This is a genomic window from Ruegeria sp. BG11 (assembly GCF_056538565.1).
In genome coordinates, this window is sequence record NZ_JBQFTH010000006.1 from 1 (window position 1) to 223,418 (window position 223,418).

The 223,418-nt window shown below is 59.4% G+C and carries 216 protein-coding genes, 1 tRNA gene and 1 pseudogene (1 of these 218 running past the window's edge); 110 read left to right on the plus strand and 108 right to left on the minus strand.

The window, feature by feature from the left end; genetic code table 11:
• Positions 1–554 (minus strand): annotated as a pseudogene (locus tag ACR0JF_RS10935) (recombinase family protein); the annotation flags it as partial.
• Between the two features lie 770 nt (positions 555–1,324).
• On the opposite strand from ACR0JF_RS10935, the gene ACR0JF_RS10940 reads away from it, so the two are divergent.
• A tRNA-Ser gene (locus ACR0JF_RS10940) sits at positions 1,325–1,414 on the plus strand.
• A 1,302-nt stretch (positions 1,415–2,716) separates the two neighbouring features.
• Complete coding sequence (locus ACR0JF_RS10945) at positions 2,717–3,286, plus strand: tyrosine-type recombinase/integrase (RefSeq protein ID WP_480669270.1); 570 nt, start codon at positions 2,717–2,719, stop codon at positions 3,284–3,286.
• 468 nt (positions 3,287–3,754) lie between these two features.
• On the opposite strand, the gene ACR0JF_RS10950 is transcribed toward ACR0JF_RS10945, so the two are convergent.
• From ACR0JF_RS10950 to ACR0JF_RS11035, 18 genes are all read right to left on the minus strand, one after another.
• Positions 3,755–5,701 carry a DUF3604 domain-containing protein gene (locus ACR0JF_RS10950; RefSeq protein ID WP_480669272.1) on the minus strand — a complete coding sequence of 649 codons (1,947 nt, stop codon included), beginning with the start codon at positions 5,699–5,701 and terminating at the stop codon, positions 3,755–3,757.
• Between the two features lie 1,185 nt (positions 5,702–6,886).
• The gene (locus ACR0JF_RS10955) at positions 6,887–8,224 is read right to left on the minus strand and encodes an adenylate/guanylate cyclase domain-containing protein (protein ID WP_170661295.1); all 1,338 of its coding nucleotides are present in this window, start codon (positions 8,222–8,224) and stop codon (positions 6,887–6,889) included.
• Between the two features lie 302 nt (positions 8,225–8,526).
• Positions 8,527–10,137, minus strand: a complete 1,611-nt coding sequence (locus ACR0JF_RS10960) for an FAD-dependent oxidoreductase (RefSeq protein ID WP_170661294.1) — start codon at positions 10,135–10,137, stop codon at positions 8,527–8,529.
• 165 nt (positions 10,138–10,302) lie between these two features.
• Positions 10,303–13,446 carry an efflux RND transporter permease subunit gene (locus tag ACR0JF_RS10965; protein WP_170661293.1) on the minus strand — a complete coding sequence of 1,048 codons (3,144 nt, stop codon included), beginning with the start codon at positions 13,444–13,446 and terminating at the stop codon, positions 10,303–10,305.
• Position 13,447: 1 nt separating this feature from the next.
• Positions 13,448–14,575 carry an efflux RND transporter periplasmic adaptor subunit gene (locus ACR0JF_RS10970; protein ID WP_480669274.1) on the minus strand — a complete coding sequence of 376 codons (1,128 nt, stop codon included), beginning with the start codon at positions 14,573–14,575 and terminating at the stop codon, positions 13,448–13,450.
• A 427-nt stretch (positions 14,576–15,002) separates the two neighbouring features.
• On the minus strand, positions 15,003–15,617 hold the full coding sequence (locus ACR0JF_RS10975) for a transmembrane anchor protein (RefSeq protein WP_170661292.1): 615 nt from the start codon (positions 15,615–15,617) through the stop codon (positions 15,003–15,005).
• A gap of 12 nt (positions 15,618–15,629) precedes the next feature.
• Positions 15,630–16,346 carry a HupE/UreJ family protein gene (locus tag ACR0JF_RS10980; RefSeq protein ID WP_170661291.1) on the minus strand — a complete coding sequence of 239 codons (717 nt, stop codon included), beginning with the start codon at positions 16,344–16,346 and terminating at the stop codon, positions 15,630–15,632.
• A 60-nt stretch (positions 16,347–16,406) separates the two neighbouring features.
• On the minus strand, positions 16,407–16,760 hold the full coding sequence (locus ACR0JF_RS10985; protein ID WP_170661290.1) for a hypothetical protein: 354 nt from the start codon (positions 16,758–16,760) through the stop codon (positions 16,407–16,409).
• A 435-nt stretch (positions 16,761–17,195) separates the two neighbouring features.
• On the minus strand, positions 17,196–17,552 hold the full coding sequence (locus tag ACR0JF_RS10990) for a hypothetical protein (protein ID WP_480669276.1): 357 nt from the start codon (positions 17,550–17,552) through the stop codon (positions 17,196–17,198).
• A gap of 33 nt (positions 17,553–17,585) precedes the next feature.
• The gene (locus ACR0JF_RS10995) at positions 17,586–20,381 is read right to left on the minus strand and encodes an ATP-binding protein (RefSeq protein WP_480669278.1); all 2,796 of its coding nucleotides are present in this window, start codon (positions 20,379–20,381) and stop codon (positions 17,586–17,588) included.
• 146 nt (positions 20,382–20,527) lie between these two features.
• Entirely contained in the window at positions 20,528–21,331 is an 804-nt protein-coding gene (locus tag ACR0JF_RS11000; RefSeq protein ID WP_170661288.1) for a hypothetical protein, read from the minus strand.
• 117 nt (positions 21,332–21,448) lie between these two features.
• A complete protein-coding gene (locus ACR0JF_RS11005) occupies positions 21,449–22,342 on the minus strand; it encodes an RDD family protein (RefSeq protein ID WP_170661287.1) in 894 nt (297 codons plus the stop codon).
• Positions 22,339–23,334, minus strand: coding sequence for a stage II sporulation protein M (locus tag ACR0JF_RS11010; RefSeq protein WP_170661286.1), 996 nt, complete (start codon positions 23,332–23,334; stop codon positions 22,339–22,341). The genes ACR0JF_RS11005 and ACR0JF_RS11010 overlap by 4 nt, the downstream gene beginning before the upstream one ends.
• Positions 23,334–24,578, minus strand: coding sequence for a DUF58 domain-containing protein (locus ACR0JF_RS11015; protein ID WP_480669279.1), 1,245 nt, complete (start codon positions 24,576–24,578; stop codon positions 23,334–23,336). The genes ACR0JF_RS11010 and ACR0JF_RS11015 overlap by 1 nt, the downstream gene beginning before the upstream one ends.
• Positions 24,579–24,613: 35 nt before the next feature.
• Positions 24,614–25,570, minus strand: coding sequence for an AAA family ATPase (locus ACR0JF_RS11020; protein ID WP_170661285.1), 957 nt, complete (start codon positions 25,568–25,570; stop codon positions 24,614–24,616).
• Entirely contained in the window at positions 25,560–26,870 is a 1,311-nt protein-coding gene (locus ACR0JF_RS11025) for a hypothetical protein (protein WP_170661284.1), read from the minus strand. The genes ACR0JF_RS11020 and ACR0JF_RS11025 overlap by 11 nt, the downstream gene beginning before the upstream one ends.
• Positions 26,867–27,514 carry a DUF4129 domain-containing protein gene (locus tag ACR0JF_RS11030; RefSeq protein WP_170661283.1) on the minus strand — a complete coding sequence of 216 codons (648 nt, stop codon included), beginning with the start codon at positions 27,512–27,514 and terminating at the stop codon, positions 26,867–26,869. Before ACR0JF_RS11030 ends, ACR0JF_RS11025 begins: the two co-directional genes overlap by 4 nt.
• A 197-nt stretch (positions 27,515–27,711) precedes the next feature.
• Positions 27,712–28,599, minus strand: coding sequence for a MurR/RpiR family transcriptional regulator (locus tag ACR0JF_RS11035; protein WP_170661282.1), 888 nt, complete (start codon positions 28,597–28,599; stop codon positions 27,712–27,714).
• Between the two features lie 137 nt (positions 28,600–28,736).
• Between ACR0JF_RS11035 and ACR0JF_RS11040 the strand changes: the two genes are divergently transcribed.
• Genes ACR0JF_RS11040 through ACR0JF_RS11065 form a run of 6 tightly spaced genes read left to right on the plus strand, consistent with a single transcriptional unit; the run spans position 28,737 to position 34,183 of the window.
• Positions 28,737–29,819 carry an alcohol dehydrogenase family protein gene (locus ACR0JF_RS11040; RefSeq protein WP_480669281.1) on the plus strand — a complete coding sequence of 361 codons (1,083 nt, stop codon included), beginning with the start codon at positions 28,737–28,739 and terminating at the stop codon, positions 29,817–29,819.
• Entirely contained in the window at positions 29,816–30,394 is a 579-nt protein-coding gene (locus ACR0JF_RS11045) for a dimethylsulfonioproprionate lyase family protein (protein ID WP_170661281.1), read from the plus strand. The genes ACR0JF_RS11040 and ACR0JF_RS11045 overlap by 4 nt, the downstream gene beginning before the upstream one ends.
• Positions 30,391–31,497 carry a mandelate racemase/muconate lactonizing enzyme family protein gene (locus tag ACR0JF_RS11050; RefSeq protein ID WP_480669282.1) on the plus strand — a complete coding sequence of 369 codons (1,107 nt, stop codon included), beginning with the start codon at positions 30,391–30,393 and terminating at the stop codon, positions 31,495–31,497. Before ACR0JF_RS11045 ends, ACR0JF_RS11050 begins: the two co-directional genes overlap by 4 nt.
• A gap of 23 nt (positions 31,498–31,520) precedes the next feature.
• Positions 31,521–31,778, plus strand: a complete 258-nt coding sequence (locus ACR0JF_RS11055; protein ID WP_170469585.1) for a cupin domain-containing protein — start codon at positions 31,521–31,523, stop codon at positions 31,776–31,778.
• Positions 31,775–32,884, plus strand: a complete 1,110-nt coding sequence (locus tag ACR0JF_RS11060) for an enolase C-terminal domain-like protein (RefSeq protein ID WP_170661279.1) — start codon at positions 31,775–31,777, stop codon at positions 32,882–32,884. Before ACR0JF_RS11055 ends, ACR0JF_RS11060 begins: the two co-directional genes overlap by 4 nt.
• A 27-nt stretch (positions 32,885–32,911) precedes the next feature.
• Positions 32,912–34,183, plus strand: coding sequence for an aminotransferase class III-fold pyridoxal phosphate-dependent enzyme (locus tag ACR0JF_RS11065; RefSeq protein ID WP_170661278.1), 1,272 nt, complete (start codon positions 32,912–32,914; stop codon positions 34,181–34,183).
• A 214-nt stretch (positions 34,184–34,397) separates the two neighbouring features.
• Here ACR0JF_RS11065 and hemC read toward each other — a convergent pair whose 3' ends face one another.
• Positions 34,398–35,360: a hydroxymethylbilane synthase gene (gene hemC, locus ACR0JF_RS11070; protein ID WP_170661277.1), complete on the minus strand. Its 963-nt coding sequence runs from the start codon at positions 35,358–35,360 to the stop codon at positions 34,398–34,400.
• A 106-nt stretch (positions 35,361–35,466) separates the two neighbouring features.
• Here hemC and hemE point away from each other — a divergent pair, with 106 nt between their 5' ends.
• Positions 35,467–36,501, plus strand: a complete 1,035-nt coding sequence (hemE, locus tag ACR0JF_RS11075; RefSeq protein ID WP_170661276.1) for a uroporphyrinogen decarboxylase — start codon at positions 35,467–35,469, stop codon at positions 36,499–36,501.
• A gap of 57 nt (positions 36,502–36,558) precedes the next feature.
• On the opposite strand, the gene ACR0JF_RS11080 is transcribed toward hemE, so the two are convergent.
• Positions 36,559–37,668, minus strand: coding sequence for a CaiB/BaiF CoA transferase family protein (locus tag ACR0JF_RS11080; protein ID WP_170661275.1), 1,110 nt, complete (start codon positions 37,666–37,668; stop codon positions 36,559–36,561).
• A 126-nt stretch (positions 37,669–37,794) separates the two neighbouring features.
• Between ACR0JF_RS11080 and ACR0JF_RS11085 the strand changes: the two genes are divergently transcribed.
• From ACR0JF_RS11085 to uvrC, 6 genes are all read left to right on the plus strand, one after another.
• Complete coding sequence (locus tag ACR0JF_RS11085) at positions 37,795–38,724, plus strand: ABC transporter ATP-binding protein (protein WP_170661274.1); 930 nt, start codon at positions 37,795–37,797, stop codon at positions 38,722–38,724.
• Positions 38,721–39,482, plus strand: a complete 762-nt coding sequence (locus tag ACR0JF_RS11090; protein ID WP_170642333.1) for an ABC transporter permease — start codon at positions 38,721–38,723, stop codon at positions 39,480–39,482. The genes ACR0JF_RS11085 and ACR0JF_RS11090 overlap by 4 nt, the downstream gene beginning before the upstream one ends.
• A gap of 204 nt (positions 39,483–39,686) precedes the next feature.
• Positions 39,687–40,484, plus strand: coding sequence for a S49 family peptidase (locus ACR0JF_RS11095; RefSeq protein WP_170661273.1), 798 nt, complete (start codon positions 39,687–39,689; stop codon positions 40,482–40,484).
• Positions 40,485–40,652: 168 nt separating this feature from the next.
• On the plus strand, positions 40,653–41,624 hold the full coding sequence (locus ACR0JF_RS11100; RefSeq protein ID WP_170661272.1) for a calcium/sodium antiporter: 972 nt from the start codon (positions 40,653–40,655) through the stop codon (positions 41,622–41,624).
• A gap of 20 nt (positions 41,625–41,644) precedes the next feature.
• Positions 41,645–42,424, plus strand: coding sequence for an SDR family oxidoreductase (locus ACR0JF_RS11105; protein WP_170661271.1), 780 nt, complete (start codon positions 41,645–41,647; stop codon positions 42,422–42,424).
• A 290-nt stretch (positions 42,425–42,714) separates the two neighbouring features.
• Positions 42,715–44,589, plus strand: coding sequence for an excinuclease ABC subunit UvrC (uvrC, locus tag ACR0JF_RS11110; protein ID WP_170661270.1), 1,875 nt, complete (start codon positions 42,715–42,717; stop codon positions 44,587–44,589).
• A 10-nt stretch (positions 44,590–44,599) separates the two neighbouring features.
• Here uvrC and ACR0JF_RS11115 read toward each other — a convergent pair whose 3' ends face one another.
• Entirely contained in the window at positions 44,600–45,484 is an 885-nt protein-coding gene (locus ACR0JF_RS11115; protein ID WP_170661269.1) for a DMT family transporter, read from the minus strand.
• A 183-nt stretch (positions 45,485–45,667) separates the two neighbouring features.
• On the opposite strand from ACR0JF_RS11115, the gene pgsA reads away from it, so the two are divergent.
• The 3 genes from pgsA to ACR0JF_RS11130 are packed head-to-tail and all read left to right on the plus strand — an operon-like array spanning position 45,668 to position 47,030.
• Entirely contained in the window at positions 45,668–46,336 is a 669-nt protein-coding gene (gene pgsA / locus ACR0JF_RS11120; RefSeq protein WP_170379168.1) for a CDP-diacylglycerol--glycerol-3-phosphate 3-phosphatidyltransferase, read from the plus strand.
• A gap of 3 nt (positions 46,337–46,339) precedes the next feature.
• Positions 46,340–46,585, plus strand: a complete 246-nt coding sequence (gene moaD, locus ACR0JF_RS11125) for a molybdopterin converting factor subunit 1 (RefSeq protein ID WP_170379166.1) — start codon at positions 46,340–46,342, stop codon at positions 46,583–46,585.
• Position 46,586: 1 nt separating this feature from the next.
• Positions 46,587–47,030: a molybdenum cofactor biosynthesis protein MoaE gene (locus ACR0JF_RS11130; RefSeq protein ID WP_170661268.1), complete on the plus strand. Its 444-nt coding sequence runs from the start codon at positions 46,587–46,589 to the stop codon at positions 47,028–47,030.
• Between the two features lie 48 nt (positions 47,031–47,078).
• Here the strand turns inward: ACR0JF_RS11130 and ACR0JF_RS11135 are convergent, their stop codons facing one another.
• From ACR0JF_RS11135 to ubiA, 4 genes are all read right to left on the minus strand, one after another.
• On the minus strand, positions 47,079–47,609 hold the full coding sequence (locus ACR0JF_RS11135) for a hypothetical protein (RefSeq protein ID WP_170462571.1): 531 nt from the start codon (positions 47,607–47,609) through the stop codon (positions 47,079–47,081).
• Positions 47,610–47,922: 313 nt separating this feature from the next.
• Positions 47,923–48,243: a prefoldin domain-containing protein gene (locus ACR0JF_RS11140; RefSeq protein ID WP_170661267.1), complete on the minus strand. Its 321-nt coding sequence runs from the start codon at positions 48,241–48,243 to the stop codon at positions 47,923–47,925.
• Between the two features lies 1 nt (position 48,244).
• On the minus strand, positions 48,245–50,179 hold the full coding sequence (locus ACR0JF_RS11145; protein WP_170661266.1) for an OmpA family protein: 1,935 nt from the start codon (positions 50,177–50,179) through the stop codon (positions 48,245–48,247).
• Positions 50,180–50,243: 64 nt separating this feature from the next.
• On the minus strand, positions 50,244–51,206 hold the full coding sequence (gene ubiA, locus ACR0JF_RS11150; RefSeq protein WP_170661265.1) for a 4-hydroxybenzoate octaprenyltransferase: 963 nt from the start codon (positions 51,204–51,206) through the stop codon (positions 50,244–50,246).
• A gap of 12 nt (positions 51,207–51,218) precedes the next feature.
• Between ubiA and ACR0JF_RS11155 the strand changes: the two genes are divergently transcribed.
• The 10 genes from ACR0JF_RS11155 (at position 51,219) to ACR0JF_RS11200 (ending at position 64,742) form a co-directional block, all read left to right on the plus strand.
• Positions 51,219–51,944 carry a 16S rRNA (uracil(1498)-N(3))-methyltransferase gene (locus ACR0JF_RS11155; RefSeq protein ID WP_170661264.1) on the plus strand — a complete coding sequence of 242 codons (726 nt, stop codon included), beginning with the start codon at positions 51,219–51,221 and terminating at the stop codon, positions 51,942–51,944.
• 461 nt (positions 51,945–52,405) lie between these two features.
• Positions 52,406–53,839 (plus strand): TolC family protein, encoded by a 1,434-nt coding sequence (locus ACR0JF_RS11160; protein ID WP_170661263.1) that lies wholly within the window; start codon positions 52,406–52,408, stop codon positions 53,837–53,839.
• On the plus strand, positions 53,730–55,850 hold the full coding sequence (locus tag ACR0JF_RS11165; RefSeq protein WP_170661262.1) for a type I secretion system permease/ATPase: 2,121 nt from the start codon (positions 53,730–53,732) through the stop codon (positions 55,848–55,850). Before ACR0JF_RS11160 ends, ACR0JF_RS11165 begins: the two co-directional genes overlap by 110 nt.
• Positions 55,851–55,852: 2 nt before the next feature.
• Positions 55,853–57,154 (plus strand): HlyD family type I secretion periplasmic adaptor subunit, encoded by a 1,302-nt coding sequence (locus ACR0JF_RS11170; protein ID WP_170661261.1) that lies wholly within the window; start codon positions 55,853–55,855, stop codon positions 57,152–57,154.
• 103 nt (positions 57,155–57,257) lie between these two features.
• The gene (locus ACR0JF_RS11175; protein ID WP_170661260.1) at positions 57,258–57,785 is read left to right on the plus strand and encodes a hypothetical protein; all 528 of its coding nucleotides are present in this window, start codon (positions 57,258–57,260) and stop codon (positions 57,783–57,785) included.
• Positions 57,786–57,850: 65 nt separating this feature from the next.
• The gene (locus ACR0JF_RS11180) at positions 57,851–59,221 is read left to right on the plus strand and encodes a glutamate--cysteine ligase (RefSeq protein WP_170661259.1); all 1,371 of its coding nucleotides are present in this window, start codon (positions 57,851–57,853) and stop codon (positions 59,219–59,221) included.
• A 70-nt stretch (positions 59,222–59,291) separates the two neighbouring features.
• Positions 59,292–60,365 (plus strand): phenylalanine--tRNA ligase subunit alpha, encoded by a 1,074-nt coding sequence (gene pheS, locus ACR0JF_RS11185; RefSeq protein ID WP_170661258.1) that lies wholly within the window; start codon positions 59,292–59,294, stop codon positions 60,363–60,365.
• Positions 60,366–60,936: 571 nt separating this feature from the next.
• A complete protein-coding gene (locus ACR0JF_RS11190) occupies positions 60,937–61,740 on the plus strand; it encodes an alpha/beta hydrolase family protein (RefSeq protein WP_170661257.1) in 804 nt (267 codons plus the stop codon).
• 78 nt (positions 61,741–61,818) lie between these two features.
• Positions 61,819–64,215, plus strand: a complete 2,397-nt coding sequence (pheT, locus tag ACR0JF_RS11195) for a phenylalanine--tRNA ligase subunit beta (RefSeq protein WP_170661256.1) — start codon at positions 61,819–61,821, stop codon at positions 64,213–64,215.
• Between the two features lie 80 nt (positions 64,216–64,295).
• The gene (locus ACR0JF_RS11200) at positions 64,296–64,742 is read left to right on the plus strand and encodes a YtoQ family protein (RefSeq protein WP_170379140.1); all 447 of its coding nucleotides are present in this window, start codon (positions 64,296–64,298) and stop codon (positions 64,740–64,742) included.
• Between the two features lie 48 nt (positions 64,743–64,790).
• Here ACR0JF_RS11200 and ACR0JF_RS11205 read toward each other — a convergent pair whose 3' ends face one another.
• Complete coding sequence (locus tag ACR0JF_RS11205) at positions 64,791–65,489, minus strand: glutathione S-transferase N-terminal domain-containing protein (RefSeq protein WP_170553782.1); 699 nt, start codon at positions 65,487–65,489, stop codon at positions 64,791–64,793.
• Positions 65,490–65,700: 211 nt separating this feature from the next.
• Between ACR0JF_RS11205 and ACR0JF_RS11210 the strand changes: the two genes are divergently transcribed.
• Positions 65,701–66,513, plus strand: a complete 813-nt coding sequence (locus ACR0JF_RS11210; RefSeq protein WP_480669289.1) for a mechanosensitive ion channel family protein — start codon at positions 65,701–65,703, stop codon at positions 66,511–66,513.
• Positions 66,514–66,707: 194 nt separating this feature from the next.
• On the opposite strand, the gene ald is transcribed toward ACR0JF_RS11210, so the two are convergent.
• A complete protein-coding gene (ald, locus tag ACR0JF_RS11215; protein WP_170661254.1) occupies positions 66,708–67,826 on the minus strand; it encodes an alanine dehydrogenase in 1,119 nt (372 codons plus the stop codon).
• Positions 67,827–67,964: 138 nt separating this feature from the next.
• On the opposite strand from ald, the gene ACR0JF_RS11220 reads away from it, so the two are divergent.
• Both ACR0JF_RS11220 and ppk2 read left to right on the plus strand, forming a co-directional pair.
• Complete coding sequence (locus ACR0JF_RS11220) at positions 67,965–68,423, plus strand: Lrp/AsnC family transcriptional regulator (RefSeq protein ID WP_170462590.1); 459 nt, start codon at positions 67,965–67,967, stop codon at positions 68,421–68,423.
• Positions 68,424–68,643: 220 nt separating this feature from the next.
• Positions 68,644–69,561: a polyphosphate kinase 2 gene (gene ppk2 / locus ACR0JF_RS11225; RefSeq protein WP_170379135.1), complete on the plus strand. Its 918-nt coding sequence runs from the start codon at positions 68,644–68,646 to the stop codon at positions 69,559–69,561.
• Positions 69,562–69,612: 51 nt separating this feature from the next.
• On the opposite strand, the gene ACR0JF_RS11230 is transcribed toward ppk2, so the two are convergent.
• Entirely contained in the window at positions 69,613–70,644 is a 1,032-nt protein-coding gene (locus ACR0JF_RS11230) for a CAP domain-containing protein (protein WP_170661253.1), read from the minus strand.
• Between the two features lie 291 nt (positions 70,645–70,935).
• Complete coding sequence (gene rpsU, locus ACR0JF_RS11235; protein ID WP_005614280.1) at positions 70,936–71,142, minus strand: 30S ribosomal protein S21; 207 nt, start codon at positions 71,140–71,142, stop codon at positions 70,936–70,938.
• A gap of 111 nt (positions 71,143–71,253) precedes the next feature.
• Between rpsU and ACR0JF_RS11240 the strand changes: the two genes are divergently transcribed.
• Both ACR0JF_RS11240 and ACR0JF_RS11245 read left to right on the plus strand, forming a co-directional pair.
• Positions 71,254–71,946, plus strand: coding sequence for a COQ9 family protein (locus tag ACR0JF_RS11240; protein ID WP_170661252.1), 693 nt, complete (start codon positions 71,254–71,256; stop codon positions 71,944–71,946).
• 55 nt (positions 71,947–72,001) lie between these two features.
• A complete protein-coding gene (locus tag ACR0JF_RS11245) occupies positions 72,002–73,000 on the plus strand; it encodes an NAD(P)H-quinone oxidoreductase (protein ID WP_170661251.1) in 999 nt (332 codons plus the stop codon).
• Between the two features lie 12 nt (positions 73,001–73,012).
• Here ACR0JF_RS11245 and ACR0JF_RS11250 read toward each other — a convergent pair whose 3' ends face one another.
• Complete coding sequence (locus ACR0JF_RS11250; protein WP_170661250.1) at positions 73,013–73,870, minus strand: DUF2189 domain-containing protein; 858 nt, start codon at positions 73,868–73,870, stop codon at positions 73,013–73,015.
• 193 nt (positions 73,871–74,063) lie between these two features.
• Between ACR0JF_RS11250 and ACR0JF_RS11255 the strand changes: the two genes are divergently transcribed.
• Positions 74,064–75,047, plus strand: coding sequence for a quinone oxidoreductase family protein (locus ACR0JF_RS11255; RefSeq protein WP_170661249.1), 984 nt, complete (start codon positions 74,064–74,066; stop codon positions 75,045–75,047).
• A gap of 54 nt (positions 75,048–75,101) precedes the next feature.
• Here the strand turns inward: ACR0JF_RS11255 and ACR0JF_RS11260 are convergent, their stop codons facing one another.
• The 11 genes from ACR0JF_RS11260 to ACR0JF_RS11310 all read right to left on the minus strand — a co-directional run bounded on the left by ACR0JF_RS11260 (position 75,102) and on the right by ACR0JF_RS11310 (position 81,627).
• Positions 75,102–75,632 (minus strand): porin family protein, encoded by a 531-nt coding sequence (locus ACR0JF_RS11260; RefSeq protein WP_170661248.1) that lies wholly within the window; start codon positions 75,630–75,632, stop codon positions 75,102–75,104.
• A gap of 267 nt (positions 75,633–75,899) precedes the next feature.
• The gene (locus ACR0JF_RS11265; protein ID WP_170553758.1) at positions 75,900–76,373 is read right to left on the minus strand and encodes a YHS domain-containing (seleno)protein; all 474 of its coding nucleotides are present in this window, start codon (positions 76,371–76,373) and stop codon (positions 75,900–75,902) included.
• A 190-nt stretch (positions 76,374–76,563) separates the two neighbouring features.
• Positions 76,564–76,833 (minus strand): hypothetical protein, encoded by a 270-nt coding sequence (locus ACR0JF_RS11270; protein WP_170661247.1) that lies wholly within the window; start codon positions 76,831–76,833, stop codon positions 76,564–76,566.
• Entirely contained in the window at positions 76,830–77,435 is a 606-nt protein-coding gene (gene plsY / locus ACR0JF_RS11275) for a glycerol-3-phosphate 1-O-acyltransferase PlsY (protein ID WP_170661246.1), read from the minus strand. The genes ACR0JF_RS11270 and plsY overlap by 4 nt, the downstream gene beginning before the upstream one ends.
• The gene (pyrC, locus tag ACR0JF_RS11280) at positions 77,435–78,715 is read right to left on the minus strand and encodes a dihydroorotase (RefSeq protein ID WP_170661245.1); all 1,281 of its coding nucleotides are present in this window, start codon (positions 78,713–78,715) and stop codon (positions 77,435–77,437) included. The genes plsY and pyrC overlap by 1 nt, the downstream gene beginning before the upstream one ends.
• Positions 78,712–79,164, minus strand: coding sequence for a hypothetical protein (locus ACR0JF_RS11285; protein ID WP_170661244.1), 453 nt, complete (start codon positions 79,162–79,164; stop codon positions 78,712–78,714). Before ACR0JF_RS11285 ends, pyrC begins: the two co-directional genes overlap by 4 nt.
• The gene (locus tag ACR0JF_RS11290) at positions 79,161–79,547 is read right to left on the minus strand and encodes a hypothetical protein (protein WP_170661243.1); all 387 of its coding nucleotides are present in this window, start codon (positions 79,545–79,547) and stop codon (positions 79,161–79,163) included. Before ACR0JF_RS11290 ends, ACR0JF_RS11285 begins: the two co-directional genes overlap by 4 nt.
• Entirely contained in the window at positions 79,532–80,056 is a 525-nt protein-coding gene (locus ACR0JF_RS11295; protein WP_170661242.1) for a hypothetical protein, read from the minus strand. Before ACR0JF_RS11295 ends, ACR0JF_RS11290 begins: the two co-directional genes overlap by 16 nt.
• Positions 80,053–80,988, minus strand: a complete 936-nt coding sequence (locus ACR0JF_RS11300) for an aspartate carbamoyltransferase catalytic subunit (RefSeq protein WP_170661241.1) — start codon at positions 80,986–80,988, stop codon at positions 80,053–80,055. The genes ACR0JF_RS11295 and ACR0JF_RS11300 overlap by 4 nt, the downstream gene beginning before the upstream one ends.
• A 163-nt stretch (positions 80,989–81,151) precedes the next feature.
• On the minus strand, positions 81,152–81,427 hold the full coding sequence (locus ACR0JF_RS11305) for a hypothetical protein (protein WP_480669297.1): 276 nt from the start codon (positions 81,425–81,427) through the stop codon (positions 81,152–81,154).
• A gap of 8 nt (positions 81,428–81,435) precedes the next feature.
• Positions 81,436–81,627, minus strand: a complete 192-nt coding sequence (locus ACR0JF_RS11310) for a hypothetical protein (RefSeq protein WP_480669299.1) — start codon at positions 81,625–81,627, stop codon at positions 81,436–81,438.
• A 241-nt stretch (positions 81,628–81,868) separates the two neighbouring features.
• Here ACR0JF_RS11310 and ACR0JF_RS11315 point away from each other — a divergent pair, with 241 nt between their 5' ends.
• From ACR0JF_RS11315 to ACR0JF_RS11340, 6 genes are all read left to right on the plus strand, one after another.
• Positions 81,869–82,633 (plus strand): uracil-DNA glycosylase, encoded by a 765-nt coding sequence (locus ACR0JF_RS11315; RefSeq protein WP_170661239.1) that lies wholly within the window; start codon positions 81,869–81,871, stop codon positions 82,631–82,633.
• Positions 82,633–83,232, plus strand: a complete 600-nt coding sequence (locus ACR0JF_RS11320; RefSeq protein WP_170661238.1) for a metallophosphoesterase — start codon at positions 82,633–82,635, stop codon at positions 83,230–83,232. The genes ACR0JF_RS11315 and ACR0JF_RS11320 overlap by 1 nt, the downstream gene beginning before the upstream one ends.
• Positions 83,229–83,849, plus strand: coding sequence for a LysE family translocator (locus tag ACR0JF_RS11325; protein ID WP_170661237.1), 621 nt, complete (start codon positions 83,229–83,231; stop codon positions 83,847–83,849). Before ACR0JF_RS11320 ends, ACR0JF_RS11325 begins: the two co-directional genes overlap by 4 nt.
• Before the next feature lie 6 nt (positions 83,850–83,855).
• A complete protein-coding gene (gene moaB / locus ACR0JF_RS11330) occupies positions 83,856–84,398 on the plus strand; it encodes a molybdenum cofactor biosynthesis protein B (protein ID WP_170661236.1) in 543 nt (180 codons plus the stop codon).
• Between the two features lie 107 nt (positions 84,399–84,505).
• The gene (locus ACR0JF_RS11335) at positions 84,506–85,954 is read left to right on the plus strand and encodes an RND family efflux transporter (protein ID WP_170678661.1); all 1,449 of its coding nucleotides are present in this window, start codon (positions 84,506–84,508) and stop codon (positions 85,952–85,954) included.
• Positions 85,955–85,959: 5 nt separating this feature from the next.
• Positions 85,960–89,361: an efflux RND transporter permease subunit gene (locus ACR0JF_RS11340; RefSeq protein WP_480669302.1), complete on the plus strand. Its 3,402-nt coding sequence runs from the start codon at positions 85,960–85,962 to the stop codon at positions 89,359–89,361.
• Here ACR0JF_RS11340 and ACR0JF_RS11345 read toward each other — a convergent pair.
• Together ACR0JF_RS11345 and ACR0JF_RS11350 are read right to left on the minus strand one after the other, a co-directional pair.
• Positions 89,358–89,777 (minus strand): NUDIX hydrolase, encoded by a 420-nt coding sequence (locus ACR0JF_RS11345; protein ID WP_170661233.1) that lies wholly within the window; start codon positions 89,775–89,777, stop codon positions 89,358–89,360. The two genes, ACR0JF_RS11340 and ACR0JF_RS11345, sit on opposite strands and share 4 nt — an antisense overlap.
• 4 nt (positions 89,778–89,781) lie before the next feature.
• A complete protein-coding gene (locus ACR0JF_RS11350; protein WP_480669304.1) occupies positions 89,782–90,591 on the minus strand; it encodes a protein-disulfide reductase DsbD domain-containing protein in 810 nt (269 codons plus the stop codon).
• 148 nt (positions 90,592–90,739) lie between these two features.
• On the opposite strand from ACR0JF_RS11350, the gene ACR0JF_RS11355 reads away from it, so the two are divergent.
• On the plus strand, positions 90,740–91,294 hold the full coding sequence (locus tag ACR0JF_RS11355; protein ID WP_170661231.1) for a YqgE/AlgH family protein: 555 nt from the start codon (positions 90,740–90,742) through the stop codon (positions 91,292–91,294).
• Here ACR0JF_RS11355 and ACR0JF_RS11360 read toward each other — a convergent pair whose 3' ends face one another.
• Positions 91,295–92,242: an L-threonylcarbamoyladenylate synthase gene (locus ACR0JF_RS11360; RefSeq protein ID WP_170661230.1), complete on the minus strand. Its 948-nt coding sequence runs from the start codon at positions 92,240–92,242 to the stop codon at positions 91,295–91,297.
• 129 nt (positions 92,243–92,371) lie between these two features.
• On the opposite strand from ACR0JF_RS11360, the gene ACR0JF_RS11365 reads away from it, so the two are divergent.
• From ACR0JF_RS11365 to ACR0JF_RS11395, 7 genes are all read left to right on the plus strand, one after another.
• Entirely contained in the window at positions 92,372–94,075 is a 1,704-nt protein-coding gene (locus ACR0JF_RS11365) for an acyl-CoA dehydrogenase (protein ID WP_170661229.1), read from the plus strand.
• On the plus strand, positions 94,075–95,121 hold the full coding sequence (locus ACR0JF_RS11370; protein WP_170661306.1) for an MBL fold metallo-hydrolase: 1,047 nt from the start codon (positions 94,075–94,077) through the stop codon (positions 95,119–95,121). The genes ACR0JF_RS11365 and ACR0JF_RS11370 overlap by 1 nt, the downstream gene beginning before the upstream one ends.
• 3 nt (positions 95,122–95,124) lie before the next feature.
• Complete coding sequence (locus ACR0JF_RS11375; protein WP_170379083.1) at positions 95,125–95,577, plus strand: DUF6173 family protein; 453 nt, start codon at positions 95,125–95,127, stop codon at positions 95,575–95,577.
• Between the two features lie 55 nt (positions 95,578–95,632).
• Positions 95,633–97,471: a glycerophosphodiester phosphodiesterase gene (locus ACR0JF_RS11380; RefSeq protein ID WP_170661228.1), complete on the plus strand. Its 1,839-nt coding sequence runs from the start codon at positions 95,633–95,635 to the stop codon at positions 97,469–97,471.
• Positions 97,458–98,018, plus strand: coding sequence for a hypothetical protein (locus tag ACR0JF_RS11385; RefSeq protein ID WP_170661227.1), 561 nt, complete (start codon positions 97,458–97,460; stop codon positions 98,016–98,018). The genes ACR0JF_RS11380 and ACR0JF_RS11385 overlap by 14 nt, the downstream gene beginning before the upstream one ends.
• A gap of 67 nt (positions 98,019–98,085) precedes the next feature.
• A complete protein-coding gene (locus ACR0JF_RS11390; protein ID WP_170379077.1) occupies positions 98,086–98,220 on the plus strand; it encodes an aa3-type cytochrome c oxidase subunit IV in 135 nt (44 codons plus the stop codon).
• Between the two features lie 17 nt (positions 98,221–98,237).
• Positions 98,238–98,870, plus strand: a complete 633-nt coding sequence (locus ACR0JF_RS11395) for a hypothetical protein (RefSeq protein WP_170379075.1) — start codon at positions 98,238–98,240, stop codon at positions 98,868–98,870.
• Here ACR0JF_RS11395 and ACR0JF_RS11400 read toward each other — a convergent pair.
• Positions 98,859–99,191 carry an AzlD domain-containing protein gene (locus ACR0JF_RS11400; protein WP_170469111.1) on the minus strand — a complete coding sequence of 111 codons (333 nt, stop codon included), beginning with the start codon at positions 99,189–99,191 and terminating at the stop codon, positions 98,859–98,861. The two genes, ACR0JF_RS11395 and ACR0JF_RS11400, sit on opposite strands and share 12 nt — an antisense overlap.
• Positions 99,188–99,904 carry an AzlC family ABC transporter permease gene (locus ACR0JF_RS11405; RefSeq protein WP_170661226.1) on the minus strand — a complete coding sequence of 239 codons (717 nt, stop codon included), beginning with the start codon at positions 99,902–99,904 and terminating at the stop codon, positions 99,188–99,190. Before ACR0JF_RS11405 ends, ACR0JF_RS11400 begins: the two co-directional genes overlap by 4 nt.
• 49 nt (positions 99,905–99,953) lie before the next feature.
• Here ACR0JF_RS11405 and ACR0JF_RS11410 point away from each other — a divergent pair, with 49 nt between their 5' ends.
• Genes ACR0JF_RS11410 through ACR0JF_RS11430 form a run of 5 tightly spaced genes read left to right on the plus strand, consistent with a single transcriptional unit; the run spans position 99,954 to position 104,634 of the window.
• Positions 99,954–100,844, plus strand: coding sequence for a formate dehydrogenase accessory sulfurtransferase FdhD (locus tag ACR0JF_RS11410; protein WP_170462781.1), 891 nt, complete (start codon positions 99,954–99,956; stop codon positions 100,842–100,844).
• 4 nt (positions 100,845–100,848) lie between these two features.
• A complete protein-coding gene (mobA, locus tag ACR0JF_RS11415; protein WP_170661305.1) occupies positions 100,849–101,490 on the plus strand; it encodes a molybdenum cofactor guanylyltransferase MobA in 642 nt (213 codons plus the stop codon).
• Positions 101,487–101,978 (plus strand): molybdopterin-guanine dinucleotide biosynthesis protein B, encoded by a 492-nt coding sequence (gene mobB / locus ACR0JF_RS11420; protein ID WP_170661225.1) that lies wholly within the window; start codon positions 101,487–101,489, stop codon positions 101,976–101,978. The genes mobA and mobB overlap by 4 nt, the downstream gene beginning before the upstream one ends.
• Positions 101,975–104,044: a molybdenum cofactor synthesis domain-containing protein gene (locus tag ACR0JF_RS11425; protein WP_480669309.1), complete on the plus strand. Its 2,070-nt coding sequence runs from the start codon at positions 101,975–101,977 to the stop codon at positions 104,042–104,044. Before mobB ends, ACR0JF_RS11425 begins: the two co-directional genes overlap by 4 nt.
• A complete protein-coding gene (locus ACR0JF_RS11430) occupies positions 104,041–104,634 on the plus strand; it encodes a GNAT family N-acetyltransferase (protein WP_480669311.1) in 594 nt (197 codons plus the stop codon). Before ACR0JF_RS11425 ends, ACR0JF_RS11430 begins: the two co-directional genes overlap by 4 nt.
• On the opposite strand, the gene ACR0JF_RS11435 is transcribed toward ACR0JF_RS11430, so the two are convergent.
• From ACR0JF_RS11435 to ACR0JF_RS11445, 3 genes are all read right to left on the minus strand, one after another.
• The gene (locus ACR0JF_RS11435; protein ID WP_170661224.1) at positions 104,631–105,620 is read right to left on the minus strand and encodes a hypothetical protein; all 990 of its coding nucleotides are present in this window, start codon (positions 105,618–105,620) and stop codon (positions 104,631–104,633) included. The two genes, ACR0JF_RS11430 and ACR0JF_RS11435, sit on opposite strands and share 4 nt — an antisense overlap.
• A 15-nt stretch (positions 105,621–105,635) precedes the next feature.
• Positions 105,636–106,106, minus strand: a complete 471-nt coding sequence (gene greA / locus ACR0JF_RS11440; protein ID WP_170379061.1) for a transcription elongation factor GreA — start codon at positions 106,104–106,106, stop codon at positions 105,636–105,638.
• Positions 106,107–106,340: 234 nt separating this feature from the next.
• Entirely contained in the window at positions 106,341–106,721 is a 381-nt protein-coding gene (locus tag ACR0JF_RS11445; protein ID WP_170480896.1) for a VOC family protein, read from the minus strand.
• Between the two features lie 88 nt (positions 106,722–106,809).
• Between ACR0JF_RS11445 and soxR the strand changes: the two genes are divergently transcribed.
• The 8 genes from soxR (at position 106,810) to ACR0JF_RS11485 (ending at position 114,581) form a co-directional block, all read left to right on the plus strand.
• On the plus strand, positions 106,810–107,265 hold the full coding sequence (gene soxR / locus ACR0JF_RS11450; protein ID WP_170469091.1) for a redox-sensitive transcriptional activator SoxR: 456 nt from the start codon (positions 106,810–106,812) through the stop codon (positions 107,263–107,265).
• A 136-nt stretch (positions 107,266–107,401) separates the two neighbouring features.
• Positions 107,402–109,048 (plus strand): electron transfer flavoprotein-ubiquinone oxidoreductase, encoded by a 1,647-nt coding sequence (locus ACR0JF_RS11455; protein ID WP_170661223.1) that lies wholly within the window; start codon positions 107,402–107,404, stop codon positions 109,046–109,048.
• Between the two features lie 151 nt (positions 109,049–109,199).
• Entirely contained in the window at positions 109,200–109,751 is a 552-nt protein-coding gene (locus ACR0JF_RS11460; RefSeq protein ID WP_170661222.1) for a TetR/AcrR family transcriptional regulator, read from the plus strand.
• Between the two features lie 34 nt (positions 109,752–109,785).
• A complete protein-coding gene (locus ACR0JF_RS11465; protein WP_170661221.1) occupies positions 109,786–110,889 on the plus strand; it encodes a mandelate racemase/muconate lactonizing enzyme family protein in 1,104 nt (367 codons plus the stop codon).
• Between the two features lie 10 nt (positions 110,890–110,899).
• The gene (locus ACR0JF_RS11470) at positions 110,900–111,994 is read left to right on the plus strand and encodes an alcohol dehydrogenase family protein (RefSeq protein ID WP_170661220.1); all 1,095 of its coding nucleotides are present in this window, start codon (positions 110,900–110,902) and stop codon (positions 111,992–111,994) included.
• The gene (locus ACR0JF_RS11475) at positions 111,991–113,115 is read left to right on the plus strand and encodes a mandelate racemase/muconate lactonizing enzyme family protein (RefSeq protein WP_170661219.1); all 1,125 of its coding nucleotides are present in this window, start codon (positions 111,991–111,993) and stop codon (positions 113,113–113,115) included. The genes ACR0JF_RS11470 and ACR0JF_RS11475 overlap by 4 nt, the downstream gene beginning before the upstream one ends.
• A gap of 3 nt (positions 113,116–113,118) precedes the next feature.
• On the plus strand, positions 113,119–113,850 hold the full coding sequence (locus tag ACR0JF_RS11480; protein WP_170661218.1) for an SDR family oxidoreductase: 732 nt from the start codon (positions 113,119–113,121) through the stop codon (positions 113,848–113,850).
• Complete coding sequence (locus ACR0JF_RS11485; RefSeq protein WP_170661217.1) at positions 113,847–114,581, plus strand: SDR family oxidoreductase; 735 nt, start codon at positions 113,847–113,849, stop codon at positions 114,579–114,581. Before ACR0JF_RS11480 ends, ACR0JF_RS11485 begins: the two co-directional genes overlap by 4 nt.
• A gap of 24 nt (positions 114,582–114,605) precedes the next feature.
• On the opposite strand, the gene ACR0JF_RS11490 is transcribed toward ACR0JF_RS11485, so the two are convergent.
• Together ACR0JF_RS11490 and ACR0JF_RS11495 are read right to left on the minus strand one after the other, a co-directional pair.
• Positions 114,606–115,619 carry an Ldh family oxidoreductase gene (locus ACR0JF_RS11490; protein WP_170661216.1) on the minus strand — a complete coding sequence of 338 codons (1,014 nt, stop codon included), beginning with the start codon at positions 115,617–115,619 and terminating at the stop codon, positions 114,606–114,608.
• Between the two features lie 57 nt (positions 115,620–115,676).
• Positions 115,677–118,130: a GcvT family protein gene (locus ACR0JF_RS11495; RefSeq protein ID WP_170661215.1), complete on the minus strand. Its 2,454-nt coding sequence runs from the start codon at positions 118,128–118,130 to the stop codon at positions 115,677–115,679.
• Positions 118,131–118,487: 357 nt separating this feature from the next.
• Here ACR0JF_RS11495 and ACR0JF_RS11500 point away from each other — a divergent pair, with 357 nt between their 5' ends.
• Both ACR0JF_RS11500 and ACR0JF_RS11505 read left to right on the plus strand, forming a co-directional pair.
• Complete coding sequence (locus tag ACR0JF_RS11500; protein ID WP_480669317.1) at positions 118,488–120,203, plus strand: tetratricopeptide repeat protein; 1,716 nt, start codon at positions 118,488–118,490, stop codon at positions 120,201–120,203.
• A complete protein-coding gene (locus tag ACR0JF_RS11505; RefSeq protein WP_170661213.1) occupies positions 120,193–121,014 on the plus strand; it encodes a 4-(cytidine 5'-diphospho)-2-C-methyl-D-erythritol kinase in 822 nt (273 codons plus the stop codon). Before ACR0JF_RS11500 ends, ACR0JF_RS11505 begins: the two co-directional genes overlap by 11 nt.
• Here the strand turns inward: ACR0JF_RS11505 and ACR0JF_RS11510 are convergent.
• Complete coding sequence (locus ACR0JF_RS11510) at positions 121,007–122,005, minus strand: polyprenyl synthetase family protein (protein WP_170661212.1); 999 nt, start codon at positions 122,003–122,005, stop codon at positions 121,007–121,009. The two genes, ACR0JF_RS11505 and ACR0JF_RS11510, sit on opposite strands and share 8 nt — an antisense overlap.
• Before the next feature lie 56 nt (positions 122,006–122,061).
• On the opposite strand from ACR0JF_RS11510, the gene ACR0JF_RS11515 reads away from it, so the two are divergent.
• The 3 genes from ACR0JF_RS11515 to ACR0JF_RS11525 all read left to right on the plus strand — a co-directional run bounded on the left by ACR0JF_RS11515 (position 122,062) and on the right by ACR0JF_RS11525 (position 123,333).
• A complete protein-coding gene (locus ACR0JF_RS11515) occupies positions 122,062–122,277 on the plus strand; it encodes a putative signal transducing protein (RefSeq protein WP_037316655.1) in 216 nt (71 codons plus the stop codon).
• On the plus strand, positions 122,274–123,053 hold the full coding sequence (locus ACR0JF_RS11520; protein ID WP_170661211.1) for a methyltransferase: 780 nt from the start codon (positions 122,274–122,276) through the stop codon (positions 123,051–123,053). Before ACR0JF_RS11515 ends, ACR0JF_RS11520 begins: the two co-directional genes overlap by 4 nt.
• 115 nt (positions 123,054–123,168) lie before the next feature.
• A complete protein-coding gene (locus tag ACR0JF_RS11525; protein ID WP_170379030.1) occupies positions 123,169–123,333 on the plus strand; it encodes a YdcH family protein in 165 nt (54 codons plus the stop codon).
• On the opposite strand, the gene yddG is transcribed toward ACR0JF_RS11525, so the two are convergent.
• The 9 genes from yddG to ACR0JF_RS11570 form a co-directional block, all read right to left on the minus strand.
• Complete coding sequence (gene yddG, locus ACR0JF_RS11530) at positions 123,330–124,196, minus strand: aromatic amino acid exporter YddG (RefSeq protein ID WP_170661210.1); 867 nt, start codon at positions 124,194–124,196, stop codon at positions 123,330–123,332. The genes ACR0JF_RS11525 and yddG overlap by 4 nt on opposite strands.
• Positions 124,193–125,140: a transcriptional regulator GcvA gene (locus ACR0JF_RS11535; RefSeq protein ID WP_170462641.1), complete on the minus strand. Its 948-nt coding sequence runs from the start codon at positions 125,138–125,140 to the stop codon at positions 124,193–124,195. The genes yddG and ACR0JF_RS11535 overlap by 4 nt, the downstream gene beginning before the upstream one ends.
• Positions 125,141–125,440: 300 nt before the next feature.
• Positions 125,441–126,163, minus strand: coding sequence for an acetoacetyl-CoA reductase (phbB, locus tag ACR0JF_RS11540; protein ID WP_170379024.1), 723 nt, complete (start codon positions 126,161–126,163; stop codon positions 125,441–125,443).
• Positions 126,164–126,350: 187 nt separating this feature from the next.
• Positions 126,351–127,526 (minus strand): acetyl-CoA C-acetyltransferase, encoded by a 1,176-nt coding sequence (locus ACR0JF_RS11545; RefSeq protein WP_170661209.1) that lies wholly within the window; start codon positions 127,524–127,526, stop codon positions 126,351–126,353.
• A gap of 195 nt (positions 127,527–127,721) precedes the next feature.
• On the minus strand, positions 127,722–128,555 hold the full coding sequence (locus tag ACR0JF_RS11550; protein WP_170661208.1) for an EAL domain-containing protein: 834 nt from the start codon (positions 128,553–128,555) through the stop codon (positions 127,722–127,724).
• A gap of 76 nt (positions 128,556–128,631) precedes the next feature.
• Positions 128,632–128,820, minus strand: coding sequence for a hypothetical protein (locus ACR0JF_RS11555; protein ID WP_170639893.1), 189 nt, complete (start codon positions 128,818–128,820; stop codon positions 128,632–128,634).
• Between the two features lie 94 nt (positions 128,821–128,914).
• Positions 128,915–129,886, minus strand: a complete 972-nt coding sequence (locus ACR0JF_RS11560; RefSeq protein ID WP_170661207.1) for a sterol desaturase family protein — start codon at positions 129,884–129,886, stop codon at positions 128,915–128,917.
• Positions 129,883–130,269: a hypothetical protein gene (locus ACR0JF_RS11565; RefSeq protein ID WP_170661206.1), complete on the minus strand. Its 387-nt coding sequence runs from the start codon at positions 130,267–130,269 to the stop codon at positions 129,883–129,885. Before ACR0JF_RS11565 ends, ACR0JF_RS11560 begins: the two co-directional genes overlap by 4 nt.
• 64 nt (positions 130,270–130,333) lie before the next feature.
• Positions 130,334–130,900 carry a TlpA disulfide reductase family protein gene (locus ACR0JF_RS11570; protein WP_170661205.1) on the minus strand — a complete coding sequence of 189 codons (567 nt, stop codon included), beginning with the start codon at positions 130,898–130,900 and terminating at the stop codon, positions 130,334–130,336.
• A 21-nt stretch (positions 130,901–130,921) separates the two neighbouring features.
• Here ACR0JF_RS11570 and argH point away from each other — a divergent pair, with 21 nt between their 5' ends.
• The 4 genes from argH to ACR0JF_RS11590 all read left to right on the plus strand — a co-directional run bounded on the left by argH (position 130,922) and on the right by ACR0JF_RS11590 (position 136,653).
• A complete protein-coding gene (argH, locus tag ACR0JF_RS11575) occupies positions 130,922–132,310 on the plus strand; it encodes an argininosuccinate lyase (protein WP_170661204.1) in 1,389 nt (462 codons plus the stop codon).
• Positions 132,310–132,492 carry an argininosuccinate lyase gene (locus tag ACR0JF_RS11580; protein WP_170379008.1) on the plus strand — a complete coding sequence of 61 codons (183 nt, stop codon included), beginning with the start codon at positions 132,310–132,312 and terminating at the stop codon, positions 132,490–132,492. Before argH ends, ACR0JF_RS11580 begins: the two co-directional genes overlap by 1 nt.
• Positions 132,493–132,807: 315 nt before the next feature.
• Entirely contained in the window at positions 132,808–134,073 is a 1,266-nt protein-coding gene (gene lysA, locus ACR0JF_RS11585) for a diaminopimelate decarboxylase (RefSeq protein ID WP_170661203.1), read from the plus strand.
• Between the two features lie 36 nt (positions 134,074–134,109).
• Complete coding sequence (locus ACR0JF_RS11590) at positions 134,110–136,653, plus strand: TIGR02302 family protein (RefSeq protein ID WP_480555111.1); 2,544 nt, start codon at positions 134,110–134,112, stop codon at positions 136,651–136,653.
• Positions 136,654–136,761: 108 nt separating this feature from the next.
• Here ACR0JF_RS11590 and ACR0JF_RS11595 read toward each other — a convergent pair whose 3' ends face one another.
• Complete coding sequence (locus ACR0JF_RS11595) at positions 136,762–137,472, minus strand: zinc-ribbon domain-containing protein (protein ID WP_170661202.1); 711 nt, start codon at positions 137,470–137,472, stop codon at positions 136,762–136,764.
• A 184-nt stretch (positions 137,473–137,656) separates the two neighbouring features.
• Between ACR0JF_RS11595 and ACR0JF_RS11600 the strand changes: the two genes are divergently transcribed.
• Genes ACR0JF_RS11600 through ACR0JF_RS11615 form a run of 4 tightly spaced genes read left to right on the plus strand, consistent with a single transcriptional unit; the run spans position 137,657 to position 140,562 of the window.
• Positions 137,657–138,334, plus strand: coding sequence for an ATP-binding cassette domain-containing protein (locus ACR0JF_RS11600; protein ID WP_170490977.1), 678 nt, complete (start codon positions 137,657–137,659; stop codon positions 138,332–138,334).
• The gene (locus ACR0JF_RS11605) at positions 138,331–139,230 is read left to right on the plus strand and encodes a cell division protein FtsX (protein WP_170661201.1); all 900 of its coding nucleotides are present in this window, start codon (positions 138,331–138,333) and stop codon (positions 139,228–139,230) included. Before ACR0JF_RS11600 ends, ACR0JF_RS11605 begins: the two co-directional genes overlap by 4 nt.
• The gene (locus ACR0JF_RS11610) at positions 139,230–139,970 is read left to right on the plus strand and encodes a lysophospholipid acyltransferase family protein (protein ID WP_170661200.1); all 741 of its coding nucleotides are present in this window, start codon (positions 139,230–139,232) and stop codon (positions 139,968–139,970) included. The genes ACR0JF_RS11605 and ACR0JF_RS11610 overlap by 1 nt, the downstream gene beginning before the upstream one ends.
• Complete coding sequence (locus ACR0JF_RS11615; protein ID WP_170661301.1) at positions 139,957–140,562, plus strand: pyridoxamine 5'-phosphate oxidase family protein; 606 nt, start codon at positions 139,957–139,959, stop codon at positions 140,560–140,562. The genes ACR0JF_RS11610 and ACR0JF_RS11615 overlap by 14 nt, the downstream gene beginning before the upstream one ends.
• Before the next feature lie 9 nt (positions 140,563–140,571).
• On the opposite strand, the gene ACR0JF_RS11620 is transcribed toward ACR0JF_RS11615, so the two are convergent.
• Positions 140,572–141,165: an NAD(P)H-dependent oxidoreductase gene (locus tag ACR0JF_RS11620; RefSeq protein ID WP_170661199.1), complete on the minus strand. Its 594-nt coding sequence runs from the start codon at positions 141,163–141,165 to the stop codon at positions 140,572–140,574.
• Positions 141,166–141,252: 87 nt separating this feature from the next.
• On the opposite strand from ACR0JF_RS11620, the gene ACR0JF_RS11625 reads away from it, so the two are divergent.
• Positions 141,253–141,846 (plus strand): TetR/AcrR family transcriptional regulator, encoded by a 594-nt coding sequence (locus ACR0JF_RS11625; RefSeq protein ID WP_480669327.1) that lies wholly within the window; start codon positions 141,253–141,255, stop codon positions 141,844–141,846.
• A 22-nt stretch (positions 141,847–141,868) separates the two neighbouring features.
• Here ACR0JF_RS11625 and lpdA read toward each other — a convergent pair whose 3' ends face one another.
• The 9 genes from lpdA to sucC all read right to left on the minus strand — a co-directional run bounded on the left by lpdA (position 141,869) and on the right by sucC (position 151,721).
• Positions 141,869–143,257: a dihydrolipoyl dehydrogenase gene (lpdA, locus tag ACR0JF_RS11630; RefSeq protein WP_170661197.1), complete on the minus strand. Its 1,389-nt coding sequence runs from the start codon at positions 143,255–143,257 to the stop codon at positions 141,869–141,871.
• Between the two features lie 51 nt (positions 143,258–143,308).
• The gene (locus ACR0JF_RS11635; RefSeq protein ID WP_170661196.1) at positions 143,309–143,701 is read right to left on the minus strand and encodes an MAPEG family protein; all 393 of its coding nucleotides are present in this window, start codon (positions 143,699–143,701) and stop codon (positions 143,309–143,311) included.
• Between the two features lie 128 nt (positions 143,702–143,829).
• Positions 143,830–144,099, minus strand: coding sequence for a hypothetical protein (locus ACR0JF_RS11640; protein ID WP_170661195.1), 270 nt, complete (start codon positions 144,097–144,099; stop codon positions 143,830–143,832).
• A gap of 2 nt (positions 144,100–144,101) precedes the next feature.
• Positions 144,102–145,610 carry a 2-oxoglutarate dehydrogenase complex dihydrolipoyllysine-residue succinyltransferase gene (gene odhB, locus ACR0JF_RS11645; protein ID WP_170661194.1) on the minus strand — a complete coding sequence of 503 codons (1,509 nt, stop codon included), beginning with the start codon at positions 145,608–145,610 and terminating at the stop codon, positions 144,102–144,104.
• A gap of 3 nt (positions 145,611–145,613) precedes the next feature.
• Entirely contained in the window at positions 145,614–148,571 is a 2,958-nt protein-coding gene (locus tag ACR0JF_RS11650; protein WP_170661193.1) for a 2-oxoglutarate dehydrogenase E1 component, read from the minus strand.
• Positions 148,568–149,110, minus strand: a complete 543-nt coding sequence (locus ACR0JF_RS11655) for a DUF805 domain-containing protein (protein ID WP_170661192.1) — start codon at positions 149,108–149,110, stop codon at positions 148,568–148,570. The genes ACR0JF_RS11650 and ACR0JF_RS11655 overlap by 4 nt, the downstream gene beginning before the upstream one ends.
• A gap of 10 nt (positions 149,111–149,120) precedes the next feature.
• Positions 149,121–149,561 (minus strand): hypothetical protein, encoded by a 441-nt coding sequence (locus tag ACR0JF_RS11660; RefSeq protein ID WP_170661191.1) that lies wholly within the window; start codon positions 149,559–149,561, stop codon positions 149,121–149,123.
• Positions 149,562–150,443, minus strand: coding sequence for a succinate--CoA ligase subunit alpha (sucD, locus tag ACR0JF_RS11665; RefSeq protein ID WP_170378979.1), 882 nt, complete (start codon positions 150,441–150,443; stop codon positions 149,562–149,564). It abuts the gene before it with no gap.
• A gap of 84 nt (positions 150,444–150,527) precedes the next feature.
• Positions 150,528–151,721, minus strand: coding sequence for an ADP-forming succinate--CoA ligase subunit beta (gene sucC, locus ACR0JF_RS11670; RefSeq protein WP_170661190.1), 1,194 nt, complete (start codon positions 151,719–151,721; stop codon positions 150,528–150,530).
• A gap of 263 nt (positions 151,722–151,984) precedes the next feature.
• On the opposite strand from sucC, the gene ACR0JF_RS11675 reads away from it, so the two are divergent.
• On the plus strand, positions 151,985–153,565 hold the full coding sequence (locus ACR0JF_RS11675; RefSeq protein WP_170661189.1) for a hypothetical protein: 1,581 nt from the start codon (positions 151,985–151,987) through the stop codon (positions 153,563–153,565).
• Positions 153,566–153,622: 57 nt separating this feature from the next.
• On the opposite strand, the gene mdh is transcribed toward ACR0JF_RS11675, so the two are convergent.
• Positions 153,623–154,585 (minus strand): malate dehydrogenase, encoded by a 963-nt coding sequence (gene mdh, locus ACR0JF_RS11680; RefSeq protein ID WP_170661188.1) that lies wholly within the window; start codon positions 154,583–154,585, stop codon positions 153,623–153,625.
• A gap of 161 nt (positions 154,586–154,746) precedes the next feature.
• Here mdh and ACR0JF_RS11685 point away from each other — a divergent pair, with 161 nt between their 5' ends.
• Complete coding sequence (locus ACR0JF_RS11685) at positions 154,747–155,502, plus strand: sulfite exporter TauE/SafE family protein (RefSeq protein ID WP_170661187.1); 756 nt, start codon at positions 154,747–154,749, stop codon at positions 155,500–155,502.
• Here ACR0JF_RS11685 and ACR0JF_RS11690 read toward each other — a convergent pair.
• The gene (locus tag ACR0JF_RS11690; protein ID WP_170661186.1) at positions 155,499–155,804 is read right to left on the minus strand and encodes a hypothetical protein; all 306 of its coding nucleotides are present in this window, start codon (positions 155,802–155,804) and stop codon (positions 155,499–155,501) included. The two genes, ACR0JF_RS11685 and ACR0JF_RS11690, sit on opposite strands and share 4 nt — an antisense overlap.
• A gap of 169 nt (positions 155,805–155,973) precedes the next feature.
• Here ACR0JF_RS11690 and ACR0JF_RS11695 point away from each other — a divergent pair, with 169 nt between their 5' ends.
• From ACR0JF_RS11695 to ACR0JF_RS11745, 11 genes are all read left to right on the plus strand, one after another.
• Positions 155,974–156,831: an HpcH/HpaI aldolase/citrate lyase family protein gene (locus ACR0JF_RS11695; protein ID WP_170661185.1), complete on the plus strand. Its 858-nt coding sequence runs from the start codon at positions 155,974–155,976 to the stop codon at positions 156,829–156,831.
• A 6-nt stretch (positions 156,832–156,837) separates the two neighbouring features.
• Positions 156,838–157,389 (plus strand): NnrU family protein, encoded by a 552-nt coding sequence (locus ACR0JF_RS11700; RefSeq protein ID WP_170378968.1) that lies wholly within the window; start codon positions 156,838–156,840, stop codon positions 157,387–157,389.
• A gap of 15 nt (positions 157,390–157,404) precedes the next feature.
• On the plus strand, positions 157,405–157,611 hold the full coding sequence (locus ACR0JF_RS11705) for a DUF1737 domain-containing protein (protein ID WP_170378966.1): 207 nt from the start codon (positions 157,405–157,407) through the stop codon (positions 157,609–157,611).
• Entirely contained in the window at positions 157,611–158,639 is a 1,029-nt protein-coding gene (locus ACR0JF_RS11710; RefSeq protein ID WP_170661184.1) for a MaoC family dehydratase, read from the plus strand. Before ACR0JF_RS11705 ends, ACR0JF_RS11710 begins: the two co-directional genes overlap by 1 nt.
• Before the next feature lie 156 nt (positions 158,640–158,795).
• Positions 158,796–159,455, plus strand: coding sequence for a DUF1194 domain-containing protein (locus tag ACR0JF_RS11715; protein WP_170661183.1), 660 nt, complete (start codon positions 158,796–158,798; stop codon positions 159,453–159,455).
• 213 nt (positions 159,456–159,668) lie between these two features.
• Positions 159,669–160,052: a succinate dehydrogenase, cytochrome b556 subunit gene (gene sdhC / locus ACR0JF_RS11720; RefSeq protein WP_170378960.1), complete on the plus strand. Its 384-nt coding sequence runs from the start codon at positions 159,669–159,671 to the stop codon at positions 160,050–160,052.
• Between the two features lie 10 nt (positions 160,053–160,062).
• Positions 160,063–160,434, plus strand: a complete 372-nt coding sequence (locus ACR0JF_RS11725; protein ID WP_170661182.1) for a succinate dehydrogenase, hydrophobic membrane anchor protein — start codon at positions 160,063–160,065, stop codon at positions 160,432–160,434.
• A 22-nt stretch (positions 160,435–160,456) separates the two neighbouring features.
• Positions 160,457–162,265 carry a succinate dehydrogenase flavoprotein subunit gene (gene sdhA, locus ACR0JF_RS11730; RefSeq protein ID WP_170378956.1) on the plus strand — a complete coding sequence of 603 codons (1,809 nt, stop codon included), beginning with the start codon at positions 160,457–160,459 and terminating at the stop codon, positions 162,263–162,265.
• Between the two features lie 91 nt (positions 162,266–162,356).
• Positions 162,357–162,983: a sulfotransferase gene (locus ACR0JF_RS11735; RefSeq protein WP_170661181.1), complete on the plus strand. Its 627-nt coding sequence runs from the start codon at positions 162,357–162,359 to the stop codon at positions 162,981–162,983.
• 13 nt (positions 162,984–162,996) lie between these two features.
• Positions 162,997–163,776 carry a succinate dehydrogenase iron-sulfur subunit gene (locus ACR0JF_RS11740; RefSeq protein ID WP_170462678.1) on the plus strand — a complete coding sequence of 260 codons (780 nt, stop codon included), beginning with the start codon at positions 162,997–162,999 and terminating at the stop codon, positions 163,774–163,776.
• Between the two features lie 124 nt (positions 163,777–163,900).
• A complete protein-coding gene (locus ACR0JF_RS11745; RefSeq protein ID WP_170468964.1) occupies positions 163,901–164,047 on the plus strand; it encodes a hypothetical protein in 147 nt (48 codons plus the stop codon).
• A 275-nt stretch (positions 164,048–164,322) separates the two neighbouring features.
• On the opposite strand, the gene deoD is transcribed toward ACR0JF_RS11745, so the two are convergent.
• From deoD to ACR0JF_RS11760, 3 genes are all read right to left on the minus strand, one after another.
• Positions 164,323–165,036 (minus strand): purine-nucleoside phosphorylase, encoded by a 714-nt coding sequence (deoD, locus tag ACR0JF_RS11750; protein ID WP_170661180.1) that lies wholly within the window; start codon positions 165,034–165,036, stop codon positions 164,323–164,325.
• A gap of 19 nt (positions 165,037–165,055) precedes the next feature.
• Positions 165,056–165,373 (minus strand): H-NS histone family protein, encoded by a 318-nt coding sequence (locus tag ACR0JF_RS11755; RefSeq protein ID WP_480669337.1) that lies wholly within the window; start codon positions 165,371–165,373, stop codon positions 165,056–165,058.
• Positions 165,374–165,494: 121 nt separating this feature from the next.
• The gene (locus ACR0JF_RS11760) at positions 165,495–167,462 is read right to left on the minus strand and encodes a protein meaA (RefSeq protein WP_170661178.1); all 1,968 of its coding nucleotides are present in this window, start codon (positions 167,460–167,462) and stop codon (positions 165,495–165,497) included.
• Between the two features lie 144 nt (positions 167,463–167,606).
• Here ACR0JF_RS11760 and ACR0JF_RS11765 point away from each other — a divergent pair, with 144 nt between their 5' ends.
• The 6 genes from ACR0JF_RS11765 to ACR0JF_RS11790 all read left to right on the plus strand — a co-directional run bounded on the left by ACR0JF_RS11765 (position 167,607) and on the right by ACR0JF_RS11790 (position 174,622).
• On the plus strand, positions 167,607–168,995 hold the full coding sequence (locus ACR0JF_RS11765; protein WP_170661177.1) for a 1-acyl-sn-glycerol-3-phosphate acyltransferase: 1,389 nt from the start codon (positions 167,607–167,609) through the stop codon (positions 168,993–168,995).
• Between the two features lie 111 nt (positions 168,996–169,106).
• On the plus strand, positions 169,107–170,393 hold the full coding sequence (ccrA, locus tag ACR0JF_RS11770; protein WP_170468948.1) for a crotonyl-CoA carboxylase/reductase: 1,287 nt from the start codon (positions 169,107–169,109) through the stop codon (positions 170,391–170,393).
• 365 nt (positions 170,394–170,758) lie between these two features.
• Positions 170,759–171,478, plus strand: a complete 720-nt coding sequence (locus ACR0JF_RS11775; protein WP_170661176.1) for a LuxR family transcriptional regulator — start codon at positions 170,759–170,761, stop codon at positions 171,476–171,478.
• An 83-nt stretch (positions 171,479–171,561) separates the two neighbouring features.
• Positions 171,562–172,200, plus strand: coding sequence for an acyl-homoserine-lactone synthase (locus tag ACR0JF_RS11780; RefSeq protein WP_170661175.1), 639 nt, complete (start codon positions 171,562–171,564; stop codon positions 172,198–172,200).
• 164 nt (positions 172,201–172,364) lie between these two features.
• A complete protein-coding gene (locus ACR0JF_RS11785; RefSeq protein WP_170661174.1) occupies positions 172,365–173,897 on the plus strand; it encodes an AAA family ATPase in 1,533 nt (510 codons plus the stop codon).
• Positions 173,894–174,622 carry an SDR family oxidoreductase gene (locus tag ACR0JF_RS11790; RefSeq protein ID WP_170661173.1) on the plus strand — a complete coding sequence of 243 codons (729 nt, stop codon included), beginning with the start codon at positions 173,894–173,896 and terminating at the stop codon, positions 174,620–174,622. Before ACR0JF_RS11785 ends, ACR0JF_RS11790 begins: the two co-directional genes overlap by 4 nt.
• A 3-nt stretch (positions 174,623–174,625) precedes the next feature.
• On the opposite strand, the gene ACR0JF_RS11795 is transcribed toward ACR0JF_RS11790, so the two are convergent.
• From ACR0JF_RS11795 to trpS, 13 genes are all read right to left on the minus strand, one after another.
• The gene (locus ACR0JF_RS11795) at positions 174,626–175,393 is read right to left on the minus strand and encodes a TIGR02186 family protein (protein WP_170642786.1); all 768 of its coding nucleotides are present in this window, start codon (positions 175,391–175,393) and stop codon (positions 174,626–174,628) included.
• Between the two features lie 2 nt (positions 175,394–175,395).
• Positions 175,396–176,316, minus strand: a complete 921-nt coding sequence (locus ACR0JF_RS11800) for a sulfite exporter TauE/SafE family protein (protein WP_170378929.1) — start codon at positions 176,314–176,316, stop codon at positions 175,396–175,398.
• Positions 176,317–176,573: 257 nt separating this feature from the next.
• On the minus strand, positions 176,574–177,542 hold the full coding sequence (locus tag ACR0JF_RS11805; protein WP_170661172.1) for an ABC transporter permease: 969 nt from the start codon (positions 177,540–177,542) through the stop codon (positions 176,574–176,576).
• On the minus strand, positions 177,542–178,636 hold the full coding sequence (locus tag ACR0JF_RS11810) for an ABC transporter permease (protein WP_170462690.1): 1,095 nt from the start codon (positions 178,634–178,636) through the stop codon (positions 177,542–177,544). Before ACR0JF_RS11810 ends, ACR0JF_RS11805 begins: the two co-directional genes overlap by 1 nt.
• A gap of 1 nt (position 178,637) precedes the next feature.
• Positions 178,638–180,167: an ABC transporter ATP-binding protein gene (locus ACR0JF_RS11815; RefSeq protein ID WP_170462691.1), complete on the minus strand. Its 1,530-nt coding sequence runs from the start codon at positions 180,165–180,167 to the stop codon at positions 178,638–178,640.
• Between the two features lie 84 nt (positions 180,168–180,251).
• Complete coding sequence (locus ACR0JF_RS11820) at positions 180,252–181,250, minus strand: BMP family lipoprotein (RefSeq protein WP_170553494.1); 999 nt, start codon at positions 181,248–181,250, stop codon at positions 180,252–180,254.
• A 157-nt stretch (positions 181,251–181,407) separates the two neighbouring features.
• A complete protein-coding gene (locus tag ACR0JF_RS11825) occupies positions 181,408–181,821 on the minus strand; it encodes a GNAT family N-acetyltransferase (protein WP_170661171.1) in 414 nt (137 codons plus the stop codon).
• Complete coding sequence (gene tsaB, locus ACR0JF_RS11830) at positions 181,818–182,405, minus strand: tRNA (adenosine(37)-N6)-threonylcarbamoyltransferase complex dimerization subunit type 1 TsaB (RefSeq protein WP_170661170.1); 588 nt, start codon at positions 182,403–182,405, stop codon at positions 181,818–181,820. Before tsaB ends, ACR0JF_RS11825 begins: the two co-directional genes overlap by 4 nt.
• On the minus strand, positions 182,395–182,958 hold the full coding sequence (locus tag ACR0JF_RS11835) for a NifU family protein (protein WP_170462695.1): 564 nt from the start codon (positions 182,956–182,958) through the stop codon (positions 182,395–182,397). Before ACR0JF_RS11835 ends, tsaB begins: the two co-directional genes overlap by 11 nt.
• Before the next feature lie 69 nt (positions 182,959–183,027).
• Positions 183,028–183,621 (minus strand): 2-hydroxychromene-2-carboxylate isomerase, encoded by a 594-nt coding sequence (locus ACR0JF_RS11840; RefSeq protein ID WP_170661169.1) that lies wholly within the window; start codon positions 183,619–183,621, stop codon positions 183,028–183,030.
• Positions 183,622–183,627: 6 nt separating this feature from the next.
• Positions 183,628–184,083 carry a universal stress protein gene (locus tag ACR0JF_RS11845; protein ID WP_170661168.1) on the minus strand — a complete coding sequence of 152 codons (456 nt, stop codon included), beginning with the start codon at positions 184,081–184,083 and terminating at the stop codon, positions 183,628–183,630.
• Positions 184,084–184,148: 65 nt separating this feature from the next.
• Entirely contained in the window at positions 184,149–185,012 is an 864-nt protein-coding gene (locus ACR0JF_RS11850) for a branched-chain amino acid aminotransferase (RefSeq protein WP_170661167.1), read from the minus strand.
• 59 nt (positions 185,013–185,071) lie between these two features.
• Positions 185,072–186,100, minus strand: coding sequence for a tryptophan--tRNA ligase (gene trpS / locus ACR0JF_RS11855; protein WP_170661166.1), 1,029 nt, complete (start codon positions 186,098–186,100; stop codon positions 185,072–185,074).
• An 86-nt stretch (positions 186,101–186,186) separates the two neighbouring features.
• On the opposite strand from trpS, the gene ACR0JF_RS11860 reads away from it, so the two are divergent.
• Positions 186,187–186,873, plus strand: a complete 687-nt coding sequence (locus ACR0JF_RS11860) for a rhomboid family intramembrane serine protease (RefSeq protein WP_170661165.1) — start codon at positions 186,187–186,189, stop codon at positions 186,871–186,873.
• On the opposite strand, the gene murJ is transcribed toward ACR0JF_RS11860, so the two are convergent.
• Genes murJ through ACR0JF_RS11875 form a run of 3 tightly spaced genes read right to left on the minus strand, consistent with a single transcriptional unit; the run spans position 186,874 to position 192,363 of the window.
• On the minus strand, positions 186,874–188,415 hold the full coding sequence (gene murJ / locus ACR0JF_RS11865; protein ID WP_170661164.1) for a murein biosynthesis integral membrane protein MurJ: 1,542 nt from the start codon (positions 188,413–188,415) through the stop codon (positions 186,874–186,876).
• Positions 188,412–191,231, minus strand: coding sequence for a [protein-PII] uridylyltransferase (locus ACR0JF_RS11870; protein ID WP_170661163.1), 2,820 nt, complete (start codon positions 191,229–191,231; stop codon positions 188,412–188,414). Before ACR0JF_RS11870 ends, murJ begins: the two co-directional genes overlap by 4 nt.
• Positions 191,191–192,363 (minus strand): penicillin-binding protein activator, encoded by a 1,173-nt coding sequence (locus tag ACR0JF_RS11875; protein WP_170378902.1) that lies wholly within the window; start codon positions 192,361–192,363, stop codon positions 191,191–191,193. Before ACR0JF_RS11875 ends, ACR0JF_RS11870 begins: the two co-directional genes overlap by 41 nt.
• A gap of 88 nt (positions 192,364–192,451) precedes the next feature.
• Here ACR0JF_RS11875 and rsmI point away from each other — a divergent pair, with 88 nt between their 5' ends.
• The 3 genes from rsmI to gshB all read left to right on the plus strand — a co-directional run bounded on the left by rsmI (position 192,452) and on the right by gshB (position 194,676).
• Positions 192,452–193,309, plus strand: a complete 858-nt coding sequence (gene rsmI, locus ACR0JF_RS11880; RefSeq protein WP_170661162.1) for a 16S rRNA (cytidine(1402)-2'-O)-methyltransferase — start codon at positions 192,452–192,454, stop codon at positions 193,307–193,309.
• A 1-nt stretch (position 193,310) separates the two neighbouring features.
• On the plus strand, positions 193,311–193,682 hold the full coding sequence (locus ACR0JF_RS11885) for a YraN family protein (RefSeq protein WP_170661161.1): 372 nt from the start codon (positions 193,311–193,313) through the stop codon (positions 193,680–193,682).
• Positions 193,683–193,743: 61 nt separating this feature from the next.
• Complete coding sequence (gshB, locus tag ACR0JF_RS11890; RefSeq protein WP_170378897.1) at positions 193,744–194,676, plus strand: glutathione synthase; 933 nt, start codon at positions 193,744–193,746, stop codon at positions 194,674–194,676.
• Between the two features lie 197 nt (positions 194,677–194,873).
• Here gshB and ACR0JF_RS11895 read toward each other — a convergent pair whose 3' ends face one another.
• From ACR0JF_RS11895 to cobU, 4 genes are read right to left on the minus strand one after another with little or no spacing between them, the layout of a single operon-like run.
• Positions 194,874–196,388 carry a YifB family Mg chelatase-like AAA ATPase gene (locus ACR0JF_RS11895; RefSeq protein WP_170661160.1) on the minus strand — a complete coding sequence of 505 codons (1,515 nt, stop codon included), beginning with the start codon at positions 196,386–196,388 and terminating at the stop codon, positions 194,874–194,876.
• A 47-nt stretch (positions 196,389–196,435) separates the two neighbouring features.
• Complete coding sequence (locus ACR0JF_RS11900) at positions 196,436–197,320, minus strand: glutathione S-transferase (RefSeq protein ID WP_170661159.1); 885 nt, start codon at positions 197,318–197,320, stop codon at positions 196,436–196,438.
• 58 nt (positions 197,321–197,378) lie between these two features.
• Positions 197,379–197,957: a histidine phosphatase family protein gene (locus ACR0JF_RS11905; RefSeq protein ID WP_170661158.1), complete on the minus strand. Its 579-nt coding sequence runs from the start codon at positions 197,955–197,957 to the stop codon at positions 197,379–197,381.
• Positions 197,954–198,475, minus strand: coding sequence for a bifunctional adenosylcobinamide kinase/adenosylcobinamide-phosphate guanylyltransferase (gene cobU, locus ACR0JF_RS11910; RefSeq protein ID WP_170661157.1), 522 nt, complete (start codon positions 198,473–198,475; stop codon positions 197,954–197,956). The genes ACR0JF_RS11905 and cobU overlap by 4 nt, the downstream gene beginning before the upstream one ends.
• Positions 198,476–198,574: 99 nt before the next feature.
• Between cobU and ACR0JF_RS11915 the strand changes: the two genes are divergently transcribed.
• The 6 genes from ACR0JF_RS11915 to ACR0JF_RS11940 all read left to right on the plus strand — a co-directional run bounded on the left by ACR0JF_RS11915 (position 198,575) and on the right by ACR0JF_RS11940 (position 205,133).
• Positions 198,575–199,453 carry an RNA polymerase factor sigma-32 gene (locus ACR0JF_RS11915; protein WP_170378887.1) on the plus strand — a complete coding sequence of 293 codons (879 nt, stop codon included), beginning with the start codon at positions 198,575–198,577 and terminating at the stop codon, positions 199,451–199,453.
• Positions 199,450–200,274: a ChaN family lipoprotein gene (locus ACR0JF_RS11920; RefSeq protein ID WP_170661156.1), complete on the plus strand. Its 825-nt coding sequence runs from the start codon at positions 199,450–199,452 to the stop codon at positions 200,272–200,274. Before ACR0JF_RS11915 ends, ACR0JF_RS11920 begins: the two co-directional genes overlap by 4 nt.
• A 63-nt stretch (positions 200,275–200,337) precedes the next feature.
• Positions 200,338–201,534 carry a bifunctional phosphopantothenoylcysteine decarboxylase/phosphopantothenate--cysteine ligase CoaBC gene (coaBC, locus tag ACR0JF_RS11925; RefSeq protein ID WP_170661155.1) on the plus strand — a complete coding sequence of 399 codons (1,197 nt, stop codon included), beginning with the start codon at positions 200,338–200,340 and terminating at the stop codon, positions 201,532–201,534.
• Between the two features lie 16 nt (positions 201,535–201,550).
• Positions 201,551–202,006, plus strand: a complete 456-nt coding sequence (gene dut / locus ACR0JF_RS11930) for a dUTP diphosphatase (RefSeq protein WP_170661154.1) — start codon at positions 201,551–201,553, stop codon at positions 202,004–202,006.
• Complete coding sequence (locus ACR0JF_RS11935; protein WP_170661153.1) at positions 202,006–203,055, plus strand: molybdopterin-synthase adenylyltransferase MoeB; 1,050 nt, start codon at positions 202,006–202,008, stop codon at positions 203,053–203,055. Before dut ends, ACR0JF_RS11935 begins: the two co-directional genes overlap by 1 nt.
• Positions 203,056–203,117: 62 nt before the next feature.
• Positions 203,118–205,133: a M3 family metallopeptidase gene (locus ACR0JF_RS11940; protein WP_170661152.1), complete on the plus strand. Its 2,016-nt coding sequence runs from the start codon at positions 203,118–203,120 to the stop codon at positions 205,131–205,133.
• Positions 205,134–205,161: 28 nt separating this feature from the next.
• Here ACR0JF_RS11940 and ACR0JF_RS11945 read toward each other — a convergent pair whose 3' ends face one another.
• The 6 genes from ACR0JF_RS11945 to ACR0JF_RS11970 are packed head-to-tail and all read right to left on the minus strand — an operon-like array spanning position 205,162 to position 211,729.
• Positions 205,162–206,094: a 2-hydroxyacid dehydrogenase gene (locus tag ACR0JF_RS11945; RefSeq protein ID WP_170661151.1), complete on the minus strand. Its 933-nt coding sequence runs from the start codon at positions 206,092–206,094 to the stop codon at positions 205,162–205,164.
• 15 nt (positions 206,095–206,109) lie between these two features.
• Positions 206,110–207,249 (minus strand): rod shape-determining protein RodA, encoded by a 1,140-nt coding sequence (gene rodA, locus ACR0JF_RS11950; protein ID WP_170661150.1) that lies wholly within the window; start codon positions 207,247–207,249, stop codon positions 206,110–206,112.
• Complete coding sequence (mrdA, locus tag ACR0JF_RS11955) at positions 207,246–209,195, minus strand: penicillin-binding protein 2 (protein WP_170661149.1); 1,950 nt, start codon at positions 209,193–209,195, stop codon at positions 207,246–207,248. Before mrdA ends, rodA begins: the two co-directional genes overlap by 4 nt.
• Complete coding sequence (locus tag ACR0JF_RS11960) at positions 209,192–209,728, minus strand: rod shape-determining protein MreD (protein ID WP_170661148.1); 537 nt, start codon at positions 209,726–209,728, stop codon at positions 209,192–209,194. The genes mrdA and ACR0JF_RS11960 overlap by 4 nt, the downstream gene beginning before the upstream one ends.
• Entirely contained in the window at positions 209,721–210,623 is a 903-nt protein-coding gene (mreC, locus tag ACR0JF_RS11965; RefSeq protein ID WP_170378866.1) for a rod shape-determining protein MreC, read from the minus strand. The genes ACR0JF_RS11960 and mreC overlap by 8 nt, the downstream gene beginning before the upstream one ends.
• Positions 210,624–210,682: 59 nt before the next feature.
• Positions 210,683–211,729 carry a rod shape-determining protein gene (locus tag ACR0JF_RS11970; RefSeq protein WP_039523195.1) on the minus strand — a complete coding sequence of 349 codons (1,047 nt, stop codon included), beginning with the start codon at positions 211,727–211,729 and terminating at the stop codon, positions 210,683–210,685.
• Between the two features lie 155 nt (positions 211,730–211,884).
• Between ACR0JF_RS11970 and ACR0JF_RS11975 the strand changes: the two genes are divergently transcribed.
• Positions 211,885–212,670: a 23S rRNA (adenine(2030)-N(6))-methyltransferase RlmJ gene (locus tag ACR0JF_RS11975; RefSeq protein WP_170661147.1), complete on the plus strand. Its 786-nt coding sequence runs from the start codon at positions 211,885–211,887 to the stop codon at positions 212,668–212,670.
• Between the two features lie 167 nt (positions 212,671–212,837).
• Here ACR0JF_RS11975 and ACR0JF_RS11980 read toward each other — a convergent pair whose 3' ends face one another.
• Complete coding sequence (locus ACR0JF_RS11980; protein WP_170661146.1) at positions 212,838–214,406, minus strand: 2-isopropylmalate synthase; 1,569 nt, start codon at positions 214,404–214,406, stop codon at positions 212,838–212,840.
• Positions 214,407–214,697: 291 nt separating this feature from the next.
• On the opposite strand from ACR0JF_RS11980, the gene ACR0JF_RS11985 reads away from it, so the two are divergent.
• Positions 214,698–215,363 carry an SDR family NAD(P)-dependent oxidoreductase gene (locus tag ACR0JF_RS11985; protein WP_170661145.1) on the plus strand — a complete coding sequence of 222 codons (666 nt, stop codon included), beginning with the start codon at positions 214,698–214,700 and terminating at the stop codon, positions 215,361–215,363.
• Between the two features lie 4 nt (positions 215,364–215,367).
• Here the strand turns inward: ACR0JF_RS11985 and ACR0JF_RS11990 are convergent, their stop codons facing one another.
• Positions 215,368–216,876, minus strand: coding sequence for an MORN repeat-containing protein (locus ACR0JF_RS11990; protein ID WP_480669393.1), 1,509 nt, complete (start codon positions 216,874–216,876; stop codon positions 215,368–215,370).
• Between the two features lie 130 nt (positions 216,877–217,006).
• On the opposite strand from ACR0JF_RS11990, the gene ACR0JF_RS11995 reads away from it, so the two are divergent.
• From ACR0JF_RS11995 to ACR0JF_RS12005, 3 genes are all read left to right on the plus strand, one after another.
• Entirely contained in the window at positions 217,007–218,665 is a 1,659-nt protein-coding gene (locus tag ACR0JF_RS11995) for an NAD+ synthase (RefSeq protein ID WP_170661144.1), read from the plus strand.
• 322 nt (positions 218,666–218,987) lie between these two features.
• Positions 218,988–219,209, plus strand: coding sequence for a hypothetical protein (locus tag ACR0JF_RS12000; RefSeq protein ID WP_480669355.1), 222 nt, complete (start codon positions 218,988–218,990; stop codon positions 219,207–219,209).
• A 161-nt stretch (positions 219,210–219,370) separates the two neighbouring features.
• Positions 219,371–220,702 carry an NAD(P)/FAD-dependent oxidoreductase gene (locus tag ACR0JF_RS12005; RefSeq protein WP_170661299.1) on the plus strand — a complete coding sequence of 444 codons (1,332 nt, stop codon included), beginning with the start codon at positions 219,371–219,373 and terminating at the stop codon, positions 220,700–220,702.
• Positions 220,703–220,706: 4 nt separating this feature from the next.
• Here ACR0JF_RS12005 and ACR0JF_RS12010 read toward each other — a convergent pair whose 3' ends face one another.
• A complete protein-coding gene (locus ACR0JF_RS12010; protein ID WP_170661143.1) occupies positions 220,707–221,639 on the minus strand; it encodes an MBL fold metallo-hydrolase in 933 nt (310 codons plus the stop codon).
• Between the two features lie 217 nt (positions 221,640–221,856).
• Here ACR0JF_RS12010 and gltX point away from each other — a divergent pair, with 217 nt between their 5' ends.
• Positions 221,857–223,182: a glutamate--tRNA ligase gene (gene gltX, locus ACR0JF_RS12015; RefSeq protein ID WP_170661142.1), complete on the plus strand. Its 1,326-nt coding sequence runs from the start codon at positions 221,857–221,859 to the stop codon at positions 223,180–223,182.
• Positions 223,183–223,192: 10 nt separating this feature from the next.
• On the opposite strand, the gene ACR0JF_RS12020 is transcribed toward gltX, so the two are convergent.
• On the minus strand, positions 223,193–223,418 hold the final stretch of the coding sequence (locus ACR0JF_RS12020; protein WP_170378850.1) for a gamma-glutamylcyclotransferase family protein. 386 nt of this gene lie beyond the right edge of the window; 226 of the gene's 612 nt are visible here — the last part of the coding sequence; its start codon lies beyond the right edge, outside the window; it ends in the stop codon at positions 223,193–223,195.

A 223,418-nucleotide genomic window follows, 5' to 3' on the forward strand; every position in this document is an offset into this window, starting at 1 on the left:
GCAAGCAAACCTGCCAGTTCCCCAACAAGTTCAATCGCATACGTCCCATCGTCAGAGACCAATCGAATCTCAGACAGCAACCCGCAAATGATGGATGTCGCTTCACCCTGTGAAGAGGGATCGCGCAGCGCCGTGGTCAAATTGGTGACCTGTTCTCGGTAGAGATCGGACAGACCGGGGTGCAGCAAAACTGGCAGTTTATCCAACGCAGAATTGATGATGTCTTGGAGTTCGGATTTGCCTGCTTCTAACGCTGTCAGCCTTTCCTTCATGCTGGGGTGGAACATGTCGTCGCTGATCGCGTCGACGGTTTGTGCGATCGTACGCTCGAGCTGCGCCAGATCACGTGTCGCGTTAATCCTCTCATGCCAAATGGACCCGGCAAGACGGTTGTATTCCTCTTGATAGGCGTTGGTGAATTCCGCGATCAGATCGGGGTGCAGCAATTGCTCTTTTAGGTCGGGGAAGACGCAAGCGTCGAGGTCCACGCGTTTGATTGTTAACCGGTTGAAGCCGCTTGTGCTTGAGAAGGCAGCGCACGGTCTCGAAATCACCGGGACGCTCTTCCAGATACAGCTTCGAAGCGATGTGCCGAAACAGATGCGGATGAACCTTCAACCCGGTCTCACGAAAGATGCGACGGGTTAGATCACCGTCAAAGTTCGTGCGCGACCGGGACTTTCCGTCACTACTGTGGGTAAACAGAGCCCGTCCACATGTCTGCGACACACACGGTCGGAACTGCATGATATACCGGCGCAAGAGTTTGGAGTTGCGGGCGTTAAGCTTGACCTCAATCGGCTCGCCATTCTTGACTTCAATCCCTTCGATACGAATGGAATAATAGGTGTGCTTGCCCGAGCGGGAGGGGATCAAATATTCGTCCAAGTCAAGGTCCGCGAGGTTTTTGACGCACATGGGATAGCTCAAGAGGGTGGCCAGTGCTGCCGCGTGCTTCGCCGCCAGAGCGCAGTGACGACGGGTTCGTTTGTCATCCGCCAGTGACATCAGGGAATCCGGTATGGGCCCTCTGGTGCGGCAACGCCGCAGAAAACTTGACTATTCTGGCAGCATGGTGTGGCCGTCGACTGATCGAAAGTCTTTGAACCGAGGCCACATGCACCGTCTACGCTGAACAACTTAGATTCTGTTGTCGTTTCATCATTATCGTGAACTGTACCGCGCAGTTTGAACGGGCCGGTGCCCGTCGTCAAAAAGCGCTATTTCGCGCAACTTCAATAGTTTCGCGTGGGTCTGCAAAAAATTCCAATCCCTGACGAAATGACCTTGTACTTCCGCTGCTTGCACGGATATACCCATGGGCGGAGACGTGGCCGAGTGGTCGAAGGCGCTCCCCTGCTAAGGGAGTAAACCAGGAATGGTTTCGAGGGTTCGAATCCCTTCGTCTCCGCCATAAAGCTTTTATTTAATTGATAATATTTTTACGCCGCACTGCCGAAAATTAGATCTCTCAGTCGACCGGCTTGTTCGATTTTCACTTTTATTTCAAAGGTAGGTCTACGGAAGAGCCTATCATAGCATGAAACTGGCACAGAATCAGGCGTCAAATGCTCGTGGTAAATTTGTTTTCATGCCACGTTGCACTTGCAGAAGGATCATCGTGAACTAACGTGAATTCTATACTCTTGCGCTTTCCTTACTAATGCGGATCAGCGTCATTAACGCCGTCCGTCAACTCTCTTATTGCATCTAAAGGCTGCATCATCATCTCGATCGAATTCTGTACGATCCAACTCGGGTTAAGAAAGTCGGTCCACATTCCAGCCATCATATTATCACCAACAAAGAAACAAGGCTCTTCGAATTCATCTAAGAGTTCCGGAAACTCAGTTAGACACTGAATGGTGTTCTCATCGGCTTTCAGCTTCAGTTCAAATCCATCGAATGCCAGCTTTTATTCAAACTTTCCCGTTTCGAGAATAGTCACGATAGCTACCTCTCCATAGACAAATTTAGCAAAATTCTCGGTGTGTTTGTTGGACAACGCGTAGGGGTAGTAGCATCGCCAAAGCATATTGAACTTTTTTCGATTGACGAATTTGCAAAGTGATTGTTCGCCGTCGACACCTTACATTAGTCTGTTGATATCCGGATCATCGCCTGCAAAGATACCGACTCTCAGGCACTCGTCTACATCAATTACAACGGTGCCCTTGGGTGCTACATTATGTATCGCCGCCTCAAGTTCTTCAGAATAAGACTTAAGAGGCAGAGTTGTCTCAATGCGAAGTGTAGTTACTGGGTAACCACGAAACTCTGAAGCCTGAACTGTTTCAAGAAACTCCGCCAATGTTGCAAGTTTCTTCTTTCGAAGTCTCGCACGTTTATCTTTTGTTTATAATGACTTTACTTCAATTGGTACGGGATCGTCCGCACCCAAGAGACAAACATCTCCATATCTAACTACATTGGTTAGATTGCAAAGTACCGCAGGTATGCCTGCTTTGACAGCTTGCTCCAAAACACCGATTTCTACTGCAAGTCAAGTTTGACCTCATAGAAACCCTCCACCTTGTTTGGGGCTGCCATTTTCAACATTGAAAAAGTTTTGCTTGATAGGGCACCTATCAAGATAATGGAAGGTTATTTTTTATGGTATTTTCATGGCTGCGCTCTACGGGAAGCTGACAAAGAAGCTGGTAGAGAATCCGGGCCCGGGTCGGTATGGCGACGGTTCCGTTCGGGCGAGAACCCGGTGACCGCGATCCGCGAACTCAAGGTGCTGCCTTCTGTCAAAGCCAAGGTGCAGCACCATGACGCACCGCCGTGGCAGGAAGTACCCGCGCGCTTTGCCGAGCTACAGATCCGTTCAGCCATGGCAGCCAAGGCGCTGCAATTCACCATCCTGACCGCTTGCCGGACCTCAGAGGTGCTGGAGATGAAATGGCCAGAGGTCGATTTCGATGCGCGACTTTGGACCACACCTGCGGAGCTCATTAAAGGCGGGCAGGTCCATCGCGTGCCTCTCAACGACGAAAAGCTGGCCATTCTGGAGCCTCTGCGTGCGCTGGCCACTGACTATGTATTTGAGGGGCAAAAGCGGCACCAGCCGTTGTCGAACATATCCATGCTGATGCCGCTGCGCCGGATGCGGCAGGATGGCGTTACCATGAATGGCTTCCGCAGATCGTTTCGGGATTGGGCGGCAGAGGCGGCGAACGCGCCGCGCCGACTGGCAGAGGCGGTTTTTTGGCCCAACACGTTGGGTCCGATGTGGAGCGGGCTTATGCGCGGTGGGATTTGTTGGAAAGGCGGCGAGAATTGAAGTTGGGTTGGTCTTACTTTTTGCTCGTTTGCGGAGCAACAATTGACGAGGAAAGATAGTGTTTTCGCCCGAATGCTATGCGCCCAGATATACGGCAAAGCCGAAGTCTACTTGCAAGAGGTGCCGCGCGCCTATTGTTCGAGGCTGGAGTGTTTGTCGCGTGCATGGTGACAGAGGTGGGCATGTTACTAGGCCAGGTCACCCTTCATGGCAGCATGGAGAGAGATCACGAAGCGCCGAGCTGACGCGCAAAGCGATCCGCGAACTGATCCGTGCTGTCAAGGAACTACAGAAGTTAATCAGCGGCCTCAGCGCCGATCAGTACCAAGGCATAGCAGTCATTGGACAGAATCGTTTCGATGGCCGCTGCGAGCCCTAAGTGGACGTTCGCACAAACCGACTAGTCCAATGCTGCAGCGACAGGAACTGCCGAGATTTAACAGAAGCGACGCAGGGACTAGTTACACTTCAGCCGTTGGGAGTATACCAAATTGGCGAAGTGTAAGCACGTTCCTGCGTTGACGTAGGCACCTCGGCAGGCACCTCGTCTCCAAACCGAACGGCGTCGTAAATTGTCCACCTCGGAGTGGGGATCTCTAGGACACGGGCATAGTAGAAAGCCCTAACTGAAGGATCGAACTCAGGATCCGTCCAAACACTGATCAGCTCTGGAGATCCTATCGAATTGGTAAACGTGCCCGTTGCAACATCCACGGTGTTCCCAACCGTTGGCAGCTTGCCGTCCGCATCAAGTATTCGGTCTCCCGACCAAGCCACGTCATAGACCCGCTCTTCAGTTTCGCCATTGGCATTTAACCAACCTTTCACAATCTGAACACGGTCGAGATTGCCAGAAAACGGATCTTTAAGCGCTGCAACCAGAAATGTTGGAGCGTCCGCGCCTTCTGTTGCGTCTGCGAGGTCCCCTCCCATCGGAACGCCTTTTTCATATCCTATTTCGGCGGGCAAACGAGACCTTGCATCAGCTTCGGTAAAGTCCCAGCCACCAAAGAAGCGAACTGCAATTCGACTGCCAGTCGTCCCATAGACTTCCTTCCGTTCTATTGCGTCGAAAATTGCTTCGCGTGTGTTATCTTCTGCCCAGACTGCGGCGTAGCCAGACGCTGCCATTTCCCATCCAAGAATTCTTGTCGTATCGAACTCACCAACGACGTGCTGCCAACGACCGGGCTCCGGTTCGACGCCAGAGTGTTTGCCAAAGAAATTGTCTTCTTCCGCCGTTGCCAAAGCGGTATGGCTGTCCGTCGAACCTACCACTCCGAATTTGTATGGATTTGTGCCGAGTTGAGCCTCAAGCTTCAGTCCGTTCTTCAGAGCCTCTCGGGCATACTCGTACTGGAGCATCCAGTCTTCTTTAGGAGTTGGTCCGAGGTTGGATTTATCCCAAGTCTCATAGTCTGCGAACTCATCGTTTGGGCTTAAAAACGGATGCGTTTCTCCGTCACCTTTGATTTGGGTGATCTCATACATCGGCTCCCACTTGGCACGCCGCTCTGCGTAATCTGCTGTCAAAGGCTCACCCGTTTCAGGGTTTGTCTCGACCGGAAACATCAGGCCGTTAGAGACGTTGCCGTTGTGTGCAAGGGCCAGTACACGGCCGCCAGTCTCCTGTTCATATGTTTCCATCCAGTCCCACAACCGTTCCGGATTAAAGGTTTCTGCGGTTGTGAAGGGCAGCATTTGCCGAGCGCGAATGGCATCATCCCGGTAGATCACATTGCGGTGGAGGTTGTTGCCAGCTTCGGTGGACGTCCATTCGTATCCAATGAACGCAGTGAATGTGCCAGGGGCATTGTGATGATCCGCAGTTTGCGTGAACTCGTCCCAAATAGATTGTACAAACCTGCGGTCTGAAACAGCCTCTGGCAGAGCATCCCCGGTAATGCCAGCAAAGGTTTCAATCACTTCCATGGTTGCACCCAGAGCAACGTCGCCGCCGGCATTAAGGCGTTCGTTCCAGTCTCGAAGCGTTGGGTCACGCATAAGCGTAGAGTTCCCCGCCACGATCTCATTCATAGCCCCCATGGCATCAGAGTGATCGGATACGACAAGCCAGTCGAGCGGACGTGACAGCTTCACACGAAGGCCATGCGATGTGGTGACCTCCTCACCACGTGCAAACCTATAGGCATCGTCTGGGTTCAGAATGACGCCAAATCCGCGCGCATCGAGCGAGTTTGACGTGTGCAGGTGAGTGTCACCCCAAAGCGGGCGTGTCGGAAAATCTCGACCTGCATATGGCGAAAAATCAGTCGGCGCTGGTTCACGCATATCATCAACTGATATGGTCATCTCTCCAACTTGCCCGCCTTGTGCGGCGTCTTGAGCATTTGAAGTGCCTGCTATGAACGCTGCGGAAACTATTGCTGTCGATGTCTTAAGAAAAATCTTCATTTGAACCTCCCAGCCGAGCTGAATTCTAGTCTATGGCAACATCTGACCCGGCTGTTCGTCAAGGAAAACAAAGGTTTTTCTTGGGTGGGCTCAAAAGACCCCGGATGAGGTTCGACTAGTCCCGGGCTGCAGCTTCGCCCATAACTTTGACGCTCAGATGCGGTGAAAAGCACCCCTGCGAGTGGACGTTCTTGACGACTGGTGACTTGGCTCGCAAGTCATGAAACCGAGACCTTGATCGGAGGCTTGCCGTAAAGAGGTTGTCGCGAACACCCCTATTGTCCTTATACCTTTTTATTTGCCTCGGTCGTTTCAGCTCAAGATAAGCCCAACATCATATTCATATTTCAAGATAATTTTTGCTGGTGCGAACCTAGGCTCATGGAGACGGCATAATCCGTGTCGCGGCGACCCCCATGATTGACGCTCTCGCTGCGGAAGGATTACGACACACGAACTTCAACGTGGAAAGCCAGTGCACGCCGTCACGGTCAGCGACCATGACAGGACGTTGCGGTCAAGCATAAGGTCCCACTAGGAAGCGGCGTTTACGGTCTAACTTAGTTGGAAATCACGATGGCCGAGATGCTGAAGGTGGTAGGCTACAACACAGCCATGTACGGCAAATGGCACCTTGGATAGACCAAAGGACGTTATCCAACGAATCAAGGATTCGACGAATTTTAAGCAGTTGAGACCACGGACGTTACAGTCTGGCGCACGCTTTCGGGATTTGCTGAAGCCGAAATGGAAGAGCCTGTTGTTTTGCGAGTGTTGCAGGCTAGCCAATAACCAAAGCGCGGGACTACAATCTGGACTATCGCGGCGAGATCGATGGCGACCTGACGAAAAAGGCTATCGACTTTATCGAAGCGAAGAGTGCCGAAGACGCTCCGTTTTTCATCTATCCTGCGAATACGCAGACCTACTATCCAAACATCGCATCCGAGGAGTTTGATGGTGCTACTGGAAGCGGCGTTGGGCCGATATTTTACTTCATACAAACACTTAGATTAGCCGAATAGATGATGCGCTTGAGGCCGCTGGTGTTTCCGGCGGCACGGTGGTGATCTTTACGCGTGCGGAACTTGAATTGAATCGAGTTTAGCCGAAGAACTCCGCAAGGAAACGCAATTGCATAGTTTTCTTGTTTCCATTCATTTCAGGTAGATTTCTCGGCATCAATCACGGTTTGTCAGTACCAAATACGGCGACAGGTTCGGCCAGACCATCGATCTCAACCGAACCAAAGCTCATTAGCCGATCAATCCCTAATAGAGCGTCATTGGTTGCGGCATCCAAAAGCATCGCCGCGCCGAGCGATTTGCATTTGGCCTCTAACCTAGAGGCAAGATTTACAGGATCTCCGTACACCGTGAACGACTGGCGGGTGTCGGACCCAATCGTGCCTGTGACTAGCTCTCCGCTTGCGACGCCAATCCGAATAGAAAGCCCGTGCCTGGCGGCGGTCGCGTGCAAGGCTTCTGCAGTTCTTAGCGCCGCATCCGCTGGCGTCTCGACTTTGACTGGTGCGTTGAATGTGACAAGAAATCCGTCGCCAAGATAGGAAATCACAATCCCATTTTCGGCTGAAACATCCTCAGTCGCGTTTGTGAGAAAGAGATCCAGACGTTTGATCACTTCATCCGGAGAATGCTGTGAGGAAAATCTTGTGAACTCAGCAATATCCATCACGAGCACCGTACCAAATGATTTCTGAGGTCTCAGCGGAGCATTGTCGTCAATGAGCTTCTTCGCGATTTGTTCCGGCAGGTATTTGCCAAGAAGGTCCGAGACATGTTGTCTTTTTGCGCGTTCGCGACCGCGCTCCAGATCAGCTTCAACTTGCGCAAAGAAGACCGCTCGGCTTCTGAATACAGCAATTGCTAAAATGCACGTCGCAAATAGCAGCATCCCGGTTTCTTCGATACGATTGCCGCGACCGATGAAATCAATGGAAAGAAACACAGCCTCATAGGTTTCGCGGGTGGCCATCGTTGACATATCTGCCCATGACAGCGTCCTCTCCATCGGCAACGTGACCCAAATGAATGCCGCCCACCATCCAACTACGCAAAGGCCTCCAGTCCAGAGCACAAGACGCCAGGAAAGGCTGAGGCACGACAAAGCCACTATTGGAAAGAGGTAGTATATTCCATAGGCGCGGAACGCGATGATCTGCGGCACGTCGTCGGCCCTGCTGATGGGGACGAGCGCAAAAAGCGAACAGATCGCCAATGAATCCAGTGCGTAAACGGCATATTTGATCCATGCCCTGTCATAGCTGGTGCCAATCAACACGAGATGGGCGACGCCAATTGCAGTAAACGCGAACAATGCGAAAGTCGTGACTTGGCGCGCACTGAACTCAGGAAACAACAATGTCGAACCCAAATACCAGAAAAATGCTGCAGCGGTAATGAAGGTGCGACAGGCAATCGCCAAGCGTAGTCCGCGCTGCTCTGCCTTTGTGAGTCTTCTTTCGGCCTCCATTGCGAGTTTTCGCGCGTCGATGTCGGTCAAATCTGGCTCCGCCGAATAGGAATTAAGTCAAACACTGCCGTCGCAGGTCGCAAGGGCTTCTGCTTCTAGTTTGCACAATATACAAAGTGTATCGTGACTGACATTCATACCTTCCTGACCAACGAGCAAAAAAAACGCGAATGAAGCGCACACTTTTTTGACCCAAGCTTCTCTGAGGACCAAAATAGCCTAGCATTAAAGGCCTGACTGGAGACCGCGTCGACAAAGGAAAAACTCTGTCTGGTTGTAGCTGGGCAAGCCTAGGCACGACAGCGAAGTAGCTCTTACGCGGATAAAAGCATTCAGTTTTGCAGGTATTCCCAAGCTTGGGATATGACAACTGACCCTTCGCCCACCGCAGAGGCAACGCGCTTGACCGACCCTGCGCGCACATCGCCAACGGCAAAAATCCCGGGACAAGACGTTGCGAAAGATGATCCGGCATTGGCCTCGTTGCCCGTGACCACGAAGCCGCGTGAGTCCAGCTGGCAGCTTTGCGACAGCCATTCGGTGTTGGGTGCAGCCCCAACCATTACAAAAGCGGCGCTGCAATCGAGTGGCCAGTCCGATCCGTCACGCTCGATGATAACCTTGGACATGGATTTGCCCCCAAGAAGTGTCTTTAGCTGGGACTTGTAGTGGATGGTGACCGCCGGGTCCGCCTCTAACCTTGACAGCAGGTAATCGGACATCGATGCAGCCAGGCTGTCTCCTCGCACCAATACGTGGACATGTTTTGCGGATCGCGACAGATACATCGCCGCCTGCCCCGCGGAGTTTCCGCCCCCAACGACGACGACTTCTGCGCCCTTGCAATAGCGCGCTTCCATTTCAGTCGCGGCATAGTAGATGCCTAAACCCTCAAAGTCCTTCAGCCTGTCCAGCGGCAGCTGTCTGTATTGGACTCCCGTGGCGACTACGACCGAACGTGCCCTTAGCTTTTGCCCATCATCCAGCGTTACACAAAACACGCCATCAGATTGCCGTTGCAATTGAGTGGCCCGTTTTGGGCGAACAAATCGGGTGCCAAACTTCATGGCTTGGACTTCGCCTCGCCATACAAGGTCTGCACCCGAGATGCCTGTCGGAAAGCCCATGTAATTCTCGATCCGGCTAGATGTCCCAGCCTGTCCCCCAACTGCGAGGTCCTCCACAACAATCGCAGACAGCCCTTCCGCACCAGCGTAGACCGCAGCCGCGACCCCGGCCGGACCACCTCCAACAATCAAAACATCTATGACCTCTCGACAATCGTAAGACTGTTCGAGCCCGAGCAATCGGGCGACCTTGGCTGGGGTCGGGTTGTCAACCACCAGGCTGTCACCAAAGATAACCGCCGGCTGATGGCCTGTCAGGTGACAGGACTGCGCGACCTCACATGCGCCCTCAGAACCTAGGTCCATCGTTTGGAACGGGATCTTGTTTCGGATAGCAAACTCTTCGATTTGACGGATGTTGCGATCCAGGTCAGCGCCAATCAGTTTCAGAGAGCTGTCGTTGTCTTCGATTTGACGTCGGCGACGTGCGGAAAAGACAGTGATGACGATATCTGACATCTCTGGAATGCGCGACATTGCGTCCAGCATCTTCTCGCGCGGCACGGAGATAACGTGCGTGTCCTCTCGCGCACGCATCGGCAGCGAATAGACCCCGCCGCTGAGAAACGCGATCTCCCCCAGAAACTGTGTTGGCCCAAGGGACGTAGGTAGATAAGCCTCTCGCGTTTGTGGATCAATTACCTCAACCCGACCGGTGATAATGTAGAAAAACTGGTCCATTGGATCGCCAACCTCAGCGATCATTTGGCCTGCCTCAAAACTCACTTCAGTGCCTAACGCTTTCAAGGTCTCGACATGGCTCTGATGCAAAGGCGTTCGCGTCATTTCGCGAAGATTGGCAGCAAGACTCTCCATGTGTAGTTCTCCTGACGTTCAGCGCTATTACAAGACCTAGCGGCTATTTCGAGGTTTTCACCTATTCACTTGGCACTAGGGCTGCCGCCATAGACCTACCGACGTTTTGCATGCTGCTTCCTGCGCAGCGAGCCTCGCGAAGGCATCTATCACTGCACCATTGGTCTACGTCGTGGCTTGTCGCATCGGGAATACCGTGCGCATGGCCACATAGAAAACAGGTGTGAAAAACAACCCAAGAAGAGTTACGCCAGACATGCCAAAAAACACTGCCGTTCCAAGAGCCTGTCGCATCTCTGAACCGGGGCCGACTGCAATCATCAAGGGCACAACGCCGAGTATAAACGCGAATGCGGTCATCAGTATTGGCCGCAAGCGCAATTGGCTGGCTTCGACGGCGGCATCAATAGCCGACAACCCACGTTCTTCCTGCGCTTGTTTGGCGAACTCCACGATCAGAATGGCATTCTTTGCGGCAAGCCCCACTAGAACAATCAATCCAACCTGCGTCAGAATATTGTTGTCCATACCTCGAAACATCACCCCCAGCATCGCGCCCAATACAGCCAGTGGAACGATCAAAATAATGACCAACGGAAGCGTCCAACTTTCGTAGAGCGCCGCGAGAAAAAGAAAGGCAAACAGCACCGAAAATGCAAAAATATATGCTGCCGTATTGCCCTGATTTCGTTCCTGCAAAGCAAGCTCGGTCCATTCAAAGTCCAACCCCGGCGGCATGACGGCTTCTGCGAGTGCTTCCATCTCCAGCAATGCCTGACCCGTTGACACACCGGGTGCTGGCGAGCCCTGAACCGGCACAGACACCTGTTGATTATAGCGCTGAACCAAGGCGGGCCCCGCGGTTTCGCGGACGGTAACCAAGGTACCCAACGGAACCAAAGCTCCTGTTGCGGAACGGACTCGCAGACTTCGAATATCACTCTGGTTCAGACGGAACGGCTCGTCCGCCTGCGCGCGCACCTGGAAAAGACGCCCGAAAGCATTGAAGTCGTTCACATAGGCAGACCCGAGGTTGATCGAGAGTGCTTCGAATATTTCGCCAATCGGGACATTGAGCATTTGTGCCCGAACGCGATTGATCTCAAGGTACAGCTGCGGTGATCCGGACGAAAAGGTTGTGAACACGCCCTGAACCTTGTCCGACTGGCTTGCACTGCCCATGACTGCATAGGCAGATTGCAACACGCGTGACATGTCTGCACTTTCAAGTTCCTGAAGCTGAAGCTTGAAACCGCCACCAGTGCCGACCCCGCGGACCGCCGGAGGTGCAATGGCGATGATAAAGGCTTCGCGCAGGGCCTGCATCCGGCCAAAAAGCTGGCCCACAATAGCACCTGCAGTCAGCCCGTTTTCCTGACGGCTTTCGAAGCTCTCGAAGGTGGTAAAAATAACACCTTGATTGCTTGCATTGGTAAACGTCGCCCCCGAGAAACCCGCAAATGCCACAGCATTTGTGACCCCGGGTGTTTCCAATGCTATCTCAGTCGCTTGCTTGATGATATCGTCGGTCCGGTCCAGTGCTGCACCATCTGGCAGTTGCACCACAACGATGGCGTACCCCTGGTCCATTTCAGGGATGAAACCGGTCGGTACTTTTGTCGTGATCCAATATGTTCCGCCCATCAATCCGGCAAAAACCAAAAGGACGATGCTGCGCATCCCGGTTGAACCAGACAATGCGCGCACGGTCCGACCATAAGCGGACGCCATTGCGTCAAACCCCCTGTTGAACCCGTTGCTAAGTGGGTCTGTGACAAAGGCCAGCGGATTTCGTGTTGGTGCACTGGAGTTTGGCTTCAAGATCACGGCGGCCAACGCTGGCGAAAGGCTAAGTGAATTGATGGTCGAAATAACTGTTGCGACGGAAATCGTGACAGCAAATTGCCTGTAGAATTGGCCGGTAATGCCGGGAACCAGAGCGGCTGGCACAAAGACAGCAATCAGAACCAGTGTTGTCCCGATGATCGCATTTTGGACCTCGTCCATGGTGCGGGCGGACGCATCTTTCGGAGACATGCCGTTTTTGATGTTTCGTTCAACGTTTTCGACAACAACGATGGCATCATCAACGACGATCCCGATCGCCAGAATAAGCCCGAACAGCGTTAGCAAATTCAGAGAGTATCCAAGCGCCAACATCACGGCAAATGTCCCGATAAGTGACACGGGAATGGCGATCAACGGTATTATGGCCGTTCGCCAGCTCTGAAGGAAAACAACGATCACAACAACAACCAGCAATACGGCTTCGAACAAAGTTCGATAGACCGCGTTCACCGAGGCTTCGATGAATTCTGTAGGGTTGTACACCACCTGATACTCAAGCCCGGATGGGAAATCCTGTGACAACTCTTCCACAACCGCCAAAATCTCATCCGCCGACGCCAATGCGTTCGAACCTGGTCGTTGGAAAATGCCGAGGGCCACAGCCGGTTTGTTGTTAAGGTACGAGTTTGTCACGTAGGAGCGTGCTCCGATTTCAACCCGCGCCACATCCCTAACTCGTACGACGCGCCCGTCGTCAGTCGACTTGACGATAACCCGACCAAATTGGCGTGGATCTTCCAATCGACCTTGCGTTGTGAGCGTCACTTGAAAGGCGCTGTCGGTCGCATTGGGCGGTGATCCCAAGGAACCGCCCGAAACCTGAACGTTTTGTTCGCGCAGCGCCGCGACGACATCTCCGGACGTCAATCCTAGCGAGCCAAGCCGGTCCGGGTCCAACCACACGCGCGCCGAAAACTCCCGTTCACCGAAAATAATCAGATCGCCAACACCATCAAGACGCACAAGGCGATCTCTGACACGCGAACGGGCGTAGTTGGATACATAAAGTTGGTCAAAAGTCTCATCGGGTGAGAGCATATGTATGACCATCATGAGATCGGGTGAAGACTTGTTCGTCGTGACGCCGAGCGCCCTGACCTCCTGCGGAAGGCGCGGTTCAGCGATAGAAACGCGGTTTTGGACAAGAACCTGAGCAGCGTCGAGATTGGTGCCCAGTTCAAACGTTATCGTCAGCGACATAGACCCGTCAGCCGTCGAATAGGAAGACATGTAGAGCATGCCCTCAACACCGTTTATTTCTTGCTCCAACGGGGTCGCGACCGTAGCGGCAATCGTTTCAGCGTCTGCTCCGGGGTAACTCGCCCTGACCACAATCGATGGAGGCGCGATTTCCGGGTACTGCTCAACGGGCAGTTCGAAATACGCGAGCAACCCAACGATGGTTGTCACAACCGCGACAACGATCGCAAAGATGGGTCGAGTGACAAAAAAACGCCCCATATCAGTTTTCTGCGACCAACGGCAGCTCGATCAATTCCGCAGCAACGACCGTGCCCGGACGAGCGCGAACAAGACCTTCGATGACCAGTGTCTCCGAACCATCCAAACCTTCACGCACGACCCTGTAGCCGTCTATTCTGGGGCCCGGTCGGATTTCCTTTGGAATGACATTGCCTTCTGCATCCACTGTCATCACAAGTCTTCGGTTCTGATCGGAAGCAATCGCCTCATCCGGGATCAGAATGCCCTCATATGGAAGCGATCCGGGAACGTTCACGCGTCCGAACAGACCGGGTGTCAAAAGCTCATCCGGGTTGCGCAGAACTGCGCGTACGCGCATCGTGCCAGTTTCGTCATCAATGCGGTTTTCCGAGAAATCCAATATTCCGTTTTGAGGTGGTATACTCCGGTCAGCCACTGTTACCTGAACTTGAAGATTGTCCGCTCCTTCTTGCAGAACGGATCCCCGGGCACGCGCATCCCGCGCGTATGCCAGAAAATAACGTTCATCTATATCGAAATAGAAATAAATCGGGTCGGTCGAAACGATCGATGTCAACAGGGTGTCCTGGGCTATGATCAGGTTTCCTGGATCAACCCGGGCTTGGTCGATACGCCCTGACATTGGTGCTCGGATCTCCGAGTACTCCAGATCAAGCTCGGCCAATTCCAGTGCAGCGCGCGCTTGTTCCAGAACACCTTGCGCCGCAAGAAAAGCTTCGCGACGTTGGTCCACCACGCTCTCCGCGATGTTTCCATTTCTGATCAAAGCCTCAGCGCGTTCAAGCTGATCAGTCGTAAAGGCACTTGTTGCTTCAGCAATGCTGATCTGTGCCCGGGCTTGCCTCAATGCAGTACGAAACTGACGCTGGTCGATCGTAAAGAGCAAATCGCCCTGTTCGACGAGAGTTCCGTCCTTGAAATGCACCTGGTCCAGAAAACCGGAAACCCGCGCTCGAACGTCCACGTCAGCCGCGGCGCCGAAGCGACCGACAAACTCATCATCTTCAACTATGGACTTCACAACCGGCTTTGCCACCGTCACGGGTGGAGGACCCTGCTGAGCCACAAGAGCGCCGGAGAGGGCGATCAAAATGACGGTGGCGATAGGAAAAACCCTGATGATCATGCTCATGCCCCCGGGATAGATGATAACATAAGTTCAAATTTGCCATCGAACACTTTAGGGTGTTCTAGCACAAAGGGTCTAGTTGATTTGATGTTAGTGATCATTCTGCTCCATTTCTGGACCGCTTTCAGCGAACTACGACCAATTTTTTAGCAGTGAGCGAATTGCAAGTTCGGCCTAGAGCGGACGCACATACCCGAGGCTTGAAACTGCGGTTGCTGCCCGCTTTCTGGACATTAGCTGCAAATGCAGCCTTTATAGTTGTTTGACCCACATAATAGCTGTTTGACCCACATAGCCACGCAGCTACAGTTCACTGCTACTGCTCGTTAACGGCCGCTATGTGGACGAAACGGCCGTTGACGGCAAAGCAGCGAATGACCGCATTGACGCCGCGCACCACTGTTTTGATGCGCGGCTTGCGATATTACTCGCTTTGAACAATGTCCGAGTAAGCGCCATTTAGGTTGAGTGTGACGGTTACCGCCTCATCGTCCCTATTGCGCCAGAACCAGCCGTGATCACCGGCGAAGGGGGTGTCAAAACTGCCCTCGCCTTCGGTTTGACCGCGCCCCTTCTCATAGGTCACGTTTTGGTCGCCCGCATGCGCATGGAGGTCGAAGTTGATACGACCACCTTCAGCCACCCAAGAATAGAACAGGGTCTCGCCCTCTTCCATGGTTGCCTTGATCTCGGTGAACTCACCCGGTTCGAGCGTGAACGTGATTGTATCCTGCCACGCCTCCTGAGCGTGTGCTGTACTAACGAACAGACCGAACACGTTATCCCATAGACCGGACGACTGATCAGCCCCGTGAAGCTGTTGGTCTTGTTCTGCTTCATCCGCTAGTTCCTGCTTGATTTCACCCATCTCGGTCAGGCCAAGCACGCGGCCTGCACCCGTTGGGTCGATCCCATATTCCGCAGGCAGCACAACAGCGACCAGTATCGCCACGGCGCTGACAGCCGCGATGATGGTGGACAGAAGGAGTTGGGCTGAGCTTGGTAACTCTTCGAGGCTCGGTTTCTTTGCGTTAAACATCTGTACTGTTCCTTAGGCGGCCACGAAGTAGCCAGTGAGTTGGTACCCCATCAGCACAAAGCCGATGGTCATCATGACGACATTGACAGTGTAGGCTTGTTCGAAGAACTTGGCGCTCTTGCGCCAATAGCCCATGATGATGAGGATGGCTGCAAGTGCCAGCAGTTGACCGATCTCGACGCCAACATTGAACGCGAGAAGGTTAGGCAGAAGCCCGTCTGGTGCGATCTGGTAGTCCAATATCTTCGTGGCTAAACCGGTGCCGTGAAACAGGCCGAAGATGAAAGCCGCCGCCTTGGTATTAGGCTGGAAACCGAACCACCGCTGATAGGCCCCAAGGTTGTCGAGCGCCTTGTAGACAACGGACAGCCCGATAATGGCATCCACGATGTATGAACTAATGCCCCAGCCAAACCAGACGCCTGCAAGCATCGTGATGGAATGCCCCAATGCAAAGAGGCTCACGTAGACTGCAACGTCTTTCGACCGATAGAGGAAGAAGACGACGCCGAGGAGGAACAGGATGTGGTCGTAGCCCGTGGCCATATGTTTGGCGCCGAGATACATGAAGGGGATGATGTGCACGCCCCAGATTTCTTGGATGTAGCCAGCATCGCCAGGCGTAACATCATGCGCCAATGCTGCGCTTGTCGATAGCAGCAACATGGATAGGATGAAGAACGCGAGACGCTTAGAACTGCGTCTGTCGCCCTCATTGAGGGTTCTCATGGATTAACTCCGCTTATTAGTTGGATTGATCAGTAGAGCGCGAGAGCCGCGCAGTGCCGATCAAGCGCGCGGAGGCCGGTCTATGCGGAACTGACGGGTGGGGCCGTTGACTGAAGGCAGCCGTCGCCACGCCTCTACTATATGCAATTCAGGAGCGGCGCCGGGACCACTGGAAAGAAACGCTTGGTTGTGGTCGTGATCGGCCACATCGTGGCTATGGCCGTGCATTGCCCAAAAAAGGTCTTCCTCGAACCCGTGCGAATGGCCATGATCCTCGACCATTTCCAGATGATCTTGGATCGTTTCAAAAACCACCGGTGCGTGGGTAAATGATGGGGTTACGGACCAGACGACCAATGCCAGACAAAGAACAACTAGGCCAACTCTTAGAATATGCTCGTAAGCCTGTTTCATCGCAACTGTCTGCCCGGTGATTGCAGCCTTAATGCGGCCGCCACGATTTTGTTCACTTTTACCGTAGTGTGCGCCACGTGGTCAATTCCGGACAACAGACCTTCGTGTAGACTGGGTTGACTTGGACCTTTCGCGGCATCCTAAGCGACAACTCCGCACAGCAGGCCTTCGTTCATCTTTCAGCATCGGTCCGATGGGTTCAAAGCAGTTGTTTGCTGCAGGCCACGTGAGTGTCTGTTCTAAAGTGTTTAACCAACGTTCTGTCACATGACAGCTTCTGCTATGCCTCGCTTGATATCCAGCATTGTGTGGTATGTATTGTGGTATTTTCTCAATATCTCAATTTTATGTATACTTAACATAAGCTTGTTAGTTTAACTGTTCTGACTTCTTCTCCGCTATAACCTTTGATTCTGGCGCCTTTCGAATAGATTGCTACGCCAGCTCGGCTAGAGCCGCGTCGATCCGGGACAGCATCGGAGATTGGCCCGCAGTCTCAACGATGACGCGGGCTTTGCTCAGGTGTTGCACGGCCAATTGCTTTTTCTTGCGGGCTTTGTAGAGCAACCCAAGGATCATGTCGCAGCGGGCTATATAGTGCCCTTTGTCGTCGAATTGGGGGTTGCTGCGCACCTCGTCCAGCATAGCAACCAGTTTCTTTTCGCCAAAGAACAGCACCCAAAGGATTGAGCGGAAGTTCCGGAGAAAGACGCCAGCCGACGCTCCGCCCTCACCGGTCAGGATGGCAAGGTACATTTCGCAAAGGAACAGACGCGCCCAATCGGCCGACACTTTGGTGCCTTCGTCCGTGCGCTTTTGAACGGCTCACTCAATCTGCCGTAGCCCGTCGGCGATGCATCCCTTCAGAGCATAGGCAACCCCCAGCATCGTTGCCGGGCCCATGGTGAACAGGGTCCAGCCGTGTTCATTGCAATTGTCGATATGGGCCTCGATGATCTCGATCGCGCCGGGTGTTTCCGTGGGCACCATGGCTGATACGCGGGCGGCCTCGGCGATGGCGCGCTCGAACTCGACTTTTGAAGCCTTGTGCGCCTCTTCCGCGATGGCCAGCGCTTTTTCGTGGTCATCGGCGACCATGGCGATCAGGGCTTTCATCGCTGTGCCATAGCCCAAAGCCCTTGGGTCGTTGGTCTTTTTGCCCAGCGCAATCATCTTGTCTGCGGTGGCGTGTGCGCGGGCCACGCGTCCTCGGGTCAGTTCGTTCCAACCGATGGTGGCGAGGTAAAAGTTCTGGATATAGGCGTCGTCGATCTTTTCCAGTTCGGCCTCGATCACGCGCGCTTTGGCTTCGAACTCGGCGTTTGAAATCGGCGAGAAATAGATCGACACCGATAGCTCATTCACCATGGCATAGGCCCGTGAGGCCGGATCGCCAAGGCGTTCGGCCATAGCGGTCAGATCCTGTTGCACCCAGTGGGCCTCGCGGTATTTGCCATTACAGACAAGACAGGACACGTAGTGGTGCAGGAACAGCGCGTGATGAGAGCTGTCGCCCACCTGCTCAAGGATGGGGCGTACGGACCCGGCAAGGTCAATGATCGTTTTGACCCTGAGCGAGATGTTCGAACACAGCGCAAAGCTGGCCAGAAACGCGGCGAATTCGGGCTTTGAGGCGCAGTCCGGGTCGCTTTCATAGAGGGCGTAGGCTGCCGTGTAGTAATTGTTGGCCTCATCCAGCGAATAGACGCCCAGAGACTTGTCCCCGGCCATCGCCGTGTATCGAAACGCTTTGTCGGTCTGGTCCGTCTGGCCGTAGTGGTAGGCCAACATTTCGGCCACTTCCTGCAGGCGGTTTGCGTTGCGCAGGACCAGACACTCGGCCACTTCCAGATGCAGGCCCGCGCGGCGGGTGGCGACAAGGCTCTGATAAACGGCATCGCGCAGCAGAACATGCTTGAACACGTAGTCCGAGGAGTTTTCGTCGCGATACAACACGTCCTGAGCCTGAAGTCGCTGCAGGGCGTCACCGGTTTCAGCAGGGTCTTTCGCCAGTTGTGAGAGCAGACCCGGATCAAACCGTCGCCCAATGACGGCGGCGGCTTGCAGCAGGTCTCGATCTTCGGTCGACAGACGATCAACGCGGGCAGTCAGCAGGTTCAACATGCTGGCCGGCAGGTCGGCCTGCGCCATGTCGATATCTAGATGCGCTTCGGCCGCGTCGACCCGCAGACTGCCTTGTTCCAGCAGATAGGTTAGGATTTCTTCGCCAAACAGCGGATTGCCACCGGCACGTTCGGCCAGTTGCTTGTCGAGCCCCGCAGGCAGAGTAGTTACGCCCAGTCGGTTGCGCGCCAGGTTGGCGAAATCCTCGGTCACCAGCGGTTTCAGTGCGATGGTCCGGACCTTGTCGTCGTCGCGCCACGCAGGTGTGTATTCCGGGCGGTGCGTCTGGATCAGCAGCAGGTTGGTCAGGTCCGACCGGTTGACGATGCCCTGCAGCAACTCTTCCGAGGCGCTGTCGATCCAGTGGCTGTCTTCGATGAACAGGATCACGGGCTGCTTGGCGCATCGCGCCTTAAGCAGTTCAGGCAGTAGTTCACGGGTGCGTAGGCCAATGAGAACGCCGTCAAGCCCGTCCAATGCGTCTGGAGGGGGCGTTAGACCCAGCAGGTTCATCAGCAGGCCTAGGTTCTGTTGAGAAAAGCACTCCCAAGCCTTCAGGCCGGTTTCGATCTTGTAGGCGATGCGGGTTGGGTTGTCCTGATCCTTGATGCGGAAACCGGTTCGGACAATCTCGATGATTGGTAGGAAGGGAACCTGCTGCCGATCCGCAAAACAATAGCCAGTCAGGACGTCAATCTGATCGCGGGGCAGGCGGTTGAGGAACTCGAACACAAGCCGGGTTTTGCCCAAGCCTGGTTCCGCCACCAAATCCACCACCGAAACGCCGTTGCGCGCCTGAGCCAGCGCATCGGCCAATTGGGTCAGCTCGCTGTCACGCCCCACATAGGTGCTGAGACCACGCGCGACTGAGGCATCAAATCGCGAGGCATCGGCCCGTACGGATTGTAGTTGCCACAGTTTCTGAGGGGCAGCGAGACCTTTGAGCTGATGTTCCCCATCAAAGCGCAACTCAGTCACCCATTCGACAAGGCTGCGGGTCTTGTCGCAGATCAGCGTACCACCCGAGGGTGCCAGGTTTTCGATGCGCGAGGCCATGTTGACCGTGCTGCCCACCGCTGTTGCAGGCCCGTCCGCACCCTGTACGGCAGCCATCAGAACGGTGCCGGAACTGATGCCGACCCGCATCTGAGGACGCACCCCGAAGCGGGCCTCAATCTTTTGGGCGGATGTGCGGAAAGCCTGATGGATGGCGTCGGCGGAGCGGCAGGCCCGTTCGGCCGGGTCCTCTAGCGCGTCGGGGATGCCAAACAGCGCCATGATGCTGTCCCCGGCAAAGTCGCGGACCGTGCCGCCATGCTGAGATACCGCACCCGACAGGGTGTCGTAGACCAGACGCACAAACTCCAGCGCTTGTTCTTCGCCCAGTTTCGAGACGATCGACGTATAGCCAACCATATCCGCGAACAGGACCGAGACCTGACGCCGCTGCCCCAGATCGCCCTGTTGTTGTGAAGATATGACCCCGCCGTCCTGCATTACCACCGGAGTGATACAGCAGCAAAGCACGCGCCGCCAGCCGTTGCGGACATGTTGGTGTGATTGGCCTGTGAAATGTACGCGAAAATGTCACGCAGAGACGTGCGGATGCCCGCAGCCCCGTAGTTGGGCTGCGGGTCGTGGGCTTACTTGAACACGTCTACCAGATCCGAGACGCTGACGCCTTCTTTGATCTCTTTTAGGCGGGCAAAGATCAGAGCGATGGTTATGCTGAGCCAACCATAGGCAATCGCGTTGAGTGCGGCCTCGAATAAGGCCCATGGACCCAAAGATGCCGTCGGATCAGCAATTCCGGAGAACCCGAACGCAGCTGCGAAAACGAATGTGACTACCATGACGACCAGCACAATACATAGACCCATCAGGATCAGCGTGCCGATGATGGGCCAACGGTAGTTCTTGGTCAGAGTCGCACTGCGTCCCATCGCGCCGAACCCGGCCCTATCGATCACAATGGCCGGTACGATGACGGAAAACACGGCGTAGATCCAGATACCCGGCACGACCAGAAATACAAGGCCGATAAAATACAAGATCGTCGTTGCGATCGACAGAACTACAATGGCGGGCAGGTTGACGACAGCCGCCGAGAAATAGCTCCCAATGCGCGCAGCGCGCCCCAATTTTGCGTCATAGGCGAACTGTATTATCACGGCCGTGGTGACGGCATATGCGAGCAATGTGATCAGAGCCGACACGATCACGCCAGAATAGAAGGCGGTATTGTCAAAACCGGCGGTGCCAATGTCGTCGAAAGATTGCCCCACCGTATAGTTGTTCACAATGACCTCGATCAGCGCCGGAATGAATCCCAGCAGAAGCACAAGGTGGATCTTTTTGAAAAAGATCGAAAACGTCTCGCCGACAATGGCGCCGACGCCAAGAGGCATGTGAGCCTCGGGGTATTCGGGATTGCCTGTATCTGTCATCTTTTTATCCAAACCATTCTAATGTTCTGTCTCTGATAGAGCCTTGAGAACGGGCTCATCCTCAAGACGAGTTTCGGTTTTCTGCTTCTCGCTTGGGTAAATCTGCAACAGGCGTGGTCAGCCTTGCTTGTCTGCCTCGGCGTGGAATTTATCGGCGCGTTTGTCGCCGAACAACTGGCGCTGTTCCAGAAAGGCGCGTTGTGCTTTGTAGAAGGCCTCGAGAAAGGCAAGCTGGTCTTCGGGGCGGACCGCATCGGCATAGTCGATCTTGCGCCGGACCTGCTCGACAATTGCGGCCATGGTTTCCTTTTTCCGTTTGTGTGCCTCGGGCCCGGTCGAGCGTGCCGCGCCGCGCAGAAACCCTTCGAGGGTCTGCAATTCGAACGCGCCGTAATGTTCAAGCTGATGGGTCAGAAACTGGAACCGGGGCTGGGTGGCGGTGGCGGGTTTGATCGCTTTGGATATATCCGGGAGCAGGATCGGCTTGGGAAGGTGGATCACATAGGTACCTGCGATAATATCCCCCAGCCGTTGGCTGCGCTTGTTGAACACGGGCACTGCAATCACGCCCAGTATCCAGGCCAGTGAAATCAGAGACGGGATCAAAGCCTCGGCATTCAGGGTCAGAACCAGCGTGCCAGGCAGGAAAATCTCGGCCTCTTTCATCAGGTTGCGAACGACAAGCGATTGCGTTGTCAGCGCTTGACCATCGGCCGAGACCACCTTGATCTTCATCATGCGCTTGCCGATGGTCTGGCCGTTCCACACCAGCTCGGACGCGGCGTAGTAGGGGATGCGGATGACGAAGAACAGCATCGCGGCAACGGCCACAAGCGCCTCGGGCGGGACAACGTCGATGGCCAGCAAAAGCAGGAAGAGGGCGATGGCACCGACCCCGGTAATCAGGATATCGGCGAATTGGGCGGCCATGCGCACGCCCACACCCGCAACCCGGAAGTAGAGTGGTACACCCTCGGGGGGCAGCAGACGGTCGAGCTTGAGTTGCGTCATGACCGCTTCCTTCCGCCCTTGCAGAACCACAGCAACCACAGCGCGCCGATCCCCCAGCCGATGGCAATGCGCGTGGTGCGGTCCTGTACCAACTGCCTGCCGAAGCCTTCCAACAGAGCAGCGGCGACCAACATCATCGCGGCGATCAGCGCCAGTTTCACTGCGTCATGCCCGGCGGCCCGCAATGCCGCGCGGCGTGTGAGCTGGCCGGGGAACAGTACGGCGAGGCCCAGTTTCAACCCGCCCGCGCCTGCGATGCAGATCGCTGACAGCTCGGTCACGCCGTGGATCGACAGCCAACCAAACAGGTCCCAGCCCAAGCCCCGATCAATGTGTAGCGCGTAAAACACGCCCAAAATTAAGCCGTTATAGAACAGTAGTAGAACCGTTGGCGCGCAGAGGAATGCCCCTAATCCGAACACAAAGATCGCGATGCGTGTGTTGTGCGAGAACAGATAGGTGGCAAAAGCCCCCAGCCCGGACCCGTCTTCCTCTCCATAGATGGCCGAGCGCAGATAGTCCGTACTGGCATCTGGTCCGCGCCCTCCGGCCAGTTCGGTGGGCATGAAGACAAAGAACCATTCGGGATTGTCGAAGAAGAAGAAATAACCGGCGATAGCTCCTGCGGCCATGCACAGAAACCCCAGAAGGGTGACGCGCCAGGAGGACCGCATCGCTTGCGGCCCGCCACTGGTCAGGAACTTGCGGATGATCCCGCCCAGCCGTTGTTGCGGGGCGTAGACACTCAGATAGGCGCGGCTTGTCAGCGCCTCGAGATATTCCAGCAGCCCACGGTCCAATGAGATTTCGCGCGCGATGGATAGTGATGTTGTGGCCTGCCGGTAGAGGTCGGCCAGATCACGCGCCTCTTGAAAGCTCATGCGGTGCAGGCCCTGACCTTCGGCCTTGTCGACCAGATCGGACAAGCGTCGCCAGTCGCCTTCGCGTTCCTGCCGGAACCGGGCCGAGCGGATCAGATCAGCGTCAGACATCAAATCGTCTCTCGCGCTTTGATTTCCAGATAGGTCGAGATCAGCCGAGCCGAGATCTCGCCCGGTTCGGCGTCAATTACGGTCACGCCGATCTGTTGCAGCCGTTCCAGAACAAGGCGACGCTCGCGCAGAAGCTGCCCGGTCGAGACGGTCTCGGCCACGTCGTTCATGTCCTGCGGAGCCGTGTTGACCTGCGCCTCGAAGATCGGATCGCGCAGGGTGACGAAAACGATCAGGTGCCGCTTGGCCAGCGCGTTTATGTTCTCGACCATCAACTCGGCCGAGGTGGTGTCGACGAAATCCGAAAACACGATGATCAGGCTGCGTTTCGGAGTGCGCCCGTTCAGCTCGGTCATTGCGAGGGTGTGGTTGGTCTCGACGCTTTCATATTGCAGCTCGGCCGTGCGGCTGCGCAGTCGGGTGAACGCTGCGCGGCCCGGTTCGGGGGGCAGGAACATGCGCGGCTTGGCGTCATAGGCATAGAGCCCGACCAGATCCCCCCCGATGGCTGCGGCCCAGGCGGTGGCAAGTGCCGCAGTGATGGCATGGTCGATCTTGGGCAGGCCCGCAATTTCCTCGCGCATCTGATAGCCGTTGTCCAAGGCGATGATGACATGGTGGTTGCGCTCGGCCCGAACCTCTTTGGCGACCAAAGACCGATGCCGCGCGGACCGCTTCCAGTCGATTGAGTTCGCATCCATGCCGGGGACGAAATCCCGCAATTGATGAAACTCGGTGCCCTCCCCAATGGCGCGGTTTTCTTTTACGCCGAACAGGCGGGATTGAACCGTTGTCGAAATCTCACCCGATTGTACACGGCGGATGTTGGGCACGATCGCCAGTTCAAGACCAAAGGCGATTTTCGGGACGAATTCGAACAGTTTGAATCGGGACGACCAGCTCAGCCATAGATGTGAGAGCCTCCATTTTCCCCGGCGAATGGCGCGAAATGGAATGCGCACCTGACCGCTGGAAAGGTCGAACCGGGCCGGTCCTTCGATCCCTTCGGGCCAGCGCAACTGCCCGGTCATGCCTGAGGTCGCAGGTGTGACGGTCAATGCGACATCATCCTGTTCGCCCACGAAGATATCACCCAACGGCTCGACCGAGACAGAACGGCGGCGCGGCCAGGACAGCAGCAGGTCACCGATGGCCAGCACGCACAGAACCACCCACGGCACCCCGGCCACAGCGCGGGTTGCATCGCCCATCACAACGGCGACCAGCGACAGGCCAAGCGCCACGCAGGCCGCCACCAGCAATATGCGTGAGGGACGGATCAGCGGGGGGCCTCGATTTGGTTGAGGATGTTTTCCAAAACCTGCTGCGGCCCGCGCCCTTCGATTTCCGCGGCAGGGGACAGAACGATGCGGTGTTGCAGCGCGTGAATGATCAGGGTTTTGACGTCATCAGGAATGGCAAAATCGCGCCCGTTCAGAGCAGCCGTTGCGCGGGTCGCTCCGGCGATGGCATCCGCGGCGCGGGTCGAGGCGCCAAAGGCGATATCCGCGCTTTCCCGTGTGGCGCGCACCAGACGCAGAATATAGGCGAGAATATCGTCATCCAGCACGATCTCATCAATCAACTGCCGGGCCGCTGCCATCGTCGGAGCGTCTAGCAGAGGGCGCACTGCTTGGGTTGCGCTCAGGGGATCCAGTGGTGCATTGGCGTGTTTGCGCAGGATCGAAAGTTCGACGTCTTCGGGCGGGAAGCTGAGGTTCACCTTGAACAGGAAGCGGTCCAGCTGCGCCTCTGGCAACGGGTAAGTGCCTTGTTGTTCGATCGGGTTCTGAGTGGCGACAACGATAAACTCGGACCCCAGCGAATGGTCGGTGCCGTCGATGGTCACCATGCGTTCGTTCATCGCCTGCAGCAAGGCGGCCTGGGTCTTGGGCGGCGCGCGGTTGATCTCATCGGCCAGCAGGATCTGGCTGAAGACGGGGCCCTGGGTCAGAACAAACTCGCTGGTTTGAAAATTGTAGATCGAGGTGCCCAGAACGTCGCCCGGCATCAGGTCAGGCGTGAACTGAATGCGCCCAAATTCAAGGTTCAGTGCTCCTGCAAAGCTGCGCGCCAGAAGCGTCTTGGCGGTGCCCGGAGGGCCCTCAAGCAGCACGTGACCGCACGCAAACAGCGCCGTCAGCAGCAGGTCAACCGCCTCTTCCTGGCCTTGCACAACTTTACCGATCTCAGCCCTGAGGCTTTCGGCATGGGAAAACAATTCATCAAGCGTCATCGGCAAGTTGCTCCAGTATCAACTCAAATTGGTCCACATAGGGAGTGGCATTTTCCGGCCTCAGATGCGGGGGCAGGGCGCGGATGGATGCGATCAGATCTTCCAGTTTCGCGGTCAGGTCCGGTCTTCGGGTGCGAATATAGTTGAGGTACGCCTCCTCAGGCGCGCCGCGCAGGGCGTGCGAGGTACCGAACACAGATGCCGCGCGGGCGCGCAGGCGGGTGTCGATGAAATCCGACAGCAGTGCCCCGTCCTGATCGGTCATCCGCATCAGCCGCGCACGGACCCGGTTAGCGGTCCGTTTCCCCGTCCCAAGGCCTAGTGACAGATCAGCAACCGGCCCGCTGCGCACCCCGCCGCGCCAAACCGCAAGGGCCAACAGAAGCCCCGCGCCGATCCACAGGGTCAGGAAGGGCGGTTCGAACAGGCGTTTCAGATCGTCCCAGGTGCGTTCGCGCGCGACGTGCTGTTGCGGGTCGGTCAGCCAGTTGCGATCGCTATAGTCGATGATGATCCGCTTCTCGCCCGCGATCTCGGGCAGCACCTTTGCCGCTATCCGGGCATTGTCGCCCAGAACCAGCCCATGGTTGTTCATCAAATCCGGGTCGGACAGAACATGGACGTTCTGCTGTTCGCCGTCGCCGGGCAGCGGGCAAAGGCCCAGAACCATAGCGCCCCAACGTCCCACCAGCGGCTCGCAGCCTTGCCCGTCAAAGACCTGCGCCGCGTAGAGGCGGGCGGTCAGCGCATCGTCAGAGGCCACGTCAAAGTCAGTGAACGGAACTCGGGCCGAGCGGATTGTGCCGACATTCGAACCAACGATCCCATGCAGAACCGCCTCGATCCCTTCTTCGGGGGACAACAGAATAGGGTGCCCCAACCCCGTCAGCCTCAGGCCCGAGCGCCATTTAGGCAAGATCACAAGGCTGGGGGTGGACTGCGCCTTGTCGCGGATCACGTCCAGAGTCTGATCGAACTCATTCGGTTGCAGTAGCAGTTCGTCTTTGGTCTGCGCGCGCGCCCGATCTTTGCCCGGCTGAGTGTCATAGATGGGCTGGATCAAAAGGCCGATGGTGCTGCGGTCCAGCGGCCAGCCTCCGGTAAAGGTCTGAGCGGTGTGGCCTTGATCGCGCAGCCACAGCTCTAGCCCGTCGAACCCGGTCGAAGAGTCGCGAAGCGCATATTGTCGACCGGCCATCACATAAAGGAATATGCCGATGCACAATGCGCCGATGATGCCAAAGATGATCCAGTCCACCCGGACCCGCTTGGTTGCTGCAATGTTGGCCGTATCACTCATGCGCGGACCTCACGCAGGATGGGGCGGATACGCGCCAGCAGCGCGTTGAAGTCGGGGTCGCTGATGGAGCGATGGCCGAAATGCACCCTTTCACTTTCCAGCACCAGCGCGCGCAAGTCGGGAATATACCAGAGGCTCGGCGGCAGGCTGCGCAGCGCCTCGCGGTGGGTCCAGCTGCGCTTGAACAAAACCTCATTGGCGCTGAGGCAGCGGGTCAGGACCAGTTGCGCCAGTCCAACGACGGCCTGGTTGCGATCCTCCTGTCTCATAATGGCGTCCAGATCGGGCAATTCCTCGTCTGTCTCGGGCGCGTCCACTGACGGCTTTCCGGCGCGCTTTGCGTTGCCTGCCCCCGACCCGAAAGAAACCGACGTGCGGCCAACGCTGAGGTACAGGATCCAGGCCAACAGGGCCAGAACCAGCGCCGAGACAATCCCCATCGTCCAGTTGGTATCAAGCGAGACGGTCTGAGACTCTTCGTCAGGTGTGGGTGAGAATTTGGTGTCCAGCGGAGGGGCCGGTTGGGTGGGGTCGAAATACACCACATCCGTGTCGATCCCGCGATAGCGAACGGCCTTTAGATAGTCCTGTCCCGAAGGGCTAAGTTCAGTCGGCGAAAGCGCTTTTTCTTGCGCTGTCACCATTATGGGAGCGCAGAAAAGAAACGATAGAAATAAGGCCGTCAAAAAACGCATTGAGCTATCGTTAGTTCACTCTCGTCAGGCACGCAATCGGTAGAATGCGCCTCGCGCATGGATTGACCAAGGCGGGTGTGCGACCCGTGTTTGTCGCGCCCATGTGGCGATTTCATGACAGGGTTTCAGAGCGAGGTCGGATGTGACTATTCGGGCTCTTCCGCATAGAGGCCAAGCTCATGCCTGCGCTGGTGGAACCGCGCAACCCGATCGACGATCTCATCACTGGAAACAGCGATCACGAAGGACAGAAGCGTCTCAAGCAAAGCAATTGTCGAGACCGACGAGGGGAAGAATTGTGGCGTGTCCGCAGACAGAACAAACCCGTGCTGTGCGTTCAGGATTACTGGGCTGGCCGGGCTGTCCGAGATGCCAACGACCGTCATACCCTGCTGGCGCGCCAGCTTGATCGCCTCGATCACTTCGGTCCGATAGGGGTGGCAGGTGATCGCAATGAGTACGTCCTGTTCATCCGCCCAGGCCAGATCATCCACCGGGGTTGAGCCGGAACGGGGGATGGCATGAAACTGCTTCATGCCGGTCGAGGCGAGATAGGTGAAGTTGCGGGCGTTCGAGTTGTTTACCCCGACGCCCAGCGTAAAGATCTGGCGGCAATTCCAGATATCTTCGGCGGCTGCCCGCAGTTGTTTGGCGTCGATCCTGGCAAAGGTCTCTTCGATATTGCGGATCGCTGCGCCGATCATGTCGGCGTAAAGCCCGCCCAGCTCGCCGGACTTGCCGATGTCCTGAAGCCACCGGGCGCGGTCAGGAAATGAGACCGATCCTTGTCGGATCGCCTGTCGGAACGGGGCGCGAAAATCCTCGTAGCCTTCAAAGCCGACTTGTCGCGCCATGCGGACAAAGGTGTTGGGTTTGACATTGGCGGCTTCGGCAATTTCACGCACGGTCGAGACACCGACAGCTGTGGGGTTCTCCAACACATAGCGCGCGGCCTTTTGGGCCTCGGGTGTCAGGGCCTCCCATTCCTCGGCCAGACGGTCGAGAACGATTGATGATACATTTGTGTCATTCATTGTTGACCGTGGTACACTTGTGAAATTAGCCTGTCGAGCAGATTCGCACACTGGGCGCACCAAGATGGTCGAAAACGCCGGTATGTGGCCCCCGAAACACCTCTGCCGACCTGCGGCGCATTTGAGGAGACTACTGGATGAGTTTGCCTGACACAATGAAGGCGATGGTGACCATGGGTCACGGCGGGTTGGAGCAGATGGTGCTGCATGAAAACTGGCCCCGCCCGGAGCCTGCTGCGGGTGAAGTGTTGATCAAGGTTGCCGCCTGCGGGCTGAACAACACGGATGTGAACACACGCTCGGGCTGGTACTCCAAGACTGTCAGAGATGCGACCACGGGCGGCGCGTTTGAAGAGGTGGGTGAGGATGACCCGACCTGGGGCGGCGCACCGATTACTTTCCCGCGCATTCAGGGTGCTGATATTTGCGGTGAAATCGTTGCCGTCGGTGCGGGTGTGGATGCTGCGCGGATTGGCCAAAGGGTGATCACCGATGGCTGGCTGCGCGATCCGGATGATCCCAGCAACATGGACAAAACGGGCTACTATGGGTCCGAACGGGATGGCGGTTTTGCTGAATACGCAACGACGCTGGCCGTCAACGCGGTGCCGATCACATCAAACCTGTCGGATGCCGAACTGGCGACCTTCTCCTGTTCCTATTCCACGGCCGAGGGCATGCTGACCCGGGCAAATGTCACGGACAAAGACACGGTTCTGGTGCCGGGAGCCTCTGGTGGTGTTGGTGGCGCACTTGTGCAGCTGGCCAAGCGGCGTGGCGCGCGGGTGATCGCGTTGGCGTCCGAGGCGAAACACGCCGATGTTGCCGCTCTGGGTCCAGACATGATCCTGCCGCGTGCGCCGGAAAATCTGCGTGCTGCGCTGGGCGATCAGAAGATCACCGTGGTGGCCGACGTGGTCGGTGGTCCCTACTGGGCGAAGCTGATCGACATTCTGGAACGAGGTGGGCGCTACACCTGTTCGGGTGCCATCGCTGGCCCGATGGTCGAATTTGACCTGCGTACGTTCTACCTGCGCGATCTGACCTTCACAGGCTCAACTGTGATTGACCCGCAGGTCATGCAGAACCTTGTGAAGTACCTTGAAGCGGGTGAGATCAAACCGGCCTTGGCAGCCACCTATCCGCTTGAGGAGCTTCGGGAAGCGCAAGCTGCGTTCATTGCCAAGCAACACACCGGCAATATCGTGGTGATCCCATGACCTTGGATGATGTGCTGCAGGCCGCGTATTTGGTGCATCAAACGCACCCTGATCTGTCCGCCTTTGGCGCGTGGCCGTCTGACCTGTCGGCGGTAGAACTTGAGCCGAACCATATCCCTGCTGCGGATCAGGTGCGCGAGTTGACCCTTCCAGGAAGTGCTGTGACGCAGGCTTTGGTCGAGGCGATCAAGGCGACTGCGCATTTGGCCCAGTGGAAACACACCTACACGGTGGAGGAGGTCGGTGCCGAGTTCCTCAGCCGCTATGGCTACTACGAATTGTTCGGCCCGACCGGTCATTTTCATTCAACCCAGCTGCGCGGTTATGTCGGCTATTGGGGGCCGGGTCTGGCCTATGACTGGCACAGCCATCAGGCGGAGGAGCTTTACCTGACGCTGGCTGGGGGTGCTCTGTTCAAAGTCGATGGGGATGAGGCGTTTGTAGCCGAGGGTCAGACCCGCAGTCATGAAAGTTGGCAAAGCCACGCGATGACCACGACGGATCAGCCGATCCTGACCTTTGTGCTTTGGCGCGGCGAAGGGATGGGCGATCTGCCCAGAATGGATGCAGCATGAAGATCACCCGGATCCGCGTGTTTCAAACCGGGCTGCCCTATGTCGGCGGGGCCTATGTCTGGGGCGCGGGGAATGCCATCGAGACGGCCACGGCCTCGGTCGTGGTCATCGACACGGATGCAGGCTTGCAGGGTTGTGGTGAGTTCACGCCCTGCGGCGAGAACTACATGGTCGCGCATTCCGAAGGCGTTGTCGCGCTGGCACGACTGGTCGCGCCGCACTTGCTGGGGGAAGACCCCCGTCAGGTTGGCCGGATCGAGCAATTGATGGATCATCTGGTGCAGGGGCATGGCTACGCGAAGGCTCCGTTCGATGCGGCCTGCTGGGATATCTTGGGGCAGGCCTGTGATCAGCCCGTCTGGATGCTGCTGGGTGGAAAGCTGACCGATGGCGCGCCCATGTACCGCGTCGCGCCGCAAAAGGCGGTAGATGAGACCGTGGCCGAGATGAATGCCTATCGCGATCAAGGCTACCGGCAGTTTCAGATCAAGGTTGGTGGTGACTGGGCCACCGATATTGACCGTATCCGCAGCACGGTTCCCTTGCTGCAGCCGGGCGAAAAGGCGATAGCGGATGCCAATCAGGGTTGGCGGGTCGACAATGCGATCCGGGTGGCGAGGGCCACGCGAGATCTGGATTTCATCCTCGAACAGCCCTGCCGCACCTATGAGGAATGCCAGCAGGTCCGCCGTGTCGCAGAACAGCCGATGAAGCTGGATGAATGCGTGAAGGGTATCCACATGGCGCAACGGATTGTCGCCGACCGTGGGGCCGAGATCTGCTGTCTGAAAATCTCGAACCTCGGTGGGCTCAGCAAGGCGCGGCGGGTGCGGGACTATCTGGTCGAAAACCGTATACCCGTGGTCAGCGAAGACACCTGGGGAGGTGAAATCACAAGCGCGGTCGTGGCGCATTTTGCGGCCTCGACTCCGTCCGAGTATCTTCAGAACACGACTGACCTGATGAACTACAACACTCGGTCGACCGGAATTGGCGGCCCGGAGGCTCGGAATGGCAAGCTTTATGCCTCGGATAAGCCTGGCTTGGGGGCGACGCCGGATTTTGAAAGCCTCGGAGCACCGGTAGAGGAGTTCCGCCAGTGAGAGACCAAGCCAAAGCAACCCAGATGATTGACGACGCGCGCGTACGAGTGACTCGGTTTGACTTTGCCCCCGGCGCTGAAACCGGCTGGCACCGCCATGCGATGGACTATGTGATCACCGCCGTCACCGATTGCCACATGCGTTTGGAATTGCCTGATGGAACGGTCAATGAGGTGACAGTGCCTGCCGGAACATCCTACCGCCGGGACCAAGGGGTCGAGCACAATGTGATAAACGCGGGGGACCACTCCATGTCCTTTGTCGAAGTGGAACTGAAATGAAGATCACTCGACTAACGGTTTTTCAGGTCGATCTGCCGCTGGAGCATCCCTACTGGCTGTCTGGTGGGCGGCTGAAGTTTGAAAATCTCGACGCAACGATTGTGAAGGTTGAAACGGATGCGGGCCTCACGGGATGGGGCGAAGGCACTCCCTGGGGCCACACCTATGTGCCCGCGCATGGGCCGGGTATCCGGGCTGGGATCGAAACCATGGCTCCGTTCATTCTGGGTCTTGATCCCCGCAAGGTGATGGAGGTCGAGCGCGCGATGGACCTTGCTCTGCCCGGTCACCTCTATGCCAAAAGCCCGATCGATATGGCCTGCTGGGACATCGCCGGTCAGACGGCGGGCCTGCCGATTGCTGATCTGATGGGCGGAGGCTCCCGCACGCCGCGCCCGATTGCCTCGTCCGTCGGGGCAAAGACCGTTGAGGAAACCCGCGAAGTCATCGAACGCTATCGCAGCCGCGGATACGTCGCGCATTCGGTCAAGATCGGCGGCGATGTAGAGCGCGACATCGCCCGCGTTCGGGATGTGGAAAGCCTCCGCCGACCGGGTGAAATTGTCCTCTATGACGTCAATCGAGGTTGGACCCGGCAACAGGCCCTGAGGGTGATGAGCGCCTGTGAAAACCTGAATGTGATGTTTGAGCAGCCGGGCGAGACGCTGGATGACATCGCAGCGATTTCGGCGAAACATGCGTCACCTGTCTCGGTGGACGAGTCTCTTGTCACCTTGCAGGATGCCGCCCGGATTGCGCGGGATGGATTGGCCGAGATATTCGGGATCAAGCTGAACCGGGTCGGTGGGCTGACCAAGGCCGCGCGGATGCGGGACATCGCGCTAGCCCATGGGATCGACATGTTCGTCATGGCGACCGGAGGGACCGTGCTGGCCGATACCGAGGCGCTGCATCTGGCCGCCACCATCCCAGATGACAATTGCCACGCCGTCTGGGCCTGTCAGGACATGATCACCGTCGACATCGCAGGCGGGCGCGGCCCGCGCAACGTGGACGGCCATCTGCATCTGCCCGACACGCCCGGCCTTGGTGTGCATCCCGACGAAGACGCTCTGGGCGCCCCGGCGGCCGTTTACAGACTCTGATTTTCTTGACGATGGAGATCGCGTGATATGCTCAAGATCAACACTCAATCCGAATGGATCGACCGCGCCAAGGCGGCTCTGCCTGCGGGTGGCTTCGGCAATTTCGACCCCGGCATCATGATCTCACGCGGCGAAGGCAGCCGCGTCTGGGATGAGGATGGCAACGAATACATCGACTACCTGATCGGCTCCGGCCCGATGCTTTTGGGTCATGGCCACCCCGAAGTGCTTGAGGCCGTTATGGAGCAACTGCCCAAGGGCATGACCTTCTTTGCCAATAACAGCAAAGGTGTCGAACTAGCCGAGGCGATCATTGACGCCGTGCCCTGCTGTGAACAGATGCGCTTTGTCGCTTCGGGCGGCGAGGCTGATATGTACGCGATTCGTCTGGCCCGCGCCTATACCGGGCGGGACAAGATCCTGAAATTCGAAGGCGGCTATCACGGCATGAGCGCCGAAGCGCAGATGAGCCTCGCCCCCAGCCGTGAGGTGAATTTCCCGCAAGCCGTGCCTGACAGTGCTGGTATTCCTTCAGGCGTCGCCGAACAGATGCTGATCGCGCCTTTCAATGACCTTGAGGCCGTCGAGACCCTACTGAACGAACATGACGATATCGCCGCGATCATGGCAGAGCCTTTGCAGCGTATCATTCCTCCGATGCCGGGATATCTGCAGGGTCTGCGCACGCTCTGCGACAAATACAATGTGCTGCTGATCTTTGATGAGATCGTCACCGGATTCCGTCTGGCCTATGGCGGGGCGCAGGAACGGTATGGTGTGACGCCCGATATCTGCACGCTGGGTAAAATCACCGGCGGCGGTTTTCCTCTGGCTGCGCTGGGCGCAAGCGCTGAGATCATGAAGCATTTCGATAAATCGCTGGTGAGTGAAGCCGGATGGCTGATGCAGCTGGGCACTCTGTCAGGTAACCCTGTGGCCTCGGTCGCCGGGTTGAAAACGATGGAGATTCTGCGGCGCGAGGGGACATATGAGCAGCTGCGCGCAACAGGCGCGGCCTTGCAGCAGATGCAGGTGGATGAGCTAACCAAAGCGGGTATTCCTCATCAGATCTGCGGCGACGAAACGCTGTTTGACGTCTATTTCACCGAAACCCCCTGCCGCGACTACCGCAGCGCTAGACACGACGACCCCAAACGGAACGAGCTCTACAATGATGTTCTACGGGAGAACGGGATTTTCAAATCGCCGGGCAAACTCTACCCGTCTCTTGCCGTGACAGAGGCCGATCTGGAGCAAACGCGCGAAGCGGTGAAGCGAGCGGTCGCGGTACTCGGCTAATCAAAAGAAAACGGGCCGCTGTCGAAATTGACAGCGACCCGTTCACCTATTGCAGTCTGGGCGTAGCCTCGCCCCCTCGAATACTTGTTAAAACACCAACAATCTGAAAACTTTCGATACTTTCGAGGCTATCCAGTCTTGCAACCGGTATGGCCTATTAATGCCTGTCTTTTCGGAATGCCACAGTGAACAAGTTCACTTTGGCTAAAATTATTTAGGATTTTTTCCAATCGAAGAAACCGGGGCCTGCCTGACGCAGCAGAGTGTCGGCCATTTCCCGGCCCATCTCGGTGGCGTCTTCAATTGCGCCCGTTGTGTTTTCCGCAATGGCCTCGGACCCGTCGGGGCGCAGAACTTCGCCCCGCAGCCGCATTTGGCCGCTCTCGATTTCGCAAAGCCCGGCGATGGGGGTCTCGCAAGACCCGTCCAGCCCGGCCAACAGCGCACGCTCCGCTGTCAGCCGTTGACCGGTTTCAGCGTGATGAATTGCTTCAAGCAGTTCGGCGGCCCGGCTGTCTGTTTCGCGGCGTTCAATGCCGATCGCGCCTTGCGCGATGGCGGGCAGCATATCGTCGGTCGAAATTGCGGTGGCAGGGACGTCCTCCATCCCCAGTCTTCGGATGCCGGCCATGGCCAGAAAGGTGCAATCGGCCACGCCGTCCGCCAGTTTCTTCAGGCGGGTCTGAACGTTGCCGCGAAATTCGACCACATTCAGGTCCGGGCGGCGGTTCAGCAATTGCGCCCGACGGCGCAGGGATGAGGTGCCGACAACAGCGCCCTCGGGCAGGTCGTGGATCGAGGTGAATTGCAGGGAAATGAACGCATCACGCACATCCTCGCGCGGTAGGAACGTATCCAACACCAGCCCAGCGGGCTGTTCGACGGGCATATCCTTGGTCGAATGGACGGCAATGTCGATATCGCCGCGCAGCATCGCCTCTTCGATTTCCTTGGTGAAAAGGCCTTTGTTGCCGATCTCTTTCAACGGGCGATCTGCGTCGATCATGGCGCGGTTGTCGCCGGTGGTTTTGATCACCACGATCTCAAACGCCTCATCGCTCAACCCAAATGCATTGCGCAGCCTCTGGCGGGTCTCATAAGCTTGCGCCAAAGCCAGCGGAGAGCCTCGGGTGCCAATTTTCAGCGGCGATGCGGGGGTGGGCAGAGTCAGTGTCATGGACACCAGCTTTAGTCGCGTCACATTGCCCTGACAATGGGGGCAGTGCTTGACAAATTGCCACTGAGCGCCGACCCGTGGACGAAACGCAAGATTGAGGGCGATGATGGCTGAGACGAAGAAATTGCTGCGGGCACTGGCCGGAGAGGTTCAGGACATTCCGCCGATCTGGATGATGCGTCAGGCCGGGCGGTATCTGCCGGAATATCGCGCAACACGCGCGCAAGCCGGGGATTTCCTGTCGCTGTGCTACAATCCTGAACTGGCGGCCGAGGTCACGTTGCAGCCTATTCGTCGCTATGGGTTTGACGCCGCGATCCTGTTTGCTGACATCCTTCTGGTTCCTCAAGCGCTGGGTGCGGACTTGTGGTTTGTAACAGGCGAAGGCCCGCGCCTTTCGACGATCACGCAGCAATCCGACTTTGACGTGTTGAAGCCGGTTGAGGACATTCATGAGACCCTGTCCCCGGTCTATGAAACTGTGCGTATCCTATCGAAGGAACTGCCGTCCGAGACGACCTTGATCGGATTTGCAGGGGCGCCGTGGACTGTCGCGACCTATATGATCGCAGGACGCGGCACGCCGGATCAGGGTCCAGCGCATGCGCTGCGCGAGGAGAATAACGCTCTGTTTGAGGCTCTGTTGGAGCGGATCACACTGGCGACGATCGAGTATCTGTCGGCTCAGATCGACGCCGGGGCCGAGGTGGTCAAGATCTTTGACAGCTGGGCCGGGTCGTTGAAAGGCGACGCCTTCCAGAAATACGCGGTTGAGCCCTGCCGCGTGATCACGCAGGCCATTAAGGCACGCCATCCCGGTATTCCAGTCATTGGCTTCCCGCGCGAGGCGGGCGAGGGCTATGTCGGGTTTGCCAAGGCAACCGGTGTGGATTGTGTGGCGCTGGACAACTCGGTCGCGCCTGACTGGGCGGCGGCGCACGTGCAGGTGGACGGTTGTGTGCAGGGGAACTTGGCCTCGTCTCATATGGTGACGGGCGGTCAGGCGCTGTTGGATGAGACGCGGCGGATTGTTGAGGCGTTCTCCAAAGGACCGCATATCTTCAACCTCGGCCACGGGATTACGCCGGATGCGGATCCTGAGAACGTGCAGTTGATGATCGACACGGTGCGCGGGCGGTAGAGGGAAGGGGGCCAGCCCCCTTCTTGGCCTTCGGCCAATTCATCCCCCGGGATATTTTTAGCCAGATGAAGGGGCGGATTGGTTCTGGTCGGAGAGTTCGTCCAGAATGTCCTGTGTGTGTTCGCCTCTGGCCGGGCTAGGTTTAGCGCTCCAGTGCGTGGTCGAGAAACGGGGCGCTGCGGCGGCTTGCATGGTGCCATCCACGGTTTGCCAAGTTTGGCGGGCGGTGTTCATGGGGTGGTTTTGTGCCTCGACCGGATCAAGGACTGGGGCGACGCAGGCATTGGTTTCGTGAAACAGCGCGGCCCAGTGGTCTCGGGGTTTGCTCAGGAACAGGTCTGTCAGTTTCTTCGTTTGGTCCGGCCAGAGTTTGGAGTTGAATTGCTCCTGCAAGTCGGGGTTTTGTGACAAGCCCAGAATGTTCAGGAATTCGGCATAGAATTTTGGCTCAAGGCACTGGACCGTCACAAAGCCATCATCGGCGCAGCGGTAGGTGCGGCTCCAATGTGGACCGTCAAGCAGGCTTTGGCCGCGCGTTTCTGACAGGTTGCCGGTTTGGCGCATGCTCATCAGCAGGTTCATCATATGCGCCGAACCATCGTAGATGGCCGCATCGACGACGGTGCCCTGACCGGTGCGCTGGGCGTTGAGTAAACCAGCGAGGAGTCCTGTGACCAGATACATCGCGCCTCCGCCAATGTCGCCGACGAGGGTTGCCGGGGTTTGTGGGGGTGTTTCAGGTTGCGCCGCGTACCAGAGAGCGCCTGAAAGGGCGATGTAGTTCAGGTCATGCCCAGCGGTGTGGGACAATGGGCTGTCCTGTCCCCAGCCGGTCATGCGGCCGTAGACCAGTTTTGGGTTCAGCGCATGGCATATGTCAGGCCCCAGTCCCAGTTTCTCCATCACGCCGGGGCGGAAGCCTTCGATCAGTGCGTCGGTGGTGGTGATGAGTTCCTTGGCGGTGTTCAGGTCGGTTGCATCCTTGAGATCAAGCGCAATGGACCGTTTGCCCCGGTCCAGCACCGAGCGTTCCGGCATGCCGGGTGTCACACTGCCGCCCTTGCGATGGATGGTGATCACATCTGCACCGAGATCAGCCAGCAGCATGGCCGCGAAGGGGCCGGGGCCCAGGCCTTCGACCTCGATAATGCGTATTCCGTTCAGCATGGATCTCTCCGGTATGTGCAGCGTTCCCCGGACCCTACAGCAATTCTGCGCAGAACTCTGTGCGAAATTGGCCTGTTCCACCGGGAGGCGAAACGATAGGGTCTCTGCCAGAACGGGGAAACAGGCATGACCACCATTTTGTCGATCAAGGATTTGCGCAAATCCTATGCGGACGGGTTTGAGGCGCTGAAAGGCGTGTCGCTGGACATCGAGGAAGGTGAAATCCTTGCTCTGCTGGGGCCGAACGGGGCAGGCAAAACGACGCTGATCTCGACCATTTGCGGGATCACCACGCCGACCTCGGGCAGTGTCTCGGTCGGTGGGCACGATATCCAGGCTGAGTTCCGCGCTGCCCGTAAAATGATCGGGCTGGTGCCGCAGGAGATCGCGTTGGAGCCGTTCGAGAGGGTCTACAACACGGTCCGGTTTTCCCGCGGGCTGTTTGGCTATGGCAATGACAGCGCGCGGATCGAAGAGATCCTGCGCAAACTGTCGCTTTGGGACAAACGCAAGAACGCGATCAAGGAACTGTCCGGGGGCATGAAGCGCCGGGTTCTGATCGCCAAGGCCTTGGCCCATGAACCGCGCATTCTGTTTCTGGATGAGCCAACCGCCGGTGTCGACGTCGAGCTGCGCAAGGATATGTGGGAGATCGTCGCCGAGCTGAAGCAGGCGGGCGTCACCATCATTTTGACAACGCATTACATCGAAGAAGCCGAAGCCATCGCTGACCGTGTGGGTGTCATCGACAAAGGTGAGCTGCTGCTGGTGCAGGACAAGAAAACCTTGATGACGCAGATGGGTAAGAAACAGATTGAGGTCATGCTGACCGAGCCAATCTCGGCAATCCCGGACGGTTTGGCCGCGCATAATCTGGTTTTGAACGGAAATGGCGATGCGCTGATCTATACCTATGACACCAATGCGGATCGGACCGGGATCACAACGCTGCTGAATGACGTGGCCCAATCGGGGCTAGTCCTGCGGGATGTGCAGACAAGGCAATCCAGTCTGGAAGAAATCTTCGTCAATCTGGTATCGGGAGAGGCCGCATGAACTGGACCGCCATTGCCGCCATCTACCGGTTTGAGATGGCCCGGTTTTTCCGCACCTTAGCCCAGAGCTTTCTGTCGCCGGTCCTGTCGACCTCGCTGTACTTTGTGGTCTTCGGCACGGCCATCGGCAGCCGGATTCAAGAGGTTGAGGGCGTCTCATACGGGGCATTCATCGTGCCCGGGCTGATCATGTTGTCGGTGGTCATGCTGGCGATCTCGAACGCGTCGTTCGGGATCTATTTTCCAAAGTTTCTGGGCACGATCTATGAGTTGCTCTCGGCCCCGGTCAATTTCATCGAGATTGTCATAGGTTATGTAGGCGCGGCCGCCACCAAGGCGCTGTTTGTCGGTCTGGTGATCCTTGTGACGGCGACATTCTTCGTCGACATCCGGATCGAGCATCCACTGGCGATGGCGGCGTTTCTGGTGCTGTCCTGCCTCAGCTTTTCGCTTTTGGGGTTCATAATCGGGATATGGGCCAGCAATTTTGAGCAGATGTCGCTGGTGCCGCAGTTGGTTGTCACGCCGCTGATCTTTCTGGGGGGCACATTCTATTCGATCTCGATGTTGCCGCCGCTGTGGCAGACGATCACCCTGTTCAACCCTGTGGTCTATCTGATTTCCGGCTTCCGCTGGTCGTTCTATGGTCTCGCAGATGTGCCGATCGTGTTCAGTCTTTTGGCCATCGTGGCCTTCACAGGACTGTGTCTTGCGATCATCTGGTGGATCTTCAAAACAGGCTGGCGCATCCGCAGCTAGATCGCTTTGCGTTTGATTTGAACCGAAATGCGCTGTCTCTCCCTACGGTCGAACGCGCATCTCGGTGGCATTGTCTCAGCTAAAACGCAAAACGCTTTATGGCGTTGCATTTTTGCCCATCGGTGTGAGGAAATTGTCTAACGCCGCGTTTTGCGTTCCGCGAGTCCCTTGTTTAGCCGATGGGGGCACTCTACATCGGCACCCATGAAACTCAGCCTGCCTTTTGTCAATAAACCGCCCGTTGTGGCCATCGTTCGCCTGTCCGGTGCCATCGGTATGGCCGGGCGTGGCGCGTTGAATGATACCTCTCTGGCGCCTGTGCTGGAAAAGGCCTTTCGCAAAGGCAAGCCTGCGGCCGTCGCGCTCGAGGTCAACTCGCCCGGCGGGTCGCCTGTGCAAAGCTCTCTGATTGGCGCGCGTATTCGGCGGCTGTCGGACGAGCTTGAGATACCGGTGGTGGCCTTTGTCGAAGACGTTGCGGCCTCGGGTGGGTATTGGCTGGCGGCGGCAGCGGATGAGATCTGGGCCGATGACAGCTCGGTCCTTGGATCGATCGGGGTGATCTCGGCCGGATTTGGCGCACATGAATTTCTGGTGAAGCAAGGTTTTGAGCGGCGCGTTCATACGGCCGGGAAATCTAAATCCATGCTCGACCCGTTCCGCCCGGAAAAGGAAGAGGATGTCGCGCGGCTGGAACGCTTGTTGGAAGACATCCACGAGAATTTCATCACGCATGTCAAAACCCGTCGTGGCGACAAGCTGGACGCAGATGCTGATCTGTTCACAGGCGAAATCTGGCTGGCGCGACGCGCGCAGGAGCTGGGCTTGATCGAAGGCATTGCCCATCTTAAACCCAAGATGCAGGAGCGTTTCGGCGACAAGGTGAAGTTCCGCCGTTACGGCGTGCGTAAACCACTTTGGTCACGTTTCGGGGCCGCACTGGCGCAGGACGCCGTAGCGGGGCTAGAGGAGCGGGCGGCCTTCGCGCGTTTCGGTCTGTAACGTGATCATCAAGATCGTCACTCTGTTTCTGGTCGCCATGGGTGTTTTGGCGATGTTCGGCAAGCTGCGCTTTCCGGGGCAAAATCGGTTGAGTTCTGCCAAATGTCCGCGTTGCGGTCGGTTCAGGATCGGCAAAGGCCCCTGCGCCTGTGAAAAAGGAGGCCGGACATGACGGCATGGCTGCTCTCCGGCCTCGGATTGGTGATCTTGCTGCTGGCAGGTGATGCGCTGGTGCGCGGTGCGGTCAACCTAAGCCTGCGGCTGGGCGTGCCCGCCCTGATCGTCAGCCTGACGATCGTTGCCTTTGGGACGTCTGCACCCGAGCTTTTGATTGCGATCAGCGCGGTGAAGGAAAACGCACCGGGCATCGCATTGGGTAACGTCGTCGGCTCCAACACCGCGAATATCCTTTTGGTTCTGGGCCTGCCTGCCTTGTTGGCAACGCTGCACACCAGCGAATGCGATAGCCGCAAGAACTACGTCTTCATGCTGTTGGCGAGCGTTCTGTTCATCGGCCTGGCCTTCTGCGGCGTGTTCAATCTGATCAGCGGTGCCATTCTGCTGGCCGCCCTTGGGCTGGTGTTGTGGAACGCGTTTCGCGAAGCCAAGGCGCATCGCAAGGCCTGCGCTAATGCAGCCGGGGCATGCGCCGATGACGAAGAGCTGGACGGTCTGGAAGAGGCCGATCCGAACATGCCCTATTGGAAGATATCGATCTACGTGTTCCTTGGCCTGATCGGGTTGCCCATGGGCGCGCATCTATTGGTCGAAAACGCCACCGAAATCGCCCTGATGTACGGGATCACCGAAACGGTGATCGGTTTAACACTTGTGGCTGTCGGAACTTCTCTGCCTGAACTGGCAACGACCGTTATGGCGGCGCTTCGGCGTCAGGCCGATGTGGCGCTTGGCAACGTGATCGGCTCGAACATGTTCAACCTGCTGGCCATCGTCGGCATTGCCACGTGGTTCGGAGACATCCCGGTCGACCCGGAATTCCTTGAGTTCGACCTGTGGGTCATGCTGGGCGCCTCGCTGCTGCTGATCCCGTTTGTGTTCTTCAAACAGGATATTTCGCGGATCTGGGGTCTGGTGTTGACTTTCCTTTATGCGCTTTATGTCACCACATTGCTGATGTGATCTGACGGAAAGAGGTATCCATGTCCCGAGCGCTAGTAACCGGAGCCGGCATTCGCTTGGGCCGAGCCATGGCTCTTTATCTGGCAGGGCGCGGGTATGATGTCGCCGTCCACTATGCGACTTCGGAACAGCCTGCGGCTGAGACGGTTGCAGAAGTCCAGGCGCTGGGCCGCAAAGCTGTGGCGCTACAGGCCGACCTGCTGGATGAGGAACAGGTGACCGCCCTGCTGCCTCGCGCGGCTGAGGCTCTGGGTGGGCCGATCACATGTCTGGTCAATAACGCGTCGGTATTTGAGTATGACAATATCCACACGGCCACGCGCAAAAGCTGGGACCGGCATATCGACAGCAACCTGCGCGCACCATTTGTTCTGACTCAGGCCATGGCCGAACAGGGCTTGCAACCTGAGACGGATGCACAGGGAGAGCCGCAGGCCTCTGGCCTGATTGTCAACATGGTCGATATGCGGGTGCGGAAACTGACGCCTGAATTCATGAGCTACACCATCGCCAAGATGGGCCTGTGGGCGCTGACGCGCACAGCTGCCCAAGCGCTGACACCCGCGATCCGTGTCAATGCCATCGGTCCCGGACCGACCATGCAGGGACATCGTCAGAGCGAACAGCACTTCAAAACGCAGCGCGCCAACACAGTGCTGGAGCGGGGCTCGAACCCGTCAGATATCACCGCAGCACTGGGCTATTTTCTGGACGCGCATGCTGTCACTGGGCAGCTTTTGTGCGTGGATGGTGGGCAGCATTTGGGATGGCAAACGCCGGATGTGCTGGGCGTAGAATAAGTAAATCCGCTGCAAGTTTTGCACCGCTCTCTTTTGCGTTACTTAGCCGTTACAAAAACGTCTTATTTTTCATACACTTGCTAAGCGTGTATAAAAATAACAATAAAAAACAATCACTTAAGTATATGCCTGTTTTTTGTGCAAATTGACGAACAAGCAAGGAAACAAGGAAGATTCTACGCTCACGGAAACTTATCTTCATACTTATCCACAGAAACCGTGGATTTGTTTTCTCTTGAACTGAAGCGCCCAAGATTGCAGCCATAGACAGAGAATCATATCTCAGGCCCATGACAACCCAGGACGAATCGACATCCGAGCTTCAGCCCACCGGCTATGCCTGCATTCAGCGCTATGTGAAAACGCTGGACAGCTCGCCCGGTGTGTATCGGATGTTGGATGCGGACAGTCGGGTTCTATACGTTGGCAAGGCGCGAAACCTGAAGGCGCGGGTGTCGAACTATACGCGGCCTGGGCATTCCGGGCGGATCGAGAAGATGATCGCCTCGACCGCCTCTATGATGTTTCTGACCACGCGGACCGAGACCGAGGCGCTGCTGCTTGAGCAGAACCTGATCAAGCAGCTTAAGCCCAAGTACAACGTGCTGCTTCGCGACGATAAGAGTTTTCCGAACATTCTGGTCGCCAAGGATCATGCTTATCCTCAGATCAAAAAGCATCGAGGCGCGAAGAAAGAGAAAGGCGCGTATTTCGGCCCTTTCGCCAGCGCAGGTGCAGTGAACCGGACGCTGAACCAGCTGCAAAAGGCATTCCTTCTGCGCAATTGCTCGGATTCCATGTTCGACAGCCGCACGCGCCCCTGTCTTCTCTATCAGATCAAGCGGTGTTCGGGACCATGTGTCGGTTTGATTTCCGAGGGTGACTACCGCGAAAGCGTCAAGGATGCCGAACGCTTCCTCTCGGGCCGGTCCACCAAGGTGCAGGAGGAGTTGGCCGAACAGATGATGGCCGCCTCGGAGGCGATGGAGTTCGAACGTGCCGCCGGCCTGCGGGATCGTATTCGTGCGCTGACGCAGGTGCAGACCAGTCAGGGCATTAACCCGCGCGGCGTGACTGAGGCGGATGTGATTGGCCTCTATATGGATAGCGGGCAGGCCTGTGTGCAGGTGTTCTTCGTCCGCGCGAACCAGAACTGGGGGAACAAGGATTTCTACCCTCGTGTCGGTGCGGATGTGTCCCCGGCTGAGGTGATGGAGGCGTTCCTCGGCCAGTTCTACGATAACAAGGAACCACCACGTCAGCTGATCCTGTCGGACGGGATCGAAAACGCTGACCTGATGGAACAAGCGCTGGCCGAGAAAGCCGGGCGCAAGGTGGAAATCCTCGTGCCCCAGCGCGGTGAGAAACAGGAACTGGTCGCGGGCGCCCTGCGCAACGCGCGTGAATCTCTAGCCCGCCGCATGTCGGAAAGCGCGACGCAGGCCAAGCTGCTGCGCGGTTTGGCTGAGGCATTTGATCTGGATAACCCTCCAGGTCGGATTGAGGTCTACGACAACTCGCATATTCAGGGCACCAATGCAGTGGGTGGGATGATCGTCGCCGGACCCGAGGGCTTCATGAAAAACGCCTATCGCAAGTTCAACATTCGTGGCGATGATCTGACGCCCGGCGATGACTTCGGGATGATGAAAGAGGTTCTAACCCGTCGTTTCACCCGTCTGCAAAAGGAAGACCCGGATCGTGAAAAGGGCATGTGGCCAGATCTCCTGCTGATCGACGGCGGGGCCGGGCAGGTGAGTGCCGTGCATGAGATCATGGTCGAGCATGGCGTCGAAGACATTCCGATGGTCGGCGTGGCAAAGGGCGTCGACCGGGATCACGGCAAAGAGGAATTCCACCGGATCGGTCAGCGTGCTTTTGCCCTGAAGCGCAACGACCCCGTGCTGTATTTCATCCAGCGCTTGAGGGATGAGGCGCACCGGTTCGCCATCGGTACCCATCGTGCGAAACGGGCCAAGGCCGTGGGCGCGACACCACTGGACGAAATTCCTGGCGTGGGCGCAGCCCGCAAACGTGCGCTGCTCACTCATTTCGGCAGTGCCAAGGCGGTGAGCCGGGCCAATCTGGCGGATCTGAAAGCGGTCGAGGGGATCTCGGCCGGGTTGGCGCAGAAGGTCTATGATTTCTTCCACGACAAAGGCTAGGGTCAGGACCCTAGCCCTTTCGGCCGCGCCACAGGATATACAGCCCGGAGGCCACGATCAGCGCGCTGCCGATCCACATGGTCTGATCCAACGTTTCGCCAAACATCACCACGCCCAGCCCAACGCCAAACAGCAGGCGGGAATAGCGGAACGGCGTCACGGCTGAGACCTCACCCGTTCGCATGGCTTTCATGAGCGAGGCATAGGCGGCAGTGCCCATCAGGATCGCTCCGCCCACGTGCAGGCTAGTGTTCAGGTCCAGCGCAGCCATCGGCACCCTTTCCCAGAACTGATAGGCCAGACCGGCGACGATGATGCAGAGGAAGCCGTAGAAGCCCAAGACCTCGGTCCCCAGTGTCGCGGGCGCGGCGCGGCTGGCCAGATCACGCCCGGCGAAGCCCAGCATGCCCAGAACGGCAAGGATCGACAGGGCCGAGAAGCTGTCTCCGGTCGGTTGAATGATGACCACGACGCCAATCAGACCAACCAGAATCGCGCTCCACCGTCGCCAGCCGACAGTTTCGCCGAAGAACAGCGCTGCACCTGCCACCACGACCAGAGGCGTCGCCTGCAGGATCACGGTTGCCGCTGACAAAGGCGTCAGCGTGATCGCCAGCACGTAGAAAATCCGCCCCAGGATCTCGAAGAGAACGCGCACCTTCATGGGCCGTGACAGCACATCCCGATGCAACAAGCTGGCGCCACGCAGCAGGGCGACGGCGGCAAAGATGATCGCGCCACCGGCACCGAACAGGATCAGGATCTGCCAGATCGGCAAATGCGCCGAGGCGCCTTTCAACAGTGCATCCTCGAGCGCGAACAGTGCCATGCCTGCGATCATCCATGCGCTTCCGATCAGGTTTGATCGGGGGTCGGTTCGAATATGTGCGGTCATGTTCTTCCGTCGCTGCTGAGCCGTGCGCCAATCTGACTGCAAAGCTGCCCCGGGCCAAGCCGTAACTGGCCGAGAGTTCCTGATTGCGACCCTTTGACTTTTTTCCCCACAACCCTCTGTGAACGGGTCAGTTTTTCATTTGTCTGTCTTTTCTGTCCTTGGGTGGCGATGTAGTGTCGGTTCATGAAGTGGAACTTACCCAATATTCTGACCTTGCTCCGCCTGCTGGCAGCGCCCGGTCTGGCCGTGATGTTTTTGTATTTCACCCGTCCTTATGCCGACTGGTTCGCCCTGATCCTGTTCATGTCCGCCGCGATCACTGACTGGTTCGATGGTTACTTGGCGCGGGCATGGAAGCAAGAAACCAAGATGGGCGCGATGCTGGATCCGATTGCCGACAAGGCCATGGTCGTGATCGCGCTGATGATCCTCGTCGGCTATTCGACCGAGCATTGGACCCCGTGGCTGGTGCTGCCCGCCACCGTGATCCTGTTTCGCGAAGTGTTCGTCTCGGGTCTGCGTGAATATCTGGGTGACGTGGCCGGGACACTCAAGGTGACCAAACTGGCCAAGTGGAAGACCACGGCCCAGATGTTTGCCATCGCCATTCTGTTCTCGCAGGGGATTTTTGAGCACAACTTCGTCATGGCCACCTTCGGCATGGATCCCACGATCATAGATCAGGTCTTGACCGGAGAGGCTGAGGACATCAACAACATCCGCTGGCACCTTGAGGGGATGTTCTGGTCAGGGCGTATTGGTCTATGGTTGCTGTGGATTGCCGCCACGCTGACATTGATCAGCGGCTATGATTACCTACGTAAAGCCATGCCGCATCTGAAGGAGAGCTAACCGATGGACGTGCTGTATTTCGCCTGGGTTCGCGAACGCATCGGCCTGCCGAAAGAAAAGGTCGAAACACAAGCTGCGACCGTTTCCGATCTGGTAGCCGAACTCAGCGCGCGCGAGGATCGCTATGCAGCGGCCTTTGCCGATCTCTCTGCGCTTCGAGTGGCTTTGGATCAGGAGCTGTCGGATTTTGATGCCCCTCTGGCCGGTGTGCGTGAGGTTGCGTTCTTCCCGCCAATGACGGGCGGCTGAGATGCGGATCGCGGTTCAGGAAGAGGCGTTTGATCTGGGGGCCGAAGCCAACGCCTTTGCAGCGGGCGACGACGCCAATGGGGCTATCGTGACATTTACGGGTGTCGTGCGCGATCTGGCCTCGGGCAATCTGGATGTGATGGAGATCGAGCATTATCCCGGCATGACCGAACGCGCTCTGACAAAGATCGCTCAGGAGGCCAAGGAACGTTGGTCGTTGGGCGATGTTCTGGTGATCCACCGCCACGGGCGGCTGGCTCCGGGCGACCGGATCATGATGGTCGCGACAGCCGCACCGCATCGCAAGGATGCGTTCGAGGCAGCAGAATATCTGATGGACTACCTGAAATCCCGCGCACCGTTCTGGAAGAAAGAGATCACCAATTCAGGTGCCGAATGGGTGGCCGCCAAGGACGAAGACGAAGACGCGCTGACGCGATGGTAGAGGTCGGCGCCGGCACCCGTTTCCAAGTGCCGGGCCAAACGGGATAGCCTAGCTATTCTGTTCCGTATTGCAGGTCCGCGCCGCCTCGATCGCTTTCAAGGTGCCATCAAGACTTACGGTAAACCCGCTCTCTTTTTCCGGGAAGACTGTCATGTCGTACTTTTTCATGACGTCCTCAACGAATTGCGGGTTGTTGGCCAGAATATAGCCTCCTGTATACCCTTCCGCGAGGTGCTTGGTCTTCTTGTAGGCTTTGGCTTCGTAGACATTACCATCCAGCGACAGGATGATGTCTTCCTTTTTGCCTTTCAGGCCAATGTCATTCTGAGTGAAGACACCAAGGTATCCCATTTCCTGATCCTTGGTCAGGCCCATTTGCACGACGTTGTTATTTTCGTCGACACGCTCAATCAGGCAAGAGCCGCGGGTATCATCGACATAGATAGTCCAACCGGATTCCTCGCCCCATTTCGAAAACGTGTCATTCTCGGACGGGATCACATCGCTTGAGGCGAAGGCGGCAGTTGCGCCAAATGCGGCAAGGGTAGCGGCGGTTTTCAAAGTAACTTGGAAATTCATGATAGACTCCAGTTTTACAGAAAAAGGACAATTCTGTGTGCAGGCAAAAACACACTCATTCATTATGTTGAATTTGTTGAAAAACTAAAGAAACCGGAGTCAGATCGGCTAAAACCCGCCGACCCAAGCCGCGCAGGCGCATTGGGTTTAGCCCGGGATGCGAAGACTCTGCCGCGCTTTCAGCAGTCTTGGGAAGTTCGTGTTGCCGGATGACTCAGGAAAAATCCGAAACGCCATCACTAACTCCCACGGCGGCGAAAGCTTCCGTTTGGTCGTCTGAACGGAGCGCGAGAAAAAGACTCAGGGGGTCGTATTAGTCCACGTTGTTGATGCGTCCGCGCATTTCTTCAGCCTCTTGCCGGGCGGCGCGGAGGCCGTCCATGGCAGCGGCCAGTTCTGCCTCGGTTTGGGTCAGTTGGTTGGTCAGCTCGGCCTCGCGCTGTTGCAGATAGGTGATGGCCTGATCGCGGGTTTCCTCGGCCTCGTGCAGTTCCTGGCTCATACGGTCCAGATCGGCCACGTCGCTTTGGCGCACGCGGGACAGGCGATGGGCCAGCCAGTTGGCAAACCATCCCATGCAGAAAGCCGCGAACAGGATGACGGCGGTGGCGATGATGAATTCTACTCTGTTCAACTTACTGGTCCTCTGCTTCCGCATCCGGCGCGGTCGTCTCAGTTTGGTCTTCTGATGCGGACGTCTCGGTCTGGTCTTCCGCCTCGGTCTCAAGCGCCTCAAGGCCGGTTTCCGCGGCCTCAGTGGGTTCCGGCCGGATCAGGCGGAACTCAATGCGGCGGTTTTCTTCGCGGCCCTCTTCGGTGTCATTGTCGGCGATTGGCTGTGTTTCGCCATAGCCGACGGCTGTATAGCTTGAAGTCGGAATGCGCCGTCCTCGCAGCTCGTTCAGGATTGACTGCGCCCGCGCCTGGCTGAGCTGCTGGTTCATCTCTTCGCGGCCCTGACTGTCGGTATGGCCCTGAATCTCCATCCGGATCGGGCCGCAATCACGTAAGATATCGGCGATCTGATTGACCGTATCGCGCGACTCCGCAGCAATCGTGGCCAAGCCCGGCTCGAACGCGATTTTGCTGGTGGCCTGAATTTCTGCGATACCTTCTTCACAAAGTTCAGGATCGGGCAGGGCGTCTTCGGGTTCGGGCGGGGCGACATAGGTGATCGACAGGGTGAAGTTCTGCGCATCGCCCAGCTTGTCCGAAAGCAGACCGGCGATCCGGGCCTTGGCTTCTTCATCATGGCTGATGCCGTTCAGGTCGACCAACTCGGGCGTTACAGTCAATGCACCGTTATGCAGTTGGGACAGGGCCTCAAGCCCGGCCAGAACACGTACGGGCCAGTCCATCGGCAAATCCGAGGTGATACGGGTCGCGGTATAGACATTGTCGGACCCAAACGCCGCACGGGCGTAGCTGTCGACCATGTCGCGCAGAACGTCGTCACCGACGCGGCCGCGCAATTGAATCAGACCCTCGGGACTGCGGGTGGCAGAGAACTCCACGGGTCCGGTTTCATCCGCGACCTCGGGCTCGGGCAGCACGGCATGAAGGGCGAACACCGCGGGCAGTGCGTTTTCCAGCTCACCCACGACGCGGTCGAACAGCTCCGAGTTCGTGCCTTGAGCCGCGACCAGAGTGATATCCGCATCCGACATCGTCACCGATCCTTGCCCGATTTCAGCAAGCGCGTTGATGCTCTTTTCTGCGGCTTCTGCCCAGCGGGGGGAGGGTACACCCAGACCAATGGTACAGAACGAGGGTCCGGCAAGACCGGCTTCCTCTGCCGCTGCGATGATCTGATCGCGGGCGTCTTCATCTTGGGCGGAGCAGGCGTCAAACTGCCCTCCGGCCTCGTCAATCAGGTAGCGCAGAGTGAAGGGCGTGATCACTGGGCGCGGGGCTGATATGGACAGACCGATCCGAACACTTGGCGGCGCGGCGCGGGTCAGGTCCTGCTCCAACCGCTCTTTTTCCTGCTGGCTGTTGGCAATCGCAGTGATCCGGACAAGGCCGGGACTGGCCGATATCTTGGCGCGCGGCAGATCGGACAGGGCCAGCACGGCATAGGCCAGCGCATCATCCCAGCCATCGGGTTTCGGGTAGTCGGCGGTTTCGACCAGATCTGAGACGGAATGGTCGCTGTCCAGCGCCTGTAACCCGTCCATAAGGGACTCGCGGTCCTCGCTGGCCGGGATCAGGCCGATTACCGAGACACCGCTGTCATTGCGCAGGATTTCTACGGAAAACCTGGGGGCGGCCAGTGCTGATGTGGCGGCTACGTCCATCTCATCAATGACGCGAGAAGTGTCGACCTCGGTCCCAGCAGCGGTCAGGGCATTGAAGCGGATCGCCTCATCCGGCGCGGTGCCCGTGAGTATGACGCGCAGGCCGTCGGATTCGACCTCGGCCCAGTTGTGACCTTTCAGGTCCAGTGCACGTCGGACGGCGAATTCCGAGGCGTCTTCGACCTTTTTCACGGCAAAGCCCGCAGCCAAAAGGGACAGACCTGCAGAGACAAGGAAGATCAGACAAACAGCTACAAAATAGGGCAGACGCATATGCGGGCTTCAGACTCCTCGGGCGTTTGGGCGGGGTTGTACAGACCCCGGCGCGCAGGTGCAATCAGAGCAGCAGCGCGACGCAGAGGAAGATCAGCGGAATTAGGCCGGTATCCCGGTTCGACCGGAACAGCATCAGAAGTTTGGCATTGTCCTCGATGTTCAGATTGCGCAGCTGCCACAACATGTGCCAGCCCATGGCCCATGGCCCGCCCAATGCAATCGTGACAATCCAGAACGGCGACTCCGGCACACCTGCGTCGATGATCGCCAGCCCCATCAGCGAGACTGTGGCGATCAGAAAATACTTGAGCCATCTGGCCGTATCCGCCCCAAACAACCGCGCGGTGGATTTGACGCCGATCAGCGCGTCGTCCTCGGTATCCTGATGCGCATAAATCGTGTCGTAGAACAGCGTCCACGCGATACCCGCCAGATACAGCATCACCGCAGGCCAGCCCAGCGATCCGGTATGGGCAACCCAGGCCAGCAGCGCCCCCCAGTTGAAGGCCAGTCCCAGAAACACCTGCGGCCACCATGTGAAGCGTTTGGCAAAGGGATAGAGGGCAACTGGCAACAGTGACAGAACGCCCATGAGGATAGCTCCAGTATTGAAACTAAGCAGAATCCCCAGCGATATAAGCGCCTGCAGACCCATCCAGATCACGGCTTGCCGCACACTAACCTGACCCGAGGGGATCGGGCGGGATTTTGTGCGTTCGACCTGCGCGTCGAAATGGCGGTCGGTGATGTCGTTCCACGTGCATCCCGCGCCGCGCATCAAAAAGGCGCCAATAGCACAGCCGATCGCGATCCATGCATCCTCCAACCGTGGCGTGCCATCGCTGAGGATCGCCAGCGCCAGCCCCCACCAGCAGGGGATCAGCAACAGCCACGTTCCGATGGGCCGGTCCGCCCTGCTCAACCGCAGGTAGGGGCGGGTGAAGGTGGGCGCGCGAGTGTCCACCCAATTGCCGGAGACAGCATCAGCGACCTGACCGTCTGGTGTTGGAGCATTGCCTTGCATATGTAGGGTCTCATGAGTGCGAAGATCAGACTGTATGTAGAGCAGCCCTTGGGTCAGGGGCAATCGGTTCCTTTGACGCGTGAGCAGGCGCATTACCTGTTCGGCGTGATGCGGCAATCCGTCGGCGCGCAGATTGCGCTGTTCAATGGCCGGGATGGCGAATGGCTGGCCGAAGTCTCTGAGGCGGGCAAGCGCGGCGGCGTTCTGTCCTGCCTGCAGCAGACCAAGCCTTTGCAATTGCCGCCGGATTTGTGGTTCCTGTTTGCACCAATCAAAAAGGCGCGCACGGATTTCATTGTCGAGAAGGCCGCAGAAATGGGGGCCGCGCGCATTCTACCTGTGCAGACAGAGTACACAAACTCCGAGCGTATCCGGCAAGACCGGCTTCAGGCGCATGCGGTTGAGGCCGCCGAACAATGCGGCGGTACCTTTGTGCCCGAGGTCGCGGATCTGCAAAAACTTGACCGCGTGCTGGAGAATTGGCCTCAGGATCGGCGGTTGATGTTCTGCAATGAGGCCGAGGTCGGTTCAGCCCTACGATTGGCCGCGCAGGAAAAAGGCCAGCCCTGGGCCATTCTAATTGGCCCCGAAGGAGGGTTTTCGGACCAAGAACGCGCCCGTTTGACCGCACTGCCCTTCGCACATGTGGTTAGCCTCGGCCCGCGAATCCTGCGCGCTGATACAGCGGCGGTGGCTGCATTGACCATGTGGCAGCAGGCCTTAGGGGATTGGTTCTGAAGCGCCCCTGTAAGAAATGACGGATTTCTGTCTTAGCTACACCACTAAAAAATAGGATCTTTCCGTCCGAAAGGCTCGAATTCTTTCCACCAAGCTGCAACCTCTCGCTCAGGACAGTGTTTGTTCGCGCTGGTGGCGCCTGTTCGACAATGGTTTTTGCAAAATATGTGCCTTGGGGTCATTTGGATTGTTGTGGCTGGCCGAAATGACACTGGATTGTCAAAGTATCGTTTTGCTGCAGGGCGACGTACCATTCCTGAGTCTACGTCAGTTGCTGCTGAGGTTTTCAGTTTTTCCTATCGTTGAAGGTCACATCTTTGGCAACTGGAAGGACCCAGCTTGTGTTGGCGAGATAGGTGAACCGGTCAGCCGGGACGCTGAGCTGTCCCAGCGGTTCTTAAGAATCTTTTAACCGATTTGTTGCTATTCAAAGTTGAATTGAAACCAGGAGCATTGGCACCATGAAGACTTGGTTGTCGGTTGTGATGACCTTAATCGTTTTGGCGGGGTGCAGTGAGGATTTGCAGGGCACGCAGTCGTTTGACCCTGCGGCCGAACCCGTCGCGCAGCCCGTGGCGGCGCGAAGCAACCTGAATGGTAGTGTCGCGCGCACGGAATTTGCCGAGCTGGTGCGTAGATCCGTCGCCACCTCTCCGACGACTGCGGCCGGAACTGCCAATGTTCTGGCTTCCCAATCGCGGATCGAGGCCGAAAGGGGCGCGTTCCGGCCCCAGCTGAACGCCGAGACCTCTCTGACGTCGGAAGGGGATACGGTTCCAATTCTACGCCTGAGCCAGATCATTTATGACGGGGGCAAGGTCTCAGGACGTGTTGGGCTACGCCAGATCGAGGCGCGCCAGACCTGGCTGAGCGAGCTGTCCGAGCTGAGCGCCCAAAGCTTTGAGGCGATTGAGGCCATCATCGACCTTGACCGCAACCGGCGTCTTGAAGAGCAGGCCCGGCAGAACCTTGAACGTACCGAGGCACTGGTCAGCGATCTGCAATCCCGGTTCGATGCCGGTGCCGGATCGGTGGCGGATCTGCTGGCCGGTCAGGGCCGCCAGTCCAATGCAGAAACCGAGCTGGCGCAGGCCGAAACAGATGTCGAACTGGCAACCGCCATCTGGATCGAAGTGTTCGGTAGCCGCCCGAGTGCCATTCCAACCATCCCTCCGGCTCCGGTTCTGGCGGGCACAACCTCGCAGGCTATGGTCGAACGCAGCCCGCGTCTACGAACACAGGTCGCCGTCAGTGAGGTGCGCCAGCAAGAGGTTGTCGTGGCCGAGCGTGCGACGCGCCCAACCCTATCCGCGATCCTCGAGACCGACTTCAACGAAGGCAGTATCGACAACGGGGCGCAGGCCCGTTTGGGTGTGAATGTTCCGATCTATCAGGGTGGATCTGCCCGCGCCAATGTGGAAACGGCACGGGCCAATCTGCAGCAAAGTGAGGCCGATGCAGAAGAGCTGCGCCGAGAACTACAGCGCAATCTGTCACAGGCTCTGGAGGAAACGAATTCGATCCAGCGGCGTCTTGCGACGGCCCGCCGCGCCGTTGAAATTAACGAACAGGCGCTTGATGCCGCGCGGGGGCAGTTCAACATCGGGCGTTCGACCATCGTGCAGATTCTGGACGCTCTGCGCGAGCTGAACCTGGCGCAGGTCCGGGTCATCCAGCTTGAGGCCCATGCGCGCCGGGCCGAATATGAGGTGCTTGCGGTGACGGGCGACATTCTGGATGCGCTGGGCGTCGCACAGCCGACCGACCCAACCTTGTGGTATCCCCATGACCCAAACCGCCACAGACCCGCTGATCACACATCTTCAGCTTTTGACAGAGCGGTTGCGCCACGGGCTGTCCGAGGCGGATTTGTTTCGCGTTTTCAAAGGCAGTAGTGAGACATACGCAGTCAAGGACGCGGTCAGCGCGCTTGAGGCCGCAGGATACAAGGCTGATTTCGGCAAGGCACGGCTGACCAAGCTGGACCCGATCCTGTTCCCGGTTCTGGCCTTCGACGCGGATGGGGTGCCGTTTGTGGTCCTCGACCGCGAAGACAAGGACCGTTTTCTGGTCATTGACGCCAGTAGCGGATCGTCGGAGCCTCAGATCTGGCGACGCAAGGACCAACGCATTGCCAAAGCGCGCTGGATCCTGCGCGCGTCACGCGCCCGCCGCTCGGACGAAGATCGCACGACCCCGCAAGGCCATTGGTTCTGGTCGGCGTTCAGCGATCTGCGTGGCGTGTATGTTCAGATCATCCTCGCGGCGATGGTGACCAGTATTCTGGGGCTGGCGACGTCACTGTTCACCATGGTGGTCCATGACCGCATCCTGCCGAATGAGGCCGTGGATAGCCTGTTGGCGCTGGTCGCCGGGGTCGGGTTCGCGCTGCTGTTCGACTTTCTGATCAAGAACCTGCGGTCGCGCTTTATCGACACGGCCGGAAAACGCGCGGATATGAAGATTGCCGAGCGTCTGTTCAACCAACTCATGGCGCTGAAGATGAAAGCGCGGGGCGGGCAGAACGGGCGCATGGCATCGATCCTGCGGGATTTTGAGGTGGTGCGGGATTTCTTCACCTCGGCCTCGTTGGTGGCGCTGGTCGATCTGCCCTTCCTGCCGGTGTTCATCGGGGTGATCTGGGCCATCGGCGGGCCGCTGGCGCTGGTCCCGGCGATTGAGGTGCCGATTACTTTGCTGTCCGGCCTGCTGGCGCAGCCGTTCCTCAGCCGCTATGCGCGCGAATCCAGTGTTGATGGGCAGACCAAACAATCGGTTCTGATGGAAACTCTGACGGGGATGGAGACGCTCAAGACAACCGGGGCGGAACCGGTCATGCGCGTCCGCTGGGACGATACAGTGCGGGCGCAAGCGGACAGTTCTGGCAAGACGCGGTTGGTGTCTCAGGGCACGGTGAACCTGACGCTTCTGGCGCAACAGATCGCGCAGGTCGCCATTGTGTTCTATGGCGTTTTCCTGATTCGGGACGGGGTGATCTCGATGGGCGCGCTGATCGCCGGTGTGATCCAGACGGGCAAGACACTGGCCCCGCTGTCGCAATTGGCGCAGGTGCTGACGCGGCTGAATCAGGCACGGGTCGCCTATGGCCAGATCGATGCGCTGATGCAGCAGGAGGTCGAGCGTGAGGCCGGTCGCCGCTATCTTTCGCGCCGCACGATCGCGGGGCAGATCGAATTCAAAGGCGTCAGCTTTGCCTATGATGAGGCGTTGGGTTCGATCCTCAAGGATATCGACCTGTCCATCAAGCCCAGTGAGAAGGTTGCCATTCTCGGCCCTGTCGGGTCGGGCAAAAGCACTCTGGCGCGCCTTGTTCTGGGCCTCTACGAACCCGATGACGGCGCGGTTCTGCTGGACGGTCTGGATGCCCGCGCCGTGGATCCTGCGGACAAGACGCGCAATATCGGGGCGGTGTTGCAGGATTGCTGGCCGTTCTCGGGAACGCTGCGCGAAAACATCAACGCAGGACGATTTGGGGTGACGGATGATGAGGTTCACAGCAAGGCCGCCATCTCTCTGGCCGACCGTATCGCGGCGGCGCATCAACATGGCTACGACATGCAGGTGCATGAGGGCGGTGCAGGTGTGTCTGGCGGGCAGCGTCAGGCGGTGGCCATCGCGCGCGCACTGATTGGCGATCCACCGACACTTGTGATGGACGAGCCGACCTCGGGCATGGATGTGCAGACGGAATCGCAGGTGATCGAGAACCTGAAAGGCTGGCTGTCGGATGACCGGACGCTGGTGCTGGTGACGCATAGAACCAGCCTGTTGCAATTGGTGGACCGGGTGATTGTCCTGAACGGTGGCAAAGTCACCTATGACGGCAGCAAGGACGATATGTTGGTCCGCAACCGCCCTGCGGCACGCGCCGTGAAGGAGGCGTAGGGATGGCCGGTGCTGATTTCACAGCTACAGCGCGCGAGCTGCGCGGCAGGCGCGGTGCAGCCGGTGGCCTGATACTCTTGTCGGTCGTGACCCTGCTGGCCGTTGTGCTGACCTGGGCCTATTTCACCGAGATCGACGATGTGACGCGGGCCGAGGCGCGCGTGGTGCCCTCGCAGCTTGTGCAGGTGGTTCAGGCAGCGCAAACCGGTACCTTCACCGAGATCAACAACCGCGTCGGCGACACGGTTGAGGCCGGGGATGTCCTTATGCGGTTCGACCCCGCGCTGTTGCGGGCCGAGCTGGACACCGCCGTATCCGAGGCCACCGCCCTGCGCCTGCGCCGCGCCCGGCTTGAGGCGCAGATTGCCGGAGAGCCGTTCGACATGCCTGATCGTGAGGGAGTCGAGGGCAAACTGCTCGACGCGGAACGGGATCTGTTCCTGGCTATGGCAGCACATCTGACCGCCGATCTTGAGGTTCTGGACGCCCGGCGTGAGATCAAGCTGGCCGAGATCGAGGCCGCCCGGATCAGCAAGGATGTGAACAATGAGACCATCGGCCTGCTGGAGGAAGAGATCGGCGTGATCCAGCCTCTGGTCGAGCGTCGGATCGAAAGCCCCATCGCCATGATCGACCTGCGCCGGGAACTCAGCCGCCAGAACGGGCAGTTAAGTGACGCCGGAAACCGCATCCTGATGGCGCAGGCTGCCCTGACCGAGATCGACAGCCAGATTGTCGCCCGCAAGCGTGAATTTCGCTCGATCGCGAACCGGGAGTTGACCGAAACGCAGGCCGGGCTGGCTGCGCTTGAAACCCGCATTCCTGCGCTTCAGGCCCGACTGGCGCGTGCGGAAATCCGGGCCCCGGCGCGAGGTGTGGTCAACCAGGTGTTGATTTCGACGCTGGGCGGAGTGGCGCAGCAAGGCCAGACCGTGGCCGAGATCGTGCCCTTTGGCGACACCGTCACGGTCGAGGCCTATGTGGCCCCCGATGACATTGCCTTAATCCGGCCCGATCAGGATGTGAAGGTCCGTATCACGGCCTATGATGCCTCGCGCTATGGCGCGCTGGATGGGAGGGTGACACGGATCGGCGCGGATACGATTCTGGCACCGGATGGGGAAACCTCGGTCTATGTGGTCGAAATCCAGTTGGACGGCTCTCTGACCGATGCGGATGGGCAGAAACTGGACGTGATCCCCGGCATGGTTGCGCAGGTCGATATGCTGTCTGAGCCGAAGACGGTGCTGGAGTATCTGACCAAACCGGTGATCCGCGTCAAAGATCGCGCCTTCCGGGACTAGTCCGAGATACGAAGAACCCTCTTGAACTATGCTCCGCTCGGGCCGATTTTGAGGGGACTGGGGATCGCCCATCACGTCCAAGCGCTGAAACAGGAACACCGATATGAGTTTCATTCGACCCGAAGCCAAATTGGCCCTCTGGCGCTGGCGCGAGGTTGTCGCTGCCGGTTTTGTTCTGGTTCTGGGCCTCAGCTGGGTCAGTGGACCCGGCGGTCTGCTGGGTGTTCTGGGCTGGGTATTGGTGGCTGTCGCAGTCGCTCTGGCCGTGATCGGCGTGCAGCGTGCCCGGTTCCGCACCGACGCAGGCGGGCAGGGCGTGGTCAGCGTCGACGAGGGGCAGATCACCTATCTCGGCCCGCTGGATGGCGGCATGGTGGCAACGCGCGAGATCGAGCGACTCGCGCTTGATCCGACCTCAAGCCCGGCGCATTGGGTATTGGACCAACCGGGGCAACCGACGCTTCACATTCCTGTGAATGCAGAAGGGGCCGAGGCGCTGTTCGATGTGTTCTCGGCGCTGCCGGGGTTGAAAACGCAACAGATGCTGGCCGAACTCCACGGCGGGTCGCGCCATCCGGTGGTGATCTGGGAAAAAACCTCCTCACGCCCGGCCCACCTTCGGCTGCATTGACACTGGCGCGGTTTGCGCTCAGGACTGACCGATAAGACAGACACATCAGGATCGGAGATCGGTTCATGTCCATCCCTCAGTCCGGCGGCGGTCCGATCGAGCGCCACGAGCAATTGGCCGAATATCTGGAATCGGGCTGCAAGCCCAAGGCCGATTGGCGTATCGGGACCGAGCATGAGAAGTTCGGCTATTGCAAAGACACCCTCAAACCGCTGCCTTTCGAAGGCAAACGGTCCATTGTTGCGGTGCTTGAAGGGCTGCGCGACCGCCATGGCTGGGCCGAGGTGCGCGAAGCGGGCCACCTGATCGGTCTTGAAAAAGATGGCGCAAATGTCAGCCTTGAACCCGGCGGCGCGCTGGAATTGTCAGGCGCTCCGCTCGAGACGATCCACGAGACCTGCGATGAGGTGAACACCCACCTGCGCGAGGTGAAGGATATCGCCGATGAGATCGGCGTGGGCTTCATCGGTCTGGGCGCTGCTCCGATCTGGACCCATGAAGAGATGCCGTTGATGCCCAAGGGGCGCTATCGGCTGATGAACGACTACATGGAAGAAGTCGGCACCATGGGCCGCGCCATGATGCGCCGCACATGCACGGTTCAGGTCAATATCGATTTCGGCTCCGAGGCCGACATGGTGCAGAAACTGCGCGTGGCACTGGCGCTGCAACCGGTGGCGACCGCGCTGTTCGCAAACTCTCCGTTCTTTGAAGGTAAGGTGAACGGCCAGAAAAGCTGGCGCAGCCATATCTGGCGGCATTTGGACGATGCGCGCACCGGCATGCTGCCTTTCGTGTTCGAAGAGGGTTTCGGGTTCGAGCGCTACGTGCAATACGCGCTCGATGTGCCGATGTATTTCGTCTATCGCGACGGCCAGTATATCAACGCGCTGGGCATGTCCTTCCGCGACTTCCTGGAGGGCGAGCTGCCCGCTCTGCCGGGTGAGACACCGACTCTGTCCGATTGGGCTGACCATCTGACCACGGCTTTCCCCGAAGCGCGGATCAAGAAATTCATGGAGATGCGCGGTGCCGATGGTGGTCCGTGGCGTCGTCTGTGCGCGCTGCCGGCCTTCTGGGTCGGCCTGACCTATGACCAAACCGCGTTGGATGCGGCGTGGGATCTGGTCAAAGGCTGGGATGCTGAAACCCGCGAGGAACTGCGTGTTCAGGCGGCGGTCAAAGGCCTGCAGGCCCAGGTCGGAGACATCAACATGCACGATCTGGCGCGTGAGGTCGTGGCGATCTCTGAGGCCGGTCTGAAAGCCCGTGCTTTCCCCGGTGCTGGCGGTCTGGTCCCGGATGAGACACATTTCCTGAACGCGTTGAAGGAAAGCATCGACACCGGCAAGGTGCCTGCCGATGAGTTGCTGGAACACTACAATGGCGACTGGAACGGCGACCTGACCCGGATTTTCCCCGAATACAGCTATTGATCCGCCCGGTCCCGCTTGCATTCGCGGGGCTGGCCCGATAGCAGGTTGGCGACCAAATTCAGAGGGCGTCATGGACGATCTTAAGGCAAAATATCTGGGCCAAATCGCCGAGGCCGGCGACGAGAACGCGCTTGAGGCGATCCGCGTCGCTGCCGTGGGCAAAAAAGGCGAGGTCGCGCTGAAGATGCGCGAGCTAGGCAAGATGACGCCCGAGGAACGCCAGGTCGCAGGCCCCGCGCTGAATGCCCTGAAGGATGAGATCAACTCGGCGCTCTCCGCGAAGAAGGCCGCTCTGGCCGACGCCGCACTGGATGAGCGTCTGCGCACCGAATGGCTGGACGTCACCCTACCGACCCGCGCGCGCCGTGAGGGCTCGATCCACCCGATCAGTCAGGCGACCGAGGAGCTGACCGCGATTTTTGCCGAACTGGGCTTTGCCGTGGCTGAAGGACCTCGAATCGAGGACGACTGGTATAATTTTGATGCGCTGAACATCCCCGGTCACCACCCTGCACGGGCCGAGATGGACACGTTCTACATGCATCGCGGCGAGGGCGATGATCGCCCGCCGCATGTGCTGCGTACGCATACCTCTCCGGTGCAGATCCGCTCGATGGAGTTGCAGGGCGCACCGATCCGCGTAATCTGTCCGGGCGGTGTGTACCGTGCCGACTATGACCAGACCCACACGCCGATGTTCCATCAGGTCGAGGGGCTGGCGATTGATAAAGACATCTCGATGGCGAACCTGAAGTGGGTTCTGGAAGAGTTCGTGAAGGCCTTCTTCGAGGTCGACGATGTCGAGCTGCGCTTCCGCGCCTCGCACTTCCCTTTCACCGAGCCGTCGGCCGAGGTCGATATCCGCTGTTCATGGGATAACGGTCAGCTGAAGATCGGCGAGGGCGACGACTGGATGGAGATTCTGGGCTCCGGCATGGTCCACCCCAAGGTGATCGCCGCCGGAGGGATTGATCCTGACGTCTATCAGGGCTTTGCGTTCGGGATTGGCATCGACCGTCTGGCGATGCTGAAATACGGCATTCCTGATCTGCGGGCGTTCTTTGATTCCGACCTGCGCTGGCTGCGGCACTATGGGTTCGCGGCGCTGGATATGCCGAACCTGCATGGTGGCTTGTCGCGGTAAGTGTACCTTTTTAGGGTGTACCTCTCGAAGTACTACGACTGGTGCTTTGCTCTCGCGAGCAGACATGGGCTTTGGGTTGGAGCCGCCGTACATTTTGTATGGCTCTCAGGGTTTGTTGTGATCCTAAACATTGTGCCGGGTTGGGTATCTGGAATTGTATTGATTGTTTCAACACCGACGCTTGGTCTCTTTATGTTGGCACACCACCGAGCTGAGCGTCAGCGAGAAAGAGCTATGCGCGAACTGAAAGATCAACAATCTCAGTTGTGGAAAACTAAGAAACTCATCGGATGGTACAAAAGGTAAGTGCGGAGCAAAAGCCGATAGGCCGCCGCGCTATCGCCAGACCGCGCGCACGGGCTGGCGATTTGCCTCCGCCCGCGCACCGCTCGAACGGTGCTCGGATTTGGCTGGCATAAAGTGCTCTATACAGACCAAGGATCGCCATCCCGCGGTCTGGCGATAGTGCGGCTCGTGATCTGATATGGCCAATGGGCGATCGCGCGACTTGTTACAGCTTCCCACAGGGTTGTGACGTGACAGTTGGCGTCAGGCGGCTAGGCTCCGGCCTATGATTTATCGACTGCTTCTTCTGCTGCTGACCTCAACCCCGGCCCTCGCTATGGGGCCTTGGAAATCCGATTGCCATGGCGATACGGCCTGTGAGGTCGGCGACCGCTCGTACCATGTGCTGGAGCCTGAGGGGTGGGACGGCGAAACACCTCTGCCCGTATTGCTGCATTTCCACGGCTGGGCGCGGCAGGGCACTGTGGTGGTGAACCATGAACGCATTGCCGGGGCGACCAAGCTGCGGGGCGTATTGCTGGTGGCCCCGAACGGGCTGGGCAAAAGCTGGGATTTCTGGACCTCGGGCACGGGTGATGTGCCCTTTGCTGACCAGGTGTTGGAGGATGTCGCCAGGCGCTATCCGGTTGATCCGGAGCGTATCTATGTCTCGGGCTATTCCTTCGGCGGCGCGATGGCGTGGCGCTATGTGTGCCAGTCGGGCAACGACGTTGCCGCCCTGCTGGCCGTTGCCGGCAGCATTCGCCAGACCGAGGATTGCCCCGAAGCCCCGAGTGAGGCGCGCCATGTGCATGGCCTCAGCGATACAGTGATGGATTTTCCCTATGGCGCGAATGGCGACACGACCTATCCGGTGGCCCTTTGGCGTGCGAAATACAACTGCCACGACGCGACCCCGCGCGGTGATTGGAGCGTGGTGCCGATCCTGACCCTCAGCCGGGTGGAATGGACCGATTGCGCGCAGGGGCAGGTGGTGCTGGATACCCATCCGGGCGGGCATTTCATCCCGCATGGCTGGATCGGGCGGCAATTGGACGAGCTTTTGGGCCGCACCCCCACCTATCCGTGACCCGCAGCGCTTGCACCTTGGCGCATTCTTTGTCATTGCCTGTGCCGACTGGATGTTTGCCAAAAAAGGCCCCGAGCAATGAAATTCACTCTGTCCTGGCTGAAAGACCACCTCGACACCGATGCGTCGGTTGAAGAGATCACTGAGGCGCTGACCGATCTTGGCCTTGAGGTCGAAGAGGTCGTGAACCCGGCGGACCGTCTGGCGGGATTTACCTTGGGCCATGTGAAACATGCGGAGAAACACCCCGACGCCGACAAGCTGCGCGTCTGCACGGTGGCGACGGATGAGGGCGATCTGCAGATCATCTGCGGCGCCCCAAACGCGCGCGAAGGCATTACGGTCGTTGTCTGCAAGCCGGGCATGTATATCCCCGGTCTGGATATCACCATCAGCGTCGGCAAGATCCGGGGCGTTGAGAGCTTTGGCATGATGGCCTCGGAGCGCGAGCTGGAGCTGTCGGATGAGCATGACGGCATCATCGAACTGCCTTCGGGCGAGGTTGGCGACACATTCGTCGACTGGCTGGCCGAGAATAACCCGTCCAAGATCGATCCGATGATCGAGATCGCGATCACCCCCAACCGCCCGGACGCGTTGGGCGTGGCGGGGATTGCGCGAGATCTGGCCGCGCGCGGCGTTGGCACGCTGAAAGAGCGCGCCTATGCGCCGGTACCCGGCGATTTCGACAGCCCGATCAAGGTGACAATTGATGAGGATACGCTGGACGGCGCGCCGCATTTCACAGGCCGTCTGATTCGTGGCGTCAAGAATGGCCCCAGCCCGCAGTGGTTGCAGGATCAGTTGAAGGCAATCGGCCTGCGTCCGATCTCGGCCTTGGTCGATATCACCAACTACATGACCTACGACCAGAACCGCCCCCTGCATGTGTTTGACGCGGACAAGGTGCAGGGCAATCTGCGCGTTCACCGTGCCAACGGCGGTGAGAAACTGGTGGCGCTGGATGAGAAAGAATACACGCTGCAACCCGGCATGATGGTGATCTCGGACGACAATGGCCCTGAATCCATCGCCGGTATCATGGGCGGTGAGGAAACCGGCTGCACCGAAGAAACAGTGAACGTCTTCCTCGAAAGCGCGTTCTGGGATCACGTGCAGATCGCGCTGACCGGTCGTGCACTCAAGATCAACTCGGATGCGCGATATCGATTCGAACGCGGTATCGACCCGGAATACACGCTGGAAGGGTTGGAGCAGGCGACGCAGATGATCCTGGATATCTGCGGCGGTGAGGTATCCAAAGTGGTTGAGGCCGGCAAGGCTCCGAACCATGCACGGGCCTACAAGTTGGATGCGGCGCGTGTGCAGTCTTTGGTCGGGATGGATATTCCCGAAAGCGAGCAGCGCCAGACTCTGACCCGTCTGGGCTTCCGTCTGGAAGGCGAGATGGCGCATGTGCCCAGCTGGCGTCCAGATGTAATGGGCGAGGCCGATCTGGTGGAAGAGGTCGCGCGGATCGCGTCTTTGACTAAGCTGCAGGGCAAGCCCTTGCCCCGCGTGACCGATGGCATTCCCAAGCCCGTAATGACCCCGACACAGCGTCGTCAGTCGATGGCGCGACGTACCTGTGCCGCGTTGGGGTATAACGAATGCGTCTCGTATACCTTCATTGATCAGGCCTCTGCTGCGCTGTTCGGCGGTGGAGATGACGCAACGCGTCTGGAAAACCCGATCTCGTCCGAGATGAGCCACATGCGCCCGGACCTGTTGCCCAGCCTGCTGCAAGCGGCGGCGCGCAATCAGGCGCGCGGCTATGCTGACGTGGCCTTGTTCGAGGTCGGCCCGGTCTTCCATGACGGCGAGCCCGGTGATCAAAAGACACAGATTTCCGGCCTGCTTGTTGGCAGCAACGGTCCTAAAGACGTCCACGGCGCGTCTCGCGCTGTTGATCTGTTTGATGCCAAAGCGGATGCCGAGGCGGTTCTGGCCGCAATCGGCGCACCCGCCAAGGTTCAGATTCTGCGCGACGGTGACGCCTGGTGGCATCCGGGTCGTCACGGCAAGATCTGCTTGGGTCCGAAAAAGGTTCTGGGCGTGTTCGGTGAATTGCACCCGCGCATCCTGCAGGCGATGGATATCAAAGGTCCGGCGATGGCGTTTACCATCTGGCCGGATGAGGTTCCGCTGCCGCGTAAATCTGGCGCAACCCGCGCCGCGCTGGAACTGCGCGATCTGCAAGCCGTCGAGCGTGACTTTGCCTTTGTGGTCGATGATACTGTCGAAGCTCTGACTTTGGTGAACGCTGCGGCGGGGGCCGACAAGGCTCTGATCGAAGACGTTCGCGTTTTTGATGAGTTCATCGGCGGGAGCCTCGGTGAGGGCAAGAAATCTCTGGCCATCACCGTGCGGTTGCAGCCAAAAGAGGCGACGCTGAAGGAAAAGGATATCGAGGCCGTGGCTGAGAAGATAATCGCCAAGGTGTCAAAAGCTACAGGCGGCGTTCTGCGCGGCTAGGGGTGATCCACCCTCGGTCAGAAGATTTTTAGAAAGATGAAGGGGCGAATGCGCCCCTTTTTCATGGGAGGAAACGCAAGATGTTGAAAGTTTATCTTTCTGGTGAGATTCACACCGATTGGCGCGAGCAGATCATTTCGGGTGCTGAGGGGCTGGATGTCACGTTCAGCAGCCCAGTGACCGATCACGCGGCCAGTGATGATTGTGGTGTCGCCGTCTTGGGCGCAGAGCCGAACAAGTATTGGCACGACCACAAGGGCGCGATGGTGAATGCGATCCGTACGCGCAAGGGAATCTCGGACGCAGACGTTGTGGTTGTCCGGTTTGGCGACAAATACAAGCAGTGGAACGCCGCCTTTGATGCGGGCTACGCCGCCGCTTTGGGCAAGTCGATCATTGTGCTGCACGGCCCCGATCATCAGCACGCGTTGAAAGAGGTCGATGCCGCCGCGCTGGCAGTCGCGGAGGAACCGCGCCAGGTGGTGGAGATCCTGCGCTATGTTCTGACCGGCGCACTGCCGGGCTAGCTTGCGAAAAGGGCTTGCGCGCCGGGATGGTGGCAAGCCCCTTTGGGGTCAGTCGCGTGCGGGTGTCACCAAGCCTTTTTGCACGGCGGGGCGGTCAAGGAACCGATCTAGATAGGCGGTGAGATTGGCGTGGTCATCCCACCCAACGACCTCTTTAGCGCCATAGAAATCCAGCCCGCGCAGCCAGGGTGCGATGGCCATATCGGCGATCGAGTAGTCTCCGGCGATCCAGTCCTGCCCCTCGAGTTCCTGGTTCAGGACGTTGAGCAGGCGCTTGGCTTCATTGATATAGCGCTCGCGCGGGCGCGGGTCTTCGATCTCGCTGCCAGCGAATTTGTAGAAAAAGCCCAATTGTCCGAGCATCGGCCCAAGGCCCCCCATCTGGAACATCAGCCATTGTGTGATGCGATGCTTGTCGGTGGCGGATTGGCCAATGAACTGCCCGGTTTTCTCGGCCAGATAGAGCAGGATCGCGCCGCTCTCGAACACACCAATGGGGGTGCCATCCGGGCCATTGGGGTCAATGATCGCGGGGATCTTGTTGTTGGGGTTCAGCGACAGAAACTCGGGGCTTTTGACATCGGCATCGGCCAGGGTGACCTTGTGTGCCTCATAAGGCAGGCCGGTTTCTTCCAACATGATCGAGGCTTTGACTCCGTTGGGCGTCGGGAAGGAATAAAGCTGAAGGCGATCGGGGTGTTGCGGCGGCCATTTGGCCATGATCGGGAAAGAGGCGGTGTCCAGCATGTGAAAGCTCCTGTTCGGGCGGTTCCGTTCGAGTTAGGCATGGAGTCGTGTATTTGTCAGCCCCCCAAGCTGTGCGGTGTAGGTCATCGGTTGTTTGCTGGCGAACAATGGGGAAAACCGCCGCAACTCGCACCTAGACCGAATTGCGTTTTTCACTCACAATTCAGCGAGTCCCGCGCGAAAGCCGCGGGATTGATGTTTGAGAAAGGAAATGCGCGTGGATGAAGTTGCAACACAGGTGGGTGCTTTTGCGCCTCTGATCATGAGCGCGGTCAAGGCGCTGATCGTACTGATTTTGGGCTGGATCGTTGCTGGAGCAATCGCTGGCATGGTGCGGCGGCGCATCAACGCGACACCGCAGATCGACCCGACACTAGGGAACTTCATGGCCAGCCTTGTCAAATGGGCGATCCTGGCGATGGTTCTGGTTGCTATTCTCGGGATTTTCGGGATCCAGGCGACAAGCATCGTGGCTATTCTGGGTGCCGCGTCTCTGGCGATTGGTCTGGCGCTACAAGGGACACTCAGCGACCTGGCAGCTGGTGTGATGCTGGTCGTGTTCCGTCCGTATAAACTGGGCCAGTTTGTCGACATCGGCGGGACAGCCGGGACGGTGAAAGACCTCAACCTGTTCACGACCGAATTGGTGACGCCGGACAATGTGCAGATCATCGTGCCAAACGGGCAATCCTGGGGGTCGATCATCACCAACTACTCGGCACATGACACGCGCCGTGTGGATTTGGTGTTCGGGATCGACTATGGCGACAGTGCGGATGAGGCGATGAAGATCATTCTGGACGTTGCGAACGCGGATGCGCGTATTCACAAAGATCCGGAGCCCTGGGTGCGTGTGACCAATCTGGGCGATAGCTCGGTCGATCTGACAGCACGTCTGTGGTGCGCAGCGGCGGACTATTGGGATGTGAAATTCGAGCTGACCAAAGCTGTGAAAGAAGCCTTCGATGCGAAGGGCGTCTCGATCCCCTACCCACATTCGGTTGAGATCCACAAAGAGGGCTGAACGCTCCCGCCCGTCGCGCGGGCATTGGAAATGCCCTCCTCCCGTTGGGCCAAGCGCCGCACTTTCGTGCGGCGCTTTCGTTTTGCGGATAGGGTATCATTCAAGACCAACCACGCCGCGCCGATAGGCGCGGCGCCATGCCCAACGCTGTAAATCGCCTTTTGGCAAAAAGGCGATTTCAGGTGTGGGAGTGTTTACGACTTGATCACCACATTGGGGGAAACGACATCAATGCCGAGGGCTTTACCAACCGCATAATAGGTCAGTTGCCCGGCGTGAACGTTCAGACCCGCCAGCAGGTGCGGGTCGTCCTGACAGGCCTGTTTCCAGCCTTTGTCCGCCAGTGCCAGCATGAACGGCATCGTCGCGTTGCCCAAAGCGATGGTCGAGGTCCGGGCCACCGCGCCCGGCATGTTGGCCACGCAATAGTGCATCACACCATCGACCTCGTAGATCGGGTCGGCATGGGTCGTTGCACGCGAGGTTTCGAAGCAGCCACCCTGGTCAATAGCCACGTCCACCAGCACCGCACCGGGCTTCATTGTCGACAGCTGCTCGCGGCTGATCAGTTTCGGAGCGGCAGCGCCCGGGATCAGAACGGCTCCGATAACCATATCGGCGTCCTGGATCAGTTCAGCCGTCGCGCCAGCCGTCGAGTATTGGTTCTTGAACTGCCCGCCGAACACGTCATCCAGATAGCGCAGCCGAGGCAGTGAGCGGTCAAGAACCGTCACATCTGCACCCATGCCTGCAGCGATCTTAGCCGCGTGAGTGCCGACGACACCTCCACCAATCACGACGACCTTGGCCGGACCAACGCCGGGAACGCCACCCATCAGCACGCCTCGGCCACCATTGGCCTTCTGCAGGGTCCACGACCCGACCTGAGGCGCCAGACGGCCCGCAACCTCGGACATGGGCGCAAGCAGAGGAAGACCGCCGCCTGCGTCCGTGACAGTCTCATAGGCGATTGCGGTGCAGCCCGAGGCCAGCAGGTCGTGGGTCTGATCCGGGTCCGGCGCGAGGTGCAGGTAGGTGAACAGCAACTGGCCTTCGCGCAGCATCTTGCGCTCACCGGCTTGAGGTTCCTTGACCTTCACGATCATGTCGGCCGTGGCAAAGACCTCTTCTGCCGTGTCTACGATGCCCGCGCCAGCAGCAACATAGGCGGCATCGTCAAATCCTGCGCCAATACCAGCACCGGATTCGATCAGCACGTCGTGTCCGCGCGCAACCGCTTCCTGAGCGGCGTTGGGCGTCATGCCGACGCGAAATTCCTGGGGTTTGATTTCCTTGGGGCAACCGATTTTCATCTGCACCGTCTCCGTTCATAAACTGCCTAAATTATGTGCAATTCAAGGCGCAATTTTTGTGAAACAAGACGGGGCTTTGTGTTTTTTGTCGGAAGATTTTCGCGTAAACTGCTAAAATCTCGCAAAGGATTTGCAGCAATGAGCCTAGACACGACTGATCGGAAGATACTTTCTGCACTGCAGCGCAATGGTCGAATGTCAAATGCCGAGCTTTCGGAGCAGGCGAACCTGTCCCCCTCGGCGTGCCATCGCCGGGTGCAACGGCTTGAGGCTGACGGCTATATCCGCAACTACGTGGCTTTGCTGGATGCGCGCAAGATGAATGTGCCGACGACCGTCTTTGTCGAGATCACATTGCAGGGCCAGGCCGAAGAAGTTCTGGACGCGTTCGAAAAGGCGGTTTCGCGCATCCCGGACGTTCTAGAATGCCACCTGATGGCTGGAACCGCTGACTACATCCTGAAAGTGGTGGCCGAGGATACCGAGGATTTCGCCCGGATTCACCGTCAATACCTGTCGCGGCTGCCCAAAGTGGCGCAGATGCAAAGTTCGTTCGCTTTGCGCACGGTGTTCAAGACAACCGCCCTACCGGTGTGAACGGCGCCTATTTTCTGCGCGAAGAAAGGCAAAGGACTGCCTTGCGTCAATTCTACGGCTTGTATCCCCGGGGCGGCGCGTCCAAAATTGAAACGACGAGACCCTTGCGCTGCGCCTCCCTGTGATCCCGGCAGCGCGATGTCATCAATTCATCTGATGACATCAGGCGGTTACACAAACCTGCCAGGGTGGGAACCCGAAGAATAATAAGGAGTTGACCTTGGCCTACGAAAACGATGGCGCCCCCAAAGACTGGTTGGAGGCTGAGCTGGAAGATACGCTGGATGAAGACTTCGAGATAGAATTCAGCGAGCCGATGCTGTCGATGGAAGTTCGCAAGATCTATCGGGAACAGCATCCGGACATGCTGGACCGGAAGGTCTATTTCCGAAACCTGCTGCGCCTTCAGGCTGAGTTGATCAAGGTGCAGGACTGGGTTCAGCACACCGGTGCCAAGGTCTGTATCCTGTTCGAAGGCCGTGACAGTGCGGGCAAGGGTGGTGTGATCAAGCGGATCACCCAGCGCCTCAATCCGCGCGTGGCGCGTGTGGTCGCCCTACCAGCCCCCAGCCGCCGGGAACAAAGCCAGTGGTATTTCCAGCGTTACGTGCCGCACCTGCCTGCGGCCGGTGAGATCGTTTTGTTCGATCGGTCTTGGTACAACCGTGCAGGCGTGGAACGGGTGATGGGCTTTGCGACCGAGGATCAGGTCGAACAGTTCTTTCAGGACGTTCCGGAATTTGAGCGTATGTTGGTGCGCTCAGGGATCATCTTGCTGAAATACTGGTTCTCGATCACGGATGAAGAACAGCAGCTACGATTCCTCATGCGTATCCACGATCCGATGAAACAGTGGAAGCTATCGCCGATGGACCTGGAATCCCGCATCCGGTGGGAATCCTACACCAAGGCGAAAGAAGATATGTTCTTCCGCACCAATATCCCCGAGGCGCCGTGGTACATTGTGGAAGGTAATGACAAGAAACGCGAGCGTCTGAACTGTATCGAGCATCTTCTGACCATGATCCCCTATACGGATGTTCCGCATGAGAGGGTCAATCTGCCCGATCGCCGCTACAATCCGGACTACGAACGCCGCGTTCTGCCGGACGAGCTGCACGTACCCAAGATCTACTGATCGTGCTTGGAGGATGCGAGGCAGCGGACTGCCTCGCATCAGGATGGGCCGTCAGGCGACGTCCATCATGCAATCGAAATTGAAGAAGTTGACGAAGAAGACGTCTCCGGAGTCGTCAGACGCCATCTCCGGGCACGAAGTGTCATCCGAGGATGGGTCCATATCGTCGACCATCACCAGATCCAAGTCATCCTCAGGTTTTTCCGGAGTCATGGCGTCGTCTTTCCAGGCGAATTGATCCAACTGCGTCTGCAGCTGTTGAATGAACGCCTCAATTTCGGCGAGGAAAGCTGCGACGTCGAAACAACCGCTATCAGGGTCCTCGGTCTCGGTGACATCGGTCTCGGGCTGCTCAGGTTCCGGATCTTCGGTCTCTGTGACGTCAGTTTCGGGCTGTTCGGGTTCCGGGTCCTCGGTCTCGGTGACATCGGTTTCGGGCTGTTCCGGTTCCGGGTCTTCGGTCTCGGTGACGTCAGTTTCAGGCTGCTCGGGCTCTGGGTCTTCGGTCTCGGTGACATCGGTTGCCGGTTGTTCCGGAGTTGGATCTTCGGTTTCGGTCACATCTGTTTCCGGTTCCTCGGGCACTGGATCTTCAACCGGGGGCGGCGTCATGGCGGTGTCGTCAATGTCCAACATGACCTCTGCGTCAGTGGTGGCAAAGTTCTGCGTCACCATAACTGCGTCAAAGCCCTGCATGTCGCCCGTCTCAACGCCGATCCCGATATATTTGAAATCGGGGTTCAGAATGTTGGCCCTGTGGCCGGGGCTGTTCATCAGGTTCTGATGCAGTTGCGCGACATCATCGCTGATGCCTGGGGCGCCGCGCTCGGATTGCCAGGCGATATTCTCGCCCGTGCGCCAGCTGCCTTCCAGATCGAAACCGGCCGACTGCATGCGCTGGGTTGCGCTGGATCCGCCCGATCCGGTGTGGCTGAACCGGTCTGTATTCAGCATCCATGCGCTGTGGTCTTCTGATGACTCGTTAAGCTGTCTTTCAAGTTGCAGGGGGTCCAGACCGCGGGATGTGCGCTCTTGGTTGATGAGCGCCAGCATCTCTCGTTCTACTTCACTTGCTGTAGACATTTTTGCCTCCGTTTTATGTTTTGTCTGAGTGGACGAGCCCAGTTATCGGGGGCACCAAAGACATGAACAGAGAGGCGATGAAAATCGGCGCTTTTCGGCGGGTCGGTGCAGTCGGGCGCAGATTCGCTGCGCTGGAAAACGCCGAGAAAGAGGCGAGACTAAGGCTCGGCGAGCTATCGCACTGGTTGTGTAGGGGCGCGGGCAAAAACGCACTTAGAAACGACAAACCCCCGGGCGATGCCTCGGGGGTCGTCAAATAGTGTCATCCAAAGCTGGACGAGCGTCAGGTGCTTAGAGCAAACCTTCGCGCTGTGCTTTCTTACGTGCCAGTTTACGGGCACGACGGATCGCTTCAGCCTTCTCGCGCGCTTTTTTCTCGGACGGCTTCTCGAAATGTTGCTTCAGCTTCATTTCACGGAACACGCCTTCGCGCTGCAGCTTTTTCTTCAGGGCACGAAGCGCCTGATCGACGTTGTTGTCGCGAACACTAACCTGCATGTGGTTGTCACCACCTTTCTAGATAGAGTTGCAAGGAAATTGCAGGAGTTGGCCGTATAGCAAAGCCGCTCTATCTTGTCTAGTACTGTGCCTAAGCACCGGAGAACCGCCATGACCGTCACTTACGAAGACACCAAACAACAGCTGCTGGATGCGATTCTGATGCATGTTCCGTTCGATGGCTGGTCCGAGGCCAGTTTTCGCGCGGCCGTTGTCGATTGCGATCTGGATGACGGTCTGGCCCGTGCGATCTGCCCGCGCGGCGCGGTCGATCTGGCGCTGACCTATCACGCGCGGGGCGATCAGGTCATGTTGGACAGGATCAAGTCCACTGACATGAGCGAGCTGAAGTTTCGCGAAAAGGTCGCCGCCGCCGTTCGGTTCCGGCTTGAGGCGGTCGAGGACAAGGAGCTGGTGCGCCGGGGCATGACCCTGTTTTCGCTGCCTAACCACGCGGCAGACGGGGCCAAGGCCGTTTGGGGTACTTGCGATCTGATCTGGGACGCGCTGGGTGATACGTCGGATGATGTAAACTGGTACACCAAGCGCGCAACCCTGTCGGGGGTCTATTCGTCGACGCTGCTGTTCTGGCTGGGGGATGATTCGCCTGATCACCAGAACAGTTGGGCGTTTCTGGATCGTCGCATCGAAAACGTGATGCAGTTCGAAAAGTTCAAGGCGCAGGTGAACGGTAACCCGCTGCTCAAGCCCTTGCTGGCCGTTCCCAATTGGTTTGCAGCTCAGGTGAAACCTCCGATGAAGATGCGGGCTGATCTGCCGGGGATGCTGAACCCGCGCAAGTAAGCATCTGGGCCTTTGCTTTTTGGCCTGCTAGGCATTGGGCAAAGGAGATTTGCCTATGACTTCGCCCGAGACCCAGACAATGCGTGCCGTGGAAATCACCGAACCCGGCGGCCCTGACGTCCTGCAACTGACCGAACGACCGATTCCCGAGCCGGCGGCCGGGCAGGTTGTTCTGAAAGTGGCCTATGCTGGCGTGAACCGACCGGACGCGTTGCAGCGCGCCGGGGCCTATGATCCACCTCCCGGTGCAAGCGATCTGCCGGGGCTTGAGGCCTCGGGCGAAGTGGTTGCGCTTGGCGCGGGTGTTGAGGGGCTCTCGATCGGTGACAAAGTCTGCGCGCTGCTTCCGGGCGGCGGATATGCCGAGTATGTCGCCACGCCCGCCGCGCATTGCCTGCCTGTCCCCGATGGCATGGACCTAAAGCAAGCCGCCTGCCTGCCAGAGACCTTTTTCACCGTTTGGTCGAATGTCTTCACACGCGGCGGCCTAAAAGCGGGTGAGCGGTTCCTCGTCCATGGCGGCTCCAGCGGTATCGGGACGACAGCGATCCAATTGGCGAACGCGTTTGGCGCGCGTGTCTTTGCGACTGCGGGCTCGGCTGAGAAGTGCGAGGCCTGCCGCAGCTTGGGCGCCGAAAAAGCGATCAACTACCGGGATGAGGATTTTGTCGGGGTTATGCGGGCCGAAGGGGGCGCGAACCTGATCCTCGATATGGTTGGCGGCGACTATATCCCGCGCAACGTGAAAGCGCTGGCCGAGGATGGACGTCTGGTTCAGATCGCCTTTTTGCAAGGACCCGTGACCGAGCTGAACTTTGCCCTGATGATGGTGAAACGCCTAACGCTGACCGGCAGCACCTTGCGGCCGCAAAGCGATCTGGCCAAGGCGAAGATCGCTCAGGACCTGCACGAGGCCGTCTGGCCGCTGCTCTCTGCAGGCAAGGTCGCGCCGGTGATGCACAGCGAATTCCCTCTGGCCGAGGCCGCTGCGGCGCACACGCTCATGGAAAGCTCGCAGCATATTGGCAAGATCGTTCTGAACGTCGCGGGCTAGAGACCTTTTGGGTCACGCAACAGCGCGCCGATAGAGGTGCCATGTTGCGTGGCCCAGAATGGGCATCACGACGATCAGTCCCAGCAGCATCGGGATCGCGCCCAGCACCAGCAGGGTCGCGACGATGAAGCCCCAGCCCATGATGACGCCGGGATTGTGGCGCAGCACGCGAACGGATGTCACAACGGCCACGGGCAGCCCTACTTTACGGTCCAAAAGAAGCGGGAAGCTGACAACGCTGACCGCCAGCGCAATCAGCGCGAAAAAGAACCCCGCAGCGGTGCCGAAGATGACCATTGTCCACCCCGCGCCGGTGGTCAGAACCTCGGTCGCAAACGCGCCCAGCGAGGCAGGCGGTTCAGGGCCGAGCGTCTGCGCATAGACGCTCTGGGCGACCATCAGCCAGACAAGCAGCAGCAGGACCAAATAGAACCCAAGCGCCAGAATGGCCCCGAAGGAGGGCGAGCGGAATACGCCGAACGCGTCCAGCCAATGGACCTCTCCGCCTTGTTCGCGCTTGCGGCTGATTTCATAAAGACCAACGGCTGCGATAGGGCCGATCAGGGCAAAGCCTGCGATCAGGGGGGCCAGCAACGGCACCAGATCCATGTTCATTGCAAAGCCCACCATCAACAGCCCGGCAATAGGGTAGATCAGCACGATAAAGATCGCATCCGCGCGGGTTTCCAGAAAGTCAGCGTATCCGGCCCTGAGGCAGTATTTCAGGTCGTCGAATGTGAGTGGCTGCACCATGGGCAGGTGGCGCACGTCCGAGCTGCCCAGGTGCGAGACGCTTTCCGAGACGTGATCGCTAGTTGCTCCAAGGCTTTGGGCCGCCCAGCTGATCGGATTACCGATAGTTTTTGCCATTTTGTTCCCTTCCTTGGCGAGTGGTGCGCCGCGGAATGGATCCGGCTGAGGGTTGCTCGTGGCCGGACCAGCCGGCAACGCCTGCATGCAGTATAGCACAGTTTTGGGAATTTCCGAATTGCCGCCGCCGCATCGCCCGGATTGTCTTGCCGCGCAGGCGTGTTAGCTTGAGCAAAGGCAAGAGGAGGTCAGAATGCAGCAAACTGCGCGTACAGTTGTCATTGAGGAATTCGGCGGACCCGAGGTCCTCCAGATCAAGGACCAGCCTTTAGGCGATCCCGGCCCCGGCGAAGTTCGCATTCGCCACGAGGCTTGCGGGTTGAATTTCATAGATGTCTATCAACGAACGGGCCTCTATCCTCTTGAATTGCCGCATGCTTTGGGCATGGAGGCTGCGGGCGTGATCGAGGCTGTCGGTGAAGGCGTGACGCATTTGCAGCCGGGCCAACGCACGGCCTATGCCAGCGCTCCGTCCGGCGCCTATTGCGAGGCGCGGGTGATGCCCGCGGCACAGGTATGCCCACTGCCGGATGGCATCCCCTTCGAAATAGCCGCCGGGATGATGTTGAAAGGTCTGACGGTCGAATACCTGTTCCATCGCACCACCCCCTTGAAGCGCGGCGACACGGTTCTGTTTCACGCCGCTGCAGGCGGTGTCGGCCTGATCGCCTGCCAATGGGCGAAATCCGAGGGCATCAAACTGATCGGAACCGCGGGAACGGATGAGAAGTGCAGCCTGGCGCAATTCAACGGAGCGGCCCATTGCATCAACTACCGGACCGAGAACTTTGCCGAACGCGTTGCCGAACTGACCGGCGGCAAGGGTGTCGATGTGGTGATGGATTCCGTCGGGGCCGATACGTTTGACGGTTCATTGGACTGTCTGAAGCCCTTGGGCATGATGATTTCCTTCGGCAATGCATCCGGACCGGTGCCGCCGGTGAATATCGGCATTCTCGGGCAAAAAGGCTCGCTCAAGATCACCCGGCCGACGCTGTTCACGCATATTGCGGACCATGCGGTCTGTCAGGCGATGGCGCGGCGGTTGTTTGGCAAGGTTCAGGGCGGCGAGGTCAAGATCCATATCGACCAACGCTTCCCTATGGATCAGATTGCCGAAGCGCACCGCGCGCTAGAGGCGCGGCAAACCACCGGCAGCACAATTCTGGACTTGTAAACGCAAAGACCCGGCGCAGAACGCCGGGTCTGTTCCAGTACAAAACCGGAAAAATCAGAAGCGGTAGGCCGCTCGGATCTGAAGTGTTGTGGCGTCAACATCGACACCGGACGAGTTGAAGTTGTCAAACTCGTGATAGAGCAACTCGCCAGCGATGCTGACATTCGGGGCCACGATCTGCTCATAGCCTGCGCCGATGAACCAGCCGTTGTCGCTGCCCAGATTGTCGGTGCCTGCATCCGCATAGCCGCCAACACCGTAAAGAAGACCCTGAGGATTCACCTGGTAGCCTGCGCGCACTTTGATGCGCCATACATCCTCGACCGTTGCAGGGCCGAGGTCGACATTGGTCCAGTCGTAGTCAAAGCCGCCGCCTACGACCCAGTCGCCCAGATCATAGTCATATCCGAGGATGATACCACCAATCGCAGCATCGCCATCAATACCAGAAACGTTGGTATCCACGTCGATATAACCCAGCTGCAGACCGCCGTAGAACCCCGTCCAGCTGCCCGAGGATTGGGCCATCGCGGCCCCTGCCGCTAGGGTGGACGCCGCCGTCACAAGTGCCAATCTGCCTATCATGTCTTGATCCTTTCATTCCAAATTATCGCGCGCCAATTTGTGGGTCTGGCTACGCATATCCATACTCAAATACGGCCCTGCCTCAGGACCGGATCATCGCTTGTGGCATATTCCGTACTAGGTCTTGGATCGTTCAGGCCGTTTGGCCCGATGTCCGCCCGTTAGACCCGGGCTTGTCTCAATAAGATAGTTAGCGTTTTCAAAGCTTCAAATAAAATGCGGCGGCAGATCACTCTGCCGCCGACGCGTGCTGTCAATTTCAGCGGATTATTGCTGCAGTTCAGCCGGGCTTTTGTCTGCGATGGTTTCCCAGTTGGTGCTGGCTTGCTCGATGAAGCCCGGGATGTCGCCTTCCCAACGTTCCTGGATGTCTTGCGACAGGTTCAGGTACAGTTTGTTGTCAACGATTTTCCAGTGGTTCGGGTCGCCATCGAACTTGAAGCCCATGGCCGCGCCGAAGGCGCAGTAGCCGCCATATGCGGGCAGGTAGGCCTCGGGGTTGGCTTCAAAAGCCACTTTGTTTTCTTCCGACGAGAAGCGGTACAGAGCGTCGTTGTGCAGGGTGGTGATGCGGTAGTCGCCCTTGGTTGCTTCGCCAGCGGTGAAATAGGCAACCGGGTCATAGCCTTGCATCGCCAGACCTGTCGAGCTTGCGTTGAGTTCAACACCAGCGGCCAGAGTCGAAGTGGCCAGAGCAACAGACAGGGCAACGCCGCCGATCAGAGATTTAAACGTGTTCATAGCTTCACCTTTCGTGAAAGGGCCGCGCGACCTCGCCTGAATTGCGATTTGCGGACCCGGGATTTTATCTTGTGAGACCGGTAATTGGCCGCCACGGACTGCAGATGGGAGGCGGGTTGATCACGTTCAAAACAATGAATTGTGATTGTGCCGAGACACAGAGGCGCTGTGCAAAAATACGGAATATCAATCAGATATCGGGGATCAACGCCAAAACGAAATCCACCACTTTGGGGGCGGGCATTTCACAGGGGCGCAGTAGCGCGCCGCTGTTTCTAGTCTGATAGAGGTTCAGGCTGATATAGTCTGTCCCACCCAGTTCATGTGCGACCAGCTTGTGGGATTTGCCCGCTGCCAAAACCTGCCGCGTCACGACGTAGCGCTTAGTGTCTGCTCGGCCAGTGAACGTACCGGTGGGCAGGGCAAAAAATGCCGTCAGAAAATCCTCTGGCGGGGTCACGATTTCCCGATTTTCGGCTCGGTCCGGGATTTGATGCGGGCCACGTTGTCCTTGTGACGCCAGTAGATCAGGAAGGTGAGGGCGATCCCGAGGATGAATGTCTTGCCGTCTGTCAGAGTAATTATCCAGGTGGTCGACAAAGCCGCTGCGGCCAGCGCTCCGGCCGAGGACATGCGCCAGATCGCGACTGAAACCAGCCAGGTCAGACAGCAAGCAACGCCGACGCGCCAGTCCAAAGCAAGCCAAAGGCCGATGAAGGTTGCAACGCCCTTACCACCTTTGAAGGCAAGCCAAACAGGCAAGCAGTGGCCAAGAAAAGCCATCAGGGCGGCAATCTGCGCTGCGTCCTCTCCCGCGTAGGCGCGTGCCAAAAGGACCGCCAGCGCCCCTTTGCCGCCATCCAACAGCAGCGTCAGCGCGGCGGCCGGTTTGCTACCGGTGCGCAGAACATTTGTTGCGCCGATATTGCCTGATCCGATCTGCCGCAGATTGCCCAGCCCCATGACGCGCGCGATGATCAGGCCGAAAGGGACCGATCCGATCAGGTATCCCAAGGCCGCCCACAGGGCGAGTACGGTCATTGAGCTGTCGATTTCGGGCATCAGGTTCTCCGGTAGACGTCTTTGCCGGCCACATAGGTTGCAAGGACCTTACCTTGCATGCGCTGACCGTCAAACGGTGTGTTCTGAGATTTCGATTTCAGGGCAAACCGGTCCAGCACAAAGGGCACATCCGGGTCGAACAGTACCAGATCGGCAGGCGCGCCCGGCGTCAGACGCCCGCTGTCCAACCCCAATCGTTTCGCCGGACTCAGCGCCATAGCCTGGAACAGAGTGGGCAGATCCAATTGCCCTGCATGGAACAGGCGCAGAGCTGCAGGCAGGAAGGTCTCCAACGCAACCGCGCCCGAGGCGGCCTCTTCAAACGGCAGGCGTTTGCTTTCTTCGTCCTGCGGCGTGTGCATCGAACTGATGATATCGATCAGGCCCGTCCGCACCGCTTCGATCACCACTTGCCGGTCATCCTCGGAGCGCAACGGTGGCTTGACCTTGAAGAAGGTGCGATAGTCGGCCACGTCCAGCTCATTCAGCGTCAGGTGGTGGATTGAGGTCCCGGCGGTGATGTCCAGCCCATTGCGCTTGGCACGTTCCAGTGCGGGCAGGGCGCGGGCGGTCGTTAACTGGTCGGCGTGATAGGCGGCTCCGGTCATCTCTAGCAGGGCGATGTCGCGGTCCAGCCCCATCCGTTCTGCCATGGGTGAGACGGCTGGTAACCCGCGCAAGGCGGCAAACTTGCCGCTTGTGGCGGCGGCCCCTTTGCTCAACCCCGGTTCCTGAGGGTGCGCAATGACCAGCGCGCCGCAGGATTTGGCATAGGTCAGCGCGCGGGAGAATACCTTGGTGTTTGTGATGACATGGTCGCAATCGGTGAAGGCGACCGCGCCCGCGTCCTGTAGAAATCCGATCTCAGTCATCTCCCGCCCTTCGCGCCCTTTGGTGAGGGCGGCCATCGGTAGGACGTTGACAGGCGCATCCGCTTGTGCCCGCCTTGTGGCGAATTCCAGCGTTTCTGGCGTGTCGACGGCAGGCAGCGTATCGGGGCGGGTGACGATGGTGGTCACACCGCCCGCAGCGGCGGCCAGACCGGCGGATTTGTAGCTTTCCTTGTGCCGTTCACCCGGTTCGCAAACCTTGACGCCGATATCGACGATGCCGGGGGCCAGGCATTTGCCGTCGCAGTCGATGACGTCTCCGTCGACGGCCGGGGCGTCCCCACCCCCCAGCGCCACAATGCGTCCCTTTTCGGCGTGTAGCCAGCCCAGGCTGTCCGTGCCGGTTTCCGGGTTGATCAAGCGGGCATTGGTGAAAACGACAGAAGTCATGCTGAGGCCTCTCGGGCTTGGTTTAAAGCCGCCAAAGCGGCATTAGGGTCGGACAGGTATTCGAAGACAAGAAACAGGCGGCGCGAAAACACCACGCTCTGACCGCTGCGATGGTAGTTCAACGCGTGGTCGATCGGGACGTGTTTGGGCTTGAAGATCTTGCTGATCCACCATGCATTGCGGGTGGTCACCACATAGACACGACGCCTACGCAGCGGGCGGTCGTACCAAATGAGGAATATGACGAAACCCGTGGACCCGATCAGTTTCCAATAGTCGCGCAGGGTGTCGGCGAACCACGGGCTGGCCAGCCATGCCAGACCGAGGCTCAGGATCAGAAGCCGGTAGGCCCATCCCACATGAGGCGGAAAATACCCCTGATGCGGTTGCCTGGTCCAGAGGATCTCTTCGCCCTCAGGGATATGGGTTCGCCAACACCCGTCGCTCATCCCGCGGCCCTTTCGATGGCGGCTTTGGTGGCGGCGGGGTTCGCCTGGTATTTGATGAGGTGCTTGTCGCCGCCTCTTGTCACAACCTGAACAAAGCTGCCCATTGTATTGACGGCTTCGATCTGGTTCAGCGCAACGACCCGAGGGCCGGGACCGGTGAGGGTGGTGTCAGACAATTCCCACGTATTGTTCAACTCTTCCGAGGCCAGATACCAGGCGCGAAAACCGATAGCGGCCAGCCCGGCGGGCGCGCCGGTCCAGACATAGGGGTTGCCAATCAGCCACAACACCAGCATCGCACCCGCCATCGCCCCCGCCGCCAGCCAGGCGTTTGTGCGGACATACGCGCCTTTGTCGGGCGCAAAGGTTACAGGATCAGCCACAGGGCACCTCCGAGTATTAGAGCTATGACCAAGGCGAAGATGGCTGATCCTAGGCGTTGAGCCCGAGCGCGAGCTTTTTTTGGCGGCAAACTTGTTGCCGAATAGGGCTTGGCGCTTTCGGTTTGGATCATACCTCCACTCCAGTTCGTCGCCTCTTCGGTGAACAGACCCAGCAAATGCAGGCGAGGATCAGGGTTCAGTTGCGCTGAGCGCCCGCCAAAGGCTGCGCTACGCACGACCATGACCCAGCCTTCGATGGCTTCAAGCATGCTGCGATCCAATTGATCCTCGGACACGCCGCCGCCCTCGTGCAGATAGCCATAAAGCCCAAGGTCTTCGAGGTCGGAGACCGGGAAAATGTCGATTTGATCGGCGTCCAGACCATCGACACCCAGAACCTGATCGGCCGCGCCGGGTTCGCGCAGGAACTTGGCCTCTTCCGGGCGCATGTCCAGCGCGAACAGGCGGATCACGCCGTGTTCATGGGGGGCGACGGTCAGATCGCTCATGCGACCTCACGCAGGTTGCGGGCCAGAAGCTCCATCGCGGCCATGCGGACGGCGACGCCCATCTCGACCTGTTCCTGAATAACCGAGCGGTTGATGTCATCTGCCAGCGTGCCGTCGATCTCAACCCCGCGGTTCATCGGGCCGGGATGCATGACGATGGCATCGGACTTGGCCTGCGCCAGTTTGGCCGCGTCCAGCCCGTAGCGGTGGTAGTATTCGCGTTCCGAGGGGATGAAGCCGCCATCCATCCGCTCTTTCTGGAGGCGCAGCATCATGACCACATCGACGTCTTTCAGGCCTTCGTTCATGTCGTCATAGATCTCGGCCCCGAACTCGGCGAATTGCGAGGGGACCAGCGTTGGCGGGCCGATCAGGCGGATGCGGTTCTCCATCTTGCCCAGCAGGATCAGGTTCGATCGCGCCACGCGGGAATGTGCAACGTCGCCGCAGATCGCGATGTTGAGACGGTGCAACCGGCCCTTGGCCCGGCGGATCGTCAGCGCGTCCAGCAAGGCCTGAGTCGGGTGTTCGTGCCGCCCGTCGCCTGCGTTCAGCACAGCACAGTTTACCTTCTGCGCCAGCAGATCCACGGCGCCTGAATGAGGATGCCGCACCACCAGCAGGTCGGGATGCATCGCATTCAGTGTCATGGCGGTGTCGATCAGCGTCTCGCCCTTTTTAATCGAGCTGGCCTGCATCGCCATATTCATCACGTCCGCGCCCAACCGCTTGCCCGCCAGTTCGAAACTGGCCTGGGTACGGGTCGAGTTCTCAAAAAACATGTTGATCTGCGTCAGCCCCGACAGAACGTCCGAATGCTTGGTCGACTGGCGGTTCAGGTCGACGTATTTTTCGGCCAGATCCAGAATGGCGGTGATATCGGATTGCGACAGATGCTCGATGCCAAGAAGGTGACGATGGGCAAAACGCATGGCGGGCTCCTGTCTGACAATCGGACCGCTTATAGAAAGCCACGCGGGCAGAGGCAACCTAAAGCGTTTCGGGTTTTATATGAATCACTCTGCGACGCGAATGTGCCCCCGAACGCCGCAGGCGTGGCAGGGTATTCGTGTCTCAAGTTAAACTCGAAACGCTCTATGGTTCCGACCCTTCGGGCAGTTTCTCGCACTCGCCTTCGGGCAGGCATTGCTCGCCGGGTTTGCACCACTTGCCGTAGCCGCAGTCGATGGCCTTGATCGGAACGCATCCCTGATGTTCCGAGCATTTGAAGCCGGGGCGGCATTGCGATCCGGTTTCCTCGCACAAGAACCATCCGGGACGCGTGCATCCGCCCCCCGGCAGGCACGACGACCCGCGCGCGCAGGTCAGGCCATCGTCGCATATCTGCGGCGGGTCAAGGGCCTCAGGCAAGCTGGGGTTCAAGTCGGGTATGGTTTTTTCACATTGCCCGCGCGCACTGCAAAAGCTGCCTGAGGGACAATCGAGACTTGAGGTGCAAGCGTTTGCCCCAGCAGGCGCACATCGGGTGCCACCCGCGACGCAGCGCTCGAACGCGCCACAGCTGCGACCGCCGCCGCAATAGGTTCCGCCCAAGGGAATGCAGTGACCATCAAAGCTGCACCTCTGCCCGCCCGAGCAGCAGCGGCTGCCGCAGGCAAACTGACCCGCCCGGCATTGATCCGTCCCGCCAAGCAACTGGGCCGAGGCGGGCTCGCCGCCGAGGGCAAGCGCCAGAGCAACCAGAAGGAATCGCAGAAAAGACAGCATGACGCCCGCATGGTCGGTCTGTCCCGGTGCCGAGGCAAGGTCTATTCGCTTTCCCTCAGGCAAAAGCTGGTTAGATTGAGGGGCATGGAATCGGGCTTGGACTATCACACTGAAAAGGCGCTGCTGGAATGGCAGATCGAACTGGGCGCGACCGAGGCGATCGGGGACGCGCCGATTGATCGCTATGCCTTGCCGGATACGACGCCCAAGGCGAAGAAGCCCGCAACCCCTCAAGCCGCGCCGGAAAAACCCAAACAGGTCGATCCGGTTGCGATTGCCAAAACTGCCGCCCAAGGTGCCGGGTCTCTGGACCAGCTGCGCGCGGTGATGGAGGCGTTCGATCATTGTGAGCTGAAGCGCGGTGCGCGGCAGTTGGTCTTTGCCGATGGTACTCCGGGTGCGCGGGTGATGATCATTGGCGAGGCTCCGGGCCGGGATGAGGATCGCGAAGGCAAACCCTTTGTTGGTCGGGCCGGGCAGCTGTTGGACCGTATGTTGGCGGCAATTGATCTGGACCGCGCGCAGGATGTCTACATCACCAATGTGCTGCCGTGGCGCCCGCCGCAAAACCGCGATCCCAAACCCGAAGAGATTGGCATGATGAAGCCGTTTCTGGAGCGTCACGTGGCGCTGGCCAAGCCCGAGGTGCTTGTGGTGATGGGCAATATCAGCTGTCAGGCGGTTTTGGGCAAACGCGGCATCACACGCTTGCGCGGGAACTGGGATCAGGCGCTGGACCTGCCCGTCATCCCGATGTTCCACCCCGCCTACCTACTGCGACAACCGCAGATGAAAAGACAGGCTTGGGCGGATCTGCTCGAACTCAAGGCGCGACTGGGGGCCGGTTGATGCGTATCCTGGCGTTCTCGGATCTTCACATGGCCCGTAACCGGGCGGCTGATCTTGTGGCCGCCAGCACTGATGCGGATTTGGTGATCGGGGCCGGAGACTATTGCAACATGCGGCAGGGGTTGGATGAGGCGATGCAGATGCTCTCGGACATAGCGGCACCGCTGGTTCTGGTCCCGGGCAATGCCGAAAGCGCGGCTGAGTTGACGGACGCGGCCCCCGAGGGGGTCCATGTGCTGCACGGAACAGGGATGACGGTCGACGGGCTGCGCCTCTTTGGCTTGGGCTACGGCGTGCCGGTCACGCCGTTTGGCGACTGGTCCTGCGACCTGACCGAGGCCGAAGCCGCAGAGATGCTGGACCGTTGCGATGGGACAGATGTGCTTGTCGTTCACTCTCCGCCTAAGGGGTTTGGCGATACTACGTCACAAGGGATGTCCGTCGGATCGGTCGCCGTGCGCGATGCGGTGGAACGCTTGCAACCGGAACTGGTCTTTTGTGGGCATATCCACGATAGCTGGGGCTATCGCGGGTCATTGGGTCCTTCAGAAATCGCCAATCTTGGCCCCAGAACAAATTGGTTTGAGGTTGCGATATGATCGAGACCGTTACTCTGCTGGCCTTTATCCCTGCCGCGATGTTGCTGAATTTCACACCCGGCGCGGATATGATGTTCTGCTTCGGGCAGGGCCTGAAATCCGGACCCCGACCGGCGCTGGTGGCAAGCGCCGGGATATCACTGGGTCTGATGGTGCATGTCCTGCTCGCGGGGCTGGGCCTCGGGGTCTTGGTCAACTCAATGCCATGGCTGTTTGATGTCATCCGCTGGATGGGTGTTGCTTATCTGCTGTATCTGGCCTGGGGCGCGATCCGAAACGGAGCGGTCTCGACCGAAGGGCCAGCAAGGTCGACGCGCATGGCGTTTCGGGATGGGATGGTGGTGAACCTGACCAACCCCAAGATCATACTGTTTGTTCTGGCCTTTATCCCTCAATTTGTTGATCCCGCGGCAGGCCCGATCCTTGGGCAATTCCTGATCTTTGGCGCGATAATCGCATTTGGTGGTTTTGTCGTGAACGGATTGGTTGGCGTGTTCGCAGGCGGTGCCGGCCGGTTGCTGATCGGAAACCCGCGCGCCTCACGCATCATGGGATGGGTGACGGGCGGGATTTTCACCGCGCTCGCGCTGCGGCTTGCTATCATGGAAAGGGCTTGACGCCTGATGTCACGTATCGATGAAACGATTGAGTTCATTCCCATCCGCATCGCGGTTCTGACCGTCTCGGACACGCGCTCGGTTGATGAGGATCGCTCGGGCCAGACATTGGTGGACCGCATCGAAAAGGCGGGGCATGTGGTTGCTGATCGCAAGATCATCCGGGACGAGCGTGCCCAGATCGCCGATCAACTGCGCGCCTGGGTGGCGGATGCCGGGATCGACGTGGTGATCTCGACCGGTGGCACCGGGCTGACCGGGCGGGACGTTACGGTCGAGGCGCATCGCGACGTCTACGAGAAAGAGATCGACGCATTCGGGACGGTTTTCACCATCGTCTCGATGGAGAAGATCGGAACTTCGGCGGTTCAGTCGCGCGCTACGGGTGGCGTTGCGGGCGGCACCTACCTGTTTGCACTGCCGGGCAGCCCCGGCGCCTGCAAGGACGCTTGGGACGGTATCCTCGAGAAACAGCTCGATTATCGCCACCGCCCCTGCAATTTCGTGGAAATAATGCCCAGATTGGACGAACATCTGCGACGGAAGTAGACTGGTCGCACGTTCAACACCTTATAACCGCTTTGTGGCTTGGCATATTTCCTGCCTCCGCTACATTTTCCGCAGGGCAGCCCATTTGCAACCGGGATGAATAGAAGATGCGATTCTTAAGGCAGAGTCTGGTCGGTGTGTTTCTTGCGTCGCTGACGCTGGCCTTGCTGTTTGTTGCCGTTCAGATCGTCACTGGTGCCGTGCAAGAGGTCCTGACCCGCGAGAATGAACAACCCCAAGCGCGCGAGCGGGTCTTTGCGGTGACTGTTCGCCCGGCTGTTTTTGAGACCGTCACGCCCAATCTCGAAGCCTTCGGCGAAGTGCAAAGCCGCCGGCGTCTGGAGTTACGCGCAGCGCTGGGTGGTCGCGTAATCTCATTGGCGGATGATTTCGAAGATGGCGGCACCGTTACCACAGGTGAGGTCTTGGTTGAACTTGACCCGGCGGATGCGCAATCGGCGCTGGATCGTGCCAAGTCGGACGTTCTGGATGCCCAGTTCGAAGAACGCGACGCCGAACGGTCTTTGCTGTTGGCGCAGGATGAATTGAAATCGGCCGAGGCGCAGGCCGAGCTACGTGAGAGGGCACTGCAGCGTCAGCGCGATCTCGAATCTCGTGGCGTGGGAGCAACCGCCAGCGTCGAAGAGGCCGAATTGACCGCCGCCGCCGCTCAGCAATCCGTACTGGCACGTCGCATAGCGCTGGCGCAGGCGGAATCGCGGGTGGATCAGGCCACGACCCTGCTGGCCCGCGCGCGGATCGCGCAGGAAGCGGCCGAGCGGGATCTGGAGGACATGACCATCCGCGCCCGGTTCGGAGGCACACTGACAGATGTCACGCTGGTCGAAGGGCGCCTGGTTTCAGCAAATGAGAAGCTAGCCGAATTGGTGGATCCCAACGCGTTGGAGGTGGCCTTCCGCGTTTCAACCGCGCAATTCGTGCGTTTGTTGGACGAAGACGGAGAGTTGATCAGCGCACCAGTCACCATTTCGCTTGAGGTCACGGGAACCGACCTGACCGCTACGGGCCGGATCAGCCGCGACAGCGGCTCGGCGGGTGAGGGGCAGACCGGGCGGTTGATCTATGCGCGGCTCGAGGATGCCTCCGGGTTCAAACCCGGCGATTTCGTGACCGTGACGGTGCAGGAGCAGCCCCTTGAGCAGGTCGTGCGCCTGCCTTCCTCGGTTCTGGATGCCGCCGGAACCGTTCTGGTGCTGGGTGCGGATGATCGCCTAGAAGCCCTGCCTGTACAACTGATCCGCCGTCAGGGCGATGAGGTTCTGCTGCGCGGCGAAGGGCTGGAAGGGCGCGAGGTCGTCGTAGGCCGCACCCCTCTGCTGGGGTCCGGGGTTCGCGTGCGCCCCCTGCGCGCCGAGGCCAGTGCCGATCCCGATCTGGTGGAATTGACCGATGCGAAACGGGCCGAACTGATCACCCATGTCGAGGCCAGCGAGGATATGCCCGAGGCCGAGAAAACACGCATGCTCGGTCAGTTGGAAGAGGCGAAAGTTCCGGCCTCGCTGGTGCGCCGTATTGAAAACCGGGCCGGGGGCTAAACGCCATGATGCGCGAAATTCCCAGCGCTGCCGGAGGTATCCTGAGCTATTTCACCCGCCACAAAACTGTGGCCAACCTTCTGTTGCTGGTGATGCTGGTTCTGGGGGCGGCGGCCATTCCGAATATGCGTGCACAGTTCTTTCCGGATGTGGTTCTGGAACGAGTCGACGTGAATGTCGAATGGGAAGGGGCCGGTCCCGAAGATGTCGACAATGGCATCGTCCAACTGCTCGAACCTGAATTGCTGGCGGTCGAAGGCGTGGCAAGCACCACGGCGACCTCTCGTGAAGGCTCTGCCAGTATCCGGCTGGAGTTCGAGCCGAACTGGGACATGTCCCGCGCCGTTGAGGAGGTGCGCACCGCCGTCGACAGCGTCACCAATCTGCCCGAAGATGCCGAAGAGCCCACGATCCGACGGGGGGCCTGGCGCGATCGGGTGACAGATGTTGTCGTCACCGGCCCGGTTGATCCGGACCAACTGGCCAAGTTCACCGATGAGCTGATCAACCGCCTGTTTGCCGCTGGCGTGACCCGGACAACGATCCGCGGTCTGGCCGCCCCGCGTGTGGTGGTTGAGGTGCCCACAGCGCAGCTGATTGCCAATGATGTGGCTTTGGCCGACATCGCCTCGGCTATTTCGGCTGAGGTCAATGCCAGCCCAGCGGGGGACGTGACGGGCGCCAACGCGCGCATCCGGACCGGCGCAGAAAAGCGTACGCCGGAAGAGATCGAGACCATCGCTCTGAGGACCTTTGCGGACGGATCGAAACTGTTTGTCGGCGACGTGGCGCAGATCCGGGTGGAAGGGGTCAATCGCAACCGCAGTTACTTTGTCGGCGACAACCCGGCCATGTCGGTACGGGTGGACCGGTCCAATCTGGGGGATGCCATCGCGATCCAGCACACGGTCGAGGATGTGGTGAGCGAGATGCAGGCCAGCCTGCCCGAAGGTGTCTCGGTCGAGATGATCCGTACCCGCGCGCAGGCCATTACCGACCGTCTGGATATTCTGATCGACAACGGTCTGGTCGGCCTTGGCCTTGTCGTGTGTCTGCTGTTCCTGTTCCTGAACGCACGCATTGCTTTCTGGGTTGCGGCGGGTATTCCGGTTGCGATGTCGGCAGCGATTGCGCTGATGTATATCGGTGGTTTGTCGCTGAACATGGTGTCTCTGTTCGGTCTGATCATCACGCTTGGGATCGTGGTGGATGACGCAATCGTTGTGGGCGAACACGCCGATTTCCGAGCCCGCCGATTGGGGGAGCCGCCTATCGTGGCCGCCGAACGCGCCGCCCGCCGGATGGCCATGCCGGTTTTTGCCGCCACGATCACCACCGTGATCGCCTTTTTCGGCCTGACCCTTGTGGGTGGCCGGTTCGGAGAGTTGATCCGTGATATCCCCTTTACGGTGATCGCGGTGCTAGCGGCCTCACTCATCGAATGCTTCCTGATCCTGCCGAACCACATGTCCCACGCCATTGCACATTCGGCCAAGGAACACTGGTATGACCTGCCCAACCGGGTGGTGAACCGGGGCTTCCGTTGGGTGCGGGACACTCTGTTTCGCCCCTTTATCGGCTGGGTCATCTGGGCGCGCTATGTCGTGGTTGCACTGATGCTGGTGATCCTGGCGACGCAGGCTGCCCTGTTCATTCGCGGCGATGTGAACTGGCGGTTTTTCAACGCGCCCGAGCGTGGCTCGGTCACCGGCAATTTCATCATGGCCGAAGGGGCAACCCGCGCCGACACGATTGCCATGATGCGCGAATTGCAGCGCGCCACCGAAGAGTTGGGTCAGATCTACGAGGACCGCCACGGGCGCAATCCTCTGGAATATGTTCTGGCCGAGGTTGGCGGCAGTGCGGGGTTCGGTCTGTCCGCGGCCGAGGGCAAGGATGACGATCTGCTGGGCGGTATCTCGATCGAGCTGATCGACGCCGACCTGCGCCCCTATTCCAGCTTCGAATTTGTGGGCGAGTTACAGGATTTCGTCCCTCGCCATCCCAAGGTTGAGCTGCTGAGCTTCAGGGGTTGGCGTTCGGGTCCCGGAGGGGACGCGATTGATGTGCAGTTCTACGGCGCGGATGTAGACACGCTGAAAGCCGCCTCTGAGGACTTGCAGACCGAATTGTCAAAATACCCCGAGGTCTCGGCGCTTGAGGACAATCTGGCCTATGACAAAGAGGAATACATCCTCGACCTGACGGCACAGGGTCAGGCGCTGGGCTTCCGCATCGAAACGCTGGGCCGCGTGCTGCGCAACCGGTTGAACGGGATCGAGGCCGCGACCTTCCCCGACGGCCCCCGCAGCGCTGAAATCCGCGTGGAACTGCCCGAGGGCGAGCTGACCGCCGATTTCCTGGAACGCACCCTCATGCGCACGCCAGACGGGGTCTATGTCCCGCTGGCCGACATCGTCTCGGTCGAGCGTAAATCAGGCTTTTCGACCGTCCGGCGCGAGAACGGGTTGCGGGTAATTTCGGTGAATGGCGACATCTCCGAGGATGACCCCGCCCGTGCCGCCGAAATCGGTCGTGCCATGAATGAAGAGATCCTGCCGCGCATTGCGGGCGAGCATCAGGTCGACTGGCGCATGGCAGGTCTGAGCGAACAAGAGGACGAGTTCCTATCTGAAGCGCGCACCGGCCTGATCCTGTGCCTGACCGGTATCTATCTTGTTCTGGCCTGGGTGTTCGCCAGCTGGTCACGACCTCTGGTGGTGATGTCGATCATCCCGTTCGGATTGGTGGGCGCGATCTGGGGGCATTACATCTGGGACGTGCCGCTGAGCATGTTCACCGTTGTCGGACTTCTGGGCATGACGGGCATTATCGTCAACGACTCGATTGTGCTGGTGACCACTATTGACGGCTACCAGCAGGAGAGGGGGTTGGTGCCCTCAATAATCGAAGGTACAGCCGACCGGTTGCGCCCCGTAATGCTGACCACGCTGACGACGGTGCTGGGTCTGACGCCGCTTCTGTATGAGGGTTCGCAACAGGCACAGTTTCTCAAGCCAACGGTGATCACGCTGGTTTATGGGCTGGGTTTTGGAATGGTGCTGGTGCTGGTTCTGGTGCCCGCTCTGCTGGCGATCCTGAACGATTTCGCGCGCCCAATGACCGCGATGCGGCGGGCGATCTATGCGCGGGACCGCGTGGTGCAGGCCGCACTTGGCGCGACCGCTTTGGGTCTGATGCTCTGGTTTGCTGTGACGCTGATCTGGCCGATGGTCTCAGGTGCGCCTGCAGACCCATTGGTCGGTCTTTACGGAGGTTCGGACGCCCCCGAGATTCTGCGCATGGGTTTGGGAGCCTTTGTGGCCGGAGCGATCCCCATCGTGATTCTGAGCGTGCTGCTGTCCGGGATATTCTATGCCCGGTTCAAAAACCGGGTCGGGGCCTAACGCTCCTTCAGCGCAAGCTGCAACAGGCTGGCCACACGGTTGCTCATCGGCAGGTCGCCTTTGAGGATCCGCTCGATAGGAAACCATTGCGCGTCCAGCGCGTCATCCCCGGCCAAAGGCGAACCCGATTGGTACCGACATGCCACCCCGACCAGCAAATAGTGCGATAGAACCTGCCCGTCCTCACCTCTCCGCAACAGGTCCAAATTGTCCAGATAGTGCAGCGGTTCAGCTGTGACCGATGTTTCCTCAAGCAATTCCCGTTCTGCGGCCTGAAGTACGGTCTCACCCCACTCCACATGGCCGCCGGGAAACCCCCACAAGCCTCGATCCGGTTCCTTGCTGCGTTGCACCAGCAGAACGTTTTCCTGATGCAGGACAACGGCCAGCGCACCGATCTTGGGGGATTGCGTCATAGGGTCAGCCTGCAGAGCATCCCTGAATATCCACAGCGTGGTTGGCGCCCAGAACCGTGATCCGAATCTCGGACCGATCCAGCGCAAAAGGTGCGCCCGAGGCGCTGATCACCTCGGATCGGGCAATCAGTGTGCCACCCTGCCGCTGCGTTTCGGGTTGCGAGGCCCAAAGGACCGGGTTCCCCGGCTCGATCACCGCAACCTCTTGCCCTCCGGCCGAAGGCATGGTCACCCGCGCCTCGATCTGCATTCCGTCCGAGGTTGGGGTCAGATGGCAGCTGGCCTTTGCCACACGCGCTTCGCGGGCCGAGTAGGGGCGCTGCGCCAACGCGGCCGCGATTGCGGGGTTGCGCCCGGCATCGGAGTCAACCTTGTGGTCGAAATCCAGACGCTGCGGGATACATACGTCCTTGCAGACCCCCAAATCCATCTCACCACGCAAGCGCACAGGTTTGGCTGGGTTCTTGGGCGTAATCTCAACCGGCAGCACCAGTTGATCCTCGTAGCCGATGGATTTCAGGCCATTTTGGTCGAAAATTTCGGGTGCGGGCCAAGTGATACGCACGTCGCCCAAGTTCCCGGACCCGCTCCAATCGAATTGCGGCGGGATCCCGGCGTCGCCCGGCGCGCGCCAATAGGTCTTCCACCCCTCTTTGAGGGTCAGACGCAGCGCGCCCAGATAGGTCCCATTGGCCGTGCGCCCGCCATCAAGAACATCCAGCGAAACAACCCCATCCAAACCCTGCGCTGAGGCAGGCGCGGACAGGCCCAGACAAGCGATCAGAAAGGCAACCGAGGATTTCATGCGAGTCATCATACCCTATTACATGCGCCGTGCGGACCTGAAATCCAAGTCACGTTCGGGTCACCTGTGTGAAATCTGCTGAAATCAGCTTTGCTCCCTTGCCAATACCAGTTCCGCAGGGCCATTGTTGAGGGGTAACGAGCAAGAGAAACCTCGCATGGACCTGACCGGAAAACTGTTGATTGCGATGCCGGGGATGGGCGATCCGCGCTTCGACCACTCGGTGGTGTATATCTGCAGCTACGGCGACGATGGGGCGATGGGGTTGATCATCAACAAACCCTCTGATCTGCGGTTCAAAACCCTGCTGGGGCAGCTCAACATCCCGTGTCGGATTCCCATAATAGGCGAGCGTCTGGTGCATTTCGGAGGCCCGGTCGAGATGTCGCGGGGCTTTGTACTGCATAGCTCCGACTATGATGCCAACCTGCACTCGATGCAGATTTCGGAAGACTTCAGCATGACGGCCACGCTGGATGTGTTAGAGGATATGGCCGCGGGGCGTGGCCCGCTGAACGCGATGCTGACGCTGGGCTATTCCGGCTGGGGGCCCGGCCAGCTGGAGGATGAGATCGCGATGAATGGCTGGCTGACGACGGATGCATCGTCGGAGCTGGTGTTCGATGTGCCCGATGACGACAAATGGGAAAAGGCCCTGGCCACGCTGGGTGTTGACCCGCTGACCCTATCGGCCAGCGCGGGGCGTGCTTGACTAGGCGTCGCGTGGCGCGGCGGCGCGGCGCAGACGGTCATTGATCGCCGCCCCCAGCCCATGATCGGGGATCGGAGAGACGGCGATCGGACGCCCGGTTTCATTCAGGCTGTGTAGCGCGGCGAACAGATTGGCCGCAGCCTGGGTCAGACTGCTTGTTTCAGACAGGTTCATGTCGCAGATGACCGGACCGAACCCTAACAAAACCTCATCCCCTTGCGCAGTTTCAGCATTCAGCCGGACCGGTGCATCCGGCGCATAGTGCGATTGCAACTGCCCCGGAGCGGTCAGCGTATCCCCCGTTTTGTACAGGTGAAGGCGAGTGTTCAGGACGGTCTCGATCTTTTCCAACGCGACGCCTCCGGGGCGCAGCAAGCTGGGCTCTCCGGCCAGTCCGACAATGGTGGATTCCAACCCGACACCGCAGGGTCCGTCATCTAAAACGGCCGCGATCCGACCACCCAAGCCCGCATGCACATGTGCTGCCGTCGTGGGGCTGATCTGACCGGAGGGATTGGCCGAGGGTGCCGCGACCGGCCCGTCGACCGCCGTCAGCAAAGCGCGTGCCGTTGGATGCGCGGGAACGCGCACCGCCAGAGTATCCAACCCTGCAGTGACCAGCGACGACACTCCGTGCCCCGGCTTAAGCGGCAGAACCAAGGTCAGCGGACCGGGCCAGAACGCATTTGCCAAACGTTCGGCCTGATCCGACCATTGAACAAACCGCTGCGCCGCCTCGACCGAAGCGACATGGGCGATCAGCGGATTGAAACTGGGCCGGCCCTTGGCCTCGTAAATCCCGGCCACGGCTTCACCGTTTCGGGCATCGCCACCCAGGCCATAGACCGTCTCGGTCGGGAAGGCGACCAGCAGGCCCTGACGCAAAAGATCAGCGGCGCGGGCGATGCCGTCGGGGTCGGCTGTCAGCTCAAGAGTGGTGGGGATCATATCTGGTGACGCCGCGTTTTGGTTGCTTGCAACATGGGGAAGAGTAGGTAATCCCAATACGCAAAGATGCATACCGGCGCTGATCGCAGATTCCAAGTGCGGCCGTGCCGACAGACTGCAAGGGAAGCCATGCCATACAGCGCTCCAGTTTCTGACTATGAATTCCTGTTCCGCCATGTGGTGGGTCTGGATCAGATCACGGCCACGGAGAGATTCGCTGACGCAACCCCGGATGTGGTCAGCGCTATCCTTACCGAAGCGGGAAAGATGTGCGAAGAGGTTCTCGCCCCGCTGCAACGCCCCGGTGATCTGGAACCGGCGCGTTTGGAAAATGGCGTCGTGCGCACCTCACCCGGATACTCGGACGGTTGGAAAGCCATCGCCGAGGGCGGGTGGATCGGTATGAGCGGTAGCCCCGACTATGGCGGCATGGGTCTGCCCATGGCCGTCACGTCGGCGGTCAATGAGATGATGAGCGCGGCCTGCCTGTCGCTGCAGGTGGCCCCCTTGATGTCGCAGGGTCAGATCGAAGCGCTTGAGGCGCATGCCAGTGACGAACTCAAGGCGCTGTACCTGCCCAAGCTGATGTCGGGCGCCTATTCAGGCACGATGAACCTGACCGAGCCGCAGGCCGGATCGGATGTGGGTGCCCTGACGACGCGGGCAGAACCCAAAGGGGACGGCACCTATGCGGTCACCGGGCAGAAGATCTATATCTCCTGGGGCGACAATGATTTCTGCGAGAATATCTGCCACCTGGTTTTGGCCCGTCTACCCGACGCGGTTCCGGGCACCAAAGGGATTTCGCTGTTCCTGGTGCCGAAATACCTGCCCGACGCACAGGGCAACCCCGGCGCGGCAAATGATCTGAGCGTCGTGTCGCTGGAACACAAGTTGGGTCTCCATGGCTCTCCGACCTGTGTTATGCAGTATGACGGGGCCACGGGTTGGCTGGTTGGGAAAGAGAATGGCGGTATGGCGGCTATGTTCACCATGATGAACAACGCACGTCTGGGTGTCGGTGGCGAGGGTGTCGGCGTCGCCGAGGGCGCGTATCAGCACGCGCTGGCCTACGCGATGGAGCGGAAACAGGGCAAGACGCCCTCGGGCACGATCATCGACCACGCGGATGTGCGCCGGATGCTGACCGAAATGCGGGCGGATGTATTCGCGGCGCGGTCGATCATGCTGGCGAATGCCGCAGCGATTGATATGGCGCACGCGACCGGAGATGCCGACTGGGCTGCGCGGGCTGCTCTGCTGACCCCGATTGGCAAGGCCTTTGGCACCCAGACCGGGATGCGCGTCGCCGAGACCGGTGTTCAGGTTCATGGCGGCATGGGCTTCGTCGAAGAAACAGGGGCAGCCCAGTACTACCGCGATGTCCGCGTGACCGCGATTTATGAGGGAACCAACGGCATCCAAGCAATGGATTTGGTCGCCCGCAAGATGATGGATGGCGGAGACGCTGCTGCCAGCTTGCTCGATGAGATCGAAGATCACGCCGAACAGGCCCGCTCCAAGATGCCCGATCTTGCCGGTCCGGTGTGGGAGGCTACGGAATCCCTGCGCGAAGCGACCGAATGGATGGTGGCGCAGGACAATATGAACGCGCGCTTTGCGGGTGCGGCGGCTTATCTGCGCGCCTTTGCGCGGGTTTTGGGCGGGCACTACCACCTGGCCGCTGCGCTTGCCGATCCGGATGGCCCGCGGGCGCGACTGGCGCGTTACTACATCAATGCCTTGCTCCCAGAATATCTCGGTCTGCTGGCGCAGGCGCAGAACGGGGCGGATGACCTCTTTGCCCTCAGCGCCGAGGATCTGGGCGCGTGATGGACGGTGTGGAGCCATCGGGCATCCGATATCCGTGGCCTGAGCCGCCCGCCCCTGGTGAAGCCATCGAGATTGCCGAAGGCGTGTTGTGGATGCGCTTGCCGCTGCCGATGGCGCTGGATCATGTGAATATCTACGCGCTGGACGATGGCGACGGATGGACGGTGATTGATACCGGGATGTCCTCGAAAAAAACGCGTCGCATCTGGGCTGAGCTGATGTCGGGCCCTCTGGCCGGAAAGCCCATTCGTCGCGCTATTGTCACCCATCACCATCCCGACCACGTGGGCAATGCCGGTTGGTTTCAGGCCGAACATGGGGTCGAGCTGGTGACAAGCCGCACCGCTTGGCTGTTTTCGCGGATGCTGACGCTGGACGTGCAGGAAAACTGGCCGCAGGAGACGCTGGATTTTTACCAAAGCGCGGGTATGGACCCTGCGTTTCTGGAAAAGCGCAAGGCTGATCGTCCGTTCAACTTTGCCGATACGGTCTATCCCATGCCCCTCGGCTTCACACGGATCAAACAGGGCGACGTAATCCGTATCGGTGGGCGCGAGTGGGACGTGCATATGGGCAACGGTCACGCGCCCGAACATGTAACACTCTGGAGCCGCGATGATCATCTGGTGCTGAGTGGCGATCAGATCCTCGGCTCGATCAGCCCCAATCTGGGCGTCTATGCAACTGAACCCATGGCCGATCCGGTCTCGGACTGGATCGAGGCCTGCGAGCGGCTGCAAAAGCTGGCACGCCCGGATCATCTGGTTCTGGGTGGCCACAAATTGCCCTTTACCGGTCTGCCGCTGCGCATGCGTCAGCTGATCGAGAACCACCACGGCGCGCTAGAGCGTCTGCTGGAATATCTGGACCAACCCAAAGCCGCAGCCGAGTGCTTTGCCCCGCTGTTCAAGCGTACCATTCGTGAAGGTGAATACGGGCTGGCGCTGGTCGAAGCGGTTGCACATATGAACCATCTTCATCACAGTGGAGCTGTTACCCGGACGCGACGCGCGGACGGGGCGTGGACGTTTCAGCGCAAAGGGTGATGCATGCAGGACAAGATTGAAACCTCGGCTGAGGCCGCCGAAGCGGATGCCCTGCCGCGGTGCTATGAGGTTCATGCAGATTCCGAGGCCGAGTCCGGCACCCAGCCCCTGCCGGGGCAGTTGAAAAAACCTGTTGAAACCAAAAGCGCCGCGCAATGGGCGTATGAGCGTCTGATCCTCTATATCCAGAACTTCGAGAAAACGCTGGATGGCGATCATGAGGTCGCAATGGGCTTTACCGGAGGTGACGCGGGTGTGATGCGTATTCAGGGGATGGGCTATTTCGACCCCGATATCATCACGTTTTTCGGCTCGGATGGAACAGGCGCGCGCACGCAGCTGGTGCAGCATGTCAGCCAGCTGAACGTGATGCTGCGCGCCTTGCCCAAATCGGTCGAGGACAAGCCCGCCAACCGCATCGGGTTCCGTCTGGCTGCGGATCTCGAAGACAGCTGACTTGCAATTCATGCCTGCACACCCTTGAATGCATGCATCATTCAAGGGTGTTTACATGTCCATTTTCTCAACCGTTACAAATGCCTATTCTGGCGCCTGGGCAAGACGCAGGGTCTTTGTGCCCATCTATCTGGCGGTGCGGCTGCTGCTGATCGCGCTGGTCGCGCCCGGTGTCGCTCTGGCGGTCAATCTGGCGGTTTCACTGTCCGATCAAACTGCGCTGACGGATCAGGATATCGCGGCCTTCATCCTTTCGCCCGCCGGTTTCGTCGCGGCCATCGTAGTGCTGAGCCTGTTTCTGTTGGCCGAGGTGTTTGTCTTCGCGGTCATGGCAGCCTCTTTGAGAATGGGAGAGGCCGATCCGTGGCGCGCGGGCAGTGCGGCGATCGGCTTGGTCCTGTCGCGCCTGCCGTCGCTTTTTGGCTTTGCGGCCCGGTTTATTCTGCGGGTTCTGCTATTGGCGCTGCCATATCTCGCGGTCGCAGCGTTGATCGCATGGTGGACGCTGACCGAATATGACATCAACTACTACCTGACCTTCCACCCGCCCGCCTTTATGGTGGCTGTGGCCCTGATCGGTGCGGTGGCTTTGGCCATGGCGTGGGTGCTGATCCGCAAGCTGTCGGGCTGGGCTCTGTCACTTCATCTGGTGCTGTTTGAAAACGTCCACCCGGCGCATGTGTTCAATATCAGCACGTCCCGGATGGAGGGCAAACGCGGGCGCTTGAAACTGGTCTTGGTCGCATGGCTGGCGATGCGCATTGCAATTGCGGCGGCGATTGCATGGGTGGCCGGGCTTTTGTTTGGACTGGTGCCGTTGCAAGGCAGCAGTAACTTGAAATTGGCGCTGACCTATAGCCTCGCGATTGCAGGGCTGTGGTCTCTGGCCGGGCTGGTTCTGGCGGCCTCTGCGCTCGGCGCATTGGCGGTTCTGCTGGACAAGTTCTTTGAACCTCAGACGGATGAGCCGCCCCACCCCGAGCCGCGCCGCATGCAGGCCTCGCTGTTCACGGCGGTCGGGCTGGCGGCAGCTGCCCTTCTGCTGGGTGGCTGGTTTGGCCACAATCTGCTGGAACGCGTTCAAGCCGAGGATCATGCCGATGTTATTGGCCACCGGGGGGCTGCGCTGCTGCGGCCCGAAAACACCATGGCCTCCGTTCTTAAAGCGATCGAAGATGGCGCGGATTGGGTTGAGATCGACGTACAGGAAACAGCCGATGGCGTTGTCATCGTGGCCCATGACAGTGACTTCATGAAACTGGCCGGGGTCCCGACAAAAATCTGGGACGCCACGATGGAGGATGTTGAAACCATCGACATCGGCAGCTGGTTTGGCCCTGAATATGCCGACCAACGCACCCCAACCCTGCGTGAGGTGCTGGAGGCGACAAAAGGCAAATCCAAGGTCATTATCGAGCTGAAATATTACGGCCACGATGTCGATCTGGAAAACCGGGTCGCCGCGTTGGTCGAAGAGCTCGAAATGCAGGACGACATCGCCACCATGTCGCTCAAATATCCGGCCGTGCAAAAGATGAAAGCGCTGCGCCCGGATTGGCGCGCGGGTGTGTTGGCGGCGACGGCGGTGGGCAATCTGGCGGGACTGGAAGGCGATTTTGTTGCGGTGAACGCGGCAACCGTGTCCCCGGGACTGATCCGCTCGGTCCACGCGGCGGGGAAGGAGATCTATGTCTGGACGGTGAACGACCCGCTGCAGATGTCGGCAATGGCCTCGTTGGGGGTGGACGGGCTGATTACGGACCGTCCCGCCATGGCGCGCGAAGTTCTACGCGTCCGCGCCGAGATGGGCCCGGCGGAACGCGTGCTGCTTTGGCTGGCCACAACTTTCGGCATGACCGTCGATACCGAGGCGATGCGCGATGACAGCCCGTAAACTGGCGCTGGGTCTGTTTCTGCTGGCCAGCCCGGCCACGTCTCAAGACCTGATGCGCGCGGTCGAGATGCCCTCGCACCGTGCCATGATCGCACAACGCGGCGATGCCGAGCTGATCCCGTTCGAAACTGACGGATGCTCGGGCGGGTTGTCGGCCAGCTGGCGCTGGGTGGCCGATACGTTCCCTCAGATCGGCGAGCTGTATCAGGAACATCCGCCTTGGGAGTACTGCTGCGTTACCCATGACCGTGCCTATCACAACGCCGGTGGTGCGCAGACGGCCAGAGAAAGTTATGACGCGCGCCTTGCTGCCGATCAGGCTTTGCAGGTCTGTGTCGAAACCCATGGCGAGACCCACGCGCAGGCCTATGCGGAACGCTATGACATGACGCCCGAGCAGATCCGCTCGGTCCATTCGCTGACCTCGGACACCCTCTACGGCGCGGTCCGATTCGGCGGCGGCCCCTGCAGCGGACTGCCGTGGCGCTGGGGATTTGGCTATCCAGGGTGTTTTGTGTTGGGTGACAGGGCCCCTGCGCTGGAATGACGTGGTGACAGGCCCGAAATTTTCGATTATCCAGCGGTTAAACACGCGAACTGGGAATCTGAGACTCATGGCTGAACACAAGCACGGCGAAATGGACATCACCGTTCAAACCAAAACCTTTGAGGGCTTCATCAAGGCTACCGTCTGGTGCTGCGTCGCCATCGCGATACTGGCGTTCCTGCTGGCGCTTTACGCGTCCTAAATCTTTCGGGGTCGACCGTGTTCAGGATTTTGATCGCCTGCCTTTTGGCGGCAACAGTGGCTGGCTGCGCGAATTCTAAACGCCCTCAGGCAGATCAGGCTGAGATCGTATCGCGGTCCTACCGTGATCCTGGGCCGTCGACCCTGACGCTCTATACGATGATCAACACGCGCTCCGGTTCGGGGGCGCATACCTCGTTGATGATTGGTGCTAGCGAGAGGGTGATTTTTGACCCAGCAGGCTCGTTCAGGGCGGATATCGTTCCGGTGCGGGATGATGTTCTATACGGCATCACCCCAGCGGTTGAGCGCGCCTATCGCAGCTCTCACGCGCGCGAGACGCATTTTGCCCGCATCCAGACCATTCAGGTGACGCCGCAACAGGCTGAGATCGCGCTGCAATTGGCCAAGCAGACCGGGCCTGTCGCAGGGTCTTTTTGCGCCAATTCAACCGCGCGGCTGTTGCAGCAGGTACCCGGATTCGAGCAGATCGAAGTGACTTTCTTTCCGATCAAGCTTTCGGAACAGTTCGCCGAAATTCCCGGTGTCATCACTGAAGAATATCGCGAGAATGACGATGCCGATCTGCAAAAAGGTCTGGCAGCCAATAACGCCGCTCTGAACCAGCTGGACGCGGCTTCAAGCCAGTAGATAAAGCAGACCGTAAAGTGTGGCCGCGCCTGAAAAGATCGCGGCCAGCACGTTTTTGGTGAACACTCCAACAGACAGCGTCACTGCCGCAGCCGCCATTCGGGCCGCATCGGGTTGGCCCTCGGTCGCGGCGGGCCATACGACCAGCGGCGCGATCAGCGCAGGCAGGATCGCCACGGCGGTGTAGCGCAGGTGGCGCAGCAGCCAGGGTGGCATCGGGCGGTCTCCGACAAAGCCGATGAACACAAAGCGCAGGGCAAAGCTGCCGATGGCCAGGCCGATAATGACGGTCCACATGGTGGTGGGGTCGATCTGCGTCATACGTGCGCCTTTCTACGATCCAAGATCACCTCAGCCTGAGCACCTGCGATCATGCCTGCGGTTCCGGCGATCAGCAGGCCCAGATTGAACGGCACGCTCACGGCCAGCAACGACATGACCAGCGCCACAAGGGCTGCAACGACATGGGGCAGGGTTCGCATCATCGGCCCCAGCATGGCCAGAAAGGTAATTGGCAGGGCGAAATCCAAAGCCCAGCTTTCGGGAATCCGCGTGCCCAGAACAGCGCCCAGATAGGTCGCCAAAATCCAACAGGGTGTGATCGGCGTGACCGAACCGACGAAGTAAGCCATGCGCTGCGGCACGGTCATCTTTGGCTCTTTCTCGAACTGCACGATCGAGCAGGCATAGGATTGGTCAACCGTCAGATAGGCGGCGCAGGCCCTCTGCCACATGGGGGCAGCCCCCAGAAACGGCGTCAGTGAGGCTGAATACATCGCCACTCTCAAATTCACCGCAAGAGCCGAGGCCAAGACAATGGCTGTCGGCGCGTTCTCCTGCAGCAATTGCAGGGCGGTGAATTGCGCTGCTCCGGCGAAAACCGTGGCCGAGAAGGCGACGACTTGCACGATATCCAGCCCGGCCTCGGCGGCGAAAACCCCGAACAGGGTGCCAAATGGAATCGCGACAAAAATGAAGGGTGTCCCGTCGCGAAACCCTTTCCAGAAGTATGACTTGGATGTGGCGTCTGCCATGGCTAAATCCTATGGTATTCGCAGCAGCAGTAGCGGTCTTGGGAAGGGGTTGCAATTGGTGACAGAACTGGATGTCTCGGACTATATCATCGCCCCCGATCCCGGCGCGGCCCGTTTGACGCGTGCGGTTGAAGGCGTGGACCAGAATGGCGAAGTCAGCCAGATTTCGGTGGTCGAGGAACGCCCGCTGACGATCTTCCTCAATTCCCAGGAAATCGTGACCGCGATGACCATTGGCGACTATCCCGAGTATCTGGCGCTGGGCTTCCTGCGCAATCAGGGGATGTTGCTGGCTGATGATGAAATCACTCGGGTCGACTATGATGATGACCTCGAAACCGTGGTTGTGCGGACGGCCCGCGAAACCTCCTATGAGGACAAGCTGAAGAAAAAGACCCGCACCAGCGGCTGTGCCGTGGGCACGGTCTTTGGGGACATGATGGAGGGGTTGGAGGACGTGCGCTTGCCACAGGTGTCGGTCCGGACCTCGTGGCTCTACGATCTGGCTGCCAAGATCAATCGTACGCCTTCCTTGTACCTTGAGGCCGGTGCGATCCATGGCACGGTTCTCTGCCGTGAAAACCGGCCGCTTGTGTATATGGAAGATGTGGGTCGCCACAACGCCGTCGACAAAATCGCCGGCTGGATGCTGTCCGAGAATGAGACTGCGGAGGACAAGATCCTCTACACGACAGGGCGCTTGACCTCGGAAATGGTGATCAAAACGGCGATGATGGGCATTCCGGTTCTGGCCTCCCGGTCCGGTTTCACCGCCTGGGGCGTCGAGATCGCCCGCGAGGTCGGCCTGACGCTGATCGGTCGCATGCGCGGGCAGCGCTTTGTTTGCCTGTCCGGCGAGGATCGCCTGCTACGCGACGTGGACCCGGCGAGCGTGGCCGTCGAGGACAAGAAACATCGCAGGAAAAGTGCCAATGGCTGATGGTATGACCAAACCCCTAGGAGTGATCCTCGCAGGTGGCCTTGCGACCCGGATGGGCGGCGGCGACAAAGGGCTTTTGCAGATCGGGGGGGAGAGCCTGTTGTCGCACGTCATCGACCGGCTCAGCCCGCAGGTGGATGGCCTTGCGTTGAACGCCAACGGAGACGCAGCGCGGTTTGCGGAATGGGATATGCCCGTTCTGCCGGACTCGATTGAAGGGTTTGCAGGCCCTTTGGCTGGGGTTTTGGCCGGGCTGGATTGGGCAGCAGAGCAGGGGGCTGACAGTATCGTCACCGCCGCTGCAGACACGCCGTTCTTCCCGCGTGATTTGGTTGCGCGGCTGACCGAGGCTGCTCAAGGTCAAACGCACTCGCTCGTCCTTGCCACGACGCCCCGCACCGGAGACGAGGCCTTGAAGTCAGGCGGCAAGAAGGTCAATCGGCACCCGACATTCGGCCTCTGGCCTGTGGCGCTGCGTGATGATCTGCGTGCGGCTTTGAACGATGGGCTGCGCAAGGTTGTGCTGTGGACCGACAAGAATGACGGGCGCGAGGCGCTGTTTCCTGCAGACCCGTTCGATCCGTTCTTCAATGTCAACACACCGGACGACCTTGCACGCGCTGAAAAACTGTTGGAGCAGGCATGAGAATTTACGGCGTCACCGGCTGGAAGAACGCAGGCAAAACCGGGCTGATGGAGCGGCTGGTGGCCGAGATCACCGGACGCGGCTTCACCGTCTCGACCGTCAAACACGCGCATCATTCCTTTGACGTGGACAAGCCGGGTCGCGACAGCCATCGCCACAGAATGGCAGGCGCCAACGAAGTTCTATTGGCCTCGGGTCAACGCGTTGCCCTCATGCAGGAATTGCGCGGCGCGGAGGAGCCTACGCTGGCTTCTCTGCTGGCCCGCCTCTCTCCCGTCGATCTTGTGTTGATCGAGGGCTATAAACGCGAACGCCACCCCAAGGTCGAGGCCTTCCGCGCCGAGCCGGGCAATAACCTGATCGCCCCGTCAGATGGCACGATCCGCGCTGTGGCCAGTGATACTTCGCTGGAGTTGGACCGACCCGTGTTCGATCTGAACGACACGGCCGCTATCGCGGATTTCATCCTATCCGAGGTTGGTTTGTGAGCCCTTTCGACAGCTTTGCGATGGTCGATTGGTCCGGTGGCAACGACACTGGACCGCGTCCTCGCAAAGATGCCATCTGGGCCTGTGTGGTGCGAGACGGCGCAGTACAGGCGCTGGACTATCTACGCAATCGGGTGGTCGCCGAGGAGTGGCTGTACAGTCTGATCGACACTGAACTGTCTGCAGGTCGCCGCCTGATGCTGGGGTTTGATTTCCCTTTCGGTTATCCCGCAGGCTTTGCCAAAGCGATCACCGGGACAAATGATCCGCTTGCGTTGTGGGACTGGTTCCAAGATCGGATCAAGGATTTCCCGACCGCCAACAACCGTTTTGACCTCGCCGGTCAGATCAATATGGGCTTTGGCGGCAAAGGCCCGTTCTGGATGAATGGCCTGCGGCGCGACATCGCTGGCCTGCCGCGTACGAAACAGGACTATCACAACCTGTTTCCGGATCGACGAGCGGTTGAGCATTTGGCAAAGGGCAGCTTTACCTGCTGGCAAATGGCCGGGGCAGGGGCCGTCGGTGGGCAAGTTATGATGGGCCTGCCCGTATTAAACCGGCTACGTCACGCTTTCGCCAGCAAGATCGCCGTTTGGCCCTTTCAGCCACTGGATAAACCGGTGGCGTTTGTCGAGATCTGGCCCTCGCTCAACCTTGGTGCAGCGCCGCCGGATCGGATCAAGGATGCGTGGCAGGTCGAACAGGTTGCCTTGACTCTGTCGCGGATGACGGATCAGGAATTGGACGGACAGTTGAACGTTTCAGCCTTAGAGGAGGGGTGGATCTTGGGTGTAGCGCAGGACAAACCGAACATTTCGTCTCCGCCATTGCGAAACGATTGTTTTGCCTTGCCTGCGGGGGTGAACTGGACGCCCGTAGATGATGCGCTCGCGTTGCTGCGGGATCGGTTGCGCCCCGTCACAGGGGCCGAGGAGGTGCCGCTTGCGCAGTCGATGGGCCGCGTTCTGGCCGAGGACGTGGTGGCGCAGCGCTCGAACCCGCCGCAGCCCAACACGGCTGTGGATGGCTATGGGTTCGCAGGCCCAATCGCCGAGGGCGCGCAGGTGATGCCGCTGACTGAGGGGCGCGCAGCGGCGGGTATTCCGTTCGATGGCACGGTTCCCTCAGGCCGCGCGTTGCGCGTCCTGACCGGCGCGGCTCTGCCAGAAGGCGTGGACACGGTCATTCTGGAAGAGGACGTGACGGTTCAGGATGGCCACATTGCCTTCCACGGCCCGTTGAAGCAGGGAGCAAACACGCGTCGCGCGGGGGAAGATATAGCGGCGGGTGAGGTCGCCCTGACAGCCGGTCGCAAGTTGACACCGGCCGATATGGCGCTTTTGTCGGCGGTCGGTATTTCCGAGGTGCTCGTGCGCAAACCTCTGCGCGTGGCCGTTCTGTCCACCGGGGATGAACTTGTCGAGCCGGGCGAGACAGCAGGTGTCGGGGAGATATTTGACGCGAACAGGCCCATGCTGCTGTCTTTGATCGACCGCATGGGATTTGTGCCGGTCGATTTGGGACGTGTCGCCGACGACCGCGAAACCCTGCGAGCGAAGTTGGATGAGGCCTCAACGCAAGCCGATGTGATCCTGACCAGCGGCGGCGCTTCGGCGGGGGATGAGGACCATGTCTCGGCCCTGTTGCGCGAGGCGGGGGCGATGCAGGAGTGGCGGATTGCCCTCAAACCCGGTCGCCCTCTGGCGTTGGGCATTTGGTCGGGCACGCCGGTTTTTGGCCTGCCCGGCAACCCAGTGGCCGCCAAGGTCTGTACCTTGATCTTCGCCCGACCGGCCCTTTGCCAGATGTCGGGGCAGGGATGGGCAGAGCCACAGGGATTCGAAGTGCCCGCCGCTTTTGAGAAACGCAAGAAACCCGGTCGCCGCGAATATCTGCGCGCGCGTATTCGCGAGGGGCGGGTCGAGGTTTTTCACTCGGAAGGCTCCGGCCGGATCAGCGGGCTAAGCTGGGCCGAGGGGCTGGTCGAGATCGAAGACGGCGCGCGCCACATTCAACCGGGCGATCTGGTGCGCTTTATCCCTTACGGCAGTTTTGGGCTGTGACGGTCACGGTTTCCAAAGGCTTCAGAGAGGCTGAAAGACCCCAAGCCGCTGCCCTGTTCTGGCATGCCTTTGCGGCCAAGCTGCACAAGGTGATGGGGCCGGATGAAAAAGGTTTGGCCTTCTTTGAAACGGCCCTCGATCCGGAATTTGCACTGGTTGCGCGTGACGCTGATGGCCGGGTGCTGGGCCTTGCGGGGTTCAAGACCAACAATGGCGGCTTGGCGGGTGGCAGCCTGTCGGACCTTGCACGCGTCTATGGCTGGTTCGGGGCGATCTGGCGCGGTGTGGTTCTGAGCGTGTTGGAGCGCGATCTGCAGCCCGGTGTGTTCCAGATGGACGGCATCTTTGTCGCGGCTGAGGCCCGCGGGCAGGGCATTGGAACAACACTGCTCTCTGCCATCAAGGCTGAGGCGCAGCGCCGTGGTATGGCCGAGGTGCAACTGGATGTGATCGACACCAACCCACGCGCGCAGGCCCTGTATGAACGCGAAGGGTTCAAACCTGTGGGTGTTGAGAAAACCGGCCCGTTTCGGCACCTGTTCGGCTTCAGCCGCGCCACCAAGATGAGCTGGCCTGTACCTACCACCTAGTCGAAGGTGCCAGCCACACGCCCCAACAGCATGAAGGCCCGCGCGGTTCTTGTATCACCAAGGGCGGTCAGTTCCGCGTCACTGGCATTGGCCTCGAATTCGACGATCATGTTGTCAAAGCGGCGCAGGAAATGGTGTGCGGCATCCCGGAAGATCGGATCCTGTTTCATCCGCGCCGCCGTCAGCGCCAGCGACGAACGATCCCGAATCCCGCCCAAAGCCGCGACCGAGCGTCCACGTGCGCCCTGCGCAAACTGACGCCAGACCTCGGGCCGCGCCATATCGGGGCGGAGGTCATCCATATAGATGCCCTCTTGGCTGAGCAGGGTCAGAACATCCTGCGAGGCCTGTACCAGTTTGGAGGCTTTTCGATCCTTCAACGCCATCCGAAGCGCAGTGAACCCTTCGGTATCTTTCTCGGTCTCGGGGAAGTTCAGCGCGCGGATGAAGGTATCGGTGGTCAGAGGCGGCGTGATCTCTTCGGCGGTGGTGCCCAGCGCCAGCGAGGTCTGCCCGCCCGGCGCAGGCGGGGCGACCTGCAAGGGTTCGCGCCGCTTGCTGGAGAAGGTGGCGAGCGCGTCTTCGGCCTTTTTGGTCACAGCGGCGATTTCGTCCAGCTTTTTGGACACCGTCGGCTCATACGAGCTGGCGGCGCGCTGTTGCTGAACGACATAGGCCTGACGGATCGCATCAATCGCAGTTTGCAACCGTGCGCTTTCCTCGCGCATGACCCGGCTGGCGCGCATCGCCGTCGCCGCGACCCAGATCATCGCCACCGGCAGGAAAACCGCCAACAGGGTCACAATGAACCCGCCGCCCTGTGTTTGGTCGGGCAGTACAAGGAACAGGACCGAGACCACCAGCCAGATGACACTCAGCACCCCGGCCGCAATCTCGATCGAGGTCACAGACGGGCGCTGAGGACGATCATAGATGCCCAGCGAGGTTGGCCGTTCGCTTTCCTGGTCAGGTTGTGGCCCCGACATGACAGACCCTCCGGGTCAGGCGAATTCGATGTTGAGAACTTCGTAGGAACGGACACCGCCGGGCGTGCGAACTTCGACACTGTCGCCTTCGTCCTTGCCAATCAAGGCGCGGGCCATGGGCGATTTGATGTTCAGAAGGCCTTTTTCGATATTGGCCTCGTATTCACCCACGATCTGCCAGGTCTTTTCCTCATCGGTGTCTTCATCGACCAGCGTGACCTTGGCGCCGAACTTGATCGCACCCGACAGTTTGGCCGGATCAATTACATCGGCCAGCGACAGGATGCCCTCAAGCTCTTTGATGCGGCCTTCGATGAAGCCCTGCTTTTCACGGGCCGAGTGGTATTCGGCGTTTTCCTTCAAATCACCCAGTTCGCGGGCCGAAGCGATAGCTTCGATGATCGCCGGGCGCTCGACGGATTTGAGGTTTTTCAGCTCCGCCTCGAGCGCGGCATTGCCCGCAGGCGTCATTGGAATCTTTTCCATAATCTTGTTGTCCACGCATAAATTGAGCCGCCCCGCCGCGGGGAAAGCGTCGGGGCGAATGATGGGTCGTTCAGTACCTGACCCAAATGGAGCGTGAAATGCAAGAGGCCAAGAGGGCGTCACACGTCGATTTGCGACTTAACGCCGTTCCGCTGAGGCGGTTCGCGCCTGTGGCGGTGGTCCGGGGGCTTGTTCCTGCGCCACCGCTGTGACGGGGTGCAGAGCCACAACATCTCAATCATATTGCACCACCTCGAACTCGATCCCGTTGTCATCGTCGAAATAGAACCGCTTGCCCGGCTCATAATCGGCGTGGTTATGCGGTGTAAAACCTGCCGCGCGCACCTTGGCCTCGGTCGCGTCGATATCCTCGACCAGAACGCCCACGTGGTTCAGGCCGCCGACCACGTCATAGCTGCTTTCGTTTGATGGCTCGGGGTGTTCGGGGCGGTAGAGGGCAAGATAGGTGTGTTTGGTGCCGACATGCACCGTATAGCCGCCCGCCATCGCGGCTCCTTCCCAGCGGATATCCCATCCAAACACTTTGTGCATCCACGCGGCCGAGGCTTTGGGATCGTTGACGGTGAAGTTGGTGTGTTCAAGCGTGGCCATCATGGCAGGTCCTTTCCTTTTTCAGGCTTGTCACGACTCAGCGTAATTTCTAAACCTAACTTTAGGTCAAGGTATTTCTTGCGAGGGTGAAATGGCAGTTTCCGAAGGTCTGGCAATTGGCGCTTTGGCACGGCGTACCGGGTTGGCGGTGTCGGCGATCCGGTACTATGAGGCGCAAGGGTTGATCTCGCCCTGGCGCAATGCAGGCGGGCAGCGGCGGTATCAGCGGGCCGATATCAGGCGATTGAGCTTTGTGATGATCGCCCAGCAATTCGGCCTGACCCTGCCCGAGATCCGTGAGGTGCTATCGGGCCTGCCCGGTAACCGAACCCCTACGCCGCAGGACTGGAAAGACATCAGTGTCACGCTGCGCGCCCATCTGGATCAGCGAATCAATACCCTGACGCGATTGCGCGACAATCTGGACGGCTGCATCGGCTGCGGGTGCCTCAGCCTGCCGAAATGCGCCCTTTACAACCCCGATGACCGTGCCAAATCACATGGTAGCGGTCCCAGATACCTTATGGGCGACTCGCCAAACACGTGAAGTGTCGAATAGCGGCATTGTTACGCCGTGTTTCGATTGACCTGAGTCTTTCTCACCATGTAATCAGCCGAGAAACAAAATTGCGCCGACCGCATGAGAAAAGCGCCAATTCGGAAAGTTAGCTAAGGAGCCCGCGATGGCCGAGATTGAACGCGAAGCGATGGAATACGATGTGGTGATCGTGGGCGCAGGCCCCGCGGGCCTGTCGGCGGCCATCCGTCTGAAACAGCTGGATGCAGACCTGAATGTCGTGGTTCTGGAAAAGGGCTCGGAAGTGGGTGCGCATATCCTGTCGGGCGCGGTGCTGGATCCCTGCGGGTTGGACGCTCTGATCCCGGATTGGAAAGAAAAAGGCGCGCCTCTGAATACGCCGGTGAACGAAGATAACTTCTACATGCTGGGTGAGGCCGGAAAGCTGCGCATCCCCAATGCTCCGATGCCGCCGCTGATGAACAACCACGGCAACTACATCGTGTCGATGGGTAATGTCTGCCGCTGGATGGCCGAGCAAGCCGAGGAGCTGGGCGTGGAAATCTTCCCCGGCATGGCCTGTTCCGAGCTGGTCTACGGCGAAAATGGCGAAGTCAAAGGCGTGGTCGCCGGTGTCTTCGGTCTCGAGGCAGACGGCTCTTACGGTCCCGGCACCGAACCGGGCATGGAGCTGCACGGCAAGTATGTCTTCCTGTCCGAAGGTGTGCGCGGCTCCTTGTCCAAAGAAGTCATCGCCAAATACGACCTGTCTGCCGGCAAAGAGCCGCAGAAATACGGCGTCGGCATGAAAGAGATTTGGGAGATCGACCCGGCCAAGCACAAGGAAGGCAGCGTCACGCACACCATGGGCTGGCCTCTCGGCAGCAACGCGGGTGGCGGTTCCTTCATCTATCACCTGGAAAACAACCAGGTCTATGTCGGCTTCGTGGTTCACCTGAACTACAAGAACCCGCACCTGTATCCCTACATGGAATTCCAGCGCTTCAAGCACCACCCGATGGTGGCCGACCTGCTGAAAGGCGGCAAGCGCGTTGCTTACGGCGCCCGCGCGATCACCGAGGGTGGCTATCAGTCTATGCCGAAGCTGGTCGCTCCGGGCGTGGCGCTGCTGGGCTGCTCGGCCGGTATGGTCAACGTGCCGCGCATCAAGGGCAACCACAACGCGATGCTGTCAGGTAAAGCCGCTGCCGAGGCCGCCTTTGACGCCATCAAAGCCGACCGGTCCGGTGATGAGCTGACGGCCTATGAAACCGATGTTCGCGAAGGGGCCATTGGTCAGGACCTCAAGAAAGTGCGTAACGTCAAGCCGATGTGGTCGAAATGGGGCCTCATGCCCTCGTTGGCGCTGGGTGGTCTGGACATGTGGACCAACACGCTGGGCTTTTCGCTGTTCGGCACGATGGGTCACGGTAAGAACGACGCCGAGGCGACCGAAGAGGCCAGCAAGCACAAGCCGATCGACTATCCCAAGCCCGATGGCACGCTGTCCTTTGACCGTCTGACCAACGTGTCCTTCGCGATGACCAACCACGAGGAAAGCCAGCCCTGCCACCTGAAGCTGGGCGACCCATCGATCCCGGTTGCCGTCAACCTGCCCAAATTCGCCGAACCCGCGCAGCGCTATTGCCCGGCTGGCGTCTATGAGATGGTCGAGGATGACGACGGCCCGCGGTTCGTGATCAACTTCCAGAACTGCGTCCATTGCAAGACCTGCGATATCAAAGACCCGAGCCAGAACATCACCTGGACCACGCCGCAGGGTGGCGACGGCCCGAACTATCCCAACATGTAACTGAAAGCCTGGCACTGGCGGCGCGACCCTGCCGCCATCCCGCCCCTTTTTCATGCCACCGGTCTCGCCGGTGGCACTTTTTGTCGTTGGCAAGAAAGCCTGTGTCGCAAACGGTGATGTGCGGGTAGAGTGATCGCTCTACCACCGTGACATGACTGAGACACAGCAGAAAATCGCGGAAAACCTTGATCGGCAGTTTTCAGAGATGGGATTTGCCACCCAAGGCGTTGAAGCCTTGCGTGAGGGCGCGAATGTTTCCCTTCGCACGCTTTACAAGTATTTTCCCAGCCGCGAAGCGATGGTTATAGGCGCGTTGGATCATCGCGATGCCGCCTATTCCGATTGGATTGGCACGGATCAACTCCGGGGCGCGGATCATGTGTTGCATGTTCTGACCCGCCTGGCGGACTGGCTGCGCGAGGTTTCAAACACCGGATGCCTGTTCCGCAATGCACTGGCGGCCTATCCCGAAAGTGATGCGATCCGCGACGCTGTCACGACGCATAAACAGCATGTCCGCGACATGTTCCGCGCCCGGCTGATCCACGTGGCCCCTGATTGCGATGTCGAGGCTTTGGCCGAGGTTCTGTTCATCCTGCACGAAGGCCTGACTGAGAGCGCGCGTTTGATGGGGGCCGAGGCCGCAACCTCGGCCACGATGCGCTGTGCCCGCGCGTTGCTGGCAGCTGCCGATATTCACTAGGCCGGGCATCCGGCAAACGACAGAAGAGACGGATATGAAGATCAAGGAAATCCACATCTACGCCCATGATCTGCCGGTCAAAAACGGCCCTTACACCATGGCAAACGTCGAGGTCTGGACGCTTGACACCACGCTGGTCAAGCTGGTGGCCGAGGATGGCACGACCGGCTGGGGAGAGACCTGCCCGGTCGGCCCAACCTATGCTGAAGCGCATGCAGAGGGCGCGCGGGCTGCGTTGAAGGCAATGGCCGAGGGCCTGATCGGCGCGGATCTGTGGCCTGTGGCCCTGCACCACCGGATGAACGGGCTGCTCAATGGGCACAACTATGCCAAGGCGGCCATCGACATCGCGGCCCATGACCTGATTGGCAAGAAACTGGGCGTCAATGTCGCCGACCTGCTGGGCGGCGCGCAGACCGATCGCGTGCCCTCTTACTACGCGACGGGTGTGGGCGCGCCGGACGATATCGCGCGCCTTGCCAAAGAGAAGCTGACCGAGGGCTATCCTCGCCTGCAAATCAAAGTGGGTGGCCGTCCGGTCGAGATTGATATCGAAACCATCCGCAAAGTCTGGGAGGTTGTCGGCGGAACAGGCATGCGCCTTGCGGTCGATGGCAATCGCGGGTGGACCACGCGCGATGCGCTGCGCGTCAGCCGCGAATGCCCGCATGTGCCCTTCATCATGGAACAGCCCTGCAACACCTATCAGGACTTGGAAAAGATCCGCCCTCAGGTGACCCATGGCATCTACATGGATGAAAACAGCGTCGACCTGAACACCGTGATCTCGGCTGCCGGGACCGGGCTGGTGGACGGGTTTGGCATGAAAGTCACCCGCATCGGCGGCCTGCAGAACATGCGCACCTTCCGCGACATCTGCGAAGCGCGCAATCTACCGCATACCTGCGATGATAGCTGGGGCGGGGACATCATCGCCGCCGCCTGCACGCAGATTGCATCCACCGTGCGTCCGACGCTGATGGAGGGCGCATGGCTCGCCGCCCCCTATATCGAAGGCAACTACGATCCCGAAAACGGCATCACTATCCAAGGCGGTCACATCCAACGCCCGACCGGGCTGGGTCTGGGCGTCACCCCCGACGAAACGCTGTTCGGCGCGCCTGTCGCCTCATATTAAGGAGAACACAATGATCCCCGAGACCATGCATGCGGTCCAACTGACCGGCCATGGCGGTATTGAGATGCTGGACTACCGCTCGGACGTGCCGGTCCCGACGCCGGGGCGCGGAGAGGTGCTGATCCGGGTCGCTGCCGCGGGTGTGAACAACACCGACATCAACACGCGGATCGGCTGGTACTCTAAGGCTGTCACCGAGGACACCAATACCGGCGGTGCCTCGGGTTTTGAGACCGTGGACGATGACGACGCCAGTTGGTCGGGCACGCCCTTGACCTTCCCGCGCATTCAGGGCGCGGATGTCTGTGGCCATGTTGCTGCCGTAGGCGATGGGGTCGACCCGGCGCGCATTGGCGAGCGTGTGATCGTGCGCAACATGCTGCGGACTTATGTCGACTACCGCCCCTATGAATGCTGGACCATCGGCAGCGAATGTGATGGGGGGTTTGCCCAGTTCTGCGTCGCACCTTCGCAGGAAACCCATGCCGTGAATTGCGACTGGGAGGATGTGGAACTGGCCGCCATCCCCTGCGCCTATTCCACGGCTGAGGGCATGCTGCACCGCGCCAGCGTTGGAGCCGACACTGTTCTGGTTGCCGGCGCCTCGGGCGGTGTTGGTTCGGCTGCGGTGCAACTGGCGAAACGGCGCGGCGCGTATGTGATCGCTCTGTGCTCGCCCACGAAGGCCGAGGCCGTTCTAGCTTTGGGTGCAGACCGCGTGCTGGACCGCAACGCCGATCTGGTGGCTGAACTGGGTGAAGGCTCGATCGACGTGGTGGTCGATCTGGTGGCCGGTCCGCAATGGCCCAGCCTGTTGGACGTGCTGCGCCGGGGCGGGCGGTATGCGACCGCCGGGGCCATTGCCGGACCTATCTGTGAAATAGACGTGCGGACGCTCTACCTCAAAGACCTCACCTTGTTTGGCTGCACCTTTCAGGAAGACATCGTGTTCGAAAACCTCGTGAAATACATCGAGGCCGGAGAAATCCGCCCCGTTGTCGCCAAGACTTACCCGCTCAGCGAGATTGCGACAGCGCAGGAAGAGTTTCTGACCAAAACACATACCGGACAGCTGGTGCTGATCCCGCCGCAGGTAACCTCATGAAAATCCGCAATATTGAGCTTTTTGAACTGCATCTGCCCTATGCAGGCGGCTCTTATGAGCTGTCGGGTGGGCGTATCTACACCGGGTTTGACAGTGTCATCGTCTGTATCACCGCCGATGACGGGACCGAGGGATGGGGCGAATCCACGCCCTTCGGCCCGAACTACATCGCTGCCCATGCGCGTGGAGCGCGGGCAGGGGTCGAGGAAATCGCGCCTTATCTAATCGGACGTGACCCCCGCGATGTGGACCGGATCAATGACTCGATGGATGAGGCTCTCTTGGGCCACAACCACGCGAAATCAGCCCTTGATCTGGCCTGTTGGGACCTGTTCGGCAAATCGGTTGGCCTGCCCGTCTATAAACTGCTGGGCGGTGCGACGGGCAATCGCCTGCCCGCGATCAGTTCGATCTACGCGGGCACGCCCGAGGATATGCGCGCCCGCGTCGCGGAACACCGCGCGATGGGCTATATGGGCCATTCGGTCAAGGTCGGTGCGATGGATTCCGAAGGCGGCCCGGCGCTGGACGTCGAACGCATCGCAGCCTCATTGGCGGATCGGCAACCGGGCGAATATTTCATCGTTGATGCCAATGGCGGCCTGATCCCGGAAACCGCGCTGCGGATGCTCCGCGCCCTGCCGAACGGGCTGGATTTCGTGCTGGAGGCCCCCTGTGCCACATGGCGCGAGACGCTTTCCCTGCGCCAGCGCTGTGACGTGCCGATCATTCTGGACGAGTTGGCGCAAGAAGATGGCGACATCGCCAAGCTGGTGGCGCTGGACGTGGCCGATGGCATCGGGCTGAAAATCTCGAAAGCCGGGGGGCTGACCCATGCCCGCCGTCACCGCGACATCTGTCGCGCCGCAGGGCTGACGATCAGTGTGCAGGACACGGTGGGATCGACCCTGTCTGCCGCGTCGATCTTCCATATGGGTGCGACCGTGCCCGAACGGCTGCTGCGCTGTGTTCTGGACCCGCGCGACATGGTGACGATCCAGACCGGGGCGTTCGACGCCCCAATCGAAAACGGTGGTGTTCTGCCGCCCGATGCGCCGGGCCTCGGCGTGACAATGAACCGAGACCTGCTGGGGCAGGCCGTTGCAATCTGGGAAGACTAAGACATGTTTCAGGACAAAAATGCCCTCGTCACCGGCGCGGCCGGAGGGATCGGGCAGGCCATCGTCAAACAGCTGCGCGCGCAGGGCGCTCGGGTTGCGGTTGCGGATCGCGCGACCGATGGGATCGAAGCCGAGGCGCATCTGCCCGGCGATCTTCTGGACCCGGCCTATTGCGACCAACTGGCTGCCAACGCGCAACAGGCTTTGGATGGCCTCGATATCGTGATCAACAATGCCGGCGTCATCACCCGCGGCCCGGTCACCGAGACCTCGGACGCCGACTGGAGCCTGTCCTTGGGTGTGAATGTTGAGGCACCTTTCCGGATATGCCGCGCTGCCATTCCGCTGATGGCCGAGGCGGGCGGTGGAGCCATCGTCAACACCGCTTCCTGCTGGGGCGGCAAGGCACCGGGGCCGAACCATGCGCTATATTGCATGACCAAGGCGGCGATTGCCTCGCTGACCGAATGTATGGGGATGGATCACGCGCATCAGGGCATCCGCATCAACGCCGTTTGCCCGAATGAGGTCAACACGCCGATGCTGCGCTCGGGCTTTGCCAAGCGCGGGTTTGATCCAGACGAGGCCGTGACTGAACTGGGTAAGACAGTGCCTCTGGGCCGGATCGCCGAGCCTGAGGATATTGCTGATGTAGTCCTGTTCCTCGCCTCGGATGCGGCGCGTTATATGTGCGGCACGCTGGTTGAGGTCAATGGCGGGAAGCCGGTCGCATGAGGCGGTTTGAGGGCAAGGTCGCGCTGGTTACCGGCGGTCGCTCTGGGATCGGACAGGCAATCGCGGCACGGCTGACGGAGGAGGGCGCGCGCGTCTTCACCGCTCAGCGTGGTGGAGATGACCGGCTCGAAGGGATCACAGCCGATTTCACCGATCCAGCTGTGCCTGCACAGGTGGTGGTCGAGGTCATTGCCCGCGCCGGGCAGCTGGACGTTCTGGTCAACAACGCCGGGATGATGCAGGAGGCCCGCGTCGAAGAGATGACGTTGGATGACTGGCAGAAAAACCTGACCGTCAACCTGACCGCGCCATTTCTGATGATCCAGGCCGCTTTGCCCCATCTGCGCAAGACAAAGGGCAGCATCGTCAATACCGGCTCGATCGAGGGACTGGGCAGCAATCCAGGCCACGCAGCCTATTGCGCGTCCAAGGCCGGGTTGCACGGGCTGACCCGCGCCGTGGCGGTGGATCACGGAGCCGAGGGTATTCGCTGTAACGCGATCGCTCCGGGCTGGATCGACACCGAGTTGAACCTCGACTTTATCGAGTCGACGCCCGACCCGGATGCGTTTCGCCGGGATATCGGCCAGATCCACCCGGTCGCGCGCACCGGCAGGCCCGAAGAAGTGGCTGCATTGGCGGCGTTTCTGGCCGCCGAAGAAAGTGGCTTTATCACCGGGCAGGTCTATACGGTCGATGGCGGGCGGATGGCCAAGCTGAGCCTGCCCTGACCCCCGCGCCAACGGTTCGAGAGCTTACCGCAAGTCTTGCAACTGCGACAGCAATTCGGTGCTGACCCTGACACCCTCGGCCTGAGACGCGGCGCGGTTTTTCAGCCGCCCGTCACCGGGTACGCGCGCGGTTCCGTTGCCTTCGATCACGGCACAGATGCGCGTGACATAATCGTTGAAGGCGGCATTTCCGAACCGTGTCGGATCAATCGCGATCAGGGTCGCGCCGCCCTTGACGTTCAACGCGCCATGCGCCTCGCGCTCGGCATTGTCGACCGAGAGGGTCCCTCCGGCCAGCGCCGCGCCCATGACCTCGATCAGGAAGGCAATCGCGGCCCCTTTGTGTTCGCCGAACGGCAACAGGCTGCGGGTTTCCAGAATCGCGTTGGGATCAGTGCTGGGCTGGCCGTCCGGGGCCAGACCTGCAGGGCGCGGCAGGTCATGCCCTTCGGCGGCGGCCATGCGGATATCCATCAAGGCCACTGTCGAGGACGCCTGATCCCAGACGATCGGTTCCATACCGTCACGCGGGCAGGCAAAAGACATCGGGTTGGTGCCAAAGACCGGGCGCACACCGCCCTGCGGCACCACCATCGACAGTGAGTTCACGACGGCCAAAGCCACCAACCCCGCCTCGGCCAGAGGTTCAGTGTCAAAGCGCAACGCGCCTAGGTGGTGACTGTTGGCGCAGGTGAAGGCGGCGATCCCGTTTTCGCGCGCCATCGCAATCAGCTCGTCCCGAGCTGCGGCTGCGGCGATCTGGTAGTACCCGTTGTCCGCATCGCCGCGCAGAACGCCCGGTGCGATACGCTCGAATTTGGGGTGCGCAGCGGGGTTGGCATAGCCCGAGGTAAAGCTCTGCGCGTAGACCGGCAGCATGCGCAAACCGTGGCTGCGCGGGCCGTCACGTTCGGATTTCACGACGATCTCAGCGATCATATCGCTGCCCGTCTCGTCCATGCCCGCAGCCACAAGGACGGATTTCGCCAATTCCCTAACCTCTTGGAGTGAGAGCGTTTTCGTCGAGATATCGGTCATTGGCAAATCCTGTCCTTGTGTTCGTGAAAGGGACCGCAAGCCCCCTTGTTGTTCTTGTCAGGCGCGTGCGCGGGCGCTGGTGGGGTCCACGGCGCAGGTGTCGATGACCTCGGCCTCGCGCATCTCGTTATGGACCAACACCTGCATTCTGGTGCCCGGCGCCGTCATGTTCTGCGGCACCAGCGCCATTGCGATGTCATGGTTGCAATAATATGAGAACCCGCCCGAGGTGACACGCCCGATCAGTTTGCCGTCGGAATAGACACCCTCGTCAAACATCACCGAGGTATCGCAATAGGGCAGTTTCAACGTGACCAGAGTGTTGTATCCCCCCGCGTCCCGCTGTTTCAGCAGAGCGGGTTTGCCGATGAAGTCCCGCTCGACCACTTGCCCGCCGATCTTCTCGGTCATGGCAACGAACCGGCCCAGATCGGCCTCATACGGAGTCAGGTCCTTACAGATCTCACGGTTGATGGCACGGTAGGATTTCTCGAGCCGCATGGACTCCAGCGCCTCAAGACCGAACGGTTTCACGCCCGCCTTCAGCAACAGATTCACGAGATGACGGTTGTAGCCCGCCGGATGGTGCAGCTCCCATCCCAGCTCACCGGTGTAGGAGACGCGCAGCAGGTGAACGCCCTTGGCATAGCCGACTTCACCCATTTGCGCCGAAAGCCACGGGAAGGCCTCGTTCGAAAGATCATTGTCCGTCAATTTCGACAGGATCTCGCGCGATTTCGGACCGGCCAGAGCGATCACGCCCAGCTGTTCCGAGATATCCTCCATCACGACCGAGCTGTCTTTGGGCAGCAGACGCTGCATCTGGTCCCAGTTATAGGCCTGCCAATTCGGGGTCGAGATCAGGTAGAAGTCATGTTCGGCGTAGCGCACGATGGTGTATTCCGCATCCATCCCGCCCTTGTCGTTCAGCATCAGCGACAGGGTCATGCGCCCCACCTTGGGCAGTTTGTTCGCCATCAGGCCGTCAAGCCATTTGGCCGCGCCCGGCCCGCGCACGGTGAATTTGGTCATCGGAGACATCTCGATGAAGCCTGCCTCTTCCCGCGTGCGGCGCACTTCTTCCTGAACCAGCTCCATATGATTGGTGCGGCGGAAGGAGTGTTCGGGGATCGCCTCCTCGGGTGATTTGGCGAACCAGCGCGGGAATTCATAGCCGTTGAAGCTGGTCCAGACGGCACCCTGCGCGGTCAACAGATCGTAGGAGCCCGCGGTTTTCATCGGGCGGGCCTCGGGAAAATCCTCACCGGGGACATGGGCATCCATATGGGTTCCCCATGTCTCGCGGACCTTGTCCATGGTCCACCGTTTCGAGGCATAGTCCGAGAACCGGCGCGGGTCGAGTTCCGACATGTCCATGCCCGGATCGCCATCCACGATCCACTTGGCCAGACGGTTCCCGACCGTGCCGCCCCACAGGATGCCGCCGGGCATCCCTTCGGCCAGCCACAGGTTCTCGTGCCCCGGCGCGGGGCCAGCCAGAGGCAGCTCGTCCGGGGTCATCTGAAACGGGCCGCGGGTGTTGGCCTTGATGCCAACCTCGCCCAGCGTCGGAACCCGTTCGATGGCGCGTTCCCACTGGGTTTCCACGGCATCGAAATCTTCGGGCAGAAGGTCGGCGCCGAAATTCGGTGGCACGCGATCTTCGGCGAACAGCTTGAGGTCCTTGGTGAATTCATAGGGGCCAAACTGGATGCCGCCCACGTCTTCGCGCAGATAGGCGCCATAATCCTCGTCCCGCAGGATCGGGAATTCCGGCAGACCCTGTGCCTTGCGTTCTTTCAGCAAGGGCACGGTCTCGGTCGTCCAATATTGGTGAACGATGGGAATGCAGGGCAGGTCCAGACCCACACGGCGCGCGTTTTCACGGGCGTAGTTGCCGGTGGCAAAGATCAGATGCTCGCAGGTGATCTCACCCTGGTTGGTGGTTACCTTCCAGTGGCCGTTTTCCAGCTTTTCGTAAGCGGTGGCTTCGGTGTTCTGATAGACCGTGGCCCCGGCATCGCGCGCCAGCTTGGCCAGCGCCATGGTGATGTCGGCGGGGTTCACATAGCCGTCTTCGGTATGCAGGATGCCGCCACGAATATCCGGGCTTTGGTTCAGCAGAGGGTGAACCTCGGCAATCTCTTCCGGTGTCAGCAGCTTGCAGGGCACCCCGGCGGCTTCGGCGATCGAGATATAGGACTGGAACTCATCCCAGCGCTTTTCGGTATTGGCAACGCGCAGCTGGCCCACTTTGCGAAGGCCCACCGAGGCGCCCATCTTTTCCTCAACCTCGGTATAGATGCGGATGGTTTCCATGGTCATTTTCGACACGTTTCGCGACCGCACAAAAGTCACAAGCAAACCGGCCGCATGCCACGTGGACCCTGACGTCAGCGTCGTCCGCTCCAACATCACCGCATCCGTGCAGCCATGTTCGGTCAGACCATACAGGATCGAGGCCCCAACGCAGCCGCCCCCGACCACAACTACTTTCGCATGTGACTTCATCGTATGTTTATACCGTGTCTGGTTTGCCAACAGTGTTTGGAAGCACCATTCCGTCACTCGGCCTTTTGCGCAATCGCAAAAATATTTCACTCTGAATGAGTTGAAATCACCCAAGCCAAACAAGCGCCTTTTGATACGCTCAGGGTACCCCAGTTCGCGGCTAGAGTGAGCCAACCAAAAGCCCTATCGATGAGATGCCATTGAGTGTTGGACGACGCTCCTGCTTGATCCGTGCAACAGGGCGGCCAGTTCTTAGGCGAAAACCGGTGCAATGGCGGCGTCGTGAACCTTGAGCCATTGCCTCTTGCGGGCCGAGGCCCTAGCTTAACGTGCAGTCAACGATAGCAAGGCAGGATTTTGGTGGTTTCCCTGGTTCGTCGCGTGGCACTGGCCGCGCTGCTTTCATCCTCGGTCGCAATCCCGGCATTTTCGGATACCGGGTCCGGGGCCTATTTGGCCGGACGTCAGGCAATCTACGAAAACGACTATGCCGCCGCCGAAAGGTATTATGCGCAGGCGTTGCGGTCTGATCCGCAGAACGCATTGCTGTTGGAAAGCGTCGTCGTCGCGCGGCTGGCGCTGGGCGAAGTTGAGCGCGCACTGCCCATCGCCCAGACCATTGAAGAGAATGGCCTGCCGAGCCAAGCAGCCCGGATTGCCATCGCCGCAAACCTGATCGCGGAGGGCGATTGGGAGACCCTGCTGTCACGTGATCCTGAAACGCAGGGCGTGGGTCCATTGGTCGATGGGTTGATGATTGCCTGGGCCTATCTTGGTCAGGGTGAGATGACCAAGGCGATGGAGCAGTTCGACTCGGTTACAACCCAGGAAGGGTTGCGCGAGTTTGCCCTCTATCACAAAGCGATGGCTTTGGCGTCGATCGGTGATTTCGAAGGGGCTGAGGCGATTTTCGCGGCCGATGACGGGGTCGTGGCCCGGTTCACACGCCGCGCCGCGCTGGCCCGGACCGAGGTTCTGTCGCAGCTTGACCGGAATGAGGACGCTTTGACCTTCCTGGCCGATGTGTTTCAGGCCGGAAGCGACCCGTCGATCGCAGATTATACAAGCCGATTGTCAGATGGCGAAACACTGCCCTTCACCCATGTCAGAACGGCGCAAGACGGCATGGCCGAGATCTTCTTTTCGGTCGGTGCTGCGTTGAATGAGGAGGCCGCTCCGGACTACGTTCTGCTTTATGCCCGCACGGCTAGCTTCCTGCGGCCCGATCACGTCGACGCCCTTTTGATGAGCGCCGAGCTTCTGTCGGAACTCAACCAGCTTGATCTGGCGGTTGAGGCGTATCGCGCAGTTCCTAAGGACAGCACCGATCACCACGTGGCTGAACTGGGTAGGGCCGATGTTTTGGGGCAATCCGGCAAAACCGATGCGGCGGTTGAGGTTCTGCAATCGCTGGCTGCGGAAAAGCCTGATCTTCCGAGTGTCCATGTCGCTTTGGCCGATCTGCAGCGCCGTGAGGAAAACTACGCCGCCGCCGTTGACTCCTACAACACGGCGATTGATCTGGCCGAGGGTGTCTCGGCGGCAAATTGGTTCCTGCACTACGCGCGCGGGATTTCTCATGAGCGCCTCAAGCAATGGGATCAGGCTGAGGCCGATTTCCGACGCGCGCTCGAGCTAAACCCGGATCAGCCGCAGGTTCTGAACTATCTGGGCTACTCGCTGGTCGAACGGCGCGAAAAACTCGATGAGGCGCTGGACATGATTGAGCGCGCTGTCGCGGCTCGCCCCGACAGTGGCTATATCGTCGACAGCTTGGGCTGGGTCCTGTTCCGCCTTGGTCGCTATGACGAAGCGGTCGAGCATATGGAGCGCGCGGTTGAGCTGATGCCGGTGGATCCGGTGGTCAACGACCATTTGGGCGATGTCTACTGGGCCGTCGGACGCGCCCGCGAGGCTGAGTTCCAGTGGAAACGGGCCCTGTCCTTCGTTGATCCCGAAGACACCGATGGTGAGGCTGATCCCGAACGCATCCGACGCAAGCTTGAGGTCGGTCTGGATACGGTTCTGTCCGAAGAGGGCGCGGATCCGTTGAAGGTTGCCAATGGCAACTAGCGCCTTTGCGCCCGCCAAGGTCAATCTAACCCTGCATGTCACCGGCCAGCGCGCAGATGGCTATCATCTGTTGGATTCGCTGGTGGCTTTTGCCGACATTGGCGATCAGCTGGCGTTTGAGCCGGGCGTAGGCTTTTCGATTTCCTTGAGCGGAGAGCATGCCGACGGGGTTCCGACGGACAGCCGAAATCTGGTCTGGAAAGCGGCCGAGGGCACTGGGTGGACAGGCCAAATCACGTTGAACAAGGTGCTGCCTCATGGTGGAGGCATCGGCGGAGGGTCCTCGGACGCGGCGGCCGTTCTGCGCCACGCGGCGGCGCAAGGGTTTGATATCCCGCCGCATCTTCCGACCGCGTTAGGGGCCGATGTACCGGTCTGCATGGTGGCCGAGGCTGCGCGGATGCGTGGGATTGGTGAACAGGTGGACCGGATCGCTTTGCCCTCATTGCCTACCCTGCTGGTCAATCCTGGGGTTGAGGTTCCGACCGGATCGGTCTTCGGCGCATTGGCGTCGCGGGACAATCCGGGATTGCAAGATCAAATCCCCTCATTCGCGGGCGTGGAAGACTGCGCCGCGTGGCTCTCGAACCAGAGAAACGACCTTGAACAGCCCGCCACAAGCCAGGCCCCGCAAATCGGGCGTGTGTTGGAGGAGTTGGCGGACACAAGGGATGTGTTGCTGGCGCGAATGTCGGGGTCAGGCTCTACCTGTTTTGCGCTCTACCCTTCAATGAAGGCCGCGCATTTCGCAGCTTATGAGATCGGCGCGGCCCAGCCCGATTGGTGGTGCCGCGCAACGATGCTCAGTTAAGGCGCGAGACCACGTAGTCGGCCAGATCGCGCAGCAGAGTGCGGATTTCGTGATCAGGCAGAACCTCAAGCGAGGCTTTGGCCTTCTTCGCCCAACCCAGCGCATCCTGACGGGTCGCCTCGAGCGTCTGGTATTTGCTCATAAGCCCAAGCGCATGTTCTAGATCGCCGTCCTGCTGGCGGCCTTTCTCGATCGTGCGCTCCCAAAAGATACGCTCATCGGTGGTGGCCTGCGCAACGGCTTTGATCACCGGCAGGGTCAGTTTACGCTCGCGGAAATCGTCGCCCACATTCTTGCCGGTTGCCTTGCTGTCCCCCTGATAATCCAACAGATCGTCAGCGATTTGGAAGGCAATGCCCAAGGCATCGCCATAGTCGAACAGCGCTTTGACCTGCGCGTCTGAGGCTTCCGCAATCACGCCGCCAACCTCGGTCGCTGCGGAAAACAGGGCTGCGGTCTTGCCGCGTACGACCTGCAGATAGATGCTCTCATCCGTGTTGAGATCGGTGGCCGCGGTCATCTGCAGCACCTCACCTTCGGCAATCGTGGCCGAGGCATTGGCTAGGATATCCAAAACGCGTAGCGATCCGGTTTCAACCATCAACTGGAAGCTGCGGGAAAACAGATAGTCGCCCACCAACACGCTGGATTTGTTGTCCCACAACAGGTTCGCCGTAGGCCGCCCGCGCCGCTGAGCACTTTCGTCGACCACATCGTCATGCAACAGGGTCGCGGTGTGAATGAACTCGACCGTCGCGGCCAGACGCACGTGATGCTCGCCCGAATAGCCAAACAGCCGGGCCGCCGCCAATGTCAGCATCGGGCGCAGGCGCTTGCCGCCCGCTTCGACCAGATGCGCGGTCACCTCGGGGATACGGGGCGCGTGTTCGGACGCCATCCGGGTCCGGATCAGCGTATTCACCGCCTCCATTTCGCCGGTCAACATTTCGGCCAGCCGTTCGTGCGGCTTCGAGATTGTGCTGATGCCCATCACACTCCTGATACAAGGCTCGACTTTCGCCTTGCCTTGCCCTTACATCCATCCCCATGAAAGAACTATTGCGCAGCACCGATCCGACAATCCTGGCCTTTGCATCCGCTCTTCTTGAGGGCGAGGATATAGACTGCTTTCAGATGGACGTAAATATGAGCATCCTCGAAGGCGGCATCGGAATTTTCCCACGCCGTCTGATGGTTCGGGCTGACGACCTGACCCGAGCAGAGCGTGTGATGCGCGACAACGAGATCCCGCTGGGGCGATGACCGGGTTCAAGGAGGATGAGCTAAGCCGGAACGATTTCCTCGGCGGGCGGTTGCGCCTGTGGCAACCCGTGTCGGGCTATCGCGCAGGGGTTGACCCTGTTTTGCTGGCGGCCAGCGTGCCCGCAACCTCTGGTCAGTCGGTGCTGGAGCTTGGCTGCGGGGCCGGCGCTGCAATCTTGTGTCTTGCGACACGGGTCCCGGGTTTGGACCTGTGCGGCGTGGAACTGCAAATGGCCTATGCGGATCTGGCCCGCCGCAATGCCGCCGATAACAATAAGGTGTTGGAGGTCGTCTCGGCTGATCTGACCGAGCTGCCCTCCGATCTGAAGCAGCGTCAATTCGACCATGTGATCGCCAACCCGCCCTACTATCGCGCCGGGGCCCACAGCGCAGCCATGGACCGAGGGCGCAGTGTGGCTTTGAGGGAGGAGACGCCTCTTGCCGATTGGATTGAAGTGGCGGCCAAGCGACTGGCCCCGCGCGGCTATCTGCACATGATCCAAAAGGCGGATCGCCTGCAAGATATGCTTTTGGCCTGTCGGGGACGTCTGGGCTCGGTCGAAGTGCTGCCGCTTGCGGCCCGCATGGGGCGCGAGGCTGAGCTTGTGATTCTACGGGCCCGCAAAGGCGGGCGGGCGGCGTTCCGGCTGCATGCGCCTATCATCCTGCATGCAGGTCAACGGCATGAGCGCGACGGTGACAGCTATACTCCAGAACTCTCGGATGTGCTGCGGCAAGGCGCTGCGTTGGGGCCGTTTCACGTCAATCGGCAATGACCAGCCGAATTTGTCGGATTTATCACTTTTTCTTCGCGTCTGCGGCGTGACAGGGTGGAAACGATATGCTCAACTTCTTACGTGACATCTAGACACGTAAACAAGGAGGATCGCCATGAGCGTGAGCGCACATCTGACAGAACTGAAGAAGAAGCACGAATCTCTCGGTCTCGAAGTGGAACAAGCTCAACGCGCGCCAGGCATTGATGATCTTCATATCGCCCAGCTAAAGAAACAGAAGCTAAGGCTGAAGGAAGAGATCGAGCGCTTATCGACCTAACCTTTAAGACTGGCGCGCGCCGCAACCACGGCCCCGCCGGTGATCAAGACCGCCGCGATCGCCAGTGTCCATGTCGGCATGGCGATCCCGGCAAAAACCAAAACCACGGTAGACAGTAAAGGCGCCGCGTAAGAGCTGGTGCCCAGCATCTGAATGTCGCCCTGCTTGACCCCGATATCCCAGACATAGAACGCCAGACCGACCGGCCCCAGACCAAGGGCCAGTGTCGATAACCAACTGAGCGTGGTGTCCGGCCAGACAGGTGCCTCAAGCGCGAAATGCAGGCCCCATGAGGCGATCGCCGTGAACACGCAGAACACAGCGACCGAGCTTGTGGGCGTTTCACCCAGTCTCCGCGACAACACGGAGTAGCCTGACCATGTCAGGGCACACAGGAACGCCAGCGCGTATCCCGGTAGGTGGTCGGCTTGAAACCCGGCGCTGCCGCCTCCGGTGATGATCAGCGCGGCCCCGGCAAAGCCCAAGCACGCCCCGATCAGGTGGCCTGCGCGCAGGTTTTCTCCGGGTAACAGGCCAGAGAACAGAACGATAAGCAGCGGCCAGAGATAGGCGATCAGCCCTGCCTCGGCCGCTGGGGCCATCCGAAGGGCCGAGAAGTATAGCGCGTGGTAGCCGAACAGGCCCACCGTTCCAAAGGCGTAGACTTTCCAGCTGATGCGGCGCAGCTGGGACAATCCACCCGATCGCCACGTCCAGACAAGCCCCAAAGTACCGCCGATACTGAAGCAGATTGCATTCAGCAGCAGCGGCGGTGTTGGGGCTGACCCGACTGTGAACAGGGCCAGCAGCGCCCAAAGCAAAACCGCAATGAAGCCGATGGCGGTGGCGCGTTGTCTGGTCATGTGGATGAGACGTCTTCTACGGGAACGATGGTGAATTCATCCGAGATATGAGCGGTTTTTTCAATCTCCGCAACAAACCAATCGCGAAATGCTGCGACCTGAGGCCGGTTCTCCGCGCCGGGCAGGCAGAGAAATCGAAAGCGGCCTTTGGTCTCGATCGCGGTTTTAAACGGCGCGACAAGCCGCCCTTCCATCATGTCCTTGATGATCATCGCCCGTCGCCCCAAGGCCACGCCCACTCCGGCGACAGCCGCGTCAATCGCGTGGTCTGCGTTGGAAAAATGCGCCCCGTGGGTCGGCGTGAACTCGACGCCAACAGCGCGGAACCACGTCGGCCAATCCGCCGGAGGTTTCAAAAACGCAATCGAATCGTCATGTATCAGAGGCGCGTTGCGCAGGCTTTCGGGAGTCGTGAACTCAGCGGCCAGTTCGGGTGTCATGACAGGGGTTAGCCACTCTTTGCGAACCGGCAGGCAATAGAGGCCATCATCCCCGCCATAGCCAAACCGGATCGCGACATCCACGTCGTCCCTCTCAAGGTCCATATTGCGCAGGGTGGCCGAAAATCTCAGGTCGATTTCGGGATGGGCGCGGGCAAAATCGTAAAGGCGCGGGGCCAGCCATTTGGCCGTCAGCGCAGGTCCGGCCGTCACGGTGAGGGTGGTGTTGTCCTGAAGCCTTCGCGTAGCGGCCCAAGCAGCCTTGAGTGACGCAAACCCCTCGGCGGCCCCGGGGGCGAGGGCTTTGCCCGCCTCGGTCAGCTCGACCGCGCGGTTCAGGCGGCGAAACAAGGGGTGGCCCAAATGATCCTCAAGCGATTTGATCTGGAAGGACAACGCCGCTGGCGTGACGTTCAACTCGTCTGCGGCCTTGGCGAAAGACATGTGTCGCGCGGCAGCGTCAAAGGCACGCAAAGCGGTGAGAGGGGGGAGGCGATCACTCATATCACTTAAGTAATACTTATCTGAATGCTTGAAAACTCTCGTTTGTGCCTTTTTCAATCAAGGGTCATGTTTAGGGCAAGTCAAGTTCAGCTTTAGCAAAGGGGATCTGCCATGATCGAGATGTCAACAAACCCGTCTGTCCAGATTGCAATTCGTCGTGCCCATGAAGAGCGCAGCAGGCTTGTTCACAAAGTTCTGGGATGGGTGTTTGGTTCCCGCTGACCGCAGCGCGCGCGGACTTACGGGATAAAGAAGGGCCGGTCCAAAAGGACCGGCCCGTTTTCGTTCAGTGCTCTGAAATCAGACGAAGAACTGAGCACCGTTGGCCGAGATGGTGGACCCATTGATGAACTGCGAATCGTCCGATGCCAGGAAGGCGACGCAGCGCGCGATCTCCTCAGGCTCACCCAAGCGACCGGCCGGAATCTGGCCGATGATCGACTCGCGGACCTTCTCAGGCACGGCCATAACCATTTCGGTGGCGATGTAGCCAGGGCAGATCGCGTTGGCAGTGATGCCCGCACGCGCGCCTTCCTGTGCCAGCGACTTCACGATACCCAGATCGCCGGCTTTGGTCGCGGCATAGTTCACCTGAGCGAACTGGCCTTTTTGACCGTTGATCGAGCTGATGACGATGACGCGGCCAAATTTGCGCTCGCGCATACCGGGCCAGACGGGGTGTACGGTGTTGAACACGCCGGTCAGGTTGGTGTCGATGACCTGATGCCACTGTTCAGGCGTCATCTTGTGGAAAGGTGCGTCGCGCGTGATGCCCGCATTAGCGACGACGATGTCGATGGGACCGACCTCGGCCTCGACCTTTTCGATGCCCGCTTTGGATTCGTCATAATCGGCCACGTTCCACTTGTAAGTGGCGATGCCGGTTTCCTCGGTGAATTTTGCTGCGGCTTCGTCATTCCCCGCATAGGTGGCGGCAACATTGTATCCTTCGGCCTTGAGCGCCTTGGAAATTGCTGCGCCGATGCCGCGAGAACCGCCGGTTACGAGTGCTGTACGTGCCATGGATGACTCCTCCAATTTTGGTCGTCTTGGTAATTCTGTTACTCTGAGAGAGAATGTTGCGCAATATCGTTTCGTGTTCGATCTTGTCTTTCTGTCTGGCGATATTGTCGCAGCGGTTGTGTAAAGCTTGATTGTAACAAAAAAGGGCGTCCAATGGACGCCCTTTTCTATTTAGATGTCAACGCACTTAGTCGCGCTCCACGCAGAGGGCGACACCCATGCCGCCACCAATGCAGAGGGTGGCCAGACCCTTCTTGGCATCACGGCGCTTCATTTCGAAAAGCAGCGTGTTCAGAACACGGCAACCGGATGCTCCGATCGGGTGGCCAATGGCAATCGCGCCACCGTTCACGTTCACGATCGACGGGTCCCAGCCCATGTCTTTGTTCACGGCGCAGGCTTGCGCGGCGAAGGCTTCGTTGGCTTCGACCAGATCCAGATCATCAACCGACCAACCTGCTTTTTCCAGCGCCTTGCGCGAGGCGTAGATCGGGCCAACGCCCATGATTGAAGGGTCGAGACCGGCGGTCGCGTAAGACGCGATACGGGCCAGTGGCTCAATCCCGCGCTTTTCGGCGTTCTCAGCCGACATCAGCAGGGTCGCCGCTGCACCGTCGTTCAGGCCCGAGGCGTTTGCCGCGGTGACCGAGCCGTCTTTGGTGAAGGCCGGGCGCAGTTTGGACATTGCTTCCATTGTTGCGCCGTGACGGATGTATTCGTCCTTATCCATCACGATGTCGCCCTTGCGGGTTTTGATGGTGAAAGGAACGATCTCATCTGCGAACTTGCCTGCGTTTTGCGCAGCTTCGGCTTTGTTCTGAGAGGCAACGGCGAATTCGTCCTGCATGTCGCGGCTGATCTGCCATTTCTCGGCAACGTTCTCGGCAGTTTGACCCATATGGTAGCCGTTGAACGCATCCCACAGACCGTCGCGGATCATGGTGTCGATGTATTTCATGTCTCCCATCTTGTGACCCGCGCGCAGGGCGGCAGCATGGGGAGACAGTGTCATGTTTTCTTGTCCACCAGCGGCGACGATATCCGCATCGCCCAGTTGGATGTGCTGAGCACCTAGGGCAACAGCGCGCAGGCCCGAGCCACAGACCTGATTGATGCCCCAGGCCGCGCTTTCCTGCGGCAGCCCGGCGTTGATATGCGCCTGACGTGCGGGGTTCTGGCCCTGAGCGGCGGTCAGGACCTGACCCATGATGGTTTCGCTGACTTCGCCTTTGTCGACGCCGGCGCGTTCGACGACGGCTTCGAGGACGGCAGCGCCCAGATCATGTGCGGGGGTATTGGCAAACGAGCCGCCAAAGCTGCCCACACCTGTACGTGCGGCGGATGCGATTACTACATTGGTCATATAATTTGTCCTTTACCGTCGTGGTCCAGCGGGAAATGTGACGACGCGGACCGCAGAGGGCCTCCTCTGCCCGTACCAGAGCGCCAATTTCTCCCCCCTCTAGTGCCTTCTGCAATAGCGCAATGCTGCACTTGCAGCAACGGACAGCTTGCCTCAGGCGGCAATCAGGCAGGTATTCGCGCGGCGGTGGGTCAACTAAGTCCCTGTTTTGGAATTTCTTTCTGCATTCCAAGGCGGCGACAGCGTCGGTGCTCCAAACAGAAAACCCTGCATGCAATCGACACCGCTTGCGCTCAGAAACGCTGCGTCTTGCGGGTTTTCGACTGATTCGGCTGTGACCAAAATTTCGAACTCTCGCGCGACTGCGATCAATGCACGGACGAGGGCCTGGTTGTCGGGGTCGTTGCTGATGCCGCGAATGAATTGACCGTCGATCTTGGCGGCATCGAACAGGAATTCGCGGAAATGCCGAAAACTGAAATTGCTTGCGCCGAAATCGTCCAGAGCAAAGGCAATACCACGCTCCTGCAACCTGTCCATCAGGTCGATCACCAGTTCGGGCACCTGCATCGCCGATTTCTCGGAGATCTCCAAAATCAGTCGTTCTCCCAGATTGCTGTCCCGTTTGAGAAAGCGATCCAGAATGCGGGACCAGTGCGAATACCCGATCGAACGCGCCGACATGTTGATCGACAGCCGGATCTGAGGGTTCCTGATCAGTGTTTGAAGCCCCATCTCTAGCGCGATGCAATCCAACTCTCGCCCGATGGGCGTGTTTTCTACCTGAGGCATGAAATCGCGTGCAGGGATGACCCGCCCAGTTTCATCCAAAACGCGGATCAGCCCTTCGTAGAAGGCAACGTTATGAGGCGCCTGTGCCTGCATCACCGGCTGAAAGGCCAGTTTGCATTGTTTGTGCCGAACCGCATCCGAGGCCATCTGCAATACGGATTGATCCCGACCGGAAACTGCCGAGGTCAAAGGGCTGTCCGGCCCTTCCCCTGACTCTGCACCTGTCTTGTCCCGCATGCGCGCTGATCCCGAATGGCTCTTCGGTTGCAGTGTCGCAGGAAACAGATGAATCTGCGGTTAATGCAGGTGACGTTTAGCGCGCAGATTGCCACGCATGGCTGAGGGAGGCCGCGGCGCCGAACACCGCGCCCATTACGCCAAGGATCATCATGGAAAACCCGATCAGGACAAGCGCTGATGCTGCCGTTGCGATGGCGGCAAACATGGCCAGAAGCACACCTAGCAGTCCGACTGTGGTTGATACGGTTGTCACTCGGGTCATTCCGGCCTCCGGTCACTGGTTACGTCACACCTGACGCTCCATATGGACCGTTCGGGCCGGATTTCAACCAAAGCGGCGTGGTGTAACGCCAGGATCAGGCCTGTTTTGCTGCGGAATTAGGCAGGTTTTCGCGAGTCTGCTCGAATCCGGGCGTTCCGAGATCTTCAGGGTGGCGGGCCAGATGCTTTGCCTTGATCTGCGCTGAGCTGTCGCGGCTTCCATCATGGCTATAGCCGGGCGGGGCAAAACAATAGGCGAGGCGTTGCTTCAGCTTCAGCCCCGGTTGGGTCGCATCGCGCCAGATGCCGACCCATTCGTGAAAGGCTACACGCAGCGGGTTGAAGGTGGCGATGTTGTGAACCAGCCCATAGTCGACGCGGTCGTAATCTTGCTCGGGAACAAAAGTGCCGAACATCTTGTCCCAAATGATGAAAACGCCAGCATAGTTGCAATCCAGATAGCGCGCGTTGCGGCCGTGATGCGCCCGGTGATGGCTGGGGGTGTTCATCACCGCTTCGAACCAACGGGGCATTTTGCCGATGGCTTCTGTGTGAATCCAAAACTGGTAGATCAGGTTGATGCCGCCCACGAACAGCACCATCGCCGGGTGAAAGCCCAGCAGGATAAGCGGCGCGCGCACCACCATCATGAAGGTAAACGTATAGGTCCATGTCTGCCGTAGCGCGGTGGTCAGGTTGTAGTGCTGCGAGCTGTGATGGTTCACATGGCTGGCCCAGACCCAGCGGATACGGTGGCCAAACCTATGCACCCAGTAGTACCGCAGGTCATCCAGCACAAAGCACAGGATGATGATCGGGATCGACGTACCCAGATCGAGCGGCGTGATCCGCCACAGCCACATGAAGAACCCATAGGCGATAAACCCCAGAAGGAACCCCGACGCAATATTGCCCGCCCCCATGATCAGAGAGGTCACCGCATCGCGCGTCTCATACCTCCCGCCGCGACCTTTGACGGCGATCCAGACGAACTCGGCCAGAATGGCGGCGATGAAGAAAGGGATCGCCCATTGGACGGCGTCGGGAAAGGTGATCTGGTCGGTCATGCGGGCTCCATCAGGTTGCGCCAGTGGGGGCGCTCGAGGTCATCCAGATGGATGATGGCTTTGGGTGTGCCGAAATCGTGGAACAGAATCTCGAACCCGTCGGTGCGATCCAGCAAGTCATAGTCCAGCAGATGCTGCGCCACAGTATCCGCGCCAAAGGACCAGAGGAGACCCGGCCCTTTTTCCGTCCGCACCAGCGCGGCGTGGCGATCATGGGAAACCGTGACGTCAATGACGGTATCTTCCGGGAAATGCCGAACCCATTGATCGCGCGCGGTTTCAGGCGAAATAACGCACCGCTGCGATCTGCCGGTCAGATGCAGCAACAGAGTGACTCCGGCGATCCCGCCGACCACAAGCACCAACAGAATTTCCAGTGGCATTCCATCCTCCCGCGCACAGAGTGCGGATCGGAGGATGGGCTGTCAAAGGTGGCGTAGCGTCAGTTTAGCTGTTGGCCTCGACCAGAGTCGAAATGATCGCCTTCGCGCTGTCCGAGTTCCATTCGGCATCGCCGATCAGGCGGGCGATTTCATTGCCCTCCGGGTCGATGATGACCGTGATCGGCAGACCGATGACACCCATCTCACGTGCCACTGCTTGCGAGGGGTCCTGATGGCGGGGCAGGTTGTCGATGCCGTTTTCCTCGAAGAACTTCTTGATCCCGGCAGGTGAGTTGCGCCCGGTCGCCAGTGTCAGAACCTCGAACTTGTCGCCGCCGAATTCGTCTTGCAGTTCGGCGATCTGGGGCATTTCTTTGCGGCAGGGCGCGCACCAGGTGGCCCAGAAGTTCAACAGGACGTATTTGCCCTTGAAGTCCGCAAGCGAGGCGGTGCCGCCGTCATCTTCCAGTTGGAAATCAACCGGCGTCACCGGCTTAGGTTCTTTATGCAGGATCAGCCGTTTCAGGCTGTCTTCACGCAAGGGGCCGAGCGTTTCGGCATCGGTCGCCAAAGCGGCATTTGCACCCAGCGCAAGGGCCATATAAAGGGGGATCAGACGAAATAGGCGCATATCAACTCCGGGTTTTCTTACATGACCGATCAATCCTCGAACCAGATGTGGGGCGGCCGCTTTGCCGCCGGTCCAGACGCGATCATGGAGGCAATCAATGCCTCGATCGGGTTCGATCAGCGGATGGCAGCCCAGGACATCGCAGGCTCGCGCGCCCATGCCGCTATGCTGGCGGCGACAGGCGTTATTAGTGATAGTGACGCGCAGGCCATTCGGGAAGGGCTACTCACAGTCTTGTCAGAAATCCAGAAGGGAGAATTTCAGTTCTCGACCGCGCTGGAAGACATCCACATGAACGTCGAAGCGCGCCTGAAAGAGGTGATCGGTGAACCCGCAGGCCGTCTGCACACGGGTCGGTCGCGTAATGATCAGGTGGCAACCGATTTCAAACTTTGGGTACGTGACCAGTTGGACGCGGCAGAAACCGGCCTACTGGCCCTCATCCGCGCGCTTTTGGCGCAGGCCGAGACGGGGGCGGATTGGGTCATGCCGGGCTTTACCCACCTGCAAACCGCACAGCCAGTGACATGGGGCCACCACATGATGGCCTATGTCGAGATGTTTGGCCGCGATCTCAGCCGTGTGCGCGACGCTCGCGCCCGGATGAACGAATCCCCCCTTGGGGCCGCCGCGCTGGCCGGGACGTCTTTCCCCATCGACCGTCACATGACGGCCGAGGCGCTGGGCTTTGACCGCCCCGCCGCGAACTCGCTGGATGCCGTCAGCGACCGCGACTTCGCGCTGGAGTTCCTGTCCACTGCCTCGATCTGCGCCGTCCACTTGTCGCGCTTTGCCGAAGAGCTGGTGATCTGGTCCTCGGCCCAGTTCCGGTTTGTGACGCTCTCGGATCGCTTCTCGACCGGGTCTTCGATCATGCCGCAGAAGAAAAACCCCGACGCAGCGGAGCTGATCCGCGCCAAAGTCGGTCGCATCTACGGCGCGAACACCGCGCTTATGATGGTGATGAAAGGCCTGCCGCTGGCCTATTCCAAGGACATGCAAGAAGACAAGGAACAGGTCTTTGACGCCGCCGACAATTGGATACTGGCTCTGGCCGCGATGGAAGGCATGGTTAAGGATATGACCGCCAACCGCGACAGCCTTGCTGCCGCTGCGGGGTCGGGATTCTCGACCGCGACCGATCTGGCCGATTGGCTGGTGCGGGTTCCGGGCCTGCCGTTCCGCGATGCTCACCATGTCACGGGTTCGCTGGTGGCGATGGCTGAAAACAAGGGCTGTGACCTCCCTGATCTGACCTTGGAAAACATGCAGTCGGTCCATGCGGATATCACCGATGACGTCTATTCTGTTCTTACTGTCCAAAACTCTGTAAACTCGCGTCAGTCCTATGGTGGCACCGCCCCGGATCAGGTACGGGCGCAGGTTGAGCGATGGAAGGCGCTGGTGTGATGACAGTTCTACGCATAGCGGTGATTTTGGCGGCTGGGTTCGCGCTGGCCGGATGTGGCGCGGATGGTGAGCCGGTTCAGCCAACGGCAAGCGTAGGTGTTGGCGTCGGCTCCAGCGGAACGCATGTAGGCGGAGGCATCGGCTTCCGCCGCGGGGGCTTTGGCCTCTATCTGGGCGTTTAATCGCTGATCTCGTTGTAATTCCGGGTAAAACACCCAAGTAGGGTCTGGCACGCCGAGGCGCGGCCCTTCGTTCTAATACTCAGAGACTGACCTCATGCGAATTTTCGTATTTCTTTTGGCGCTCGTCGCGCTTGCGGCCTGCGAGCCGACCTCCAGCCAACGGCCGGCGCCGCAAAAAGAGCCCAGTTCAACCGGAGTCTCAGTGTCCGGCTATGCGCGTGTCGGGGTGTCGAACGATTTCTGATCGCTCTGCGGCATATCGTTTCAGTGCGAATCCATTGATCCATAGGGCAGTTTTGGTCTAATCGCGCTTTTATGGATCACTTTCTCTACCGCGACGGCGCGCTTTACGCCGAGGATGTCCCGATCTCCGAAATCGCAGCCGCGGTCGGAACCCCGTTCTATGTCTATTCGACTGCGACCCTGTTGCGGCATTTCAAGCTGTTCGATGACGCGCTTGAAGGCACTGATCACCTTGTCTGCTATGCGATGAAGGCCGCCAGCAATCAGGCGATCTTGAAAACGCTGGCGCAGGCGGGTGCTGGAATGGATGTAGTCTCGGGCGGGGAATACCTGCGCGCTAAGGCCGCCGGTGTGCCGGGCGACAAAATCGTCTTTTCGGGCGTTGGCAAGACGGCGGATGAGATTCGCACAGCGCTGACCGGCGGCATCCGCCAGTTCAACGTCGAATCCGAGCCCGAGATGGAAGTGATCAACGCGGTAGCGACAGAACTCGGCGTGGTTGCGCCGATCACCGTTCGGGTGAACCCGGATGTGGACGCCAAGACCCATGCCAAAATCGCAACCGGCAAGTCCGAGAACAAGTTTGGCATCCCGATCTCGCGCGCGTCCGAGGTCTATGCCCACGCGGCATCTCTGCCGGGGCTGGAGGTCATCGGCATCGACGTCCATATCGGCTCGCAACTGACCGAGCTGGAGCCGTTTGAGCTGGCCTATACCAAGGTCGCCGAACTGACCGAGCAGTTGCGCGCAGAGGGTCACAATATCCGCCGCCTCGATCTGGGTGGTGGGCTTGGCATTCCCTACACCCGCTCAAACGACGCGCCGCCTTTGCCGTTGGAATATGGTGCGCTGATCAAGAAGACTTTGGGCCATCTGGGCTGCGAGATCGAAATCGAACCCGGTCGCCTGATTGCGGGTAACGCTGGTTTGATGGTCAGCAAGGTGATCTATGTGAAATCCGGCGAAGGGCGTGATTTCCTCATCCTTGACGGCGCGATGAACGATCTGATCCGCCCGGCCATGTATGAGGCGCATCACGATATCGTTGCGGTACAGGAACCCGCAGCGGGGGTCGAACAACAGCCCTATGACATCGTGGGGCCCGTCTGCGAATCCGGTGATACTTTTGCCAAACAGCGCAACATGCCGCCGCTTGCGCCGGGTGATCTAATCGCCTTCCGCAGCGCCGGGGCCTATGGCGCGGTGATGGCCAGCGAATACAACACGCGCCCCCTGATCCCCGAGGTTTTGGTGAATGGGGATCAATTTGCCGTAATTCGTGAACGCCCAAGCTTTGACGAAATCATAAACCGCGATACCATACCTGAGTGGCTTTGACGCGGTAGGCGCGCGGGCCAACTCTGGAGGCCCGCTTTGAGCGACAAACAAAACCTGCCCATTCCCCGTCTGTCCGTGTGGATGACACATGCCGGATTGCTGGCCGAGCAGGTTTTGCGCGCGTTTTGGCCGTTTTTCTCGGTTTTGATGGCTGTTTTGGCCGCGTTGATGCTGGGTCTGCATGATCTTGTGCGGGTTGAGATCGTGTGGGGCGCAGCTGTCGTCGTAGCCATTGCGCTGCTGGTCAGCGCGATCTGGGGGATTCGGCAATTCCACCTGCCATCACGAGCCGAAGCGCTGGCCCGATTGGATGAGACCCTGCCCGGGCGTCCGATTCAGGCATTGATGGATGATCAGGCGATTGGTGCGGGGGATACGGATTCGGTTGCCCTCTGGCAGGCGCACAAGGCGCGGATGGCGGACCGCGCGGCGCAAGCGCGCGTTGCCAAACCCGACCTCCGACTGGCGTCGCGCGATCCTTATGCCCTGCGCTACGCAGCTTTGCTGGCGCTGGTGGTCGCGGCCCTGTTCGGTTCGTTCTGGCGGATTGGCTCGGTGGCCGAGATGGCCCCCGGCACGGCGGTAGCAGGGCAAGGGCCTACATGGGAAGGCTGGGTCGAACCACCACGCTATACCGGGCTACCGACGCTCTATCTGGCCGATCAGACCGGCCCCACGCTGTCGATCCCGCAAGGCAGTCGCGTTACTCTGCGTTTTTATGGCGAGGTCGGTGCGCATAGCCTGACCGAAACGAGCTCTCCCCTAGGTGCCGAGGCCGCGACCGAAACAGAGCAGGATTTCACCGTCTCCCGCTCAGGCCAGATGCGTATTGACGGCCCTGCCGGGCGGGATTGGATGGTGGATGTCATCCCCGACACCCCGCCCAGCATTGCGGTTGCCGACAAGGCCGAGGCCGAGGCAGGTGGTCAGATGAAGCTGCCCTTTGCGGCCTCGGATGACTACGGGGTCGTCTCTGGCTCGGCGGTGATCGAATTGGACATGGCCTCGGTTGATCGTCGCTATGGTCTGACGGCGGACCCGGAACCACGCGAGGTGATCGAGGTTGAATTGCCGATGCCGATCACCGGAGATCGCGCGGATTTCACCGAAGATTTGATCGAGGATTTCTCGCAGCACCCATGGGCGCATCTGCCGGTTCGTATCACGTTAATGGCGCGCGACGCCTCGGATCAGGAAAGCACGTCCGAGCCATATTTGACCGATCTCCCCGCGCGCCGGTTCTTTGATCCCCTGGCGGCTGCGGTGATCGAACAGCGCCGCGATCTGCTCTGGTCGCGGACCAATGCACCGCGCGTGGCTCAGGTGCTGCGGGCGATCTCGCACCGGCCCGAGGAACTGTTTCGCTCCGACACCGCCTATCTGCGGCTGCGGGTCACCCTGCGGCGGTTGGAAACCTTCAACGACTACGGTTTGAAGGATAAACAACAGGCCGAGATCGCGCAGGCCCTTTGGGATCTGGCGGTTTTGATCGAAGAGGGCACTCTGGCAGATGCGCTGGAGCGGATGCGCCGGGCGCAGGAGCGTCTCACTGAGGCGATGCAGAACGGGGCCAGCGATGAGGAAATCGCCGAGCTGATGCAGGAACTGCGTGAGGCCACGCAGGACTACCTGAACCAGTTGCAGCGCCTTGCGCAGGAAAACGGCGATAGTGATGAGCGCCAGTCCGGTCAGAATGGCGAAAGCATGCAGATGACGCAGGACGATCTGCAGGCCATGATGGATCGCATTCAGGAATTGATGGAACAGGGCCGCATGGCTGAGGCGCAGCAGGCGCTGGAAGAGTTCCAGCAGATGATGGAGAACATGCGTGTCACCCAAGGCCAGGGGCAGGGTGGTCAATCCGAGGGGCAACAGGCCATGGAAGGCTTGGCCGAGACTCTGCGCGAACAGCAAGGCCTAAGCGATCAGGCGTTCCGCGATTTGCAGGAACAGTTCAACCCCGGCGCTCAGGCCGGAGAAAATCAGGGTAATGAAGGCCGCAATGGCGGTCAGGGCCGTGGTGAAAGCCACGAGGGTCAGGGCGGCCAGGGTCAGGGTTCGGATCAGGCGGGCGAAGGCCAATCGGGTGAGGGGTCTCTGGCGGATCGGCAGCAGGCCCTGCGGCAGGAACTGAACCGACAGCAACAGGGCTTGCCCGGTGCAGGCACCCCCGAAGGCGACGCGGCGCGCGATGCTTTGGGCCGCGCGGAAGGTGCCATGGAAGAGGCCGAAGAGGCGCTGCGCGGCAATGATCTGGCCGAAGCGATCGACCGTCAGTCCGAGGCGATGGAGGCCCTGCGCGAAGGGATGCGATCCTTGGGTGAGGCCATGGCGCAGAACCAGCAGAACCAATCCGGACAAGGCACCGAGGAAGGTGAGGCGCAAGCCAACAGCCGCGACCCGCTGGGCCGCAATCCTGGTGCGGCCGGGTCGATTTCAACCGATGACAACCTGCTGCAGGGCGAAGACGTCTATCGCCGCGCGCGTGAGTTGCTGGACGAAATCCGCCGTCGGACCGGCGAAACCGACCGGCCCGAGATCGAGCTGGAATACCTCAAGCGTCTGTTGGAACGGTTCTGAGCCGCTATATCGTTTCGGCTTAAACCTGAGACACGAATACCCTGCCACGCTTTCAGCGTTGTCGGGACATTCGTGTCACTTGATGGCTAAGGTAAAACCCGAAAAGCTTTATTCCTGCGGCGCGCCTGCCCCGGCCTGCGTCTCAAGCCAGATACGGGCCTGATCAATCAAAGAGACGTAGGAGTCCAGCACGGGATCGGCTTGCGGTACGGCCTCGCTTATCTGTTGCGCATTGCTGTAGATCAGATAGAGGATCACGCCGATGACCAGCATCACGGCAAAGCCGCGCACGAAGCCACGGGATTGTTTGACCGGGGGCGTGTCGTCGCCCTCATCGCTCATCATGCCTGAATTGATGGTCTCAACGTCAGGAAGCTCATCCTTCTGGCCCGCATCCTCGGCGGTCTCGGTCGCAGTTGGGCGCTTGATCTGAAACTCGGGTTCGACAGAGTCTTCCAGCGCCAGATCCGGTTGCGTCTCAAGGTTGCTGCCTTCTTGAGTGCGCAGCTCCGCCTCACGCGCAGCCTCCTCCTTCAAAATGCTCGCAACAGCGGGGTCGACATTGCCGGTCTTGCCGGTATCGGACGGAGTCTCATCAACGACCTCGACTTTTGTGTCGGGTTCAGGTGTTGGCTCTGGCTTAGCTTCCGGCTCGGCGGTGGCATCAGGCGCCTCAGTAACGGGTGCTGCGTCTTCGGGGTGCTTGGGCTGAAACCACGTCTGGTCACAGGCGGAGCACTGCACATCGCGCCCCTCTTCGGGGATAACCTCGTCCGGCACTTCGTACTGAGCGCCGCAATTCGGACATGTAAGTCTCATACTGCCTCCCCGGCCTGACGTTCGGCCCGATAGTAGTTTTTTCAGGGATGATATTCCGTTAAGACCCAACAGCAAAGGGCGTTTTCGGTTTCATGGGGCAAGTGTCGCCAATTGGACTCGGTGCAGGCATTGAAACCGCAGGCAAGCTCGGGCAAGAAGATCGGCAAAAGAACTGGGGACACCTGTGATCGAGCTGGAAAATGTCAGCTATACCTATGGCGACGGCGCATTGCTGAGCGATGTCTCAGTCAAATTGCAGCCCGGCTCGTTCCATTTCCTGACCGGACCTTCCGGCGCGGGCAAAACCACGTTGCTGAAGCTGTGCTATGGCGCGTTGTTGCCGACCTCGGGTCGGTTGAGCGTGTTTGACGAAGATATCGCGCGTCTGGATCGGGATCAGATGGCCCTGCTGCGGCGCCGGGTCGGTGTTGTGCATCAGGATTGCCAGTTTCTGGATCATATGACGCTGGCTGAAAACGTGGCCCTGCCTCTGATGGTGTCGGGCCGCGCAGAGTCGGAAGAGCAGGACAACCTGACCGAGCTTTTGTCCTGGGTTGGGCTAGGGGCCCGGCTTGACGCCCATCCGCCTGAACTGTCGGGTGGTGAACGCCAACGCGCGGCTTTGGCCCGAGCCGTGATCTTGTCGCCCGACGTTGTTCTGGCGGATGAGCCGACTGGCAACGTCGATTGGGAGATGTCTCAACGGCTGCTGCGTCTGCTGATCGAGTTGAACCGCATGGGCAAGACCGTCCTGATCGCTACCCACGACCTGAGTTTGATCCGCGCCGCCAAAAGCCAAGTTCAGGCTCGTGTGTTGCGCATCTCGCAGCGCAAACTGCATCTGGCCGGAGCGGATCTATGAGCAATGGCGACATCCGAAACCTGCTGCGCCGGGATACACGCGCAGATCGCGTTGTCCCTCCGACCGGGTATACCGCGCATCTGACCCTGTTTGTCTCGGGCGCAATGGCGTTTCTGGCGGTGTTTGCGCTGGCACTGTCACTTGCCTCGGGCCGGATTGCAGACCGTTGGGCCTCGGAGCTGGCGGGGGCTGCCACCTTGCGTATCAACGCCCCGGCCGAGCAGATGGCGGCACAGACGGAAACCGCGCTGACCGTTCTTGGCCAGACACCCGGCGTCGCCTCGGCCCGTGCACTGACGGCCGAGGAACAGGCCGCGCTGCTGTCGCCATGGTTTGGGCCTGATTTGCCGATTGAGACACTGCCGATCCCGCAACTGATTGAAATCGTTGAAGGTGAGCCCGGTCTGGATACGGCGGGTCTCCGTCTGCGATTGGGCGCTGAAGTGCCCGGAGCGGTTCTGGATGACCATACCCGTTGGCGTGAGCCCTTGGTGGATGCGGCGATGTCCCTGCGTCGGCTGGGCTGGGTCTCGATCCTACTGATCGGAGGCGCGACCGCAGCCATGATCACACTGGCGGCAAATGCCTCGCTCGCTGCGAATGCCAGTATCATCGCAGTGCTGCGGCAGGTGGGCGCGCGCGATCGGTTCATCGCAGGCGCATTTGTCCGCCGCTTTACCTACCGCGCCTTCTTCGGCGCATTTGTCGGAACGATGTTGGGGATGACAGGCGTTCTGCTCTTGCCCGACCCCTCGGACGAGGGCGGATTTCTGACCGGAGTAGGGTTTCAGGGGCTTGGCTGGGTGCTGCCTTTGCTGATTCCCGTTCTGGGCGCTGTGGTTGCCTTCTTCGCAACCTGGACCGCCGCTCGCCGCAAGTTGAAGGAGCTTTCCTGATGTCACAGGGCTTTCAATGGATCCGTTCCCTGATCTTCATGATTGTGATCTACGTTTGGATGTTGATCCTTGGAATCGTCTATCTGCCACACGCGATCTTCACGAAACAGGGCGCTTTGCGCGCATGCAAGACTTACGCGCGCAGCACGATGTGGTTGGCGCGATGGATGGTCGGCATAAGGTGCGAGGTGCGTGGCACGGTACCCACCGGCGAGGTTGTCATCGGGGCCAAGCACCAGTCTTTCCTTGATATCATCATGATCTTCAACGCCATCCCGCATGGTAAATTCATCATGAAGCGAGAGCTTCTCTGGACCCCGGTCATCGGAATGTATGCGCGTCGTTTGGGCTGCATCCCGGTCAATCGCGGCAAGAAGGGTGCGGCAGTGGCCAAGATGGTCAAAGACGTCGCCAAGGAGTTCGCCGAACCCGGCCAACTGGTGATCTACCCTCAGGGCACCCGCGTCGCCCCCGGTGTGTCCAAGCCCTATAAGGTCGGTACGGCGATCCTGTACAGCGGGCTGGGCTTTCCCTGCGTGCCGGTTGCGACCAATGCCGGCGTATTCTGGCCGCGCAGCGGTATCTTGCGCAAACCGGGGTTGGCGATCGTCGATTTCCTCGACCCGATCGAACCGGGCGTCGAACGGGACGCGTTTCTGAGCCGTTTGGAAGATGTGATCGAGACACGCTCAAACGCTTTGATGAAGGAAGTGGGGTTTGATCCGGATGGAGTTCATTGAAGACATCCCGAGCCTGGAGGCACTCTATGGCACGCCCGCTGCGCCGTCGTTGCGCAAGGTCGCGCACAGCCTGACGCCGCTCTACCGGCAATGGATCATGGCATCGCGCCTATGTGTCCTCAGCACCGTTGGCCCCGAAGGCGTCGATGGTAGCCCGCGTGGAGATGATGGGCCCGTTGTTTTGGAGCTTGATCCCAATACGCTGGCCATGCCGGATTGGCGGGGGAACAATCGTCTGGATTCCTTGCGCAATATCGTTCGCGACCCGAGGGTTTCGCTGATGTTTATCGTGCCCGGTTCCAACACTGTGGTCCGACTGAACGGGACTGCACGCGTATCCGCGGATGAAGGGTTGAGGGCCCGGTTCGAAAAACAAGGCAAGCAACCGGCCACCGTGATCGTTATTTCGATTGCCGAGATCTACACCCAATGCGCCCGGGCCTTGATGCGGGCTGGCACTTGGACGTCCGGCAATCAAAGTAGCGGATTGCCCACGGTTGGCGAGATTCTTGCAGAAGCCTCATCCGGTGAGGAAAGCGGCGCGCAATACGACTCCGAATGGCGCGCGCGCGCCGCAAAGACAATGTGGTAGGCAGGGCACCTAGATTGCCTCTGCGCCAATTCTGGCCACCTTGGAAATCCAGCGATCGACGCTTCCTGGCTTTGGCTCGCTGGCCCCTGCGAAGTATGTGAACCGCGTTGGCTTGAAGCCGACAAAGCCGAGTATCTGATCGCGGACTTGCCGGATCAGTGCTTGACGGTAGATCAGGCGCATGAACCAGCCGGGCGTGTCCGAGGTCAGGATGACGCGCGCGGTGCGACCCGTCAGCATCGGGGCCGGAAAGCCCAGCTTGGTGGTGTTTCGAGTATCGAAGGTTCGTCCCGGGATGAACATGCGATCAATTAGGCCTTTCAGCTTTGCAGGCAGTCCACCCCACCACATAGGCGCGGTCATAACGAGATGGTCGCTCCATTCGAAATCCTGCAGCAACTTCTCAAGCTCGGGTTCGAGGGGTTTGAACTCGTGATAGTTGCCCTGCCCAAAATCGAGATCGAACTGAAGGTCGCTCAGATGAATCAGGCGGACGTCATGACCGTTCTGGCGCGCGGCGGCGCCGTAGGTTTTCGCAAAAGTACGGGACAGGCTGCTTTCGGCGGGGTGCCCGTCGAGGATCAGGATTTTCTTGGCGTGCATGGGATGTCTCCTAAAAATGACCGTGGTCAGTTTATTAGGTATAAAAATGACCCCGGTCAATATAAAATTTGACCGCGGTCAAAAAACATGCAATCTGGCATCATGCAAAAGACAGTCCAGAAACGCACGTTGAAAACCCGCGCCCGCCTGATGGCGGTGTCGCAAGAGTTGATTCAGAAGAGCGGGTATGAGGGCCTTCGGGTGGAAGAGGTGGTGCAAATGGCCGGTGTCGCCAAGGGCACCTTCTTTGCGCATTTTCGCGACAAGGACGCGTTAATGGAGATCCTGATCGCGGACAAATTGAATGCGTGTCTAGATCAGGCCGAGGCGGGGACATCGCCCAAAAACGTAAAACAGCTTATCGCTGCCTTGGAACCGGTCCACAGCTTCATGATGTCCGAACGGTATGTTTTCGATCTGCTGATCCGGTATTCCGGCGCAACCGCCATCGCGGATGTTGGGCCGATCGCCTATTGCTTTGAGCGGTATTTCCGGGTGGTGATGATGTGGCTTGAAGTGGCCGAGATGCGCAAGGATGTGCCGTCCGAGCTTTTGGCCGAAGGTGTGCAGGCCTTTGCGATTCAGGCCATGTCTCTCAGGTTCTGCGCGTTGCATTCGGCAACAACCTTCACCGACAGGCTGGAAACCTATCTGGATGCCTGGTTGACCCCGGCAGGCTGATCGCTGCCGGGGTCAGAGAGCTTTAGCTGTGAATTGGGCCGTCACCACAAGCCAGAGCGGCCTCACGCACGGCTTCCGAATAGGTCGGGTGGGCGTGGCAGGTCAGCGCCAGATCTTCGGCCGAGGCGCCGAACTCCATCGCGACGCAAACCTCGTGGATTAGGTCGCCCGCGGCGGGGCCAATGATATGCGCACCCAGAATCCGGTCGGTTTCCTTGTCGGCCAGGATCTTGACGAAGCCGTCAGAGGCAAAGTTGGCCTTGGCCCGGCCATTGCCCATGAACATGAACTTGCCGACCTTGTAGGCGCGACCCTGTTCTTTCAGAGTCGCCTCGGTCTCGCCCACATTGGCAACCTCGGGCCAGGTGTATATCACGCCGGGGATGACGCCGTAGTTCACGTGGCCGTGCTTGCCTGCGACCTGCTCGGCAGCAGCCATGCCTTCGTCTTCGGCTTTGTGCGCCAGCATCGGGCCTTCGGTGACGTCGCCGATCGCGTAGATGCCCGGCACGTTGGTCTGCCAGTCCGCGCCGACCTTGATCTGACCACGCGGCGTCATCTCGACACCCAGTGCATCCAGCCCCAATCCGTCCGAGTATGGCTTGCGACCGGTGGCGACCAGAACGGTATCGGCTTCGATCACATGATCGCTGTCATCCTTGAGCAGCTTGTAGGTGACTTTCGCTTTGGTTTTCGAAGCTTCGGTCTTTTGTACCGCCGCACCCATCACAAAGTTCAGGCCCTGTTTCTTGAGGATACGCTGGAAGGTCTTCTGCACCTCGGGGTCCATGCCCGGGGTGATTTCCTTGAGGAATTCGATCACCGTCACTTCAGCACCCAGACGGCTGTAGACCGAACCCAGTTCCAGACCGATCACACCGGCACCAATCACCACCATCTTTTTCGGGACCTTGCCCAGCGACAGCGCGCCGGTTGAGGTCACAACGACCTTCTCGTCAACCTCGACACCCGGCAGGGCCGAAGGCTCGGAGCCCGATGCGATGATGATGTTCTTGGTGTCATGAACCTCATCACCCACCTTGACCTTGCCGGCAGCGGGGATCGACCCCCAGCCCTTCAGCCAGTCGATCTTGTTCTTCTTGAAGAGGAACTCGATGCCCTTTGTGTTGCCCTCGATCACCTCTTCCTTGTAGGCCTGCATCTGTTTCCAGTCGACGGACGGAGATTTACCCTTCAGGCCCATCTTGGCAAAGTTATGCTCGGCCTCGTGCAGTTGATGAGAGGCATGCAACAGCGCCTTCGACGGGATGCAGCCCACGTTCAGGCAGGTGCCTCCCAGCGTCTCACGCCCTTCGACAACGGCGGTTTTCAGACCCAGCTGGGCGCAGCGGATGGCACAGACATAGCCGCCGGGACCGGCTCCGATTACGATAACGTCATAGCTGGACATTGAGGGCACTCCTTGGTGTGTCTTGGCCGCATCTGGGCGCGGCGTACTAAGCTATAGGGCTAGCAGGTAAAGATAGATCGTCGCAAGAAACCCAGCCATCCACACGATCGTGCGCAGGAAGGGAACCGGGATTGCGAAGGCGTAGATCGGAACGAAAACCACACGCGCGATCAGAAAAATCTGCCCGGCCAGCAGCGATCCGGAGGTGAAGGCGTCCTTGGCGGACAGGATCAGAACGGCGGGGGCAAACAGGGCCATGGCGACGACCGAATTGGTCAGAGCCCGTTCGACCCGGCCCGCAACACCGGTCAGGGCGGGCATGTCGTCCCGCGCGCCGCCCAATGTCATCAACCCGACCTGCGACATGGCTGTCAGCACATTCAACAGAACCACTACGACGATCAGAAGGCCGTACAGAGCAAGAATGGAAAGTTCGGAAGACATGACGAGTATCCTTTTTCAACCAGAGTCCGTTTGTCGGTTAGCATTCTCTGACATCAATAGCAGGCGCGCTTCACGTGTATTTGCGGGGCTGTGTGCGAGGAGGTCCCGCACACAGTAGCGTTTCATGGTCAGACCGGATCCAGAAGTTTCACCTGGATATGGGCGACCCCGCCGCGTTCGTGATGCATGGCCAGCTCTTCCGAGTCGAAGAAAGCGCGGGCTTTTTGTATGTCATCCACTTCGAACATTGCGATGGCGTGATCCTTTTGATCGGGGTCACGCCAGACATGCAGGTCGTGAATGCCGGCGGCCTGGCGCATCGCGATGTCTTCGCGAAACACCTGCAGCCAGGCATCAAAATCGGCCACGTCGGCTTGCCACAGAACATGCGTTGCCATGACTACAGATCCATCAGCAGGCGGCGCGGGTCTTCCAGCGCCTCTTTCACGCGGACAAGGAAGGTCACCGCGCCTTTGCCGTCAACGATCCGGTGGTCATAAGACAGCGCCAGATACATCATCGGACGGATCACAACCTGACCGTTGATGGCCATCGGGCGGTCCTGGATCTTGTGCATGCCCAGAATACCCGATTGCGGGGGGTTCAGGATCGGCGAGGACATCAGCGAGCCATAGACACCACCATTCGAGATGGTGAAGGTGCCGCCTTGCATCTCGGCCATGCTCAGCTTGCCGTCACGGGCGCGTTTGCCTTTCTCGGCGATGGCCTTTTCGATCGCTGCAAAAGACATCGAGTCTGCATCGCGGATGACCGGAACAACCAGACCTGTGGGTGTACCGGCGGCGACACCCATGTGGACGAAGTTCTTGTAGACGATGTCGGTGCCGTCGATCTCGGCATTCACCTCGGGCACTTCTTTCAGCGCATGGCAGCAGGCCTTGGTGAAGAAGGACATAAAGCCCAGACGCACGCCGTGCTTCTTTTCGAACTGGTCCTTGTACTGGCTGCGCAGGGCCATCACCTCGGTCATGTCCACCTCGTTATAGGTGGTCAGCATGGCAGCGGTGTTCTGGCTGTCTTTCAGACGCTTGGCGATGGTCTGGCGCAGGCGTGTCATCTTGACCCGTTCCTCGCGCGCTGCGTCATCGGCGGCCACAGGCGCGCGTGGCGCAGGGGCCGGAGCCGGAGCGGCAGCAGGCGCGGGTGCAGCAGCCGTTGCCACGGCGCGGGCCACGTCTTCTTTCATGATGCGGCCATCACGTCCGGTGCCCGAGACTTGAGCGGCGGACAGACCGGCCTCGGCCATGGCTTTTTCTGCTGACGGAGCGTTGGCGACATCTTTGCCAGTTGCTGCTGCGGCCGGGGCTGCGGCGGCGGCAGGGGCGGGTGCAGGAGCAGCGCCGGCGCCGGAGCCCGAGATCACGGCCAGTTTGGCCGAGGCATCCACGGTTGTGCCTTCAGGCGCAACGATTTCCGCCAGAACGCCAGCAGCAGGGGCGGGAACCTCGACCGAGACCTTGTCGGTCTCCAGCTCACACAGCATCTCGTCCTGCGCGACCGCGTCACCAACCTGTTTGAACCATGTCGAGACGGTGGCTTCGGTGACCGATTCACCCAGCGTGGGCACCATCACATCAACATTGCCACCCGACGCTGCCGGAGCGGCCGCAGGGGCGGGCTCTGCTGCGGCCGGGGCAGGGGCTGCACCTTCGCCTGCAGCGATGGTCGCCAGCAGGGCGTCGACGCCAACGGTTTCACCTTCGGCGGCGACGATCTCGCCCATAACGCCAGCGGCGGGCGCGGGGACTTCGACCGTCACCTTGTCGGTTTCAAGCTCACAGAGCATCTCATCCACGGCGACGGCATCACCGGGTTTCTTGAACCAGGTCGCAACCGTGGCTTCGGTAACAGACTCGCCTAGCGTGGGAACACGAACTTCAATGGTCATCGTTTACTTTCCTTCGAGGCTCAGCGCTTCGTTCACGAGCGCTTCTTGTTGAGCTTTGTGTTGGCTGGCCAGACCCGTCGCAGGCGAGGCCGAGGTTGCGCGGCCGACATAGAGCGGCCGAGTATGTTTGGCGCCGATACGGGTCAGCACCCATTCGATGTTTGGCTCGATGAAGGTCCAGGCACCTTGGTTTTTAGGCTCTTCCTGGCACCAGACGATCTCAGCCCCTTTGAAACGCTCAAGCTCGTTGATCAGCGAGTGCGCCGGGAACGGATAATACTGCTCGATCCGCATCAGGTAGACGTCGTCGATACCACGGGCGTCGCGTTCCTCCAGCAGGTCGTAGTAGACCTTGCCGGAACACAGAACCACGCGCTTGATCTTGTCGTCCGCGGCCAGCTTGGTGTCCGAGTTGCCCTGTTGCGCATCGTCCCACAGCACCCGGTGGAAGCTGGAGCCAGTGGTGAAATCCTCGGCCGTGCTGACAGCCAGCTTGTGGCGCAGCAGCGATTTCGGGGTCACCAGGATCAGCGGTTTACGGAAGGTGCGGTGCAGCTGGCGGCGCAGGATGTGGAAATAGTTCGCCGGTGTCGTGCAGTTCGCCACGATCCAGTTGTCCTGACCACACATCTGCAGGAACCGCTCCAAACGCGCCGAGCTGTGTTCGGGGCCTTGCCCCTCGAACCCGTGCGGCAGCAGCGTCACCAGACCCGACATCCGTAACCATTTGCTTTCGCCCGAGCTGATGAACTGGTCGAACATGATCTGCGCCCCGTTGGCAAAGTCACCAAACTGCGCCTCCCACAGGACAAGGGCGTTCGGTTCGGCCAGCGAATAGCCGTACTCGAAACCCAGAACCGCATATTCTGACAACATCGAGTCGATCACTTCGTAGTGCGACTGACCCTCGCGGATGTTGTTCAGCGGATAAAACCGCTCTTCCGTTTCCTGATGGACAAAGCCCGAGTGACGTTGACTGAACGTCCCACGCGTCGCGTCCTGACCGGACAGTCGAACCGGAAAGCCCTCGGTCAGCAACGAGCCAAAGGCCAGCGCTTCACCTGTGGCCCAGTCAAAGCCTTTGCCGCTGTCGAACATCTGTTTCTTGTGATCCAGCAGACGCGCAACGGTTTTGTGTACCGCAATATCCGCAGGGGCGTGGGTCAGCGCGTTGCCGATCTCGGCCAGAGTCGCCGGGGCGATGGCGGTTTCGCCGCGCACATATTCCTCTTTGTTCTTGTCCAGGTGAGACCAGCGCCCGTCCAGCCAGTCGGCCTTGTTGGGTTTATAGTCTTTGCCGGCCTCGAACTCATCATTCAGATGGGCCTGGAAGGCGGCCTTCATATCCTCGATCTCACCTTCCGGGATCAGGCCGTCTTTGACCAGACGCTCGGTATAGAGCGACAGAGTGGTCTTATGCGTCTTGATCTTCTTGTACATGATCGGGTTGGTGAACATGGGCTCATCGCCCTCGTTGTGACCAAAGCGGCGATAACAGAAGATATCGATGACCACGTCCTTGTGGAACTTCTGCCGAAACTCGGTCGCGACTTTGGCTGCGTGAACAACCGCCTCGGGGTCATCGCCGTTCACGTGGAAGATCGGCGCTTCGACCATCAGCGCGATATCGGTCGGATATGGGCTGGAGCGCGAGAAGTGCGGCGCGGTTGTAAAGCCGATCTGGTTGTTCACGACGATATGCATAGTGCCGCCGGTCTTGTGGCCCTTGAGGCCGGACAGACCAAACCCTTCGGCGACCACACCCTGACCAGCAAAGGCCGCATCCCCGTGCAGCAGGATGCCCATAACCTTGGTGCGGTCGGTGTCGTTCAACTGATCCTGCTTGGCGCGGACCTTGCCCAGAACCACCGGGTTCACCGCTTCAAGGTGCGAGGGGTTGGCAGTAAGCGACAGGTGGACGCTGTTGCCGTCAAACTCACGGTCGCTGGAGGCACCGAGATGATATTTCACGTCGCCAGAGCCATCCACATCTTCAGGCTTAAAGCTGCCGCCCTGGAACTCATTGAAAATCGCGCGGTAGGGCTTGCCCATAACGTTGGCCAGAATATTCAGGCGGCCTCTGTGCGGCATGCCGATGACAATGTCGCTGACGCCCAGTGCCCCACCGCGTTTGATAATCTGCTCCATCGCCGGGATCAGGCTTTCGCCACCATCCAGACCGAACCGCTTGGTGCCCATGTATTTGACATGCAGGAATTTCTCGAAACCCTCGGCCTCGACCATCTTGTTCAGGATCGCCTTACGGCCTTCCTTGGTGAACGCGATTTCCTTGCCGTAGCCTTCGATCCGCTCCTTCAGCCACGCAGCCTGTTCGGGATCGGAGATGTGCATGTATTGAAGCGCGAAGGTGCCGCAATAGGTCCGTTTCACGATCTCGACGATCTGCCGCATCGAGGCCATCTGCAGGCCCAGAACATTGTCGATAAAGATCGGCCGGTCCATGTCGGCGTCGGTAAAGCCATAGGTTTTCGGATCGAGTTCCGGATGTGTGCTGGCCGCGCGCATGCCCAGCGGATCCAGATCGGCGGCCAGATGGCCCCGGATCCGGTAGGCCCGGATCAGCATCAGCGCCCGCAAGCTGTCCAGCACGGCGCGCTTGATCTGGTCATCGCTGACCTCTACGCCCTTGTCTGCCGCTTTTTCCTTAATCTTCTTTCCTGCCGCCTTGGCGTCAATCTCGGCCCACTCACCGGTCAGCGCCCCAGTCAGATCATCCGCAGGCATCGGCGGCCAGTCGGTCCGCGCCCAAGATGGCCCCTCGGCCTCACGTTGAACGTCAGGAGAAGCGTCGCCCATCGCCTTGAAGAACTCGGCCCAGGCGGCATCCACCGCCCCGGGGTTCTTGGTGTATTGGGCATAGAGCTGCTCCAGATACTCGGCATTGTGGCCTTGCATAAAGCTTGAGGCATGGAACGCGGAATTGGGCGTGTGTTCGGTCATTGTGCTACCTCATATGGGTTGGGACCGTATTGGTTGGTGCCTGGTTGAGACGGGCGGGTCAGCCACCACAGAACCAGGAGGGGCGACACAAACAAAACAAGCAGTGTCGGAATGACGATCAGCAGAGTGGCACGTGTGAACAGAATGTCCAGATTGCCGCCATGCTGGAAACTCGAGGCAAGGCCGATGCCGAAGATCAGAACCGCGAAGGCCCCGAGGATCAGCAGGATCGGCAGCAGAGCGTAAAGCCCACTGCGCCCTGTATCGTGCATCCGCCGCCACGCGACGGCCAGATGCGGGAAGAACACAATCAGGCTGACGATGCTTTGCACCGGTTGGCGGGATGTGGCTGAGACGGATTTCACGCCATCTCCCTCGGTCACCGAGACCTGAGTGAAGAATTGTGCATCAATGATCCCAGCAAGAATGCTCCAGATCACGATGAACAGGAAAAAGAACCAATACTCGGTCCGCGAGGCACGACCCGAGAAAGTGAAGAACTTCGAGAAACAAGTGCGGATGGCGTCGGAGAAGGTCATTGCAGTCAATTCACCCCCTTGCGTCGTCACATGAAAAAGAAACGATCAGAGCACGCTCCCTTCCGCGATTGGCTGAGAAAACGGCCCGTTCGCTGCCTATCAAATCGCAAACATAACCAACGCGTTGCACTATTTCATCCTTGGTGGATTCTTTGTTTGCGCGAAAGCGGAACTGGTATTTTTTGCTGCCCGAGAGCTCGAGGTCAAAAAAACCTTTTGCCTTGGCAACGTTGTGCATGCCGCAAGCCTCGTCCTGAATAAACTGACCCTCGCTGGACCAGCCAATACGAACTTCACATTCCATTGCTTTGGCTTGCCCAGCGGCAGAAGATGCGAATATCGCAGTCGCGAACAAAGACCACAGCCAAGCGAAAGATGAGAAGGATGGACGCAACGCACCCACCCTTTTTTCGGGCGCCGCCCTTAGAGCGTATGCCCGGTAGTTGATCATTTACCCAATCGCTTCCAGCACGGCCTCACCCAGCGTTGCCGGGCTTTCTGCCACAACGATACCGGCCGAGCGCATGGCTTCGATCTTGTCCTCGGCGCCGCCTTTGCCGCCCGCGACAATCGCGCCTGCGTGGCCCATGCGGCGTCCCGGAGGGGCTGTGCGGCCTGCGATGAAACCGGCAACCGGCTTCTTGCGGCCCTTCTTGGCCTCATCCGCCAGGAACTGTGCGGCTTCTTCTTCGGCCGAGCCACCGATCTCACCGATCATGATGATCGAGTGGGTTTCGTCATCGGCCAGGAACCATTCCAGCACGTCGATATGCTCGGTGCCTTTGATCGGGTCGCCGCCGATACCCACGCAGGTGGATTGGCCCAGACCCACATCGGTGGTCTGCTTAACGGCCTCATAGGTCAGAGTGCCCGAGCGGGACACAACGCCGACCGAGCCGCGCTTGTGGATGTGGCCGGGCATGATGCCGATCTTGCAGGCGTCAGGTGTGATGACACCGGGGCAGTTCGGGCCGATGAGGCGCGATTTGCTGCCTTCGAGCGCGCGCTTTACCTTCATCATGTCCAGAACCGGAATGCCTTCGGTTATGCAGACGATCACTTCCATCTCGGCATCAATCGCTTCGAGGATCGAGTCAGCCGCGAAGGGCGGGGGAACATAGATCACCGAGGCATTGGCTTCGGTCACGTGCTTGGCTTCGTGGACCGAGTTGAACACGGGCAGGCCCAGATGCTCCATCCCGCCTTTGCCGGGGGTCACGCCGCCGACCATCTTGGTGCCGTAGGCGATGGCCTGTTCGCTGTGGAATGTGCCCTGCGAGCCGGTAAAGCCCTGACAGATCACTTTGGTATTTTCGTCGATGAGGACTGCCATCTGGCGTTCTCCTATTTTAGGCGGGCCAAGGCCTGCCAGAATTCTTCGGAAAAGTGGGGCGAAACCCACTCCACGGAATTGGGCTTAGCCTTTCACGGCTTTCACGATCTTCTCGGCACCGTCTTTCAGGTTGTCCGCCGCGATCACGTCCAGGCCAGAGGTATTGATGATCTCTTTGCCCTTCTCGACATTCGTGCCTTCCAGACGCACGACCAGCGGAACCTGCAGGCCGACCTCTTTCACCGCGGCAACAACGCCCTCGGCGATGACGTCACAACGCATGATGCCGCCGAAGATGTTGACCAGAATGCCTTTGACGTTCGGGTCCGAGGTGATGATCTTGAACGCCTCGGTCACTTTCTCTTTGGTCGCACCGCCGCCCACGTCGAGGAAGTTGGCTGGCTCGGCACCGTAGAGTTTGATGATGTCCATCGTCGCCATCGCCAGACCGGCACCGTTGACCATGCAGCCGATCTCGCCATCCAAAGCAATGTAGTTCAGATCGTACTTGGAGGCTTCGAGTTCCTTGGGGTCTTCCTCGGTCTCGTCGCGCAGCTCCGCGATGTCGGGGTGGCGGTAAACCGCGTTGCCGTCAAAGCCCAGCTTGGCGTCCAGTACCTTGAGCTCGCCGCTGTCCGAGACGATCAACGGGTTAATCTCCAGCATCTCCATGTCCTTCTCGACGAAGGCTTTGTAGAGGATGCCCATCAGGCGCACACATTGTTTGACCTGCGCGCCTTCCAGACCCAGCGAGAACGCGATGCGGCGGCCGTGATAAGCCTGATAGCCGGTCACAGGATCCACCGAGAAAGAGAGGATTTTCTCAGGCGTGGACGCGGCCACTTCTTCGATATCCATGCCACCTTCGGTCGAGCAGACAAAAGAGATGCGGCTGGTCTGGCGATCCACCAGCAGGGCCAGGTACAGTTCACGCTCGATGCCGGAACCGGCTTCGATATATATGCGGTTGACCTGCTTGCCTGAGGGGCCGGTCTGGTGGGTGACCAGAGTGCGACCCAGCATCTTCTTTGCTTCCTCGGCCGCTTCTTCCACCGACTTGGTCAGACGGACACCGCCCTTTTCACCTGCGTCGGCCTCTTTAAAGCTGCCTTTGCCGCGTCCACCTGCGTGGATCTGCGCCTTAACAACCCAAAGAGGGCCGTCTAGCTCACCGGCTGCGGTTTTGGCTTCCTCGGCGCGCAGAACCGCGCGACCGTCGGAGACCGGAGCGCCATAGCTGCGAAGAAGCGCCTTGGCTTGGTATTCGTGAATGTTCATCGAAATTGTCCCGTCTGACTACGATTACAACGATATAGAGGTGTCTAGGGCGCAATTATAAAGGCTTTTTTGAACCCGGAGCGGTTTTTGGTGAAGATTTTCCATATTTGTGATCACAGTTTTTTAAGGTGTGATCACAAATATTCAGACTGATTCTTTCTATATTTTGTTCCTTTGCAGCTTTGGCGCAAAATCACTTTCTTGGCCAGTTGGCATTGCCTATAGAGGATATGCGAATAGCGTACCTGATTTTGGAGTGATTAATGCTTGAGGCAGAACGGCTTTGGAGTCTTAGACGGCGATACCTGCCCGAAGTATTCAGGTTCCAATATGTTCTGGACAAAACCGGACTTGATGTCGGCTTTTTGAAGAGCTTGAAATTTGGTGCGTCGCAACTTCATGTCGGGCAGGATCTTCCAGTTTGTGAACTGGAAGATGCGGATGGGCTCGCGTTTGGTTATTTGCTTGGTGTAGCTGTTGGTCCGGAAGGTTTAGTCGATGGCAGTGCAGTGCTGCCGTTTTCGACACGAGACGGCGACGCATGGAGAAAATTCGAGCAATACTTGACCGAGTGTGCAGGCCGGTTTGCCTTTTTCCTGCAGATCGGCGGCGAAGCGCGTCTCTACACGGATCCGGTTGGAATGATTGGCGCGGTTTACGAATGCGACGCGCAGCGCGTTGCAAGTTCACCGCTTCTTGCGATTGACCGGGAGGTCATTCCAAACGTTCGTTATCAAGCGGACTGTTTGGCCGAACTTCGCACGCGTTATTCGCTATTCCACACTCGTGATGACAGGGTGAAACGGTTGAACCCAAATTTCTACCTGGATCTGAACACATTTGATGTGGAAAGGTTCTGGCCTAGGGGTGAGGTGTTTTCGCTTGAAAATTCAAGCCATGCCGAAACCTATGACGAAATCACCGAGCGACTGGCTTTCAACATTGATCAGATCACCGAACGCCACAAATGTGCCATGCCGATTACGGGAGGAAGGGATAGTCGAATTCTTGCAGCAGTTGGCCGCAACAGTTTGCACAAAATTCCATTTTTTTACACTCATGTAAAAAACTACAATTCCGAAGTAGATGCCCATGTCGGTGCTGCGGTTGCCAAAAGTCTCGACACTCCGCATGTCGTTCTGGGAACGCGTTTTGGAAAGGAAACCAAGCGCTGGGAACAGAAATTTCTGGCGCAAGCCTATCAGATTTCGCACGGGTCCGACACCGCCCCTCCAAAAGAGTATGTAACCGGAGCAACCAACGCGATTCCGTCCGATCACCTTATTTTGAGGGGACATCAAACCGACCTTTTACGTGCCGTCTATGTGTTTAAGCCCAAGGCCATGTGGAGTGACGCGGAATGGCAGATTGAACGGATGCTCATTGTGCCTCGGCGATCGTACAATTCAGTTATCTGTAAACATTTCGAAGGAGATTTTTTTGCATGGCAAGCGACTCTTCCAGAAAATGCGATGGAAAAAGCAGCCGACTTTATGTTTTTAGAAGTCTACTATAATTCAACAGTCGGGGCATCTTTTCCCGCCTTGTGGCAGCACTTCTATCTTTCACCTTTCAACAGTCGACGGCTTATAGAATTGTCTTTGCGATTTGATGAGGCCGAACGCAGAAGTTGCCAGCCTGTTTTTGACATTGTCCAAAAGGCATCGGCTGATTGCGCAAGGGTGCCATTTTTAGGGGAAGGTGGCACACATTTTTTCGAAATGAACCAACCATCAGACTATGAGCCGCTTTCACAGCAGCGAGTCATTAGCACCGAGCAACGACTTGCCGCGCACTATGGTGGGTTGCCCCAAGTCGAAGCAATCGCGGGTGAGAGCAGGTAGCATCGAATAAATACGGGCGGACCAAAAGTCCGCCCGCTTTTGTCTCAAGTCCTGTTTTTAAACCAGCGAGCCGTCGATGCCCTTGCAAGCCTCAATCAGGCCCTTCACGGCGTTGACCGAGTTTTCAAAGCCCGCTTGTTCGTCTTCGTTCAGTTTGATGTCGACGATACGCTCGATGCCGCCTGCGCCGATGACGGTCGGAACGCCGACATACATGCCGTCAACGCCGAACTCGCCGTTGCAATATGCCGCGCAGGGCAGAACGCGCTTCTGGTCTTTCAGGTAGGCTTCGGCCATTTCGATCGCCGAGGTCGCAGGCGCATAGAAGGCCGAGCCGGTTTTCAGCAGGCCAACGATCTCGGCGCCGCCATCACGGGTGCGCTGAACGATGGCGTCCAGCTTCTCTTGCGTGGTCCAGCCCATCTCGACCAGATCGGGCAGCGGGATACCGGCAACGGTCGAATAGCGCACTGACGGTACCATGGTGTCGCCATGGCCACCCAGAACAAAGGCGGTGACGTCGCGCATCGAGACGTTGAACTCTTCTGACAAGAAATGCGCGAAACGCGCCGAATCCAGAACGCCCGCCATGCCGCAGACCTTGTTGTGCGGCAGGCCCGAGAATTCGCGCAGAGCCCAAACCATCGCGTCCAGCGGGTTGGTGATGCAGATCACGAATGCGTCGGGCGCGTGAGCTGCGATGCCTTCGCCGACCGATTTCATGACTTTCAGGTTGATGCCAAGCAGGTCATCGCGGCTCATCCCCGGTTTACGGGCGACACCTGCGGTGACGATGCACACGTCTGCGCCTGCGATGTCCGCATAGTCGCTAGAACCTGACATTGCGGCGTCAAAGCCTTCGGACGGGCCGGATTCGGCGATGTCGAGCGCCTTGCCCTGAGGCAGTCCGTCAGCGATGTCAAACAGGACGACGTCACCGAGTTCTTTGACAGCTGCAAGATGCGCAAGCGTGCCGCCGATGTTCCCAGCGCCGATCAGCGCAATCTTGGGTCTGGCCATTTGGAATATCTCCGGTCGGTATTGAAATCGCGGGTTTGCTAGTCGTTAAATGGCTTTTGCGCAAGGGTCCTGCGGCGCGGCATGCCACCGCATACCGTTTGCCATCCCCAATCCGGTTGCGCTAAACCGCCTGTGAATCAAGCCAATTCCCGGGACGCTGCATGTTTGAATTGAACCTGATGTTTTTTGCAGTCGCGATCCCGGCGGTGATCTTTGCGGGCATCTCGAAGGGTGGGTTCGGCTCGGGCGTTGCCTTTGCATCGTCGTCGATTCTGGCTCTGATACTGACTCCGGGGCAGGCGTTGGCGCTGATGCTGCCGATCCTGATGGTGATCGACGTGGCCACGCTGGGACCCTATTGGAAACGCTGGAGCTGGCCGGATTCGCGTCTGCTGATCCTGGGCGCGGTTCCCGGTGTTCTGCTGGGCACCTGGCTATACCGCGTGACAGATGACGACCTTCTGCGCCTGCTAATCGGAGGGATCTCGATCGGGTTCGTGATCTGGCACGTCGCCCAAAGCAAGGGTTGGATTCGCGGTTTCACCCGCCGCTTGCCTGCCTCTGCAGGTCTGTTCGCGGGGCTTGTCGCCGGGTTTACCAGCTTTGTCAGCCATGCCGGAGGTCCCCCGGCTGCCGTTTATCTGTTGTCCCAGCGCCTGTCGAAGACCGAGTTTCAGGCCTCGACCGTTTTGGTGTTCTGGGTGATCAACGCGGCGAAATTCGTGCCCTACGCCTATCTCGGCCTTTTCACATGGCACACGGCGCTGGCAGATCTTCTGCTGACCCCTTTCGCTATATTGGGGGCCTGGTTGGGCGTCCGCGCGCATTTCATGCTGTCCGAACGCCTGTTCTTTGGCATCGCCTATGTGTTGCTGACCCTGACCGGAGGCAAGCTGATCTGGGACGCACTGACTTAGGTGTTTGGCGGCAGGACATCGGCCATCTGCTCATAGGCCCGCCCCGAGGCCACAAGGCAGGTCATTCCGTCCGGCAGGGTCACCGTGATCGTCCAGCTGCTAGATTGGTCCGAGGCAAACAGCTCCATCACCGCACCCTGACGAGCAATGCCGATCCCCCGGCGCGTTTCACCATAGGTTTCCGCAAGGCGTTGCAACACATCGGCCCGATGGGCGCAGTTGCGGGCCTGCGCCTGAACCTGTTGCGCCGCGAGGACCATGATTCCCAGTCCGATTGTCATCTTCAAAACTGTCTTTTTCATCTCTGACCCCATGTGTCACCAGTCGCCTGAAGCCTGCGGTCAAGAGGGCGATATTGCGTTAAAGCAAAGAGCGTTGCGTCACTAATGCTGCGTTGCGGCGATTTTTGCCTTGAACTTTCCTGAGAAAAATGCCCCTTTCTGCGCAACATTATTTCAACGGGAGAGGCCAATGCACCCGCGTCAGCGCCCTTATCGCTCGGTTCTTTACATCCCCGGTTCGCGTGACCGGGCCTTGGACAAGGCCCGCACGTTGCCGGTTGATGCCATTATCTTCGATCTCGAAGACGCGGTGGCTGCCGACGAAAAACCCAACGCACGCGAGACCCTGAAGGCAGCTCTGGCCGCTGGCGGATACGGCCCTCGGGTCAAGATCGTGCGCATCAACGGGCTGGATACTCCGTGGGGTGCAGATGACGCCAAGGCCGTGCGCGAGATGGACGCCGATGCTGTTCTGTTGCCCAAGGTGAACTCGGCGGCGGATGTGGATGCTTTGGCCGCGATCACAGGGGACCTGCCGATCTGGGCCATGATGGAGACCCCGCGCGGTATGCTGAACGCAGCTGAGATTGCAGCGCATCCTCTGATGGCGGGTTTCGTGATGGGGACCAACGATCTGGCTAAGGACCTGCAAACCCGGTTCCGTCCCGACCGTCTGCCGCTGATGACCTCGCTCGGCCTATGTCTGCTGGCGGCCAAGGCCGAAGGGCTGATCATCGTTGATGGCGTCTACAACGCCTTCAAGGACACAGACGGTTTGACAGCGGAATGCGAACAGGGCCGCGATATGGGCTTTGATGGCAAGACGCTGATCCACCCGGCGCAGATTGAGGTCACCAATGCAGCCTTCGCCCCGTCGGATGACGAGATAGACCTCGCCCGCCGTCAGATCAGCGCGTTTGAGGAAACCGAGGCGCAAGGGCAGGGTGTTGCCGTGGTTGACGGCAAGATCGTTGAAAACCTGCATGTTGTAACTGCCCGCGAAATTCTGGCAAAAGCGGAGGCGATTTCAGCTTTGCAAGCGGGGTAAGCCAGCATGGGCTTTGTTCTTCTGATCCTTGGTGTGGCGCTATGGTGGGCCGCACATCTGTTCAAACGCGTCATGCCTGCGCAACGCGCGGCTATGGGCGATGGCGGCAAAGGGGCTGTGGCGCTGGCGCTGGTGGCCGCGATCTTGTTGATGATCTTCGGTTACCGCATGACCGAGTTCATCTATGTCTGGGCACCGCCAAGCTTCATGACCCATATCAACAACCTGTTGGTGCTGATCGCGATCTACATGATGAGCCCGGCCCCTAAGAAAGGCCGCTTGCTGCACAAGCTGCGCCATCCAATGCTGGGCGGGTTCAAGCTGTGGGCCTTTGCGCATCTGCTGGTGAATGGCGATCTGGCGTCGATCATCCTGTTCGGTGGTTTGCTGGCCTGGGCTGTGGTCGAAGTGATCGTGATCAACAAATCCGAACCCGACTGGACCCCTGGCGAACCCGGCACCTATGGCATGGACGCGATGTTCTTTGTTGCCTCGATCGTGCTGCTGGGCGTGATCGGCTATATCCACGGGCTGGTCGGCCCGTCTCCATTTGGATGATAAGGACCTGAAAGAATGGCAAAACTCTATCGCCTGCTGACCGAGGAGGACACCTCGGCCTTCTGTCACAAAGTGTCGGATGCCTTGGCAAAAGGGTGGGAGCTTTATGGCGATCCCTCCTATGCCTTCGATCAGGCCAACAACGTCATGCGGTGCGCGCAGGCCGTGACCAAAGAGGTCGACGCGGACTATTCACCTGAGATGAAACTGGGGCAGCAATAATGGCAAAAACCAATCCGGGCCGCTTTTTTGAGGACTATTCCGTCGGGCAGGTGCTGCTGCACGCTGTCCCTCGCACCGTGACGGAGGGAGAGCGCGGCCTCTACCATGCGCTCTATCCTGCGCGCCATGCGCTGTATTCCTCGGATGAGTTCGCGCGGTCCTGTGGTTTGCAGGAAAGCCCGATTGATGATCTGGCGGCCTTCCACGTGGTGTTTGGCAAAACGGTGCCCGATATCTCGCTGAACGCAGTGGCCAATCTGGGATATGCAGAAGGGCGTTGGCTGCTACCGGTTCATGCGGGCGACACGCTGCGGTCGGTGTCCGAGGTGATCGGGCTCAAGCAGAACTCGAACGGTAAGACTGGTGTGGTCTGGGTGCGGACGCGTGGTCTGAACCAGTTGGACGAAGTGGTCATGGAATATGTCCGCTGGGTGATGGTGCGCAAGGCAAACCCGGATGCGCCGGCACCGGAAACGGTCGTGCCCGAGCTGAAGAAAGTGTTGGAGCCGAGCGATCTGGTCGTCCCCGAGGGGCTGGATTTCTCGAACTACGATTTCACCCTGGCGGGTGAGCCGCATCGTTGGGGCGACTATGAGATCGGCGAGACCATTGACCACGTGGACGGCGTGACGGTGGAAGAGGCTGAGCATATGTTGGCCACACGCCTATGGCAGAACACGGCCAAGGTGCATTTCGACCTGACCTTCCGCCCTGAAGGCCGCCTGATCTATGGGGGCCACGTGATCTCGATGGCGCGGGCCTTGTCGTTCAACGGCCTCGCCAATGCGCAGATGATCGTGGGTCTGAATGGCGGCGCACATGCCAACCCCTGTTTCGCAGGAGATACGATCAAGGCGTGGTCCGAGGTTCTGGACAAGGCCGAAACCGACGTGCCCGGAGTAGGGGCGATCCGCCTGCGCCTGGTGGCGACCAAGGGCGGCGCGCCGTTCGAGCTGCGCGGCGAAGACGGAAAATACACGTCGGAGGTGCTGCTGGACCTCGACTATTGGGCCTTGATGCCGATCTAAAGCGTTTCGGGTTATACCTGTGACACGAATACCCTGCCACGCTTGCAGCGTTCTCGGGACATTCGTGTCACTTGATGATTCAGGTAAACCCGAAACGCTAAAATCGGGTTACAGTGATGTGAACACAGCAACCGCAATCCGTGCTAGGGTGGCGGCATGTTTCTACGTTTTCTCACCCTTTTCCTGTGCCTTACACGCCCCGCCTGGGCGTGCGATCTGGCGCTGGCCTTGGCGGTGGATGTCTCTGGCTCTGTCGACAGCAGCGAATATCGCATTCAGATGGATGGCCTCGCCGCCGGGCTGCGCGACCCGGTGGTGTCCGAGGCCTTAGTGCGCGGGCAGGCGCAGGTGATGCTGGTGCAGTGGACGGGCGAATCCCGCCAGCGGGTGACGATCCCGTGGACGAAAATCGACAGCTTTATCGCTCTGGAGAAGTTTGCTGATCAAGTTGCGCAGGATCCAAGGGTCTGGCGAAACTTCTCAACCGCGATCGGAGAAGCTTTAGAGGCCACCCTGCTGCGGTTTGACGACGTGGCAGAGTGCAGGCGACTGCTGATTGATATCTCGGGCGATGGGGTTTCCAACGAAGGGGTTGAGCCGACGCAGATTCACGGCCTTCTGAAAGATCGTGGCGTGACGGTAAATGCCATAGCTATTGAAGAAAGTGAACCGGATCTGACGGCCTATTTCTTTGAAAACGTCATTTTCGGAGAGGGGGCGTTTGTCGTGTCGGCCTCGGGTTTTGCAGATTATCCAGAGCGCATACGAAAAAAGCTGCTGCGCGAGGTGACGCAGCAATCTGCCGGTTTTCGATGATCTGCAGGGATTCGTGATCACAACGCTTCGGCGTTGAAAACGCTAACATAGAATGATCGCATTGTATTTTGTGATCACACTTTTAAAGTGCGTGATCACAATTGGTCAAAATCACCGGTTTTGTGGCAATTTTACCTGTTTTTGCAGGTGCAGCACGTGACAGAAGCGCAAAAACAAGTAAAAAGTCTGGTAGCCAAAGTAAGAGGAGCCGCCATGGCCGATGTCAATCGGGGCAACCGCCCGCTCTCGCCACATATTATGATCTATCGCCCGCAGATGACTTCCATGTCGTCCATCATGGTTCGGTTTTCCGGCCTCGGGGTGTTTGCCGTTGCCATTCTGGTCGTCTGGTGGCTGCTGGCAGCGTCAACTTCGGAAAGTGCATTTGCGCTGATCGACGGGTTCCTGACCAGCTGGTTCGGTAAGCTGATCCTCATCGTCGCGACCTGGGCGCTTTGGTATCACACGCTGGGCCGCCTGCGTCACGTGTTCTGGGACTTCGGCTACTGCCTCGACGTGAACACCTCGGAAAAACTGGGGATGGGCATGTTCATCGGGGCCACCGTCCTGACCATTCTCACCGTGCTTGTGGTTTAAGGAGACGGAGATGCGATATCTGACCGACCGCAAACGCGCGCAGGGCCTGGGCGCAGGGAAATCGGGAACACAAACCCATTGGCGTACCATGGTGCGCGCGATGATCCTGACCGTGCTGGTTCCCATATTTATCATCACCTTCGGAATGGGCCTCGGCGGCACGTACGAAGAGGTTCTGGCCTATTTCAGCCGTCCCATCCCTGCGATTGTCACCGCCCTGACGCTGGTCGTGGGCCTGCAGCAGCTTATGTATGAGGCGCAGGAAACCATCGAAGACTATATCCATGGCATTCTTGAGAAAATCTCTCTCGTTGCGATGTGGGCGCTTGGCTACACGCTGATGGCTGCGGGGCTGTTTGCCCTGGTCAAGCTGACCCTGTGACGCGCGATAAGGAACAAGAACAATGACAGCAGCATATGAATATGAAACCCACGAATACGACGTTGTCGTCGTAGGCGCAGGTGGTGCCGGTCTGCGGGCAACTTTGGGTATGGCCGAGCAGGGGCTGCGTACAGCCTGTGTTACCAAAGTGTTCCCGACACGCTCACATACGGTTGCCGCGCAAGGTGGTATTGCCGCGTCCCTGTCCAACATGGGGCCTGACCATTGGCAATGGCACATGTACGACACCGTTAAGGGCTCGGACTGGCTGGGTGACACCGATGCGATGGAATATCTCGCGCGTGAAGCCCCCAAAGCTGTGTATGAGCTGGAACACTACGGCGTGCCCTTCAGCCGTACGGAAGAGGGTAAAATCTATCAGCGTCCCTTCGGCGGTCACACCACAGAGTTTGGCGAAGGCCCCGCCGTGCAGCGTACCTGCGCGGCCGCAGACCGGACCGGTCACGCGATCCTGCATACGCTTTATGGACAGTCGCTGAAAAACAACGCTGAATTCTACATCGAATACTTCGCCATCGACCTGATCATGTCCGAGGACGGGCAGTGTCAGGGCGTCGTCTGCTGGAAGCTGGACGACGGCACGATGCATGTCTTCAACGCCAAGATGGTTGTACTGGCGACCGGCGGTTACGGTCGTGCATATTTCAGCGCGACCTCGGCCCATACCTGCACCGGCGACGGTGGCGGAATGGTGGCCCGTGCCGGTCTGGCCCTGCAGGATATGGAGTTCGTTCAGTTTCACCCGACTGGAATCTACGGCTCGGGTTGCCTAATCACCGAGGGTGCTCGGGGTGAGGGCGGTTACCTGACCAACTCTGAAGGTGAGCGTTTCATGGAGCGCTATGCGCCCCAGTATAAGGATTTGGCGCCGCGCGACTATGTCTCGCGTTCGATGACGATGGAGATCCGCGAAGGTCGTGGTCACGGCGATGATGGCGACCATATTCATTTGAACCTGAGCCACCTGCCAGCCGAGGCGTTGGCGGAAAGGCTGCCGGGAATCTCGGAATCGGCGCGTGTCTTTGCTGGTGTGGACGTCACTAAGGAACCCATCCCGGTTCTGCCGACCGTGCATTACAATATGGGCGGTATTCCGACGAACTATTGGGGTGAGGTTCTCAACCCCACTGCCGACAACCCAACCGCAGTTGTTCCCGGCCTGATGGCAGTGGGCGAAGCGGGTTGTGCTTCGGTCCACGGTGCCAACCGTCTGGGATCTAACTCTCTGATCGATCTGGTCGTCTTTGGTCGCGCGGCGGCCATCCGGGCCGGTAAGGTAGTGGACGCGGACGCGCCGAACCCTGTGCTGAATCAGGCATCGGTTGACAAGGCATTTGATCGGTTTGACGCCGTACGGAACGCCTCGGGCGCAGTCCCGACCGCTGACCTGCGGCTTGAAATGCAAAAGACCATGCAGCAGGACGCGGCTGTGTTCCGGACCGCCAAGACCATGGCGGAGGGTGTCGAAAAGATGACAGCGATCGCGGCTAAGATGGACGATCTGAAGGTTTCGGACCGGTCGCTGGTTTGGAACAGTGACCTGATGGAGTCACTGGAACTGACCAACCTTATGCCGAGCGCTCTGGCCACCATTGTGGGGGCCGAAGCGCGCAAAGAGTCCCGTGGCGCACATGCGCATGAGGATTTCGCAGAGCGCGACGATGAGAACTGGCGTGTCCACACCGTCAGCCGGGTCGAGGGTAACAAGGTTGAACTCAGTTACCGTCCGGTGATCGTTGATCCTCTGACCAACGAGGATCAGGGCGGCATCAGCCTCAAGAAAATCGCGCCCAAAGCGCGGACGTTCTAAGTAGGAGCAACCATCAGGCAATGCGGTGCAAGCGCCACATACCCACCGACACGACAAACGCCCCTTTCGGGCGCGGTGAGGGGTGCTTGCCATGACGGTTGAACAGCTGCCCTCGGGTCAGCGGGACCCCAAGATCATCCTGATCGGCCTGAACCGCTGCGCCACCACGTCGCTGCATAAGCTGTTTCAGAACAGCGGCATCGCGTCGGTGCATTGGGTGGACGATCAGGGCGACAATCTGGCCCAGAAAATGGTGACGAATATTGCCATGGGTCGGAAACCGCTGGATGGGTTCGGCTCGGTCCGGGCCTTTTCTGACATTGCCTTTGTGAATGCCCGGTTCATGCTGGATGGCACGCGGTTCTTCCGCGAGTTGCACGCGGCTTATCCGGATGCCTATTTCCTGCTGAACACGCGCGATCGCGAGGATTGGATTTCCTCACGCGCGCTGCACAGCAATGGCGGCTATCTCGAACGCTGCTGCAAGGCCAACGGGATGGGCGCAGATGAAGTGAAACAGGGCTGGCGCCGGATGTATGACGTACACCACGCCGAGGTGCAGGCCCATTTCGACGGGAACCTAAGGTTCCTGCGCTTTGATGTCGACCGCGATGACCCCCAGGCGATTGCCGATTGGTTGTCTGCGGATTTTGACGTGAACACTGCCCATTGGGGGCACTACAATCGAGGCGCGTCTGACCGCGCCCGGACAGGCTGAATGGAGAATTGACATGGTTCAACTGACCCTGCCCAAGAATTCCCGGATCACCACCGGTAAGACATGGCCCAAACCGGACGGCGCGAAGAACCTGCGCAAGTTCCAGATTTATCGCTGGAACCCCGATGACGGCCAGAACCCGCGTGTCGACACGTATTTCGTCGATATGGACACCTGCGGTCCGATGATTTTGGACGCGCTGATCAAGATCAAGAACGAGATTGATCCGACCCTGACCTTCCGCCGTTCGTGCCGGGAAGGGATCTGTGGCTCCTGCGCGATGAACATCGACGGGATCAACACGCTGGCCTGTATCTACGGCATGGATGAGATCAAGGGCGACGTGAAGATCTATCCGCTGCCGCATATGCCGGTGGTCAAGGACCTGATCCCCGACCTGACGCATTTCTACGCGCAGCACGCCAGCATCATGCCGTGGCTGGAAACCAAGACCAACCGCCCCGCGAAAGAGTGGAAGCAATCGATCGAAGACCGCAAGAAGCTGGATGGCCTGTATGAATGCGTGATGTGCGCCAGCTGCTCGACCTCGTGCCCGAGCTATTGGTGGAACGGCGACCGCTATCTTGGCCCCGCAGCTTTGCTGCACGCCTATCGCTGGATCATCGACAGCCGCGATGAAGCCACTGGTGAGCGTCTGGATGAGCTGGAAGATCCCTTCAAGCTGTATCGCTGCCACACGATCATGAACTGTGCAAAGACCTGCCCGAAGGGTCTGAACCCGGCGGCAGCGATCGCGCAGATCAAGAAGATGATGGTCGAACGCTCTGTCTGATCGACCGATGCGCTTGCCGTGCTGCGGCAAGCGCATGCCCCCTTTGCAAAAACGTCCGATGTCGTCGGTCCACCGACGCCGTATATTTGCAGAAGGGAGGAGTGATGAAATCAGGATCACTCCGATGAGTACACAAGCAAACACACCGAAAACCGACGCCAAGGAAGCTCTGACCTTGTTGGAGCAAGCTTGGGCGTATTACACGCCAGAACCGGTTGGCGCGCACGATCAACGAGAGCCTGAGTTGTTCGAATACGCCAACGCGGCGTGACACCGGCCTTGCCATTTGCGGCTGGAACGGGCCAAACAGATCTATGCCTGTTCTTCTGCTTCTTCTGGCCGCTGGGGTTTTCGCCTATTTCTTCTGGCGGTCCCGCACGTCTTCGCTGACACGCGACTGTCGCTGGCGATTGCATCGTGACGAAGATCTGTGGGTTTGTGCCTATTGCGGCGCGCGATCCGACGGTTCAGATCGTCCTTCGAAATGTCTGCGGCAATCAATCGGCAAATAGAAATCGGGCCGAGACATGCTCGGCCCGTTTCACGTTATGCTGCGTCCGGGAAGGCCGCTTGCAGTGCGATCTCGACCATGTCGCCAAAACTACGCTCCCGTTCAGATGAGGGCAGGGCCTCGCCCGTCAGCAGGTGGTCCGAGACGGTCAGAACCGCAAGTGCCCGGCATTTGTGCCTGGCGGCGAGGATATACAGCTCGGCCGCTTCCATCTCGACCCCCAGAATGCCGTGACGCACCATCTGTTCGTTCAGATCAGGGCGCTCATCATAGAACACATCGGACGAATAGATCCCGCCCACATGGGTCGGTGTTCCCTTGGCTGCCGCCACATTGGCCGCAGCCTGCAACAGACCCCAATCGGCGCAGGGGGCGAAGTTCAATTCCTTCATGATGCCTCGGGACGGCGTGCTGAGGGTGGTCGAAGTCATGGCCAGAATAACATCGCGGACATTGACGCTGTCCTGCATACCACCGCAGGAGCCAATGCGGATCAGTGTCTTTGCGCCGAAATCCTGGATCAATTCGTTCACGTAAATGGAAAGTGAGGGCATCCCCATGCCGCTGCCCTGAATGGTGACAGGGTTCCCTTTCCACGTACCGGTAAACCCGAGCATGCCGCGCACGTCATTGACCAACCTCACGTCATCCAAAAACGTTTCCGCCGCCCATTTCGCCCGATAGGGATCTCCGGGCAATAGAACGGTTTCTGCGATGTCGCCTTTTTCTGCGCCAATGTGGATTGTCATTTCTGAAACGACCTCAAATTCAGATTTCCAACTCGGCGATATCGGTGCCGGAATTCAGCGCGTCATGCACCCATTGAGGCTTGCGCCCACGACCCGTCCAGGTTTGATCCGGGGCGTTTGGATTGCGGTATTTCGCTTTTGATTTCTGCGACTTGGTGCCTCTTGGCGCGTTGTTCGAAAGCTCGGACAAGGAAAACCCGAATTCGGCTGCGGCTTTTTCGGCAGCTTCCAGAGCGGCTTCGCGCTCGCGCTTTTCAGCGTTTACCAGGGCTTTGTCAATATCGTCGCGCAATTGCAAAAGTTCATTGCGCGACATTTTTTCAAGCTCAAGTCCCATTTTTTTTCCTCTTTCAGACGTGAGTGATTGCAATTCCAAGAATTGCAGCAATTTCACACGGCGATATAGGCTATTCCCGTCATTTCGGGAATAGCCATCAAGAGTTTTTCAAAACGAGCCGTTATTCGGCGGCGATTTCCTGCGGGTCCACCAGCGCGACGATGTCGCCCATGATTGCGTTCAACTCGAAATTCTTGGGCGTGTAGATTCTGGCAACGCCCATTTTCTTCAAAGCTTCTGCGTCATCATCCGGAATAATCCCGCCAACAATGACAGGCACGTGCGACAGGCCTGCCTGTTTCAGGCGGGTCATTACGTCTTCAACCAGAGGCAGATGACTGCCAGACAGGATCGACAAACCGATCACATGGGCATCATCCTCGGACGCGGCCGAGACGATTTCTTCTGGCGTCAGGCGAATGCCCTCATAGCTGATATCCATGCCACAGTCCCGGGCGCGGAAGGCGATCTGCTCGGCGCCGTTCGAATGGCCATCCAAACCCGGCTTGCCGACCAGGAATTTCAAACGACGCCCGAGCCGGTCACTGATTGCATCGACCGAGGCGCGCAGGTCTTCTAACCCTTCGGTCTTGTTCGAGACCGAACCGGACACGCCGGTCGGGCCACGGTAGGTGCCGTAGACCTTGCGCATTTCCTCGGCCCATTCACCAGTAGTTGCACCGGCCTTGGCCGCAGCAATCGAGGGCTCCATGACATTCGCCCCGGTTTGCGCCGCCTCGCGCAGAGCACCTAGAGCGGCAGCCACGGCTACGTCATCACGTTCGGCCCGCCATTCGTTCAGACGATTGATCTGCTCCTGCTCGACCGCAGGGTCCACGACCATGATGCCGCCATCCTCGGTCTGCAGGGGCGAGGGTTCACCGTCGACCCATTTGTTCACACCGACCACAATGGTCTCGTTCCGTTCGATGCGGTTCAGGCGTTCTGCATTGGAATCGACCAGTCGGGACTTCATGTATTCGATCGAGGCCACGGCACCGCCCATGGAGTCGAGATTGGCCAACTCGGCCCGCGCGCCTTCCTTGAGTTCTTCGACCTTGGCATCAACCGCCGGGTTTCCGTCGAACAGGTCTCCGTATTCCAGCAGGTCCGTCTCATAAGCCAGAATCTGCTGCATGCGCATCGACCACTGCTGGTCCCACGGGCGGGGCAGGCCCAAAGCCTCATTCCAAGCGGGCAGCTGTACGGCACGAGCGCGCGCTTTTTTCGACAGTGTGACGGCTAGCATCTCGATCAGGATGCGGTAGACGTTGTTTTCCGGCTGCTGCTCGGTCAGACCGAGCGAGTTCACTTGAACGCCATAGCGGAATCTGCGGAACTTGGGGTTCTCAACACCATAGCGTTGTTGAAGTATTTCATCCCAAAGATCGACGAAAGCCCGCATTTTACACATTTCGGTGACAAAACGGATGCCTGCATTGACGAAGAAGGAAATGCGCCCACACAGGGCGGGGAAGTCCTCGGCCGGGACGCGCGGGCGCAGTTCGTCAAGCACTGCGATGGCGGTGGCGAGCGCATAGGCCAGCTCCTGTTCCGGTGTCGCACCGGCCTCTTGCAGGTGATAGGAACACACGTTCATCGGGTTCCATTTTGGCACGTTGGTATAGCAATACTCGGCCACATCAGCGATCATCTTCAAAGACGGCTTGGGTGGGCAGACATAGGTACCGCGGCTGAGATATTCCTTGATCAAGTCATTCTGAACGGTGCCCTGCAGCTTTGAGACATCCGCGCCCTGTTCCTCGGCCACGGCGATGTAAAGCGCCAGCAGCCACGGGGCCGTCGCGTTGATCGTCATCGAGGTGTTCATCTGCTCCAGCGGGATCTGATCAAACAGGACCCGCATATCGCCCAGATGGCAGATCGGCACACCCACTTTGCCAACCTCACCGCGCGCCAGTGTGTGGTCGCTGTCATAGCCCGTTTGAGTCGGCAGATCGAAAGCCACCGACAGGCCAGTCTGACCTTTGGCGAGGTTGCCGCGATACAGCGCGTTCGAGGCTTTGGCGGTGGAATGACCGGCATAGGTTCGGATCAGCCAAGGGCGGTCTTTCTGCATCTGCGTCATGGGCGGGCCTCGTGTTTCGGTGAGCAACAAAATTACGTCTACGGGTTCTAAATCGCAATTTTCAGGCATTGTCAATTCGCTGCGTTGCGGCATATGCGAATTGTCTAGATTGTGAGCCGTCTCGTTTGGTGGCAGTGTGGCCCGATGTTGAGAACCGTGGAACTTCCGCTGTGGCTATTCCTGTTGATCGTGGTCTTTGCCATGGTCACTTTTGCCTCGCATTTTCTGTTCCCGTCTGTCCGCTGGTTCTTTCGCCGCAGGCTTGAGAGAGCGGTCTCTCGGTTGAACCAGCGCCTGCAGCGGCCGATCCAGCCGTTCAAGCTGGCGCGGCGGCACGACATGATTCAACGGCTCATCTATGATCCTCAGGTCGGGCAAGCGGTGCAGCAGCACGCCCATGAAGAAGGCATCCCCGAAGCCGTTGCGTTCGAACAAGCCCGCCGGTACGCGCGTGAGATCGTGCCCTCCTTTTCGGCTTTTGCCTATTTCAGCTTCGCCATTCGTCTGTCCCGGTTGCTGAGCAACGCGTTCTACAACGTGCATCTCAGCTACAAGGATGAAAGCGCGATCAAGGATATCGACCCCGAGGCGACAGTTGTCTTTGTGATGAACCACCGCAGCAACATGGACTATGTTCTGGTCACCTATCTGGCGGCGCAACAATCCGCCCTGTCCTATGCCGTGGGCGAATGGGCGCGGGTTTGGCCGCTCAGCCGGTTGATCCGCGCGATGGGCGCGTACTTCATCCGTCGCAAATCAGGCAGCGAGCTGTATCGCCAGGTTCTGGCCAGCTATGTCCGGCACGCGACCGAAGCGGGTGTAACGCAGGCAATGTTCCCCGAAGGCGGGCTCAGCCTGACCGGCGCTTTAGGGCGCCCCAAGCTGGGTTTGTTGAAATATATTATCGACGGCACCTCGCCCGAGGGGCGCGATGTGGTGTTTGTGCCGGTGGCCCTGAACTATGACCGCGTGCTTGAGGACACGATCCTGACGCGCGCCGCCCTCGGAACCGATCGACGTTTTCGCGCGCGGATCGGGGTGATCACAAGCTGGGTTCTCAAGCAAATCTGGCGTCGGTTGATCGGTCGCTACAAGCGGTTCGGACTGGCCGCGGTTCGGTATGGTAAGCCGATCTCGCTGAAAGACTTCGAGGCACGAGCCGGTGATGACGTCATGACCGACCTCGCCCGCGCGTTGATGAAACGGATTGGCGCAGCGATTCCCTTGGTGCCGGGGCCGGCCGCGTGCTGGCTGCTGCGCGAGAATGGCCCTATGCCCGAACAAGAGGTGCGGAGTCGTATCCGTGCCCTCATGGAAGCCGATGGTCTGGCGCTGGCGGAATCAGAGGACGCCATCACCAGCGCTGTGGATCAAATGGTCGAACGGCGCATTCTGACCCTTGAAGACGGGGTTTTGAATCTGTCCGGGCAGCGCGAGGATCTTTTGGATTATTATGCAGAGTCAGTACCAGAACAGGTGAAATCCGCCAATGCTGCGCTCGCGAAAGATGTTTCTGCACCTGCTGGGTCATAAAATTACAAAAATAGACCAAAGATGGTTGCAATGTTGCGCAACCCCTCCTATCCCTCTGTAGGAGAGGCGGCGATTCTGCGCCGCGGCAAAGATATTGAAAAGGAGGCCAGCATGGCTTTGGACACCGAAAGCGGTATCGCGTCGTACGAGGCACCCGAAAAGGACCTCTATGAAATGGGGGAAATCCCTCCGATGGGGTTTGTGCCCAAGCAGATGTACGCCTGGGCGATCCGCAAAGAGCGTCACGGAGAACCAAATACTGCGATGCAGCAGGAAGTGGTTGATGTTCCCGAGTTGGACAGCAATGAGGTTCTCGTCCTCGTGATGGCGGCGGGCGTCAATTATAACGGCGTCTGGGCCGCTTTGGGCCAGCCGATCAGCCCGTTTGATGGCCACAAGGCCCCCTACCATATCGCTGGTTCGGATGCGTCGGGCATCGTTTGGGCCGTTGGCGACAAGGTCAAGCGCTGGAAGGTTGGTGATGAGGTGGTGATCCACTGCAACCAAGACGATGGCGACGACGAGGAATGCAACGGCGGGGATCCGATGTACTCGCCCAGCCAGCGCATCTGGGGCTATGAGACCCCAGACGGGTCGTTCAGCCAATTCACTCGCGTGCAGGCGCAACAGCTGATGCCGCGTCCCAAGCACCTGACCTGGGAGCAGGCGGCGTGCTATACCCTGACGCTAGCAACGGCCTACCGGATGTTGTTCGGTCACGAGCCGCATGACCTGAAGCCCGGTCAGAACGTTCTGGTTTGGGGTGCCTCGGGTGGTTTGGGCTCTTACGCGATCCAGTTGATCAACACGGCTGGTGCAAATGCGATCGGCGTGATCTCGGACGAAAGCAAACGGGATTTCGTGATGGGGCTGGGCGCCAAAGGCGTTCTGAACCGCAAGGACTTCAACTGCTGGGGTCAGCTGCCCACAGTCAACACGCCCGAATATGCCGAGTGGTTCAAAGAAGCCCGCAAGTTCGGCAAAGCGATCTGGGACATCACCGGTAAGGGCAACAACGTTGATATGGTGTTTGAACACCCTGGCGAAAGCACCTTCCCGGTGTCGACCTTCGTGGTGAAAAAGGGCGGTATGGTCGTGATTTGTGCTGGTACCACCGGGTTCAACTGTACCTTTGACGTGCGCTACATGTGGATGCACCAGAAGCGCCTGCAGGGGTCGCATTTTGCGCATCTGAAGCAAGCGGCAGCAGCCAACAAGCTGATGGTCGAACGCCGTCTGGACCCCTGCATGTCGGAAGTGTTCGCGTGGAACGATCTGCCCGAAGCGCATATGAAAATGCTGCGCAACGAGCACAAGCCGGGCAACATGTCGGTTCTGGTTCAGGCCCCGCGCACCGGCATGCGCACTTTGGAAGAGGTTCTGGACGCGCGTCCATAAGCCCATCCTGAAATATCTAAAAAAACACCCGCGAATCGGAACTCCGATACGCGGGTGTTTTGCCGTCTTGGAGGGTCCTTTTTTGTTTCAACAGGTTGGAATTTTGCCCCTCACTATTTTTGGGGAGTAGAAACCGGTGAATAGGTCAAAAAGATCGCACATGTTATGGTTGTGTTAACACTTCGTTAACTGTTTCAGAGAGACCCTAATGGCGCAAAATGAGTGGATACTGGACGTATTGTCGGACCTCAACGCGTTCGCTGTTGCGAATGGGTTGACTGCCTTGGCCGAACAGCTGGACGACACCAAGCTGATTGCCGCAGCCGAGATCGCGTCCATGACAGATAAGGCACGGGCGCCCGCGGATGGGAACAGAACTCGATTTGGGTCAGATCCTGAAGGATTTGGAAAACACCAGCACGCTTGATGAGCTTGGCTCGGTCGCCATTCATCTCCGCGACTGCCTGAAAATCGAACATCTGACATATCACTGGGTGGATGCCGCTGGGGATCAGTACGGCTATACCACCTATTCCGATGCCTGGGATGAACGTTATCGAGATAAAAACTATCACCGCATCGACCCTGTGATACTGGGGTGTTTCCAACGATTTCACCCGGTTGATTGGAAATCGTTGGACTGGTCCGGCAGGGTGTCCAAAGCGTTTCTTAAGGATGCATTGGAACATGGGGTGGGTAATCAGGGTTATTCGATCCCGATCCGAGGGCCGAGTGGACAGTTTGCGCTGTTCACCGTCAATCACAGTTGTGACGACGACACTTGGCAGGATTTCATCTCGACCTTCGGCCGCGAATTGATCCTCGTGGCGCATTACATCAATCGCAAAGCACTGGAATTTGAAAAGGACAGGCAGCCTGAAGCGACCCGAGGTCTGTCCCCGCGTGAAATTGATGCGATGACTTTGCTTGCGCAGGGCTTCAGCCGCGCTCAGGTTGCGCATTCGCTGTCGATCTCGGAACACACGCTTAGGGTCTACATTGAAAGCGCCCGCTCGAAACTGGGCGCGCAAAACACGACACACGCGATCGCGACCGCGCTCAGCCGTGGGTTAATAGTCGTTTAAGCAACGTACGGTCCTAGAACAGTAAATTAATCACGACTTCGTACCCCTTTCGTTCCTGCACAGGACGACAAGGGGAATTAGTCATGTTGCGTTATTTGTATGCTGATGAGCTGCAAAAATTTCCAGTTTTGGCCGATGTGATGTTTCGCGATCGCGCGGATCAGTTCAAAACCCGGCTGGGATGGGACGTTTACGTCAATAAAAAAGGGGAAGAGCGGGATCAATATGATGATCTCAACCCGCTCTACGTGATTTGGGAGGAGCCGGATGGCAGCCATGGCGGTTCAATGCGGGTTCTGCCGACCACTGGCCCGGTCATGGTAAACGAGGTGTTCGGTCATCTCAACAGCGGCGAGCCGATCTGCAGCCCTTTGATCTGGGAGGTCACGCGCTTTTGCCTGTCGCGTACAGCCAGCCCCCATACGGCCGGGGCTATCATGCTGAGCGGCGGCGAAATGATGGAGGGGTTCGGCCTGACTCATATCGCCGGCGTCTTTGATGCGCGGATGATCCGGATCTACCGCCTGATTGGGTCGTCGCCAATTGTGTTAGGGTCCGAAGGGAAAGGGCACGATCAGATCTCGGTCGGTCTGTGGCCCTATTCTGCGGATGATTGCAAACGCGTGGCCGAACAGGCGGGCATTCCGCGTGAGCTTTCGCGCCTGTGGTTCAAAACCGCGTTCGGCCCGGTCAAACAGCACCGGTTTGCGCTGTCGGCCTAGATCGTTTCGGGTTAAGCCTGAGACACGAATACCCTGCCACGCTTTCAGCGTGCTCGGGACATTCGTGTCACTTGATTATTCTGGTAAAACCCGAAACGCTTTACGGCCTTGAAAACCCAAATCCGTATCTGGTGAAGGGTGGCGCGGCCCTGTAGGGTCGCGCCATGTCTTTGCCCAATGTGACCTTTTCAGAAGATCAGGCCGCCGCCTATGACAGCATCGCCGAGATGCTGCGCTCTGCCGGGGTGGACCTTGAAGATGATGCGCTGCTGAAACTGCCGGGGAACGGTGAGTCGGGCGTTATGGCCGTGATCGGCAAGGCCGGTTCGGGCAAGACTCTGCTGCTGGCAGAACTGTATAAGGCGCTGGCCGAGACTGGCGTTCACATCGTCTCAGGCGACTATGAGAGCCGAAAGTCTCGCGACAAGCGCAGTCTGGCGATTCTGGCCCCCACGAACAAAGCCGCGAGCGTTTTGCGCCTGCGCGGGGTGCCCGCGACGACCATCCACCGCATTCTCTATACGCCCGTCTATGACCCGGAATATGAACGCATCGCCGAATGGCTTGAGAGCAATGATGAACGGCCCGAGATCGAAGGCCTGACGGATGAGGCGCTGGACCGGGCGGCTGCCTTCTACCAGAACAACAAGTCGATCCCCGGTGCTCTGGCCGCCGCCGGTTTGCGCGGGTCGGATTTCATCACTGGCTGGAAACGACGGGAAGAGCCGCTGGATATCGGTTTTGTCGACGAAGCCTCGATGCTGGATGACCGCCAGTTTGATGATCTGAAAGAGATCTTCCCGACGTTGCTGCTGTTCGGCGATCCAGCACAGCTGGCACCAGTGAACCAATCCGGCAGCATGGTGTTCGAATCCCTGCCCGAGCCGCGCAAGCTGACCCTGCATCGCATACACCGTCAAGATGCCGACAATCCCATCCTCGATCTGGCCCATGCGCTTGCTGACCCTGCCATGGGGTTTGAGGATTTCGAGCGTCTGGTCGAAGACACCGCGCGTCGCGATGACCGTGTGGTCTGGGGGCAGCGGGTCGAGGTCGACCTGATGGCCCGCAGTCCGGTTCTGGTCTGGCGCAACGCAACGCGCATCCGTCTGATCCAGGCCTTCCGGCAGGTCCATGGCGCGCCTGAGACGGAGCTGCTGGAAGGTGAACCGCTGATCTGCGATGGGATCGAGCTGCCTCTGAAACACCGCAAGAAACGGCTGGATCTTGAGGCGCGTGGCCTGATCAAAGGCGCGCAGGTCGTTTATCTGGGGCCGGGGCGAAAACCCGGTTTCTCGCGCCTGCATGTAATGGGGGCCGAGGACCCTCAGGTCAGTGCGGCGTCGATTGTGCAGATCGAAAAGCCGGATGAAGAGGAACCGTTCATCCCCTATGCAGCGCGTATGGGCGCGACCTTTCTGCATGGGGCGGCGGTGACTATCCACAAGGCCCAGGGTTCGCAATGGGATACGGTGCAGGTCTTTGCGCCCGATATCTACGCCGCGGCCCGCATGGGCCGAACCGAGGCCGGACAACCCTTGTGGAAACGACTGGCCTATGTTGCCATCACCCGCGCGCAGGAACGGTTGATCTGGGTGGTTCGTAATCGGTTGTCCAAACCCACCCATCCTCTGCGCGTCGATGATCTGCGCGCCATACCGGCGGCGACCCTGATACTGGAGGCTGAAGAGACATGAAATCCATCCTCATAACCGGCGCGAGTTCCGGGATCGGAAAAGCCACGGCAGAGCTGTTTCTGACCGAGGGCTGGACTGTTGGTCTTCTTGCCCGCAGCGAAGACAAATTGGTGGAAATGGCCGAAGGGCATCGCAACGCGATCCCTCTGGTTGCGGATGTGACGGATCCGGTGGCGGTTGCGCGCGCCTTCCGGTCTTTCTCCAACAGGGCCGAGCGGTTGGACGTTCTGTTCAACAATGCTGGCATCTTCGCGCCCGGCGGTACGATTGATGAAATCGCACTGAAGGACTGGTACCAGAGCGTCAACGTCAACCTCAACGGCATGTTCCTGAGCGCGCGTGAGGCGTTTCGGATCATGCGTCACCAAACACCGCAAGGCGGGCGTATCATCAACAACGGCTCAATCGCGGCCTATGTGCCGCGCCCGAATTCGGTGCACTATTCTGCAACGAAACACGCCATCACCGGGCTGACGCGCAGCCTGTCGCTGGATGGGCGCGATTTTGGCATTGCCTGTGGTCAGATCGATATAGGGAACGCCCGTACCCAGATGGTGCAGGGGCTGGTTGATGCTGCGATTGCCGATGGTACGACGCCCGATCCGACCATGGATGTGGAAGATGCCGCCAAATCGGTGCTGCACATGGCCAATCTACCGCCCGAGGCCAATGTGCAGTTCATGACCGTGATGGCCACGACCATGCCCTATATCGGCCGGGGCTGAGCGCTACTTTTCGCGGAGCAGACGGAAAGCCGTCGAGGCACCCCACCCAGCGGCAATTGCGATGACCAGTGACATCAGCCCGTACCAAACGGGCTGTTCGCGGGACATGTTGTAGAGAAACCGCTCCAGCCCCACTTTGCGCACGTCGATGGTGGTTTCGTATTGCGACACCACATTGCCGCCCCGCGTCAGGAAGATGCGAGCGGCATAGTCGCCTTCGGTCAGGTCGGCGGGCATGTCGATGGAGGTGCGGAACAGGGTCTGTTCATCCACCGCAACAGTGTTTTCGCGGATCGAATACAGGCTCTCGCTTTCGCGGATGCGTATCACGGCGTCGGCAAAGTCTTGAGCGGCTTCGATATGCATCGCCGCGCCGACGGAGCGGATGGCCCGTTCGATGGAAACCCGATAGCGGAGATCCTCGGTATTAGTTAGGATTTCTTTGAATGGCCCGCTGGTGGCAACAGCGTAGAAGCTGGGGGCCAGATCGACCTCGACGCTGTCGGTGTTCACCCAGATTCCTAGTTTACGTTCTTTACGGCGCACGGTCAGAGGCTCGGACGGGCCGGCAACGGTGACGATCACCTCTAGCGGAGGGCCTTCGGGGATCGGAGCTTCGCGCTTGATGGCCCCGAAGATCAGAATTTCGGACCCGTCGAACGTGGCGGTAATGGCAACGCGGTCCTGGCTGAGGCCCAGGACCACCTGCTCTTCCGCTGCAGCCGCGGGCAGGCAGAACAGGCACAGGGCGGTGATCAATGAGCGGACCATGATCAGTGCCCCCCGCTGGCGCCAAGCGAATACAGCTCGGACGGTTCCAGAAGCAGATCAAGCGCCAGCTTGCCGCAGACGACCAGCACAAGCGCGGCCAGCAAAACCCGCAATTGTTCGGCTGGCATCCGGGCGCCGATCACGGTTCCTATCTGAGCCCCAATAACGCCGCCGACCAGAAGCAGCACGGCCAGAACCACGTCCACGGTGTAGTTCGTGGTGGCGTGCAGCATTGTCGTGAAGGCGGTGACGAAGATGATCTGGAACAGGGATGTCCCAACCACAACCTTGGTGGGCATGCCCAGCAGATAGATCATCGCGGGCACCATGATAAAGCCGCCGCCGACGCCCATGATCGCGGACAGAACGCCTACGCAGAGGCCGACCAGAACCGGAGGGATTACCGAGATATACAGGCCCGAGGTGCGAAAGCGCATCTTGAAGGGCATCGCATGGACCCAGCCGCGCTGACGACGCTTGGCAGGTGCCGCTCCGCCTTTCTTTGCTTTGCGCAAGGCGCGCAGGCTTTCGATGAACATCAGGCTGCCGATCACGCCAAGGAAGACGACGTAGCACAGGGTCACCAGCAGATCGACCTGACCCAAGCTCTTGAGGTAGTTGAACACGACAACGCCAAGCGCGGCCCCGATGAGGCCGCCGATCAAAAGCACCGTGCCCATCCTGAAATCGACCGTCCTTCGCCTGAAATGCGCCAGAACGCCCGAGAAGGACGAGGCCACGATCTGGTTGGCTTCGGTCGCAACGGCAACCGCCGGAGGGATGCCGATAAAGAACAGAAGCGGCGTCATAAGGAACCCACCGCCGACTCCGAACATGCCCGACAGAATGCCGACCATGCCTCCGAGCCCTAGCAATAGAAAGGCGTTTACGGAGACTTCGGCAATCGGAAGGTAAATTTGCATGGCATGCTCTAGTCGTATTGAGTTCGGCTGTGCAAAGCGGTGAACCCGCCGGCATCGGAAATGCGTGCAGCCTGAATATCGGGCGCTGCGGTCACAGGCCTACCACCCGTCTTTGGCAAATACGAGGGGAGGTTTGCACTCTTTTCTATCAGAGGAAACACGCACATACCCTCTTAGAGCGGTTGCGGCATGCAAAATCAACTCTGCATGCCGCTCTGCAGCGAACAGGACCCAGAATTGGCCCTGAACTGGACTTATCAGCGTTCTTTCACGTAGGGCTCGCCGCCGGCGCGGGGCGGAACCGCCTTGCCGACGAAGCCCGCAAGAATCACCACGGTCAGGATATATGGCAGGGCGTCCATCACCTGCACAGGGATCACGATGCCGCCCAGGTCGATATTCTGGAACCGCAGCGCAATAGCCTGTAGCAGGCCAAACAGCAAACAGGCCCACATCGCGTGCCAAGGCCGCCATTTTGCAAAGATCAACGCCGCCAGCGCGATGAACCCGCGACCGGCGGTCATTTCCTTGACGAACCCGGCCTGCAGCGCAGTTGCAAGATAGGCTCCGGCGATACCGCAGAGTACGCCGCAGATGGCGACAGCTGCAAAGCGCAGGCCGACGACCGAGACACCGGCTGTATCCACGGCGGCTGGGTTTTCGCCCACCGCGCGCAACCGCAACCCGAACCGGGTGCGATAAAGGATCCACCACGTCGCAGGCACCATCAGGAAGGCGATGTAGACAAGGATCGAATGGCCCGACAGCAGTTCAGAATAGATCGGGCCGATGAAGGGCACGTCGCTCAGCGCTTCGGCGAAGGGGAAGTTGATCGGCTCAAACCGGCCTTCCCCGAACAGAGACGGGGTGCGCCCGCCCTGTTGGAACCAGCTTTGCGCGATCAGAACCGTCAGGCCTGAGGCCAGGAAGTTGATCGCCACGCCCGAGATCAGCTGATTGCCCCGGAACGTGATTGACGCGACCCCGTGCAGCGCGGACAAAACTAGAGACGACGCGATCCCCGCCAGCAATCCCAACCAGACCGAGCCAGTCACCGCCGCGACAGCCGCCGAGAAGAAGGCCGAGATCAGCATTTTGCCCTCAAGCCCGATGTCGAATATCCCGGCGCGTTCGGAATAGAGGCCCGCCAGACAGGCCAGCAGCAAAGGCGTCGCCAGGCGTACGGTGGAATCGAGAACCTGGATCAGTGTTACGAACGAATCCATCACTGAGGCTCCTTCCGCAGGGCAAGGAACAGCTTTTCAAGCGGCATCCGCACCATGTTGTCCAACGCTCCGGTAAACAGGATCACCAGCGCCTGAATGACGACGATCAGTTCGCGTGGGATGGATGTCCACAAGGCCAGTTCGGCACCGCCTTGATACAGGAAGCCGAACAGAAGAGCCGCGAGGAACACGCCGAACGGGTGCGAACGACCCATCAGCGCCACGGCGATCCCGATGAAACCCGCGCCTTCGGTCGAGTTCAGAACCAGACGCTCGGCCTCACCCATCACGTTGTTGATGGCCATCAGGCCAGCCAAGCCGCCGGAGATCAGCATGGCGATGATGGTGATGCGAACCGGCGAGATCCCGGCATAGACGGCACCGGTTTCCGAATGACCATAGGCCCGAATTTCATATCCCAACCGGGTGCGCCAGATCAGCGCCCAGACCACGAAACAGGCTATGATCGCCACGAAGAACGAAATATTGGCCGGTGCGCCGCGGAACATCACGTTCTCGGCGGTTGAGAACATGGATTGGAAGGTCGGCAGGTGTACTGCCTCGGGGAAGCGCGCTGTTGCCGGGTCCTGCGAGCCTTGCGGGCGCATGACATTTACCAGCATGTAGTTCAGGAAGGCGGCTGCGATAAAGTTGAACATGATCGTGGTGATCACGATGTGGCTGCCGCGTTTGGCCTGCAGGTAAGCGGGGATCGCAGCCCATGCCGCACCGAATATAGCGGCCCCCAAACCTGCAGCGATCAGAGCGATGCTCCAATGCGGCCAAGGGATGTAGAGACACACCATGGCAACGCCAAGACCACCCAGCATCGCCTGACCTTCGCCACCGATGTTAAACAGCCGCGCGTGAAAGGCTACGGCCACCGCAAGCCCGGTGAACATGAAGTTGGTAGCGTAGTAGAGCGTATAGCCCCAGCCATAGGTCGACCCCAGCGCGCCTGTGACCATCAGGTTCACGGCCTCAACCGGGTTCTCTCCGATGGCGAGGATCACCAGCGCCGACAGGATCGTGGCCAACACCAGGCTGATGATGGGTATCAGCACGACGTCGGCCCATTTGGGCATTTTTTCCATCTTACGCGGCCTCTCCCGCAACACCGGCCATCAGCAGGCCCAGTTCTTTTTCATCTGTCTCATGGGGCAGACGCTCGCCCATGATATGTCCGTCAAACATCACGGCGATCCGGTCCGAGAGCGAGAAAATCTCCTCCAACTCGACCGAGACCAGCAGGATCGCTTTGCCTTGGTCGCGCAGGGCTACGATCTGTTTGTGAATGAATTCGATCGCTCCAATGTCGACCCCACGGGTCGGTTGGCCGACCAGCAACAGGTCTGGGTTCCGCTCGATCTCGCGCGCGACGACGATTTTCTGCTGGTTGCCGCCGGAAAAGCTTTTGGCGGTCAGCCAACCGTTCGGGGGACGCACATCGAATTTCTCGATCTTGGCTTCGGTGTCCGCGCGCAGGGCGGCGTTGTCCATGAACAGGCCGCGCTTGTAGGCCGGGTCACGGTGATAGCCGAAGGCGACGTTTTCCCAGGCATGGAAATCCATGATTAGACCTTCGCGCTGACGGTCTTCTGGGACGTGGGCGATGTGCTGCGCGCGACGCGCCTGACCGTCGGATCCAGCCCCGCTGAGGGGAAGCGGCGTACCGTTCAGTTTGATCGACCCCTGACCGGGGCGCATTCCGCCCAGAACTTCCAACAGTTCCGACTGGCCGTTGCCCGCGACGCCTGCGATACCGACGATTTCACCGGCGCGGACGGTCAGGTCGATGCCTTTGACACGTTCAACGCCTGCCGCATCGAACACGCGCAGGTCTTGGACCTCAAGAATGGGTTTCCCGGGCTGCGCGGGTACCTTGTCGACCTGTAGCAGGACCTTGCGGCCCACCATCAGCTCGGCCAGATGCTCCGGGCTGGTTTCGGAGGTTTTGACCGTGGCCGTCATCTCTCCGCGCCGCATGACCGAGACGGTATCGGTGTTCTCCATGATCTCGCGTAGCTTGTGCGTGATCACGATGATCGTCTTCCCTTCGGCCCGAAGACGATCGAGAATGCGGAACAGCTGGTCGGCCTCGGCCGGGGTCAGAACGCCGGTGGGTTCGTCGAGGATCAGGATCTCGGCCTTGCGATACAGCGCCTTGAGGATCTCGACCCGTTGCTGCATGCCCACACCGATCTCATCGATGCGCTTGTCAGGATCGACGAACAGCTCGTACTCTTCTTCCAGCGCTTTCAGCTCTTTCCGGGCTTTGGCCAGAGACGGGGCCAGCAGCCCGCCATCCTCGGCGCCCAGAACAATGTTTTCAAGAACGGTGAAGTTTTCGACCAGCTTGAAGTGCTGGAACACCATCCCGATACCCGAGGCGATGGCCGCCTGACTGTCTGGAATGTCGGTCTTGGTACCGTTGATCCAAATTTCACCTTTATCGGCTTTGTAGAAGCCGTAGAGAATGCTCATCAGCGTGGATTTGCCCGCACCGTTTTCACCGATGATCCCATGGATCGTGCCGGGGGCGACGCTGATGGAAATGTCTTTATTGGCCTGAACCGGCCCAAAGGCTTTGGAAATCCCTTTGAGCTCAATGGCGGGGACTGTCATGTCTTGTCCTTGGGTTGCCGAAGGGCCGCGCGGTTCGCGGCAGAGTGGGACCGAGGCGGAGGTCACCCCCCGCCCCGTGCGATATCAGAACTGCAGCGCCGGGCAGCTGTCGTTCTCGTAGTAGCTGACAACCGAGATGTCGCCGTTGATGATCGCTTTGCGTGCTTCGTCCACGGCGTCGTTCATACGAACCGAGACCAGCTCTTTGTTGTTCTCGTCCATGGCAACGCCAACGCCGTCCTCGGCCAGGCCCATGGCGAATACGCCGGTTTCCAGATCTTCACCTGCTTTCATCGCGTCATAGACGGCCACGTCCACGCGCTTGAGCATCGAGGTCAGGACCTTGCCCGGGTGCAGGTGGTTCTGGTTGCTGTCCACGCCGATCGACAGGATGCCTTCATCCGCCGCGGTCTGTAGAACACCAACACCTGTGCCGCCTGCGGCCGCATAGATCACGTCGGCGCCTTGGCTGATCTGCGCTTTGGTCAGCTCGGACCCTTTAACCGGGTCGTTCCATGCGGCAGGTGTTGTGCCAGTCATGTTGGCAACAACGTTGATGTCGGGGTTCACAGCCTTAGCGCCTTGCGCATAACCGCAACCGAAGTGGCGGATCAGCGGGATATCCATGCCGCCGATGAAGCCGACAGTGCCCGACTCCGATGCCATCGCAGCCATCATACCAACAAGGTACGAGCCTTCGTGCTCGGCAAAGCCGATCTGACGGATGTTCGGGGCGTCCAGCCAAGTAACGTCAACCGCGACGAACTTGGTGTCAGGATAGTCGCCGGCAACGGCGGACAGCGGGTCAGCCATGGCAAAGCCCATGGTGATCACCGGGTTCGCGCCAGCCTCGGCGAAACGGCGCAGGGCCTGTTCACGCTGTGCTTCGGACTGAAGCTCGATCTCGCGATAGGTGCCTCCGGTTTCATTGGCCCAACGCTGTGCGCCGTTATGTGCGGCTTCGTTGAACGACTTGTCGAACTTGCCACCCAGGTCAAAGATCAGGGCCGGTTCGGCCAGTGCGGCACCCGCGGTCAGAGCGACGGCGGCGGCAGCGCCCATCAAGGATTTCATCAGGGTCATTTGGTACTCCCGTTGTTTTTGTCGGTTCGAGGTTAAACTAGCCTCGTTTACCCACCTATAGCGAGCATAACCGTTGTGATGACGGGAATTAAGGCCGTATGCAACAGGCAGGGTCAACTGATTTTTGACCACTTGGTCTAAAAAATGGCGACTTTATTCAAGGCAGGGCGCGTTCCATCACAATTGCATCGCAATTTGAGACGGAATCGCGTGTATAATAGGCTTTTCGCCGCCCGCATGGGCTGTATCCGAAGCGTTCATAGAGCGCGATAGCGGCCCCATTGTCTGCCGCCACGTCAAGAATCGCGCGCGCCGCGCCCAGATCAGCGGCAACCGCATGCCAGTTTTTCATGCTGGCTGCAGCCAAACCCTGACGCTGATACAGGGGGTGAGTCGCGATGGTCAGCAACTCGGCCTCGTCCGCGATGACCTTAAACAGGGCAAAGGACTTGGGGTCTCCGACAACATGGGTGAAGCGGTTTTGCAGCAGGTCTTCGAACTCGGCAGCCGTCCACGGGCGCGCCTGTGTGAAGGCCGCAGCGTGGGTCAGGGCCATGTCGTTCGGGGTCATTCGTCCAGCAGCACAGGAGGGAGGTCGCGAGAAGGCGCCGCATCCGCGGGACGAATGTAGAGCGGTGCGGGTGGTTCCGTTTCCGTGCCGAACCTGCGCGCCGCGACATGGGCGATGGCCTGAACATGCGCGTTTGGGTCCGTGGCAGTGAAGAGGGGGCCAAGCCCCTCGGCCTCGGCCCGAAGCATCAGGCGTGGGCCTTCTGAGGTCTGTACATAGACCTGATCGCGCGGGGCCGAGATCGCGGGTAGGTGACCGTCGGGCACGTTCTCGGTCAAGGCATCAAAACCTGACACGCCGACGGCCGGGATGTTCAGACCCAATGCAAGCCCACGCGCCGCTGAAACCGAGATTCGAATGCCGGTGAAGTTTCCTGGGCCGATGCCAACACCGATGGCGTCCAGGTCTTTCCAGCCAAGACCGGCCTCAGACAGAACCTCCTCCAGCAGCGGCAGCAGGCGTTCGGCCTGCCCACGTGACATGGCCTCGGCCCGCGTGACGACAATTTCAGAGCCACGCAACAAAGCGGCCGCGCAATGCGCGGCCGATGTGTCAAATGCCAGAAGGGTCGGTTCAGACGGCAACGGGGCGAACCTCGGTCACTTCGGGGATGTAGTGGCGCAGCAGGTTCTCGATCCCCATTTTCAGGGTCAGGGTCGAGGACGGGCAGCCCGCGCAGGCCCCTTGCATATGCAGGTAGACCACGCCGCGGTCAAAGCCGTGGAAGGTGATGTCGCCACCGTCCTGAGCCACCGCTGGGCGCACACGGCTGTCCAGCAGGTCCTTGATCTGATCGACGATTTCCGAATCCTCGCCGGTATGTTCGGCATGGCCGGATGCGGGTGCCGCTTCGGCCCCCATGACGGGCTGGCCGGATTGGTAATGCTCCATCACCGCGCCGAGGATGCTTGGCTTGATATGGTCCCAATCGACGTCATCCGCTTTGGTCACGGTGACAAAGTCATTGCCAAAGAACACGCCGGTCACGCCGCTGACCGCAAAGATGCGCTGGGCAAGCGGCGATTTTTCGGCGGCTTCTGCGGATGGGAAGTCGGCTGTGCCTGCCTCAAGCACCGTCTGGCCGGGCAGGAACTTCAAGGTTGCCGGGTTCGGGGTGGATTCGGTCTGAATGAACATGAGGCAGCTCCGTTTTCGTTGCTTCTGATATGCGGGCAGCCGCCGTGGAAGTCAAGATTTGGAACCGTTCTAAATTGCGAGAGCGTGGTTTATCGCGTCAACCAACCGGTCATCACCCCAGAAAACCTCATCCCCGACGACAAAACTGGGTGCGCCGAACAAGTCGAGTTCTTTGGCGCGGCTGGATTGAGCAAAGAGCGCCGCTTTTACCTTTGGGTCTTGTGCGCTCTCTATGAAAGCGGCGGGCAGACCTGCGGCTGCAAGGCAATCGGTCAGTGTCGATGCGGCCGAGATATCGCGGCCTTCGCCGAACTCGGCCATGTAGACGGCACGGGTAAACGCGGCCCGCTGGTCTTGGGACGTGATGGCCACTGCCAAACGCGCAGCGGTCAGAGAATTCTGCGGAAACGGATCGGGGCGCTGAAACGGCAGCGCGCGCGCGGCGCATAAACGCTCCATATCGCGCCACATGTAGCGGCCCTTGGCGGGGTAGATCGTGAATGGAGAGGTATTCCAGCCCTGTTCGGCAAAGATGGGCCCCAAAAGAAAGGGCTGCCAATCTATGGGCACCCCCTTTCCAGCGGCCAGTTGCTCGATCCGCATCGCGCTGAGGTAAGAATAGGTTGAGGCGAACTCGAACCAGAACTGAACGGGTGCTGCCATGGTGCCTCAGGTAATCTCTTCCAGTTTTTCCTTGCTCAGATCACCTGGCACGATGGTGATCGGGATCGGCATGCTGCCCGAGTTCTTGGTTAGTTGAGTCACCAGGGGACCCGGCCCTTTCTTGTCGGTGCCGGCGCCCAGAACCAGGACCCCAATCTCCGGGTCGGACTGTACGTGTTCGATGATCTGTGCCACCGGATCGCCTTCGCGAATGGCCAATTCAGGCTCAACGCGCTGCTTGTCGCGCATCCATTTGGCGAAGACTTCGAAATGGGCGTGGATGCGTTCGCGGGCCTCTTCACGCATGGTTTCGGCCACACCAATCCAGTGATTGAATTCGTCCGGCGGGATCACGGACAGGATTGTCACGCCGCCGCCGGTATGCGCGGCCCGCATCGCGGCAAAACGCATGGCGTTCAGGCATTCGCGGCTGTCATCCAGAATGACGAGAAACTTGCGCATTTGGGTCCTCTTGATTTTCTGGGATCATGCCCGACCGATAGCGTGCTGGCAACTCGGGTAAATCCCTAGCGCTCGCTTGCTGCCCAATCCCAGTAGAGCGCGCGGGCGCGACGGGCGATAGGGCCAACCTGATATTGCGTATCGTCCAGAGCGGTCACAGGCGTCACCTTGTTCATGTTGCCGGACATGAACACCTCATCCGCCGCATGGAAATCATCAAAGCTGAGGACTGACTCATGTACGGTGAAACCATAGGCGCGCAGGTTCTTGATGTGCCGTGCGCGGGTGATCCCGGCCAGAAAGGTGCCGTTGGGCATGGGGGTAAAGACCTCTCCGTCCTTGGCCATGAAGATATTGGCGGTGGCGGTCTCGGCCACATTGCCCATCGCGTCGGCGACCAGCGCGTTCGAGAACCCTTTGGAGCGCGCCTCAGTCAGCATCCGGGCGTTGTTCGGGTAGAGACACCCGGCCTTGGCATTCACCACGGCGGATTCCAGTACCGGACGGCGGAACCGGGTGGTCGTCAACGTTACCGAGGCCGTCTCGGGCGCCATTGGGATCTCTTCGAGACAGATGGCGAAACCGGTACTGTCTTTCTGGGGCACGATGGCCGTGACGTCTCCGTGGATGCCCCAATACATCGGGCGAATATAGACAGCCTGATCCGGGCCATAGGATTGCAGCCCCTCGCGCACCAGATCGACCATCTGTTCCGGCGTTACGGTCGGGGTCAGCATCAGCGCTTCGGCCGAACGGTTCACACGGGCGCAATGGGCCAGCAGGTCAGGAGCCATGCCGTCAAAGTAGCGCGCGCCATCAAAGACCGAGGACCCCAGCCACGATCCATGATCCGCCGCCCGCATGACCGGTGCGTCCCCTTCGTGCCATTGGCCTTCGAAATAGGTGCGGATATTCTTGCCGACTGCCATAGCGCCCTCCCTTAGCTTTCGGCAAACCTAGGAGGGCGTCAGGCGAAGGTCCAGTGCAATCAGCGCGATGAAGCGCCGACCATGCCCACAATCTCGTAGGTTTGTTTCAGGATCGGCGCGGCAATCGCGCGCGCCTTTTCCGCACCACGGGCAAGGATCTGGTCAATCTCGGATTGCTCGCCCATCAGGCGGGCCATCTCGGACGAGATCGGGGACAGTTTTTCGACCGCCAGTTCCGCAAGCATCGGTTTGAACTCACCGAACTGCTTGCCGCCAACCTCGGCCAGCACCTGCGCGGCCGAGCTGTCGCTGAGCGCGGCGTAGATATTGACCAGATTGCGCGCCTCAGGGCGATCTTCCAAACCGTCGACTTCTGAGGGCAAGGCATCCGGGTCGGTTTTGGCCTTGCGGATTTTCTTGGCGATCGTGTCGGCATCGTCGGTCATGTTGATGCGGCTCATGTCCGAGGGATCAGACTTGGACATCTTCTTGGAGCCGTCACGAAGGCTCATGACCCGCGTGGCCGCCCCTTCGATCACGGGTTCGGTGACCGGGAAGAAGTCAACGCCGAAATCGTTGTTGAACTTGATCGCAATGTCGCGCGTCAGCTCCAGATGTTGTTTCTGGTCTTCCCCAACCGGCACATGGGTCGCGTGATAGATCAGAATGTCCGCGGCCATCAGCGCCGGATAGGCAAACAGGCCCAGCGAGGCGTTTTGCGTGTTCTTGCCCGCCTTGTCCTTCCATTGGGTCATGCGCTGCATCCAGCCCATCCGGGCAACGCAGTTGAAGATCCACGCCAATTGCGCGTGTTCGGGCACCTGGCTTTGGTTGAACAGGATGGATTGTTCTGGATCGATGCCCGCCGCAATATAACCCGCGCACAATTCGCGCGTGTTGTGCGACAAGGCGGCGGGGTCCTGCCAGACGGTGATTGCGTGCAGGTCGACCATGCAATAGATGGTTTCGAACTCTGGCCCCTGCATATCCACAAAGCGCTTCATCGCGCCCAGATAGTTGCCCAAGGTCAGCCCGCCCGAAGGCTGGATGCCGGAAAACACGCGCGGCGTGAATTGGGTCTGGGTCATCGAAGGGAACTCCCGTCTGGAAAAATCAGCCCTCGTCGCTTACCCATGAGGCCAAGGGACGTCAACAGCCGCGAAAGGCCAGCCCAATGAGCAGTGAGCATTATTCACCCGCCGTGAACCCTCTGCCGCCCGTCGTGGTGGCCTTGTTTCTGTTCATCATGGGGATCGAACTGGCGTTTACGCTGGGCGCCCGGGGTCTGGTCGGAGGGCCCGGCGCGGTCGGATGGCGGCTGGATGCGCTGCAGAGCTACGCGTTCTCAGCCGATATCTTCGATTGGATGGTGCAGAACGGGCGCTGGCCGTTCGAGCATGTCATCCGCTTTGTGACCTATCCGTTCGTTTCGGGCAGTTTTACGCAGGCGGTGTTTGTCTGCGTTTTCGTGCTGGCCATGGGCAAGATGGTGGGTGAGGTCTTTGGCGGTTTTCCGATGCTGCTGATCTTTGTGCTGTCGGGTGTTGGTGGCGCGCTCGCCTATGCGCTGTTTCTGGACCCGTCTTATCCGTTGGTCGGAGGGTTCCCACCGGTCTACGGGTTGATCGGGGCATTTACTTGGTTGTTGTGGCGCAAACTTTCTTTGGTTGGGGCCAATCAGGCGCGGGCATTTCAGTTGATCGCCGTGCTGATGGGCATTCAGCTGCTGTTTGGCCTGCTTTTTGGAGGCACATCCGATTGGGTGGCCGATCTGGGCGGCTTTGCCACCGGGTTCGGCCTGTCCTTCTTTCTGGCACCGGGTGGTTGGGCGCGGATCAAGGGCCGCGTCCGGCGCGAGTGATCAAGACCGGCGCAGGGCCGTTTTGAACTCGGACAGTCTAAATGCCCCCAACAGGTGGCCGAAAGCGAAGTAGCTGACCGCTGCAACCATGATCAGCGCAAGCAGAGCCAGATAGCGCCACCCGGGCACATCAAGCGTCCAGCCGAACAGTTGAATGGCGGCAAACAACACCGCGCCCATCCCGACAGATGCCAAGATGATCCGCCCGGCGCGTCGCCGGAAGCGGTCATCGAACCGCGTCTCATCCCCCATATCCCGCGCGCCAAAGGCCAGTAGGCCAACCATGGCCCAGCCAGCCGCAGAGGCCGCGATGGCAGGGGCAATCCATCCGAAAATCGGGTAAAGGCCAAAGGCGAGCGCCGCGTTGACGATCATTGCCACCAAAGCATAGTGGAACGGAGACCGCGTATTCTCGCGCGCGAAATACAATGGTTGCAGTAGCTTCTGCAGCATGAACGCGGGCAGGCCGATGCCATAGATCGCAACGGCCAGGGCTGTTGCGGCTGTATCCTCGGCGGTGAATTGGCCCCGCTGGAACAGGACTGAGACCAGCGGGTTCGGGATGATCAGGAAGGCTACGGTCGAGGGCAGGGTGAGCAGCAACATGAACTCTCCGGCCCGCGAAAACGCATTGCGCGCGCCTGCTTTGTCATCCGCGCGCAAGCGGCGGGACAGGTCGGGCAGCAGCACGATACCAATGGCAATCCCAACGACGCCCAGAGGCAGCTGATAAAGGCGATCTGCCGCAAACAGCCAGCTGACGGCTTTCTCGGTTTTTGAGGCCACAAGTTGCCCTACGACTAGATTGACCTGCGTTACGCCCATGGCCAAGGCGGCGGGTACGGCGATACGGACCATATTCCGCATCTCGGGTGTCAGATGCGGAAAACCAAAACGTATGCGGATACCGGCGCGTTCGGTGGCAAACCAGACCAACGCCAGTTGCGCCACACCTGCCAAAGGGATCACGGCGATGAGCCAGCGAATGACCTCTCCTCCCGATATCGCGCCAGCGATCAGTGCGGTGCAGGCGAAGATGTTCAGAAGAACCGGCGCTGCGGCGGCGGCAGCAAACCGCCCGGTCGCGTTCAGAACGCCCGAAAATAGCGCTGCCAGTGACATGAAAAGAATGTAGGGGAAGACGACATAGCCATAGTCGACCGCCAGATCGAAGCGTTCATCGCCGTAAAACCCCTCGGCCGTCAGCCAGACGAGGCCGGGCATGAACACCATCGCCAACCCGACCAGGGCTAATACCGCAGCGACCAATAGGTTGAAAGCGTCTTGCGCGAACCCTTGCGCGTTCTCTCCGCCTTCTAGCCGCTTGGAAAACATCGGCACGAAAGCCGCGTTGAATGCGCCTTCGGCAAAGAAGCGGCGGAACATGTTGGGCAGACGAAAAGCCGCGACAAAGGCGTCCATCACTGGCCCGGGGCCGATGAAAGCGGTCAGCAGGATCTCACGCAGAAAGCCCAGAATGCGACTTGCCAACGTCCAGAAGCCGACCGTGAAAAAGCCGGAAAACAGCCGGATCTGCTTCATGACGCCGCGCGCTCGGCGCCCTCGGTAATGGCTTTGCGCAATTTGGTTTCAAGCCCGCGCTGTTTGCTTTCCGAGTGGTATTTCAGCCCAAACATGTCCTTGACGTAGAACGTATCCACCACCTGCTCGCCATAGGTCGCGATCACGGCGTTGGCGATGTAGACGTTGGCCGCCGCCAGCGTGCGCGTCAGGTCATAGAGCAAGCCGGGGCGATCGCGGGTATCGACCTCGATGATCGTGTAGATCTCAGATCCGTCATTGTCGAAAGTGATATGGGTCGGCACGTTGAAAGCGCGTTCGCGTTTCTTGATCTTATCGCGCGATTTCAGCGCCTCGCGGGCCACGACCTCGCCCTTCAGCGTTTTGTGGATCATCTGGGTCAGACGCGGCAGACGGCTGGCTTCGAACGGGTGGCCTTCGGCATCCTGTATCCAGAACGCATCCGTGACATAGCCATCCTTGGTGGTGTAGCTGCGGGCATCCACGACGTTGGCACCGACCAAGGCCAAGGCCCCCGCGATCCGCGCAAAGATACCGGGGTGATCGCCCATGGCAAAGCAGGCGCGGGTGGCGTCGCGATCCTCGTCCGGGTGCAGACGAATCTCCATTGCGCCGGGATCGCCGCTGTGCTCCAGCGCCCGTAGCATCTCGGCAAATTCCACGTGGGTCGAGACGTTCAGGCCCTGCCAGTACGGGGCATAGTGCCGCCCGGTTTCCGTCTTCAGATCGGCCTTGGACCATTCGGCCAGTTCGGCGCGCAGCAGCTTCTTGGCCTCGGCCCCGCGATTGGCGCGGTTCAGATCCTCCATGCCGGTTTCCAAGGCACGATTGGTTTCCGCATGCAGCGCGCGCAGCAACGTGGCTTTCCAGTTGTTCCAGGTATTAGGCCCGACACCGCGAATGTCACAGACGGTCAGCACGGTCAGCAGATCCAGCCGTTTGACCGTTTGCACAGCCTTGGCAAAATCCCGTACGGTCCGAGGGTCCGAGATATCGCGTTTCTGCGCCATGTCCGACATCAGCAGGTGATAGCGCACGAGCCATTCGACGGTTTCGGCGTCGGATTTGTTCAGCCCCAGCCTGGGTGCCACTTTCCGCGCGATTTGTGCCCCGAGGATCGAGTGATCTTCAGGCCGGCCCTTGGCGATATCGTGCAACAGCAGCGCAACATAGAGGACCTTGCGGTTTACGCCCCCTTCAAGGATCGAGGACGCCAGTGGCAGCGATTCAACCAGCTCTCCGCGTTCGATCTGGGCGAGGTTGACGATGCACTGGATGATATGCTCGTCCACCGTGTAGCTGTGATACATATTGAACTGCATCATTGCTACGATGGGTTCGAACTCGGGTATGAAGGCTGATAGAACCCCAAGTTCGTTCATCCGGCGCAGGGCGCGTTCCGGATTGCCGTGTTTCAGCATCAGGTCGAGGAAGATACGCTGGGCTTCTTTGTCGTTGCGCATATCGTCGTCGATCAGGTGCAGATTGGCCGTGACCAGCCGCATTGCGTCAGGGTGAATCAGCATGCCCGTGCGCAGGCCTTCCTCGAACAGGCGCAACATGTTCAGCTTGTCGGTCAGGAATGTATCCGGATCGGCAATGTCCAGACGACCATGAACCATGCTGTACCCGGCTTTGACCCGAGGGCGGCGGCGGAAAATCCGCTCCAGCAGCGGGGCGCCTTTCATATGCAGGGCTTCCAGCTTGGTCAGGAAGATCCGAGTCAACTCCCCAACGCTGGTAGCATGGCGGAAATAACGCTGCATGAACACTTCGACGGCCCGCCGCCCGGCCCGGTCTTCATAGCCCATACGCGCCGCAACCTCGACCTGCATGTCGAAGGTCAGCTGCTCGGTCGGGCGCCCCGTGACCAGATGCAGGTGCGAGCGTACGGCCCAGAGGAAGTTTTCGGCCTCGGCAAAGGTCTTGAATTCATCCGGTGTGAACAGGCCCAGCGGGACCAGCTCGGCCACGTCTTGTACGCCGTAGATGTATTTCGCGATCCAGTAGAGCGACTGCAGATCGCGCAGCCCGCCTTTGCCCTCTTTCACATTGGGTTCGACTACGTAGCGCTGGCCCTGTTTCAAGTGGCGCTCGTCGCGCTCCTGAAGCTTGGCCTCGATGAACTCGCGCTCGGTACCTTTGAAGAGATCGGCCTTGAGGCGTTGGTCCAGTTCCTTGGCGAGATTCGTATCACCAGCCAGGTAGCGCTGCTCCAGCATCGCGGTGCGGATGGTGAAATCTTCGGTCCCCAAACGCAGGCAATCTTTGATCGTGCGTGAGGAATGGCCGACCTTCAGGCGCAGATCCCACAGGATATAGAGCATGGATTCAATCACACTCTCGGCCCAGGCGGTGATCTTGTAGGGCGTCAGGAACAGCAGATCGACATCCGACGCGGGTGCCATCTCACCACGCCCATAACCGCCGACCGCCAGAACAGCGATGCGTTCCCCCTGCGTCGGGGTGGCCAGAGGGTGCAGATTCTCGCTGGCGACCCGCATCGCGGTACCGACCAGACAATCCGTGAGGTAGGTATAGGACCGGGTTAGAGGGCGCGCGTCGAATGGGTGGGCGGCAAAGGCCTCGGCAATGGCAGCGCGCCCGGACTTTTGCGCCTCACGCAGAATGCGCACGGTTTCGGCGCGCAGCGCGGAATTGTCAGTACCTGCCTCGAACACCGCAGCAAGCTGAGCGTCAACGCGGGCGCCGTCGAAAATATCCTCAGGCGGGCAGATAAGTGAGTTTTCAGGCACTACGGTCAGGTGAGGCTGGTCAGAAACCGGCCCCTGAGAAGCTTTGAGGGGCAGGGTCAATCACAACCACCTGTTTGTTCTGGATCGTGGCAACCGCCAGACCGCGTTCATTGGTACCGTCCGAGCGCAGGCGGAAGATGCCGCCAACGCCCTGAAAACCGGCGCTCTGAGTCAGCGCAGCCCCGGTCAGAGCATTCGATTTGCCTTGGCTGACAAGCGCCCCTATCGCGGCGATCCCATCATAGGCCAGCCCGCTGATCGGATGAGGTGCTTCGCCATAGGTCGCATTGTAGCGCTGACGATAGGCCTGCGCTTTTGCGGGATCAGGCAGGGCAAACCAACCGCCCTGAACGCCGGGCAGTTCCAGCGTTTGGGCCGGAATGTCCCACCGTGTCAGACCGATATATTGGGAGGTCGATGGCGAAACCCCGGCTTCAGGCAACAATTGCGAGAACAAGGGCAGCGCGCCTGCGGTGGTTGCAGTCAGGAAGACCGAGTCCGCCCCCGTCGAATCCATGGCGGATTTGATGTTGGGCACCGCGTTGATCACGCCCTGTTGCGACCGATCGTAACCGACGCTGCCAGCGTTGTTCATACTGCTGCTGGCGAGCGCATTGGCAATGGCCGAGCGGCCAGCTTCACCGGCTGCGTCATTGCTGTGTACGATGATCGCTCCGGTCTTGCCCTGTCTTCCGCCATAATTGGCCAGTCGATTGGCCGTGTTCTGGAATGTCGGCCCCAGTACAAATACATTTCCACCCGCGATGCTGGTGTTGTTCGAGAAGGACAGGACGTTGACGTTGTTGTTTAGCACCGCAAGACCGGCCGCGTTGGCGGCCTGTGCATAGACGGGTCCGATGATGATCTTGGCCCCATCCGCCACCGCCTGTTGCGCCACGCCCGAGGCCGTACCCGCATTGCCTGCCGTATCATATACACGCAGGTCGATTGTAACGTTCGGCAGGTCCGACATCGCCAGACGTGCTGCATTTTCAAGGCTTTGCGCCAGCGCTGCGTCGCCAGACTGACCTGATCCGCGCGGAACCAGAAGCGCAACGGGCACCGGTTCCGAGGTATTGATCGAGGGGCCTCCGCCGACGCCAGTGGTCTCACATGCGGCCAGAAAAACGGCGGTGGTCAGGGCAATTGTGGTTTTGGCCAACTTGCTTACGGACTTGCAAACGGTAAACATCTAAAAGAAAACTCCCTGATCCGTGGGCTTGCGACGCTGCTGTTCTATCGAGCCGCGATAATAAACGTCACGCTGTGAGGGTCCAGCTTTGAATTTCCAAAACATAAGTTTGGCTGCTGGCCTGTATTTTGTTGCCACTCCGATCGGTACGGCGCGCGATATTACGCTCAGAGCGTTGGATGTGTTGGCCTCGGCCGACATGATCGCGGCAGAAGACACCCGTAGTCTGCGTAGGTTGATGGAAATCCACGGTATCCCCTTGGGCGGGCGGCGCATTCAGGCCTATCACGACCACAGCGGAGCGGGCGCACGCGGCAAGATCATGGATGCTTTGGCTGCAGGGCAATCCGTTGCCTATGCGTCCGAGGCCGGTATGCCGCTAATCGCCGACCCGGGCTACGATTTAGGGCGGCAGGCGGCCGAGGCCGGGCACACCGTTACTTGCGCACCGGGCCCTTCCGCCGCGCTGACGGCGCTGACGCTGGCGGGTTTGCCAACGGATGCGTTCTTTTTCGCGGGTTTTTTGCCGAATGCGTCTGGCGCTCGTCGCAGCCGAATCGAGGCGTTGCGGGATATTCCCGGAACACTGGTGTTCTACGAATCACCCAAGCGCGTCGCTGGATGCTTGTCCGATCTGTCCGACATCCTCGGCTCCGACCGGCAGGCGGCTTTGTGCCGCGAACTGACGAAGAAGTTCGAGGAAGTCCGACGTGGCTCTTTGCAAGACCTGGCAGAGGCCTACCGAGACCAAACCCCCAAGGGTGAGGTCGTTCTGCTCGTGGATCGCAGCCATTCGCCAAGCGTTAACGAATCTGAGGTAGAAGAGGCATTGAAACAGGCCTTGCAAACCCATTCGGTTCGGGATGCGGCGGATTTGGTGTCAAAGATGTATGAACTTCCCAGACGTCCCATTTACCAGCAGGCTCTCAAACTGGGAAAGGGATGACATGACGCAGCGTGCGGTGCGGGGGTCGGTATCTTATCATGCAGGGCAATCTGCGGAATTGCGGGTTGCAGCCGACTATGAACGCCGCGGATTCTCGATCGCTCACAGACGCTGGCGCGGTGCCGGGGGTGAAATTGACCTGATTGCGCGGGGTGACGAAGGGCTCGTTTTCATTGAGGTCAAGAAAAGCGCCAGTTTTGATATGGCCGCGGCTCGGATCACCCCACGGCAGACCCAGCGTATCTGCGCATCAGCGGCGCAGTTTCTTGAAAATGAACCCGGCGGGCAATTGACGAATGTTCGGTTCGACGCGGCGCTGGTCGATGGCACGGGCGCTGTTCAAATCATCGAAAACGCCTTCGGACCGACCTAAGCCCCATTGAACCCCTCGGCCTGCTGCGCCATGTATCTGGCGTGAAGTTGAGGGACATGCCATGAAAATCGCCTTTCAAATGGACCCGATCGGGGCCGTGGATATCAACGCCGACAGCTCTTTCCGCCTCGCGGAAGAGGCACAGGCCCGCGGGCATGAGCTGTTCTTCTACGGGCCGGATCAATTGGCCTATCAGGAGGGGCGGATCACCGCGCGAGGACAAGACATGCAGGTTCAGCGCGTTGCCGGAGACCCCGCGGTCCTCGGTCCCGAGCGTGAAGTTGATCTGGCTGAGTTTGACGTGGTGTGGCTACGTCAGGACCCGCCGTTCGACATGCATTACATCACCTCAACGCATCTGCTGGATCGGTTGAAGGGGCAAACTTTGGTGGTCAATGACCCGTTTTGGGTACGCAATTACCCCGAGAAACTACTGGTTCTGGATTTCCCCGAATTGACCCCTCCGACCACGATTGCGCGGGACATGCAGACCATCAAGGCCTTCAAGGACAAGCATCAGGACATCATCCTGAAACCTCTTTATGGAAATGGAGGGGCTGGGGTGTTCCGGTTGGATGCCAATGACCGCAACCTGACCTCGCTGTATGAGCTGTTCACCGGATTCTCGCGCGAGCCGTTGATCGTTCAGAAATTCCTGCCAGATGTGAAGAACGGCGACAAACGTGTGATTCTCGTGGATGGAGAGCCGGTGGGTGCCATCAACCGCGTCCCGGCCGAAGGTGAGACGCGTTCCAATATGCATGTTGGCGGGCGACCCGAAAAGATCGGTTTGACCGAGCGGGATCTCGAAATCTGCGCGGCCATAGGCCCTCTACTAAAGGAAAAAGGCCAGATTTTTGTCGGGATTGATGTGATCGGAGACTACCTGACCGAGATCAACGTCACCTCCCCCACCGGTATTCAAGAGCTTGAGCGTTTCAACGGTGAGAACATCGCCGAAAAGATCTGGCAGGCAATCGAGGCTAAAGTCTAAGCGATACAGGCGTTGGGCGGCGCTTAGGTGTTGGATGCGGTCCGTTCATTGGAATGCACGGTCGCACTGAAGGTCGAGTTCCTCGCTTGAACATGGCGTAAGCGGTAAGCTACCGGACTTGTCTAGGACGACGGCAATGATCAGTTCCGCTGTAGCTTGTATCCCATTCGGCCTAGCAAAATACTGTGGGCGAACATTTAAGCCATGGCCCGTGCGCTGATCCGAAAACTTAGCGCTTCTGCCACGTGCGGTCGCCGGATATCAGCGGAGCTATCCAGGTCGGCTATGGTTCGCGCGACCCGTAGGATGCGGTGAAAGGCGCGCGCTGACAGGCCGAACCGGTCGGCGGCCTTGAGCAGCAGCTCTTTGCCCTCAGCATCTGGGGCGGCGACCTCTTCCAGTAATTTACCCTCGATATCAGCGTTTTGACGTACGCCCTTGTGACCTTCAAACCGAGCAGCCTGAACGGCGCGGGCCTGCTCCACACGCGCGGCCACGGTGGCCGAACTGTCGCCAGACGGCGGCAGATCAAGGTCGGTGAACGCTACCGGAGGCACTTCGATGCGCATATCGAACCTGTCCATCAAAGGGCCGGAGATGCGGTTCAGGTAGTCTTCGCCACAGCCCGGTGCGCGGGAACAAGCGCGGGACGGATCGGTCAGGTACCCGCATTTGCACGGGTTGGCTGCCGCGACCAGCATGAAACGGCAGGGGTACTTCACATGGGCGTTGGCGCGGGCGACCATGACCTCTCCGGTTTCGATCGGTTGGCGAAGGGTTTCCAAAACGGTGCGAGGGAATTCGGGGAACTCGTCCATGAACAACACCCCGTTATGGGCCAGAGAGATTTCTCCGGGTTTTGCACCGCGTCCGCCGCCGACAATCGCCGCCATCGAGGCGGTGTGATGCGGTTCGCGAAAGGGCCGCGTCCGGTTGATGCCGCCTTCGTCCAATAACCCACAGAGGGATTGGATCATCGACGTTTCCAGCGCCTCGACCGGGGTCAAAGGCGGCAGGATGCCGGGCAGGCGCGCGGCGAGCATGGATTTGCCCGATCCCGGCGTGCCGATCATGATCAGGTGGTGACGCCCTGCCGCAGCGATCTCTAGTGCGCGTTTGGCGCGTTCCTGTCCTTTGACGTCGCGCAGATCGCGGGTGTTGGAGGACAGGCTGACTTCGCCCGGCGTGGCCGCTGCCAATGGGGCCTGGCCCGAGAAATGGCGCACCACGTCACCCAGCGAACCGGCTCCGATGACCTGAGTGGCGTCCACCCATGCAGCCTCGGCGCTTGAGGCGCGGGGGCAGAGCAGGGCGCGATCCTCGGCCGCCGCTGTCATCGCGGCGGGCAAAGCGCCTACGACCGGAACCAGCGACCCGTCCAAGGATAATTCGCCTAACGCAACAGTGCCCTCGGCCGCGTCTGCTGGGATGATCTCCAAAGCGGACAGGAGGGCGACGGCGATGGGAAGGTCGAAATGGCTGCCCTCTTTGGGCAGGTCAGCGGGGGACAAGTTGATGGTGATCCGCTTTGACGGCAAGGCGATGGCCATGGAACCAAGCGCGCTGCGCACTCGATCTCGCGCCTCGGATACCGCCTTGTCCGGCAGACCGACGATTGAAAAGGCGGGTAGGCCCGGTGAGACGGCGCATTGCACCTCGACCGGGCGGGCATCAACCCCTTGAAACGCAACCGTGTGAGCGCGGGCAACCATGGCAATCCTGTTCTTGGTTAACAGGACGTTGCTGCCATGGCCGAGGTTTAAGAATGGTTAACGGCTGCGCGCATTGCGGTGAATTTGGGCCATGCGCCCGGGTCGGCGACTGTTTTGTCGCGGCAGAACGTGTTGCAGAACCCCCAGCGATGGCCCTCAAGGTCGAGGAAATCGGTGACCGGATCGCCGGAATACGGACAGTGCGCGTTGACTGAAGGGCCTTCGTCGGCGGGTCGTGCCTCGGACGGTTCGCCAGCTGGCCAGTGGGCCGAAGGGGAATATTCTGGGTAGGGATACGGATTGTATTGAACCGTCAGCCCCATCGCGCGCCATTGTCGGACCGATGTATCCGACAGCAAGCTTAGGCAAAAGTTGCGATTTTCGGCTGAGACCGGCAGATCATACCCAATGATTCGCGCCGCGACAGGGGTGTAGAAGACATCGGCCAGCGAGTAGGCTCCGAATAACGGACCCTCAGACGCGCCTGAGATCGCCCGGGCATGCGCCCAAAGAGTCTCAATCCGTGAGAGGTCTTTCAAAGTATCCTCTGACGGTTGGAAACCCTTCCAAACATGCGCCAACTGCATCGGGCATTCCCCGCGCAGTGCGGTAAAACCCGCGACCATTTCGGCGCAGAGCCAACGGGCGGTTGCGCGCGCGGCTAGGTCTGATGGCCAAAGGCCAGCTTCGGGGTGCCGTTCAGCCAATGTCTCGGCCATCGCGAGGCTTTCGCCCACAACCGTACCATCGGGCAGACGCAAAGCAGGGACCAGACGGGCCGGGGCAAGGGATTCCATATCCGCGGCCATGGTGCCGGAATAGAGGCCAACCAAATGGCTGCGATAGGGCAGGCCGAACTTCTCGAGCATCAACCAGCCGCGCATGGACCAGCTGGAAAACAGGCGGTCACCGATAAAGAGATCATAGGTCATGATCAAAGGATGACGGAGCCAGAAGCGCTCGTAAATCAGTGATTTGTGACCTGCTGGATCACGGAAGATGATTGATGGCGCCGACGGACCATTCGCCCGCGTTATAGGCGATCTGGGTAACCGATAGGTTGTCGATCCGGTGTGAAAACGCTTGTTGCGCCTCAATATTCAAAGCGCGCTGTACTTGCGTCAGGATCACTCCGAAATGGGCAACAATGACGAGATCCGCACCCGCATGTGCGGCCATCAGCGTATCCACGGTTTTGTCTACCCGCGCACGGACGTCGTTCCAGCTTTCTCCGTTCGGAGGGCGCACTTCGCCGGGATTGTCCCAATAGGCAAAGGCAAGCTCGGGGTCTTCGGCTTCGATTTCGGCGAAACCGCGCAGCTCCCATGTGCCGAAGTTGATCTCGCGCAGGTCAGGATGGTGGGGCAGGCGCAGGCGCTGGCCTTGGATCGCCGTTGCCGTATCCGCCGCGCGCGACAGGTCGGATGAGACAACAACCGCGTCCGCAGGGATGTGATCGTGCAACCGCTGCAACGCGGCCTGATCGCTTAGATCAGCGGGTAGATCGGACCAGCCGACCATCGTTTTGGCATGGGTAGGACCGTGGCGGACCAGGTGCAGGCGCGTCATGGAAAGTGTCCCTTCAAGACCATGGGCAGCCCCGCGGTTACCTGAACCACTTGGTCGGCCTGTGCTGCTAGCGCGATGTTCAGCCGGCCCTGTGCCTCACGGAACCGGCGGGCGAGAGCGTTTTCGGGCACGATGCCGTGACCAACCTCATTCGAGACGATAACAAGCTGCGCCGGGCAGCTGCGCAGGGCGCTCAGCAGTTGGGCTTGGGCCTGATCCAGATCGTTCTCGGCCAGCAGATGATTGGTTAGCCACATCGTGGCGCAATCAATCAGGCAGGCTTGGTCAGGACTCAGTTCCGCCAAAACCGGGGTAAGGTCCATCGGTGCCTCGATGGTTTCCCAGCCGGACCCGCGTTGTTTAATGTGGCGATCGACCTTTTGCTGCATCTCGCCATCAAACACTTGTGATGTCGCAAGATAGAACCGGTTTTTCCCAGAGGATACAACCAGTTGTTCGGCATAGGCCGACTTACCTGATGCAGCCCCTCCCAACACAAAGGTTAAATTGGCGGTCACAATTCTTACCTTTCTGGTGATCCACTTGGTGATGATCTGCGTATCGACCCTAAGTCGGCAAGGCAAGCCCGGCTGATGCCTGCAAAAAGGGAGAGTTTCATGGCACTGGACAACGCATCCGATTTCTCGATGTCCCGCAAAGCGATGAAGGCCGAACTGCTGGACGCGGAAACCGAATTGCAACTGGCCTACGCGTGGCGCGACAATCGTGACGAACAAGCGCTGCACCGACTGATCACCGCCTACATGCGATTAGCTATTTCGATGGCGGCCAAGTTCAAGCGCTACGGTGCACCGATGAATGATCTGATCCAAGAGGCCGGTCTTGGATTGATGAAAGCCGCCGACAAGTTTGACCCGGATCGCGGCGTACGGTTCTCGACCTACGCGGTGTGGTGGATCAAGGCCAGCATTCAGGACTATGTGATGCGTAATTGGTCGATGGTGCGGACCGGTTCGACCTCATCCCAGAAATCTCTGTTCTTCAACATGCGCCGCGTTCAGGCCCGGTTGGAACGTGAAGCCGCCACCGAGGGGCAAGAGCTGGATCGTCACCAGTTGCACCAGATGATTGCGACGGAAATCGGTGTGCCCTTGCGCGATGTCGAGATGATGGAGGGGCGTCTGTCCGGCTCGGATTTTTCGCTCAACGCGGTGCAATCGGCCGATGAAGATGGGCGTGAGTGGATTGATGCGCTGGAGGATGATCGTGAGCAGGCCGCCGAGGCGGTTGAACATCGCCACGACACCGAGCAGCTGCGCGAATGGTTGCTGATGGCAATGCAATCCCTCAATGACCGCGAAAGATTTATCGTGCGTGAACGAAAGCTGCGCGAACCGGCCCGGACCCTTGAAAGCTTGGGGAATGAGCTGGGTCTATCGAAGGAACGTGTACGCCAGCTTGAGGCCGCAGCCTTCACCAAGATGCGCAAGAACCTTGAAGCCCAATCGCGTGAGGTGCAACACTTCATCGCATGACAAGATTTGCGATTCTGTTGTGTGTGCTGGTGTTTACAACCAGCGTGGCGCGCCCGGTCCAAGCCGGTGAGTTGATCCCCGAGGATGTCCTGGCAGCCATGCAGGACTCAGATGTGGTGATCCTTGGTGAAATCCACGACAATCCGCGTCACCACCTTGTACAAACCGAGGCGTTGGGCGCGATTTCTCCGTCGGCTGTGGTATGGGAAATGGTAACCGAAGAAGGCGCGCAGCGTCTGGCGCAGACCGCCGCCTCCAACCCTGAAGAATTGTCACGGATCCTGCGCTGGGCGGAATCGGGTTGGCCTCCTTTGAGCATGTACTACCCAGTCTTTCAGGCGTCGGACGCGCCGGTCTATGGCGCCATGGTTCCACGTACAGCCGCACGCGCCGCGATGGAGAAGGGCGCGGCTACAGCCCTTGGTGCAGATGCCGCGCGGTATGGCTTGACCGTTCCGCTGTCGCCCGAAGATCAGGCCGCGCGCGAGGCGGATCAACTGGCCGCCCATTGCGATGCTCTGCCAGCCGAAATGTTGCCGCAAATGGTCTCGATCCAACGTCTGCGAGACGCGGTGCTGACCCGAGCAATCCTGCGCGCCGACGAGGAAACCGGTGGTCCGATTGCGGTGATCACCGGCAATGGCCACGCGAGAACCGACCGGGGCATCCCGACCTTTCTGTCGCGCCTGAAGCCAGGGCTGAAGGTCTTTGTTCTGGGTCAGTCCGAAGGGGGAGTGATCGACGGGACCTTTGATGCGGTGATCGATAGCCCGGAAATCGAGCGTGAGGACCCTTGCAAAGCGTTTGAGACGCAGAATTAACCGCTGGAACTACCCGGTGGCCTTGCCTAATGTCAGGACCGACCGGGACGGGAAGGGCTGAACATGCTGGCATCCAAACGCATTCTGCTGATCATCGGCGGTGGCATTGCGGCCTATAAGTCGCTCGATCTGATCCGACGGCTGCAAGAGCGTGGGGCTACAATCACGCCGGTGCTGACCCGCGCTGCCGAGGAGTTCGTGACGCCACTGTCAGTCTCTGCGCTTGCCGGACAAAAAGCCTATCGAGATCTCTTCGACCTGACCGATGAGGCCGAGATGGGGCATATCCAGCTGTCACGCTCGGCTGACCTGATCGTGGTTGCCCCCGCTACGGCGGATATGATGGGCAAGATGGCGGCAGGATTGGCTAACGATCTGGCCTCGACCCTGCTGATGGCCACTGACACGCCCGTTCTGTGTGCGCCCGCCATGAATGTGCGCATGTGGGACCACCCGGCGACCCAGCGAAATCTAAAACAGTTGCAGCAGGACGGCATACGCTTTGTAGGACCCAACGAGGGCGACATGGCCTGTGGCGAATATGGCCCGGGCCGGATGTCCGAACCGCTAGAAATCGTTGCTGCCGTTGAGGCGCAACTGGCCGACGGGCCGTTGAAGGGTAAACGCATCCTTGTGACCTCCGGCCCGACGCATGAACCGATTGATCCAGTGCGCTACATCGCCAACCGCTCATCCGGGGCGCAGGGGGCTGCCGTTGCCCGCGCCTTGGCGGCGCTTGGGGCCGAGGTGGTTTTTGTCACAGGTCCCGCCGACGTTCCACCGCCCCAAGGCGTGCAGGTCGTGCAGGTTGAGACAGCACAGCAGATGTCTGACGCGGTGGATGCGGCGCTCCCTGTGAATGCAGGTGTGTTTGCCGCCGCAGTCGCCGACTGGAAAGTGGCCACCGCCTCGGATCGCAAATTGAAGAAAAGCCGCGATGGCCTGCCCTCTCTGGAGTTCGCCGAGAATCCCGACATCCTGAAACGCGTCTCGCAGATGGGTGCTGGTCGCCCTGATCTGGTTGTAGGCTTTGCAGCGGAAACCGACGACGTGATCGACAACGCAACGGCAAAGCGCACGCGCAAAGGATGCGACTGGATCGTGGCAAACGACGTCAGCCCGGCAACCGGCATCATGGGGGGCTCGGAAAATGCGGTCGTCCTGATCTCGGATCAAGGGGCCGAGAGCTGGCCGCGCATGGGCAAAGACATGGTCGCCACGCGTTTGGCACAAAAGATCGCCGACGCGCTGGCCGGATAAGACAGAAGGAATACAGATGGTAGCTATCCGCGTGATTCGGGAAGTGGGTGCAGACGTTTCTGTGCCCCTGCCGTCATATGAGACCTCGGGCGCGGCCGGTGCTGATGTGCGCGCCAACCTGCCCGAAGGCGCGTCGATTTTCCTAGAGCCGGGGCAGCGCGCCCTTGTCCCCACCGGCCTGCGAGTCGAGATCCCGGCGGGCTATGAGGTTCAGGTCCGCCCGCGCTCCGGGCTGGCCTTGAAGCACGGCATCACCCTGCCCAACACGCCGGGGACCATCGACAGCGACTATCGCGGCCCGCTGGGTGTGATCGTTATGAACGCCGGGCAAGAACGGTTCGAGGTCACCCACGGAGAACGCATCGCGCAGCTTATCGTAGCGCCTGTCGTGCAAGCCACGTTCGAGCTGACCGAAACCCTTGGCGAGACCGAGCGTGGCGCTGGCGGGTTCGGCTCAACCGGGCGCGGCTGATGCTGCTGGTTCTGGTCCTTGCCGCGGGTCTTTGGGGCGTCGGCTATATCGCGGGCGTGTCCCGCACGGCGCGTGTGACCTCAGTCAGTGTGCTTATGGCCGGTGTGATCCTGTCGCATCTGGTTTTGCCAAGCGGTCATCCCCTGCGCGAAGCAACCGGAGGATCGGCGGCGCTGTGGCTGATGCTGGCCGGAGCGGCTGCTCTGGTCATGGTCTATGGCAAGGGGCTGAAAGCGCTGCGAAACCGGGCGCAGCCCGAAGCGGATCAGGCCGAGGTCAAACCCTCGGACCGGTTCACTGAGACAGAGCTAGACCGCTATGCCCGCCACATCGTTCTGCGCGAACTGGGTGGACCGGGGCAGAAACGGTTGAAAAAGGCGCGCGTGCTGGTGATTGGGGCCGGGGGTCTCGGCGCACCAGCCTTACAGTATCTGGCTGCAGCGGGTGTGGGCACGATCGGAGTGATCGACGACGACGTGGTCGAAAACGCCAATCTGCAGCGTCAGGTCATCCACCGCGATGCCGATATCGGAATGCCCAAAGTGTTCTCGGCCCAGCAAGCGATGGAGGCACAGAACCCCAACGTCACTGTCCTGCCCTACAATCGGCGTCTGAGCGAGGATATCGCGAACGACCTTTTGGGCGACTTTGATCTGATCCTGGATGGTACCGACAATTTCGAAACCCGCTATTTGGCCAATCGCACGGCCGTTGCGTTGGGCAAACCGCTGATCTCGGGCGCACTGTCGCAATGGGAAGGGCAGCTGAGCGTCTTCGACCCGGCCAAGGGTGCGCCCTGCTACCAGTGTATTTTCCCCGAAGCTCCGGCAGCCGGTCTTGCCCCGTCCTGTTCCGAGGCAGGCGTGATCGGCCCCTTGCCGGGAGTGGTTGGGTCCATGATGGCGGTTGAGGCGATCAAGGTGATCACCGGGGCCGGCCAAGCGCTGCGCGGCGAGATGCTTATCTACGACGCGCTTTATGGGGAAAGCCGCAAGATCACCCTCTCCAAGCGCTCTGACTGCCCGATTTGCGGCGCCGGTGGTGAATAAACGCCGTGTTGCTCTGGATCATCTGACCGGCCCTTCTTAGGTTGTGGGCAAAGGAGATCTGAATGACCAACCCGATCCTGTCCGACTGGACCACTCCGTTCGAACTCGCCCCTTTTGCCAAGATTTCGGACGACGATTTCGCCCCCGCTTTGGATGAGGCGCTGCAGGCGCATAGCGCGCAGATTGACGCGATCGCCGCAAACGCTGAAGCCCCAAGTTTCGCCAACACGATCGAAACACTTGAGGCGGCGGGTGAGCAACTGGACAAAGTGCTGTCGGTTTTCTTCACAGTTGCGGGTGCGGACAGCAATCCGAAACGAGAAGAGCTACAGCGAGAGTTTTCGCCAAAGCTAGCGGCGCATTTTTCGGGGATATCCTCGAACAAGGCGCTGTTCAAACGTGTGGCGGACCTGTGGGCGCGGCGCGATGATTTGGGCCTAAGTGACGAACAGGCGCGCGTGCTGATGCTGTCTCATCGCGGTTTCGTCCGGGCTGGTGCTGCGTTGGAGGGCGAGCAGGACGCCCGAATGCAAGAGATCAAGGCGCGGCTGGCGTCACTGGGAACATCCTTCACCCAAAACCTGCTGGCGGATGAGCGCGACTGGTTCATGGACCTGTCAGAGGATGACCTGCAGGGCCTGCCGGATTTCGTCGTGGATGCCGCACGCGCGGCGGGTCAGGAAAAGGGCGCCGCTGGTCCCGTTGTCACCCTGTCGCGGTCGATCATTGTGCCGTTCCTGCAATTTTCCCCCCGTCGCGACCTGCGGGAAAAAGCCTATCGCGCCTGGACTGCGCGCGGGGCGAATGGTGGTGAGACCGACAACCGCGACATCGCCGCCGAAATCCTGAGCCTGCGCGAAGAACGCGCCAAGCTGTTGGGCTATGACAGCTTTGCTGACTACAAGCTGGAAACAGAAATGGCCCGCTCGCCCGACCGTGTCCGCGACCTGCTGATGCAAGTGTGGGAGCCTGCGAAGGCGCGTGCCGACGCAGATGCCGAGGTTCTGACCGCAATGATGCAGAAGGATGGCGTGAACGGCTCTCTGGCGGCGTGGGATTGGCGCTACTACGCCGAGAAACGCCGCAAGGCCGAGCATGATCTGGATGAGGCCGCGCTGAAACCCTACCTGCAACTGGACCGGATGATCGAGGCCTCGTTCGCCTGCGCCAATCGTCTGTTCGGGTTGGAGTTCAAACCGCTGGACGTGCCGCTTTACCACCCCGATTGTCGGGCGTGGGAGGTGACGCGCGACGGCAAGCATATTGCGGTCTTCATCGGTGACTATTTCGCACGCGGGTCCAAACGGTCGGGCGCATGGTGCAGCGCGATGCGGGGGCAGGCGAAGTTCCCCAAGGAGCAGGCTCCGGTCGTGATCAACGTATGCAACTTCGCCAAAGGCGATCCGGCTTTGTTGTCCTATGACGACGCGCGCACGCTGTTCCACGAGTTCGGGCACGCCCTGCATCAGATGCTGTCGAATGTGACCTATGAAAGCATCTCGGGCACGTCCGTGGCGCGCGACTTTGTCGAACTGCCAAGCCAGCTTTACGAACATTGGCTGGAGGTCCCCGAGGTTCTGGCCGAGTTCGCCACCCACGCGGACACAGGCGAGGCAATGCCGCAGGAAATGCTGGAGAAAGTGCTGAAAGCCGCGAATTTCGATCAGGGGTTCCAGACGGTGGAATATGTCGCCTCGGCTTTGGTTGATCTGGTCTTCCATGAGGGCGCGGCCCCGGCGGATCCGATGGCGAAACAGGCCGAGGTCCTGGAAAGCATCGGCATGCCCGCAGCCATAGGCATGCGCCACGCGACCCCACATTTCGCGCATGTTTTCGCGGGCGATGGCTATAGCTCGGGCTACTACAGCTACATGTGGTCCGAAGTGATGGATGCCGACGCATTCGAGGCCTTTGAAGAGGCCGGAGGTGCATTTGATCCCGAACGCGCCAAAGCTCTGGAAGACAACATTCTCTCCACCGGCGGCTCGCGCGAGGCTGAGGAGCTGTATCTGGCCTTCCGGGGCCGGATGCCGGGTGTCGAAGCTTTGTTGAAAGGGCGTGGCCTGATCGCAGCTTAAACCGTTATCCCCCGGTCCTTGGGGGGGATCAATATCCCAGCTGGCGATCCACCAGATGCACAAACGGCTCGCCAGCTTCCCCGCGCCGGATATTTTCGACGATCACCTGCGCCGCCGTGACCGGTCGGGTTTCCGAGGCGATATGCGGCGTCACCGTCACGTTCGGATGCGCCCAGTAGGGGTGATCCGCGGGCAGAGGCTCAACCCGGAACACATCCAGCGTGGCATGTCCAATCTGGCCTGTGTTCATCGCCTTTAATAGCGCCTCATCGTCGATCAGAGGCCCACGCCCCGGATTGATGATCCGCGCGCCTTTGGGCATCAGCGAAAGGGTTTCGGCGTTCAGAGTGTTCTCGGTCGCCGGTGTGTCAGGCAGCAAGAGAACGGCGATCTCGGCCTTTGACAGAGCCTCTCGCAACCCATCTTCGCCGCTCAGGCAGGTTACTCCGGGGACGGCTTTGGGGGTGCGGCTCCATCCGGTGACTTTGAAATTCAATGCCGCCAGCGCTTGGGCAGCCTCCTGCCCCAATGCGCCAAGGCCCAGAATGCAGACCTGACGTTCGTTCGCCAATGGTGGCGCGTCAGGCGTCCACACACCGTCTTGCACTTTGATGTGCTGGTCCATCCCCAGATGATAGCGCAGCACATGTCCCACGACCCATTCGGTCATGCCTTGGGTCAGCCCGTGATCCACCATCCGCGCCAGTGGCACGGTCAGCGTTTCGTTCCCTGCGATCTTCTCAACCCCAGCCCAGAGGCTGAGAACCGCTTTCAGCTGGGTATAGGGCGTGAAATCCAGCAGCCCGCCGCTTGGGGCGTAGACGATGTAGTCCACCTCATCCTCGGGGAATTCGGTTGCAAGATTGAACGCGACGCCTGCCTTTTGCAGCCCCTCGGTCAGAAGCGGCTGGTACACCGGCCAAAGCTCAGGACGTGCGGAGAACAGGACATTGACGGGCATGGAGGGGCTTTCCGATCAGCGGGGGCGGTGGATATGGGCGCTTTGCACAACGCCGAAGGCGGCCATGAGGACCAGCATGGCCGAACCGCCATAGCTGACCATAGGTAGAGGCACCCCGACAACCGGAGCCAGCCCCATCACCATCGACATGTTGACAGCAAAGAACAGGAAGAAGTTCAGCGCGATCCCCATGGTAACCAGCGATGAGAACCTGTCTTTGGTCGACAGGGCCGTAACCATGCAAAAGATCAGGATCAGCGCGTATAGCAGTAATAGGGTGATACCGCCGACAAAGCCGAACTCTTCGGCCAATGTGGTGAAGATGAAATCGGTGTGTTTTTCAGGCAGAAAGTTCAGCCGCGATTGCGTGCCCTGCATGAACCCCCGCCCATTCCATCCACCGGATCCCAGGGCGATCTTGGACTGGGTGATGTGATAGCCAGCGCCCAGAGGGTCAGTTGACGGGTCAAGAAACGTGTCAATCCGGCGGAACTGGTAGTCTTTGAGTAACTGCCACTCGGTCCCCCGGCTATTGAAAACGGCCGCAATCAGGCCAACGACCGCGGCGATCACGGCGGCGAAATAGGCCCAGTGGACCCCTGCCAGAAACATCAGCCCTCCACCAGCGGCCAGCAGCAGGATCGATGTCCCAAGGTCTGGCTGGCGCAGTACCATGAAGGTGGGGATCAGGATCAGCACAACCGGGATCAGAACCCAAATCGGGCGCGAGGTTTTTTGCGAGGGCAGCCAGTCGTAATAGGCCGCCAGCAGCATCACCAGCGCGACCTTCATCACCTCGGACGGCTGAAGGCGCATGAACCCAAGGTCGATCCAGCGCTGTGCACCCATGCCGATGGTACCGAACAGTTCAACAAAAATCAGCAGAGCTATGGATCCCAAATAGGCTACCACCGACATGTTGCGCCAGAACCAGATCGGGACCAGTGCGACGATAAACATTACCACAAGGCCCAGCCCGAAACGTTCGATCTGAGGCTCGGCCCATGGCATCCACGAGCCACCCGCCACCGAGTACAGCATCAGGAACCCGGCACTGGCCGTGCTAATCAGCAACAGCGTCAGTGGCCAGTTCATATACAGGAATTTACGGAACCCCGATGGCGTGGATTTGACCGCATATTCAAGATAGCTCATGCGCGGTCCTTCTCGCTGGGGCGCGCTTTGGGGCGGCGGTCGCCCTCGAGCCGTTTCTGCTGTTCTTTGATGCGCTCTCGATCTCCGGCCGGGTAGGCCTCGAGCGGGGGCGTGCCGTTGTAAAGCGCCTGTAGCATGATGTCGCGCGCGACCGGGGCCGCCGCCTTGGAGCCACCGCCGCCATGTTCGACGACCACCGCGATGGCGTATTTGGGCTTGTCGTAAGGGGCGAAGCTGACGAACAGCGCATGGTCGCGCCGTTCCCATGGCAGGTCCTCATTGCGGATCACACCTGCGGCACGTTCCGCTTTGGTGATGTTGCGTACCTGACTGGTGCCGGTCTTGCCCGCCATGCGCAGGTCATCGGCGATGATCCGGCTGCGATAGGCCGTGCCGCGCCGGTCGTTAGAGACCGACCACATTGCCTCGCGAATGTACTTTAGATTGGCCGGTTTGATATCAAGTGGCTCACCTGCGCCGGTTGGCTGTTCGACGCCATCGATTGAACGAACCAGACGGGGTGAAACAGCGCGTCCTGTGGCGATCCGGGCGGTCATAACCGCAAGCTGCATGGGCGAAGCCAGCATGAAGCCCTGCCCGATTGAGGCGTTTGCCGTGTCGCCGCTCAGCCATTCCTCACCATGGGTTCTCAGCTTCCACTCCTGATTAGGCGCCAAACCTGCCCGAACGGCGGACATGGGGATGTCGTGCTTGATGCCCAGCCCAAGGGTTCGCGACATTTCCGAGATTTTGTCGATGCCAACCTTCAACGCCACGTCGTAGTAATAAACGTCGCAACTGCGTTTAAGCGACGTATTGAGGTCGACCGTGCCGTGCCCGCCGCGCTTCCAGCAGTGGAAGCGGCGGCTGCCGACCTTGAGATGGCCGGGGCAGTACACGGTGTTGCCGGGGCCAACGACACCGGCCTCAAGCGCGGCCAAGGCGGTGACCATTTTGAAGGTCGATCCAGGCGGATAAGTGCCCTGAACCGTCTTGTTGGCCAGGGGGCGGTATTTGTCCTGCGTGAGGATCTGGTAATCCGCGACCGAAATACCGCGCACGAACAGGTTGGGATCGAAGCTGGGGGCCGAGGCCATTGCCCGCAGATCGCCGGTTTCGCAATCAATGACAACGGCGGCGGCGCTTTCTCCGGCCAACCTCGCCTGCGCATATTGCTGCAGGTCCGCGTCGACTGAGAGTTGCAAATCGGCGCCCGGTTGGCCTTCCTGCCGGTCCAATTCGCGCATGACGCGGCCGGTGGCGTTAACCTCGACCCGCTTGGAGCCTGCTTTGCCGCGCAGGTCGATCTCTTGCTTGGCCTCAAGGCCGACCTTTCCGATCTGGAAGCGGGGAATGCGCAGCACTGGCTCGGGGTCTTCGATCTGGCTGAGGTCATAGTCGCTGACCGGGCCGACATAGCCGACGATATGGGCGAAATCCTCGTAGCGCGGGTATTGCCGGGTCTGGCCGACCTCGGGCGTGACCCCTGGTAGGGCGGGCGCATTGACGGCGACTTTCGAGATATCCTCCCACGTCACCTGATCGACCAATGTGACCGGCAGGAACGGGGCCGAGCGGCGCATTTCCGTGCGCGCGCGCTCAATCTCATCCTCGTTCAGCGGGATCAGGTCCGAAAGTTTGGCGATCACCTTGTCGATGTCACCGGCATCCTCGCGCACAATTACGATGCGGTAGGACGGTGAGTTCTGCCCGATGATCTGCCCATTGCGGTCATAGATGCGCCCTCGGGTCGGAGGGATCAGGCGGATATTGATGCGGTTTTCTTCGGCCAGAAGGCGATATTCATCCGCTTGGTCGACCTGCATATACCGCATACGCGCGGCCAGCCCGCCAATGAAAACCGCCTGCAAACCGCCCAGCAGCAGAGCCCGCCGGGGCAGACGTTTATAGGCGACACCTTCGCTTTTGATCTTGCGCTGTTTCATGCACGCGCGCCCGCAGCACTGGCATCCGCGGCAGAGACGCGGCGCACACCGAATACACTCTGAGACAGCAGAACAATGACCGGATAGGCCAGAATTGTCAGCACAAGCTGGATCAAAACCGGTAACAAAGCCGCCTGATCAACAGACAGGATTGCAAGGATGACCCGGTTGCCCAGAAAGACGCCTGCAACGACTGCTGTGACCGACATCCATTCCGCCACAAAGCCCGCATCTCGCATCCCCGGTGCCGCAGACCGCAAGTAAGCCGCTCCAAGCACCACCAAAGCGGCCATCAGACCTGGCGGGCGTTGCAGCAGCAAATCAGCCAGCAACATGACCAAAGCGACCAGAACGGTCGGCACATAGTCCGGCTGCCGAAGCACCCATGCAAAGGTCAGAACGATCAGAAAATCCGGAAAAGGCCAGCGATCCGGCTGCGTATCCAGCGGCAGAAGATGCAGGAACAGTACAAATACAGCTAGCCCGCCGTAGAGACCGCGCATTGCCCATTTGTGAGAGGCTGGTTTATCCATCGCCAGCTTCCTCAGACGACAACGAAGCAGCGGGGCGTGAGGGGCCGACGATCTGACCCGGATCGCGGATCGTGGGGGCCGAGTTGTAGCGAAGAACGCGCAGGAACTCCAACCGTTCGAAATCGGCGGAGAGGCGCACGCGCAGGCGACCTCCGGGGTCTGCGGCGATCTGGCCGATCAGCAAACCTGCCGGAAACACGCCGCCATCGCCCGAGGTCACGACCCGGTCGCCGGGGCGCACAAGCTCACGGTTTTCCAGAAACTCGACGGATGGGGCCGGGGTATTGTCGCCCGTGATCAAAGCGGTCTGGCCCGAGGGCTGGATGGTTGCGGGAATGACGCTTGAGGCGTCAGTCATCAGAATAACGCGCGCTGTATCCGGCCCAACACCCGAGATACGGCCAACTAGCCCGATCCCGTCCATCGTGGCCCAGCCATCGACGATCCCGTCTCGCTCTCCTACATTCAACAGCACCGACTGACGGAAGGGAGAGCCGCTATCGGCCATCACAACGCCGGTGACATAGGTCAGGCGAGGATCAAGCCGCACATTGTTCAAATCCAGAAGCCGCGCGTTTTCCTGTTCCAGCTGCAACGCGGCCTCTTTCCAGGCGCGCATCAGCCGCAGTTCCGAGCGCAGCTCGCGGTTCTGCTCGCTCAGGCTCTGATAGCTTTGGAAATCACGGAACAGGTTGACAGTTGCGGTGACCGGAACCATGGCCCAATCCATCGAGGGCACAACAGCATCCACAACCTGTGCGCGGAACCGTTCAACCCGAGGGCTGTCGATCCGCCAGACAATGAAGATGCCCAGCAGGCACAGCACAACGATCCCCAGAAGCAGACGGCGCAGTGGGGCCGTGTAGTCATCGCGCTGTGATCGGTCTTTTGCCACAGGTTACCTTCCCGTGCTGCTCGGGCCGAGTTTACCCTATTTTTTAAAGGGTGCGCGCCTTAGCTTTCGTAGTCAATCGCGTGGCGCAGCTGTTTTTCGTATTCTAGCGCCTTGCCGGTACCCAAAGCCACACAATTCAGGCTTTCATCGGCAATCGACACGGCCAGACCTGTCTGTTCGCGTAGCGCAAGATCCAAATCACCCAGTAGCGCTCCGCCACCGGTTAGCATAACGCCGCGATCCACGATATCTGCTGCCAGATCGGGGGGTGTGGTCTCTAGCGCCGTCATCACTGCCTCGCAGATTTGCTGGACGGGTTCCGACAGCGCCTCGGCGACCTGAGCCTGACTGATCTCGATTTCTTTCGGCACGCCGTTCAGCAGGTCGCGACCGCGGATATGCATCGACTGGCCGCGGCCGTCGTCGGGCATGCGCGCGGTGCCGATGGTGGTCTTTATGCGTTCAGCGGTGGATTCGCCGACCAGAAGGTTCTGCTGACGACGCAGGTACGAGATGATCGCCTCGTCCATGCGGTCTCCACCCACGCGGACCGAGCGGGCATACACGATATCGCCCAGCGACAGAACCGCGACCTCGGTGGTACCGCCGCCGATATCGACAACCATGTTGCCGGTCGGATCGGTGATTGGCATGCCTGCCCCAATCGCCGCTGCAATCGGTTCGGCAATCAGACCCGCGCGGCGCGCGCCTGCGGACAGAACCGACTGACGGATTGCACGTTTTTCAACCGGGGTCGCGCCATGCGGGACGCAGACGATGATCTTTGGCTTCGAGAAGGTCGAACGCTTATGCACCTTGCGGATGAAATGCTTGATCATTTCCTCGGCGGTGTCGAAGTCGGCAATCACGCCTTCGCGCATTGGGCGAATGGCCTCAATGGATCCCGGCGTCCGACCCAGCATCAGCTTGGCGTCTTCGCCAACCGCCAAAACCTTTTTCACGCCGTCCTTGACGTGATAGGCCACAACCGAGGGTTCAGACAGGATCACACCGCGCCCCTTGACGTAGACCAGCGTGTTTGCCGTTCCAAGGTCGATAGCCATGTCCGCTGTGAACAGGCCGCCCAGATTGCCAAAGATCCCCATGTTTCCCCTGATCCTGTATGTCGGTTTTTCTACTGCCCGCGACTCGACGGTTCCGGGACGGATGACTTATAGGGTGCCAACTCGCCCGGTAAAAGGGCTGATTCCGCGGCAATCAGCACCTTTTCGCCTCATTTGCAGGGACTTTAGAAGGCAATATGCTCTCATATCAACATATTTACCACGCCGGGAATCTGGCTGATGTGCAAAAGCACGCGTTATTGGCATGGACGCTGTCCTATCTGACCCAAAAGGACAAACCGCTGACCTATGTCGAAACCCATTCGGGACGTGGGCTTTACAGGCTAGATTCAGATGAGGCGCGCAAGACCGGAGAAGCAGCCGCCGGGATCGAGCGGGTGCAGCGTGGTGCATGGTTTGGCGATGATCATCCGCTGGCGCAGGCGATCGAGTTGACCCGCGCGCGTTTTGGAGAGGCCAGCTACCCCGGATCGCCCCTGATTGCGGCTAGTTTGTTGCGGTCGCAGGACAGTCTTCACCTCGCCGAATTGCATCCACAGGAGTACGCGGCATTGTCGCTGGCAGAGCCAGGGGGCAATGCGCGCGTCTACAAGCAGGACGGGTATGAGCTGGCGCAGTCCCTGCTGCCGCCGACGCCCAGACGGGGTATGCTGTTGATTGACCCCAGCTACGAGGTGAAGGCTGAATACGACCGCCTGCCGGGGATCATCGCCAAACTGCATCGCAAGTGGAACGTCGGTGTGATCGCCTTGTGGTATCCGATCCTGAAAGATGGCCGTCAAAAGCCGATGGTGGATGCGCTGACTTCGCAGGTTTTCCCGAAAGCGTTGAAACATGAGGTGACATTCCCCGCAGTGCGCAAAGGGCATGGGATGGTCGGGTCTGGAATGTTCGTTATCAACGCGCCCTTTGGGTTGGATCAGGAAACCCACAGACTGTCTGCTTTGTTCAAAAAACTTTGAGGTCTTGGAGAGGAGCAAGCAAAGCTCCCGCCCCGTTTGCCTGCATCAAAGATGCCGTCAAACGTTTTGGGCCCGACAGCGCGCTGCAGGCGCGCTGTCGGGCCCAAAACCCAAGGTGGGTCTCGGCGAAGCCGGGCCGCCGCGGGTGCGGGAGCCCTTTGCCGTTTCTAGGTCAGGTCTTTGTAGCTGATCTCACGCGTGTCTACGCCGGGGCCGGTTTTCTCGCGACGAACGATCAGGCGGTTCAGCGCGTGGATATAGGCCTTGGCTGACGCAACGACAGTGTCTGTGTTGGCCGATTGGCCCGTTGCGATCATGCCGTCCTCGCTCAGGCGGACCGAAACAGTGGCTTGCGCGTCGGTGCCTTCGGTGACGGCATGGACCTGATACAACTGCAAACGGGCGGTGTTGGGATAGATCGCGCGGATCGCTTTGAACGTTGCATCCACAGGCCCGTCGCCATGTTCAGTCGCGATGATGTCCTTGCCGTCCATCTCAAGCTCAACGGTTGCTTCGGCCTGACCGCCGGTGCCGCAGGTCACTTTCATCGAGACGAGCTGCAGGTAGTCGTCATGCTCGTCCATGGTCATCAACGCGATGAGGTCATCGTCGAATACCTCTTTCTTGCGGTCGGCCAGATCTTTGAACCGCACGAAGATGTCCTTGAGCTGGTTATCGCCCACATCAAAACCCAACGTCTCAAGCTTGTCGCGCAGCGCGGCGCGGCCTGAATGCTTGCCCAAGGGCAGAGAAGTCCCTGAGAGGCCGATATCCTCGGGGCGCATGATCTCGAAGTTTTCGCGGTTTTTCAGCATGCCATCCTGATGGATGCCGCTTTCATGCGCGAAGGCGTTCTTGCCAACGATGGCCTTGTTGAACTGAACGTTGAAGCCCGACACGGTCGCCACGCGGCGCGAGATATGCATGATCTTGGTGGTGTCGATGCCTGTGTGCCATGGCATGATATCGTTGCGGGTGCGCAGCGCCATCACAACCTCTTCCAAAGCCGTATTGCCCGCCCGTTCGCCCAGACCGTTGATGGTGCATTCTATCTGACGCGCACCACCTGCAACAGCGGCCAGAGAGTTCGCGGTCGCCATGCCGAGGTCGTTGTGGCAGTGGGTGGCAAAGATCACCTCATCCGCGCCTGGTACGGTCTCGATCAGGCGTTTGATCAGGTCGGCCGACTCCACTGGGGCGGTGTAGCCCACTGTGTCAGGGATGTTGATCGTGGTTGCGCCTGCTTTGATCGCAATCTCGATTACACGGCAGAGGTAGTCCCACTCGGTCCGCGTCGCATCCATCGGCGACCACTGAACGTTTTCACACAGGTTGCGCGCATGGCTGACGGTTTCGTGGATCTTCTCGGCCATCTCGTCCATCGTCAGGTTCGGAATGGCGCGGTGCAAGGGGGATGTGCCGATGAAGGTGTGAATACGGTTCTTCTCGGCGTGTTTTACAGCCTCCCAGCAGCGGTCGATATCGGCGAAGTTCGCACGGGCCAGACCGCAGATACGGCTGTTTTTCGAACGTTGCGCGATTTCGGAAACGGCCTTGAAGTCGCCCTCGGATGCGATGGGGAAACCGGCTTCGATAATGTCGACGCCCATTTCGTCCAGCAGCTCGGCAATCTCGAGCTTTTCGTCATGGGTCATGGTTGCGCCGGGGCTCTGCTCGCCGTCGCGCAAAGTGGTATCGAAGATCAAGACGCGGTCTTGGTCGGTCACGTTGGTCATGGGGTTCTCTTTCTTCTTCTGTCCTAAAGCCTCTTGGCGCGCTGGCGTCCTCCTCTGAGCGGGCGCGCCGGATGGCACGCTCAGAGGCGGATTAGGATCAGTAGGCCACGCAGCGATGCACCGCGAAGGGCGGTGTCGGCAACAAGGATATCTGCGCGGTTGATCATGAGGATGAGGTTATACCCAGCTTGCGCGGAATGAAAAGAACCAAAATGAGGGCGTGTTCCTTTCTGTGCGAATTCTTGGAGACCTATCATTGATCCAACCATCGCCGCCGCTAGGTAGTGAAACATGAAAACAGCTTTGGTTATAGGCGCCTCTGGCGGAATTGGTTCGGCGCTTTGCACGCGTCTCGATGGGCAGGGCATACAGGTTACCAGCCTGTCCCGGTCTGTTGAGGGGTTTGATCTGACCCAACCGGACGAGGCTTTGCAGATGTTGGATGACCTGCCTGATCCGTTCGATCTGGTTTTGGTCGTCTCCGGCGCGTTGGAGGTCAAAGGGGCGGAGCCGGAAAAAACGATCCGAGCTGTATCGGCGCAGGCCATGATGGATCAGTTTGCGTTGAATTCGGTTGGTCCGGCCTTGGTCCTCAGCCGTGCGCACAGGTTGCTACCACGAGACAGGCGATCTGTTTTTGGTGTTCTGTCGGCGCGTGTGGGTTCGATCGGAGACAACCGGATCGGAGGTTGGATCAGCTACCGGGCCGCAAAAGCTGCTGTGAATCAGATCGTCCACACCTCGGCCATTGAGCTGTCGCGCACGCACAAACAGGCGATCTGTGTGTCTTTGCATCCCGGCACCGTCAAAACGGGTTTCACGCAAAAATACCTTGGTCGGCATCCGGCGGTGGAGCCTGAAGAGGCCGCTCAGAATTTGCTAAACGTTGTCAACGGCCTAACGACCGATGACACGGGCGGGTTCTTCGATTGGGCTGGAAAATCCGTTCCGTGGTAGTGGGTTAACCGTCGGAGGGTTCCGCCTCCGCTGGTTCCTCAGTGTTTTCCGCCTGAGTGGGTTCATCCTCTTGCGCGGGCGCTTCTTCTGCGGCGCTTTGCGCAGGCAGGGCGTCATTGTCCCACACGCCAGACTCCTCTTGGCCGTTAGCATAACGCATGGTGCCTTCGCCGTGGCGTTTGTTGTCGAGGAAACCGCCTTCGTACACATCGCCCGTGCTGTAGGTCGCAACGCCGACGCCGCTGATTTTGCCGTCAACCCAATCGCCCGTGTAGGTGAAGGTGCTGGGCGTTATGATCGTGCCTTTACCGTGGCGCTTGCCGTTCAGGAAATCTCCGTCATAGATCGTGCCGTCCGCGTAGCTGGCCTTACCTTTGCCCTGCCGCGCGCCATCGACCCATTCGCCCTCATAGCGGTAGCCATTGGCAAAGGTGACGACGCCAGTGCCGTGGCTGACCGCATTCCGGAACTCGCCGGTATAGACGACACCGTTTGGATATGTGGCCTTGCCCCGGCCTTCGAACACGCCCGCAACCCACTCACCATCATAAACCGTGCCGTCGGGATAGGTGTTCTGGCCCTTGCCATGAGGCAGGTCCGCGCTGAGTTCGCCGATATAGGTTGAGCCGTCGGGATAGGTGATTTCGCCAAAACCTTCGATCTGACCACGGGACCAGTCGCCCGTATAGCTGTAGCCATCTGTTCCGGTGAAGGTGCCTTTGCCGTGGCGTTGATCGTCTTCGTAGTCGCCCTCATAGACGTTGCCGTTGGCATAGGTTTCCTTGCCTTTGCCCTGACGGCGCCCGTCCAGCAAGGCGCCCTCGTAGACATCCCCGTTGGCCAGCGTCAGCCGCCCGGTGCCTGTCATCACGTTGTTCTGCCACTGACCGTCATATTCAACGCCGTCCGACTGAACCAGACGACCCTGACCATGGCGCTGGCCCTGTTCGATCTCACCTTCATAGACCGAGCCATCGGCCGAAGTGATCTTGCCCATGCCCTGCTTTTCACCCTCAACCCAGTCGCCCTCGTAGGCGTATCCGTTGGGGTCGGACAGAGTGCCCTTGCCGTGATGGCGCGCGTCTTTGAACGCGCCTTCATATCGCAGGCCATTGGCATATTGGGCCACGCCGGTTCCGTTGATGGCCCCGTTGGACCACGTCCCTTCATAGGTTCCACCATCGGGATAGGTGATCTTGCCCTGGCCGTCCGGCTGGCCATCGGCGAATGTACCTTCGTAGATCGCGCCATTGGCAAAGCGCGCCGTGCCTTGCCCCTGAATCTTGCCCTCGATCCATTCGCCCGAATACTCGAACCCGTTGGGTAGCCGATACGACCCGGTCCCGTGCCGCAAGCCGTTCAGGAAGGTGCCTTCATAGACGCCTCCGACCTCGTCATCCTTGACGATGACGGTTCCGTCCTGCGCAAAGGCTGCCGCTGCGATCAGGGTCATGGCCCCTGCAGCAATCGAATTGCGGATCACATCCATTGTTGTTCCTGCCTGCCCGATCATCATTGCTTGCTTTCTTCGGCGCAAAACTAAGGGACCGTCACGGGCAGAGCAACGGCTTTTGCCGCATGGCCCTTTCACTCGCGCGGTGATCTGCTAAATGCAAAAGGACTGACGAAGGCAAGAGGGCAGCATGGCCGACCGTTTCCGCATCACTCTGGCGCAGCTTAACCCCACCGTAGGGGATATTTCCGGCAATGCCGCCAAAGCACGCGCAGCGTGGCAGGAGGCCCGCGAGGCCGGGGCCGATTTGGTGGCCTTCCCCGAGATGTTCATCACCGGCTACAACACGCAGGACCTTGTGATGAAGCCCGTGTTTCACCGCGCTGCTATGGCCGCGATTGAGGCGCTGGCAGTGGACTGCGCTGAGGGTCCCGCCATCGCCATTGGCGGGCCTTGGGTCGAGGATGACAGCCTCTACAATGCGTATCTGATCCTGAATGGTGGCCGAATCACCAGTAAGTCCCTGAAACACCATCTGCCGAACGAAACCGTTTTTGATGAGGTCCGTCTTTATGATTCCGGCCCGCTGGGTGGGCCATACTCGGTGGGCAATTTCCGCATCGGTAGCCCGATCTGCGAAGATGGCTGGCACCCGGATGTGGCTGAGACGCTGGAGGAAACCGGGGCGGAGTTTCTGCTGATCCCCAACGGCTCGCCCTATTTTCGCGACAAATACGATGTGCGCCTGAACCACATGGTGGCCCGCGTGGTCGAGACCGGCCTGCCGCTCATCTATCTGAACATGGTTGGCGGGCAGGATGATCAGGTTTTTGATGGAGCAACTTTCGGCCTGAACCCGGGTGGTGAGCTTGCCTTCCGCATGCCCGTGTTCGACGAAGCCGTTCGACATGTCGACCTTGAGCGTGGCGATGACGGCTGGCGCATTGTTTCGGCCGAGATCGTCCTCCAACCGGATGTGTGGGAGCAGGACTACCGCGCGATGGTCCAATCCTTGCGCGACTATATGGGCAAGACCGGTTTCAAAAAGGCGGTTCTCGGGCTTTCAGGCGGGGTCGATTCAGCCCTGGTTGCGGCCATTGCCGTTGACGCGATTGGCGCTGAAAATGTGCGCTGCGTGATGCTGCCGTCGGAATACACCAGCCAGGCCTCTCTGGACGATGCCGAGGCGGTCGCCAAGGCGCTGGGCGTTCACTATGACTATGTGCCGATCTCGGACAGCCGCGCTGCGGTGACCGAAACTCTGGCCCCTCTGTTCGCTGGTCGCGATGCCGATCTGACCGAAGAGAACATCCAGTCCCGCCTGCGCGGCGTGTTGCTGATGGCAATCTCGAACAAGTTTGGTGAGATGCTTTTGACCACCGGCAACAAATCCGAGGTCGCCGTGGGCTATGCCACCATCTACGGCGACATGAACGGGGGCTACAACCCGATCAAGGACCTATACAAAACCCGGGTGTTCGAAACCTGCCGCTGGCGCAACGCTAATCATCGCGACTGGATGAGGGGGCCTGAAGGCGAGGTCATCCGACCGTCGGTCATCGACAAACCCCCAAGCGCCGAGCTGCGCGAAGATCAGAAGGACAGCGACAGCCTGCCGGACTATCCGGTTCTGGATGGCATTCTGGATATCCTGGTCGATCAGGATGGCTCGATTGCCGATTGTGTTGCGGCCGGTTTCGATGAGGCCGATGCCAAACGGGTCGAGCATCTGATTTACATCAGCGAGTATAAACGGTTCCAATCCGCCCCCGGCACGCGCCTGACCAGCCGGGCCTTCTGGTTGGACCGTCGCTATCCGATCGTGAATCGTTGGCGTGATCAGGGGTAAATAAGGCACATTGTTTCCCGTTTATGGTGTAGTGCTGCTTTGAGCTCTCGCATTGTTTCCGATACCGTGCGTGCCCCGTTCATTTTCCGGGGTGATCCGCAGGCTGTCCTTGTTTTTGCGACATTTTTCCGCCACATTTATGCTTGGATATTGCCTCATGTGAGGCGGGTGTGACGTATTGCTGCGAGGGGCGCAGGGTCATGGCAAACTGTTTTTAGCCTGACGACGCCACATCCGGGTGGGATGTCTGAGTGAACAGTGTGGTGTTACGATGAATGAGCAATATGATAAATCGCTTCACGCGCCGCGGGCGCTGAATACGATGGAATCTCCTCCCCAAGAGTTGGACGAGGAGAAACTGGATGCGGCCATTGCGGACATGCTGAGGGAAGATGCATGTCAGCAGAATGTCGCGCCGATGAAGCGGCCTGAGTTCCCTGATCTCGTCCCTCAGGAAGAGGTCCGGACCGGGTCAAAGCCCAAGTCAAGCGGGTTCTCGGCCAATCTGCGACAGAAATGGGCTGAGCTGTCAGGCGCGGCGTAAATCGCTAGGCTAAAGTCGTTGAAGGTGCGGCGTATTTCGCGGCACCTTTGGCGTGCGCGCCACAGGTCTGCACAATCCTGTTGTGATCCTCAAAAAACCGGTTGCCAGTGGCGCAGTGGTCGGTCTCCATGGCAGTCCATACGATTGTCCATGAGCTTTTGATGCCCGGTCCCAAGCCTACTGTCTTCGATTCCGATCTTTCATTGCCGAAACAAGTCGATGCCGTCGTGATTGGCGGCGGTATTATCGGTGTATCGACGGCCTTGGAACTGGCCGAGCGGGGCGTTTCGGTCCTGCTATGTGAAAAAGGTCAGGTCGCTGGCGAGCAGAGCTCTCGCAATTGGGGATGGGTGCGTCTTGGTATGCGCGACCCGAGGGAGATCCCTCTGATGCAAGAGTCGCTGCGCCTTTGGCGCGGGATGGAGGACCGGATCGGACGTCAGACCGGCTATACGCAGTCGGGGATTCTGTTCGGCGCCTCAGGCCAGCGGGATGCGCGCAATCTTGAACGTTGGATGCGCCATGTCGAAGGGTTGGACACTGGCGCGCGGATCGTCGTCGGGGCCGAACTGGCCGAGCTTATGCCCGGGGCGCAGTCGGATATCTCAAGCGGTCTTTATATGCCACAAGACGGTCGGGCCGAGCCGCAATGGGCCGCCCCCGCCATCGCCGAGGCCGCGCGTGATCGTGGGGCAATCGTCATGACCAATTGCGCCGTCCGTAGCGTCGATATGCAAGCGGGCCGCGTCGGCGGAGTTTACACGGAACGGGGCCGCGTGGCGTGTGACCGGGTGGTTTTGGCCGGTGGGGCTTGGTCGCGCCTGTTCGCCGGAAACGCGGGGTTCGACTTGCCTCAACTGAAGGTGCTGAACACGGTCATGCGCGTGTCGCCGGTGGCCGAGGGGCCCGAGGTCGCGCTGTGGTCGGATGGGTTTGCAATCCGAAAGCGGGCCGATGGTGGCTATACCATCGCTTCGGGTCATGAAAACACGGTGGATATCGTACCCGACAGTTTCCGGCTGGCCCTCAAGTTCCTGCCAGCCTTCGCGCAGGAATGGAGATCGCTGCGCTTTCGCCTGTCAGGCCGATGGACGACCGAGGCGAGAGAGGATCGACGCTGGCTGCCCACCGATGTGACTCCGTTCGAACATTGCCGCGTGCTGGATCCGGAGCCGTCGCAAAAGGTCATCCGTGGCGCGTGGGCGAATGCGCGCAAGAGTTATCCGGCGCTGGAGCAGGCCGAGATCGTCCAAAGCTGGGCGGGGATGATTGACGTGACACCGGACGCGATCCCAGTGATGTCGTCGGTCGATGATCTGCCGGGCCTGTTCATTGCCACCGGATTTTCGGGCCATGGTTTCGGCATCGGCCCCGGCGCGGGCCTGTTAATGGCAGATCTGGTTATGCACAGAACGCCCTGTGTGGATCCGGCCGCGTTTCGCCTGTCTCGGTTCACCGATGGCTCAAAAGTCCGGCCGGAACCGGGGTATTGAGGGCTTAGCCCATCATTTGATAGCTGACGGGTACAAAACGGAAGCCGTCGCCTCGGGTCTCGACATAGCCAGCGCCCGGGAAGGGCATGTGATAGCCGATCATCGGCACCTTGTCGGCGGCCAGCAGGCCCAGAATCTTACGGCGTGAATCCGTTGCCGCAGCTTTGTCCATGTCGAACCGAACTTCCCATTCGGGATGCGCAAAAGACCAGACATAGTGATTGGCAAGGTCCGCAGTCAGAATAAGACGCTGGCCGTTGCTTTCCAGGTGGTAGACCATGTGACCGGGGGTATGCCCAAAGGTCGCCATCGCCGTCACGCCCGAGGCCACGTCTCCGCCATCCTCAATAAAACTCATCTTCTCGGCCAGAGGGGTGACCTTGGCAGCAACCAGATCACCGACCCGGTTCCCGGCTTCCTGAGCGGACCAGAAATCATATTCGGGTGCCGCAGTGACATAGCGGGCATTAGGGAATGTCGGCGCGTCATTGGTGGTCATGCCGCCGATGTGGTCCGGGTGCATGTGGGTCAGCACAACCACATCAATCTGATCGGGCGTGACACCTGCATCTGCCAAAGCGGCCTGAATGCCGCCCTGTCCAAGTCCGGTATCGAACAGTATCAGCTCTGAGCCTGTGTTCACCAGAGTCGGCGTGAAAAAGAACTGTGCCACGTCAGGCGAGATGAAGTTTTCGGCTGATACTTTGGCGAATTCCTCATCCGAGGCGCCGCCACCGAAGATTTCCTGCGCACCGTCGCGCGGCAAGCTGCCATCCAGCAGGGTTGTGACCGTGAAGTCGCCCAGCTGGAATGATCTTGCGATGGTCGAGTTCGCCTTTGTCTCGGCTCCGGCCGCCAAAAGTGGGGTCGCTGCGGATGCAAATGGAAGGGCTGCTGCGGCGCCCAGGGCCGCTCTGCGTGTTAAATTGATGGCCATTTCTTAGTCTCCCTGTCAGAACGCCAGCGAAAAAGGTAGTTCGCTTCGGGTCGCGTGCCACTTTATACACCGGTACTTAGTCTGCGTGGATGAACATTGCGTGTTAATATTTGTTCATCTTGCGATCTGGGGGGTCCTGCGGAACTTGGGTAGTCCGAAACGCCTGCTGGACAAAAACGCGCCTTTGTGACAAGAGCCGCGCCAACAGGAGACACCCATGACAACCACCCGTTTCGCCCCGTCGCCCACCGGTTACATCCATGTGGGCAACCTGCGCACCGCTCTGATGAACTACCTGATCGCCCGCAAAGCAGGCGGCACCTTCATCCTGCGCATCGACGATACCGATCCTGAGCGCTCGAAAGAGGAATATGTCGACGCGATCAAACAGGATCTTGAGTGGCTGGGTCTGCACTGGGATCGGGTCGAGCGTCAGTCCGAACGTCTGGACCGCTACGCCGAAGCCGCTGACAAGCTGCGCGAGATGGGCCGGCTTTACGAGGCGTTTGAGACGCCGACCGAGCTGGACCTCAAGCGCAAGAAGCAGCTGAACATGGGCAAGCCGCCGGTCTATGACCGCGCCGCGCTGAACCTGAGTGAGGCCGAGAAAGACGCGCTGAGGGCTGAGCGTGGCAATGGCGTCTGGCGCTTCAAGCTGGATCACGAACGGATCGAGTGGAATGACGGCATTCTGGGCGACATCTCGATCGATGCGGCCTCGGTTTCCGATCCGGTGTTGATCCGGGGTGACGGTCAGGTGCTCTATACGATTGCCTCCGTCGTGGACGATACCGAGATGGGCGTGACCGATGTTGTACGTGGCTCGGACCACGTCACCAACACCGCAACGCAGATTCAGATCATCGAGGCGCTGGGCGGCACATGCCCCCGTTTTGCGCACCATTCGTTGCTGACCGGCCCGCAGGGCGAGGCACTGTCGAAACGTCTGGGCACGCTGGCGCTGCGTGATCTGCGTGAGCAGGGCGTGCAGCCGATGGCTCTGCTGAGCCTGATGGCGCGTCTGGGCTCGTCTGACCCGGTGGAGTTGCGGTCCGAGATGGCCGAGTTGATCGATGGGTTCGATATCAACCGCTTTGGCGCGGCTCCGACAAAGTTCGATGTGCAGGACCTGTTCCCGCTGACCGCGAAGCATCTGCAATCGCTGCCGCTGGCGGATGTTGCAGACGCCGTTGCCGAGGCGGGTGTTCCTGCCGATCTGGCCGAGCCGTTCTGGGCCATGGCGCGCGAGAACATCACCACTCTGGCTGACCTCAAGGGCTGGTGGGAACTGTGCCGGGATGGGGCCGAACCTCTGATCGCGGATGAGGATCGTGACTTCATCGCCGAGGCGATTGCGCTTTTGCCGGAAGGTCCGTTTGATGGCGACACTTGGGGCACTTGGACCAAGGCTGTCAAAGAGGCCACGGGCCGCAAGGGCAAGGGCCTGTTCATGCCGCTGCGCAAGGCGCTGACCGGGATGGAGCGCGGGCCGGAAATGGCTATGCTGTTACCGCTGTTGCAAGTGATCCGCGCGCGGGGCTGATTGCCAGAATTTAGAACTTGAACGAGGCAGGCAGTTCGTCTGCCTCTTTTTGTTGGTGCGGTTGGATGACCCGCACCGACGCCCGGCGCAAGCGATCGTCAACAAAATCTGTCTCGTCGGGTTTGAGCTGTTGGTGGCGTGGGTATCTAGGCTCGGCCCTGTCATTCAAGACGGGTGCGTCCCAGCCATCCGTTGTTGCGAAGAACCGGTCGGCCCCGTCCGGTCCAAAAATACGC

What these genes read in the sequence shown, in the direction of transcription:
- ACR0JF_RS11005 (WP_170661287.1), bottom strand. Translation starts at nt 22,342, where the DNA reads ATGACGCAACTCAAGCTCGACCGTCTGCTGCCCCCCGAGGGTGTACCA.
- moaB (WP_170661236.1), top strand. Translation starts at nt 83,856, where the DNA reads ATGTCACGTATCGATGAAACGATTGAGTTCATTCCCATCCGCATCGCG.
- ACR0JF_RS11135 (WP_170462571.1), bottom strand. Translation starts at nt 47,609, where the DNA reads ATGAATTTCCAAGTTACTTTGAAAACCGCCGCTACCCTTGCCGCATTT.
- ACR0JF_RS11355 (WP_170661231.1), top strand. Translation starts at nt 90,740, where the DNA reads ATGGACCTGACCGGAAAACTGTTGATTGCGATGCCGGGGATGGGCGAT.
- ACR0JF_RS11360 (WP_170661230.1), bottom strand. Translation starts at nt 92,242, where the DNA reads ATGATCCCCACCACTCTTGAGCTGACAGCCGACCCCGACGGCATCGCC.
- ACR0JF_RS11335 (WP_170678661.1), top strand. Translation starts at nt 84,506, where the DNA reads ATGCGATTCTTAAGGCAGAGTCTGGTCGGTGTGTTTCTTGCGTCGCTG.
- ACR0JF_RS11105 (WP_170661271.1), top strand. Translation starts at nt 41,645, where the DNA reads ATGTCCCGAGCGCTAGTAACCGGAGCCGGCATTCGCTTGGGCCGAGCC.
- ubiA (WP_170661265.1), bottom strand. Translation starts at nt 51,206, where the DNA reads ATGCAAGGCAATGCTCCAACACCAGACGGTCAGGTCGCTGATGCTGTC.
- lpdA (WP_170661197.1), bottom strand. Translation starts at nt 143,257, where the DNA reads ATGTCCAGCTATGACGTTATCGTAATCGGAGCCGGTCCCGGCGGCTAT.
- ACR0JF_RS11765 (WP_170661177.1), top strand. Translation starts at nt 167,607, where the DNA reads ATGTTGAGAACCGTGGAACTTCCGCTGTGGCTATTCCTGTTGATCGTG.
- ACR0JF_RS11200 (WP_170379140.1), top strand. Translation starts at nt 64,296, where the DNA reads ATGTTGAAAGTTTATCTTTCTGGTGAGATTCACACCGATTGGCGCGAG.
- ACR0JF_RS11255 (WP_170661249.1), top strand. Translation starts at nt 74,064, where the DNA reads ATGCAGCAAACTGCGCGTACAGTTGTCATTGAGGAATTCGGCGGACCC.
- ACR0JF_RS11610 (WP_170661200.1), top strand. Translation starts at nt 139,230, where the DNA reads ATGTCACAGGGCTTTCAATGGATCCGTTCCCTGATCTTCATGATTGTG.
- ACR0JF_RS11660 (WP_170661191.1), bottom strand. Translation starts at nt 149,561, where the DNA reads ATGATCAACTACCGGGCATACGCTCTAAGGGCGGCGCCCGAAAAAAGG.
- dut (WP_170661154.1), top strand. Translation starts at nt 201,551, where the DNA reads ATGGTAGCTATCCGCGTGATTCGGGAAGTGGGTGCAGACGTTTCTGTG.
- ACR0JF_RS11690 (WP_170661186.1), bottom strand. Translation starts at nt 155,804, where the DNA reads ATGAAAAAGACAGTTTTGAAGATGACAATCGGACTGGGAATCATGGTC.
- ACR0JF_RS11900 (WP_170661159.1), bottom strand. Translation starts at nt 197,320, where the DNA reads ATGACCTATGATCTCTTTATCGGTGACCGCCTGTTTTCCAGCTGGTCC.
- ACR0JF_RS11915 (WP_170378887.1), top strand. Translation starts at nt 198,575, where the DNA reads ATGGCACTGGACAACGCATCCGATTTCTCGATGTCCCGCAAAGCGATG.
- ACR0JF_RS11920 (WP_170661156.1), top strand. Translation starts at nt 199,450, where the DNA reads ATGACAAGATTTGCGATTCTGTTGTGTGTGCTGGTGTTTACAACCAGC.
- ACR0JF_RS11000 (WP_170661288.1), bottom strand. Translation starts at nt 21,331, where the DNA reads ATGACAGATACAGGCAATCCCGAATACCCCGAGGCTCACATGCCTCTT.
- ACR0JF_RS11510 (WP_170661212.1), bottom strand. Translation starts at nt 122,005, where the DNA reads ATGGGCATCAGCACAATCTCGAAGCCGCACGAACGGCTGGCCGAAATG.
- ACR0JF_RS11170 (WP_170661261.1), top strand. Translation starts at nt 55,853, where the DNA reads ATGGCCGGTGCTGATTTCACAGCTACAGCGCGCGAGCTGCGCGGCAGG.
- soxR (WP_170469091.1), top strand. Translation starts at nt 106,810, where the DNA reads ATGGCAGTTTCCGAAGGTCTGGCAATTGGCGCTTTGGCACGGCGTACC.
- rpsU (WP_005614280.1), bottom strand. Translation starts at nt 71,142, where the DNA reads ATGCAGGTTAGTGTTCGCGACAACAACGTCGATCAGGCGCTTCGTGCC.
- ACR0JF_RS11230 (WP_170661253.1), bottom strand. Translation starts at nt 70,644, where the DNA reads ATGTCTACAGCAAGTGAAGTAGAACGAGAGATGCTGGCGCTCATCAAC.
- ACR0JF_RS11810 (WP_170462690.1), bottom strand. Translation starts at nt 178,636, where the DNA reads ATGGAAAAAATGCCCAAATGGGCCGACGTCGTGCTGATACCCATCATC.
- ACR0JF_RS11260 (WP_170661248.1), bottom strand. Translation starts at nt 75,632, where the DNA reads ATGATAGGCAGATTGGCACTTGTGACGGCGGCGTCCACCCTAGCGGCA.
- ACR0JF_RS11945 (WP_170661151.1), bottom strand. Translation starts at nt 206,094, where the DNA reads ATGCCCGTCAATGTCCTGTTCTCCGCACGTCCTGAGCTTTGGCCGGTG.
- mobB (WP_170661225.1), top strand. Translation starts at nt 101,487, where the DNA reads ATGAGAATTTACGGCGTCACCGGCTGGAAGAACGCAGGCAAAACCGGG.
- ACR0JF_RS11800 (WP_170378929.1), bottom strand. Translation starts at nt 176,316, where the DNA reads ATGCAAATTTACCTTCCGATTGCCGAAGTCTCCGTAAACGCCTTTCTA.
- ACR0JF_RS11805 (WP_170661172.1), bottom strand. Translation starts at nt 177,542, where the DNA reads ATGGATTCGTTCGTAACACTGATCCAGGTTCTCGATTCCACCGTACGC.
- ACR0JF_RS11795 (WP_170642786.1), bottom strand. Translation starts at nt 175,393, where the DNA reads ATGGTCCGCTCATTGATCACCGCCCTGTGCCTGTTCTGCCTGCCCGCG.
- ACR0JF_RS11025 (WP_170661284.1), bottom strand. Translation starts at nt 26,870, where the DNA reads ATGAGTGATACGGCCAACATTGCAGCAACCAAGCGGGTCCGGGTGGAC.
- ACR0JF_RS11495 (WP_170661215.1), bottom strand. Translation starts at nt 118,130, where the DNA reads ATGAAGTCACATGCGAAAGTAGTTGTGGTCGGGGGCGGCTGCGTTGGG.
- ACR0JF_RS10950 (WP_480669272.1), bottom strand. Translation starts at nt 5,701, where the DNA reads ATGAAGATTTTTCTTAAGACATCGACAGCAATAGTTTCCGCAGCGTTC.
- ACR0JF_RS12010 (WP_170661143.1), bottom strand. Translation starts at nt 221,639, where the DNA reads ATGGCCATCAATTTAACACGCAGAGCGGCCCTGGGCGCCGCAGCAGCC.
- odhB (WP_170661194.1), bottom strand. Translation starts at nt 145,610, where the DNA reads ATGACCATTGAAGTTCGTGTTCCCACGCTAGGCGAGTCTGTTACCGAA.
- ACR0JF_RS11525 (WP_170379030.1), top strand. Translation starts at nt 123,169, where the DNA reads ATGAGCGTGAGCGCACATCTGACAGAACTGAAGAAGAAGCACGAATCT.
- ACR0JF_RS11010 (WP_170661286.1), bottom strand. Translation starts at nt 23,334, where the DNA reads ATGTCTGACGCTGATCTGATCCGCTCGGCCCGGTTCCGGCAGGAACGC.
- ACR0JF_RS11455 (WP_170661223.1), top strand. Translation starts at nt 107,402, where the DNA reads ATGGCCGAGATTGAACGCGAAGCGATGGAATACGATGTGGTGATCGTG.
- sdhA (WP_170378956.1), top strand. Translation starts at nt 160,457, where the DNA reads ATGACAGCAGCATATGAATATGAAACCCACGAATACGACGTTGTCGTC.
- ACR0JF_RS11550 (WP_170661208.1), bottom strand. Translation starts at nt 128,555, where the DNA reads ATGCGGGACAAGACAGGTGCAGAGTCAGGGGAAGGGCCGGACAGCCCT.
- ACR0JF_RS11715 (WP_170661183.1), top strand. Translation starts at nt 158,796, where the DNA reads ATGTTTCTACGTTTTCTCACCCTTTTCCTGTGCCTTACACGCCCCGCC.
- ACR0JF_RS11045 (WP_170661281.1), top strand. Translation starts at nt 29,816, where the DNA reads ATGACCTTGGATGATGTGCTGCAGGCCGCGTATTTGGTGCATCAAACG.
- ACR0JF_RS11700 (WP_170378968.1), top strand. Translation starts at nt 156,838, where the DNA reads ATGGGCTTTGTTCTTCTGATCCTTGGTGTGGCGCTATGGTGGGCCGCA.
- ACR0JF_RS11625 (WP_480669327.1), top strand. Translation starts at nt 141,253, where the DNA reads ATGCAATCTGGCATCATGCAAAAGACAGTCCAGAAACGCACGTTGAAA.
- pgsA (WP_170379168.1), top strand. Translation starts at nt 45,668, where the DNA reads ATGAAGTGGAACTTACCCAATATTCTGACCTTGCTCCGCCTGCTGGCA.
- ACR0JF_RS11340 (WP_480669302.1), top strand. Translation starts at nt 85,960, where the DNA reads ATGATGCGCGAAATTCCCAGCGCTGCCGGAGGTATCCTGAGCTATTTC.
- pheT (WP_170661256.1), top strand. Translation starts at nt 61,819, where the DNA reads ATGAAATTCACTCTGTCCTGGCTGAAAGACCACCTCGACACCGATGCG.
- ACR0JF_RS11735 (WP_170661181.1), top strand. Translation starts at nt 162,357, where the DNA reads ATGACGGTTGAACAGCTGCCCTCGGGTCAGCGGGACCCCAAGATCATC.
- ACR0JF_RS11740 (WP_170462678.1), top strand. Translation starts at nt 162,997, where the DNA reads ATGGTTCAACTGACCCTGCCCAAGAATTCCCGGATCACCACCGGTAAG.
- ACR0JF_RS11435 (WP_170661224.1), bottom strand. Translation starts at nt 105,620, where the DNA reads ATGTCGGGGCCACAACCTGACCAGGAAAGCGAACGGCCAACCTCGCTG.
- ACR0JF_RS11840 (WP_170661169.1), bottom strand. Translation starts at nt 183,621, where the DNA reads ATGGCAGCACCCGTTCAGTTCTGGTTCGAGTTCGCCTCAACCTATTCT.
- ACR0JF_RS11365 (WP_170661229.1), top strand. Translation starts at nt 92,372, where the DNA reads ATGCCATACAGCGCTCCAGTTTCTGACTATGAATTCCTGTTCCGCCAT.
- ACR0JF_RS11705 (WP_170378966.1), top strand. Translation starts at nt 157,405, where the DNA reads ATGGCAAAACTCTATCGCCTGCTGACCGAGGAGGACACCTCGGCCTTC.
- ccrA (WP_170468948.1), top strand. Translation starts at nt 169,107, where the DNA reads ATGGCTTTGGACACCGAAAGCGGTATCGCGTCGTACGAGGCACCCGAA.
- ACR0JF_RS11460 (WP_170661222.1), top strand. Translation starts at nt 109,200, where the DNA reads ATGACTGAGACACAGCAGAAAATCGCGGAAAACCTTGATCGGCAGTTT.
- ACR0JF_RS11775 (WP_170661176.1), top strand. Translation starts at nt 170,759, where the DNA reads ATGGGAACAGAACTCGATTTGGGTCAGATCCTGAAGGATTTGGAAAAC.
- ACR0JF_RS12000 (WP_480669355.1), top strand. Translation starts at nt 218,988, where the DNA reads ATGGAATCTCCTCCCCAAGAGTTGGACGAGGAGAAACTGGATGCGGCC.
- ACR0JF_RS11050 (WP_480669282.1), top strand. Translation starts at nt 30,391, where the DNA reads ATGAAGATCACCCGGATCCGCGTGTTTCAAACCGGGCTGCCCTATGTC.
- ACR0JF_RS11940 (WP_170661152.1), top strand. Translation starts at nt 203,118, where the DNA reads ATGACCAACCCGATCCTGTCCGACTGGACCACTCCGTTCGAACTCGCC.
- ACR0JF_RS11490 (WP_170661216.1), bottom strand. Translation starts at nt 115,619, where the DNA reads ATGACCGATATCTCGACGAAAACGCTCTCACTCCAAGAGGTTAGGGAA.
- ACR0JF_RS11655 (WP_170661192.1), bottom strand. Translation starts at nt 149,110, where the DNA reads ATGACCTTCTCCGACGCCATCCGCACTTGTTTCTCGAAGTTCTTCACT.
- ACR0JF_RS11285 (WP_170661244.1), bottom strand. Translation starts at nt 79,164, where the DNA reads ATGAGCGACGGGTGTTGGCGAACCCATATCCCTGAGGGCGAAGAGATC.
- ACR0JF_RS11560 (WP_170661207.1), bottom strand. Translation starts at nt 129,886, where the DNA reads ATGACCGACCAGATCACCTTTCCCGACGCCGTCCAATGGGCGATCCCT.
- ACR0JF_RS11220 (WP_170462590.1), top strand. Translation starts at nt 67,965, where the DNA reads ATGAGCCTAGACACGACTGATCGGAAGATACTTTCTGCACTGCAGCGC.
- ACR0JF_RS10985 (WP_170661290.1), bottom strand. Translation starts at nt 16,760, where the DNA reads ATGAAACAGGCTTACGAGCATATTCTAAGAGTTGGCCTAGTTGTTCTT.
- ACR0JF_RS11060 (WP_170661279.1), top strand. Translation starts at nt 31,775, where the DNA reads ATGAAGATCACTCGACTAACGGTTTTTCAGGTCGATCTGCCGCTGGAG.
- murJ (WP_170661164.1), bottom strand. Translation starts at nt 188,415, where the DNA reads ATGAAGCAGATCCGGCTGTTTTCCGGCTTTTTCACGGTCGGCTTCTGG.
- trpS (WP_170661166.1), bottom strand. Translation starts at nt 186,100, where the DNA reads ATGACCCAGACCCAATTCACGCCGCGCGTGTTTTCCGGCATCCAGCCT.
- sucD (WP_170378979.1), bottom strand. Translation starts at nt 150,443, where the DNA reads ATGGCAGTCCTCATCGACGAAAATACCAAAGTGATCTGTCAGGGCTTT.
- ACR0JF_RS11465 (WP_170661221.1), top strand. Translation starts at nt 109,786, where the DNA reads ATGAAGATCAAGGAAATCCACATCTACGCCCATGATCTGCCGGTCAAA.
- ACR0JF_RS11790 (WP_170661173.1), top strand. Translation starts at nt 173,894, where the DNA reads ATGAAATCCATCCTCATAACCGGCGCGAGTTCCGGGATCGGAAAAGCC.
- hemE (WP_170661276.1), top strand. Translation starts at nt 35,467, where the DNA reads ATGGCTGAGACGAAGAAATTGCTGCGGGCACTGGCCGGAGAGGTTCAG.
- ACR0JF_RS11620 (WP_170661199.1), bottom strand. Translation starts at nt 141,165, where the DNA reads ATGCACGCCAAGAAAATCCTGATCCTCGACGGGCACCCCGCCGAAAGC.
- ACR0JF_RS11895 (WP_170661160.1), bottom strand. Translation starts at nt 196,388, where the DNA reads ATGGTTGCCCGCGCTCACACGGTTGCGTTTCAAGGGGTTGATGCCCGC.
- ACR0JF_RS11080 (WP_170661275.1), bottom strand. Translation starts at nt 37,668, where the DNA reads ATGCTGAACGGAATACGCATTATCGAGGTCGAAGGCCTGGGCCCCGGC.
- ACR0JF_RS11520 (WP_170661211.1), top strand. Translation starts at nt 122,274, where the DNA reads ATGACCGGGTTCAAGGAGGATGAGCTAAGCCGGAACGATTTCCTCGGC.
- ACR0JF_RS11935 (WP_170661153.1), top strand. Translation starts at nt 202,006, where the DNA reads ATGCTGCTGGTTCTGGTCCTTGCCGCGGGTCTTTGGGGCGTCGGCTAT.
- ACR0JF_RS11035 (WP_170661282.1), bottom strand. Translation starts at nt 28,599, where the DNA reads ATGAATGACACAAATGTATCATCAATCGTTCTCGACCGTCTGGCCGAG.
- ACR0JF_RS11975 (WP_170661147.1), top strand. Translation starts at nt 211,885, where the DNA reads ATGCTCTCATATCAACATATTTACCACGCCGGGAATCTGGCTGATGTG.
- sdhC (WP_170378960.1), top strand. Translation starts at nt 159,669, where the DNA reads ATGGCCGATGTCAATCGGGGCAACCGCCCGCTCTCGCCACATATTATG.
- ACR0JF_RS11190 (WP_170661257.1), top strand. Translation starts at nt 60,937, where the DNA reads ATGATTTATCGACTGCTTCTTCTGCTGCTGACCTCAACCCCGGCCCTC.
- sucC (WP_170661190.1), bottom strand. Translation starts at nt 151,721, where the DNA reads ATGAACATTCACGAATACCAAGCCAAGGCGCTTCTTCGCAGCTATGGC.
- ACR0JF_RS11115 (WP_170661269.1), bottom strand. Translation starts at nt 45,484, where the DNA reads ATGACCGCACATATTCGAACCGACCCCCGATCAAACCTGATCGGAAGC.
- ACR0JF_RS11545 (WP_170661209.1), bottom strand. Translation starts at nt 127,526, where the DNA reads ATGACCAATGTAGTAATCGCATCCGCCGCACGTACAGGTGTGGGCAGC.
- ACR0JF_RS11165 (WP_170661262.1), top strand. Translation starts at nt 53,730, where the DNA reads ATGACCCAAACCGCCACAGACCCGCTGATCACACATCTTCAGCTTTTG.
- ACR0JF_RS11385 (WP_170661227.1), top strand. Translation starts at nt 97,458, where the DNA reads ATGACAGCCCGTAAACTGGCGCTGGGTCTGTTTCTGCTGGCCAGCCCG.
- ACR0JF_RS11905 (WP_170661158.1), bottom strand. Translation starts at nt 197,957, where the DNA reads ATGACGCGCCTGCACCTGGTCCGCCACGGTCCTACCCATGCCAAAACG.
- ACR0JF_RS11210 (WP_480669289.1), top strand. Translation starts at nt 65,701, where the DNA reads ATGCGCGTGGATGAAGTTGCAACACAGGTGGGTGCTTTTGCGCCTCTG.
- ACR0JF_RS11380 (WP_170661228.1), top strand. Translation starts at nt 95,633, where the DNA reads ATGTCCATTTTCTCAACCGTTACAAATGCCTATTCTGGCGCCTGGGCA.
- ACR0JF_RS11320 (WP_170661238.1), top strand. Translation starts at nt 82,633, where the DNA reads ATGCGTATCCTGGCGTTCTCGGATCTTCACATGGCCCGTAACCGGGCG.
- ACR0JF_RS11695 (WP_170661185.1), top strand. Translation starts at nt 155,974, where the DNA reads ATGCACCCGCGTCAGCGCCCTTATCGCTCGGTTCTTTACATCCCCGGT.
- ACR0JF_RS11445 (WP_170480896.1), bottom strand. Translation starts at nt 106,721, where the DNA reads ATGATGGCCACGCTTGAACACACCAACTTCACCGTCAACGATCCCAAA.
- ACR0JF_RS11725 (WP_170661182.1), top strand. Translation starts at nt 160,063, where the DNA reads ATGCGATATCTGACCGACCGCAAACGCGCGCAGGGCCTGGGCGCAGGG.
- gltX (WP_170661142.1), top strand. Translation starts at nt 221,857, where the DNA reads ATGACAACCACCCGTTTCGCCCCGTCGCCCACCGGTTACATCCATGTG.
- ACR0JF_RS11090 (WP_170642333.1), top strand. Translation starts at nt 38,721, where the DNA reads ATGAACTGGACCGCCATTGCCGCCATCTACCGGTTTGAGATGGCCCGG.
- ACR0JF_RS11570 (WP_170661205.1), bottom strand. Translation starts at nt 130,900, where the DNA reads ATGCGCCTATTTCGTCTGATCCCCCTTTATATGGCCCTTGCGCTGGGT.
- ald (WP_170661254.1), bottom strand. Translation starts at nt 67,826, where the DNA reads ATGAAAATCGGTTGCCCCAAGGAAATCAAACCCCAGGAATTTCGCGTC.
- ACR0JF_RS11155 (WP_170661264.1), top strand. Translation starts at nt 51,219, where the DNA reads ATGAGTGCGAAGATCAGACTGTATGTAGAGCAGCCCTTGGGTCAGGGG.
- ACR0JF_RS11130 (WP_170661268.1), top strand. Translation starts at nt 46,587, where the DNA reads ATGCGGATCGCGGTTCAGGAAGAGGCGTTTGATCTGGGGGCCGAAGCC.
- ACR0JF_RS11995 (WP_170661144.1), top strand. Translation starts at nt 217,007, where the DNA reads ATGGCCGACCGTTTCCGCATCACTCTGGCGCAGCTTAACCCCACCGTA.
- ACR0JF_RS11815 (WP_170462691.1), bottom strand. Translation starts at nt 180,167, where the DNA reads ATGACAGTCCCCGCCATTGAGCTCAAAGGGATTTCCAAAGCCTTTGGG.
- ACR0JF_RS11745 (WP_170468964.1), top strand. Translation starts at nt 163,901, where the DNA reads ATGAGTACACAAGCAAACACACCGAAAACCGACGCCAAGGAAGCTCTG.
- ACR0JF_RS11300 (WP_170661241.1), bottom strand. Translation starts at nt 80,988, where the DNA reads ATGCGTTTTGCCCATCGTCACCTTCTTGGCATCGAGCATCTGTCGCAA.
- ACR0JF_RS11515 (WP_037316655.1), top strand. Translation starts at nt 122,062, where the DNA reads ATGAAAGAACTATTGCGCAGCACCGATCCGACAATCCTGGCCTTTGCA.
- pyrC (WP_170661245.1), bottom strand. Translation starts at nt 78,715, where the DNA reads ATGACTTCTGTCGTTTTCACCAATGCCCGCTTGATCAACCCGGAAACC.
- ACR0JF_RS10970 (WP_480669274.1), bottom strand. Translation starts at nt 14,575, where the DNA reads ATGATCATCAGGGTTTTTCCTATCGCCACCGTCATTTTGATCGCCCTC.
- ACR0JF_RS11370 (WP_170661306.1), top strand. Translation starts at nt 94,075, where the DNA reads ATGGACGGTGTGGAGCCATCGGGCATCCGATATCCGTGGCCTGAGCCG.
- ACR0JF_RS11310 (WP_480669299.1), bottom strand. Translation starts at nt 81,627, where the DNA reads ATGGTCACTGCATTCCCTTGGGCGGAACCTATTGCGGCGGCGGTCGCA.
- ACR0JF_RS11785 (WP_170661174.1), top strand. Translation starts at nt 172,365, where the DNA reads ATGTCTTTGCCCAATGTGACCTTTTCAGAAGATCAGGCCGCCGCCTAT.
- ACR0JF_RS11710 (WP_170661184.1), top strand. Translation starts at nt 157,611, where the DNA reads ATGGCAAAAACCAATCCGGGCCGCTTTTTTGAGGACTATTCCGTCGGG.
- ACR0JF_RS10980 (WP_170661291.1), bottom strand. Translation starts at nt 16,346, where the DNA reads ATGAGAACCCTCAATGAGGGCGACAGACGCAGTTCTAAGCGTCTCGCG.
- ACR0JF_RS11265 (WP_170553758.1), bottom strand. Translation starts at nt 76,373, where the DNA reads ATGAACACGTTTAAATCTCTGATCGGCGGCGTTGCCCTGTCTGTTGCT.
- ACR0JF_RS11095 (WP_170661273.1), top strand. Translation starts at nt 39,687, where the DNA reads ATGAAACTCAGCCTGCCTTTTGTCAATAAACCGCCCGTTGTGGCCATC.
- ACR0JF_RS11350 (WP_480669304.1), bottom strand. Translation starts at nt 90,591, where the DNA reads ATGACTCGCATGAAATCCTCGGTTGCCTTTCTGATCGCTTGTCTGGGC.
- ACR0JF_RS11325 (WP_170661237.1), top strand. Translation starts at nt 83,229, where the DNA reads ATGATCGAGACCGTTACTCTGCTGGCCTTTATCCCTGCCGCGATGTTG.
- ACR0JF_RS11055 (WP_170469585.1), top strand. Translation starts at nt 31,521, where the DNA reads ATGATTGACGACGCGCGCGTACGAGTGACTCGGTTTGACTTTGCCCCC.
- ACR0JF_RS11240 (WP_170661252.1), top strand. Translation starts at nt 71,254, where the DNA reads ATGACCGTCACTTACGAAGACACCAAACAACAGCTGCTGGATGCGATT.
- ACR0JF_RS11760 (WP_170661178.1), bottom strand. Translation starts at nt 167,462, where the DNA reads ATGACGCAGATGCAGAAAGACCGCCCTTGGCTGATCCGAACCTATGCC.
- ACR0JF_RS11250 (WP_170661250.1), bottom strand. Translation starts at nt 73,870, where the DNA reads ATGGCAAAAACTATCGGTAATCCGATCAGCTGGGCGGCCCAAAGCCTT.
- ACR0JF_RS11595 (WP_170661202.1), bottom strand. Translation starts at nt 137,472, where the DNA reads ATGAGACTTACATGTCCGAATTGCGGCGCTCAGTACGAAGTGCCGGAC.
- ACR0JF_RS11960 (WP_170661148.1), bottom strand. Translation starts at nt 209,728, where the DNA reads ATGGATAAACCAGCCTCTCACAAATGGGCAATGCGCGGTCTCTACGGC.
- ACR0JF_RS11480 (WP_170661218.1), top strand. Translation starts at nt 113,119, where the DNA reads ATGTTTCAGGACAAAAATGCCCTCGTCACCGGCGCGGCCGGAGGGATC.
- ACR0JF_RS11345 (WP_170661233.1), bottom strand. Translation starts at nt 89,777, where the DNA reads ATGACGCAATCCCCCAAGATCGGTGCGCTGGCCGTTGTCCTGCATCAG.
- ACR0JF_RS11100 (WP_170661272.1), top strand. Translation starts at nt 40,653, where the DNA reads ATGACGGCATGGCTGCTCTCCGGCCTCGGATTGGTGATCTTGCTGCTG.
- deoD (WP_170661180.1), bottom strand. Translation starts at nt 165,036, where the DNA reads ATGACAATCCACATTGGCGCAGAAAAAGGCGACATCGCAGAAACCGTT.
- ACR0JF_RS11065 (WP_170661278.1), top strand. Translation starts at nt 32,912, where the DNA reads ATGCTCAAGATCAACACTCAATCCGAATGGATCGACCGCGCCAAGGCG.
- ACR0JF_RS11850 (WP_170661167.1), bottom strand. Translation starts at nt 185,012, where the DNA reads ATGGCAGTCGGCAAGAATATCCGCACCTATTTCGAAGGCCAATGGCAC.
- ACR0JF_RS11400 (WP_170469111.1), bottom strand. Translation starts at nt 99,191, where the DNA reads ATGACGCAGATCGACCCCACCACCATGTGGACCGTCATTATCGGCCTG.
- ACR0JF_RS11860 (WP_170661165.1), top strand. Translation starts at nt 186,187, where the DNA reads ATGAGCAGTGAGCATTATTCACCCGCCGTGAACCCTCTGCCGCCCGTC.
- rodA (WP_170661150.1), bottom strand. Translation starts at nt 207,249, where the DNA reads ATGAGCTATCTTGAATATGCGGTCAAATCCACGCCATCGGGGTTCCGT.
- ACR0JF_RS11485 (WP_170661217.1), top strand. Translation starts at nt 113,847, where the DNA reads ATGAGGCGGTTTGAGGGCAAGGTCGCGCTGGTTACCGGCGGTCGCTCT.
- ACR0JF_RS11180 (WP_170661259.1), top strand. Translation starts at nt 57,851, where the DNA reads ATGTCCATCCCTCAGTCCGGCGGCGGTCCGATCGAGCGCCACGAGCAA.
- ACR0JF_RS11375 (WP_170379083.1), top strand. Translation starts at nt 95,125, where the DNA reads ATGCAGGACAAGATTGAAACCTCGGCTGAGGCCGCCGAAGCGGATGCC.
- ACR0JF_RS11650 (WP_170661193.1), bottom strand. Translation starts at nt 148,571, where the DNA reads ATGACCGAACACACGCCCAATTCCGCGTTCCATGCCTCAAGCTTTATG.
- ACR0JF_RS11875 (WP_170378902.1), bottom strand. Translation starts at nt 192,363, where the DNA reads ATGTTTACCGTTTGCAAGTCCGTAAGCAAGTTGGCCAAAACCACAATT.
- ACR0JF_RS11475 (WP_170661219.1), top strand. Translation starts at nt 111,991, where the DNA reads ATGAAAATCCGCAATATTGAGCTTTTTGAACTGCATCTGCCCTATGCA.
- greA (WP_170379061.1), bottom strand. Translation starts at nt 106,106, where the DNA reads ATGGAAAAGATTCCAATGACGCCTGCGGGCAATGCCGCGCTCGAGGCG.
- ACR0JF_RS11145 (WP_170661266.1), bottom strand. Translation starts at nt 50,179, where the DNA reads ATGCGTCTGCCCTATTTTGTAGCTGTTTGTCTGATCTTCCTTGTCTCT.
- ACR0JF_RS12005 (WP_170661299.1), top strand. Translation starts at nt 219,371, where the DNA reads ATGCCCGGTCCCAAGCCTACTGTCTTCGATTCCGATCTTTCATTGCCG.
- ACR0JF_RS11835 (WP_170462695.1), bottom strand. Translation starts at nt 182,958, where the DNA reads ATGTTCATTCAGACCGAATCCACCCCGAACCCGGCAACCTTGAAGTTC.
- ACR0JF_RS11245 (WP_170661251.1), top strand. Translation starts at nt 72,002, where the DNA reads ATGACTTCGCCCGAGACCCAGACAATGCGTGCCGTGGAAATCACCGAA.
- ACR0JF_RS10960 (WP_170661294.1), bottom strand. Translation starts at nt 10,137, where the DNA reads ATGGAGAGTCTTGCTGCCAATCTTCGCGAAATGACGCGAACGCCTTTG.
- mrdA (WP_170661149.1), bottom strand. Translation starts at nt 209,195, where the DNA reads ATGAAACAGCGCAAGATCAAAAGCGAAGGTGTCGCCTATAAACGTCTG.
- ACR0JF_RS11470 (WP_170661220.1), top strand. Translation starts at nt 110,900, where the DNA reads ATGATCCCCGAGACCATGCATGCGGTCCAACTGACCGGCCATGGCGGT.
- gshB (WP_170378897.1), top strand. Translation starts at nt 193,744, where the DNA reads ATGAAAATCGCCTTTCAAATGGACCCGATCGGGGCCGTGGATATCAAC.
- mobA (WP_170661305.1), top strand. Translation starts at nt 100,849, where the DNA reads ATGACCAAACCCCTAGGAGTGATCCTCGCAGGTGGCCTTGCGACCCGG.
- ACR0JF_RS11535 (WP_170462641.1), bottom strand. Translation starts at nt 125,140, where the DNA reads ATGAGTGATCGCCTCCCCCCTCTCACCGCTTTGCGTGCCTTTGACGCT.
- ACR0JF_RS11205 (WP_170553782.1), bottom strand. Translation starts at nt 65,489, where the DNA reads ATGCTGGACACCGCCTCTTTCCCGATCATGGCCAAATGGCCGCCGCAA.
- ACR0JF_RS10965 (WP_170661293.1), bottom strand. Translation starts at nt 13,446, where the DNA reads ATGGGGCGTTTTTTTGTCACTCGACCCATCTTTGCGATCGTTGTCGCG.
- ACR0JF_RS11640 (WP_170661195.1), bottom strand. Translation starts at nt 144,099, where the DNA reads ATGGCAACGCATGTTCTGTGGCAAGCCGACGTGGCCGATTTTGATGCC.
- ACR0JF_RS11885 (WP_170661161.1), top strand. Translation starts at nt 193,311, where the DNA reads ATGACGCAGCGTGCGGTGCGGGGGTCGGTATCTTATCATGCAGGGCAA.
- ACR0JF_RS11605 (WP_170661201.1), top strand. Translation starts at nt 138,331, where the DNA reads ATGAGCAATGGCGACATCCGAAACCTGCTGCGCCGGGATACACGCGCA.
- ACR0JF_RS11390 (WP_170379077.1), top strand. Translation starts at nt 98,086, where the DNA reads ATGGCTGAACACAAGCACGGCGAAATGGACATCACCGTTCAAACCAAA.
- ACR0JF_RS11085 (WP_170661274.1), top strand. Translation starts at nt 37,795, where the DNA reads ATGACCACCATTTTGTCGATCAAGGATTTGCGCAAATCCTATGCGGAC.
- ACR0JF_RS11685 (WP_170661187.1), top strand. Translation starts at nt 154,747, where the DNA reads ATGTTTGAATTGAACCTGATGTTTTTTGCAGTCGCGATCCCGGCGGTG.
- ACR0JF_RS11980 (WP_170661146.1), bottom strand. Translation starts at nt 214,406, where the DNA reads ATGACCAACGTGACCGACCAAGACCGCGTCTTGATCTTCGATACCACT.
- ACR0JF_RS10995 (WP_480669278.1), bottom strand. Translation starts at nt 20,381, where the DNA reads ATGCAGGACGGCGGGGTCATATCTTCACAACAACAGGGCGATCTGGGG.
- uvrC (WP_170661270.1), top strand. Translation starts at nt 42,715, where the DNA reads ATGACAACCCAGGACGAATCGACATCCGAGCTTCAGCCCACCGGCTAT.
- ACR0JF_RS11020 (WP_170661285.1), bottom strand. Translation starts at nt 25,570, where the DNA reads ATGACGCTTGATGAATTGTTTTCCCATGCCGAAAGCCTCAGGGCTGAG.
- ACR0JF_RS11635 (WP_170661196.1), bottom strand. Translation starts at nt 143,701, where the DNA reads ATGTCTTCCGAACTTTCCATTCTTGCTCTGTACGGCCTTCTGATCGTC.
- ACR0JF_RS11030 (WP_170661283.1), bottom strand. Translation starts at nt 27,514, where the DNA reads ATGGTGACAGCGCAAGAAAAAGCGCTTTCGCCGACTGAACTTAGCCCT.
- pheS (WP_170661258.1), top strand. Translation starts at nt 59,292, where the DNA reads ATGGACGATCTTAAGGCAAAATATCTGGGCCAAATCGCCGAGGCCGGC.
- yddG (WP_170661210.1), bottom strand. Translation starts at nt 124,196, where the DNA reads ATGACCAGACAACGCGCCACCGCCATCGGCTTCATTGCGGTTTTGCTT.
- ACR0JF_RS11755 (WP_480669337.1), bottom strand. Translation starts at nt 165,373, where the DNA reads ATGGGACTTGAGCTTGAAAAAATGTCGCGCAATGAACTTTTGCAATTG.
- ACR0JF_RS11315 (WP_170661239.1), top strand. Translation starts at nt 81,869, where the DNA reads ATGGAATCGGGCTTGGACTATCACACTGAAAAGGCGCTGCTGGAATGG.
- ACR0JF_RS11675 (WP_170661189.1), top strand. Translation starts at nt 151,985, where the DNA reads ATGCTTGAGGCAGAACGGCTTTGGAGTCTTAGACGGCGATACCTGCCC.
- ACR0JF_RS11175 (WP_170661260.1), top strand. Translation starts at nt 57,258, where the DNA reads ATGAGTTTCATTCGACCCGAAGCCAAATTGGCCCTCTGGCGCTGGCGC.
- ACR0JF_RS11615 (WP_170661301.1), top strand. Translation starts at nt 139,957, where the DNA reads ATGGAGTTCATTGAAGACATCCCGAGCCTGGAGGCACTCTATGGCACG.
- coaBC (WP_170661155.1), top strand. Translation starts at nt 200,338, where the DNA reads ATGCTGGCATCCAAACGCATTCTGCTGATCATCGGCGGTGGCATTGCG.
- ACR0JF_RS11555 (WP_170639893.1), bottom strand. Translation starts at nt 128,820, where the DNA reads ATGACCCGAGTGACAACCGTATCAACCACAGTCGGACTGCTAGGTGTG.
- ACR0JF_RS11405 (WP_170661226.1), bottom strand. Translation starts at nt 99,904, where the DNA reads ATGGCAGACGCCACATCCAAGTCATACTTCTGGAAAGGGTTTCGCGAC.
- ACR0JF_RS11820 (WP_170553494.1), bottom strand. Translation starts at nt 181,250, where the DNA reads ATGACCCTGATGAAATCCTTGATGGGCGCTGCCGCCGCCGTCGCTCTG.
- hemC (WP_170661277.1), bottom strand. Translation starts at nt 35,360, where the DNA reads ATGACACTGACTCTGCCCACCCCCGCATCGCCGCTGAAAATTGGCACC.
- ACR0JF_RS11565 (WP_170661206.1), bottom strand. Translation starts at nt 130,269, where the DNA reads ATGCCACTGGAAATTCTGTTGGTGCTTGTGGTCGGCGGGATCGCCGGA.
- ACR0JF_RS11780 (WP_170661175.1), top strand. Translation starts at nt 171,562, where the DNA reads ATGTTGCGTTATTTGTATGCTGATGAGCTGCAAAAATTTCCAGTTTTG.
- ACR0JF_RS11970 (WP_039523195.1), bottom strand. Translation starts at nt 211,729, where the DNA reads ATGGGGATCTTTGGCAATCTGGGCGGCCTGTTCACAGCGGACATGGCT.
- mdh (WP_170661188.1), bottom strand. Translation starts at nt 154,585, where the DNA reads ATGGCCAGACCCAAGATTGCGCTGATCGGCGCTGGGAACATCGGCGGC.
- ACR0JF_RS11845 (WP_170661168.1), bottom strand. Translation starts at nt 184,083, where the DNA reads ATGCGCAAGTTTCTCGTCATTCTGGATGACAGCCGCGAATGCCTGAAC.
- phbB (WP_170379024.1), bottom strand. Translation starts at nt 126,163, where the DNA reads ATGGCACGTACAGCACTCGTAACCGGCGGTTCTCGCGGCATCGGCGCA.
- ACR0JF_RS11985 (WP_170661145.1), top strand. Translation starts at nt 214,698, where the DNA reads ATGAAAACAGCTTTGGTTATAGGCGCCTCTGGCGGAATTGGTTCGGCG.
- ACR0JF_RS11040 (WP_480669281.1), top strand. Translation starts at nt 28,737, where the DNA reads ATGAGTTTGCCTGACACAATGAAGGCGATGGTGACCATGGGTCACGGC.
- plsY (WP_170661246.1), bottom strand. Translation starts at nt 77,435, where the DNA reads ATGCCCGAAATCGACAGCTCAATGACCGTACTCGCCCTGTGGGCGGCC.
- lysA (WP_170661203.1), top strand. Translation starts at nt 132,808, where the DNA reads ATGGATCACTTTCTCTACCGCGACGGCGCGCTTTACGCCGAGGATGTC.
- moaD (WP_170379166.1), top strand. Translation starts at nt 46,340, where the DNA reads ATGGACGTGCTGTATTTCGCCTGGGTTCGCGAACGCATCGGCCTGCCG.
- ACR0JF_RS11505 (WP_170661213.1), top strand. Translation starts at nt 120,193, where the DNA reads ATGGCAACTAGCGCCTTTGCGCCCGCCAAGGTCAATCTAACCCTGCAT.
- ACR0JF_RS11160 (WP_170661263.1), top strand. Translation starts at nt 52,406, where the DNA reads ATGAAGACTTGGTTGTCGGTTGTGATGACCTTAATCGTTTTGGCGGGG.
- argH (WP_170661204.1), top strand. Translation starts at nt 130,922, where the DNA reads ATGACCGATCAATCCTCGAACCAGATGTGGGGCGGCCGCTTTGCCGCC.
- ACR0JF_RS11580 (WP_170379008.1), top strand. Translation starts at nt 132,310, where the DNA reads ATGACAGTTCTACGCATAGCGGTGATTTTGGCGGCTGGGTTCGCGCTG.
- ACR0JF_RS11825 (WP_170661171.1), bottom strand. Translation starts at nt 181,821, where the DNA reads ATGACCCCGAACGACATGGCCCTGACCCACGCTGCGGCCTTCACACAG.
- ACR0JF_RS11295 (WP_170661242.1), bottom strand. Translation starts at nt 80,056, where the DNA reads ATGAGCGATCTGACCGTCGCCCCCCATGAACACGGCGTGATCCGCCTG.
- ACR0JF_RS11990 (WP_480669393.1), bottom strand. Translation starts at nt 216,876, where the DNA reads ATGATCGGGCAGGCAGGAACAACAATGGATGTGATCCGCAATTCGATT.
- ACR0JF_RS10975 (WP_170661292.1), bottom strand. Translation starts at nt 15,617, where the DNA reads ATGTTTAACGCAAAGAAACCGAGCCTCGAAGAGTTACCAAGCTCAGCC.